Source organism: Enterobacter sp. SCRI0065 (assembly GCF_059766475.1).
In genome coordinates this window covers 1-230686 of record NZ_JCBAJB010000004.1, presented here as the reverse complement: position 1 = coordinate 230686, position 230686 = coordinate 1, and the positions used below count along the sequence as shown (strand labels likewise).

At 53.0% G+C, this 230686-nt stretch carries 219 protein-coding genes, 4 tRNA genes and 3 pseudogenes; 105 read left to right on the top strand and 121 right to left on the bottom strand.

Annotated elements, in window-relative coordinates:
- Nucleotides 1-37: 37 nt before the first annotated feature.
- The gene (arcA, locus tag AC6EMZ_RS13615) at nt 38-754 is read left to right on the top strand and encodes a two-component system response regulator ArcA (protein ID WP_498403046.1); all 717 of its coding nucleotides are present in this window, start codon (nt 38-40) and stop codon (nt 752-754) included.
- Between the two features lie 45 nt (nt 755-799).
- On the opposite strand, the gene creD is transcribed toward arcA (AC6EMZ_RS13615), so the two are convergent.
- The 4 genes from creD to creA are packed head-to-tail and all read right to left on the bottom strand — an operon-like array spanning nt 800 to nt 4808.
- Nucleotides 800-2152, bottom strand: a complete 1353-nt coding sequence (gene creD, locus AC6EMZ_RS13610; RefSeq protein ID WP_498403045.1) for a cell envelope integrity protein CreD — start codon at nt 2150-2152, stop codon at nt 800-802.
- Nucleotides 2153-2188: 36 nt separating this feature from the next.
- Nucleotides 2189-3634, bottom strand: coding sequence for a two-component system sensor histidine kinase CreC (creC, locus tag AC6EMZ_RS13605; protein ID WP_498403044.1), 1446 nt, complete (start codon nt 3632-3634; stop codon nt 2189-2191).
- Complete coding sequence (gene creB / locus AC6EMZ_RS13600) at nt 3634-4323, bottom strand: two-component system response regulator CreB (RefSeq protein ID WP_498403042.1); 690 nt, start codon at nt 4321-4323, stop codon at nt 3634-3636. The genes creC and creB overlap by 1 nt, the downstream gene beginning before the upstream one ends.
- A gap of 14 nt (nt 4324-4337) precedes the next feature.
- On the bottom strand, nt 4338-4808 hold the full coding sequence (gene creA, locus AC6EMZ_RS13595; RefSeq protein WP_498403041.1) for a protein CreA: 471 nt from the start codon (nt 4806-4808) through the stop codon (nt 4338-4340).
- A gap of 211 nt (nt 4809-5019) precedes the next feature.
- Between creA and robA the strand changes: the two genes are divergently transcribed.
- Nucleotides 5020-5889, top strand: coding sequence for an MDR efflux pump AcrAB transcriptional activator RobA (robA, locus tag AC6EMZ_RS13590; protein WP_498403040.1), 870 nt, complete (start codon nt 5020-5022; stop codon nt 5887-5889).
- On the opposite strand, the gene gpmB is transcribed toward robA, so the two are convergent.
- Nucleotides 5886-6533: a 2,3-diphosphoglycerate-dependent phosphoglycerate mutase GpmB gene (gpmB, locus tag AC6EMZ_RS13585; protein WP_498403039.1), complete on the bottom strand. Its 648-nt coding sequence runs from the start codon at nt 6531-6533 to the stop codon at nt 5886-5888. The genes robA and gpmB overlap by 4 nt on opposite strands.
- 48 nt (nt 6534-6581) lie before the next feature.
- On the opposite strand from gpmB, the gene yjjX reads away from it, so the two are divergent.
- Nucleotides 6582-7097 carry an inosine/xanthosine triphosphatase gene (gene yjjX, locus AC6EMZ_RS13580; protein ID WP_498403037.1) on the top strand — a complete coding sequence of 172 codons (516 nt, stop codon included), beginning with the start codon at nt 6582-6584 and terminating at the stop codon, nt 7095-7097.
- Here the strand turns inward: yjjX and trpR are convergent.
- Nucleotides 7088-7417: a trp operon repressor gene (gene trpR / locus AC6EMZ_RS13575; RefSeq protein ID WP_498403036.1), complete on the bottom strand. Its 330-nt coding sequence runs from the start codon at nt 7415-7417 to the stop codon at nt 7088-7090. The two genes, yjjX and trpR, sit on opposite strands and share 10 nt — an antisense overlap.
- A gap of 55 nt (nt 7418-7472) precedes the next feature.
- Nucleotides 7473-9410: a murein transglycosylase gene (gene sltY / locus AC6EMZ_RS13570; RefSeq protein ID WP_498403035.1), complete on the bottom strand. Its 1938-nt coding sequence runs from the start codon at nt 9408-9410 to the stop codon at nt 7473-7475.
- A gap of 226 nt (nt 9411-9636) precedes the next feature.
- On the opposite strand from sltY, the gene ettA reads away from it, so the two are divergent.
- Entirely contained in the window at nt 9637-11304 is a 1668-nt protein-coding gene (ettA, locus tag AC6EMZ_RS13565; RefSeq protein WP_498403034.1) for an energy-dependent translational throttle protein EttA, read from the top strand.
- A gap of 81 nt (nt 11305-11385) precedes the next feature.
- Here the strand turns inward: ettA and AC6EMZ_RS13560 are convergent, their stop codons facing one another.
- Nucleotides 11386-12285 (bottom strand): LysR family transcriptional regulator, encoded by a 900-nt coding sequence (locus tag AC6EMZ_RS13560; protein ID WP_498403278.1) that lies wholly within the window; start codon nt 12283-12285, stop codon nt 11386-11388.
- A gap of 107 nt (nt 12286-12392) precedes the next feature.
- Between AC6EMZ_RS13560 and AC6EMZ_RS13555 the strand changes: the two genes are divergently transcribed.
- Complete coding sequence (locus AC6EMZ_RS13555; RefSeq protein WP_498403033.1) at nt 12393-13394, top strand: zinc-binding alcohol dehydrogenase family protein; 1002 nt, start codon at nt 12393-12395, stop codon at nt 13392-13394.
- Between the two features lie 83 nt (nt 13395-13477).
- On the opposite strand, the gene nadR is transcribed toward AC6EMZ_RS13555, so the two are convergent.
- Genes nadR through serB form a run of 3 tightly spaced genes read right to left on the bottom strand, consistent with a single transcriptional unit; the run spans nt 13478 to nt 17111 of the window.
- Nucleotides 13478-14710: a multifunctional transcriptional regulator/nicotinamide-nucleotide adenylyltransferase/ribosylnicotinamide kinase NadR gene (nadR, locus tag AC6EMZ_RS13550; RefSeq protein ID WP_498403032.1), complete on the bottom strand. Its 1233-nt coding sequence runs from the start codon at nt 14708-14710 to the stop codon at nt 13478-13480.
- 35 nt (nt 14711-14745) lie between these two features.
- Nucleotides 14746-16131 carry a DNA repair protein RadA gene (radA, locus tag AC6EMZ_RS13545; RefSeq protein ID WP_498403031.1) on the bottom strand — a complete coding sequence of 462 codons (1386 nt, stop codon included), beginning with the start codon at nt 16129-16131 and terminating at the stop codon, nt 14746-14748.
- An 11-nt stretch (nt 16132-16142) separates the two neighbouring features.
- A complete protein-coding gene (gene serB, locus AC6EMZ_RS13540) occupies nt 16143-17111 on the bottom strand; it encodes a phosphoserine phosphatase (RefSeq protein ID WP_498403030.1) in 969 nt (322 codons plus the stop codon).
- A 116-nt stretch (nt 17112-17227) separates the two neighbouring features.
- Here serB and AC6EMZ_RS13535 point away from each other — a divergent pair, with 116 nt between their 5' ends.
- The 7 genes from AC6EMZ_RS13535 (at nt 17228) to AC6EMZ_RS13505 (ending at nt 24471) form a co-directional block, all read left to right on the top strand.
- Nucleotides 17228-17872 (top strand): YtjB family periplasmic protein, encoded by a 645-nt coding sequence (locus tag AC6EMZ_RS13535; protein WP_498403029.1) that lies wholly within the window; start codon nt 17228-17230, stop codon nt 17870-17872.
- A 39-nt stretch (nt 17873-17911) separates the two neighbouring features.
- Nucleotides 17912-18928: a lipoate--protein ligase gene (gene lplA, locus AC6EMZ_RS13530; protein WP_498403028.1), complete on the top strand. Its 1017-nt coding sequence runs from the start codon at nt 17912-17914 to the stop codon at nt 18926-18928.
- Between the two features lie 286 nt (nt 18929-19214).
- Nucleotides 19215-19922, top strand: coding sequence for a DUF1120 domain-containing protein (locus AC6EMZ_RS13525; RefSeq protein ID WP_498403027.1), 708 nt, complete (start codon nt 19215-19217; stop codon nt 19920-19922).
- A 54-nt stretch (nt 19923-19976) separates the two neighbouring features.
- Nucleotides 19977-20666, top strand: a complete 690-nt coding sequence (locus AC6EMZ_RS13520; RefSeq protein WP_498403025.1) for a DUF1120 domain-containing protein — start codon at nt 19977-19979, stop codon at nt 20664-20666.
- Between the two features lie 79 nt (nt 20667-20745).
- Nucleotides 20746-21453 carry a fimbria/pilus chaperone family protein gene (locus tag AC6EMZ_RS13515; protein ID WP_498403024.1) on the top strand — a complete coding sequence of 236 codons (708 nt, stop codon included), beginning with the start codon at nt 20746-20748 and terminating at the stop codon, nt 21451-21453.
- A 25-nt stretch (nt 21454-21478) separates the two neighbouring features.
- Complete coding sequence (locus AC6EMZ_RS13510) at nt 21479-23902, top strand: fimbrial biogenesis usher protein (protein WP_498403022.1); 2424 nt, start codon at nt 21479-21481, stop codon at nt 23900-23902.
- Nucleotides 23899-24471, top strand: a complete 573-nt coding sequence (locus tag AC6EMZ_RS13505) for a DUF1120 domain-containing protein (protein WP_498403020.1) — start codon at nt 23899-23901, stop codon at nt 24469-24471. Before AC6EMZ_RS13510 ends, AC6EMZ_RS13505 begins: the two co-directional genes overlap by 4 nt.
- 43 nt (nt 24472-24514) lie before the next feature.
- Here the strand turns inward: AC6EMZ_RS13505 and deoD are convergent, their stop codons facing one another.
- From deoD to deoC, 4 genes are all read right to left on the bottom strand, one after another.
- Nucleotides 24515-25237: a purine-nucleoside phosphorylase gene (gene deoD / locus AC6EMZ_RS13500; protein WP_498403019.1), complete on the bottom strand. Its 723-nt coding sequence runs from the start codon at nt 25235-25237 to the stop codon at nt 24515-24517.
- Between the two features lie 81 nt (nt 25238-25318).
- Complete coding sequence (gene deoB / locus AC6EMZ_RS13495; protein ID WP_498403018.1) at nt 25319-26542, bottom strand: phosphopentomutase; 1224 nt, start codon at nt 26540-26542, stop codon at nt 25319-25321.
- A 53-nt stretch (nt 26543-26595) separates the two neighbouring features.
- Nucleotides 26596-27918: a thymidine phosphorylase gene (gene deoA / locus AC6EMZ_RS13490; RefSeq protein WP_498403016.1), complete on the bottom strand. Its 1323-nt coding sequence runs from the start codon at nt 27916-27918 to the stop codon at nt 26596-26598.
- Nucleotides 27919-27973: 55 nt separating this feature from the next.
- Nucleotides 27974-28753, bottom strand: a complete 780-nt coding sequence (gene deoC / locus AC6EMZ_RS13485; RefSeq protein ID WP_498403015.1) for a deoxyribose-phosphate aldolase — start codon at nt 28751-28753, stop codon at nt 27974-27976.
- A 263-nt stretch (nt 28754-29016) separates the two neighbouring features.
- Here deoC and AC6EMZ_RS13480 point away from each other — a divergent pair, with 263 nt between their 5' ends.
- Nucleotides 29017-30564 carry a YjjI family glycine radical enzyme gene (locus AC6EMZ_RS13480; RefSeq protein ID WP_498403014.1) on the top strand — a complete coding sequence of 516 codons (1548 nt, stop codon included), beginning with the start codon at nt 29017-29019 and terminating at the stop codon, nt 30562-30564.
- Complete coding sequence (locus AC6EMZ_RS13475) at nt 30539-31399, top strand: YjjW family glycine radical enzyme activase (RefSeq protein ID WP_498403013.1); 861 nt, start codon at nt 30539-30541, stop codon at nt 31397-31399. The genes AC6EMZ_RS13480 and AC6EMZ_RS13475 overlap by 26 nt, the downstream gene beginning before the upstream one ends.
- Here AC6EMZ_RS13475 and AC6EMZ_RS13470 read toward each other — a convergent pair.
- From AC6EMZ_RS13470 to AC6EMZ_RS13435, 8 genes are all read right to left on the bottom strand, one after another.
- Nucleotides 31394-32176, bottom strand: coding sequence for a TatD family hydrolase (locus AC6EMZ_RS13470; protein WP_498403012.1), 783 nt, complete (start codon nt 32174-32176; stop codon nt 31394-31396). The genes AC6EMZ_RS13475 and AC6EMZ_RS13470 overlap by 6 nt on opposite strands.
- On the bottom strand, nt 32173-33246 hold the full coding sequence (locus AC6EMZ_RS13465) for a patatin-like phospholipase family protein (protein WP_498403011.1): 1074 nt from the start codon (nt 33244-33246) through the stop codon (nt 32173-32175). Before AC6EMZ_RS13465 ends, AC6EMZ_RS13470 begins: the two co-directional genes overlap by 4 nt.
- 121 nt (nt 33247-33367) lie before the next feature.
- Entirely contained in the window at nt 33368-33529 is a 162-nt protein-coding gene (locus AC6EMZ_RS13460) for a DUF1328 domain-containing protein (protein WP_498403010.1), read from the bottom strand.
- Between the two features lie 83 nt (nt 33530-33612).
- Nucleotides 33613-34230 carry a molecular chaperone OsmY gene (gene osmY / locus AC6EMZ_RS13455; RefSeq protein ID WP_498403008.1) on the bottom strand — a complete coding sequence of 206 codons (618 nt, stop codon included), beginning with the start codon at nt 34228-34230 and terminating at the stop codon, nt 33613-33615.
- 303 nt (nt 34231-34533) lie between these two features.
- Nucleotides 34534-36123, bottom strand: coding sequence for a peptide chain release factor 3 (prfC, locus tag AC6EMZ_RS13450; RefSeq protein ID WP_498403007.1), 1590 nt, complete (start codon nt 36121-36123; stop codon nt 34534-34536).
- A 91-nt stretch (nt 36124-36214) separates the two neighbouring features.
- On the bottom strand, nt 36215-36892 hold the full coding sequence (yjjG, locus tag AC6EMZ_RS13445; RefSeq protein ID WP_498403006.1) for a pyrimidine 5'-nucleotidase: 678 nt from the start codon (nt 36890-36892) through the stop codon (nt 36215-36217).
- A 17-nt stretch (nt 36893-36909) separates the two neighbouring features.
- Entirely contained in the window at nt 36910-37353 is a 444-nt protein-coding gene (rimI, locus tag AC6EMZ_RS13440) for a ribosomal protein S18-alanine N-acetyltransferase (protein WP_498403005.1), read from the bottom strand.
- Nucleotides 37322-37735 carry a DNA polymerase III subunit psi gene (locus AC6EMZ_RS13435; protein ID WP_498403003.1) on the bottom strand — a complete coding sequence of 138 codons (414 nt, stop codon included), beginning with the start codon at nt 37733-37735 and terminating at the stop codon, nt 37322-37324. Before AC6EMZ_RS13435 ends, rimI begins: the two co-directional genes overlap by 32 nt.
- A 102-nt stretch (nt 37736-37837) precedes the next feature.
- On the opposite strand from AC6EMZ_RS13435, the gene rsmC reads away from it, so the two are divergent.
- From rsmC to AC6EMZ_RS13415, 4 genes are all read left to right on the top strand, one after another.
- Nucleotides 37838-38866 carry a 16S rRNA (guanine(1207)-N(2))-methyltransferase RsmC gene (gene rsmC / locus AC6EMZ_RS13430; RefSeq protein WP_498403001.1) on the top strand — a complete coding sequence of 343 codons (1029 nt, stop codon included), beginning with the start codon at nt 37838-37840 and terminating at the stop codon, nt 38864-38866.
- A 152-nt stretch (nt 38867-39018) separates the two neighbouring features.
- Nucleotides 39019-39105 (top strand) — tRNA-Leu (locus tag AC6EMZ_RS13425).
- A gap of 28 nt (nt 39106-39133) precedes the next feature.
- A tRNA-Leu gene (locus tag AC6EMZ_RS13420) sits at nt 39134-39220 on the top strand.
- A 32-nt stretch (nt 39221-39252) separates the two neighbouring features.
- Nucleotides 39253-39339 (top strand) — tRNA-Leu (locus AC6EMZ_RS13415).
- Between the two features lie 38 nt (nt 39340-39377).
- On the opposite strand, the gene AC6EMZ_RS13410 is transcribed toward AC6EMZ_RS13415, so the two are convergent.
- Nucleotides 39378-39647 (bottom strand): DUF1435 domain-containing protein, encoded by a 270-nt coding sequence (locus AC6EMZ_RS13410; RefSeq protein ID WP_498403276.1) that lies wholly within the window; start codon nt 39645-39647, stop codon nt 39378-39380.
- A 216-nt stretch (nt 39648-39863) separates the two neighbouring features.
- Here AC6EMZ_RS13410 and AC6EMZ_RS13405 point away from each other — a divergent pair, with 216 nt between their 5' ends.
- Both AC6EMZ_RS13405 and fhuF read left to right on the top strand, forming a co-directional pair.
- Nucleotides 39864-40928 carry a GGDEF domain-containing protein gene (locus tag AC6EMZ_RS13405; protein WP_498403000.1) on the top strand — a complete coding sequence of 355 codons (1065 nt, stop codon included), beginning with the start codon at nt 39864-39866 and terminating at the stop codon, nt 40926-40928.
- 97 nt (nt 40929-41025) lie between these two features.
- On the top strand, nt 41026-41814 hold the full coding sequence (fhuF, locus tag AC6EMZ_RS13400; protein ID WP_498402999.1) for a siderophore-iron reductase FhuF: 789 nt from the start codon (nt 41026-41028) through the stop codon (nt 41812-41814).
- 44 nt (nt 41815-41858) lie between these two features.
- Here fhuF and AC6EMZ_RS13395 read toward each other — a convergent pair whose 3' ends face one another.
- Nucleotides 41859-43202, bottom strand: a complete 1344-nt coding sequence (locus tag AC6EMZ_RS13395; RefSeq protein ID WP_498402998.1) for a PTS sugar transporter subunit IIC — start codon at nt 43200-43202, stop codon at nt 41859-41861.
- Nucleotides 43203-43530: 328 nt separating this feature from the next.
- Between AC6EMZ_RS13395 and AC6EMZ_RS13390 the strand changes: the two genes are divergently transcribed.
- Entirely contained in the window at nt 43531-43989 is a 459-nt protein-coding gene (locus AC6EMZ_RS13390; protein ID WP_498402997.1) for a YbaK/EbsC family protein, read from the top strand.
- Nucleotides 43990-44024: 35 nt separating this feature from the next.
- Here the strand turns inward: AC6EMZ_RS13390 and bglJ are convergent, their stop codons facing one another.
- Both bglJ and AC6EMZ_RS13380 read right to left on the bottom strand, forming a co-directional pair.
- Nucleotides 44025-44660: a DNA-binding transcriptional activator BglJ gene (gene bglJ, locus AC6EMZ_RS13385; RefSeq protein ID WP_498403275.1), complete on the bottom strand. Its 636-nt coding sequence runs from the start codon at nt 44658-44660 to the stop codon at nt 44025-44027.
- Complete coding sequence (locus AC6EMZ_RS13380) at nt 44660-45391, bottom strand: helix-turn-helix transcriptional regulator (protein ID WP_498402996.1); 732 nt, start codon at nt 45389-45391, stop codon at nt 44660-44662. The genes bglJ and AC6EMZ_RS13380 overlap by 1 nt, the downstream gene beginning before the upstream one ends.
- Nucleotides 45392-45788: 397 nt before the next feature.
- Between AC6EMZ_RS13380 and AC6EMZ_RS13375 the strand changes: the two genes are divergently transcribed.
- The 9 genes from AC6EMZ_RS13375 to opgB all read left to right on the top strand — a co-directional run bounded on the left by AC6EMZ_RS13375 (nt 45789) and on the right by opgB (nt 53257).
- Nucleotides 45789-46565, top strand: coding sequence for a threonine/serine exporter family protein (locus AC6EMZ_RS13375; RefSeq protein ID WP_498402995.1), 777 nt, complete (start codon nt 45789-45791; stop codon nt 46563-46565).
- Complete coding sequence (locus AC6EMZ_RS13370; RefSeq protein WP_498402994.1) at nt 46556-47029, top strand: threonine/serine exporter; 474 nt, start codon at nt 46556-46558, stop codon at nt 47027-47029. The genes AC6EMZ_RS13375 and AC6EMZ_RS13370 overlap by 10 nt, the downstream gene beginning before the upstream one ends.
- 66 nt (nt 47030-47095) lie before the next feature.
- A complete protein-coding gene (locus AC6EMZ_RS13365) occupies nt 47096-47737 on the top strand; it encodes a TetR/AcrR family transcriptional regulator (protein ID WP_498402993.1) in 642 nt (213 codons plus the stop codon).
- Nucleotides 47738-47778: 41 nt separating this feature from the next.
- Nucleotides 47779-48231, top strand: a complete 453-nt coding sequence (locus AC6EMZ_RS13360) for a MarR family winged helix-turn-helix transcriptional regulator (RefSeq protein ID WP_498402992.1) — start codon at nt 47779-47781, stop codon at nt 48229-48231.
- 82 nt (nt 48232-48313) lie between these two features.
- Nucleotides 48314-48742: an organic hydroperoxide resistance protein gene (locus tag AC6EMZ_RS13355; RefSeq protein ID WP_498402991.1), complete on the top strand. Its 429-nt coding sequence runs from the start codon at nt 48314-48316 to the stop codon at nt 48740-48742.
- A gap of 104 nt (nt 48743-48846) precedes the next feature.
- Nucleotides 48847-49392 (top strand): primosomal protein DnaT, encoded by a 546-nt coding sequence (gene dnaT / locus AC6EMZ_RS13350; RefSeq protein WP_498402990.1) that lies wholly within the window; start codon nt 48847-48849, stop codon nt 49390-49392.
- The gene (dnaC, locus tag AC6EMZ_RS13345; protein ID WP_498402989.1) at nt 49389-50126 is read left to right on the top strand and encodes a replicative helicase loader DnaC; all 738 of its coding nucleotides are present in this window, start codon (nt 49389-49391) and stop codon (nt 50124-50126) included. Before dnaT ends, dnaC begins: the two co-directional genes overlap by 4 nt.
- Nucleotides 50127-50212: 86 nt before the next feature.
- Nucleotides 50213-50698 carry a YjjA family protein gene (locus AC6EMZ_RS13340; protein ID WP_498402987.1) on the top strand — a complete coding sequence of 162 codons (486 nt, stop codon included), beginning with the start codon at nt 50213-50215 and terminating at the stop codon, nt 50696-50698.
- Between the two features lie 267 nt (nt 50699-50965).
- Nucleotides 50966-53257, top strand: coding sequence for a phosphatidylglycerol--membrane-oligosaccharide glycerophosphotransferase (gene opgB, locus AC6EMZ_RS13335; RefSeq protein ID WP_498402986.1), 2292 nt, complete (start codon nt 50966-50968; stop codon nt 53255-53257).
- 78 nt (nt 53258-53335) lie between these two features.
- On the opposite strand, the gene AC6EMZ_RS13330 is transcribed toward opgB, so the two are convergent.
- Nucleotides 53336-54358: a zinc-binding alcohol dehydrogenase family protein gene (locus AC6EMZ_RS13330; RefSeq protein WP_498403273.1), complete on the bottom strand. Its 1023-nt coding sequence runs from the start codon at nt 54356-54358 to the stop codon at nt 53336-53338.
- A gap of 138 nt (nt 54359-54496) precedes the next feature.
- Between AC6EMZ_RS13330 and AC6EMZ_RS13325 the strand changes: the two genes are divergently transcribed.
- Together AC6EMZ_RS13325 and AC6EMZ_RS13320 are read left to right on the top strand one after the other, a co-directional pair.
- Nucleotides 54497-55411 carry a GntR family transcriptional regulator gene (locus tag AC6EMZ_RS13325; protein WP_498402985.1) on the top strand — a complete coding sequence of 305 codons (915 nt, stop codon included), beginning with the start codon at nt 54497-54499 and terminating at the stop codon, nt 55409-55411.
- 217 nt (nt 55412-55628) lie between these two features.
- Nucleotides 55629-56990, top strand: a complete 1362-nt coding sequence (locus tag AC6EMZ_RS13320; RefSeq protein ID WP_498402984.1) for an MFS transporter — start codon at nt 55629-55631, stop codon at nt 56988-56990.
- Nucleotides 56991-57044: 54 nt separating this feature from the next.
- On the opposite strand, the gene tsr is transcribed toward AC6EMZ_RS13320, so the two are convergent.
- A complete protein-coding gene (tsr, locus tag AC6EMZ_RS13315; protein WP_498402983.1) occupies nt 57045-58706 on the bottom strand; it encodes a methyl-accepting chemotaxis protein in 1662 nt (553 codons plus the stop codon).
- Nucleotides 58707-58942: 236 nt separating this feature from the next.
- Between tsr and AC6EMZ_RS13310 the strand changes: the two genes are divergently transcribed.
- The 5 genes from AC6EMZ_RS13310 (at nt 58943) to AC6EMZ_RS13290 (ending at nt 64412) form a co-directional block, all read left to right on the top strand.
- Nucleotides 58943-59851 carry a helix-turn-helix transcriptional regulator gene (locus AC6EMZ_RS13310; RefSeq protein WP_498402982.1) on the top strand — a complete coding sequence of 303 codons (909 nt, stop codon included), beginning with the start codon at nt 58943-58945 and terminating at the stop codon, nt 59849-59851.
- Between the two features lie 202 nt (nt 59852-60053).
- Nucleotides 60054-62207, top strand: coding sequence for a carbon starvation CstA family protein (locus AC6EMZ_RS13305; protein WP_498402981.1), 2154 nt, complete (start codon nt 60054-60056; stop codon nt 62205-62207).
- 107 nt (nt 62208-62314) lie between these two features.
- Nucleotides 62315-62518, top strand: coding sequence for a YbdD/YjiX family protein (locus AC6EMZ_RS13300; protein ID WP_498402979.1), 204 nt, complete (start codon nt 62315-62317; stop codon nt 62516-62518).
- Between the two features lie 10 nt (nt 62519-62528).
- Nucleotides 62529-63482 carry a GTPase gene (gene yjiA, locus AC6EMZ_RS13295; RefSeq protein WP_498402978.1) on the top strand — a complete coding sequence of 318 codons (954 nt, stop codon included), beginning with the start codon at nt 62529-62531 and terminating at the stop codon, nt 63480-63482.
- 384 nt (nt 63483-63866) lie between these two features.
- Nucleotides 63867-64412 (top strand): YfaZ family outer membrane protein, encoded by a 546-nt coding sequence (locus tag AC6EMZ_RS13290; protein ID WP_498402977.1) that lies wholly within the window; start codon nt 63867-63869, stop codon nt 64410-64412.
- A 51-nt stretch (nt 64413-64463) separates the two neighbouring features.
- Here AC6EMZ_RS13290 and AC6EMZ_RS13285 read toward each other — a convergent pair whose 3' ends face one another.
- Both AC6EMZ_RS13285 and AC6EMZ_RS13280 read right to left on the bottom strand, forming a co-directional pair.
- Entirely contained in the window at nt 64464-65834 is a 1371-nt protein-coding gene (locus AC6EMZ_RS13285; protein ID WP_498402976.1) for an NAD-dependent succinate-semialdehyde dehydrogenase, read from the bottom strand.
- A gap of 114 nt (nt 65835-65948) precedes the next feature.
- Nucleotides 65949-66044 (bottom strand): annotated as a pseudogene (locus AC6EMZ_RS13280) (BrnA antitoxin family protein); the annotation flags it as partial.
- A gap of 88 nt (nt 66045-66132) precedes the next feature.
- Between AC6EMZ_RS13280 and AC6EMZ_RS13275 the strand changes: the two are divergent.
- Complete coding sequence (locus AC6EMZ_RS13275) at nt 66133-67407, top strand: DUF445 domain-containing protein (protein WP_498402975.1); 1275 nt, start codon at nt 66133-66135, stop codon at nt 67405-67407.
- On the opposite strand, the gene bglB is transcribed toward AC6EMZ_RS13275, so the two are convergent.
- The 7 genes from bglB to AC6EMZ_RS13240 all read right to left on the bottom strand — a co-directional run bounded on the left by bglB (nt 67375) and on the right by AC6EMZ_RS13240 (nt 74626).
- Nucleotides 67375-68445 carry a beta-galactosidase BglB gene (gene bglB / locus AC6EMZ_RS13270; RefSeq protein ID WP_498402973.1) on the bottom strand — a complete coding sequence of 357 codons (1071 nt, stop codon included), beginning with the start codon at nt 68443-68445 and terminating at the stop codon, nt 67375-67377. The genes AC6EMZ_RS13275 and bglB overlap by 33 nt on opposite strands.
- On the bottom strand, nt 68442-69452 hold the full coding sequence (locus tag AC6EMZ_RS13265) for a hypothetical protein (protein WP_498402972.1): 1011 nt from the start codon (nt 69450-69452) through the stop codon (nt 68442-68444). The genes bglB and AC6EMZ_RS13265 overlap by 4 nt, the downstream gene beginning before the upstream one ends.
- A 233-nt stretch (nt 69453-69685) precedes the next feature.
- Entirely contained in the window at nt 69686-71356 is a 1671-nt protein-coding gene (locus tag AC6EMZ_RS13260) for a hypothetical protein (protein WP_498402971.1), read from the bottom strand.
- Between the two features lie 69 nt (nt 71357-71425).
- Nucleotides 71426-72493, bottom strand: coding sequence for a DUF2955 domain-containing protein (locus AC6EMZ_RS13255; RefSeq protein WP_498402970.1), 1068 nt, complete (start codon nt 72491-72493; stop codon nt 71426-71428).
- Nucleotides 72483-73550 carry an HlyD family secretion protein gene (locus AC6EMZ_RS13250; protein ID WP_498403271.1) on the bottom strand — a complete coding sequence of 356 codons (1068 nt, stop codon included), beginning with the start codon at nt 73548-73550 and terminating at the stop codon, nt 72483-72485. Before AC6EMZ_RS13250 ends, AC6EMZ_RS13255 begins: the two co-directional genes overlap by 11 nt.
- The gene (locus AC6EMZ_RS13245; RefSeq protein WP_498402969.1) at nt 73547-74017 is read right to left on the bottom strand and encodes a MarR family winged helix-turn-helix transcriptional regulator; all 471 of its coding nucleotides are present in this window, start codon (nt 74015-74017) and stop codon (nt 73547-73549) included. Before AC6EMZ_RS13245 ends, AC6EMZ_RS13250 begins: the two co-directional genes overlap by 4 nt.
- Nucleotides 74018-74146: 129 nt before the next feature.
- The gene (locus AC6EMZ_RS13240; RefSeq protein WP_498402967.1) at nt 74147-74626 is read right to left on the bottom strand and encodes a carboxymuconolactone decarboxylase family protein; all 480 of its coding nucleotides are present in this window, start codon (nt 74624-74626) and stop codon (nt 74147-74149) included.
- 102 nt (nt 74627-74728) lie between these two features.
- Between AC6EMZ_RS13240 and pdxR the strand changes: the two genes are divergently transcribed.
- Together pdxR and AC6EMZ_RS13230 are read left to right on the top strand one after the other, a co-directional pair.
- Nucleotides 74729-76120 (top strand): MocR-like pyridoxine biosynthesis transcription factor PdxR, encoded by a 1392-nt coding sequence (gene pdxR / locus AC6EMZ_RS13235; protein WP_498402966.1) that lies wholly within the window; start codon nt 74729-74731, stop codon nt 76118-76120.
- A gap of 104 nt (nt 76121-76224) precedes the next feature.
- A complete protein-coding gene (locus AC6EMZ_RS13230) occupies nt 76225-76479 on the top strand; it encodes a DUF4282 domain-containing protein (RefSeq protein WP_498402965.1) in 255 nt (84 codons plus the stop codon).
- 51 nt (nt 76480-76530) lie between these two features.
- Here the strand turns inward: AC6EMZ_RS13230 and AC6EMZ_RS13225 are convergent, their stop codons facing one another.
- Nucleotides 76531-76701 carry a DUF1127 domain-containing protein gene (locus AC6EMZ_RS13225; RefSeq protein ID WP_498402963.1) on the bottom strand — a complete coding sequence of 57 codons (171 nt, stop codon included), beginning with the start codon at nt 76699-76701 and terminating at the stop codon, nt 76531-76533.
- Between the two features lie 176 nt (nt 76702-76877).
- Here AC6EMZ_RS13225 and AC6EMZ_RS13220 point away from each other — a divergent pair, with 176 nt between their 5' ends.
- The gene (locus tag AC6EMZ_RS13220) at nt 76878-78293 is read left to right on the top strand and encodes an aminotransferase-like domain-containing protein (protein ID WP_498402962.1); all 1416 of its coding nucleotides are present in this window, start codon (nt 76878-76880) and stop codon (nt 78291-78293) included.
- Between the two features lie 70 nt (nt 78294-78363).
- On the opposite strand, the gene foxA is transcribed toward AC6EMZ_RS13220, so the two are convergent.
- Entirely contained in the window at nt 78364-80472 is a 2109-nt protein-coding gene (gene foxA, locus AC6EMZ_RS13215) for a ferrioxamine B receptor FoxA (protein ID WP_498403269.1), read from the bottom strand.
- Between the two features lie 121 nt (nt 80473-80593).
- A complete protein-coding gene (locus tag AC6EMZ_RS13210; protein WP_498402961.1) occupies nt 80594-81559 on the bottom strand; it encodes a helix-turn-helix domain-containing protein in 966 nt (321 codons plus the stop codon).
- A gap of 188 nt (nt 81560-81747) precedes the next feature.
- Here AC6EMZ_RS13210 and AC6EMZ_RS13205 point away from each other — a divergent pair, with 188 nt between their 5' ends.
- On the top strand, nt 81748-81933 hold the full coding sequence (locus AC6EMZ_RS13205; RefSeq protein WP_498402960.1) for a DUF2767 domain-containing protein: 186 nt from the start codon (nt 81748-81750) through the stop codon (nt 81931-81933).
- Between the two features lie 44 nt (nt 81934-81977).
- Here AC6EMZ_RS13205 and AC6EMZ_RS13200 read toward each other — a convergent pair whose 3' ends face one another.
- Entirely contained in the window at nt 81978-83099 is a 1122-nt protein-coding gene (locus tag AC6EMZ_RS13200) for a ribosomal protein uL16 3-hydroxylase (RefSeq protein WP_498402959.1), read from the bottom strand.
- Between the two features lie 206 nt (nt 83100-83305).
- Here AC6EMZ_RS13200 and AC6EMZ_RS13195 point away from each other — a divergent pair, with 206 nt between their 5' ends.
- Nucleotides 83306-83602 carry an SH3 domain-containing protein gene (locus AC6EMZ_RS13195; protein WP_498402958.1) on the top strand — a complete coding sequence of 99 codons (297 nt, stop codon included), beginning with the start codon at nt 83306-83308 and terminating at the stop codon, nt 83600-83602.
- A 30-nt stretch (nt 83603-83632) separates the two neighbouring features.
- Here the strand turns inward: AC6EMZ_RS13195 and AC6EMZ_RS13190 are convergent, their stop codons facing one another.
- Both AC6EMZ_RS13190 and AC6EMZ_RS13185 read right to left on the bottom strand, forming a co-directional pair.
- On the bottom strand, nt 83633-84238 hold the full coding sequence (locus tag AC6EMZ_RS13190) for an ATP-dependent Clp protease proteolytic subunit (RefSeq protein ID WP_498402957.1): 606 nt from the start codon (nt 84236-84238) through the stop codon (nt 83633-83635).
- Nucleotides 84239-84302: 64 nt separating this feature from the next.
- Nucleotides 84303-85073, bottom strand: a complete 771-nt coding sequence (locus AC6EMZ_RS13185; protein ID WP_498402956.1) for a DeoR/GlpR family DNA-binding transcription regulator — start codon at nt 85071-85073, stop codon at nt 84303-84305.
- Between the two features lie 258 nt (nt 85074-85331).
- Here AC6EMZ_RS13185 and AC6EMZ_RS13180 point away from each other — a divergent pair, with 258 nt between their 5' ends.
- The 3 genes from AC6EMZ_RS13180 (at nt 85332) to trpS (ending at nt 87777) form a co-directional block, all read left to right on the top strand.
- The gene (locus AC6EMZ_RS13180; protein ID WP_498402955.1) at nt 85332-85718 is read left to right on the top strand and encodes a VOC family protein; all 387 of its coding nucleotides are present in this window, start codon (nt 85332-85334) and stop codon (nt 85716-85718) included.
- A gap of 42 nt (nt 85719-85760) precedes the next feature.
- The gene (locus tag AC6EMZ_RS13175; protein ID WP_498402953.1) at nt 85761-86603 is read left to right on the top strand and encodes a GNAT family N-acetyltransferase; all 843 of its coding nucleotides are present in this window, start codon (nt 85761-85763) and stop codon (nt 86601-86603) included.
- Nucleotides 86604-86772: 169 nt separating this feature from the next.
- Nucleotides 86773-87777 carry a tryptophan--tRNA ligase gene (gene trpS / locus AC6EMZ_RS13170; RefSeq protein ID WP_498402952.1) on the top strand — a complete coding sequence of 335 codons (1005 nt, stop codon included), beginning with the start codon at nt 86773-86775 and terminating at the stop codon, nt 87775-87777.
- A 46-nt stretch (nt 87778-87823) separates the two neighbouring features.
- Here trpS and AC6EMZ_RS13165 read toward each other — a convergent pair whose 3' ends face one another.
- Both AC6EMZ_RS13165 and AC6EMZ_RS13160 read right to left on the bottom strand, forming a co-directional pair.
- The gene (locus AC6EMZ_RS13165; RefSeq protein WP_498402951.1) at nt 87824-89161 is read right to left on the bottom strand and encodes an MFS transporter; all 1338 of its coding nucleotides are present in this window, start codon (nt 89159-89161) and stop codon (nt 87824-87826) included.
- A 45-nt stretch (nt 89162-89206) separates the two neighbouring features.
- Nucleotides 89207-90289, bottom strand: coding sequence for a cellulase family glycosylhydrolase (locus AC6EMZ_RS13160; protein WP_498402950.1), 1083 nt, complete (start codon nt 90287-90289; stop codon nt 89207-89209).
- 186 nt (nt 90290-90475) lie between these two features.
- Between AC6EMZ_RS13160 and AC6EMZ_RS13155 the strand changes: the two genes are divergently transcribed.
- The 3 genes from AC6EMZ_RS13155 (at nt 90476) to AC6EMZ_RS13145 (ending at nt 92441) form a co-directional block, all read left to right on the top strand.
- The gene (locus AC6EMZ_RS13155) at nt 90476-91486 is read left to right on the top strand and encodes a LacI family DNA-binding transcriptional regulator (protein WP_498403267.1); all 1011 of its coding nucleotides are present in this window, start codon (nt 90476-90478) and stop codon (nt 91484-91486) included.
- Between the two features lie 192 nt (nt 91487-91678).
- Nucleotides 91679-92023: a hypothetical protein gene (locus tag AC6EMZ_RS13150; RefSeq protein WP_498402949.1), complete on the top strand. Its 345-nt coding sequence runs from the start codon at nt 91679-91681 to the stop codon at nt 92021-92023.
- A 55-nt stretch (nt 92024-92078) separates the two neighbouring features.
- A complete protein-coding gene (locus AC6EMZ_RS13145; RefSeq protein ID WP_498402948.1) occupies nt 92079-92441 on the top strand; it encodes a hypothetical protein in 363 nt (120 codons plus the stop codon).
- Between the two features lie 105 nt (nt 92442-92546).
- Here the strand turns inward: AC6EMZ_RS13145 and AC6EMZ_RS13140 are convergent, their stop codons facing one another.
- Entirely contained in the window at nt 92547-93005 is a 459-nt protein-coding gene (locus tag AC6EMZ_RS13140; protein WP_498402947.1) for a SymE family type I addiction module toxin, read from the bottom strand.
- A gap of 315 nt (nt 93006-93320) precedes the next feature.
- On the opposite strand from AC6EMZ_RS13140, the gene AC6EMZ_RS13135 reads away from it, so the two are divergent.
- Nucleotides 93321-94208 carry a phosphorothioated DNA-binding restriction endonuclease gene (locus AC6EMZ_RS13135; RefSeq protein WP_498402946.1) on the top strand — a complete coding sequence of 296 codons (888 nt, stop codon included), beginning with the start codon at nt 93321-93323 and terminating at the stop codon, nt 94206-94208.
- A 315-nt stretch (nt 94209-94523) separates the two neighbouring features.
- Here the strand turns inward: AC6EMZ_RS13135 and AC6EMZ_RS13130 are convergent, their stop codons facing one another.
- Together AC6EMZ_RS13130 and AC6EMZ_RS13125 are read right to left on the bottom strand one after the other, a co-directional pair.
- Nucleotides 94524-96692 (bottom strand): hypothetical protein, encoded by a 2169-nt coding sequence (locus AC6EMZ_RS13130; protein WP_148850072.1) that lies wholly within the window; start codon nt 96690-96692, stop codon nt 94524-94526.
- Nucleotides 96693-97027: 335 nt separating this feature from the next.
- On the bottom strand, nt 97028-97816 hold the full coding sequence (locus tag AC6EMZ_RS13125; RefSeq protein WP_148850073.1) for a helix-turn-helix transcriptional regulator: 789 nt from the start codon (nt 97814-97816) through the stop codon (nt 97028-97030).
- A 606-nt stretch (nt 97817-98422) separates the two neighbouring features.
- Here AC6EMZ_RS13125 and AC6EMZ_RS13120 point away from each other — a divergent pair.
- Both AC6EMZ_RS13120 and AC6EMZ_RS13115 read left to right on the top strand, forming a co-directional pair.
- Nucleotides 98423-99412 (top strand): glycosyltransferase, encoded by a 990-nt coding sequence (locus AC6EMZ_RS13120; RefSeq protein ID WP_148850074.1) that lies wholly within the window; start codon nt 98423-98425, stop codon nt 99410-99412.
- 3 nt (nt 99413-99415) lie between these two features.
- Nucleotides 99416-99874 (top strand): hypothetical protein, encoded by a 459-nt coding sequence (locus AC6EMZ_RS13115; protein WP_249417535.1) that lies wholly within the window; start codon nt 99416-99418, stop codon nt 99872-99874.
- 76 nt (nt 99875-99950) lie between these two features.
- Here the strand turns inward: AC6EMZ_RS13115 and AC6EMZ_RS13110 are convergent, their stop codons facing one another.
- The 11 genes and pseudogenes from AC6EMZ_RS13110 to AC6EMZ_RS13060 form a co-directional block, all read right to left on the bottom strand.
- Entirely contained in the window at nt 99951-100325 is a 375-nt protein-coding gene (locus AC6EMZ_RS13110) for a TA system toxin CbtA family protein (RefSeq protein ID WP_148850075.1), read from the bottom strand.
- Nucleotides 100326-100374: 49 nt separating this feature from the next.
- Nucleotides 100375-100733: pseudogene (locus AC6EMZ_RS13105) on the bottom strand (type IV toxin-antitoxin system YeeU family antitoxin).
- 22 nt (nt 100734-100755) lie between these two features.
- On the bottom strand, nt 100756-100977 hold the full coding sequence (locus AC6EMZ_RS13100; RefSeq protein ID WP_111965524.1) for a DUF987 domain-containing protein: 222 nt from the start codon (nt 100975-100977) through the stop codon (nt 100756-100758).
- Nucleotides 100978-100990: 13 nt separating this feature from the next.
- On the bottom strand, nt 100991-101473 hold the full coding sequence (radC, locus tag AC6EMZ_RS13095; RefSeq protein WP_111965508.1) for a RadC family protein: 483 nt from the start codon (nt 101471-101473) through the stop codon (nt 100991-100993).
- A gap of 86 nt (nt 101474-101559) precedes the next feature.
- Nucleotides 101560-101703 carry a hypothetical protein gene (locus AC6EMZ_RS13090; protein ID WP_228728729.1) on the bottom strand — a complete coding sequence of 48 codons (144 nt, stop codon included), beginning with the start codon at nt 101701-101703 and terminating at the stop codon, nt 101560-101562.
- A 10-nt stretch (nt 101704-101713) separates the two neighbouring features.
- A complete protein-coding gene (locus AC6EMZ_RS13085; RefSeq protein WP_148850076.1) occupies nt 101714-102193 on the bottom strand; it encodes an antirestriction protein in 480 nt (159 codons plus the stop codon).
- Nucleotides 102194-102272: 79 nt separating this feature from the next.
- The gene (locus AC6EMZ_RS13080; RefSeq protein ID WP_146717344.1) at nt 102273-103094 is read right to left on the bottom strand and encodes a DUF932 domain-containing protein; all 822 of its coding nucleotides are present in this window, start codon (nt 103092-103094) and stop codon (nt 102273-102275) included.
- 110 nt (nt 103095-103204) lie between these two features.
- Nucleotides 103205-103417 (bottom strand): hypothetical protein, encoded by a 213-nt coding sequence (locus AC6EMZ_RS13075; protein ID WP_045892087.1) that lies wholly within the window; start codon nt 103415-103417, stop codon nt 103205-103207.
- An 80-nt stretch (nt 103418-103497) separates the two neighbouring features.
- The gene (locus tag AC6EMZ_RS13070) at nt 103498-103857 is read right to left on the bottom strand and encodes a hypothetical protein (protein ID WP_010434179.1); all 360 of its coding nucleotides are present in this window, start codon (nt 103855-103857) and stop codon (nt 103498-103500) included.
- Nucleotides 103858-103911: 54 nt separating this feature from the next.
- Nucleotides 103912-104376: a YfjT/YkfB family phage-associated protein gene (locus AC6EMZ_RS13065; RefSeq protein ID WP_111965513.1), complete on the bottom strand. Its 465-nt coding sequence runs from the start codon at nt 104374-104376 to the stop codon at nt 103912-103914.
- A gap of 419 nt (nt 104377-104795) precedes the next feature.
- The gene (locus tag AC6EMZ_RS13060; RefSeq protein ID WP_148850077.1) at nt 104796-105722 is read right to left on the bottom strand and encodes a hypothetical protein; all 927 of its coding nucleotides are present in this window, start codon (nt 105720-105722) and stop codon (nt 104796-104798) included.
- A gap of 1087 nt (nt 105723-106809) precedes the next feature.
- Here AC6EMZ_RS13060 and AC6EMZ_RS13055 point away from each other — a divergent pair.
- The 6 genes from AC6EMZ_RS13055 (at nt 106810) to AC6EMZ_RS13030 (ending at nt 115430) form a co-directional block, all read left to right on the top strand.
- On the top strand, nt 106810-107439 hold the full coding sequence (locus AC6EMZ_RS13055; protein WP_148850078.1) for an inovirus Gp2 family protein: 630 nt from the start codon (nt 106810-106812) through the stop codon (nt 107437-107439).
- 137 nt (nt 107440-107576) lie between these two features.
- Nucleotides 107577-107801 carry a helix-turn-helix transcriptional regulator gene (locus AC6EMZ_RS13050; protein ID WP_148850079.1) on the top strand — a complete coding sequence of 75 codons (225 nt, stop codon included), beginning with the start codon at nt 107577-107579 and terminating at the stop codon, nt 107799-107801.
- A 248-nt stretch (nt 107802-108049) separates the two neighbouring features.
- Nucleotides 108050-108496: a putative zinc ribbon protein gene (locus tag AC6EMZ_RS13045; protein WP_148850080.1), complete on the top strand. Its 447-nt coding sequence runs from the start codon at nt 108050-108052 to the stop codon at nt 108494-108496.
- Between the two features lie 463 nt (nt 108497-108959).
- Nucleotides 108960-111083, top strand: a complete 2124-nt coding sequence (locus AC6EMZ_RS13040) for a site-specific DNA-methyltransferase (RefSeq protein WP_148850081.1) — start codon at nt 108960-108962, stop codon at nt 111081-111083.
- Entirely contained in the window at nt 111080-113653 is a 2574-nt protein-coding gene (locus AC6EMZ_RS13035; protein ID WP_148850082.1) for a DEAD/DEAH box helicase, read from the top strand. Before AC6EMZ_RS13040 ends, AC6EMZ_RS13035 begins: the two co-directional genes overlap by 4 nt.
- Before the next feature lie 505 nt (nt 113654-114158).
- Nucleotides 114159-115430 carry a phospholipase D family protein gene (locus AC6EMZ_RS13030; protein ID WP_228728730.1) on the top strand — a complete coding sequence of 424 codons (1272 nt, stop codon included), beginning with the start codon at nt 114159-114161 and terminating at the stop codon, nt 115428-115430.
- Nucleotides 115431-115713: 283 nt separating this feature from the next.
- Here the strand turns inward: AC6EMZ_RS13030 and AC6EMZ_RS13025 are convergent, their stop codons facing one another.
- The 8 genes from AC6EMZ_RS13025 to rraB form a co-directional block, all read right to left on the bottom strand.
- The gene (locus AC6EMZ_RS13025) at nt 115714-116781 is read right to left on the bottom strand and encodes a putative endonuclease domain-containing protein (RefSeq protein WP_148850083.1); all 1068 of its coding nucleotides are present in this window, start codon (nt 116779-116781) and stop codon (nt 115714-115716) included.
- A 236-nt stretch (nt 116782-117017) separates the two neighbouring features.
- A complete protein-coding gene (locus tag AC6EMZ_RS13020) occupies nt 117018-118886 on the bottom strand; it encodes a UvrD-helicase domain-containing protein (RefSeq protein ID WP_148850084.1) in 1869 nt (622 codons plus the stop codon).
- A 2-nt stretch (nt 118887-118888) separates the two neighbouring features.
- A complete protein-coding gene (locus tag AC6EMZ_RS13015; protein ID WP_148850085.1) occupies nt 118889-121285 on the bottom strand; it encodes an AAA family ATPase in 2397 nt (798 codons plus the stop codon).
- Between the two features lie 362 nt (nt 121286-121647).
- On the bottom strand, nt 121648-122913 hold the full coding sequence (locus AC6EMZ_RS13010; RefSeq protein WP_200111515.1) for a tyrosine-type recombinase/integrase: 1266 nt from the start codon (nt 122911-122913) through the stop codon (nt 121648-121650).
- 186 nt (nt 122914-123099) lie between these two features.
- Nucleotides 123100-123184, bottom strand: a tRNA-Leu gene (locus AC6EMZ_RS13005).
- Nucleotides 123185-123290: 106 nt separating this feature from the next.
- Nucleotides 123291-124022: a topoisomerase II gene (locus AC6EMZ_RS13000; RefSeq protein WP_498402944.1), complete on the bottom strand. Its 732-nt coding sequence runs from the start codon at nt 124020-124022 to the stop codon at nt 123291-123293.
- Between the two features lie 27 nt (nt 124023-124049).
- Nucleotides 124050-124808 carry a tRNA isopentenyl-2-thiomethyl-A-37 hydroxylase MiaE gene (gene miaE / locus AC6EMZ_RS12995; RefSeq protein WP_498402943.1) on the bottom strand — a complete coding sequence of 253 codons (759 nt, stop codon included), beginning with the start codon at nt 124806-124808 and terminating at the stop codon, nt 124050-124052.
- A 46-nt stretch (nt 124809-124854) separates the two neighbouring features.
- The gene (gene rraB / locus AC6EMZ_RS12990; protein WP_498402942.1) at nt 124855-125280 is read right to left on the bottom strand and encodes a ribonuclease E inhibitor RraB; all 426 of its coding nucleotides are present in this window, start codon (nt 125278-125280) and stop codon (nt 124855-124857) included.
- Here rraB and argL point away from each other — a divergent pair.
- The 3 genes from argL to AC6EMZ_RS12975 all read left to right on the top strand — a co-directional run bounded on the left by argL (nt 125180) and on the right by AC6EMZ_RS12975 (nt 127322).
- The gene (argL, locus tag AC6EMZ_RS12985; RefSeq protein WP_498402941.1) at nt 125180-125476 is read left to right on the top strand and encodes a putative translational regulatory protein ArgL; all 297 of its coding nucleotides are present in this window, start codon (nt 125180-125182) and stop codon (nt 125474-125476) included. The genes rraB and argL overlap by 101 nt on opposite strands.
- Nucleotides 125446-126450 (top strand): ornithine carbamoyltransferase, encoded by a 1005-nt coding sequence (gene argF, locus AC6EMZ_RS12980; protein WP_498402940.1) that lies wholly within the window; start codon nt 125446-125448, stop codon nt 126448-126450. The genes argL and argF (AC6EMZ_RS12980) overlap by 31 nt, the downstream gene beginning before the upstream one ends.
- Nucleotides 126451-126563: 113 nt before the next feature.
- Entirely contained in the window at nt 126564-127322 is a 759-nt protein-coding gene (locus tag AC6EMZ_RS12975) for an IclR family transcriptional regulator (protein WP_498402939.1), read from the top strand.
- A 4-nt stretch (nt 127323-127326) separates the two neighbouring features.
- Here the strand turns inward: AC6EMZ_RS12975 and AC6EMZ_RS12970 are convergent, their stop codons facing one another.
- From AC6EMZ_RS12970 to AC6EMZ_RS12950, 5 genes are all read right to left on the bottom strand, one after another.
- A complete protein-coding gene (locus tag AC6EMZ_RS12970) occupies nt 127327-128946 on the bottom strand; it encodes a glycoside hydrolase family 43 protein (RefSeq protein ID WP_498402938.1) in 1620 nt (539 codons plus the stop codon).
- Between the two features lie 12 nt (nt 128947-128958).
- On the bottom strand, nt 128959-130338 hold the full coding sequence (locus AC6EMZ_RS12965; protein WP_498402937.1) for an MFS transporter: 1380 nt from the start codon (nt 130336-130338) through the stop codon (nt 128959-128961).
- A gap of 353 nt (nt 130339-130691) precedes the next feature.
- Nucleotides 130692-132659, bottom strand: a complete 1968-nt coding sequence (locus AC6EMZ_RS12960; protein ID WP_498402936.1) for a YjhG/YagF family D-xylonate dehydratase — start codon at nt 132657-132659, stop codon at nt 130692-130694.
- 14 nt (nt 132660-132673) lie between these two features.
- Nucleotides 132674-133582, bottom strand: a complete 909-nt coding sequence (locus AC6EMZ_RS12955; RefSeq protein WP_498402935.1) for a dihydrodipicolinate synthase family protein — start codon at nt 133580-133582, stop codon at nt 132674-132676.
- 198 nt (nt 133583-133780) lie between these two features.
- On the bottom strand, nt 133781-134233 hold the full coding sequence (locus AC6EMZ_RS12950; RefSeq protein ID WP_498402934.1) for a YhcH/YjgK/YiaL family protein: 453 nt from the start codon (nt 134231-134233) through the stop codon (nt 133781-133783).
- 675 nt (nt 134234-134908) lie between these two features.
- Here AC6EMZ_RS12950 and arcA (AC6EMZ_RS12945) point away from each other — a divergent pair.
- The 5 genes from arcA (AC6EMZ_RS12945) to AC6EMZ_RS12925 all read left to right on the top strand — a co-directional run bounded on the left by arcA (AC6EMZ_RS12945) (nt 134909) and on the right by AC6EMZ_RS12925 (nt 140141).
- Nucleotides 134909-136129 (top strand): arginine deiminase, encoded by a 1221-nt coding sequence (arcA, locus tag AC6EMZ_RS12945; RefSeq protein ID WP_498402933.1) that lies wholly within the window; start codon nt 134909-134911, stop codon nt 136127-136129.
- Nucleotides 136130-136139: 10 nt separating this feature from the next.
- On the top strand, nt 136140-137051 hold the full coding sequence (locus AC6EMZ_RS12940; protein WP_498402932.1) for a carbamate kinase: 912 nt from the start codon (nt 136140-136142) through the stop codon (nt 137049-137051).
- A 69-nt stretch (nt 137052-137120) separates the two neighbouring features.
- The gene (gene argF / locus AC6EMZ_RS12935) at nt 137121-138125 is read left to right on the top strand and encodes an ornithine carbamoyltransferase (RefSeq protein WP_498402930.1); all 1005 of its coding nucleotides are present in this window, start codon (nt 137121-137123) and stop codon (nt 138123-138125) included.
- A gap of 48 nt (nt 138126-138173) precedes the next feature.
- Nucleotides 138174-139577 (top strand): YfcC family protein, encoded by a 1404-nt coding sequence (locus tag AC6EMZ_RS12930; RefSeq protein ID WP_498402929.1) that lies wholly within the window; start codon nt 138174-138176, stop codon nt 139575-139577.
- An 84-nt stretch (nt 139578-139661) separates the two neighbouring features.
- Nucleotides 139662-140141: an arginine repressor gene (locus tag AC6EMZ_RS12925; protein ID WP_498403266.1), complete on the top strand. Its 480-nt coding sequence runs from the start codon at nt 139662-139664 to the stop codon at nt 140139-140141.
- Between the two features lie 3 nt (nt 140142-140144).
- Here the strand turns inward: AC6EMZ_RS12925 and AC6EMZ_RS12920 are convergent.
- Nucleotides 140145-140262, bottom strand: a pseudogene (locus AC6EMZ_RS12920) (hypothetical protein).
- On the opposite strand from AC6EMZ_RS12920, the gene AC6EMZ_RS12915 reads away from it, so the two are divergent.
- From AC6EMZ_RS12915 to gbpA, 5 genes are all read left to right on the top strand, one after another.
- Entirely contained in the window at nt 140242-140346 is a 105-nt protein-coding gene (locus tag AC6EMZ_RS12915; protein ID WP_095280562.1) for a pyrBI operon leader peptide, read from the top strand. The pseudogene AC6EMZ_RS12920 and the gene AC6EMZ_RS12915 overlap by 21 nt on opposite strands.
- Before the next feature lie 34 nt (nt 140347-140380).
- Nucleotides 140381-141313 carry an aspartate carbamoyltransferase gene (pyrB, locus tag AC6EMZ_RS12910; RefSeq protein WP_498402928.1) on the top strand — a complete coding sequence of 311 codons (933 nt, stop codon included), beginning with the start codon at nt 140381-140383 and terminating at the stop codon, nt 141311-141313.
- Between the two features lie 11 nt (nt 141314-141324).
- Nucleotides 141325-141786: an aspartate carbamoyltransferase regulatory subunit gene (gene pyrI, locus AC6EMZ_RS12905; RefSeq protein ID WP_498402927.1), complete on the top strand. Its 462-nt coding sequence runs from the start codon at nt 141325-141327 to the stop codon at nt 141784-141786.
- A 74-nt stretch (nt 141787-141860) separates the two neighbouring features.
- On the top strand, nt 141861-142247 hold the full coding sequence (gene ridA / locus AC6EMZ_RS12900) for a 2-iminobutanoate/2-iminopropanoate deaminase (protein WP_498402926.1): 387 nt from the start codon (nt 141861-141863) through the stop codon (nt 142245-142247).
- Nucleotides 142248-142391: 144 nt separating this feature from the next.
- Complete coding sequence (gene gbpA / locus AC6EMZ_RS12895; protein ID WP_498402925.1) at nt 142392-143843, top strand: N-acetylglucosamine-binding protein GbpA; 1452 nt, start codon at nt 142392-142394, stop codon at nt 143841-143843.
- 39 nt (nt 143844-143882) lie between these two features.
- Here the strand turns inward: gbpA and AC6EMZ_RS12890 are convergent, their stop codons facing one another.
- A complete protein-coding gene (locus AC6EMZ_RS12890; protein ID WP_498402924.1) occupies nt 143883-146267 on the bottom strand; it encodes a beta-N-acetylhexosaminidase in 2385 nt (794 codons plus the stop codon).
- 184 nt (nt 146268-146451) lie between these two features.
- Entirely contained in the window at nt 146452-149160 is a 2709-nt protein-coding gene (gene mgtA, locus AC6EMZ_RS12885) for a magnesium-translocating P-type ATPase (protein ID WP_498402923.1), read from the bottom strand.
- Nucleotides 149161-149548: 388 nt separating this feature from the next.
- Here mgtA and treR point away from each other — a divergent pair, with 388 nt between their 5' ends.
- The 4 genes from treR (at nt 149549) to AC6EMZ_RS12865 (ending at nt 154630) form a co-directional block, all read left to right on the top strand.
- Nucleotides 149549-150496: a trehalose operon repressor TreR gene (gene treR, locus AC6EMZ_RS12880; protein WP_498402922.1), complete on the top strand. Its 948-nt coding sequence runs from the start codon at nt 149549-149551 to the stop codon at nt 150494-150496.
- Between the two features lie 125 nt (nt 150497-150621).
- Nucleotides 150622-152040 (top strand): PTS trehalose transporter subunit IIBC, encoded by a 1419-nt coding sequence (gene treB, locus AC6EMZ_RS12875; protein ID WP_498403265.1) that lies wholly within the window; start codon nt 150622-150624, stop codon nt 152038-152040.
- Nucleotides 152041-152091: 51 nt separating this feature from the next.
- Nucleotides 152092-153747, top strand: a complete 1656-nt coding sequence (gene treC / locus AC6EMZ_RS12870) for an alpha,alpha-phosphotrehalase (RefSeq protein WP_498402921.1) — start codon at nt 152092-152094, stop codon at nt 153745-153747.
- A gap of 136 nt (nt 153748-153883) precedes the next feature.
- A complete protein-coding gene (locus AC6EMZ_RS12865; RefSeq protein ID WP_498402920.1) occupies nt 153884-154630 on the top strand; it encodes an oligogalacturonate-specific porin KdgM family protein in 747 nt (248 codons plus the stop codon).
- An 8-nt stretch (nt 154631-154638) separates the two neighbouring features.
- Here the strand turns inward: AC6EMZ_RS12865 and AC6EMZ_RS12860 are convergent, their stop codons facing one another.
- The gene (locus AC6EMZ_RS12860; RefSeq protein ID WP_498402919.1) at nt 154639-155298 is read right to left on the bottom strand and encodes a MurR/RpiR family transcriptional regulator; all 660 of its coding nucleotides are present in this window, start codon (nt 155296-155298) and stop codon (nt 154639-154641) included.
- A 179-nt stretch (nt 155299-155477) separates the two neighbouring features.
- Here AC6EMZ_RS12860 and AC6EMZ_RS12855 point away from each other — a divergent pair, with 179 nt between their 5' ends.
- The 5 genes from AC6EMZ_RS12855 to nrdG all read left to right on the top strand — a co-directional run bounded on the left by AC6EMZ_RS12855 (nt 155478) and on the right by nrdG (nt 163141).
- The gene (locus AC6EMZ_RS12855) at nt 155478-156875 is read left to right on the top strand and encodes a PTS fructose transporter subunit IIC (RefSeq protein ID WP_498402918.1); all 1398 of its coding nucleotides are present in this window, start codon (nt 155478-155480) and stop codon (nt 156873-156875) included.
- Between the two features lie 10 nt (nt 156876-156885).
- Entirely contained in the window at nt 156886-159483 is a 2598-nt protein-coding gene (locus AC6EMZ_RS12850) for a glycoside hydrolase family 38 N-terminal domain-containing protein (protein ID WP_498402917.1), read from the top strand.
- Nucleotide 159484: 1 nt separating this feature from the next.
- Nucleotides 159485-160057: a PTS sugar transporter subunit IIA gene (locus AC6EMZ_RS12845; protein ID WP_498402916.1), complete on the top strand. Its 573-nt coding sequence runs from the start codon at nt 159485-159487 to the stop codon at nt 160055-160057.
- Between the two features lie 366 nt (nt 160058-160423).
- Entirely contained in the window at nt 160424-162562 is a 2139-nt protein-coding gene (nrdD, locus tag AC6EMZ_RS12840; protein ID WP_498402915.1) for an anaerobic ribonucleoside-triphosphate reductase, read from the top strand.
- Between the two features lie 114 nt (nt 162563-162676).
- Nucleotides 162677-163141, top strand: coding sequence for an anaerobic ribonucleoside-triphosphate reductase-activating protein (nrdG, locus tag AC6EMZ_RS12835; RefSeq protein ID WP_498402913.1), 465 nt, complete (start codon nt 162677-162679; stop codon nt 163139-163141).
- A gap of 3 nt (nt 163142-163144) precedes the next feature.
- On the opposite strand, the gene AC6EMZ_RS12830 is transcribed toward nrdG, so the two are convergent.
- The 13 genes from AC6EMZ_RS12830 to pmbA form a co-directional block, all read right to left on the bottom strand.
- Nucleotides 163145-163429 carry a type II toxin-antitoxin system RelE family toxin gene (locus AC6EMZ_RS12830; RefSeq protein WP_498402912.1) on the bottom strand — a complete coding sequence of 95 codons (285 nt, stop codon included), beginning with the start codon at nt 163427-163429 and terminating at the stop codon, nt 163145-163147.
- Nucleotides 163419-163661, bottom strand: coding sequence for a type II toxin-antitoxin system RelB/DinJ family antitoxin (locus AC6EMZ_RS12825; protein ID WP_498402911.1), 243 nt, complete (start codon nt 163659-163661; stop codon nt 163419-163421). Before AC6EMZ_RS12825 ends, AC6EMZ_RS12830 begins: the two co-directional genes overlap by 11 nt.
- Nucleotides 163662-163738: 77 nt before the next feature.
- Entirely contained in the window at nt 163739-165649 is a 1911-nt protein-coding gene (locus AC6EMZ_RS12820; protein ID WP_498402910.1) for a BglG family transcription antiterminator, read from the bottom strand.
- 24 nt (nt 165650-165673) lie between these two features.
- On the bottom strand, nt 165674-166414 hold the full coding sequence (dagF, locus tag AC6EMZ_RS12815; protein WP_498402909.1) for a 2-dehydro-3-deoxy-phosphogluconate aldolase: 741 nt from the start codon (nt 166412-166414) through the stop codon (nt 165674-165676).
- Nucleotides 166415-166416: 2 nt separating this feature from the next.
- Nucleotides 166417-167529, bottom strand: a complete 1113-nt coding sequence (locus AC6EMZ_RS12810) for a DgaE family pyridoxal phosphate-dependent ammonia lyase (RefSeq protein WP_498402908.1) — start codon at nt 167527-167529, stop codon at nt 166417-166419.
- On the bottom strand, nt 167513-168646 hold the full coding sequence (locus tag AC6EMZ_RS12805; protein WP_498402907.1) for an amidohydrolase/deacetylase family metallohydrolase: 1134 nt from the start codon (nt 168644-168646) through the stop codon (nt 167513-167515). Before AC6EMZ_RS12805 ends, AC6EMZ_RS12810 begins: the two co-directional genes overlap by 17 nt.
- Before the next feature lie 42 nt (nt 168647-168688).
- Nucleotides 168689-169330 carry a DUF4310 family protein gene (locus AC6EMZ_RS12800; RefSeq protein WP_498402906.1) on the bottom strand — a complete coding sequence of 214 codons (642 nt, stop codon included), beginning with the start codon at nt 169328-169330 and terminating at the stop codon, nt 168689-168691.
- 13 nt (nt 169331-169343) lie between these two features.
- Nucleotides 169344-170120 (bottom strand): DUF4311 domain-containing protein, encoded by a 777-nt coding sequence (locus tag AC6EMZ_RS12795; protein WP_498402905.1) that lies wholly within the window; start codon nt 170118-170120, stop codon nt 169344-169346.
- Between the two features lie 22 nt (nt 170121-170142).
- Nucleotides 170143-170442, bottom strand: coding sequence for a DUF4312 family protein (locus tag AC6EMZ_RS12790; RefSeq protein ID WP_133631859.1), 300 nt, complete (start codon nt 170440-170442; stop codon nt 170143-170145).
- A gap of 2 nt (nt 170443-170444) precedes the next feature.
- The gene (locus tag AC6EMZ_RS12785) at nt 170445-170807 is read right to left on the bottom strand and encodes an SFCGS family glycine-rich protein (RefSeq protein WP_498402903.1); all 363 of its coding nucleotides are present in this window, start codon (nt 170805-170807) and stop codon (nt 170445-170447) included.
- Nucleotides 170808-170818: 11 nt separating this feature from the next.
- Nucleotides 170819-171157 (bottom strand): glycine dehydrogenase, encoded by a 339-nt coding sequence (locus tag AC6EMZ_RS12780; RefSeq protein ID WP_498402902.1) that lies wholly within the window; start codon nt 171155-171157, stop codon nt 170819-170821.
- Nucleotides 171158-171468: 311 nt separating this feature from the next.
- A complete protein-coding gene (gene cybC / locus AC6EMZ_RS12775; RefSeq protein WP_498402901.1) occupies nt 171469-171855 on the bottom strand; it encodes a cytochrome b562 in 387 nt (128 codons plus the stop codon).
- A gap of 41 nt (nt 171856-171896) precedes the next feature.
- Complete coding sequence (gene pmbA / locus AC6EMZ_RS12770) at nt 171897-173249, bottom strand: metalloprotease PmbA (RefSeq protein ID WP_498402900.1); 1353 nt, start codon at nt 173247-173249, stop codon at nt 171897-171899.
- Between the two features lie 94 nt (nt 173250-173343).
- On the opposite strand from pmbA, the gene yjgA reads away from it, so the two are divergent.
- On the top strand, nt 173344-173895 hold the full coding sequence (gene yjgA, locus AC6EMZ_RS12765; protein ID WP_498402899.1) for a ribosome biogenesis factor YjgA: 552 nt from the start codon (nt 173344-173346) through the stop codon (nt 173893-173895).
- A gap of 82 nt (nt 173896-173977) precedes the next feature.
- Here yjgA and mpl read toward each other — a convergent pair whose 3' ends face one another.
- Complete coding sequence (mpl, locus tag AC6EMZ_RS12760) at nt 173978-175351, bottom strand: UDP-N-acetylmuramate:L-alanyl-gamma-D-glutamyl-meso-diaminopimelate ligase (protein WP_498402898.1); 1374 nt, start codon at nt 175349-175351, stop codon at nt 173978-173980.
- Nucleotides 175352-175550: 199 nt separating this feature from the next.
- Between mpl and fbp the strand changes: the two genes are divergently transcribed.
- Complete coding sequence (gene fbp, locus AC6EMZ_RS12755) at nt 175551-176549, top strand: class 1 fructose-bisphosphatase (protein ID WP_498402896.1); 999 nt, start codon at nt 175551-175553, stop codon at nt 176547-176549.
- Between the two features lie 148 nt (nt 176550-176697).
- The gene (locus tag AC6EMZ_RS12750) at nt 176698-176991 is read left to right on the top strand and encodes a helix-turn-helix domain-containing protein (protein ID WP_498402894.1); all 294 of its coding nucleotides are present in this window, start codon (nt 176698-176700) and stop codon (nt 176989-176991) included.
- A 33-nt stretch (nt 176992-177024) separates the two neighbouring features.
- On the opposite strand, the gene AC6EMZ_RS12745 is transcribed toward AC6EMZ_RS12750, so the two are convergent.
- The 5 genes from AC6EMZ_RS12745 to ytfQ form a co-directional block, all read right to left on the bottom strand.
- The gene (locus AC6EMZ_RS12745) at nt 177025-178593 is read right to left on the bottom strand and encodes a methyl-accepting chemotaxis protein (RefSeq protein ID WP_498402892.1); all 1569 of its coding nucleotides are present in this window, start codon (nt 178591-178593) and stop codon (nt 177025-177027) included.
- A gap of 96 nt (nt 178594-178689) precedes the next feature.
- Nucleotides 178690-179694, bottom strand: coding sequence for a galactofuranose ABC transporter, permease protein YjfF (yjfF, locus tag AC6EMZ_RS12740; RefSeq protein ID WP_498402891.1), 1005 nt, complete (start codon nt 179692-179694; stop codon nt 178690-178692).
- Nucleotides 179681-180706, bottom strand: a complete 1026-nt coding sequence (gene ytfT, locus AC6EMZ_RS12735; protein WP_498402890.1) for a galactofuranose ABC transporter, ATP-binding protein YtfT — start codon at nt 180704-180706, stop codon at nt 179681-179683. The genes yjfF and ytfT overlap by 14 nt, the downstream gene beginning before the upstream one ends.
- 10 nt (nt 180707-180716) lie before the next feature.
- Complete coding sequence (gene ytfR / locus AC6EMZ_RS12730; RefSeq protein ID WP_498402889.1) at nt 180717-182219, bottom strand: galactofuranose ABC transporter, ATP-binding protein YtfR; 1503 nt, start codon at nt 182217-182219, stop codon at nt 180717-180719.
- Nucleotides 182220-182360: 141 nt separating this feature from the next.
- Nucleotides 182361-183317 (bottom strand): galactofuranose ABC transporter substrate-binding protein YtfQ, encoded by a 957-nt coding sequence (gene ytfQ, locus AC6EMZ_RS12725; protein ID WP_498402887.1) that lies wholly within the window; start codon nt 183315-183317, stop codon nt 182361-182363.
- A 309-nt stretch (nt 183318-183626) separates the two neighbouring features.
- On the opposite strand from ytfQ, the gene ppa reads away from it, so the two are divergent.
- The 3 genes from ppa (at nt 183627) to AC6EMZ_RS12710 (ending at nt 187498) form a co-directional block, all read left to right on the top strand.
- A complete protein-coding gene (gene ppa, locus AC6EMZ_RS12720) occupies nt 183627-184157 on the top strand; it encodes an inorganic diphosphatase (protein WP_498402886.1) in 531 nt (176 codons plus the stop codon).
- 184 nt (nt 184158-184341) lie between these two features.
- On the top strand, nt 184342-185412 hold the full coding sequence (yncE, locus tag AC6EMZ_RS12715; protein WP_498402885.1) for a 7-bladed beta-propeller protein YncE: 1071 nt from the start codon (nt 184342-184344) through the stop codon (nt 185410-185412).
- Between the two features lie 73 nt (nt 185413-185485).
- Nucleotides 185486-187498 carry a TonB-dependent receptor domain-containing protein gene (locus tag AC6EMZ_RS12710; protein WP_498402884.1) on the top strand — a complete coding sequence of 671 codons (2013 nt, stop codon included), beginning with the start codon at nt 185486-185488 and terminating at the stop codon, nt 187496-187498.
- 42 nt (nt 187499-187540) lie between these two features.
- Here the strand turns inward: AC6EMZ_RS12710 and AC6EMZ_RS12705 are convergent, their stop codons facing one another.
- From AC6EMZ_RS12705 to tamA, 3 genes are read right to left on the bottom strand one after another with little or no spacing between them, the layout of a single operon-like run.
- Nucleotides 187541-187885 (bottom strand): gamma-glutamylcyclotransferase family protein, encoded by a 345-nt coding sequence (locus AC6EMZ_RS12705; RefSeq protein ID WP_498402883.1) that lies wholly within the window; start codon nt 187883-187885, stop codon nt 187541-187543.
- A 2-nt stretch (nt 187886-187887) separates the two neighbouring features.
- Complete coding sequence (gene tamB, locus AC6EMZ_RS12700) at nt 187888-191664, bottom strand: autotransporter assembly complex protein TamB (protein WP_498402882.1); 3777 nt, start codon at nt 191662-191664, stop codon at nt 187888-187890.
- Nucleotides 191661-193394, bottom strand: a complete 1734-nt coding sequence (tamA, locus tag AC6EMZ_RS12695; protein WP_498402880.1) for an autotransporter assembly complex protein TamA — start codon at nt 193392-193394, stop codon at nt 191661-191663. The genes tamB and tamA overlap by 4 nt, the downstream gene beginning before the upstream one ends.
- A gap of 224 nt (nt 193395-193618) precedes the next feature.
- Between tamA and msrA the strand changes: the two genes are divergently transcribed.
- Nucleotides 193619-194260 (top strand): peptide-methionine (S)-S-oxide reductase MsrA, encoded by a 642-nt coding sequence (gene msrA / locus AC6EMZ_RS12690; RefSeq protein WP_498402879.1) that lies wholly within the window; start codon nt 193619-193621, stop codon nt 194258-194260.
- Here msrA and AC6EMZ_RS12685 read toward each other — a convergent pair whose 3' ends face one another.
- Complete coding sequence (locus tag AC6EMZ_RS12685) at nt 194261-195319, bottom strand: LacI family DNA-binding transcriptional regulator (RefSeq protein ID WP_498402878.1); 1059 nt, start codon at nt 195317-195319, stop codon at nt 194261-194263.
- Between the two features lie 190 nt (nt 195320-195509).
- Between AC6EMZ_RS12685 and AC6EMZ_RS12680 the strand changes: the two genes are divergently transcribed.
- The 6 genes from AC6EMZ_RS12680 to paeA all read left to right on the top strand — a co-directional run bounded on the left by AC6EMZ_RS12680 (nt 195510) and on the right by paeA (nt 203137).
- The gene (locus AC6EMZ_RS12680; RefSeq protein ID WP_498402877.1) at nt 195510-196664 is read left to right on the top strand and encodes a Gfo/Idh/MocA family protein; all 1155 of its coding nucleotides are present in this window, start codon (nt 195510-195512) and stop codon (nt 196662-196664) included.
- 16 nt (nt 196665-196680) lie between these two features.
- On the top strand, nt 196681-197859 hold the full coding sequence (locus tag AC6EMZ_RS12675; protein ID WP_498402876.1) for a Gfo/Idh/MocA family protein: 1179 nt from the start codon (nt 196681-196683) through the stop codon (nt 197857-197859).
- A gap of 2 nt (nt 197860-197861) precedes the next feature.
- Nucleotides 197862-198929: a Gfo/Idh/MocA family protein gene (locus tag AC6EMZ_RS12670; RefSeq protein ID WP_498402875.1), complete on the top strand. Its 1068-nt coding sequence runs from the start codon at nt 197862-197864 to the stop codon at nt 198927-198929.
- A 12-nt stretch (nt 198930-198941) separates the two neighbouring features.
- Nucleotides 198942-199964, top strand: coding sequence for a Gfo/Idh/MocA family protein (locus AC6EMZ_RS12665; protein ID WP_498402874.1), 1023 nt, complete (start codon nt 198942-198944; stop codon nt 199962-199964).
- 83 nt (nt 199965-200047) lie between these two features.
- Nucleotides 200048-201595, top strand: a complete 1548-nt coding sequence (locus AC6EMZ_RS12660; RefSeq protein ID WP_498402873.1) for an MFS transporter — start codon at nt 200048-200050, stop codon at nt 201593-201595.
- A gap of 204 nt (nt 201596-201799) precedes the next feature.
- On the top strand, nt 201800-203137 hold the full coding sequence (gene paeA, locus AC6EMZ_RS12655) for a polyamine export protein PaeA (protein WP_498402872.1): 1338 nt from the start codon (nt 201800-201802) through the stop codon (nt 203135-203137).
- A gap of 76 nt (nt 203138-203213) precedes the next feature.
- Here the strand turns inward: paeA and AC6EMZ_RS12650 are convergent, their stop codons facing one another.
- Nucleotides 203214-203420 (bottom strand): DUF1107 domain-containing protein, encoded by a 207-nt coding sequence (locus tag AC6EMZ_RS12650; RefSeq protein WP_012015808.1) that lies wholly within the window; start codon nt 203418-203420, stop codon nt 203214-203216.
- A 324-nt stretch (nt 203421-203744) separates the two neighbouring features.
- On the opposite strand from AC6EMZ_RS12650, the gene AC6EMZ_RS12645 reads away from it, so the two are divergent.
- Nucleotides 203745-204302: a YtfJ family protein gene (locus AC6EMZ_RS12645; RefSeq protein ID WP_498402871.1), complete on the top strand. Its 558-nt coding sequence runs from the start codon at nt 203745-203747 to the stop codon at nt 204300-204302.
- Here AC6EMZ_RS12645 and cysQ read toward each other — a convergent pair.
- On the bottom strand, nt 204296-205036 hold the full coding sequence (gene cysQ / locus AC6EMZ_RS12640) for a 3'(2'),5'-bisphosphate nucleotidase CysQ (protein ID WP_498402870.1): 741 nt from the start codon (nt 205034-205036) through the stop codon (nt 204296-204298). The genes AC6EMZ_RS12645 and cysQ overlap by 7 nt on opposite strands.
- A 179-nt stretch (nt 205037-205215) precedes the next feature.
- On the opposite strand from cysQ, the gene AC6EMZ_RS12635 reads away from it, so the two are divergent.
- A complete protein-coding gene (locus AC6EMZ_RS12635; RefSeq protein ID WP_498403263.1) occupies nt 205216-207162 on the top strand; it encodes a bifunctional 2',3'-cyclic-nucleotide 2'-phosphodiesterase/3'-nucleotidase in 1947 nt (648 codons plus the stop codon).
- Between the two features lie 251 nt (nt 207163-207413).
- Here the strand turns inward: AC6EMZ_RS12635 and AC6EMZ_RS12630 are convergent, their stop codons facing one another.
- From AC6EMZ_RS12630 to AC6EMZ_RS12615, 4 genes are all read right to left on the bottom strand, one after another.
- Nucleotides 207414-208289 carry an HNH endonuclease gene (locus AC6EMZ_RS12630; protein WP_498402869.1) on the bottom strand — a complete coding sequence of 292 codons (876 nt, stop codon included), beginning with the start codon at nt 208287-208289 and terminating at the stop codon, nt 207414-207416.
- Between the two features lie 540 nt (nt 208290-208829).
- Nucleotides 208830-209222 (bottom strand): hypothetical protein, encoded by a 393-nt coding sequence (locus AC6EMZ_RS12625; RefSeq protein ID WP_498402868.1) that lies wholly within the window; start codon nt 209220-209222, stop codon nt 208830-208832.
- A 279-nt stretch (nt 209223-209501) separates the two neighbouring features.
- Nucleotides 209502-209780, bottom strand: coding sequence for a hypothetical protein (locus tag AC6EMZ_RS12620; RefSeq protein ID WP_498402867.1), 279 nt, complete (start codon nt 209778-209780; stop codon nt 209502-209504).
- Between the two features lie 152 nt (nt 209781-209932).
- Complete coding sequence (locus AC6EMZ_RS12615; protein WP_498402866.1) at nt 209933-210319, bottom strand: winged helix-turn-helix transcriptional regulator; 387 nt, start codon at nt 210317-210319, stop codon at nt 209933-209935.
- A gap of 83 nt (nt 210320-210402) precedes the next feature.
- Between AC6EMZ_RS12615 and AC6EMZ_RS12610 the strand changes: the two genes are divergently transcribed.
- The 3 genes from AC6EMZ_RS12610 to AC6EMZ_RS12600 all read left to right on the top strand — a co-directional run bounded on the left by AC6EMZ_RS12610 (nt 210403) and on the right by AC6EMZ_RS12600 (nt 213197).
- On the top strand, nt 210403-211251 hold the full coding sequence (locus tag AC6EMZ_RS12610) for an SDR family oxidoreductase (RefSeq protein ID WP_498402865.1): 849 nt from the start codon (nt 210403-210405) through the stop codon (nt 211249-211251).
- Nucleotides 211252-211331: 80 nt separating this feature from the next.
- A complete protein-coding gene (locus AC6EMZ_RS12605; protein WP_498402864.1) occupies nt 211332-212156 on the top strand; it encodes an AraC family transcriptional regulator in 825 nt (274 codons plus the stop codon).
- Nucleotides 212157-212231: 75 nt separating this feature from the next.
- Nucleotides 212232-213197, top strand: a complete 966-nt coding sequence (locus AC6EMZ_RS12600) for a DMT family transporter (protein WP_498402863.1) — start codon at nt 212232-212234, stop codon at nt 213195-213197.
- Here the strand turns inward: AC6EMZ_RS12600 and AC6EMZ_RS12595 are convergent.
- Nucleotides 213194-214843: a methyl-accepting chemotaxis protein gene (locus AC6EMZ_RS12595; RefSeq protein WP_498402862.1), complete on the bottom strand. Its 1650-nt coding sequence runs from the start codon at nt 214841-214843 to the stop codon at nt 213194-213196. The genes AC6EMZ_RS12600 and AC6EMZ_RS12595 overlap by 4 nt on opposite strands.
- Before the next feature lie 248 nt (nt 214844-215091).
- On the opposite strand from AC6EMZ_RS12595, the gene ytfE reads away from it, so the two are divergent.
- Complete coding sequence (gene ytfE, locus AC6EMZ_RS12590) at nt 215092-215754, top strand: iron-sulfur cluster repair protein YtfE (protein WP_498402861.1); 663 nt, start codon at nt 215092-215094, stop codon at nt 215752-215754.
- Between the two features lie 66 nt (nt 215755-215820).
- Here the strand turns inward: ytfE and cycA are convergent, their stop codons facing one another.
- Nucleotides 215821-217230 carry a D-serine/D-alanine/glycine transporter gene (gene cycA / locus AC6EMZ_RS12585; RefSeq protein ID WP_498402860.1) on the bottom strand — a complete coding sequence of 470 codons (1410 nt, stop codon included), beginning with the start codon at nt 217228-217230 and terminating at the stop codon, nt 215821-215823.
- A gap of 310 nt (nt 217231-217540) precedes the next feature.
- The gene (bamJ, locus tag AC6EMZ_RS12580; protein WP_498402859.1) at nt 217541-218161 is read right to left on the bottom strand and encodes a BamJ family beta-barrel-assembly machinery protein; all 621 of its coding nucleotides are present in this window, start codon (nt 218159-218161) and stop codon (nt 217541-217543) included.
- A 233-nt stretch (nt 218162-218394) separates the two neighbouring features.
- Between bamJ and AC6EMZ_RS12575 the strand changes: the two genes are divergently transcribed.
- Nucleotides 218395-219030 carry an OapA family protein gene (locus AC6EMZ_RS12575; protein WP_498402858.1) on the top strand — a complete coding sequence of 212 codons (636 nt, stop codon included), beginning with the start codon at nt 218395-218397 and terminating at the stop codon, nt 219028-219030.
- 45 nt (nt 219031-219075) lie between these two features.
- Here the strand turns inward: AC6EMZ_RS12575 and AC6EMZ_RS12570 are convergent, their stop codons facing one another.
- From AC6EMZ_RS12570 to rpsF, 5 genes are all read right to left on the bottom strand, one after another.
- A complete protein-coding gene (locus AC6EMZ_RS12570) occupies nt 219076-220005 on the bottom strand; it encodes a DMT family transporter (RefSeq protein ID WP_498402857.1) in 930 nt (309 codons plus the stop codon).
- A 153-nt stretch (nt 220006-220158) separates the two neighbouring features.
- On the bottom strand, nt 220159-220608 hold the full coding sequence (rplI, locus tag AC6EMZ_RS12565) for a 50S ribosomal protein L9 (protein ID WP_498402856.1): 450 nt from the start codon (nt 220606-220608) through the stop codon (nt 220159-220161).
- 41 nt (nt 220609-220649) lie between these two features.
- Nucleotides 220650-220877 (bottom strand): 30S ribosomal protein S18, encoded by a 228-nt coding sequence (gene rpsR, locus AC6EMZ_RS12560; protein WP_498402854.1) that lies wholly within the window; start codon nt 220875-220877, stop codon nt 220650-220652.
- A gap of 4 nt (nt 220878-220881) precedes the next feature.
- Entirely contained in the window at nt 220882-221196 is a 315-nt protein-coding gene (gene priB, locus AC6EMZ_RS12555) for a primosomal replication protein N (RefSeq protein ID WP_498402852.1), read from the bottom strand.
- A 6-nt stretch (nt 221197-221202) separates the two neighbouring features.
- Nucleotides 221203-221598: a 30S ribosomal protein S6 gene (rpsF, locus tag AC6EMZ_RS12550; protein ID WP_498402851.1), complete on the bottom strand. Its 396-nt coding sequence runs from the start codon at nt 221596-221598 to the stop codon at nt 221203-221205.
- A 344-nt stretch (nt 221599-221942) separates the two neighbouring features.
- Here rpsF and yjfY point away from each other — a divergent pair, with 344 nt between their 5' ends.
- Complete coding sequence (yjfY, locus tag AC6EMZ_RS12545) at nt 221943-222218, top strand: DUF1471 family protein YjfY (protein WP_498402850.1); 276 nt, start codon at nt 221943-221945, stop codon at nt 222216-222218.
- Nucleotides 222219-222297: 79 nt separating this feature from the next.
- Here the strand turns inward: yjfY and AC6EMZ_RS12540 are convergent, their stop codons facing one another.
- From AC6EMZ_RS12540 to ulaA, 6 genes are read right to left on the bottom strand one after another with little or no spacing between them, the layout of a single operon-like run.
- Nucleotides 222298-222984: an L-ribulose-5-phosphate 4-epimerase gene (locus tag AC6EMZ_RS12540; RefSeq protein ID WP_498402849.1), complete on the bottom strand. Its 687-nt coding sequence runs from the start codon at nt 222982-222984 to the stop codon at nt 222298-222300.
- On the bottom strand, nt 222971-223837 hold the full coding sequence (locus AC6EMZ_RS12535) for an L-ribulose-5-phosphate 3-epimerase (RefSeq protein ID WP_498402848.1): 867 nt from the start codon (nt 223835-223837) through the stop codon (nt 222971-222973). Before AC6EMZ_RS12535 ends, AC6EMZ_RS12540 begins: the two co-directional genes overlap by 14 nt.
- 9 nt (nt 223838-223846) lie before the next feature.
- Nucleotides 223847-224497: a 3-keto-L-gulonate-6-phosphate decarboxylase UlaD gene (ulaD, locus tag AC6EMZ_RS12530; RefSeq protein WP_498402847.1), complete on the bottom strand. Its 651-nt coding sequence runs from the start codon at nt 224495-224497 to the stop codon at nt 223847-223849.
- 13 nt (nt 224498-224510) lie between these two features.
- A complete protein-coding gene (gene ulaC, locus AC6EMZ_RS12525; protein ID WP_498402845.1) occupies nt 224511-224978 on the bottom strand; it encodes a PTS ascorbate transporter subunit IIA in 468 nt (155 codons plus the stop codon).
- A 9-nt stretch (nt 224979-224987) separates the two neighbouring features.
- Nucleotides 224988-225293, bottom strand: a complete 306-nt coding sequence (gene ulaB / locus AC6EMZ_RS12520; RefSeq protein WP_498402843.1) for a PTS ascorbate transporter subunit IIB — start codon at nt 225291-225293, stop codon at nt 224988-224990.
- Nucleotides 225294-225308: 15 nt separating this feature from the next.
- Complete coding sequence (gene ulaA / locus AC6EMZ_RS12515) at nt 225309-226706, bottom strand: PTS ascorbate transporter subunit IIC (RefSeq protein WP_498402842.1); 1398 nt, start codon at nt 226704-226706, stop codon at nt 225309-225311.
- 361 nt (nt 226707-227067) lie between these two features.
- Between ulaA and ulaG the strand changes: the two genes are divergently transcribed.
- Both ulaG and ulaR read left to right on the top strand, forming a co-directional pair.
- Nucleotides 227068-228132, top strand: a complete 1065-nt coding sequence (gene ulaG / locus AC6EMZ_RS12510) for an L-ascorbate 6-phosphate lactonase (protein WP_498402841.1) — start codon at nt 227068-227070, stop codon at nt 228130-228132.
- Between the two features lie 111 nt (nt 228133-228243).
- The gene (ulaR, locus tag AC6EMZ_RS12505) at nt 228244-228999 is read left to right on the top strand and encodes an HTH-type transcriptional regulator UlaR (RefSeq protein ID WP_498402840.1); all 756 of its coding nucleotides are present in this window, start codon (nt 228244-228246) and stop codon (nt 228997-228999) included.
- Here the strand turns inward: ulaR and yjfP are convergent.
- Nucleotides 228996-229721, bottom strand: coding sequence for an esterase (yjfP, locus tag AC6EMZ_RS12500; RefSeq protein ID WP_498402838.1), 726 nt, complete (start codon nt 229719-229721; stop codon nt 228996-228998). The genes ulaR and yjfP overlap by 4 nt on opposite strands.
- Before the next feature lie 139 nt (nt 229722-229860).
- Between yjfP and bsmA the strand changes: the two genes are divergently transcribed.
- Together bsmA and yjfN are read left to right on the top strand one after the other, a co-directional pair.
- Nucleotides 229861-230190 carry a biofilm peroxide resistance protein BsmA gene (gene bsmA / locus AC6EMZ_RS12495; protein ID WP_498402837.1) on the top strand — a complete coding sequence of 110 codons (330 nt, stop codon included), beginning with the start codon at nt 229861-229863 and terminating at the stop codon, nt 230188-230190.
- 136 nt (nt 230191-230326) lie between these two features.
- Nucleotides 230327-230614: a DUF1471 family protease activator YjfN gene (gene yjfN / locus AC6EMZ_RS12490; protein WP_498402836.1), complete on the top strand. Its 288-nt coding sequence runs from the start codon at nt 230327-230329 to the stop codon at nt 230612-230614.
- Nucleotides 230615-230686: the final 72 nt, after the last annotated feature.

The following is a 230686-nucleotide window of genomic DNA, read 5'->3' as shown; positions in this document are numbered from 1 at the left end:
TCCTGTTTCGATTTAGTTGGCAATTTAGGTAGCAAACATGCAGACCCCGCACATTCTTATCGTTGAAGACGAGTTGGTAACACGCAACACGTTAAAGAGCATTTTCGAAGCAGAAGGCTACGATGTCTTTGAAGCGACCGATGGCGCAGAAATGCATCAGATCCTTTCTGAAAATGATATCAATTTAGTCATTATGGATATCAACCTGCCTGGGAAAAACGGCCTTCTTCTGGCGCGCGAACTGCGTGAACAGGCGAACGTGGCGTTAATGTTCCTGACAGGCCGTGACAACGAAGTTGATAAGATTCTTGGCCTGGAAATCGGTGCGGATGACTATATCACCAAACCGTTTAATCCTCGCGAGTTAACCATTCGTGCACGCAACCTGCTGTCTCGTACCATGAATCTGGGTACGGTTAGCGAAGAGCGTCGTAGCGTTGACAGCTACAAATTCAACGGCTGGGAACTTGATATTAACAGTCGTTCGCTGGTCAGCCCGAATGGTGAGCAGTACAAACTGCCGCGCAGTGAATTCCGCGCCATGCTGCACTTCTGCGAAAACCCGGGCAAAATTCAGTCCCGTGCAGAACTGCTGAAAAAAATGACCGGCCGTGAGCTGAAGCCACATGACCGTACCGTGGATTTGACGATTCGTCGTATTCGTAAGCATTTCGAATCCACACCCGATACGCCAGAAATCATCGCCACTATTCATGGCGAAGGCTATCGCTTCTGCGGTGACCTACAGGAATAATCCTGTATTCCACACATTAAAAACGGCGCTTACGCGCCGTTTTTTTTATTTCCAGATTCGTAGCCCATCGTCGTTTGGACTCTCTGGCGGAACGCTACGCTTCGGTTGTGACAGCGAGTACCAGTCAAAGTGGCGCGTCAGGTACATCACCGCAAACAGAGCCAGCACCAGGATTCCCGAGCCCAGCAGTAACGCACTGTCTTCCGATCGCAACAGGAACCACATTACCCCGTCCAGTCCCAACAGCGCCGCCACGAATACCCCGCTTCGCTTCCAGCCTTTCAGCACCGCCTGTAGGTAAACGCCGTTCATCAAGGCTCCAACCAGGCTGGCCATAATCCAGGCGGGGGTAAACCCAACGTGTTCTGACAGCGCCAGCAATACTAAATAGAACAACACCAGCGACAGCCCCACCAGAAGGTATTGCATCGGGTGCAGGCGAAGATGCGTTAAGGTTTCGTAGACGAAAAAGGCCATAAACGTCAGCGCGATAAGCAAAATAGCGTATTTAATCGCACGGTCGGTCAGCTGATACTGGTCGGCGGGCGTTGCAACCGTCACGCTAAACGCGGGAACATAACGCCATGCAGGTCCATCTTTAGCGCTGAACAGACTTTCGAGGTTGTTAGCAAACCAGGTGCTCTGCCAGTGAGCCTGAAAACCAGACGCGCTGATCTCATGCTTCACCGGCAGGTAATTTCCCATAAAACCAGGATGCGGCCAGTTGCTGGTCAGGTTTAACTCGCTGTTGCGCCCCACCGGCACCACCGAGAAACTGCCCGTACCGTTCAGATTCAAGGACATCTCAAGCGCAAACGTTTTTGCTTCGAGCGTTTTGTCCGTCAGAGGAATATGCAGACCCGGCAGATCGCCCGAAACGCCTGACCCAGGCTCCACGGTCATGTTTTCACCGTTAATCTTCGAGACATTTACCGCCCCGATCCCCCGCGAATCGCCCACGCCGATCACGATAAACGGTTGTCCGAGCGTCATCGTTTCACCTTTCAGCTGCGCCAGCTTCTCGGTGTTAAATTGCGCTTTGACCTTAAGATCAGTACTCCAGATTTGCCCATCGTAAATGCCGATGCTCCGGGATTCCACGTGCTGATTCCCGTCGATTAACAGCGATTCCGGCAGCAGAAAATGCAGATAACTGCGTTTGTACTCTACCTCTTTTTTATCTTCAATCTTGTAGTAAATCTCCGTCACCGGAATGGCGATTAACGGACCCGTGAGCTGCTGCGACCCGCTGGTGCTTTGACGAAGCGTATCTTCAACATCATTGCGATAGCTGACACGCTCTGAAATCAAATTACCAACCATAAACAGTGGGACTAACAGCAACAGGATGCACCCTATCAGGGTGGTGACTTTCCAGAACAGCGGGGATTTTTTCATAACCTTCTCCTTTGTGATGAAAGGAGCTTAACGAGGCTATGTGCGCTCAGTTTGAAGTTGTGTGAAGGGACGGTGAAGTGTCAGCGTAGCTTCTACGCCACCCGCTTCAAGATTACGAAGATGAATATCGCCATGGTGCAAACGAGCCACTTCCTGTACGAACGCCAGCCCGAGCCCGCTGCTCTTGAGGCCATTTTCACGCGGGAGTGAATAAAAACGTTCAAAAATTCGCGTCAACGCGTAGTCGGGGATCCCGCTACCGCTGTCGGTGACGCTCAGTTGGACGCGCTGTGAAACTTCACGGGCTGCCAGCACAATACGCCCACCCTCAGGTGTAAAATCGATGGCGTTATCGAGCAAATTACCGAGCGCCTGTTCCAGCAAATCTTCATCACCGTCCACCCTAAGCGGCAGGCTCTGATGAACAAGGGTGATATTTTTAGCGCTAAGGGTAGCAGACCGCGCATCACCCAGCCGCGTGAATAGCGCCTCAAGGTTCACAGGCTCTGGCACGATCTCGACGCGGTTTTCCAGCTTCGCCTGCTCCAGCAGTTTTTCGACAAGCGACTGCATTCGCGCATTTTGCACCAGAATATTATCGATAAAGCGTGCGGCAATCTGTGGCGGCGGCTGTTCTGCCAGGATCTCCGCAGCGCCGCGAACTGCTGCAAGCGGGCTTTTGAGTTCGTGGGTGAGCGCATGAACGTAGTGCTCAATGTCATTTTTACCTTCGAGGCGAATACGCATATTCTCCAGCGCCTGCGCCAGCTTGCGCAGTTCACTGCTCCCCGGATCGGGTAAAGGTAAGGGGGTATCGTGGGTAACAGAATCGGCATAGCGAGACAGGGTGCTGATAGAGCGATTAATCCACCACGCGACCACCAGCCCGATCAGCAGCGCGATACCCAGCAGGGCAGCGCCTGCCCAGAGGATCCTGCGCTCGCTTCGGTGTATCACCGGGGCCATTGCGCTATTGGGCTTACCCACCGATAACGCGCCAATAATCTTGCCTTGTTCGGTAATCGGCGCTGCAACGTACATCACCGTGCTTTGCGGATCGTCAGGGTTAACCTGCGTACTGCGCGCGCCGTACTCGCCGCGCAGCGTCAGCCAGACATCGTTCCAGCGTGAGTAATCTTCGCCGATCGCCTTGCCCGTTGAATCAAAGACCACCCTGCCCTGCGAGTCCGTCATATAGACATGGTACTCGTTACGCACTTTGTGAATACCGCCGATATTGGCGCGAAACGGGCGCTCATTAAGCCGCGAGAAAGCCTGCGCTAACCTGCCGTTTTGAGCATTACCGGCCAGGAGATCGCCCCGCCCGACTTCAGCCAGCAGCGTCGCGGTATCAATCAACGTGCCTTCCGTCGCCCTGCGTACGCCGGGCTTCACTTCCTGGACAAATATCGACAGCACAAACCACGCGGCTATCGCTACGATCAGGAAGTATCCCAGCAGCAGTCGCATGCCAATGCGCATTAATAGAGCACCAGACTGTAGCCCAACCCGCGATGGGTGCTAACGGGTGAAAGATCGGGATTGATGGCCCGCAGCTTGGCCCGCAAGGTTTTAATATGCGTATCCACCGTGCGATCGAAACTGTCGCCGTCCTCTCCCCACACTTTGTCCATCAGCTGCTGGCGGGAAAACACGCGCCCAGGTGCGTTTAACAACGTTTTGAGCAGCAAAAACTCATAGCGCGTGAGCGGCAATGATTGACCGCACCAGCTGATATGCGCCGCGGGTTCGTTAAGCTCAAACAGCCCAATACGGACGACCTCAGAAGGCGCAGCAGATTTCTGCATTCGCCGCAAAATGGTCCTGACCCGCGCACACACTTCGCGCGGTGAAAACGGCTTTGCCACGTAATCGTCGGCCCCCATTTCCAGGCCCAGCAGCTTATCAACCTCATCGCTGCGGGCGGTGAGAAACAGCACCGGCAGCGAGGGATGCTGAGCCAAAAGCTGACGACAGAGTTCAAAACCGCTGATATCCGGTAATCCGACATCGAGGATGGCCAAAGCGGGCACCTGCCGACGTGCTTCATCCAGCGCGGGCAATCCGCGTTCAAATGCTTTTACCGCAAATCCTTCCTGTGAAAGCATGTAGATAAGCGTGTCGGCGATGCTGATTTCGTCTTCCACCAGCCAAATCAACGGTTGCTGCATTGTCGTTCCCTGAATTAACGCCACGGCATAATTGGCACAGCGCTCAGCGCATTTTTCGGCGATCCTTCGACGACTTTATCGGAGTAGGCCAGATAGGCGAGCGTGTTGCGTTTGGCATCATAAAAACGAACGACCTGCAGCTTTTTGAATACCAGTGAGGTTCGTTTCTGGAACACCACATCGCCCTGCGCTTTGCCGTTTTTAATTTTGTCACTCAGCTCAACTGGCCCCACCTGCTGACACGAAATCGCCGCATCGGCAGTGTCTTCAGCAAGTCCAAGCCCGCCTTTGATACCGCCGGTTTTTGCGCGGCTGATATAGCAAGTGACGTTTTTCACGTCCGGATCGTCAAAGGCTTCCACCACGATTTTATGATCTGGACCAAACATTTTAAACACGGTATCGACGGAGCCAACCTCTTCCGCAAGCGCGGTACGCCCCACCATCAACATCAGAGCCGTGAAGATCAAAGTCTTGTATTTCATATTGTTACCATATTTTAAAATTACGTTGAGCGATTATTCAACACATCAGGCAAAAATGTAGCAAGATCACAGGATTAGAAAATAGTGGCCTATAATGTGCGGCAAAAAGCATTTATGCGCAAAAAAAACACCGAATGCTAAAACATCAAAAAATGCTATTATCCGCTAACCTGTTATCAGGCACCTGCTGTTTTAAGGATGAGGATAGTATATGGATCAGGCTGGAATTATTCGCGATCTGCTTACCTGGCTGGAAGGTCATCTGGACCAGCCTTTGTCACTGGATAATGTGGCGGCTAAAGCAGGCTATTCCAAGTGGCATCTGCAAAGGATGTTCAAGGATGTCACCGGTCACGCCATCGGTGCTTATATTCGCGCACGTCGTTTATCAAAATCTGCTGTCGCGCTCCGCCTGACGGCGCGTCCGATTCTGGATATTGCCCTGCAATATCGCTTTGATTCGCAGCAGACGTTTACCCGCGCCTTCAAAAAACAGTTCTCGTTAACGCCAGCGCTTTATCGCCGCTCGCCTGACTGGAGCTCGTTTGGTATGCGTCCGCCACTGCGTCTTGGCGAATTCGCGATGCCAAAACATGAATACATTACCCTGGCAGAAACGCATCTTATCGGCACCACGCAAAGCTACTCCTGTTCTCTGGAGCAAATTTCTGAATTCCGCCACCAGATGCGCGTGCAGTTCTGGCGCGAGTTCCTGAGCCATGCGCCGGCGATCCCGCCGCTGCTCTACGGTCTGAACCAAACGCATCCTAGCCAGGAAAAAGACGACGAACAAGAAGTGTTCTACACCACCGCGCTTACTCCCGATATGGCCAATGGCTATATCCAGGGCGCAAGACCTGTCGTCGTGGAAGGCGGAGAATATGTGATGTTCACCTATGAGGGGCTCGGGACTGGCGTTCAGGAGTTTATCCTGAACGTATACGGCACCTGCATGCCGATGCTGAACCTGAATCGTCGTAAAGGTCAGGATATTGAGCGTTACTATCCGGCAAGCGATGTTAAACCGGAAGAACGCCCAATCGATCTGCGAATGGAATATCTGGTTCCGATTCGCCGTTAGCGCTGCAACTCATCCAGCGCAGGGGCGTCCAGATGCGAGATGTCCCCTGCCATTTCCACCACCCATCCAGAAGCCAGCCACGGACTTTCCTGATAGTCGATGCGGGAAATTGAACAGTTGCGCAGACGCAGACGACGCTCCGCGTAAGCGGGCAATCCAAGGATCGTACTCACCAGACAGCCCAGCGCAATGCCGTGACTCACCAACAGTGGGCGACTTCCTTCCGGCAGCTTAAGGCAATCGGCTAAAGCCGCCTGAACGCGCACACTCAACTCCTGCATGGATTCACCATCAGGAATACGACCATCCTCAGTGCCATTCACTAGCGTACGACGCCAGCCCTCTTCCTCATCGGTCAGAGAATCGACGTGACGTTTTTCGAGCACGCCCATGTCGAGTTCGCGCATGCGGGGATCGAGAATAATGTCGCAACCGCAAGCGTCAGCAATGATGCGCGCGGTTTGCTGGGTGCGCCCTAAATCACTGGAGATGACGTGCGTGATGCCCAACGTTTTGGCTCGTTCTGCAACCTGCCACGCCTGTTGCTCACCTTTGGCGGTGAGAGGACTATCTGACTGGCCTTGAATACGTCGCTCGGCGTTCCACTGCGTTTCACCGTGGCGAACAAGGTAAACCTGTAACATGCTTTTTTTCCGTTATACTGCGATGAATTTTTAGAACCGAGCTTAATTATGCACCATGTTGTCTCTGCTACCACTAATCCTGCCAAAATTCAGGCAATTCTAAGGGCATTTGAAGAGATCTATGGAGAAGGATCCTGCCATATTGACGCCGTCGGCGTCGAGAGCGGCGTTCCGGAACAGCCTTTTGGAAGTCAGGAAACGCGCGCTGGCGCACGAAACCGCGTGCTAAACGCGAAGGCCGCTCGTCCAGACGCCGATTTTTGGGTGGCCATTGAGGCGGGGATAGACGAAGGTGCCACGTTCAGTTGGGTGGTGATAGAAAGCCGCGACCAGCGCGGTGAAGCGCGTTCTGCGACGCTACCGTTACCCGCTATTATCCTGGAAAAAGTGCGTGCCGGTGAAGCGTTGGGGCCGGTGATGTCGCACTACACCGGCATCGATGAGATTGGTCGTAAGGAAGGGGCAATTGGCGTCTTTACCGCCGGAACGCTGACGCGTTCAAGCGTTTACCATCAGGCGGTAATACTGGCGTTAAGCCCGTTTCATAACGCGATTTATCGCTGAACGCCCAGCAATACCGATTCGAGCCACTGGCGCAGTTCAACCGGCGCAGACTTCAGGCTATTTGAGCCACGGGTAATGGTTGCGATGCCCGCGCCCAGCTCGTTCTTTAGCTCACGCTGGCTCATTTCACCGCGCAGCAGCTCTTCGATTATCCGCACCCGAGTGCCCAGGGCTTCACGCTCATCGGGCGTGAGCATCAGTTGCATCAAGGGGATATGCAGATCGTGTTCATAGGACTGGCGAAGCAGCTCCACAAAACGAAGCCACTCCTGATTGCGCTGTTCGGCCATCGCCGATGAGTAAGGGGAATGCTGGGTCATGTTATGCCGCCATTTGTACTCTTAAACGAGTACAGCATAACACAACCCGCGCACATCAGTAACGTCGCTGCCACTCAGAATCGCTCATTAGGGTATCTTTCTGCCCCATGAAGTAGCGATAGTAGGCGTCATAGGCCAGCACGTTCTTCACGTAACCCCGCGTTTCAGAGAACGGAATGCTCTCAACAAATGCGACCGCATCGATACGCCCTGCGCTATTGCCAAGCCAGGTGCGCACACGCCCTGGACCCGCGTTATAGGCTGCCGACGAGAAGATACGGTTATTGCCAAACTGCTGATAGACGTATTGCAGGTAGCTGGTACCGATGTTGATGTTAGTCTCCGGATCCAGCAGCTGTGACGGGCTACTGTAACCTGGGATAGAAAACATCTTCACCGTATGCGTCGCAGTACCCGGCATGATTTGCATCAGGCCACTGGCGCCTACCGGTGAGCGCACTTTCGGGTTCCACGCGCTCTCCTGACGGGCAATCGCCATCGCATAGCTCTTAGGAATGTCTTTGTCGCTGGTGTAACGATCGAACAGATCTTTGTAGGCCAGCGGGAAACGTTCTTCCAGATGATCCCACAGTTTACCGGCGATCGTCGCCTGTACGCTCAGATCCCACCAGCGATTATCAAAGGCGTAACGCGCCAGCTGTGCCTTTTCATCGGTGGTCCGGCTGGTGACCAGATTAGCCCATTCGCTGCGCGCGGTGTTATCCAGACTCCAGTACATCAGTTCGCGCACGCGCGCCATTTCCGGCCCTTGCACCAGCGCCGAATTCACATTGGTCGGCGCTTTGTCGATTTTGAGCGTGTACTCCTCGCCCAGACGCTGTGCGGCGGCCATCGGGTAAAATCCGCGCTGCTGCATCAGAGCGTGAAGAATCTCTTTGGCCTCATCGTCGCGGCCGCGCTCCATCAGTAAATCGGCCTGCCAGTAGCGCCACTCATCTTTTTCTTTGGCATCCATCGGCAGGCGTGAAAGCCAGGTATTCAGTCCACGACGATCGCCCGTTCCCAGCGCCATACGCACGCGGCGTTCCACCAGTGAGGTAGAATTCGATCGCATGATCGCATCGTCACGCCAGCGAGCCTGCTCGTCGGTCACGTCGGTGCCCATCAAGCGCCATGCCACGACATCGCGCAACTCCTGGGTCTGGTCGTCATTCAACTGCTGCGCCTGCACCAGTTGCGGGATCATCAGCCGCGCGTTCTCAACGTCATCACGCGCGACGCTGGTAAATGCGACCGCCGCCATCTGACGAGTAAAATCAGTGGCTCCGGTAGTACGCGCGAACGTCATTACCGAATTAGGATTATTGGCAAGCTGGATAACTGCCGTAGAAATGGTTTGATAATCGGACGGCATTTGCCCGGCAAGCGTGGTGACCAGGCGCGTATTCCCGGCTTTCATCGCCAGGCGGATACGTTCAAGGTAGGCCAGCGGATCTTGTTGACCGGATGCGCGCCAGGCGCCAAAAAGGGAGTCACAGGCATTCGGTTGGCTTTTGCCTGAAAGCCACAGATCTTTCGCACCGCGCCAGGCTTCTTCCGCCTGTCCGGTGTTCCACTTCGCATAGTAGTAGTTACACTGCGCTTCCGTCGAGCCAGGCTTTTCTGGGCTGAAAGCCAGCAGGCCGCGCCAGTCTTCACGACGCGCCAGCTCGTTCACAAAGCGCGACTGTAAGGTACGTGCAGGGGGCAGCGTTGGATTAGCCTGAATAAACGTCGCGACGGTGACCGTCGGTTGATTCATGAGATCGTCGGTTATCTGGCGATACTCCAGATACGGATACAGCGGATAGTCTTTCAACGTCGGCATTAACGCCTGAACCGTATCCATCTGCTTACTGTCCCACGCCTGCTTAATCTGCGCATAGCGGTTACGCTGTTCATCCAGTGAATCAGCACTCGCTGCGTGGTTTATCGTCAGCACGCACACGCTGGCAGCCAGCAGACGCCAGACCACCTGTTTGGCTTTTTCCACACGCTCTCCCTCAATTTGTTGAATGCAGTTGCAGCATCTTGCCACGTAAAAATATTATTCACTTATGCTAACCAGGCATCCGCCAACGCGCCACGTTACGGACACTTTTTTACCTTTCTTGCGTGTTTTAACACTCCGGATGTTCCTGGCTGGGATTAGGCACTGAAAAAGGCTACACTTCGCAGCTATTACCTATTCTCATCACGATAAAAGAGGCGATGTCCACGTGGCTCAATTCGTTTATACCATGCATCGTGTCGGCAAAGTGGTTCCGCCGAAACGTCATATTCTTAAAAATATCTCGCTGAGCTTCTTCCCTGGCGCAAAAATCGGTGTTCTGGGTCTGAACGGTGCCGGTAAGTCCACCCTGCTGCGCATTATGGCCGGCATCGATACCGACATCGAAGGTGAAGCCCGTCCTCAGCCTGGTCTTAAAATCGGCTACCTGCCTCAGGAACCCAAGCTGAACCCGGAACACACCGTGCGTGAGTCCGTTGAAGAAGCCGTTGCTGAAGTGGTTAACGCGCTGAAAGGCCTGGACGAAGTCTATGCCAAATATGCAGAACCGGATGCCGACTTTGACAAGCTTGCGGCGCAGCAGGGTAAATTTGAAGAAATTATCCAGGCGCACGACGGCCACAACCTGAACGTGCAGCTGGAGCGCGCGGCGGATGCCCTGCGTCTGCCAGACTGGGATGCAAAAGTTGAGAAGCTCTCCGGTGGTGAACGCCGCCGCGTAGCGCTGTGCCGTCTGCTGCTGGAAAAGCCAGACATGCTGCTGCTCGACGAACCAACGAACCACCTGGATGCCGAGTCCGTGGCCTGGCTGGAACGCTTCCTGCACGACTTCGAAGGCACCGTCGTGGCGATTACCCACGACCGTTACTTCCTCGATAACGTTGCAGGCTGGATCCTCGAACTTGACCGCGGTGAAGGTATCCCGTGGGAAGGCAACTACTCCTCCTGGCTTGAGCAGAAAGATCAGCGTCTGGCACAGGAAGCTTCTCAGGAAGCGGCTCGTCGTAAATCGATTGAGAAAGAGCTGGAGTGGGTTCGTCAGGGCGCGAAAGGCCGTCAGTCTAAGGGCAAAGCCCGTCTGGCGCGCTTTGAAGAGCTGAACAACTCTGAATACCAGAAGCGTAACGAAACCAACGAACTGTTTATCCCACCTGGAGCACGTCTGGGCGATAAGGTCGTTGAAGTGAGCAACCTGCGTAAATCCTACGGCGATCGTCTTCTGATCGAAGATTTGAGCTTCTCCGTACCGAAAGGCGCGATTGTCGGCATCATCGGTCCAAACGGCGCGGGTAAATCAACGCTGTTCCGCATGATGTCTGGTCAGGAACAGCCTGATAGCGGCACCATCACCCTGGGTGATACCGTGAAACTGGCCTCCGTTGACCAGTTCCGTGACGCGATGGATAACAGCAAAACCGTATGGGAAGAAGTCTCCGGCGGGCAAGATATCATGCGTATCGGTAACACCGAGATGCCAAGCCGCGCCTACGTGGGCCGCTTCAACTTCAAAGGTGTTGATCAGGGTAAACGCGTCGGGGAGCTGTCCGGCGGTGAGCGCGGTCGTCTGCACCTGGCGAAGCTGTTGCAGGTTGGCGGCAACGTGTTGCTGCTCGATGAACCGACAAACGACCTGGATATCGAAACCCTGCGCGCGTTGGAAAACGCCCTGCTGGAATTCCCAGGCTGCGCGATGGTTATCTCGCACGACCGTTGGTTCCTTGACCGCGTAGCAACCCACATTCTGGATTACCAGGACGAGGGTAAAGTGGAGTTCTTCGAAGGTAACTTCACCGAATACGAAGAGTACAAGAAACGCACGCTCGGCGCTGATGCGCTGGAGCCGAAGCGAATCAAGTACAAGCGTATTTCGAAGTAAAAGCAAAACGGCAACCTCGGTTGCCGTTTGTAGTCTTTGTTCCCTCTCCCCGCGTGGGAGAGGGCATCAGGCCGCACATAGTCAAGCTCCCACGTAAAAGCGTTTCACCTCATCAGACTGCATCGCAAAGTCGATATAGCTCATCAGCGCCGGGGAGTTCAGTTTACGACTCGGATAGGCCAGCCAAAGCTCATTGCCCTCAACGCTCCATTCAGGCAGCACCGGTACTAACGCCCCTTTTTCAACTTTATCCTCCAGCAGAAAAGCCGGAAGCAGCGTAATACCCGCCCCCGCTATCGCACTTTCACGGGCATAAACCAGATTGTCGGTAACATGCGCGTTGTCCGGCAAATGGCGATAATCGTCGCTCTCTCGGCGCAATAACCACTCGGGCCAGGCTTTGTGCGTGATGCAGCGATGCTCCACCAGCTGGCGCGGATGAGTCACCGGGGCAAAACGCGCCAGATAAGCGGGTGAAGCGAGCATGTAACGTGGACAATGGCCAATCATGCGACCAATCAGCGAAGAGTCCTGTGGCTTTCCAGTACGCAGCGCGACGTCAAAGCCTGACTCAACCAAATCTTTCACATCATCCGAAATGCAGACATCCAGCGAGACATCAGGATAGCGCCGCTGAAATTCAGCGTTGAGATGCGCCAGCAGCGTCGCGCCAATACCGGCGGGGCAAGTGATACGTAAGCGCCCGCTGGGGTTGTCGCGCAGGCGCTGAATAGCGTATTCCGCACGCTCGCTCGCTGCCAGCATCTCCCGGCAGTGCACCAGATAGTGCTCGCCCGCAAAGGTCAGATTCAGCTTGCGGGTGGTGCGGTTAAGGAGCCTCAGGCCTAGCTGCTGCTCAAGTTGACTCACGCGCTGGCTGACGCTGGATTTTGGTAAACCCGCTTTCTGCGCGGCGGCGGTAAAACTGCCCATTTCCGCCACCAGCGCAAACAGCGCCATATCCTGAAGCTGTTTAAACATCATTGTTCATCCGAGGCGAACACTTCGTTCTTGATTGTCCATCTTATCATGCCGCTGGCGATTTAATAGACTAGCCTCATTAGAACGCATTCCTTGAGGAGCAAACCATGTCAGTGAAAGCCATCGCCGTAAACCCCAACGATCCTGCTACGTTCATTGAGATCCCTCTTCCGATGCCGCAACCTGGCGAGCACGATCTGCTGGTCGAAGTGAAAGCCGTCTCCATTAACCCGGTCGATACCAAGGTCCACGCCAATATTGCGAAAAATGGCCTGAAAGAACCCCGTATTCTGGGCTGGGATGCCAGCGGGATTGTCAAAGCCGTCGGGTCTGCCGTCACGCAGTTTAAGGCAGGAGATGAAGTGTGGTACGCCGGCGACATCACCCGCTCCGGCAGCAACGCTACGCATCAGTTGATAGACGCCCGTATTGTCGGTCATAAACCGCGCACGCTGGATTGGGCAGCATCCGCAGCCTTACCGCTTACGGCGCTGACCGCATGGGAAGGGTTGTTTGAAAGATTGAACATTCAGGATGCCGGATCGGATAAAACACTGCTGATCGTGGGGGGGGCAGGCGGAGTGGGATCCCTGGCAATCCCCTTTGCGAAGCACAACAGTCAAATTAACGTGATCGCCACAGCCTCTCGGGAAGACTCTGCTCAGTGGTGTCGCGATCGTGGTGCCGATTTGGTGGTGAACTACCGCGATCTGCCCAGTGAACTGGCTAAACACGACATCAAATACGTCGATTACATTTTTATTCTGAACGATACCGACGGCCACTGGGCCGCCGTGAGCGAGCTGATTGCGCCGCAGGGCCATATCTGCACCATCGTTGAGAACGAGCATCCGCTGGATCAAAACCAACTAAAGTCTAAATCTGCCGCGCTGCACTGGGAATTTATGTACACCCGCAGTATGTATCAGACACAGGACATGGCGCGCCAGGGCGAGATCTTAGACGAAGTGGCAAAACTGGTGGATAACGGCGTGGTGAAAAGCTCACTCAGCGACACTCTGCATGGATTGAGTGTAGAGAGCATCACTGAGGCCCATCGCAAAGTGCTGGACGGGCATATGCGCGGCAAAGTTGTCGTTGCGTTTTAATTCTCCCCGGACCGTACCCCCTACCGCACCCAGCTATCCCCTCGCCCCTATTGGGGAGAGGGTTAGGGTGAGGGGAGAATGTTTTACCGCTGATCGCCCACCAGCGCTTTCACCAGCTCGACACAGCGCAGGAACCGGCTGTCGTAGTCCGACTCCTCCACCTTCACAAACTCCACGTTGTTCTCGTTGAGCATATCCACCAGCATGGTCTGGAACTCTTTTCTGTCTACCGAGCTACCAAGGCTGCGCATACCGTCTGCGACCCACGGGGTGTTGTTCTCCAGCAGGATCACTAAGTCAAACCGATATTCGTCAATCAGCGCCTGCACAAACGGATGTTCGCGCCCTTCATACTTTTTACAAAACGCCTGGGTGGTGACGAAATCGGTATCAACAAACGCCACTTTATTCGCGTATTTCACCGCAAAATCGATGTACTGCGCGTGGCCCAGGGCGATTTTATCGTAGTCAGAATACTGGAGCGCCATCTCGTCACCGCCCAAATGGGAGAAGACGTAATCACGCCCATATTCCCACGCACTGGAGGTATTGAAGATGTTTGCCAGCTTGTTGACCAGCGTTGACTTGCCGCTGGACTCCCCGCCCAGAATCGCCACCGTACGGACAAAGAAAGGTTTCACTTCAGTAGGAATATAATCCCAGTAGCGGAACGGGTTTTCGCGGATCTGCCCGCCGCTGATGTTCATAAACGTGCGTTTTGGGTCAATCAGCACCGTTTCAGTGCCCAGATGTTCGCGAAACTGCGGCGCATCGGACTCTTCGGACGTGTAGATCCAGTTAGGCGTAATGCCCTTCTCTTCCATGAACGCTTTAATGCCGTTACTCCAGACGTCCCAGCCGTGCGGATAAGGCTCCATGCCCTCTTCGTTAAAAGCATGAATGCGGATGTTTTTCTGGTATTTGAAGGTCTGGAGCAGCCAACGCAAACGATCGGGAACCGTCGGCTGTTGCGACATAGCGCTGTCTTCAAAGAGTTTGCGGTCACGCGTTTCATCGTAGCCCATGATGATATGCAGTTCATCCACCTGGCTACAGGCGCGCTGGATCAGATAAATATGCCCGGTATGAAGCGGGTAAAATTTACCAAACACCACGCCGATATTCTTTTGCATGCGCGGGAATTCAAGGCCCAGGAAGCGGTGTAAAGCCTCCAGCTTTTGCGCGCTTGGGCTTTTGATTTTGGCATTCAGCAGCTGGCTCAAATAGCCTTTGGTCATGCCGCTCGCTTCCGCTACCTGCTGCAACGTGCAGCCTTTTTGGCGGATTGCGGTTTTGATGTAGTCAAATGATGACATAAATTACGATGCCTCCTGCAAAATCGTATACGCAATTATAGGTCGTCAAAGACGCTTAATGCATCTGAGAGTTTTTTGACAGGAAACACTTTCATCCCTTCCGGCAACTTTTTCGGCACGTTGGCGGCCGGAACAATGGCCCGACGAAAGCCGTGTTTTGCTGCTTCGGAAATGCGCTCCTGACCACTCGGCACCGGGCGAATTTCCCCCGCCAGCCCCACTTCACCAAACACCACCAGATCCTGCGGCAGCGGACGATTACGCAGACTGGAAACCATCGCCAGTAACAGCGCCAGATCGGCACTGGTTTCAGTGACTTTGACGCCACCGACGACGTTGACAAACACGTCCTGATCCGCCATTTGCAGGCCACCGTGACGGTGCAATACGGCCAGTAAGATTGCCAGACGGTTTTGCTCAAGCCCGACCGCCACGCGGCGCGGGTTGCCCATCATTGATTGATCCACCAGCGCCTGAATCTCGACAAGCAATGGACGCGTCCCTTCCCACAGCACCATCACCGAACTGCCCGAGGTGATTTCATCGCCGCGGCTTAAGAAAATCGCCGACGGATTGCTGACTTCGCGCAGCCCCTGTTCAGTCATCGCAAAAACGCCCAGCTCATTCACCGCCCCAAAACGGTTTTTATGGCTGCGCAGCGTGCGGAATCGAGAGTCGGCGTCACCATCCAGCATCACGGAACAGTCGATACAGTGTTCAAGCACTTTAGGTCCTGCCAGCGAGCCGTCTTTGGTGACATGGCCCACCATCACAATCGCCACGCCGCGTGTTTTGGCAAAGCGCGTCAGGTAGGCCGCCGTTTCGCGCACCTGAGCCACGCTGCCTGGAGAGGACTGGATGTCCGCCATGTGCATCACCTGGATGGAGTCGATCACCATCAGCTTCGGCTGCTCTTCTTCCGCAATCATGCAGATCTGTTCGATGCTGGTTTCCGACAGCATATTAAGATTGCCCGTCGGTAAATTCAGACGATGCGCGCGCATGGCAACCTGCTGTAAGGATTCTTCGCCGGTGACGTACAGCGTTTTCATCTGTTCAGACAGTTTGCACAGGGTTTGCAGCAGTAATGTTGATTTACCCGCGCCTGGGTTGCCGCCAATCAGAATGGCACTGCCCGGCACCACGCCGCCACCGAGCACGCGATCGAACTCTTTAAAGCCGGTGGAAAAGCGCGGCACTTCATCCAGGCTTATCTCGGAAAGCTTCTGCACTTTCGAGACGCCCGCATTGCCCGCATAACCGCTCAGCCGTTCATTACGAGCAACCGTTGGTGAGGCGGCCACACCGCGCACTTCGGTAATGGTGTTCCAGGCATGACAGGCGCTGCATTGTCCTTGCCAGCGTGGGTAATCGGCACCACATTCATTACAGACAAATGCGCGTTTTGGAGCTTTCGCCACGGTTGACCTCTTTATTTCATATTCACGCTGCCGGACAGAATGCAAAATACACCCATCAGGTCAGCATGACGGATAGTGACTTCTGTCTTTTCATTGACTTTAGGCTTGGCGTGATACGCAATGCCAAGGCCTGCAACTTTGATCATCGGCAGATCGTTAGCACCGTCACCGATCGCGACGGTCTGTTCGACGGAAATTTCATATTTTTCAGCCAGACGCGTGAGCGTGTTCGCTTTGTACTGCGCGTCTACGATATCGCCAATCACCTGCCCGGTGAGCTTACCGTCCATGATTTCCAGCTCGTTAGCCACCACGGTGGTCAGACGCAGTTTGTCGCGCAGGTAGTCCGCAAAGAACGTAAATCCACCGGAGGCAATGGCCACTTTCCAGCCCAGTGTTTCGAGCTTAAGAACCAGCTGAATCAGGCCGGGCATCAGCGGCAGATCGTCGCGAACCTGACGCAGAATATTGGCATCCGCACCTTTGAGGGTTGCCACGCGCTGTCGCAGGCTGGCGGTAAAATCGAGTTCACCGCGCATCGCACGTTCGGTCACTTCTGCGACCATCTCGCCGCTACCGGCCAGCTTGGCGATTTCGTCAATACATTCGATCTGGATAGCGGTCGAGTCCATGTCCATCACCAGCAGACCTGGCGTTTTCAGATGCGGGATTTTACCCAGCGGAGCCACGTCCAGACCGGCGTCGTGCGCCAGACGGGTTGCGCGCGCGGTCAGCGAACCGGCCAGGCGCAGCACCTGATAATCTTCCACGCACCACGCGGCAACAATCACCATCGCCGCACCCAGTTTGGTTTGATACTGAGTCAGGCTTTGCTTATCCAGGCCGCGTCCGTACAGCAACCAGCCGCTACGGCCAGCATGGTAATCCAGTGGCATCACCTCATCACCACTTAAAGAAAGCGGCAATCCTGGCCATAAAGAGACATCATTAGGCAGATCGCACCAGGTAATGTTCGGCATTGAAGCTCCTGTAAAATGGTTCGCGCCGGAAGGTTCCAGGGGAAAATAACGCATGAGGCTACCTTGTAACCATCACTTCTGGCAACATTAAGCCGTAAATTTTCAACAGGTGGTATATGGCTCGCACAAAACTGAAATTCCGGCTACATCGTGCAGTGATTGTTCTTTTCTGCCTCGCGCTTTTAGTGGCGCTGATGCAGGGGGCATCCTGGTTTAGCCAGAATCATCAACGACAGCGTAATCCGCAGCTTGAAGAGTTAGCCCGCACGTTAGCGCGACAGGTAACGCTCAACATCGCCCCGGCGATGCGGACCGAAACGCCGGATGAGAAAAGAATCAGCCAGGTCCTGCATCTGTTAACGGAAGAGAGCCGTATCCTGGACGCCGGTGTGTATGACGAACAGGGCGATCTGATTGTACGCGCTGGTGAGCATATCGACGTGCGCGACAGGCTGGCGCTCGACGGTAAAAAGGCGGGTGGCTATTTTAATCAGCAAATCGTCGAACCGATCCAGGGTAAGAATGGCCCACTCGGCTATCTGCGGCTGACGCTGGATACCCACACGCTGGCGACCGAGGCAAAGCAGGTCGATAACACCACCAATATTCTACGGCTGATGCTGCTGCTTTCGCTGGCTATCGGCGTGGTGCTAACGCGCACGCTGTTGCAGGGTAAACGCACCCGCTGGCAACAATCCCCTTTCCTGCTTACCGCCAGCAAATCCGTGCCGGAAGAGGACGAAGGCGACAAGAAAGATTAGTGATAAAGTAGGCAAACGATCCGGAAAAGGAACTTTGCCATGACGACGTTACGCCTGCTTATCTCTGACTCCCACGACCCTTGGTTTAACCTCGCGGTAGAAGAGTGCATCTTCCGCCAGATGCCCGCCACGCAGCGCGTGCTGTTTCTGTGGCGTAATGCCGATACGGTGGTCATTGGCCGCGCGCAAAATCCGTGGAAAGAGTGCAACACGCGCCGCATGGAAGAGGACAACGTGCGCCTGGCCCGTCGCAGCAGCGGTGGCGGGGCGGTGTTTCACGATCTCGGCAATACCTGCTTTACCTTTATGGCAGGCAAACCGGAATATGACAAAACCATCTCCACGTCAATAGTGCTTAACGCGCTGAATTCGCTGGGCGTGACGGCAGAAGCCTCCGGGCGAAACGATCTGGTGGTGAAAACGACCGAGGGCGATCGTAAAGTATCGGGGTCAGCCTATAAAGAAACGATGGATCGTGGCTTTCATCACGGCACACTCTTGCTCAATGCCGATTTGAGCCGTCTGGCGAATTACCTTAACCCTGATAAGAAAAAGCTACAGGCCAAGGGGATTACCTCAGTGCGCGGCCGCGTGGCGAATCTCGTCGAGCTTCTGCCGGGGATCACCCATGAACAAATTTGCGACGCCATCCGTGAATCGTTCTTTGAACATTACGGTGAGCGCGTAGAGGCAGAAGTCATTTCGCCGGATAAAATCCCTGACCTACCCCACTTTGCTGAGACCTTTGCCCGCCAGAGCAGCTGGGAATGGAACTTTGGGCAAGCGCCTGCGTTCTCGCATCTTCTTGATGAGCGCTTTACCTGGGGTGGCGTGGAGCTGCACTTTGATGTCGAAAGAGGCCATATAACCCGGACACAGGTCTTTACCGATAGCCTCAACCCGGCTCCGCTGGAAGCATTAGCCGCCCGTTTGCAGGGGTGTATTTATCGTGCAGATATGCTGCAACAGGAATGCGACACGTTGATTGGCGATTTCCCTGAACAGGAAAAAGAGCTGAGGGAACTGTCGGAGTGGATTGGACAAGCCGTACGCTAAGCATAAGTGATAAGGGACAAGGATTGTTCCGTTAACTCTTGTAACATAAAGAAATTTATGTTCACACTATGACAAATAGTGCAAAAGCATAATCACCATTTATACATACCGTTTTAAAAGCACAACTTTAAATAAAATACATATAGCAAGCGTTATGATTAATATTTACTACATTTATCTTGCAGATTAATTAAATAGATTATTACAACCTCCCACATCAAAATACCCGCTCCAAAAATAATATTTAATCCCCGTGTTAACGCTATTTATTCGTTAAGGACTAACGATGAAAAAATTATTAATTGCAACCGCCGTCGCAATGACGTTTTCCATGACTGCGCAGGCAGCAAATGAGAATACCGCACAGTTGAAGGTCATCGGTACTCTGACCAATGATGCCTGCACGCCTGAAATGACCGGCGGAGGCACTGTTGATTTCGGTACACACTATGTCGACACGCTGTCTGCAACGGACACCAATCAGTTAGGTAAAAAAGACCTCACGTTGACCATCAATTGTCAATCACCTACAAAAGTGGGTTGGACCATCCAGGACAACACCGTGGGTGAAGCAGCCTCCATTACCATTGTTAACCCAGGCTGGAATGAGGGCGATGATGTCTGGACCTCAGACGGACGCTTTGGTGTCGGTAAAACCGCTGGTGGCGTCAACATTGGGGCTTACGCCGTCACGCTCAACCAGAATGGTGCAACGGCTGATGGAAAGGCAGCGTCCCTTGTAGAGGGAGGGATGTCTGGGGAACAAGTCGTCTGGACACACTTCAATGCAGGGTCTGATTACGACAATGTCACCAACGATGGCGCAAGTGCAATTACGCTCACAACTGACACTGGCGACTATCTGCCAACCGCTTTTACCACCGGCGTATTCCCCATGCGCGTAGGCCTGGCGGTTCAAAAAACCAGTACGCTGGCGATTACTGACAATACGCCAATTGTCGGCCTGGCAACCATTACTCTGCGCTACTTGTAATTATTACTCGCGTCACCGAAACAGACGCGATGAATTAACTGTTAAGGAACAACAATGAAAAAGATTTTAGTTGCCACTGCCATTGCGATGACACTGACCTCCGCGGGCGCAAACGCAGCTGACGCTACCGCCCAACTGAAAGTTACTGGCTTGCTCTCCGTCGAAGCCTGTACGCCAACCCTGTCTGGCGGCGGCACCGTTGATTATGGCTCTATCCACCTGGCTGGCTTATCAGCTACCAGCGATAACCAACTGGGCACCAAAGATGTTTCCCTGAGCATCAAATGCCCGGATGCGGGTGCTAAAGCTGGCTGGACTATCACAGATAACAACGCAGGAACTCGCGCAAGCGACATCACCATCACTAACGCAGACGCCGCAAACGGCTCGGTGAACAGCGCCGACCAGTCCTATGGCGTAGGCGAAACCGCAGGCAAGGTGAAAATCGGTGCCTATTCAGTGTTTACCGACATCTCCAACGTCACGGCTGACGGTGTCAAGGTTGATGCTATCTCCGGTGCCGCTGCCAGCCCAACGTGGGCGAAATCCACCACCGGTATCATCAAAAATGCAGATGCGGAAATGATGACGGTGGCAGTTTCCGGCAGCGCTGAGCCACTGTCTTACGTCACTGCAGTCTTCCCACTGAAAGTGTCTCTGGCCATTAAAGATACCACTACGCTTGCCATCACGGATGACACCAGTCTCGCAGGCCAGGCGACGATCACCGTAAAATACCTCTAACTATCACTGCGATATTTAGAATATAAGACCTCCCCCCATTAGAGGGGAGGTTATTTCTCAGGTTAAAGGATTAATCTCGATGTCAGCGACTCCATTTCTTTGCAAATTTGCGTTTGCCGCCCCTCTTGTTTTTTCTATTTTTCTAATACAGGCCAATGCCGCTGGAATGGTGCCTGAAACAACGTTGCTGGTCATTGATGAATCCACTCACAGCGGCGTTATGAATGTCAAAAATACCGACAACTTCCCCGCGTTGCTTTATACCAGCATTGTTGACCTGCCCGATGATAACGGGGTTAAGCTGAACGTCACTCAGCCAGTGGTTCGCGTAGAGCCTGGCCAGCAGCAGCAACTGCGCTTTATTATGGAGAGCCAGCAGCCTCTTACGGTTGAACACCTGAAACGTGTGACATTTGAAGGTATACCGCCCAAGAATAGCGATAAAAACATCAAGATAGGCTTCAATATGCGCCAGGATCTACCGGTGTTAATTCGCCCTAAAAATCTGCCTGTCGTCACCGATGCCTGGAAGCTGCTGACATGGTCTGGCAGTGGCCAAAATATCAAAGTAAAAAATCCTTCCGCGTATGTGGTACGTCTGGCACAGAACGTCACTTTCCAGCCTTCTGGCACCGCAGGCTATCTGAAAAAAACCTACATTCTGCCAGGTGAAACGCTGAACGTCGCGGTGAAGAAAAGCATCAACGGCGATAAATCCGTACGTTTTTATCCGGCAAGCCGCTACGGCATTAATGTTCCAGATTTCACCGCCCCACTGGCGCAATAATAAAAAAACTAATGCGAGTTAATGAGTGAATAGCCTTAACCTTCCTTCTTATATTCGAGCGGCACTCTATTGCTCGCTGACTCTATCTATTCTCCCTGGCCTGACAATACAGGCCAGGGAAGTGTCGTTTGAAACCAATATATTGACGTCCAGAGGGATCAGCAAAAACCTTGCAGAGTATTTTGCCGATGCACCTCGTTTTTTGCCCGGAAGACATACGGTTTCCCTAAAAATTAACGGTGTCGATAAAGGCTCACTGGCCGTACTTTTTGGTGATAAAGGCCAGCTTTGCGTTGACGCGGATTTTCTTAGCGCGACAGGATTAATGCCTCTGCGCATCAGCGCAAACGAAACCTGCCATAATTTACAGGCCGATTATCCCTCGGCAGTGATTAACCCGATACCGGGCAGTGAAGCGCTGGAGCTTTTCTTACCCGCAGAAGCGCTGGACAACGGCTTTCTTACTCCGCAAAACTTTGTGAAGGGGGGAACTGCCGGGCTGATTAACTACAACGCGTTCACTAGCCGGAGCGAAACAACAGGCTCTGAGTCGCACACTTATTCACAGGCCAATCTCGAAGCCGGTTTAAATATTGCGGAGTGGACCTTACGCAGTCGGTATATGTTAACTGACGACAATGGAAAATATTCCACCGACAGCTTATATACCTATGCCGAACACGTGTTTCAGGCACAAAAAACGCGCGCCCAGGTCGGGCAGATCAACGTAAACTCTCCGCTTTTTAGCGGAGCCTCAATCAATGGCGTACAGTTTATTCCCGAGCAGGGGTTAGCGCAGGATACGCCGGGGATCGCCGTAAAAGGGCTTGCCCGCGGCCCCCAGGCGCGCGTTGAAGTCCGCCAGTCAGGGCAGTTGATCTACTCTACGCTGGTCAACGCCGGTCCGTTCAACCTTGAAAATGTTCCCGTCGTGCGGGGCAATGCCGACCTCAACGTCAGCGTGGTGGAAACCGATGGGTCAATCACCCGCTTCATCGTACCCGCTTCATCGTTTAATTTCCGTGTGTCCCGTCCGGTGGGCTTAGCCATGTCTCTGGGTCGCGTTCGCGACACCGAGAGCGATTACGACAAGCCGTGGGTTTACAACGTTTCCAACGGCTGGCGTCTGGACAGAGACTGGACAACCACCACCTCTGGCGTGCTGGCTCAGGAATACCAGGCCGCCGGAGGAATGTTGCAGTGGCTTCCAGCCGAAAACCTGATGTTCTCTGGCTCAATGCTAGGCAGCAAGGCGTCCTACGGTGAATCGTTACAGGGAGCAAAAGGTGAGCTGCGCACCAGCATGGCGCTACCTGGCAGCCTGAATGTCGATTTAAGCGCCGCAAAATACAGCGCTGACTATCGCGAATTCACCGAAGCCCTAAATGATGACTTTGACGGGTACCAGAGTAGTTACAGCGCGAACCTGAGCTGGAGCAATGACGTTCTGGGAAGCTTCTCACTCGGCTATTACGGTTATCAGGCGACGGATGACGCCGATGATACTCGTAGCATCATCGTCTCCTGGGGACGCTCGTTCAAATACATGAACATTTCAGCTAACTGGCAACACGCGCTGAATCAGCAGGATGACGACGATGACAGTGTGGCGGACAACGATGACATGTTCTATGTCAACGTCAGCATCCCAATTGGTGGCTCACAGCGTATCGGTACCTATATGCGTAGCCAGGGCGATAAAACCACTTATGGCCTACAGAACAGCGGGGCGTTGGGCGAAAACACAAACTACTACATTTCCGCGGATCGGGATGACCAGACTCGCGAAAATAGCTTTAACGGTAACATCAACACCAACCTGCATTACACACAGCTCAGTATTGGCGGGGGAGCCAGTGGCGATAATCAGCGCAACTACAGCGCAACGCTCTCCGGCGGTATGGCGGCACATGCACATGGCGTGACGTTCTCCCCTTATGAACTTAAAGATACTTTTGCAATTGCCCGTCTGAGCGAACCTCAGAGCGGCATTGAAATTTCCACTCCTCAGGGCCGAGTGTGGACCGACCGCTGGGGCCAGGCTGTTGTACCAGGGATGACAGAATGGCGGAAATCACGAATTGAAATTAACGCCAATACCTTACCGAAAAGTATGGATCTGGCTAACGGCATCAAAAGCATTTCTGCGGCTCATGCATCCTTTAAAGAACTTGATTTTAAAGTCCTTAATACTCGCCGCGTAATGCTGGAAGTAAAACAGGCAGACGGCAACTGGCTACCGAAAGGGACCAGTATCGTTGATGAGAAAAACAATTACCTGGTCAGCGCGGTTGATAGCGGGCGCGTTTTTGTCACCGATATGTCAGAAAGCCCGGCGCTGTATGCCGTAGATGACAATATGCAACGACTGTGCCGCATCAATTACACGTTAAGTGACATCCAGGATAAAGAGGCGTTTTACGAAACGGCAAAAGGAGTCTGCCAATGAAATTCCACGGAATAACGCTGCTGCTTGCGGTTGCTGCGATATCTTCCATCTCTTCCCGCACAGCGCTGGCCGATGACAAATGTCAGCTAAGCCTAAGCTCCAGCAACGCCAGCTTTGGGCTTTTTAAACAAGATGACATTGTTAACGCCAAAAAAGGCTGGAACCAGATGCCGTCAAGAGAGATCAATGTCAACGTCAACTGCCCGGAAAGTCGACCTGTCGCTCTGTTTATTCAGGGGCGAGCTGGGGAAAAAGGTCGATTCTATTTTGGCGAGAGTGGCGGACTGGCAGTGCGCGTCAGCCAGATGGTGGTGGACGGCAAGAGCTATCCCTTCGCAAAGACGGTTGATCGCGCCCGCCTAACCCCGAATGGTGAAAGCATGGAAAGTCTGCTTTTGCATAATAATGATGGGATTGTTGCCGTTGAAAACGAGGCTACCGTGAGCGGTAAAAATTTGAGTTTTACGATGAAACTGACGCCGGTACTGAACGATCGGCAATTTTCATTCTCTACCGATATCACAGCGCTCGAAAGTGATCTGATGTGGGAAGTGCTGACGCAGCAGTGACCAGAAAAAATGCCGGGCGGCGAACGCTACCCGGCAGACAACATTACTCTTTATCGCCCAGCAAAACGGATTCCAGCGCGATTTTGATCATATCGTTGAAGGTCGTCTGACGCTCAGCAGCAGTGGTCTGCTCGTGAGTACGGATATGGTCAGATACGGTACAGATGGTCAGCGCTTTCGCACCAAACTCAGCCGCCACACCGTAGATGCCCGCCGCTTCCATTTCCACGCCCAGGATGCCGTACTTTTCCATCACGTCGAACATTTCGCCGCCGTCCGGAGAGTAGAACAGGTCAGCAGAGAAGATGTTGCCCACGCGTGCTTCAACGCCCAGCGCTTTGGCTGCGTCTACCGCGTCACGCACCATGCCGAAGTCAGCAATGGCAGCAAAATCATGATCTTTGAAGCGCATACGGTTCACTTTGGAATCAGTACACGCCCCCATGCCGATAACGATGTCACGCAGTTTCACGTCCATACGGACCGCGCCGCAAGAGCCCACGCGGATGATTTTCTTCACGCCGAAATCGGTGATCAGCTCTTTGGTGTAGATGGAGCACGATGGGATGCCCATGCCATGGCCCATTACGGAAATTTTGCGGCCCTTGTAGGTACCGGTGAAGCCCAGCATGCCGCGAACGTTGTTCACTTCACGCACGTCTTCGAGGAAAGTTTCTGCAATGTGCTTCGCACGAAGCGGGTCGCCAGGCATCAAAACAACGTCAGCGAAATCGCCCATTTCTGCATTAATGTGTGGGGTTGCCATCTTCAGTTCCTTTTCATTTAAATTCTCCCTCTCCCTGTGGGAGAGGGTTGGGGTGAGGGCATCAGCCCGCACCCAATGTGATTAAAACATGGTTTTGCCGTAGTCCATTGGAGAGGTACCGAAGTAGCTCGCAATGGTCTGGCCGATATCCGCGAAGGTTTCACGGTGACCGAGCGAGCCAGGCTTCACTTTCGGGCCGTACACCAGCACCGGAATGTGCTCACGGGTGTGATCGGTCCCGGTCCAGCTTGGGTCACAGCCGTGGTCAGCAGTCAGGATCAGAATGTCATCTTCACCCACCAGCTCCATCAGCTCAGGCAGACGACGGTCGAACAGTTCCAGACCGGCAGCGTAACCCGCGATGTCGCGACGGTGGCCCCAGGAGGAGTCAAAGTCCACAAAGTTGGTAAAGACAATCGTCTTGTCGCCCGCTTCTTTCATCTCTTTGATGGTCGCATCAAACAGCGCATCCAGCCCGGTGGCTTTCACTTTTTTGGTGATACCGCAGTTAGCATAGATATCCGCAATTTTACCCACGGAAACCACGTGGCCGTCTTTCTCGTCGACCAGTTTTTGCAAAACGGTCGCCGCCGGTGGTTCAACAGCCAAATCGTGACGGTTGCCGGTACGCTGGAAGTTGCCCGGCTTATCGCCGATAAACGGACGGGCGATAACACGACCGATGTTGTAACCGCCTTCGGTCAGCTCTTCACGGGCGATTTCGCACAGCTCGTAAAGTTTATCCAGGCCGAAAGTCTCTTCGTGGCAGGCAATCTGGAACACGGAGTCAGCGGAGGTATAGAAAATCGGTTTGCCGGTTTTCATGTGCTCTTCGCCGAGCTGATCCAGAATCACAGTACCGGAAGAGTGACAGTTACCGAGGTAACCCGGCAGATTGCCGCGCTCTACCAGCTTATCTAACAGTTTTTGTGGGAAGCTGTTCTCGTGATCGGAGAAGTATCCCCATTCGAACAGAACCGGAACACCAGCGATTTCCCAGTGACCTGACGGGGTATCTTTACCGGAAGAGAGCTCATGCGCCCAGCCGTAAGCGCCCACGACTTCTGCGTTGCCGTCCATTCCTGCGGCAACTTTACCGGTAGAACCTTCATGCGCTTTAACCAGACCCAGACGGGTCAGGTTAGGCAAATTCAGTGGACCCTGACGGCCAACGTCCGCTTCGCCTTTGGCGCAAGCTTCTGCGATATGACCCATGGTGTCAGAACCGACATCACCAAAGCGGTCCGCATCTTCTGTAGCGCCGATGCCGAATGAGTCCAGCACCATAATAAATGCACGTTTCATAATTGTTCTCCGTACTTAGTGCTTCATAAAAATTCGATCAGATCAGTATACAGTCATTCACTGATACGACGATAGACGGTTGGTGTGCTTTCCGGCGCTTTATCGTCAAGCTTAATTGCCGCTTTCACCGCTTTCGCCGCTTCCTGCCAGCTAGCTTCGTCTTTAGCGTGAATCACAGCCAGCGGACGCTGCCCGTCAACGCTGTCGCCCAGACGCGCCATATCGGTAAAGCCCACGCTGTAATCAATTGTGTCCGATGCCTGACGACGACCGCCGCCCATAGAGACCACCGCCATGCCCAGCGCACGGGTATCCATCGCAGAAACAAAGCCTTCGGCATCGGCGTAAACCGCTTTGGTCAGCGTCGCGGTCGGCAGATATTTCGCGTAGTTCTCGACGAAATCGGTCGGACCTTTTTGCGCGGCAACCATGCGACCAAAGATATCGGCCGCTTTGCCGTTATCCAGCACGGCCTGAAGTTTGATACGCGCTTCGGCGTCGTCTTTGGCAAGCTTGCCGGAGATAAGCATCTCAACGCACAGCGCCATCGTGACGTCTAACAGACGCGGATTACGATATTCACCGGTCAGGAACTGCACCGCTTCGCGCACTTCGACCGCGTTACCCGCACTGGAGGCCAGCACCTGGTTCATATCGGTCAGTAGCGCAGTCGTGCGCACGCCCGCGCCGTTGGATACGCCAACAATCGCTTCGGCCAGGGCCGCAGAGAGTTCGTAAGTCGGCATAAACGCACCGCTGCCTACCTTCACGTCCATCACCAGCGCATCCAGACCTTCTGCCAGCTTTTTGGCGAGGATCGAGGCGGTGATCAGCGGAATGGAATCAACGGTCGCGGTAATATCGCGGGTGGCGTAAAAACGCTTATCCGCAGGAGCAAGAGAGCTGGTCTGGCCGATAATCGCCACACCAACATCTTTAATAATTTCGCGGAAACGATTGTCGTCCGGGAAGATGTCGAAGCCCGGAATAGCTTCCAGTTTGTCGAGCGTACCGCCGGTATGGCCCAGGCCACGTCCAGAGATCATGGGGATGTAACCACCGCATGCCGCCACCATTGGGCCGAGCATTAACGACGTGACATCACCTACGCCACCCGTGGAGTGTTTGTCCACAATCGGGCCGTTAAGGTTGAGGCTCTTCCAGTTCAGAACGCTACCTGAATCTCGCATTGCCATGGTCAACGACACACGCTCAGGCATCGACATATCGTGGAAGAAGATGGTCATCGCCAGGGCGGCAATCTGCCCTTCAGAAATGGTGTTGTCGCGAATACCGTTGATAAAGAAGCGGATTTCGTCGTCGCTTAATGCATGACCATCACGTTTTTTACGAATAATTTCTTGTGCGAGAAACACGGTAACCCCCGAGGAATCAGGTTAAATGCGGCGATAAATCGCCGCAAGAATGGAATTAATAGCTGCTTGCGCTCTTACCGTCGCCGTGACCCAGCGCTTTCAGAAGGCTTGCCAGCAGGCTGGATGCGCCAAAACGGTAGTGACGGGAATCAGCCCAGTCAGCGCCAAACAGATCGTCAGCGATCGCCAGGAACTGCTGTGCGTCTTCCGCGCTACGTACGCCGCCCGCAGGTTTGAAGCCTACGGTTTTGGATACGCCCATATCACGGATAACTTCCATCATGATGCGCGCGCTTTCTGGCGTCGCGTTGACCGGCACTTTACCGGTAGAGGTTTTGATGAAATCTGCACCGGCTTTAATCGCGATTTCAGAGGCTTTACGAATCAGAGATTCTTCTTTCAGCTCGCCAGTTTCGATGATCACTTTCAGCAGCACGTTAGCTGCTGCACAAGCGTCTTTACAGGCTTTCACCAGATCGAAACCTACCTGCTCGTTGCCCGCGATCAGCGCACGGTACGGGAATACCACGTCAACTTCGTCTGCGCCGTAAGCGATCGCTGCGCGCGTTTCTGCCAGCGCAATATCGATATCATCGTTACCGTGCGGGAAGTTGGTGACGGTAGCGATACGCACGTCAGGGGTCCCCTGCGCGTTCAGCGTTTTACGCGCAATCGGGATGAAGCGCGGATAGATACAGATGGCGGCAGTATTGCCCACCGGGGTTTTCGCCTGATGACACAACGCGATCACTTTCTCGTTGGTATCGTCATCGTTCAGGGTGGTCAGGTCCATCAGTTTCAACGCGCGCAGGCTGCTTGCGGTTAAATCGGTCATAACATTCTCCAACGGCATCGCCGTATAAATTTTCACCGTGCGGGTCTGTGAGTATTCTAACATTCACCCGCATTCACACTTCGACATTCATCACAGTTAATGAAAACTGCATACAAATTTGCATTACTCTAATGAGATCTTCGTCGAATTTTACTCTTGATTCTGCTGGCTAAAGCAGCAATCACCCGCGTGGGATCAAAAGCCTCAGCCGGATGACTTCCTACAATCTGCTCATCATCTGCAGAATAAAAAAGGAAGCGAACATGTCCACCTCCGGTCTCGATGCTATGCAACAACGTTGCCAGCAAATTGTGACAAGCCCGGTACTGACGCCAGAGCAAAAACGCCATTTTTTGGCGCTGGAAGCGGAAAACAACCTGCCCTATCCCACGCTATCGCAAGAAGCACGCTCCGCGCTGGACGCGGGATTCATTTGCGATATGTTTGAAGGCCATGCCCCCTTCAAACCGCGTTACGTCCTGCCTGACTATGCCCGCTTTCTGGCCAACGGTTCAGAGTGGCTGGAACTGGAAGGCGCACACGATCTCGATGATGCGCTTTCGCTGCTGACTATCCTGTACCACCATGTTCCGTCCGTCACATCGATGCCGGTATTCCTGGGTCATCTTGATGCACTGCTGCAACCTTATGTTAGAATTCTAACACAAGAAGATATCGATAGTAGAATAAAACGTTTCTGGCGTTATCTCGACAGAACGCTGCCTGATGCATTTATGCACGCTAATATTGGGCCTGCGGACACACCCGTCACCCGGGCCATTTTACGCACTGACGCAGAGCTGAAGCAGGTTGCACCAAATCTTACCTTTATTTACGACCCCGATATTACCCCTGACGATCTGCTGCTTGAAGTGGCGAATAATATTTGCGAATGTAGTAAACCCCATATTTCTAATGGCCCCGTGAATGATAAAATTTTCACAAAAGGTCGTTTTGGTGTGGTGAGTTGTTACAATTCCCTGCCGCTCGCCGGTGGCGGCAGCACGCTGGTACGTTTGAATTTAAAAACCATTGCCGAGCACAGCGAATCGGTGGAAGATTTCTTTAGCCGCACGCTACCGCACTACTGTCAGCAACAAATCGCCATCATCGATGCCCGCTGCCACTTCCTCTATGAACAATCCGGCTTCTTTGAGAATAGCTTCCTGGTGAAAGAGGGTCTGATCGATCCCGACCGTTTTGTACCGATGTTTGGCATGTACGGTCTGGCGGAAGCCGTGAACACCCTGTGTGAAAAAACCGGTATCCACGGACGCTACGGCAAAGACGAGCAGGCCAATGCGCTGGGGTATCGCATCAGCGAACAACTTGCCGCCTTTGTTGAAAACACGCCGGTCAAATATGGCTGGAAGCAGCGCGCTATGCTTCACGCGCAATCGGGTATCAGTTCCGACTCTGGCACTACGCCGGGGGCACGTCTGCCTTACGGTGATGAGCCAGATCCTATTAGCCACCTGCTGGCCGTCGCGCCGCATCACAAACATTACCATTCCGGTATCAGCGATATTCTGACGCTGGATGAAACGATCAAGCGCAACCCGCAGGCCGTGGTTCAGCTTTGTTTGGGTGCCTTTAAAGCGGGGATGCGCGAATTCTCTGCGAACGTGGCGGGCAATGACCTGGTGCGCGTGACAGGCTATATGGTGCGCCTGTCGGACCTGGAAAAATATCGCGCCGAAGGGTCGCGCATCAATACGACCTGGCTTGGCGAAGAGGCCGCACGCAATACCCGTATCCTGGAACGTCAACCGCGCGTGATAAGCCATGAACAACAGATGCGCTTTAGTTAGTCAGGTTATCCCCTTCTCCTGCGTGGACGGGCCGGGCAGTCGCCTGGCGCTGTTCCTGCAGGGCTGTAATCTGCGCTGTAAGACTTGTCACAACCCGTGGACGATTGGCCGTTGCAACGACTGCGGGGTTTGTGTGCCGCATTGCCCGCACGACGCGCTGAACATTCAGGCTGGTCGCGTCTGGTGGCAGGAGAACGATTGCCAGAAGTGTGATACTTGCCTGCGTTTGTGCCCGCAACAGGCCACGCCGATGGCGATGCGTTTGAGTGTCGACGATCTGCTGGCACAAATCCGTAAAGTCGCGCCGTTTATCGAAGGGATCACCGTCAGCGGTGGCGAGGCCACAACGCAGCTGCCGTTTCTGACTGCCTTATTCAGCGCAGTCAAAACCGACGCGGAGCTTAAGCACCTGACCTGCCTGGTCGACAGCAACGGCTTGTTGAGTGAAACCGGCTGGCAGAAACTGCTGCCGGTGTTTGATGGCGCTATGTTGGATTTGAAAGCCTGGAATAACGAGCATCATCGTTTCCTGACCGGGCGCGAAAACCCGCAGATCAAACACAGCATTCAGTGGCTTGCACAGCATCAGCGCTTGAGCGAGCTGCGGCTACTGGTGATTCCTGACCACTGCGATTATCTTGAACATCTGGGCGCATTGAGCGCTTTTATTCGCTCGCTGGGCGAAGTCCCGGTGCGGATCAATGCGTTTCACGCCCATGGCGTGTATGGCGAAGCCGCATCCTGGCGTAGCGCCACGGCTGACGATGTTGAACCCCTGGCGTTGGCGCTTGAAAAGCGCAAAATCACCGTCATTCGCCCGGCGCTCTATTTATAACGAGATCCCAAAAAGATCGCGGGTGTTTTGCAGCAGCGCATCAGCAATCACCTCTGGGGGCTCACTGCGTAGTTCACACAGCGTGGTAAACACGCGGGCGGCCTGCTCCGGACGATTAGGCTGCCCCTGAAAACCGTTCAGCGGCATATCGGGGGCATCGGTTTCCAGCAGCAGCGATGACAGCGGCAGTTGCGCCATCACGTCGCGTGTTTTGCTGGCGCGCGGATAAGTGATCGTCCCGCCGACACCTATTTTATATCCCAGATCGATGAAGCGCTGCGCCTGTTGCAGGCTACCGGAAAAGCCATGCACCACGCCAGTTCGCGGCAGACTCATCCGTTTCAGATGCATCGCCAGTTTGTCGTGGGTACGCCGGGAATGGAGGATCACCGGCAGATCGTGGCGTTTTGCCAGCGTCAACTGCACATCAAGGATCGTCTGCTGGCGATCGAAATGAGGTTCGTCGCGATACAAATCGAGGCCAATCTCACCGATGGCCACCAGTTTCGATCCCCTCGTCTGGAGCTTTTCCTCCAGCCATTCGATATGAACATCCAGATGCTTTTCTATCACGATCGGATGGAGCCCCAGCGCGGCAAAAACGGCACCGTGCGTTTGAGCAAGCATGAGCACCCGATCAAAATTGGCGGCTTCAATAGCGGGAACAACGATCGCCTGTACACCGGCAGATGCCGCTTGTTGAAGGCTCTGCGTTTCATTACCGGTAAACGGTGGAAAATCAAAGTGACAATGGGTGTCGACAAAGCGAGGCGTCACGCTAAATCCTCTTTATCGAAAGTGGTGTCGTTCGCATGTGGAGCATCGACCAGCGGGATAGCTACCGCGTCGTTGGCAACAACGGCTGGCGGTACGACGATTCGCGTTGGCGGCGTAATGATATGACGATGCCGGGGAACCGGAGGACGCTCGGCAAGAAGCTTGCCCACCGTCGCCAGGAAATATCGCCCGCACAATCGCCCGGTTTTGTAGTCATTTCGCAGCGCAGGTAACCGACTGCCCAGCGCCATGCTCAATAGCGGTTTCGGTGGATAGATTTCAAAGATACGCAACGTGCCGGGCGGCTTCTCGATAAAACGCTGCATCGCGCTGTAGCTGGCCTCATGCTGATGCGCGATATTCACCAGCGGCTGAAGGCTGCTGTCACCCAGCCAGCGTTCCATACGTTTAAACCACTGTGGGGTGTAATACATTTGCGAGGGGACGGTGCGGATCACCACGATCGTTTTAGCCCCTCGTCGCGCCGCTTCCTGTACCGGCACCGCATCACTGATGCCACCATCCAGATAGTTAATTCCGTCCAGTGCCGCCCCGGTACGATAGAACCCAGGGATCGCACTGGAGGCGCGAATGATATCCAGCCAGTTCTCTTTTTGCGGCGAGAAATAGCCTGGCGTGTAGTCATCTCCTCGGCTGGCACACATCCAAAATTCTTTTCCGGTATCAAAAAGACGCGCAGCGGCATCCATTGCCAACGGCATTTGGCTGGCGGTGGAGTCTAAAAGCCAGTCGAGATCGATAAGGTTTCCCCCGCGCACAAAGCGCATCGGGTTAAAAAATTCTCTCGAGGTGGTGTAACGCATGATGACTTTGCGGGCATAGCCCGGCTGATTACAAACGTAGGCTGACAGATTTTGCGCGCCCGCAGAGGTGCCGAAGAACATATCGAATGGATTGAATTGCGCGCGCATGAACTCATCCAGCACGCCCGCTGTGAAGATGCCACGTTGCCCGCCCCCTTCGCAAACAACTGCAAGGGTTCCCGGGCGAAACGGTTTTAACGCCAATGGCGTAATATTACCGAGCGTAACGGGAATTCGCTGCCCCACCTCTGCTTTCCTGTTTGAGTTATTTTCCTAAGACACAGTAACCCACACCTGCCCTATTACTCAAACGAGAAAAAGCCAGTCTCAAGGACTGGCTTCGGTGTTAATTCTCGCAATACTTATGCTATAGGCGTTTGCGGCCAGTAAACAGGCTGACCAGGAACAGGATGATACCCACAACGAAGACAAGTTTAGCTGCCCATGCTGCTGTACCAGCCAGACCACCAAAGCCCAGTGCGGCGGCAATTAACGCGATAACCAGAAATATGATGCCCCAACGAAACATAAAACTCTCCTTTACCATAGTTAATGTCGGCCGCTGCATGTGGGCGCTCAGGACGCCCACCAGCGTGATTCCAAATATCGTTCTTATTTCGCTTTCAGATCGTTTTTAACGCTTTTCACGCCATCAACGGCTTTAGCGATAGTTTCGGCACGTTCAATTTGTGCCTGTGAGTCAACCGTACCGGAGAGCTGTACTACACCATCGGTCGTTTCCACTTTCACTTTACGTGACGGCACGATGTCATCAGCTAATAGTTTAGCTTTGATTTCGCTTGTGGTTGCCGTGTCGCCTGCATAGCCTTTCACTGACTGATCTTTAGCGTCACGAACGTGCAGTTTGTCGCTAACTGAGGTCACACCCTCAACGCCTTTAGCAACCGTCACCGCCTGTTCTGCCTGCGCCTGGCTTTCTACAAAGCCGCTCAGGGTGACCACTTTCTTATCGGTTTTTACGGAAATGTCGGTGCTCTTGATGTTTTCATCATCCACCAGAGCGGCTTTCACTTTTGCTGTGATAGAGCTGTCATCCATGAAATTACCGACTTTATTCATAGAGCTATCGATTTTTTGCCCTGCACTGTCAGCGGTAGATTGCGTTTTATCCATGGTGTTGCTTTCCGCTAAAGCGGAGCCGCTTACCAAAAGGCTACCCAGAGTCACTGCCAGCAGAGTTTTAGAAATCTTCAGTCTTGTCATATTCATCGATGTATTCCTGTAGTTTGCTCGAAAGTTGAGCGTCAAACATCCCTTCGTGCTAGTTATTAATCTTGTGGATAAACACGTTGCGGAATTAGCGGCTAATCAACACATATTGAACAGAGCTTTCATCCACGTCCGGTGCTAAACACTGAGTTAAATATAGATCACAATCACAAGGCTGCTTTCAGAAATGGCGAAAAAATGAGCAATAGAGTGAAAAACGCGATGAATTAAGAAAATTCCGCAAGGGATTAATAAGGCAGGGAAATAAGAAAAGCGCGGCTGCTGCCGCGCTTTAAGAAGAGATTAGTGCTCGCGTGTTTTGCGGAACTGCACTTCAGGATAACGTTCTTGAGTCAGGTTCAGGTTGACCATGGTCGGGGCGATATAGGTGAGGTTATCACCCCCATCGAGTGCCAGCTGAATTTCATTCTTACGTTTAAATTCTTCGAATTTTTTCACGTCAGAGCATTCAACCCAGCGCGCAGTGGCAACGTTCACCGATTCGTAAATCGCTTCTACGTTGTATTCGCTCTTCAGGCGGGCCACTACCACGTCAAACTGCAGCACGCCCACGGCACCAACGATGAGGTCGTTGTTGGCGATGGGACGGAAGACCTGCACAGCACCTTCTTCTGATAACTGGACCAGACCTTTCAGCAGCTGTTTTTGCTTGAGCGGATCTCTCAGACGAATGCGACGGAACAGTTCCGGTGCGAAGTTCGGGATCCCGGTGAACTTCATCATTTCGCCCTGAGTAAACGTATCGCCGATCTGGATCGTGCCGTGGTTATGCAAACCGATAATATCGCCCGGATACGCTTCTTCAACGTGAGAACGGTCACCGGCCATAAAGGTCAGCGCGTCGGAGATGACAACGTCTTTCCCGATACGAACCTGGCGCAGCTTCATGCCCTTTTCGTATTTACCGGATACCACACGCAAGAACGCCACGCGGTCGCGGTGTTTCGGGTCCATGTTGGCCTGAATTTTAAACACGAAACCGGTGAATTTGTCTTCTGCGGCTTCAACCACGCGGGTGTCGGTTTTACGCGGCATCGGCTGTGGAGCCCATTCGATAAGACCGTCCAGCATATGGTCCACACCGAAGTTACCCAATGCAGTACCAAAGAATACCGGCGTGATCTCGCCCGCCAGGAACAGCTCATGATCAAACTCATGAGATGCACCTTTCACCAGTTCCAGCTCATCGCGCAGCTGGGTCGCGAGTTCTTCACCGACTGCTGTTTCCAGTTCAGGGTTATCCAGACCTTTGACAATGCGCACTTCCTGAATCGTGTGACCCTTACCGGTCTGGTACAGATAGACTTCATCTTTATAGAGATGGTAAACGCCTTTAAACAGCTTGCCGCAGCCGATGGGCCAGGTGATTGGCGCGCAGGCGATTTTCAGCTCGCGCTCCACTTCGTCCATGACTTCCATTGGATCGCGAATGTCACGGTCAAGTTTGTTCATAAACGTCAGGATCGGCGTATCGCGCAGACGGGTGACTTCCATCAGCTTACGGGTACGATCTTCTACGCCTTTTGCGGCATCGATAACCATCAGACAGCAGTCAACCGCCGTCAGAGTACGATAGGTATCTTCGGAGAAGTCTTCGTGACCCGGGGTGTCGAGCAAATTCACCAGGCAGTCGTGATACGGGAACTGCATCACAGAGGTGGTAATCGAAATACCACGCTGTTTTTCCATCTCCATCCAGTCGGACTTAGCATGCTGGCTGGAACCACGGCCTTTTACGGTACCGGCGGTTTGAATAGCCTGTCCGAACAGGAGCACCTTCTCAGTGATGGTCGTTTTACCGGCATCCGGGTGAGAGATAATGGCAAAAGTACGGCGCTTCGCCACCTCTTGCAGATAAGGGGACAACGTCATAATTGAATCTTCTTATATAAGCGCGGCAGCACGCCACGCATCATGGAATACGAAACTGCGGCTATTTTACCCATCAATAGGGGGCAGGCAATCATTGTTTACACAGGAGCTGCTCCAGTTCATTCAATGATGTCACGGTCCAGGTGGGGTGAATGCCTTCAGGTAAGGCACGACCATGGGCGTTGAGCCAGCAGGTAGAAAGACCCGAATTCATGCCGCCAAGAATATCCGACTCGGCGGTGTCGCCCACCATCAGTACGCGTTGACGATCGGGATGCCCCGCCTTTTCCAGCGCGTAATCAAATATGCGGGGATCCGGTTTGGGTACGCCAACCTGCTCAGAAATCACTAGCGCATCAAAGTGATCGCGAAGTCCCGTGCGCTCCAGACGGATTTGCTGCAATGCGGTAAAGCCATTGGTGATAATCCCGAGCTTCGCTTTGCCTTTCAGCGAATCCAGCAGCGAAATGGCCCCTGGTAACGGGGCGCAAATTTCCGCCATGGCATTGAGAAACGCATCATTCAACGTGCCAGGCGTGACGCTTAAGCGTGTCGACCAGTCCTGAAAACGCTGATGCTGAAGCTGTAACGCGGTGATGGCTCCGTTCTGGTAGTCCACCCACAGCGGTTTATTAATCGCTTGATAGTCCTGAAAATCCTCAGCGGTAAACGTGATGCTATAGTCCAAAAACATCCGCTGTAGGCCGCCAAACGAATCAAACGTAAAGAGCGTTTCGTCGGCGTCAAAGAAAATCCAGTCCCATTTCATCGTTACAACCTTTTTAGTTATCCAAGCGGCAGAGCCATGATGATGGCGTCTTCGCGTCCCTCTGCTGTGGGGTAGTAATTACGGCGAATTGTCGCCTCGTTGAAGCCTAAGCTTTCATAGAGTGCAATAGCGGCCTTGTTAGACGCGCGCACCTCAAGCCAGAGCGTAAAAACGTCTCGCGCTTCCAGCTCGCGAATTAAAAATTCCAGCAACTCCCGGCCCAGGCCACGTCGCTGAAAAGCCGGATCGACGGCGATGTTAAACAACGTTGCTTCATCCAGCACGACCTGCGTGATAGCAAAGGCCGCCATCTCGCCATCGACATCCAGACGATAATTCATATAACGCTCACCCTGATTGCTGGTAAACGTCTTTTCGCTCCACGGGAAAGCGTGGGCGCGGGTTTCAATCGCAAACGCCTGCGCGAGGTCAGGCGTCGTGAGGGAAGAAATCGTGTTCATATTCGCAGATTTGTTGCCAAAGTGCGCTTCGCGCCGCGGGATTTGCCTTGAGTTCTGCCAGAGCGGGTGAAGAAAGTCGCCCTCCCGGCAGGGTCACTTCATCGGCAATGCCCAGCCGCCAGCTGTTGCAATGACTGTCTGATGGCAGCATAGCGACGCGATCGGGCGTGAGCTGTAACACCTGATCCGCGCTCATTTTCAAGGTACGAAGCACATCAGTAATAAGGGTTTCATTCAATGCGGGCAGCTCTTCAGCCACCATCACCAGACGAACATGTGCAGGAATGGAGATAGCGATTTCGCCCTGCAACGCCGCCGGGCGACGCAGAGCCCACTGGGTAATGCCCAGTTGCTGTAACTGCCAGTCTCGTCGGGATGTCATAGGCAAAACTCCTGTCTGTCAGGCGCGCAAATATAGCAAATCTGTCGAATCTGCGCCAACAAACTACTATACTCGCCGCCATAGTTTATTGAGGAACAATTCATGTCTGCATTTACCCCGGCAAGTGAAGTCTTGCTGCGCCACAGTGATGATTTCGAACAAAGCCGTATTCTGTTTGCCGGAGATATGCAGGATGACCTGCCTGCCCGTTTCGAGTGCCTGAACAGCCGCGCTCACACTCAGCAATACCACCACTGGCAACTTTTGAGCCGCCAAATGGAAGATCGCGTGCGCTTCAGCCTCGTCGCTGAGCAGAGCGATGTTGCCGATTGCGATACGCTGGTCTACTACTGGCCTAAAAACAAACCAGAAGCACAGTTCCAACTGATGAACCTGCTCTCCATGCTGCCGATCGGCTGCGATATTTTCGTCGTTGGCGAAAACCGCAGCGGCGTGCGTAGCGCAGAGCAGATGCTGGCGGAATACGCCACGCTGAACAAAATCGACAGCGCGCGCCGCTGCGGCCTGTATCACGGTCGTCTGGACAAACAGCCTACGTTCGATGCGGAAAAATATTGGGGCGAATACCAGCTCGACAGCCTGAACATCAAAACCTTGCCGGGCGTCTTTAGCCGTGACGGTCTTGACGTGGGTAGCCAACTGCTGCTGTCTACCTTCAAGCCGCGTACCAAAGGGAAAGTGCTGGATGTTGGCTGTGGCGCAGGCGTGCTCTCTGCCGTGTTGGCCAGCCATTCACCGAAAGTGCGTTTAACCTTGTGTGATGTCAGCGCCCCCGCCGTGGAAGCGAGCCGCGCGACGCTTGCCGCTAACGGATTTGAGGGCGAGGTGTTTGCCAGCAACGTCTTCTCCGAAGTGACAGGTCGTTTCGATATTATTATCTCCAACCCGCCTTTCCATGATGGGATGGAAACGAGCCTCGAAGCTGCACAAACGCTCATTCGCGGTGCTGTTCGCCATCTTGGCAGCGGGGGTGAACTGCGAATTGTTGCAAACGCCTTCTTGCCATACCCGAAACTTCTGGATGAGATTTTTGGTTTCCACGAAGTGCTGGCACAGACCGGCCGCTTTAAGGTCTACCGCACCGTGATGACGCGTCAGGCGAAGAAGTAATGTTTTTGCCCGACGGCGCTGTGCCGTCGGGCAACGCTCATGTCCATTTTTGCAGCAAATAAAACGCCTTGCACATTTATCTGTTGACGAAAAGCTGAAAACATCTAGAATGCGCCTCCGTGGTTGCGATACTTTTTAAGTGTCGATGGTATGCGACGGTGGCGGAATTGGTAGACGCGCTAGCTTCAGGTGTTAGTGTCCTAACGGACGTGGGGGTTCAAGTCCCCCCCCTCGCACCATAAACCATGTTGATATTGTTCTCACCGGGCGACGGTGGCGGAATTGGTAGACGCGCTAGCTTCAGGTGTTAGTGTCTTAACGGACGTGGGGGTTCAAGTCCCCCCCCTCGCACCATCGAGGCCAATATCAAAAAATAAGATAACAGTGCGAAGGTGGCGGAATTGGTAGACGCGCTAGCTTCAGGTGTTAGTGTTCTTACGGACGTGGGGGTTCAAGTCCCCCTCTTCGCACCACTTATCTTATCTCCTGCTTGATACCTCTCTTTCTCCTGTTATTTCAAACTCATCATAATTACCAGCATTCCACTGATCAGCGCTACGCATGAAGGTAACAGTACAAAATGCCGTAACTGTTTGTGCCAAATCATCGCTGACGAGATTAATAACCCCGATACGATAAATGTTTTCCAGATGTCTATTGAGAGATCGGTAAATGCCAGCCCTGCAATAATTAGCCCTGGTAGCAATACGCCCCATCCACTTCCCAGCACCTTACTCAACATGGTTTCATCTCTTAATGCGATAATGATAACCAATATCATATGACATACTTTCTCATTTGTCAGCCTGCTCAGGCGTAATGTTGTCACCTTTACCTTTCACATAATGACAGCCAATGTGTAAGGTGATAAATTGCACACCTGTTAACTAATGATCAGTTTTATCTGATATTTTTGCATCTGATTATATCTTGGTTTTCATTCCACACTGACAGTCATCCATCTGATTTAATTAAGTATTTATAAAAATATAACGACATGACAGCACAATCCTGGCGTTCACTACGCCATAAAAAATATCAGTTATCTTTACGTTTATTTTTATTCCTGAACACTGTTTCAGCACTCTTCACCATGTTGAATCCGTTGTACAGCATGCGTACGGTGACCGTCCCCGCAGGGTTAGTTTTTACGCTAAGTCTGTCTTTGCTTGTCTGGCACTGGAAGAATAAAACCTGCACGATCAATATTCCGCTGATTTCATTCATTTTTGGTGGCATATGGGCCTGGCATATTGCGTTCAAATATACGCTGGTGACCCACGATCACTTTACCTTCCTGCTGATAGCATTTTTGAGCGTGCTCTTTATAGGATCGTTGGCTTTTGCCAGCGATATCAAAGCCTTTACGATCCACTCGCTGCCCACCTTTCTCGTCTGCATGTGGTTTAGCAGCCATGAACACTGGGTACGTATCGTCTACTCATTCGCCCTGCCGCTGATTGGGATTGCCATTCATCACGTGATTCAAAAGCGCAACGATCGCTTTGCCCAGGAACTGCTGCATCGGCTAATGGAAGAGCGAGAAACGCTCAATGACTTAAGCATGATCGATCCACTGACCGGCCTGTATAACCGCCGGGGCCTGCAAAACCGTCTGGAAAACCTTCCTGCGCTGGTGAACGGCGAACACTTCGTGTTACTGCTGGATATCGACCATTTCAAAGCTTACAACGATCATTACGGCCATATGATGGGCGACCAGGCTCTGACTCGGGTTTCTGCCGCAATACGCGATGCGGTCCGTTCGCGGGATATCGTCGCCCGATTTGGCGGTGAAGAGTTCATGGTTTTACTGACCTGCGTCACGCTGGAGCAGGCGCATCAGACGGCGGAACGCATTCGCCAAAAAGTGTACGACCTGAAGATCCCCCATATGTTTAATGAAAGTGTGGCAACCAACGTGACGATCAGTATTGGCATCGCTATTTTTGATGCAGAAGACATCGACGGCGCGCTGGGTAAAGCAGACAAAGCGTTGTACGAAGCCAAACACACAGGGCGCAACAATATCCTCTTAAGCCCTGAACTACAGACCAGCTAACACCACCTCTCGCTTTCTGGACAAAAGGCTTGCGATTGGGATTATCTATAGTTAGGATTGGCAATCATTATCATTTAGATTGCTATCCAACTCTATTATGACCACGCGATCCGCACATGCCGTTGACACCATCTTTTGGCGAGCCAGTCTCTCCACCGGGAGCACCACGCTTGCGGATTCTGTGCGTGATACGATTGCAGAAACGCGCGCCCATCTACTGGATTTTATTAAGCTAGATGAAACGCATCCGCACCAGGCGATGACGCTGGCGCAGTGGCGCCGTCCGGCAGAAATGCAATCGTTGCTCGCGATTTACTCTGACCATATCTACCGAAATCAGCCTACTCTGGCCCGAGAAAATAAACCGCTGCTATCCCTGTGGGCGCAGTGGTATATCGGTCTGATGGTTCCACCGCTGATGGTGGCGCTGTTAACGCAAGATAAAGCACTGGATCTGTCAGCCGATCATTTTCACGTTGAATTTCATGAGACAGGCCGCGCAGCCTGCTTCTGGGTTGACGTCCACGAAGACCGTGAGACCACTTTGCTGTCGCCTCAGGAACGTATGGAAACGCTGGTGACGCAAGCGCTTCTTCCCGTCATTGATGCCCTGGAACAGACAGGCGATATCAACGGGAAACTCATCTGGAGTAATACCGGATATTTAATTCACTGGTATCTGACGGAAATGAAACCGTTACTGGGTGATGAGAAAGTGGAGGCTTTACGTCAATCGTGCTTCTTCGCAAAACAACTGTCAGATGGCCGTGATAACCCGCTGTATCGCACCGTCGTGCCACGCGATGGGCTACTCGTTCGTCGTACTTGCTGTCAACGCTATCGCCTGCCTGATGTTCAACAGTGCGGTGACTGCACGCTGAAATAATCTCATTTGTTGCCCGGCGACGTTATGCCACCGGGCAAACCTCATCAGGCTACCTGCTGACTTTCCTCTTCTGCACGCTGTGCTTCTTCGGCTTCCTGCTCCAGCAACTGTTTCTCATACACCTTGAAGAACGGGTAGTAAATAATGGCCGAAACTAGGGCCAGTAAGACGACAAGTACGGCTGCACGGAAGTCCCAACCTAACGCCCATGCGGCACCAATCGGCGCAGGAGCAGTCCACGGTACAACGGAGATCACTCGACCAATAAGATCCAGTTTCATTGCAGACCACGCCAGCACGGCGTTGACCATGGGTGCCAGCAGGAACGGAATGAAGAACACGGGATTCATAACAATCGGGGTACCGAAAATCACGGGCTCATTAATGTTAAAGATGCTTGGCACCACGCTCAGGCGACCAATTGAACGTAGATGCGCGGAGCGACTGCGCAGATAGCAGAACACCAACCCGATGGTGGCACCCGATCCGCCAATGACGATAAAGAACGTCCAGAACGCTTCCATAAAGATATGCGGCAGCGGCGCGCTCTGTGCCAGGGCCGTTTGGTTCGCCCCCAGGTTTGTCAGCCAGAACATTTGCAGCATGCCGGAGATAATTGCCGCGCCGTGGATCCCTGCAAACCACAGTAGGTGACCAATCAGCACCGCCAGTAAGATCGCAGGCAATGAATCCGCTGCTGAAACCAGCGGTTTGAAAACGGACATAATCGCCTGCGGGATAAGCATGTCAAACTGCGACTGAATAAGCAGGCTCAGTGGATAAAGCGTCAGGACCACGACTAAAACCGGGATTAACAGATCAAAAGAGTTTTTGATCATCGGCGGGACTTGATCCGGCAAACGAATGCCAATGTTGTGCGTCTTCAGGAAACGCATCATTTCCACGCAGTAAATCGCCACCAGAATCGCGGTGAAGATCCCGGTTCCGCCCAGGCTATCAACCGGCATCGCACCCTTCGTTTTTGGTGCCGCGACCAGCAAGAATGCCATCAGCGACAGCATCGCACACATGAAGGGATCCAGTTGATGCGATTTAACGTAGTGCTTACCGAGGTTGTAAGCGATAGCCGCACAGATATACAGAGACATCACGCCCATTGTCATATCAAAAGGAGTCAGTATCTGTCCTTCAAATTGCTTTGCCATATCCAGCCACGCACGCGCAAAGCCCCACGTGGTATCTGGTGAGAAAGGAGGGTAAGCAAACACTAACAAAAATGAACCGACAATCATAAACGGCATAGCCGAAATAAACCCGTCACGGATTGCCATCACGTGGCGCTGGGAGGAGATCCGCCCGGCGATGGGACTGACATAATTTTCAACAAACCGGAATATCAAATTAAACGCAGCATGGTTGGCAGACATAATGGCTCTCCTGTCAGACGCTTGTTTCGGACGCATACGCGCCACACGTTGTTCCATACATCAGTTTCACAACCTTGCTGGTTCGTCTACCAGCGGTACTGCCTGAACTGAGTGATTTCATATTCGACTCTTATTATTGGGTACAAGGGAAGTGACCTGAACAGTATTAATCTCTCATTCGCGCTCTGCAACCGGTTACTGTAACCGGTTTCCGTGAATGTGAAGGCGATCCATAAATCGCATGCATGGAATATTTGTTACCGAAGAAATATTTACAGATCATAATTTCTTATGACAGATTACGCAGGATATTTGTCAGGAGATAACAATGAGTTTGCAGTCTGTACGTCAATTTTTTGCCGACCACGCCCCAGAGATTGATGTCATTGAGCTTAGTCAAAGCACGGCCACCGTTGCATTGGCTGCTGCGGCTCATCACGTTGAGCCCGGCCAGATAGCCAAAACCTTATCTTTGAAGGTCAAAAATGAGGTGGTATTAGTCGTCGCGAAAGGGGATGCGCGGCTGGATAATAAAAAACTGAAGGCAACCTTTGGCGCAAAAGCGAGGATGTTAAGCTGTGACGAAGTGGTGATGTTGACCGGCCATCCCGTTGGTGGAGTTTGTCCTTTTGGACTGGAAAACCCTCTGGCGGTTTACTGCGACATCACACTCAAGCAATACGAGGAAGTCCTTCCTGCGGCGGGTTCCATTCACAGCGCAGTGCGTATCGCACCTGAGCGAATGGCTGAACTCACTTCGGCTAAATGGATTGATGTCTGTATTTGATTAAGGCGCCAGATCCCTCTGGCACCTTCACATATCTAGGAGTAGGTCGGCATCATGAGCGACAATCTTCGCGGGTCGCCAGCCGTGAGATGCTTAAGGATATCCGCCGCATCCAACAGCCCCACATCCGAGTTCACGCCCAGCTTAACCATGGCATTAAACTTGTGAGCGCGAATGGTTTTGATATTTCGCTCAAGCTGCGCCGCTATTTCGGGTATTGAATAACCTGAAGACATATACCGCAAAATCGCTCGCTCCGTTGGGCTTAACAACCGGCTTTGGCTACCGTGCCAGTGCCCCAGAGTACCCTCATCACCCCGGCTGGTTTCATTCAGCAGGTTAACAAACTGTGTGCGTAAATCAGTCAGTGACGCCGTTTTACTAATAATACCGTGAAGACTTGATGGCGAAAGATGGCTCACCAACTTTGCCTCCGCCTCGTCTGAAGCGAGCACAATTCGTTGAATCGCGTTATGGGCTATAGCCAGTTCGCCAAGGTAGACCAGGCAGTTGCGGCGCTCTTCTCGTTCATTTGATAATGAATAAATTATTGAGTAAAACGGAGTGTGCGAAAGCGCAGCTTTAAAACTGTCGAACTCACTAAATAAATGCAGTTGGTATTGAGCGAAAGCGGGCATGTTGAAGAAATGCGCCAGCCCTGCCGCGCTCATCATGCACTTTTCAATGACTGCAATATGTCTTTTTGAGGCGTTCGTTTCCATTCCTCTGGCTCTCCATAGGCTGAAAATAAATTCAGCTCTTTCATTCCCTGTGTGCCGTTGATCCACGCGTACATCTCAGCATTGCTGCGCAGCGATAACCGACGCATCGCACTGTTTTTTTGCGCGCTGACCGTTTTATTGCTCTTCTTGAGCAACGTAGCGATTTGGTTTATTCCCCAACCTTTTCCCAGCAGCCGTAATACCTTCCGTTCAGAAAGCGTTAACATGACCGAAGGCCCGTCATCATCAATATCCTGTGGCTCAGGCGTTAATAAGGTCTGACTTATTCTTTCTGCCCGTTCACTACCAGCACGAATAGCATTCACCACACCTTCAATAGGTTCCATATCTGAAAGGAGAGTGCTCTCAGGCCGCATGAGCAATTCCACTGCGATAGGATAGAGGGGACGTGACACTAAAAAAATCCAGTGGATTTCACGGTATTGGCTCAACAACGAATAATATTGTTCGAAAGTCCCGCGAGGATTGCGATAATCTCCAGAGATATCAACCACAACAACGGCTGCTCGCCTGAGTTGAAGTAGGGTAAGCTCTTCTTGTGACCGACAATAACCGACATCATATTCAGGAAAATGACGCGCCATCACGCCGCCCAGACCAGATTGCATGACGGGCAGCTTGCTGATGACAATTCCGTATTTACCCTTCGCTAGAGACATAGGTTCTCCGAATCCTTTCATGAATTAATTTTATAACGTTTAAAACACCTTTTCGGAAAGGTGCTCCATCCCTGAACGTTAATCTTTAAAGTGCTGGATTTATTAGCAACATATCTAATCATTTAAGAAACGCCCAAAACATTACTAATATCGCACAACATAAAGTAAAAATTAACTCATCAAGACTTAAATCAATAATAAGAAAAACTTAAACAATAAACATAAAATGAATAAATAATCATTCACCATACGAATAAATATGGAATTAACGTCACGTTGCAGGATCTCATCGTTTATCGCACAAAAGTTGATCTGGTCCAGCGCATGAGAGGCCATGCTTCGTGCTACAAGTAAGCATTCCAGACCGTCTGGCGTTTACTTTTGTTCAGGGCAATTCATGCAGGCAGATCAGTCTTTTCAGCGTGCCGCAACACGGCTATGTATTCAGTGCGGCCTTTTTTTATTACAACATGGCGCAGAAAGCGCGCTGGTTGAGGAGCTTTCCACCCGCCTGGGACTGGCGCTGGGGATGGACAGCGTCGAAAGCTCGATCTCCTCAAACGCGATTGTGCTGACGACGATTAAAGACGGGCAATGCCTTACCTCAACGCGCAAAAACCACGATCGCGGCATCAACATGCACGTCGTCACGGAAGTGCAGCACATTGTCATCATGGCCGAGCATAAGCTGCTGGACCTTCAGACCGTTGAGAAACGCTTCAACCAGATTAAGCCGCTTCGTTATCCGCGCTGGCTGGTCGTGGTGATGGTGGGGCTTTCCTGTGCCTGTTTTTGTAAACTCAATAACGGTGGCTGGGATGGCGCTGTGGTGACCTTTTTCGCCAGCGCCATTGCGATGTATGTGCGCCAGCTTCTGACTCAACGGCATTTGCATCCGCAAATTAACTTTTGTCTGACCGCTTTTGTGGCGACAACCGTGTCTGGCTTATTGCTGCGCTTGCCCGCCTTCGCCAGCACGCCGACCATCGCGATGGCGGCAAGCGTTTTGCTGCTGGTCCCCGGGTTCCCGCTGATTAACGCCGTCGCCGATATGTTCAAAGGGCATATCAATACCGGCCTTGCCCGCTGGGCAATCGCCAGTTTATTAACCCTTGCCACCTGCATTGGCGTAGTGATGGCAATGACGTTATGGGGGCTTCGCGGATGGGCATAATCGAACTTCTTTTAGCCTTAGCCCAGGATATGGCGCTGGCCGCCATTCCTGCCGTCGGCTTTGCGATGGTCTTTAACGTGCCACAGCGCGCCCTGCCATGGTGCGCATTGCTCGGAGCCATCGGTCACGGTTCACGCATGGTCATGATGACCGCTGGCTTTAACATTGAGTGGTCCACGTTTATGGCCTCAATGCTGGTGGGATGCATCGGCATTCAATGGTCGCGCTGGTATCTGGCGCATCCGAAGGTCTTTACTGTCGCAGCCGTGATCCCTATGTTTCCAGGGATTTCGGCCTACACCGCGATGATCTCTGCGGTGAAAATTAGCCACTTCGGCTATAGCGAGCCGCAAATGATCCTGCTGTTGAGCAATTTTCTGAAGGCATCTTCAATCGTCGGTGCGCTCTCTATCGGCTTGTCGATTCCCGGTCTGTGGCTGTATCGCAAGCGCCCGCGCGTTTGAGATTTGTGTTCTCACGCTGCCATGGTGATAATCCCCGCATTCTGTTTGGTGAAGTAAGGAGAGGATGTGGCAAACCCTGGCAGCGAATTTCCCGACCACAATCAAGACGCCAGTCTGAAGGACAAAATTTTTCACAGCGCGATTACGTTGTTCGCCGAGTACGGGCTGAACGGCGCGCGAATGGAACAGATTGCTGAAAAGGCGGGGACGACCAAGCGCATGGTGGTCTATCACTATAAAAATAAAGAAGGCCTTTATCTTCAGACTCTTGAGTATGTTTATACGCAGATTCGTGCCAGCGAAAAGCAGCTGAGTCTGGCAGGAATGCCACCGGTGGAAGCATTAGTGCATCTGGTTGAGGCCACCTTTGACTACCACGCCGATCACCCTGATTACATACGCATTATCTGCATGGAGAACATGCAGCGTGGCCGCTTTATGCAGCAATCCAGCTATTTACGTCAGGTCAACCGTAGCGCCCTCGAACTGCTCGAAGCGATCCTGCATCGCGGTAAAGAAAAACAGCTGTTTAATCAGACCGTAGACGCGCGCGATCTCCATCGCCTGATCAGCAGCTTTAGCTTTCATTATGTCGCTAATAGCTACACCTTCACCCTCCTGTTTGAAGAGGGTGCGGATGAACATACCCAGCGCCAGCACTACCGCAAAATGGCCGTTCAGGTCGCTCTGCGTTATACCTGTCCATAAAATCGCTTGCAATTAAATCGTGCGCTATCTATATTCATACTATGAACGCGAAAACGAACGATACCACTACCGCCTTGATGCTGGATAACCAGCTCTGCTTTGCGCTTTACTCGACAAACCTGGCGCTGAATAAGCTGTACCGGCAACTGCTGGCACCGCTCAAGCTGACCTACCCACAGTATCTGGTGATGCTGGTACTTTGGGAGCAGGATGACATCACGGTGTCGGACATTGGCGAACGTTTGTTTCTGGATTCAGCAACGTTAACACCGCTGCTGAAACGCCTTGAAAGCGCAGGCTTAATTTCTCGTCAGCGCTCACGTCAGGATGAACGCCAGGTGGCGGTCACATTGAGTGAGGAAGGTCGTGAGTTGCAGCAGCAGGCTCTGAACATCCCTCAGGCCGTAGGATGCGCTGCACAATGTGATGTCGACACGATGCTTGCGCTCAAGCATGAACTGGAGAAACTGCGCCAGCAGCTCCATCGCGCCTAAGGTAATCGTTAATTGTATTTATTTACCCATGTATATCGCGCGCTATTTAATAGCGCACAAAAAACAAAATGAGGAACCTACCATGTCTTTAGAAAAAGTTGTTTATACCGCCAAAGCAAAAGCCACTGGAGGCCGTGATGGCCGTGCAACCTCTTCCGATGGCGTACTTGACGTTAAGCTAGGTGTTCCAAAAGAGATGGGCGGAATGGGTGGCGACGTCACCAACCCGGAACAGCTGTTTGCGGCAGGTTACTCGGCCTGTTTTCTGGGCGCGATGAAGTTTGTCTCTGCTCGCGACAAAATTGCCTTGCCTAAAGAAGCATTTATTGAAGGTGAAGTCGGTATCGGACCCTTGCCGACCGGTTTCGGCATCGAAGCAAAACTGAACATTCACGTCGAAGGTATGGACCCGTCAGAAGCCAAAAAACTGGTTGATGCAGCACATATCGTTTGTCCTTACTCTAACGCCACGCGTGGAAATATCGACGTAACGCTGAACATTATTGCCTAATCGTTACCTCCCTCTCCCCTTCGGGAGAGGGTTCACCTGCCCCACCCTCTCTGTGCTACCATAAGCCCATAGTGCGTCCGTAGTAATCCACCAGAGAAAGTATTATGTCTTCCAGAATCCTGACCACCAGCGTCGCGGGTATTGATGCCTTTATGCGCGATCCTCAAAGCGCTCTGACACATGCCGAAGGCGGCACCATTGCCGTATTTGCCGACAATGCGCCAGCTTTCTACGCGATAACCCCTGAACGTCTGGCCGAGCTTCTGGATATCGAAGCGCGCTTGTCGCGTCCGGCAAGCGATGTCACTCTGGAAACGCAATTCTTTGAAGAACCGGCCAGCGCCCCGATTGCCGTGCCGATGGGGAAATTCCCCATGTATGCGGGCTGGCAACCCGATGCGGATTTCCAGCGTCAGGCCGCACTGTGGGGCATCGCGCTGACGCAGCCCGTCACAGCAGAGGAGCTCGCCGCGTTTGTCGCTTACTGGCAGGCAGAAGGCAAAGTCTTCCACCATGTACAGTGGCAGCAAAAGCTCGCCCGCAGCGTGCAGATCAACCGCGCCGGTAATGGCGGTCAGCCAAAACGTGATATCAATACCTTTTCACAACCGGATACACAGATCCCTCACGGGTTCCGAGGTGCCAAATGAAAAATGTCGGCGAGCTGATGAAGCGTCTACAAAAAATGATGCCTGCAAATGTTAAACCGGCCTTCACCACGGGCGAAGAGCTGTTAGCCTGGCAAAAAGAACAGGGTGAACTTCGCGCGGCCGCCCTTGCCCGTGAAAACCGCGCGATGAAAATGCAGCGAACCTTTAACCGCTCAGGGATCCGTCCGTTACACCAGAACTGCTCTTTCGATAATTACAAAGTGGAATCGCAGGGACAAATGAACGCGTTGAGTCAGGCGCGTCAGTACGTGGATGAATTCGACGGTAATATCGCCAGCTTTATCTTTAGCGGCAAGCCAGGTACCGGTAAGAACCATCTCGCCGCGGCTATTTGCAATGAGCTGCTGCTACGCGGCAAATCGGTGCTGATTATCACCGTTGCCGACATCATGTCAGCGATGAAAGATACCTTCAGCAACCGTGAAACCAGCGAAGAGCAACTGCTCAACGATTTGAGTAATGTGGATCTGCTGGTGATCGACGAAATCGGCGTCCAGACGGAATCACGTTATGAGAAAGTCATCATTAACCAGATTGTGGATCGCCGATCCTCCTCTAAGCGCCCGACGGGCATGCTCACCAACCACAATATCGACGAAATGACCCGTTTGCTGGGCGATCGCGTCATGGATCGTATGAAGCTGGGTAACAGCCTGTACGTCATTTTTGACTGGGGGAGCTTCCGCAGTCGCGTCACCGGGAAAGAGTATTAGGATATTTCCAGGGAGGACGAGTGGATCGCACGGTATATACTGGCGTAACTTTCAGCCCGAAAAGGGCCACTCTTCGAGTTAACATCATGAAAAAAAAGCCTCTTCTCAGCACCGCATTCAGTTTAATTCTGCTTAGCGGTGCCGCACACGCCGCATCCTGGCAGGATTCCCTCTCCAGCGCCGCAAACGAACTGACGAAAGAGAGCAGCAGCACCCAGAATGGTGGATTGTCTGCCTCTTCCCTCACCAGCCTGCTGGGTAACAGCAGTCAGAGCCTGAGCGCAGGCACGATGAACAACGCAGCCGGTATTCTTGGATACTGCGCGAAGCAGAAACTCGCCTCAGTGACCGATACGCAAAACATCAAAAATCAGGTACTGGGCAAGCTGGGTCTGGATACTCAGGAACAGAAGCAAGACACCAACTACATGGACGGTATTCAAGGTCTTCTGAACGCGCAAAACGGCCAACAGTTAAACCTGAGCACGCTGGGTGATTCTGCGCTGGCGAAAAAGGTCAAAACACAAGCCTGTGATTTGGTGCTAAAACAAGGCGTTAATTTCCTCTCCTGATTCATCCCATTTTCGGTCACAACACGCCGCGATGGTTACGCTATTCTGACAACGCGGCGTCAGAATCATTTACCCTCCAGCCTCGGTTTCAGCCCACGGGTCACGGGATGCGATGAGGTTCAAAGATTTCGATTTCTAAACCAAATCCTAACAACAGCACATTTTAGTGACACTAGAATTGCAGCTACGTGACTTCGCCATTAAATTGTCTTACCAAAAAATAATCAGATAGCCAGCTAAGATACTGGCGCTATTGAGGATAAGCTGTTGTCAGAGTTTATATCCCTTGCCCTATTTTTAGCTTCCATCGGCATTTATGCCTGGAAAGCGGGTCGCAACACCTGGTGGTTTGTCGCCACATTAACGGTGTTAGGGCTTTTTATTGTTTTGAACATCACGCTTTACGCCAGCGATTACTTTACCGGCGACGGTATTAACGACGCCGTACTCTACACCCTGACCAATAGCCTGACGGGGGCTGGTGTTAGTAAGTACATACTTCCGGGTATTGGTCTCGTGCTGGCACTGGTTGTCGTTTTCGGCACGCTCGGTTGGGTGCTGCGCCGTCGGCGTCATCGTCCGCACCATTTGGGTTACAGCCTGCTGGCGTTAGTGCTGGCACTTGGGTCTGTCGATGCAAGCCCGGCCTTCCATCAGATTACCGAACTGGTAAAGTCTCAGTCGCGCGATGGCGATCCTGATTTCGTCGCGTATTACAAAGAACCTTCAAAACAGATCGTCAATCCTAAGCTCAACCTGGTTTACATTTATGGCGAAAGTCTTGAACGCACCTATTTCGACAATGACGCGTTCCCGGACCTGACGCCAGAATTAGGCGCGTTGAAAAACGAAGGGCTTGATTTCAGCCATACGGCGCAACTCCCGGGCACCGATTACACTATCGCTGGCATGGTCGCTTCCCAGTGCGGCATCCCGCTGTTTGCGCCGTTTGAAGGCAATGCCTCTGCCTCCATGTCGAGCTTCTTCCCTCAGAATATTTGTCTCGGCGATATCCTGAAAAACTCCGGCTATGAAAACTACTTTATGCAGGGAGCCAACCTGCGCTTCGCCGGTAAAGACGTGTTCCTGAAATCCCACGGGTTTGAGCATCTGTACGGTGCAGAAGAGCTAAAAACCACCGTTGCAGATCCAAGTTATCGCAACGACTGGGGTTTTTACGACGACACGGTACTGGATGAAACCTGGAAAAAGTTCGAGGAACTGTCCAAATCAGGCAAGCGCTTCTCGCTTTTTGCGCTGACGGTAGATACCCATCATCCGGACGGTTTTATCTCGCGAACCTGCCAACGTAAAAGCTACGAGATCAACGGTAAAGCCAACCAGTCATTCAGTGCGGTGACCTGTAGCCAGGAGCATATCGCGGCGTTTATCAACAAAATCAAAGCTTCCCCTTACTTCAAAAACACGGTGATTGTTGTCTCCTCCGACCATCTGGCGATGAAAAACACCGCGTGGGATGCACTGAATAAAATGGATCGCAGCAATCTGTTCTTTGTCATGCGTGGTGACAAGCCGCAGCAGGAGGTTATTGCGACCAAACGAAATACCATGGACAACGGCGCAACCGTGCTGGATATCATGGGCGGCGATAACTTTATCGGCCTCGGGCGCAGCAGCCTTTCAGGGCAGTCGCTGTCTGAAGTATTCCTCAACATCAAGGAAAAAATACTGGCGTGGAAGCCGGATGTCATTCGCCTGTGGAATTTCCCGAAAGAGATGAAGGATTTCACCATCGATCGGCAAAAAGGCATGATCGCCTTCTCCGGCAGCCACTTCCGTTTGCCTCTGCTTTTACGGGTATCCGATAACCGCGTCGAACCGCTGCCAGAAAGCGAATATTCTGCCCCGCTGCGCTTCCAGCTTGCTGACTTCGCCCCGCGCGACAACTTCGTCTGGATCGACCGTTGTTACAAAATGGGCCAGCTATGGTCCCAGCCGCTGTCGCTCTCTACAGACTGGTGCGTATCGCAAGGTCAATTGGGTGGACAGCAAACCGTGCAGCATGTCGATAAAGAACAGTGGAAAGGCAAAACGGCGTTTAAGGATACGGTGATTGATACCGATCGCTTCAAACGTAACGTCGATTTACTCAAAATTGTCGATAACGATATTCGCTACAAAGCCGACAGCTTCGTCTTTAACGTCGCTGGCGCACCTGAAGAGGTGAAGCAGTTTAGCGGAATCTCGCGCCCTGAATCCTGGGGACGCTGGTCCAACGCTCAGCTTGGGAATGAAGTCAAAATCGAATACGCCCAGCCACTGCCAGAAAAATTCGATCTGGTCATTACCGCTAAAGCCTATGGTCCGAACGCCAGCAAACCGATTCCGGTGCGCATTGGCGACAAAGAGCAGACGCTCACCCTGGGTCACGACGTCACCACCACCACGCTGCATTTCGACAACCCGTCACGCAGCAACACCGTGGTGATTGTTCCCCCAGAACCGCAGTCTACCAACGAGGGCAATATTCTCGGCCACTCACCGCGTCAGCTCGGTATCGGCATGGTTGATATCAAAATCGTCAACGCCGAAGGCTAAATAAGGGAGAGGTTATCCTCTCCCTACCAATAAAAAATAACAGCGCCCAAAAACTCGCCGGGCGCTGTATGGCAAGGGTTAGAACGTAATCACACCTTTTATCAAGTGACGGTTGTTGATGACATCGCTTTCATAAATCTCCGCCAGCTCGCGAAAGGCGAAACGATGCGTCAGCATCATTCTCGCGGTCAATTGTCCTTCTGCCATCAAACGCCCCACTTTGGCAAAATCTTCTGGCGTCGCATTGCGACTCCCCATCATGGTGGTCTCTTTCTTGTGGAACTCGGGATCGGAGAACTGCAAATCGCCCTTGAACAGGCCGACAAACACGATGCTGCCGCCGTGTCGAATCAGATTAACGGTATTGTTCATCGCATGCTGATTACCCGTGGCATCGATAACTTTTTGCGCCAACGAACCATCAAACTGCGCCCGGATCTGCGTATCAAAATCATCTGCGGACGGATCGACAACCGGCAATCCCAGCCGGCAGATCACATGCTCCCGCCGCGCAGGGCTGGTATCGGCCACCACCACGTGCGCACCATCAGCGTGGGCAATCGCTGCCGCACCCAGGCCAATCGGCCCTGCTCCCACCACTAAAACCTGGTCACCGGGCTGAATATCCGCGCGTCTCACCGCATGGGCGCTAATGGCAAAAGGTTCGATAAGCGCAGCAGCTTGCGGGTCAATGCCTTCTGCATCCAGCAGGTTATTCGCGGGAACGGACAGATATTCACTAAAACCGCCGTCCTGGTGAACGCCAATCACCGAAATTTTTTCACAGCAGTTGGTGCGCCCGCTTTGGCACGCCGGACACTGTAGACAAGCGACGTACGGTATCACCGCCACCTGTTGCCCCTTTCTTAACTGATGAATATTTTTACCCAGGCCGACAATCTCACCGCATATTTCATGCCCCAGTACGCGAGGGTAGCTGAAAAAAGGTTGATTGCCTCCCCAGGCATGTATATCCGTCCCGCATATTCCTACCGATTTAATTTTTATTAACGCTTCACCCTCACCTGGAATAGGGATTTCACGCTGTTCCCAGATTAATTTTTTCGGCTCCTGGCAAATCAACATATTCATTGTGGACATCATTCAACTCTCCCGTTTTTTTGATGATTCAGATATCGATGAAAAATAAACAGGCGCAGAAACAGGAAACGTATTTTGTGAATGCTCGCGCATAAAAATGTTTTAAATCGGGTTTTAATGCGAGAAAAGGAGAGCACCATGAGCCGTTCGCAGAATTTACGTCACAATGTGATTAATCAGGTTATTGATGATATGGCGCGCGGCCATATCCCTTCACCACTGCCTTCTCAAAGCGCGCTGGCAGAAATGTACAACATCAGCCGAACCACGGTGCGGCACATGCTGGGACATTTACGCGACTGCGGCGTACTCACGCAGGTTGGCAGCGATTACGTCATGACCCGAAGCCCCGATCACGAAGATGGTTTCGCCTGTACCACGGCGTCGATGGCGGAACAAAATCGCATTTTCGAGCAGGCGTTTTTCGCCATGATCAACCAGCGTCAGTTGCGCGCAGGCGAAACTTTTTCCGAAATACAGCTGGCACGAACGGCGGGCGTCAGCCCTGTAGTGGTACGTGAATATCTTTTGAAATTTGGACGTTACAATCTTATCCAGAGCGAAAAACGCGGCCAGTGGAGCATGAAGCAGTTTGATCAAGCCTATGCCGAACAGCTTTTTGAGCTGCGGGAAATGCTGGAAACTCACGCGCTACAGCATTTCCTCAACCTGCCCGACGGCGATCCGCGCTGGCTACAGGCGAAAACGCTTTTAGAACGCCACAGGATGCTGCGCGACAGCATCGGCAATAGCTTTCGCATGTTCTCGCAGCTTGACCGGGATTTTCACGCTCTGCTGCTGTCTGCTGCTGATAATATATTTTTTAATCAGTCGCTTGAGATAATCTCCGTCATTTTCCACTTCCATTACCAGTGGGATGAGAGCGACCTCAAGCAACGCAACATTATCGCCATAGACGAACATATGACGATCCTCAGCGCCCTGATTTGCCGCAGCGATCTGGATGCGACCCTGGCACTCTGCAACCATCTGAATTCTGCTAAACAATCGATGATTCGCTCGATCGCTCAAAGCCAATTGCCCCAACATTAAGAACCGATTAAAAACAGCAAACTCCTGTCTGGTGCACGGTTTTATTAAAATTCGAACACCAGATAATTTCCCTTTACCTATGCTCACGACAGGTCGACTGCATTAAAACATTTCGTGAGCGAAGGTGAAAATAATGGATTTATCACCGAACGTAAAAATAACCCTGCGTCAAAGCATGTCACGCAGATAATAAAACGATAAGATTCAGGAGTTCGGCGTGGAAAAAGATAACATCACCCTCGACCCGCGTTCTTCATTTGACGCCCCCTCACCTGTGGATATTTCTGTCCCGCCAGAGGGTATGGTTCAACGTAGTAGCAGAATTAAACGCATTCAAACCACCGCGATGATTCTTTTATTTTTTGCAGCGATAATTAATTATCTCGATCGCAGTTCGCTGTCGGTGGCAAATTTAACCATCCGCGAGGAAATGGGGCTGAGCGCCACGCAAATCGGCGCGTTGTTATCCGTCTTCTCCCTGGCTTACGGCATCGCCCAGTTGCCCTGCGGTCCGCTACTGGATCGCAAAGGGCCTCGCATTATGCTCGGCCTGGGCATGTTCTTCTGGTCGCTCTTTCAGGCGATGTCCGGCATGGTCCACACCTTCACTCAGTTTGTGCTGGTGCGTATTGGTATGGGGATAGGTGAAGCGCCTATGAACCCGTGCGGCGTTAAGGTGATTAACGACTGGTTTAACATCAAAGAGCGCGGTCGCCCGATGGGCTTCTTCAATGCCGCTTCCACTATCGGCGTCGCGCTTAGTCCCCCCATTTTGGCGGCCATGATGCTGGTAATGGGCTGGCGCGGGATGTTTATTACCATCGGTATTCTGGGCATCTTCCTCGCGATTGGCTGGTATATGCTGTACCGCAACCGCGAGCAAATTGAACTCACCGCCGTTGAGCAGGCGTATCTGAATGCTGGTAGCGTCAACGCGCGTCGCAATCCCCTGAGCTTTGCCGAATGGCGCAGCCTGTTCCGCAATCGCACGATGTGGGGAATGATGCTTGGCTTCAGTGGGATCAACTACACGGCATGGCTTTATCTGGCGTGGCTACCGGGCTATCTGCAAACGGCCTATAACCTGGATCTTAAAAGCACGGGTCTGATGGCAGCGATTCCCTTCCTGTTTGGAGCGGCGGGGATGCTGATTAACGGCTACGTGACGGATGGGTTGGTCAAACGCGGGATGGCACCGATTAAGAGCCGTAAAATTTGTATCATTGCCGGGATGCTGTGTTCTGCGGCATTTACCTTCGTGGTGCCAAATGCCACAACGTCGATGAGCGCAGTGTTATTGATCGGCATGGCGTTATTCTGCATCCACTTTGCCGGAACGTCTTGCTGGGGGTTGATTCACGTCGCGGTCGCTTCACGCATGACCGCCTCGGTGGGCAGCATTCAAAATTTCGCCAGCTTCATTTGTGCGTCATTCGCGCCCATTATTACCGGTTATATTGTTGATACCACGCACTCCTTCCGCCTGGCGCTGATTATCTGCGGCTGCGTCACCGCACTGGGTGCATTGGCCTATATATTCCTGGTTCGCCAGCCCATCAGCGATCCGGATAAAGCGTAATCCATCTGCTCCGGTAAAAATAAGCGCCCTGCCTGAACAGGGCGCGTCAGGACGTTAGAACGTTTCCCAGTTATCACCTGAACTGGTCGCCGCTGCTTTACGCGCCGCCAGCGGAGCCGGGGTTTTAAGGCCCGACTGCTCACGCGTTTTACCCGGCTCCTGCTGAATGCGGAACACGGCAACGGCCTGCGTCAGACGACTCGCCTGTTCTTCGAGCGCCGCTGCTGCTGCTGCGGATTCTTCCACCAGCGAGGCGTTCTGCTGGGTCACGCGATCCATCTCAGCAACCGCCAGCCCAACCTGGTCGATACCGCGGCTCTGCTCGTCAGACGCAGAGGCGATTTCGCCCATAATGTCGGTCACGCGGGTTACCGCATTGACGATCTCATCCATGGTTTCACCGGCGCTTTCTACCAGGGTAGAACCCAGTTCCACGCGGCCAACGGAGTCTTCAATCAGGCTCTTAATTTCGCGTGCGGCCTGGGCGCTGCGCTGTGCCAGATTACGAACCTCGCCCGCTACCACCGCAAAGCCACGACCTTGCTCACCGGCACGCGCGGCTTCTACGGCGGCGTTGAGCGCCAGAATGTTGGTCTGGAAAGCAATACCGTCAATCACGCTGATAATGTCAGCGATTTTCTGGGAACTGCCCGCGATGTCGCGCATGGTTTGCACCACGTTATCCACCACTTTCCCGCCTTTCTGCGCCGTCTCGGACGCGCTCAGCGCCAGATTACTCGCCTGACGGGCGTTTTCGGCGTTCTGCTTAACGGTTGCGGTCAGCTCTTCCATGCTGGCAGCGGTCTCTTCCAGCGAAGCGGCCTGCTGCTCGGTACGGGAGGAGAGATCGTTGTTACCCACAGAGATTTCGCTCGCGCCGCTGTAAATCGCGTTCGCGCCGTTACGCACATCGCCTACGGTACTCACCAGCTCACCCTGCATATGACGCAGCGTATCGGCCAGTTGACCCATCTCGTTAGTGCCTTCAACGTCGATACGCTTCACCAGATCGCCGCTGGCGATATGACGAATGCTTTCGATCAGACGGTTCAGTGGAGAAATCAACGCCTGTTTAATGCCGATCCACACGCCAACGATCACCACCAGCACCGCGATCAGCACGCTAATCAACACCCAGACGGCCTGAGTATAAGAGCTGTTGCTATCTTCCACGGCGGTTTCGTAGAGATGGTCGTTCTGCTGCAGATAATTCACGTACTGCTTCTCAAAACCGTCCTGGAAGCTTTGGGTCGGTTGATCGAAGAAATCATTAATCTTACCTGCGCCCAATAGCTGGATTAGCTCCGCCAGCGCGCCATGGTAGATATCGTAGTTACGCTTGATTTCCAGCGCTGCACTTTCGCTCTGACGCGGGTCGCGCGGCAGTGCTTCGTAGTCAGCCCAGTTTTTTTCCGCCTGCTTCAGTGACGTAGAAGCAATCTGCATCAGATCGTTAACGGTTGCACCGCTGCCGATATTGCTCTGATCCATCATGTAGCGGATACCCGCGCGGTTCAGGGTATTACGGGTTTGCAGCAGTGCCACCCAGCTGCCGTTAAGCGTGGATTGCTGCTGGCGAATGGTTTGAAGGACGGTGAAATTTTCTTTGTCATGCTTCAGGGCATTAAAGAACAGACCACCGGATGTCAGTTGTAACAGGCCGAAAATAGCCAAAACCAGCAACAAGCTGGTGACAATCTTGATACGATTTAACATGTTTTCTCTTTCCATCAGACAGATAACAGAATTTTCGGCCTGGTTAGGGAAAACTTTACGAAAATCGTCCTGATTTTGGTGGGAATGGCGCGACTTCTCGCAAAAATATTAAGGTTTACCCTAAATCGCGCCGTTATATATCCATAAGATAAATTTTTTGTCTCTGTAGCACTGACCGTTTCTGTCAGAGCAATCCGCATCATTCAGAGCATCTCAATGGAATAACGGAAATATTAATGAAGGCAATTCCGGCTCGGAGCCGCTCGGCTGAAAGACTCGTCGATATTCTTATGGAGCTGCATTTACACGGTGTGGTTAATCGCAGCGACCTGATGCAGAAATTCAACATCACCGAACGAACGGTCTATCGCGATCTCAATGCGCTCTCACCCATTGTCCAGCACACCGGCAACGGCCGATATTGTCTTATCCATACGATGCAAAGCGCGAGCGGCCATGGCTTGCATAATGCGGTGGCTAACCTGCTGAATGCCGATAGTTTTTTCCCCGATCGCGGGGCAGAGTTTTGGCAACGCCTGGAGTCTCGCGTCGAGGAAAATCATATTCTTATTCTCAGTAATGACGCTGAACATTCCGTACAAAGGGATATTCGTCGTTATTTATCGGCTATTGAGAAATCGATTAAAAATCGCAATGTTTGCAAAATGATTTATAAAGGCAAAACACGCCTTATCAATCCTTACAAACTCATTAACAAAAAAAACATATGGTATTTACAGGCGACCGAAAATGGCAGGTTAAAATCCTTCTCCTTGAGCCAAATAAGCTGGTTTGATATCCAGAAAAACACTTTTGAGTGTGATAGTGATACCGTCGAATTACTGGAGAAAAACCTCGACCCGTGGGTGAGCGAAGAGACTTTCGAAGTGAAAATCTTCACTAATAGTCATATTTCTCACTACTTCAAACGCCGTGATTTATTGCCTGACCAGGAACTGATTGCCGAAACCAGCGAAGGCGCAACGATTCGCTGTCAGGCATCGCATGAAAATCAAATTCTACCGCTCATCTTCTACTGGTTACCGAACATTCAGGTGTTAGAGCCAGAATGGCTGCGCGATAAACTGTTTGAGACGCTGGAAGGGTATGTGTCTACCGCGCCCACCCTGACGCCATCTGCGTGATCTAAATCACATAAAATAAGCCACTTACGGCGAGCCTGAACCACTCGCCTCAACCTTTGACCGCTTAACGTCCACTAACAACCACTCACCCATTTACCTTCCTTTACACGCGCGAAGATCTGGCAAGATCGCCGCAGCATTAATCAATACTTCCTCACAACGAACTCTGGCCCCCATTTTCAATTAGAAACCAGGTCTTACTATGGATACGAAAAAACTACTTAAGCACGTGCCCTGGGCTTTACTCGGGATCCTCGGCGCTTTCTGTCTTGCCGTTGTCGCATTACGCCGGGGCGAACACGTTAGCGCCCTGTGGATCGTAGTCGCATCAGTCTCTGTCTATTTGGTGGCGTACCGCTACTACAGCTTATACATCGCGCAGAAGGTCATGAAACTCGACCCAACGCGAGCCACTCCGGCGGTTATTAACAATGACGGCCTGAACTACGTGCCAACAAACCGCTACGTGCTGTTTGGCCACCACTTCGCTGCCATTGCCGGTGCAGGTCCGCTAGTGGGGCCAGTGCTTGCCGCGCAGATGGGCTACCTGCCAGGGACCTTGTGGCTGCTGGCGGGTGTCGTACTGGCGGGTGCGGTGCAGGACTTCATGGTGCTGTTTATCTCGACTCGCCGTAACGGTGCTTCTCTGGGTGAGATGATAAAAGAAGAGATGGGCCGCGTGCCGGGTACCATTGCCCTGTTCGGCTGCTTCCTGATCATGATTATCATCCTGGCGGTACTGGCGTTGATCGTGGTGAAAGCACTGGCAGAAAGCCCGTGGGGCGTCTTCACCGTTTGCTCAACCGTGCCGATTGCGCTGTTCATGGGTATCTACATGCGCTTCCTGCGGCCTGGCCGCGTCGGTGAAGTGTCGGTGATTGGTATCGTTCTGCTGGTTGCCTCCATTTACTTTGGTGGCATCATCGCGCACGACCCTTACTGGGGCCCGGCGCTGACCTTTAAAGACACCACGATTACCTTCGCGTTAATCGGCTATGCGTTTATCTCCGCGCTGCTGCCGGTCTGGCTGATACTGGCACCACGTGATTACCTGGCGACGTTCCTGAAAATCGGCGTTATTGTCGGTCTGGCGATCGGCATCGTGATCATCAACCCAGAACTGAAAATGCCTGCGGTCACGCAGTACATCGACGGTACCGGTCCGCTGTGGAAAGGCGCGATGTTCCCGTTCCTGTTTATCACCATCGCCTGTGGTGCGGTGTCTGGCTTCCATGCGCTTATCGCCTCTGGCACCACGCCAAAGCTGATGGCCAACGAAACCGACGCTCGCTTTATTGGTTATGGCGCGATGCTGATGGAGTCCTTCGTGGCGATCATGGCGCTGGTTGCAGCGTCTATCATCGAGCCGGGTCTGTACTTCGCGATGAACACCCCGCCAGCAGGTCTGGGCATCACCATGCCAAACCTGCATGAGATGGGTGGCGACAACGCTGCGCTGATCATGGCGCAGCTGAAAGACGTCAGCGCCCATGCAGCGGCGACCGTCAGTTCCTGGGGCTTTGTGATTTCGCCTGAGCAAATCATGCAGACCGCAAAAGACATCGGTGAACCGTCGATTCTGAACCGTGCCGGTGGCGCACCAACCCTGGCCGTCGGTATCGCACACGTGTTCCACAAAGTGCTGCCGTGGGCAGACATGGGCTTCTGGTACCACTTCGGTATTCTGTTTGAAGCGCTGTTCATCCTGACCGCGCTGGACGCCGGTACTCGTGCGGGTCGCTTTATGCTCCAGGATCTGCTCGGTAACTTCGTTCCATTCCTGAAGAAAACCGACTCACTGGTGGCGGGCGCACTGGGTACCGCAGGCTGCGTAGGTTTGTGGGGTTATCTGCTGTATCAAGGCGTGGTCGATCCACTGGGCGGCGTGAAGAGCCTGTGGCCGCTGTTCGGTATCTCTAACCAGATGCTGGCGGCTGTGGCTCTGGTACTCGGCACCGTGGTACTGGTGAAAATGAAACGCACCAAATACATCTGGGTGACCGTGGTTCCGGCTATGTGGCTGCTGCTGTGCACCACCTGGGCGCTGGGTCTGAAACTGTTCAGCTCCAATCCACAGCTGGAAGGCTTCCTCTATATGGCTAACCAGTACAAAGACAAAATTGCCGCAGGCGGCGGTGAACTTACCGCGCAGCAGGTGGCTAACATGAACCATATCGTGGTGAACAACTACACCAACGCGGGTCTGAGCATTCTGTTCCTGGTCGTGGTGTACAGCATTATCTTCTACGGTATCAAAACCTGGATGAACGTGCGTAACGCCGACGGTCGTACGGATAAAGAAACCCCGTACGTGCCGGTCCCGGAAGGCGGCGTGAAGACCGCTTCACACCACTAATCAACACCCCCCTCACCCTAACCCTCGCCCCTTTGGGGAGAGGGCCGGGGTGAGGGGAAAAGCCCGGCGAATTCACCTCGCCGGGCTTTTTCTTACCAGGATGCGCTATGTTTGGTACCTTAGGCGAAGCAAAAAAATACCTCGGTCAGGCGGCGAAAATGCTGATTGGCATTCCGGACTATGACAACTACGTTGAGCATATGAAGACTAACCATCCGGATAAGCCCTACATGACCTATACCGAATTCTTTCGCGAGCGTCAGGAAGCGCGCTACGGCGGAAGTGGAGAAGGCGGCATACGCTGCTGCTAAAGGAGAGACCATGACACCGATTGCCGTTACCCTACTCACCGGTTTTCTCGGCGCGGGTAAAACCACCCTGCTGCGCCACATCCTCAATGAACAACACGGCTTTAAAATTGCCGTTATCGAAAACGAATTCGGCGAAGTGTCGGTGGACGACCAGCTGATTGGCGATCGCGCGACTCAGATCAAAACCCTGACCAACGGCTGCATCTGCTGCACCCGCTCCAGCGAACTGGAAGACGCCCTGCTCGATCTGCTCGACAGCCGCGATCGCGGCGACATTGAATTCGACCGTCTGGTCATCGAATGTACCGGCATGGCCGATCCCGGCCCGATTATCCAGACCTTTTTCTCCCATGAGATCCTCTGCCAGCGCTATCTGCTGGACGGCGTTATTGCTCTGGTCGATGCCGTTCACGCCGACGAGCAGATGAATCAGTTCACCATCGCCCAGTCGCAAATTGGCTACGCCGACCGCATCCTGCTGACTAAAATCGACGTTGCGGGCGAGACTGAAAAGCTGCGCGAACGCCTGACCCGCATCAATGCCCGCGCGCCGATTTATACCGTCACCCACGGTAATATCGACCTTGCGCAGCTGTTCAACACCAACGGTTTTATGCTCGAAGAGAACATCACCTCGACGCCGCGCTTCCACTTTATGGCCGACAAACAAAACGACGTGTCATCCATTGTGGTCGAGCTGGATTATCCGGTGGATATCAGCGACGTTTCGCGCGTAATGGAAAACCTGCTGCTGTCGTTCGCCGACAAACTGCTGCGCTACAAAGGCATGCTGTGGATCGATGGTGAGCCAAACCGCCTGCTGTTCCAGGGCGTACAGCGCCTGTACAGCGCCGACTGGGATCGCCCGTGGGGTGAAGAAACGCCGCGTAGCGTGATGGTGTTTATTGGCCTGGAACTGCCGGAAGATGAGATTCGGGCGGCGTTTGCGGGGTTACGTAAGTAGCGACACATTCTGTTCCCTCTCCCGTGGGAGAGGGCATTTAAGCGTTTAAAAAGCTCATAATTGAGTATGTTTTAGGCTTATAAATGTAAACTTACGTTGGAATGTGTGACTACTGAAACATTTTTGGAAATTATTAGAAATTCAATTAATTCATTTCGAATCATTATCCCGTCCCCGTTCAGGCTTTGTTTAGAAAAAAAATTAAACTTATTCTAAACGCCGAAACATTACGCATTGACGTCATGGCAAACCAACTCTTTACCAACACCAATCTTCAATTTAATTAACAGAACCAGCATAAAAATGCGAACCACCTCACATTTGCAGTCATAAACATCGCTTGTTAAGGTGTCCTCAGATTAATTTGATGACGAGGCACAAACCATGAAAAAGCTTAATATCCTTATCCTATCCGCTCTGACCGCCGTATCTGGCTCCGCACTGGCAATGGGCGGCAGCATTGAGCAGGGTAAAAACTTTACCAACCTGAATGTTGAAATGGGTAAATCCACTTCCGGTATCTATGTCGATGGTAACTGGCTCAAAAATACCGATGACGGTTCTCAGACCGGCGGCGTTGGCGCAGGATATAACTTCGAAGTGGGTCCGGTGATGCTGAATGCTGGCGCGAAAGCCATCTACATGGGTCCGAAGAAAGGCGATAACGGTGTCGCATTCCCGTTCGGCGGCGGTGTTAACGTTGCAATTACCGATAGCGTTAACGTGTTTGGTGAAGGCTATGTCGCACCGAATGGTCTGAACAACAGCGTGAACAACTACGTTGAAGCCAACGGCGGCGTAAGCTGGACGCCAATTAAACCTGTTACGCTGAAAGTGGGTTACCGCCACGTGAGCGTTGATGGCAAAGACGGTCGTCCAAACCACACTCTGATCGACGGTGCCTATGTTGGCGGCGGCGTGAGCTTCTAAGCTTTCGAAAGATAAAAAAACCTGCCAAACGGCAGGTTTTTTATTGCACCCTTACTTGTGAACGACCACCAGCTTCTGGTTCACGAACTCTTTAATGCCCAGATCCGACAGCTCACGCCCGTAACCCGAACGCTTCACTCCGCCAAACGGCAGTTCAGCTGCGGTATCGGTCAGCCAGTTGATGTAGACCATTCCAGTTTCAATCCGCGAGGCCATTTTCTTCGCTCGCTCAATGTCTTTACTGAACACTGCGCCCCCCAGACCGTAGTGGGAATCGTTCGCCAGCGCGACAGCTTCGTCATCGCTTTTCACCACGTAAACCTGCGCCACCGGCCCGAAGAACTCTTCGAAGTACGCCGGATTCTCACGCGAGATATGGGTCAGGATTGTCGGTTCGAAGAAGCTACCCTCGCGCTGCACCGGCTTGCCGCCGACATGCAGTTTCGCGCCGTTTTTCACCGCCTCGTTGACTTGCTTAGTCAGCGTTTCCAGCGCGTCTTTTGAAGAAAGCGGCCCCAGCGTGGTTTTCTCATCCAGCGGGTCGCCAATCTTCACTTCGCGGAACGCCTCGGTAAATTTCGTCAGGAACTGCTCAGCAATTTTTTCATGCAGAATAAAACGCTTAGCAGCGGTACATACCTGTCCGGCGTTAGCGAGTCGCGCATTGACGCCAATCTTCACCGCTTTTTCCAGGTCGGCATCGTCCAGCACCACGAACACATCGTTGCCGCCCAGTTCGAGCGTCGATTTTTTAATGTGCTTTGCGGCCTGCGCCGCAACCACGCTACCGGCCTTCTCGGATCCCGTCAGCGCTGCACCCTGCACGCGCGGATCGGCGATGATATTTGCGACCTGATCCGAAGAGATAAACAAGTTCGTCCACGCACCGTCCGGCGCACCCGCCTCACGAACAAGGTGGGCAAAAGCTTCGGCACAGTGCGGCACGATGCTGGCATGTTTGGCGATGACCGGGTTCCCCGCCGCCAGATTCGGTGCCAGTACGCGCATGAGCTGGTAAAACGGGAAGTTCCACGGCTCAACGGCCATCACCACGCCAATCGGATGGTGTTCCACCCACGCCTCACCCATTTCAGTTTTGTACTTCACCGGAGCCAAAAATGTCTTCGCGTTATCGGCATAATAGCGGGCAATCTGCGCGCAGAGCTTCACCTCGCTGCGGCTTTGCTCAATCAGTTTCCCCATCTCCACGCTGGCGATTTTGGCCAACTCTTCGGTGCGGCTGTCGATAAGATCCGCCAGCTTATGCAGCACTGACAGACGTGGCGCGATGTCGCCTTTCGCCCAGTCAGAATGATAGAGCGCGTCCGCCGTTTTCAGCGCCACTTCGACGTCTTTATCAGTGTGGGATGGATACTCTTTGATCAGCTGGTTGTTAGCAGGATTCACTGTCTGGTAAGCCATTTTGGTCTCCTTAATTTACCGCTTAGGGTATTAAGGGTAGTCAAACTGACTGGGTATGGGCGTAAAGTTGGGTATATCAGGAGGTTTCTGAGTGAGGCCACCGGAGTGGCCAAACTATTTTTTGTTTTGTTCACGCAGCATAGCTTCCCGCAAAATGGCATTCAGTCGCGTCTGGTAGCCTTTCCCAGGTTTTTTCAGCCACTCCAAAATGTAAATGCAAGCCCACATACTGTTCATCCAGCGCAGATCTTATGGCGATCTTTGCAACCTCACCCCGCTTCCCTCTATCCTTAACCCTATGGAAAAATTAGCTGAACTCAAACGCGCTAAGCTGTTAGCGCTGTCGCTACTGCTGGTAGCCGCCGCGACGTTTATCGTCACCCTCTTTCTGCCGCAGACCTTCTGGGTACGCGGCGTGAAGGCTATTGCCGAAGCGGCGATGGTCGGCGCGCTGGCGGACTGGTTCGCAGTGGTAGCGCTGTTTCGTCGGGTACCGATTCCGTTTATCTCGCGACATACGGCGATTATCCCGCGCAATAAAGACCGAATTGGCGACAATCTCGGGCTTTTCGTACAGGAGAAGTTTCTCGGTACCCAATCCTTAGTGGCGCTGATTCGCCGCTATGAACCGGCGCAGATGATCGGCACCTGGTTTAGCCAGCCGGATAATGCCCAGCGTGTGGGGCAGCATCTGATTCAGGTAATGAGCGGGTTCCTTGAGCTGACCGATGACGGTCGCATTCAGCGTTTGCTGAAACGCGCGGTGCACAAGGCTATCGATAAGGTGGATTTCACCGAAACCAGCGCCGTGATGCTGGAGAGCATGACCAAAAACAACCGCCATCAGGTGCTGCTGGATGCGGTCATCAATCGGTTGATAACGCTTATTCAGCGCGACAGCACGCGGGATTTTATCGCCGCACAGATAGTCCATTGGCTCAAGACCGAACATCCGCGCAAAGCAAAAATGCTACCCACCGAATGGCTTGGCGATCAAAGTGCTGAGATGGTCTCGGATGCGGTAAATACGATCCTGGACGACATCAGTCATGACCGCACGCACCAGATCCGTCAGGCGTTCGACAGGGCCACGTTAAAGCTTATCGACAACCTCAAAACCGATCCTGAAATGGCCGAAAAAGCCGAGAACATCAAGCACTACCTCAAGAACGATGAGGCCTTTAACCGCTATCTGGGTGAGATGTGGGCCGATCTGCGCCAGTGGTTAAAGGCGGATCTGCAAAGCGACGATTCCCGCGTAAAACAGCGCATCACCAAAGCCGGGATGTGGTTTGGCGAAACGCTGGTGGCTGATGCCAGCCTGCGCGCGTCGCTGAATGAGCATCTGGAACAGGCCGCGCACCGCGTGGCTCCTGATTTCGCTTCGTTTCTGACCCGACATATCAGTGACACGGTCAAAAGCTGGGATGCCAAAGATATGTCGCATCAGATCGAGCTGAACATCGGTAAAGATCTCCAGTTTATTCGCGTCAACGGCACGCTGGTCGGCGGGACGATTGGTCTGATTCTGTTTTTGCTGTCACAGCTCCCGATGGTGCTGCATCTCCAGTAACAACAGCATTGTCAGCGCCTGGGCGTAAGGCACGGGCGCTACCGCAATATCGCAGTAATACTGAATATCCCAGCCGAGCATGGTGCCGCGTGAGGCTTCGAGCACCAGACCGTCGTCATCGATACGCGCCATGACGGCATCAAAGGCGCGATGTGCATGCGCGCTTACGCTGTTATCCAGAATCCCCAACCTCACCCCGCGCAGCATGCCGTAGGCGATACCGGCGGTCGCCGAAGATTCCTGTGGCGAGAGCGGATCGTCGAGCACCGTATGCCACATGCCGTTTTCCGCCTGCATTTCACAGAGCGAACGAACCTGGCGGGCGACAATCTGCGCCAGATAACGGCGCACGCTGGTGTCGAGATGCTCGCCCATCAGCTCGATAAACTCCGGAATGGCGACGGTGATCCACGCATTACCGCGCGCCCAGAAAGCGCCTGCAAAATGGTGTTTATCGACAAACGTCCAGCCGTGATACCACAGCCCGCTAACGGGGTCGCTCAGGTAGCGCGTGTGCAGCAAAAACTGGTATCCCGCTTCGTCGATCAGGTCACGGCGTTTTAAAACCACGCCCGCTACGCCGAGGAACAGGCAGGTCATAAACAGCGTGTCATCCCACAGTTGCCCGGTATTGGGCTGTTCTTTCACGACGTGCTGAAAACCGCCCTCCTCGGTTCTGGGGAGATCGCGCAGCAGGGCATCAGCCCAGGCATTCACCGTTGAGAGCAGATCGTCACGCTGGTGGTGCCCCGCCAACAGCGCCAGAGCGATCATCGGTGCCGTGGTGTTGATCTGGATAGCCGGCAGCCCTTTGTCGATCTGCTTTTCATACCACGTAAGGATTGACTGCTGTAGCGCACTGTCTTTCTGATAATCGGCAAAGCGCCAGAACCCGTAAAGCCCTACGCCAACCTCCCATTCCCACTCTTCGAAATGGATAGCGAAGCCGTCGCTCGCCCCCACTTCCTCAAGATTTTTCAGGCGACAAAAACCGCGCACCACGCGCTCCAGGGTGCTCATTAGCTGTGCAGGGTTCATGCGTAGATTCCTTCCAGTCGCGCCTTGCCGAATTGCTGTTGTTGATGCCCGTAGCGTGAAGAGGCAATAAAGCGCGCGTCAGGAAAATACTGACCTGCGAGGTATTGGGCCGTATGAAAGGCGACAGCGTTGTCTTCGCGCCAGAAATCCATCACATCGCAGCCCCGCTCGTCATGCCAGTAGCGATACCCCAGAAGGGTTGATTTCACCCGTCGCCACATCGCGTCAGGAAAAGCGTCACCGTGATATTGATTCCAGAGTTGAAGCAGAACGAGCACGGAAAACACCGATCCTTCTTCGCGTGCGCTTGCCTGTTTAAGCAGGCTATACAGCAATGCCTCAACTTGCGGGCCATACTCACGCGCAGCCATCAGCATCAGTAGCCGCTCGCCATCAGGGGCCTGGGGTATCGATATCGGCGTAAGCTGCTGGCCCTTAATCGTCCCCACGCGCAACGGCTTTTCACCGAGATAGACCATTTTCAACGCGCAGACGGTGTCGCGCTCAAACAGTTCATCGAGATGGATAAGCACGCTGTTTTTACCTTTGTGCAGCGTCAGCCGGATATCCAGAAACTGCATCTCGTTGCGGGTCAATGGCGTAAAACATGCCGCCAGATGTGCGGAACACCACAGCCGCACGCCGCCACAGGTGCCCAGCCTGAACGCATATTCACCGTCTTGCGGCGCCATCAAATCCGTCGCCAGCCAGCGCTGGACGTGAAACGGCAGGGAACGAAAACCGGAGAAAGAAACTATGTCATCAGCGTCGCTCACGGCGATATAGGGCAGAGGCAGCGCCATTGAAGCGTCGACGACACGCTGCGCGTGGGTATGGCAGAACACGCGGCGACAAAATGACCTGTCCTGCGGGCCGCTGGCATGGCGAATACCCTCGTCAAAAAGTTCGCCCGTATAAAATTCAGCAAAACGCTCTTCTTTTGCCACGGAAACGCGAAAACGCGTCAACGCCTCGCCCTGAGCCAATAACCTTTCACCTTGAGACATCGCTTCCTCCTGTCACAACCAATACATTTCGCAGATATCATCAGGGTATTTGATAGATGGGACGAGAAGCTGTGACGGAGGATTCGTGGGATCTGCCCGAGTGCTCACAAAGCGCAAAAGCATGGGGACAACGGCGTGATAAGCGTCACATCCGTTGAGTAACGGATCAAGGGTGATGGGACAGGCGTCACACAAAAACCGCACTGACGGATTTTTGTGTGACGAGGGTCAAATTACTTTAGCCTTTTAAGCTCCTCACCCAGGCTATCCGCCAGCGCCCGCACGCGCGAGGCATCAAACAGCACGTGCAGCCCCGGTGAGGCGTCGGCGTGCTTCGCGCAGAAATCGTCCATCTCGGATGCACTGCGATACAGCTCCTGAATGTTGATTTGGCAAATCTCACGCATGCTCCAGCTGTTTTCCACTTCACGGGCAAATCGCAAAGTGAAAAACGCTTTTTGCGCATGTAAAAACAGGTGGCAATAGAGAGCAAACCCTTGCCATTCCTCAAGCCAGCGGCGTTGAAGCGCATGCGGAAATGCCGCTGATTGCGCAAAGCGCAGCGCCCGATCGCGCAAGGTGACAGAAGCGTCGCGCGCCTCATCTTTCTCTTTGGCAATACGCGACAAACAGGCAGCGGAAGTTTCGATATCCTGAGCGCTAAAGGTGATATCTCGCTCCGAGCCCGGCAGCCAGTGGTTGCGGTTGAGCTGCCCGTACAGGCTCCACACCGCCTGGCCGTAGCTTTCCGGCACCTGGCTGTGACGATGGAAAACGTGGTCACGCACATAAATCGCGTTATAGAGCACCTGGCCGGCCTGCTCCAGTAATGCGGTAAACTCGCTAAAGACGTCAGGTGACGGACGCCAGCCGTAGCTTTCGTCGAGCCAGTAGGTCAACAGCTGCGCTTGCGAATAATGTTCTCCGTCGCTGGCCAACATCCGGCTACAGGCCACCAGATTACATTCGCTCAGCGTACCCATGACCCAATGATTATCAACGCCTTCCCAGCTGGTTTTGCATACCGCGCCGCGAATCGCCGGATTGCTGCGACACCACAGCAACCGCCCCTGTAGTTCATCAATCCGGGGGAACGGGAAAATCCCCCAGCCCACCTCTTCGCCAACCAGATCGATATCAACCCACACTTCGCGTTCGCGCACCGCCAGCAGCGCTGGATTATTGGGAAACGAGGGCCAGAAACGCTCAGGGGTCAATTTGATGGAGACGCTGACGCTTTCCGGTAGCGGGTGAATGGCCTCCAGCACATTGCCCAGATCGTGATTACCTGCCGGAAATACGCGCAGCACCAGATGCTTATTCTCTTTCTGCATCGTGCGGGACAACACGTTAAAACAGCGGCTGTAGAGGGCAAAGCTGCGCTCATCGCGCTGGGGTAAACCGACAGTACCGCTCGCTTCCAGCTCCCAGTTGGGGCGGGAGACGGGCAACAGGCCGTCGGTATTGGAAATGGCCACCAGCAGGCCGGTAAGTGCCGGGATACGCTGGCAAAGCAGGGCGATTTTTTCCCCAAGATAGCCGCACCAGAAATCAACGTCGAAACGTACACCGTGGCCGGGCTCAAACAGGTGCGGATGCGCCAACAGCAGATCGGTGGGGAAGTTAAACTCCTTGGCCTGTAGATAAAAACGCAGCCCTTTTTGCTGGCACAATAATCCCAGGCGATTGAGATAGACGCAGCGAGCGCGCTGCTGGCTGGAAAGGCGGTCGTTGTACTGATGCGGCGTATAGCCTTTGGGGGAAACCAGCATATCGAACAGATCGACCTGCCCGACAATCAGGGTGTTGAAGTCATGTGCGAGGGCATATTCCACCAGCTCGCAGGCTTTGTCCCAGTTCCAGTAAGCCTGATTGTTTAACTCCAGCGCCCGCGTTTGCCACATTCATCCGTTCCTTTTGTCGGCCAGTTTATCGGCCGACAGTCATATCACAGAATGCAGAAAAGCGATGTGTCACTCCTCCCGAATGACGTAGCGCGTGGGTTCAAAGCAGTTAAGGATAAGATGCACCAGGAATACCAGCGTCAGCGTAGCGACCAGCGCAACGGTAATCGACACGATGCGATAGAGATCGCTAAACACCAGGTCACCGTCCGGGTGCAGGTTCTGCCCAAACATAATCCCAATGGTGGTGATACTGGCAAACCCGACCCCTGCCCCGACTTTCTCCATCACGTGCAGCCGAGCGCCAAACGCCAGCCCGAGACCAATCAGCGGCATCATCAACACCATATGGCTGCTGTGATCGTAGAGCAGCAGTTGCATCACCAGAATGTACAAACAGCCCAACATCACGCCAACCACACGCCATAGCGAACTCATCACCGCGCCGCGATAATGCATCGGGAACAAAATCAAAATCCCGGCCATCAGCGCCGATAAGGAATCGCTAAGATCGCTTATCTGAAAGACGACAAAAATCAGCGTCGCCACGGTGCCTGACAGCAACGATTCATGACGCACGCGCGCGGCGTTCTTCTCTATCAACGGCGGTCGCTGGCGGGGTTCGACGTCCGGTAGCAGGTAGTTCATCAGTGCGCTCAGACACACCGCCATTACGCTGGCTTCGATATTAGAAAATAAAAGCGTGTGCCAGTTAGCGGTGGGATAACTCATAAAGTTGAGCATCACACTCTGGCATACCACGCCCATCGAGCCAAACAGGAACAACGGGCCCTGGCTCATAAAGCGAAAACGCATCACGTACAGGGCGAAGACCACCATCGTCATGATCAGCGGCCATTGCGATAGATAGCCCATAATCAGCACCATTTCGACGCAGTTTATCGACGCACTGAACACAAACTGCCTTGCCACGTGGCGGTTAAATACCGGTACCAGCGACAGCAGCATGATCGGATACACCACGTAAAACACGCCGTAGGTGGTGTTGTAAAAACTGGAGACGCTGAGCGCAATCATCCCGGCAAAAACGATGCGCAGCGTCTGGCGAAAATCGTTTGCCGTATAGACGATGTTACCGTGCGGGGTAAACACCCGCGCGAGCGTATTAATAGACATAATGCAAAAGGCTGACGAGATGAATTTGCAGGCCAGAGAAGAAGCGCGCAAACGGCCCTTCGCTGTTATACAACTGCACGGTCGCGCGCGCGCCGGTTGGCAGGTGCTTCGGCAACGGCTCATCCAGCGCCACGTGGATCCGCATGCGCTGCGCATCACGCACCCAGCGGTTCGACGTTTCTGGCTCTGACAGCTCGCCGTTGACCGCTTCCTGTCCGGCCAGAATACCCGCATCGCTGCTGGTCACGTGGGCGCGAAAAACATGGCCGGGGAAGGCATCAAACACCACCGCAGCATCGGTACCCTGATGGGTATGGCGCAGGCTTTTCTCGCGAAAATCAGCAACGATATCGGTTTGGTTATTCACCAGCGCCAGCGCGGCCGCCCCGGATGCCGCATAAAAACCAGGGCTGAGCTGCACGTTACTCACCGTGCCGTCGGCCTGCGCATAGACTTTGGTCCAGCTCAGGTTCAACTCGGCCTCTTCCAGCGCGTTACGGTATTTTTGCAGCGTCACATTGCGCTTTTCATCGCGTTCGCCGCGCGCAATGCGCAGGTTGTGAATGTTGGCATCCAGATTCGCCACCGACTGCTCGCTGCTCTGCCAGGTGGTACGCACTTTATCCAGATCGGACTGAGAGACGTTTTGCAGGGTGCTCAGGCGCTGGTAGCGATCGAAGGTCACTTTATCGTTGCGCGCGGTCAGCTGTGCCGTCTTCAGGCTGGCCTGTGCGGCGACGATCTGAGCATCCAGCTGTTGATTAGACAGACGCGCCTGTTCGAGGGCGATTTGCGCGGCCTCGACCTTATTGCGAAACGGTGCCGGGTCGAGTTCAAACAGCACGTCGCCCTTTTTCACCTGGCTGTTATTGTGCACGTGCACCGCCGCCACATAGCCGGACACGCGCGCAGAGACTGGCGTCACCACGCGCATCACGGTGGCGTCCGGCGTCAGCGGGATCCAGATATCCGCCACGATAAAATAGACAAACATCAGCAGGAAAGAGGCAATACTCACCCTTACCCAGCGGGCAAACTTTTGTTCAGGAGTCATTATTTTTGGGTCTTGTTATCTTCTTCGCGGATTGTCCGCAAATTGCAGGCGATTTGATTTAACGTTGCGCTGAATATCTCAAGATGGTCAGGCGCAATGTTTTGCGACACACGTTGCTGAAAATTTTCGATCACGCGGGTGAGCGTTTTCAGCACCGCGTTACCTTCAGGTGTCAGTGTGAGTAGCCGGATGCGTTTGTCATAAGGCGATGTGGTACGCAGCAGGTAACCCTGCTTTTCCAGCTGTGTGAGGGTGCGCATCAATGGCGGCAGTTCAATACCTTGCACTTCCGCCAGCTCGCTCACCGAGACGTTTTCCCCTAATTGTTCAAGCTGCATCATCACCGTCCAGCTCGATTGGGTAAGCCCCGTCTCGAGAATGGCATCATCAATAACCGTGCGCCACTGACGCACAATCATTGCCATCCGCATGCCCATCGGCCTGCGGCAGAAAAGATCTTCTTCACTCATGGGGAGTCCTCTTATCACACGAGGACACAGTAATAGTTATCAGGGTAAGTATCAAGAAACATGAGGGGAAATAGCAGGAATTGCAAAAACAACAGGCCCGGCAAGCGTCGCGCCGCCGGGCAGGTAAACTTACTCCAGATTCGCCTTGTTCAGGCCATACGCCACGTCCAGCGAGCCAGGCTCCATGCGCGAGGTCACTCCTAAACGGTTCCAGGCGTTGATCGCCACGATGGCGAAGTTCAGCTCGGAAATCTCAACGTCAGAAAAATGTTCCGCCACGCTGCGATACAGCTCATCGCTTACGCCCTGCGGCGTGATGTGGGTCAGCGCTTCAGCAAAGGCCAGCGCGGCTTTTTCGCGGGCGCTAAACAGCGGTGATTCCTGCCATGCCGCCAGATGATACAGGCGCAGTTCGCGCTCACCGGCAATTTTTGCCTCTTTGGAGTGCATATCCAGGCAGAATGTACAGCCGTTAAGCTGGGAAACGCGAATATCGATCAGATGCTTGAGCGCAGGTTCGATGGACGTTTTGCCAACCGCCATGCTCAGGTCGGACAGCGCTTTGGCGAGGGCGGGTGTGGCTTTATGGTGATTGACGCGAGTGCTCATTGTCTTTCCTCTTTTTGATGCTGGTAAAGTCATGCGATGAGGCAAATCTACGCTGTTCATGACATAGTAAAAAGATACAAAACCCATAAAATGAGGTAGGACATGAAATCGGGCTATCACGACATCTACACTCGCTATCGCGAGAACATCACGCGTGGTGTGCTGAAGCCCGGCGACAAAGTGCCTGCCATACGCGTGCTGGCAGAAGAGCTAAAGGTCGCGCGCAAAACCGTCGAAACGGCGTATGCGATTCTGATCGGTGAGGGTTATCTGGTCAGCCAGGGTGCGCGCGGCACACGAGTGAATCCGGACCTGAATCTGCCGCGCGTTCAACAGGCTCCCGCAGAACAAACCACAGGTACGCTGCCGGCATCACTTATCAGCCAGCGCGAACGCGCCGGATTTTTGCGCCCCGGCATTCCGGCTCTGGACAGTTTCCCCTATAAAAAATGGCTGCTGCTTGCAGGCCAGGCGACACGATCGATGCGTCAGGAGGAGATGCTCAGCCCGCCGGTAATGGGCTGGTATCCGCTGCGAGAAGCTATCGCCCGCTATCTGAACATTTCTCGTGGTTTATCCTGCACCGCCGAACAGGTGATGATCACCAGCGGGTACAGCGGCAGCCTGCGGTTGATCCTCGATACGCTCGCCAGTCGCAGTGACAAAGTGGTGTTCGAGGATCCCGGCTATTTTATGGGCCAGCAGTTGCTTAAGCGCATCGTGCCGCGCCTGCACACCGTGCCGGTAGACCGATCGGGGATGGATATTGACTATCTGCTGCGCCACCATCGCGACGCCCGTTTCGCCATCGTCACGCCGTCGCATCAAAGCCCGCTGGCAGTCACCCTGTCGCTGCCACGCAAGCAGCAGTTGCTCGACTGGGCGACGCAAGAAGAAGCCTGGGTAATCGAAGATGACTACGACGGCGAGTTTCACTACACCCGCAAGGTGCTGCCGTCGCTAAAAAGCCTCGATCGGCACGATCGGGTGATTTTTATGGGCACCTTCAGCAAAACCGTGATGCCATCGTTGCGCATGGGCTACGTGGTGATGCCTGCCAGTACCCTATCCGCATTTGCCGACTGCGCGGATATCGTCACCAGCGGTCAGCCGGTATTGACACAAAAAATCCTGACGGGATTTCTCAACGAGGGTCACTTCTTTCGCCATTTGAAAAAGATGCGCTCCCTGTACCAGCAGCGCCGCGACTGGATGATTGCCGCACTACGAGACGTCTACGGCGAGCACTTTTTCACCGAGCAAAACGACGGCGGGATGCATATTGTCGCCTTCCTGACCAAAAGCAGCCGCGACCGCGAAGTGGCGCAGTGCTGGCAACAGCATCATCTCCAGGTGAATGCGTTGTCCGAATGGTATCGCGGTTCAGGTAAACGTTACGGGCTGGTGATTGGCTATAACAACGTGCGGTCGTATGAAGAGGCGCGGGAGTTATTACAACGCCCTCAGGCACAGACGATTCGTTTAATTGAATAAAAATATCCGGATCCGAAAAAATTCGTAGGTGAACGTCTTCACTGTTCTCTTTATACTCTGCCGCTCATTTCGTCGGTATTCGACATTATTCTAAGGACAAGAAAATGAAATCAATTCTGGGATTCGATTATTTATTAACACCGCGCGTACTGGTCTTTTTCTACTGGATCGTCATGCTGTTTATTCTGCTTGGCGGCGTGTATTCCATGTTCACCGAACATTTGATCGCTGGCTTTTTCGGCATGATCTTCAGCCTGATCGGCTGTCGCGTGATGTTTGAACTGATTATGGTGGCGTTTAAAAATAACGAATACCTGCGCCGCATCGCGGAAAACACCAGCAAAACGACCGCAGAGTAATATTCCGGCATTTATCTGCCCGCTTGCAGATAAATGCCATTTCCAGGCCAATCAAATATTGCTCGCATCGTGGCGGCTGAGCCCCACATCACGCAGTTGGTCGTCACTCATTCCCCGTAACACTCGGCGCGTCTGCCCGCGGCGATGCCATTTTACCAACGCTCTCCAGACTAAAACGAAGCCAATAAACGGACGGTTGGGACGATTTTCGTTGAATTCCATGATGCTCTCCTCGGTTTGCCAGAGGCTTTATCATCGCGGAGAATACCCATTACAATACAGACTCAAAAACAACTTTTATTTAACATACAGATCCGCTAATACTGTATCTGAATGCCGTTAATGGCACCAATCTGTACTGGTTTGATAATCTGTATGGCAAAAATGAAGGATACAGCATGACGCGTTATCAACATCTGGCCAATCTTCTGGCGGAACGTATTGAACAAGGGCTGTATCGCAGCGGGGAACGCCTGCCTTCGGTACGTACGTTGAGTCAGGAACATGGCGTCAGTATCAGCACCATTCAGCAAGCCTATCAGATCCTCGAAAATCTCCAGTTGATAACCCCGCAACCGCGCTCTGGCTATTTCGTTTCTCAACGCAAAGCCCAGCCGCCGGTGCCCGCCATGACGCGTCCGGTGCAGCGTCCGGTAGACGTGACCCAGTGGGACGAAGTCATGATGCTGCTGGATGCCCGCGCGGACAAAGAGATGATCTCCTTTGGGGGCGGCTCACCGGATCTGACCCAGCCGAGCCTAAAACCGCTGTGGCGCGAGATGAGCCGCATCGCGCAGCACAATCCCTGCGAAATGCTGAGCTACGACGGTCTCGACGGGCGGCTTGAGCTACGCGAGCAAATCGCACGTCTGATGCTGGACGGGGGATCGACCGTCTCTGCACAAGAGATTGTGATCACTAACGGCTGTCACGGCGCATTGTCGATCGCGCTGCTGTCGATCTGTAAACCGGGCGATATCGTGGCGGTGGAATCCCCTTCATTTCACGGCACCATGCAAATGCTGCGCGGGTTCAATATCAAAGCCATTGAGATCCCGACCGATCCTGAAACCGGGATCAGCATTGAGGCTCTGGAGCTGGCGTTGGAGCAGTGGCCGATCAAAGCAGTCATTCTGGTGCCCAACTGCAACAATCCGCTCGGGTTTATCATGCCGGAAGCGCGCAAACGCCAGGTTCTGGCCCTGGCCCAGCGCCACGATATTGTGATTGTTGAGGATGATATTTACGGCGAGCTGGCGGCAGATTACCCGCGTCCACGCACCATCCACTCTTTCGATATCGATGGCCGCGTGCTGCTGTGCAGTTCGTTTACCAAAACCGTCGCACCGGGATTACGCGTGGGCTGGATTGTGCCGGGCCGCTATTACGACCGCGTGATGCACATGAAATATGCCGCTGGCGGGTTTAACGTCCCCGCCACGCAAATGGCCGTCGCGGCCTTTGTTCGCGACGGGCATTACCACCGTCACGTGCGGCGTATGCGCCAGATTTATCAGCAAAATATGGAAACCTACACCTGCTGGGTGCGACAGTATTTCCCTTGTCACATCTGCGTGACGCGGCCTAAAGGCAGCTTTTTACTGTGGGTCGAATTACCTGAGGAAGTGGATATGGTTTGCGTCAGCAAGCAGCTGTGCGAGCTGAAGATTCAGGCCGCAGCAGGATCGCTGTTTTCAGCCTCCGGAAAGTATCGTAACTGTCTACGGATTAACGTCGCCCTGCCGCCGAACGAGAAAAATCGCGAGGCGCTGAAGAAAATGGGCGAGGCGATACACATTGCGATGGAAGAGTAGTGTGATGTCTTCATATGAGGTCTCTCCCACAGGGTTCAGTGCGATCGCCGCCGCCCGGTAAAAATACCGTTTAGAACTTCCAGGACACGCTGCCGACAATGCTACGCTCGGCACCAAAGTAGCAATAAGACAGTGAATTACACGCCGCCACGTAGCTTTCGTCAGTCAGATTATTGACGTTAAGCTGCGCGCTCACGCCCGTCAGCCCCACCTTCGACAGATCGTAGCCCACCGCCACATCCACCAGCGTATACGACGGCAAGGTGTGGGTATTCTGACGATCGCTGGTCACGCCGTTGACGTAACGCACACCGGACCCGACGGTCAGGCCGTCAAGCGGACCGGTTTTGACGTCGTAGCTCAGCCAGGCGCTGGCCATATTACGCGGAGCATAGACGGCGCGTTTACCCTCTTCTTCCGGGCTGCTTTTCTTATAGCGGATATCGGTATAGGTATACGCCGCCTGCATGCGCAGACTGTCGGTTAACTGCCCGACCGCTTCCAGCTCTACGCCCTCAGATTCGATTTCACCGATGGATCGATACGGATCGGTTGGCTCCTCTTTAGTAGCAATGTTTTTCTGGTTAATGCGGAATACCGACGCGCTGAACTGGCTGTTCAGCCCTTCCGGCTCATACTTCACGCCCGCTTCCCACTGCTTGCCCTTCATCGGATCCAGGATCTGACCGTTTTCATCAGCAAAGCTGGTCGGCGTAAAGGCGGTGGAATAGCTGATGTATGGCGCGACACCGTTATCAAAGAGATACAGCAACGCCGCGCGGCTGCTGAAGTTGTTTTTATCCAGATCGCTACGGGTATTGTTGAGCTTATCGACGTTCGATACGCTCACCTGGTCGTAACGCCCGCCAAGCGTCAGACGCCAGCGGTCGATCGACATCTGATCTTGCAAGTAGTAGCCGGTCTGGCGCAGCTTGTGCTTTTCCTGACCATACATAGTGATGTAGTCCGGATCCGCACCGTATACCGGGTGGAAGGCGTCGATCGCCGGGAAGCCGCCGTAATAGCCGGTGGTGTTATTGCTGCGATCCTGATAATCCATCCCGATCAGCACGCGGTGGTTGACTGCCCAGGTATCAAAGCTACCGTCGACCTGGTTATCCAGAGTGATAGCGTTCATTTTCTCGTCCGAGCCGGAATAGCCGCGGTTTAGCTCGGTTTCATTGAGCCAGCCGGCGGCATACACCTGATTCAGCTCAACTTTGGTGTGCAGATAACGCAGCTTCTGGCGCACCGACCAGCCGCTTTCGAACATATGCTCAACGTTATAGCCGACCATGTTTTCGCGACGATCGTATTTATCGTAATCGTCCTCACCTTCAAAGAAGGTATTGGAAATTTTCTTGCCATTGTGCGACACAACGGTGCCTTCATACGGCAGGCCAGAGTGGCTGCCGCCTTCCGGATCGCGATGCAGATAGGCCATCAGATCCAGACGCGTGTTATCGGTGATACGCCAGGTGAGGCTTGGCATCAGCGCGTAACGCTCTTCTTTCAGCGGATCAAACTGGGAATCGGCGTAGCGGGTCATGCCGCTCAGACGCACCGCCACGCGATCGTTATCGTCTAACGGGCCGGTAACGTCGAACATCGCCCCGCGCTGGTTGTTATTCCCGGCGAACAGCTTGATCTCACCACCCGGATCGAACGACGGTTTGCGCGAGGTCAGCGCCACGATCCCGCCCGGAGACGAACGGCCATACAGCACCGACGCCGGGCCGCGCACCACTTCGATGTTGTCCAGGAACCACGGGTCAACTACCAGCGAGCTGTGGGAGTTGGTGTCGCCCATCATCTTCAGGCCGTCGAGATAAACGTTGTCCAGGCTACCGTCAGAGAAGCCGCGCAAGACGATGTAATCGAAACGGTTCGAGGCACCAATCTGGTTGCTGTACACCCCCGGCGTATAGCTCACCGCCTGACGCACGCTGGTCGCGCCCTGTTCTTCGAACTGCTCGCGCGTGACGATCGACACCGCCTGCGGGGTTTCGATATCCGGCGTGGCCAGTTTGGTTGCGCCACTCTGCATCTGCGAGGTGACGACAACGGTTTCGGTTTTTTGCGCTTCCTGCGCCAGCAAAGGAAACGCGACGCTGCCGGTAACGCATCCTACCAACAGGGCCAGCCGTGATTGAGCGAACATGAAAATCTCCAAAGGTATTTCTAATTGTTAATAAGAATTATTACCTTTTTGAGATCGTAAACAGCTATGCGCAGCGCCAGGTTATGTATGCGCCGTGCTAAACCGTAAGAATGACGTTCGCGTGAGAGGGAAAAGTACGTTAGCGACGTTTGCGCAGATCGCCGGGAGAGAGGCCATAGCGGCGGCGAAAGGCGGTGGAGAAGTTAGTGGCATGCTGATAGCCGGACATCCACGCCGCCTGCTGCACGCTGTGGCCTTCCAGCAGATAGCGGCGAGCCAGTTCCAGGCGGCAGTCGCGCAGGTAATCAAAAATCGTGCGGCCAAAAGCATGGCGGAACTTGCTGCGCAGGCTGCTCGGGCTCATCGCGGCCAGGGCCGCCAACTGAGCAAGGGTGTATTCCTGTTCCGGTGCCTGTTCCAGCATGTTTCGCACACGTTCCAGGCGCGCCAGCTCGGGCCGACAGGGTCCAGGTTGCTGGCGCTGGCTCAGCCCATGACCCAACAATTGGTACATCAGCCCTTCCAGCAGTAACTTGCGCGATAGCGCGCTTAGCCCCTGCTGCTGAGCATGCTGAATACCCGATAACACAAAGCCAGGCACCTGCCAGACAAACGTCGGCGCGTGCAAACACTGCCATTCCTGAAGCAGCGATTCCAGCAGGTTCTCGCGATGAGCATCGTTGGGATACACGCCAAACGAGAGCGTTTTGAGCGTGTTATCAGCATCGTGGCGCGCACTCATCACCTGCTGCTCGCTCAGCCGCGAGCTGAACGCCATACCGGATCGCACCCCATATTCCACGCCGTTGAGAGTGAGCGTCACGCAGCCTTCGAGCACCACCAGCATATACAGCGGGCTGCTGTGCCGAGAGGTGGTTTCGTAGGGTTGCAGCACGCGGACGTCGGAATGGGTGAGCGAAATACCGGATGAGAGCGTCATCTCTTCGACATCGCCGTGCAGCACGGGGCTGCTGTGGTTCGCGTCGTCAGTTAAACGCGGGAAGTGATAGTCGATGCCGTAACGCTCACCAAATAGCTGAAAATCCTCAACGGAAAAGAATTTCTTCGTTGAGGTACTTTCATTATGGCGCGTTGCGTTATGCATACCTGCCCCTACCGGGAAATAATAATAAAGAAAATATTATCACCCCCTTGAGCGCAATAGAATAGTGCTCACCGCCTGATTCCGGGTCTCTTTTAAATAAACGCAACGACATCAGAATGGGATGAATTCAGTTCACCCACGTCAGTATGTTTTATAATTTAATTCACGCTATCAACATGGAGACAAATATGGAGATTCACAATAATCGTAATGACATTTCTTTGGCTCTTGGTGAAGCGGTATTAGACATTGTGCAAAAGGGCCAGGAAGTATCGAGAGAAAATCTGGCGCGAACGATGAAGAGTAAAGCAGAACGGGAACGGGATGACGAACGCCTGCTCAACTACTGGAAGGCCTGTAACCTGCTGATTTAGCGCTCTGGGGGGCGTTTAGCCGTGACTAAACGCCTCCGTCAGACTTACTCTTCGAAAAACCAGTAACCCTGGTTAATCAAATCGGTCAGCTCGGCAATAAACGCCGGGTTTTGCAGCGCGTCACCCAGTTCAGCCTGGCCAAATTCGGTGTAACGACACAGCACATCTGCCGCTTTCGCGTCGATGGTTTCTAACTGCTCGCTGTTGATAAAGAAGCTGTCGCCAATGTTGAGTACGCGAAGACCGCTCAGACGAGCCAGGGTTTCGCCGCCCATCAGCGCATCGAGCACTTCTTCTGGCTCGTACGGCGGTTCTGCCGTTGCGATATCCAGCTCGTGACGCGGCGTGGATACAAAGCTACCGAACCATTTTTTGAAGTCTTCCGGCTGGCTAATCATCTCGATCATCATGTTACGCAGACGATCGAGTTCATACTGTTCTACACGACCAGCATGATCGCGCAGGGTCAGATCCGGATCGCTATAGTGTTCGCCACCCAGATCGTTTTCCAGCGCGTAATCAGCAAAGCTGCTGATCAGGTCGCGACCATTTGGCCCACGGAAGCCGACGGAGTAATTCAGCGCGGTTTCATGGGTAAAGCCGTCATGCGGGAATCCAGGTGGGATATACAGAATATCGCCCGGCTCCAGATCCTGGTCGATAATCGGCGTGAACGGATCCACGTGCAGCAGCGCTGGATGCGGGCAGAACTGACGCATCGGCAATTTGTCACCCACGCGCCAGCGGCGGCTGCCCATTCCCTGAATGATAAACACATCGTACTGATCGATATGCGGGCCTACGCCACCACCCGGCACGGAATAGGAGATCATCAGATCGTCCAGACGCCAGTCCGGCAACACACGGAACGGACGCACCAGCTCGGCGGACGGCATATGCCAGTGGTTGACCGCCTGGGCCAGCAGCGACCAGCCGGTTTCACCCAGGCCATCGAAATGTTCGAACGGGCCATTGCTCGCCTGCCATTCGTTGTTGAAATGGCTGACCAGGCGGCTATCGACTTCCGGCTCCATCGCCAGACCCGCCAGCTCATCAGGCGTGATCGGATCGACAAAATTTGGGAAAGCATTTTTCAGCACAACAGGTTTTTTTTGCCAGTATTTTTCGAGGAATTCCGGCCAGTTCAGATTTAGTTGATACGCCATGGGTAGCACCAGTGAGAAAGGAGACGGGTGCGATTATGCGAGCCATGACGCCAGGTTGCTTTGTCATGGGTCAAATGCCTGCGAATTCCGCCGTCTTTCAGACATTCGCATGACACTCCGTGACAGTTTCATTCTTTATGGTTATCGCCCGATTCACGGTGACTTATATCGTTAACCAATAAGAGAGCTTTATCACGAGGCCTGACATGAAAGAACTGAATGAACTCCCCGTTTCTGGCAACGTGAATACCATTATTGGTGTCTATACGCGTAAAGATAACCCGTCGGTTTTCGCGCCTGTCGCGCATGAATTACCTGCCGGAAGCCATATAACCGTTCACGGTGCGGTGGTGGGCGATGCAATAGAAGGAAATGCGCACTGGTATCGCGTGGGGGAGAATACGTTTATTTGGGCTGGGGCTTGTACGCGACTTGAACCGTATCCGGCATTTCCGCAAAGCGGCAAAACGAGCTGGATGGCGGTGGTTTTTCAGGTACGGTAGCGCCCGATGTACGGGCGCTACCAGAAGCGATTAGTCCAGCTTCAGATCGTCATAATGGGTAATGATTTTACCCACGATTCCGTAGTCCAGCGCTTCTGACGGAGACATCCAGAAGTTACGGTCGGTGTCTTTTTTCACTTTTTCCAGCGGTTGACCGGTTGCGTCGGCAATCAGCTTGTTCACGCGCTCCAGCATGCGAATAATCTCGCGCGCTTCGATTTCAATATCCGTGGCCTGACCGCGCACGCCGCCCAGCGGCTGGTGGATCATAAAGCGCGTGTTTGGCAGCGCGTAACGGTTCTCTTTTTTCGCCGCGAGGAAGATAGTGATACCCGCGCTGGCAACCCAGCCGGTGCCGATCACGTGCACGTCCGGGCGAATAAATTTAATAAAGTCGTGGATGGTGTCGCCCGCTTCCACGTGGCCGCCCTGGCTGTTGATGTACAGCTTGATCGGATCGTTGCTGACGCTTTGCAGCAGGATCATCTGGGTGATGACTTTCTCGGCCAGCGCCTGGTCAATCTCACCGGAAATAATGATAGAGCGAGACTCAAGCAGCTTCTGCTGCAATGCGCCTGCGCCGTTTTTTCCTTCTGATTTTTCAGTGTTATCGCGATCTTTCTGTGTGAAGTGCATTATTCTTATCCTCGGCTTTTAGCGCTCAAAGTCAGAGTGTAGCCTGTTTTACCTGTCAAAGTCCTCAGGCGCACACAATGCGAACGTCCTGCGCGGCAAACGCCTCAACAATGTCCTTCTCCATACCCTTTTCAACCACCAGCACGTCGATGTCACGGCTTGCCGCCACCACGAATCGTGCCACGCCCGGAAGTTTGTCCGTCGTCATCGCGACCAGGGTTTGGTTGCTCTGGGCAATCACCGCCTTCTTGAACTCGCAGTCGGCAAAATCAAAGCCGGTCAGGCCCATTTCAGGATCCATCGCGCAGCCGCCGATAAACGCCTGATCGAAGATAACGCCCTGAATTTGACCCACCGCCGTCGCGCCCACCGCGCCGCCGGATGCCCGCTGGATCTGCCCACCGGTCATGATGACCTCGCATAACGGATGACGCAGCAGCTCGGCCGCGATGGCCGGAGAGTTAGTCACCACCGTCACGTTAAGATCCGCAGGCAGCGCCTTCGCCAGCGCCAGATTGGTTGTGCCGGTATCGATAAAAATACAGCCGCCCGGCTTCAACAGGGTTGCCGCTTTCTGCGCGATTGTGTCTTTTTTTGCGTTATTTTTGTGCTCGCGGATCAAATAACTGCCTGCATCTTGCAGCTGTAACACTGCGCCGCCATACACCTTTTTACAAACCCCCTCTTTGCTAAGCTCATGTAAATCACGGCGAATAGTGTGTTCTGACACCTTCATTTGGTTGGCAAGTACCGCACAGACGACCCTGCCGTTCTCCTGAAGGATCTGGCGGATCAGGGCTTGTCGTTGTTCAGGGAAAGCGGCATAATCGAGCATAAAGAATCCTGTAGAAAACCAAATCGAGCATTAATGCGCATAATGTTGCATGACGCTCGGCCTGTCAATCAACCGGAGTGCCAGTATGAAGCGCCATTATCCGCCTTCGCAGATCGTCGCCAGCAGACCTTACGATGGCTTTTGGTTTACCCCTGTCATACACGCTGAACGTTCCCGCCAAAAAGTGCTGCAGGAAGAGCTTCCTTCACTTTTACGCGCAACGCCTTTAGCAACCCCACTCAAACAGCGAGGCTTACTATGAAAATCGCCCACGTCGCACTCTGGACCCGCAACCTGGACGCACAGGTTCAGTTCTGGGAATCCGTATTCAATGGCCGCAGCAACGAGCGCTATATCAGTCAAAACCGCGCCGGGTTTGCGTCGCACTTTATCACGCTCACGGACGGACCAACCATCGAACTCATGACGGTACCGGATCTGCCCGGTGCCCCGTCGTATCCTGAGTTTATCGGCTGGGCCCATATCGCTATCCACGTGGGGGATAAAGCGAAGGTAGACAGCATGGCGGAGAACGCCCAGCAAAACGGCTCGCTGCTGAGCGCGCCACGCATGACGGGCGACGGATTTTACGAAGCGGTGATTGCGGACCCGGACGGCAACCGGATTGAGCTGGTTGGCGAGTAATCCGCTACACTGACTTTCCAACAACCGCACGCAGAGAAAGCCATGGAACTGACCGCCGTTAGCGCGCTTCACTATAGCTGCGCAGATCTGACCCACATTCTGGAGCACTGTTTTCAGGATTATTTTGTCCCGATCGCGCTCACGCCCGAGACTTTTGCCCTTCGCTTTGGGGCGGAAGGAATGAGCATGGAAGATTCCCGCGTGTGGCAGCATAACGGTGAACCGGTCGCCATCGCCATTATTGCGCGCCGACCAGACGCCGCGCGGTTGGCCGCTTTTGCCATCAGCCCCGCGTATCGCGGTAAAGGACTGGCGAAATCGATGCTGGCTCCGCTGTTTGCAACGTTGAAAGCCAGCGGCATTCATCGGCTTTATCTTGAAGTGATCGGCGCGAACACGGCGGCTATCGGGCTGTATCAGTCGCTCGGTTTTGCTATCACCCAGGGGCTGACAGGCTTCAAAGCTGAATCGCCAGAGCCAACCCAGAAGGCCGATCTCCAGCCCGCCACGACCGATGCGTTGTTGCGCGCCGTATTTAACGCACCGCCGCTGAATCTGCCGTGGCTGCTCGACCCGCTGATGCTGACGCGGTTACCGTGCGAAATCCTTACCGATAACACCGGAGCCTGGGCGGCGATCACCACACAAACGCTAACCCCACAGCTGCGTTTAGTGTTCGTAGAACCCGCTTCGCGAGGTCAGGGACATGCTCGCAGCCTGCTCCAGACGATAAACGCACGATACCCCGGCATCAGCACGCCTACCGCGCTGCCTGCGCAATTTGCGCCTCTGTTTGTTGGGGCAGGATTCCAGCCGTTACCGATGACGCAGCATGAGATGATATGGGACGCCAGCGCACCACTTTACCCTCGTGCCGGGTCGTGATAGGTTGATTTGATGAATACACAACTCGTCCCAAACGCTCTGCGTCACAACCTGTGGTGGCTGCCTTCTTAAAGGCGGCTCGAATGTGTAATTCCATTTTCAAATAGCCGCCGAAAGGCGGCTTTTGCGTTTCTAAGACCCCTTTCGGCTGAACCCTTAAGGAGTTGTTATGAACGGTAAAACCACCATTTTGACTGGCGATCGCCCAACTGGCCCGCTGCATCTCGGCCACTACGTCGGATCGCTGCGCCAGCGCGTCGCCCTGCAACACGATTATCAGCAATTTGTGTTGGTTGCCGACCTGCAAGGCTTGACCGATAACGGCAGCAACCCGCAAAAGATCCGCGACAACATTCCCGAAGTGCTGGCCGATTATCTGGCGGCGGGCATCGATCCGACGCTCACCACCCTGTGCCTGCAATCCGCCCTGCCCGCTCTTGCTGAACTCACCGCGCTCTATATGAATATTGTGACCGTCGCGCGCGTGGAGCGTAACCCGACGGTGAAAAATGAAATTGCGCAGAAAGGGTTTGCCCGCTCGCTGCCGGTCGGCTTTTTGGTTTATCCCATCAGCCAGGCGGCGGATATCACCGCCTTCAAGGCCGAAGTCGTACCCGTCGGCGATGACCAACTGCCCATGATCGAACAGACCAACGAAATCGTGCATAAGATGAATAGCCTGCTGCCTGCGCCGGTGCTCCGTCACTGTAAAGCCATGCTCAGCGACACCAGCCGCCTGCCGGGCATCGACGGCAGCGCCAAGATGTCAAAATCACTCGGCAACACGCTGCTCCTTTCCGCCAGCGAAGAGACCATTCATCGTGCGGTGAGCGCGATGTTTACCGATCCTGATCACCTGAAAGTGAACGATCCGGGGAAGATCGACGGCAACGTAGTGTTTACATATCTGGACGCCTTTCACGCCGATAAAACCAAAGTCGCAGAGATGAAAGCCCACTATCAGCACGGCGGGCTGGGTGACAGAACCTGTAAAAATGAGCTGGAGGTGTGCCTACAGGAGCTGATTGCGCCCATGCGTGAGCGTCGGGCGACCTACATTCAGGACAAAGGCATGCTGATGGCGATGCTGAAAAAAGGCAGCGAACGCGCACACGACGTCACCCGGCAGACATTACGGGAAGTGAAACTCGGGCTGGGCGTGCCGGTGTTTTAGCACGCGTGAAGTTGAAGACTCCCCCATCACCTGATGGGGGAGTTTTTTACGCGCGCCGCTCTGCCAGCAGGCGACAAATCTCCGCATGTTTTTCTTCGGTGAAGGTAAAGCGCGACATGCAGATCAGCCGGATCACCGAGCCTATCGCCGGCAGCAGGCAGATCCCGAAGAACAGCCCGTTCAGCACGACGTCGCTCTGAACCTGCGCCTGCGGCACGTAGCCGATCATGGTCAGGAACACGCCGATCAACCCGCCGCCAACCGCCACCGACATTTTGCCGGTAAAGGTCTGGCCGGAGAAAGTGATTGCCGCACAGCGTTTATTGGTGTGGTACTCGGCATATTCGATGGTGTCGGCGATCATCGACGACGTAAGAATATTGGTCATCATCACGAACAGGGTGCTGAGGCCGAGCAGGATAAACAGCAGCACCGTGTGCTGGTATCCGGCGAACCACATCACCAGACGCACCGCGACATCCAGCCCGCAGAGGATCATAAACAGCTGTCGCTTTTGCATTCTGCGGGTCAGCATCGGGGCGATAAGGCACACCCCCGCCGCCAGAATGCCCATTATCCCGATCGCCATTTGCAGGCCGCCGTCGCCCATATTGTAGATAAAGAAGTAGATATAAATGCCGTTGGCGACGTTGTGGAACACGCAGAAAAAGAACGACAGCAGGATGATAAACAACGGCTTATTCTGGCGCAGATTGTGGAAGGTGTCGCGCATCGTCACCTTTTCCGGGCTTGGCGGCACACGCTCTTTAATCTGCATAAAACCGTTGAGCATCAGCGGCAGGCCGACCAGCATCATCACCAGCGCCGCCATAAAGTAGCCTTTGTCATTGCTGTACTGGGCAAAAAACGCCGCCAGCTTGGGGAAGAAAATATTGGCGCAGGCAATACCGGCGTTAACACCCAGCATCGCCGCCGTCACCGCGCGGGTGCGCTGCCCGGAGTCATTAGTCATTACCGATGACATCGACCAGAACGGAATATCGGATATCGCGTACAGCGTCCCCCACAGGATGTACGTCACCCCGGCGTAGAGGATTTTGGTGGTCATATCCGCTTCGATTTTATAAAACGCCAGCAGCGTGACGCCGGTAATTAGCAGCGGTGCGATCAGCAAAAAGTGACGAAATTTGCCGAAACGGCTGTTAATGGTATCCATTATGCTGGCAAAAAGCGGATCGTGAACCGCATCCCAGACGCGGGCGATCAGGAAGATCGAGCTGGCCGCCAGCGCCGAGATCCCCAGCACGTCGGTGTAAAAATAGTTAATAAACGAACCCACTAAACCAAAGCTAAAACACTGACCTAAACCATAGCCAAAATAAGACCACAACTCGCGAGACGGTATTTTCATTGTCGTTGCCATAGTGCGTACCTTGCTGCCCGGCGGTGAACCGCCGGGTCGTTATTATTAGCCCTGCGGGGCGATTTTACGGAGGTGGCGGAGCAGCACGATCTCTTTGCGCGAGAACGGGATGCCGTTTTCCTCAAAGACGTCGTGGAACCACAGGCGGCAGTAGTCTGTAGACTCCTTCATCACCACCGGCCACGGCAGCCACGTCTGCGTTTTGCCGCGCACCAGGCCCCACTGATACGGCGCGACCTTCGCCATGTACATCAGCGGCAGTTGTTCTTCCATCGTGCCGCCCACGTGGCGCGCCAGCCATTCGGTGCAGAATATAGGGCGACCCCATTCCTGAAGCTGCTGGATAATCGCCGTCATGCGGGCGGTGTGGGTGTAGGCGTGATAGCTCACCACGTCCGACAGCGCCAGCGCGGTCTGGTCCAGCGGATGCTGATAGAAGATTTCATCTTCCACCTCCGCTGGCAGCCGCCACGCGCAGACGGTCAGCGGCTGCGTGGGATCTTCTTCGCGCACCCACTGGAACGCCAGCTTCATCAGCTCGTGCGCGCAGGTTTCGAGCTTCTCGTCGTACAGCACCTCTTCGGTGCCGGTGGCAAATATCCCGCGGTTGCCCGGCTCGTTGTACAGGTCCCACAGCAGCACGCGCTTATCGTCACGGAATTGGCGAACAACGTCGCGGATATAGCGCTCAATCTGCGGCCAACAGTCGCGATCGCACACTTTTTCGCGTCCCGGACTCGCCGCCGCCTGGCTGTTGTGCTTGCCCGGCACCGGCGGCTTTTGCGGCCCCAGATACGGCTCATCGCCCGAGAACCCGCAGTCGTCCATCAGCGTCAGCATGGTGCTGAACCCGCGACGATCGGCCATTGTCAGGAAGCGGTCGATACGCGCCATCAGGCCGTCGCGGTCATGCTCCCAGACAATGAACGGCAGGTTGATGCGCAGGGTGTTGTAGCCCGCGTCCGCCGCCCAGCCCAGCTCGCGGTCGATGGTGTCGGCATCGAACGTCTCTTCCTGCCAGATATCGGTCCAGTTCACCGCCGTCGACGGCAGGTAGTTAAACCCGCACAGCCAGCCCTTTTGCTGATACCACGCCTGCGCCTGTTCCTTGCTCCATTGATGTTTCATCGTTGCTCCTCGTAGACTGATAATATTTAGCTAATAAATATTAGCAGCATGATAAATGAGCAAATGATGACGTTCAGAAAAGCGACAACCATCACAGAGTTAACGGATCGACGAAGAAGAAACGTGATCGGCGGCGCTTTGGCGAACAGTTAAGGTATGATGCGATGTCGCGAGAGGGAGAGACGGATAATGCGGAAAAACAAAGTCACGATGAACGATATTGCGCGTGCGGCCGGGGTGTCGCAGGCGACGGTATCGCTGGTGCTCAACCAGTCTCGCAACATCAAGCTCAGCGACGAGACCCGCCAGCGGGTGATCGGCGTTGCCACCGAGCTTGGCTACGACCGCCTGCCCGCCATCCACGCCCCGCGCAATCAGGAAGAGGTGGCCCTGCTGGTCAGCTCCCTGCAAAGCTACGACCCGTTTATCGACGCCATCAGCCAGGCACGAGAAGCCGCCTGGCGCAACGAAACGCTGCTTACCGTGTATGACTACGGCGACGACGTGGAGCTGGCGCTGAACATCATTCGCCAACTGGAGAAGCGCAACTGTGTGGGAATTATTCTCGCCTCCCCCGTCACCACGCTGGTCGACATGGCCGCGTTCCAGGACTGCACCCGCCTGCCGCTGGTGCTGCTTAACCAGCGCGATCCCGGCTCGCCGCTGCTGCCCTCTTTTGTGCCCGACGATTACGCCAACGCGTTTCAGGTGACAAAACATCTGATTGCCTGCGGTGCGACGCGCATCGCCCACATCACCGGCGAAAGCTGGATGGAGGCCTCCCGCCAGCGGCTGGCAGGCTACCGTGCTGCGCTGGAACAGGCCGGACTCCCGTGCGACGACGCCCTGGTGTGCCAGACCAACTGGCAGTTTAGCGAGTCCTATACCGCCACTACCGCGCTGCTGGAACTGAAAGAACGGCCAGACGCCATCTTCTGCGCCAGCGACTGGCTGGCTATCGGCTGCTATCAGGCGCTGGCGGTGAACGGCGTGAACATCCCGAACGACATGCTGCTGGCAGGCTACGACGACCAGAAGATTTCCGAACAGCTCACCCCTCCATTGACCAGTATTCAACTGCCGTACAGCGAACTTGGGCGGCTGGCGGTAGAGTATTTGTGCCATCAGGAGGATGCGGCGACGCACGTGACGCTGGCGGGGAGGATGAAGGTGCGGGCGTCGAGTAGCAGAGCATGAGGCCCCTTTTGGTCAATGAAATTGAACAGTGGAGCGTGTGGTACTGGCATGAAGCCGCTTACACACTGACTGCAGAAATAAGCGTGGCAGAATAAATGCTTAAAGACATTATTAGCGAATATCATTTGTCATTGTGTTAAGAACGCTATATTCATAGGCTCTCTATATTTTGCAAACGTCGCGGCAAATGATATGAGCAAGTTTATTATTTCCATGCTGAATACGTTACTTTGTGTTTTAGTGATAGCGCTGTGCCTGCTTTGCGTAGGTGTCACTGATAACTGGAAAGACTGCGCTATAGCCATCGCTCTCACTTTAGGAGGTGCACATTTCATGGCCGTTTTACTGAATCGTGTATTGCCTCATAAGTTGTATATTTTGGATGGGATACTTGAATTAATAGGAGGGCCGCTATTAGTTATTGGTGCCATTCTGTGTATTGATGTCTTCGAACCCTGGCCGTTAAAAATCATTGGGATGTTTGCATGGATTGTGTTGATTTTATTTGGATCATCAATAATAAGCCCCAAACGTTAACTCGGTCAATTAATAGTATTTATACGTTATTTCTTCACCAAAGGAATCCAGCATAATGAACCCCACTCTTTCACAGGTCATTGAGGTTGTACGTCAGTCCTCTGGTGAGCGCCGCAAACGCATTGATGAGCACACCTGGATTGAAGCCGATCTTGATATCTGCGGCATGGATGGTGATGATCTGATAGAAGATTGTGAAGAAGCTTTTGCCGTTCAGCTTGCCACGGAAGAAGATGGCTATATGAAAACGTTTTCTCTTATTGAGAACGAGTATCTGTTTACGGGTGAGGGTATAGATTTTTTTGGAATCTGTCGATTTATGCGCTGGATACGTGGCATACCTGAACCAGTCATACGTGATTTAACAGTCGGTGAACTTCATGCTGTGCTGGTTAACGCTGTAAAAGCGCAAATATAGCAGGATTGAGCCAGGAATATTACGGGCATGAGATAACATACCCGTATCGTTTTGTTAATGCCAGAATCGCATGAGGTGTAGCGTCTGAAGTAAAGCTGACACTGCCTACCCTTTCACGCGCTTAATCACCGGTATATCGCCAATATCATTTAATGCCCCTGGAAACGTCTTTAACCACTGCGCGACTTTCTGTTTATTAATATTCACCACACTCATACCTTCCAGACAACCCCATAACTCTCTTGTATGCTGTGGGGTAATCACAATGCAGTCTTTCATCACCCGAATTTTGACCGGCATACCGTGGATAAAACCCGCTTGGGTGAGCCATTCGCCACCAAGTGGAAGATATTTGTTTTCAACACGAGAATACAGTTCGCAGCAGGCAGCGCTGGCTTCTGGCGTCTCCGCGCGGGGATGGATCGGCGCAACAACGGTCTGATTGCCGTGAAGACGGCGAGTGCTATTTTTGCGTATTAGATCGCGGTTTTCGATCATATCGCTAAAAGCGTCTGATTCCGTTTTGAAAATAGTAAACTCTGGCTTAAAATTCGTCGCAGCCATATTCAACTCCTGTTTAGTTGTTTGTGGTTAGCGGTATGAGGGTGTTCTAGCACCTTCATATCGCGATCCTTCGTTAATTTATTATCGGTTAAAAAATCCTTTCACGTTCAGGGGTAATCTCTGATTCCTATTATACCGCACTGAATAAAAACACAGCCTTTTTATGATCAGGCAAAAATGAAAAATGCGAGGCGGATTCAGAAAATAATGATGATTGCTGTCACTGGCGCTTTTACTGGTCATGGAGCAGTGGTGGGTTGATCATAAGGAGTTTTGCGAGCATCATCGCAATTATTTACCTTATTAAGCAAAGCGATGGCTTCCAGTAAAACGCTCGAACAGGCAATTGCCGACATCACCATCTGGCGCAAAGGCGAACAACGTGCGCCACATAAGCCTTTATTGCTTTTGTATGTTCTCGCGAACTATCAGCGCGGGCATGCTCGCCTGTTCAACTACGGCACAGAAGTGCGCGACCCGCTGCATAGCCTGCTAGAACGTTTTGGCCCACAGCGCGCCCAGTATCGTCCTGATATGCCCTTCTGGCGTCTTAAGGGGGATGGCTTTTGGGAACTCCAGAATGATGAACGCTGTTCAACTATTGGCAGCAAGCAGCCACCTGCGGGAGAGCTGGTTGAACACAACGTTGCTGGCGGTTTCGATGAAGCGCATTACGCGCTGCTGACGAAAAACAAAAAACTTATTGGTTCACTGGCCCAGCAAATTCTTGAAGCGCATTTCCCTGAAAGCATTCAGGAAGAGATCGCCGATGAGATGGGCTTTGATATCCAGCAGATCCGCAAGGTTCGCGATCCGTTGTTCCGTCAGCAGGTGCTCCGCGCCTATAACTATGAATGCGCCATCTGCGGGTTCGATATGCGACACGACAACGCCTCTGTGGCTCTCGAAGCGGCACATATTAAATGGAAGCAGCATGGCGGACCTTGCGAAATTCCGAACGGGCTGGCGCTGTGTGCAATTCACCATAAGGCATTTGATAAAGGCTCAATTGGGCTGGATGACGGTATGCGGGTGCTGGTATCCGAAGCGGTGAATGGCAGCGGGATCGTTGGAAGACTGTTCTGGGATTTTGCTGGGAAGCAAATTGCGCTACCGATGGTGAAAGGGAATTACCCGAGGGAGGGGTTTGTGGATTGGCATCGGCGGGAGGTTTTTAGAGGGGAAGGCCGGACTCGCACATAACATTCAACCTCATGATTTAAAATAGCTATTAAAAAACACTTTCATCTTATACCAACACAGATACCAACAAGTAAATTCATTGTTTTTCGGCATCGAACCCGGACAAACATGGCTGAGTTGTATTAGCTCAGATTTGATCTGACACCGTTATGGCACAGATCTCAACCTAATCTGACAGGCAGCGCTGTGCCAGGAGCGGACGTTAATGAGAACAATCTGTGGTAATCAACGGGGTGTAGGTCAATTAGACTGGACTAACCCTGCCTCGGTAGATGATCCTGCCCTATAGTTGGAGCATGATTTCTCCCCGAAGCATTAATCAGATTGGCGGCGAACCTCGATTTCAACAATGTGGCGAGGTGTTCGCCCAAGCCGAGGAACGCCGTTGGCGACGGCGATGATGTCCTCATGCTCGTCGCCAGCCCACAGGCCAACAAGCTCGTGCAGAAAAAAATCCGCGTAGGAGCAGCTGGCGTCCCGCACCTGCATCGCCGAAACTGAGGTTTTGCTCGTGTGCAACTGGGTCAAATTCCTAACGAGCCGAGCTGGGGCAACCCAGAGAACCGGGCGAGGCGAGGCCGGAGTCGCGAACAGATAGTAGGCGTGTTCTGACTGCTTGAGTATGTCCTCGCACTGCTTCAGGTCGATGCCTACCCTTGAACTGAACCCCCGCCCCGAATCAGTGCCTCTGCGCTTTTTCACCTGCATAAGGGTCGCACGCTGAATCACTGTTTTCCCCTTTTCCACGATACGGCTCAGGAACAGCACGTCTGCCCCCAGCGGGGCACCGGCGGGTGTGTTCGCCCCTTCCTCCCGCTTGCTGGGTTGACGCACCTTCACTGTCAGGCTCGGATACCTCGCCCGCGTCGTAACCGAGAGCTGGCGCAACTGGCTGCTTACGTTGCCAATCGCCTCCTTCGTCAGAGTCAGGAGGCGCGCCGTATGGGCCTCCTCGTCCTCTCCCCAGGTCTCCGAATATTCGCGACAAAATTCTTCCTCAATCTGGCTAAGCGCCCTATAGATGACTTGCTCCACGGAAGGGTCGCTCAGCCAAGTTTGGGCTCCTACGCTAGGCAACTCAGTGGCTCCCTCGCCCCGGCCTACCGGCCCCTCTAGGTCCAGTGAACCCTGCTTGGACCGCAGTAGTCCCTTGCACCTCAGTTGCAGTTGCCTTACATCAGTGCCGACAAGCCGATTCGCAAACGCCAGATGTTCCTCGTCATCCATCAATCGCAAAAGCACTGGCTCGACTTCGGCGAATGCCGTCTGCTCGAGCCAAAGGCAAGCAAAATTGAGGAGCCCCTGGGCTAATTCAGGTTCCTCATTCACCTGATCGAACAGATCCTGTCGCCAGGCCTCACGGGCGGCCGGGCCTAGTTGTGTCCACAGCGTTTCTCGACCCCTCTCCAGAGATGGCAATTCTCTGAGGCTGGCAGCGACGCTTTGCTGGCTAGACAGCGCTGGGGCTCCAAACTCGTGCCAAGCCGCCGCAAGCGCGAGGTCCGAGGGTATGGTATCCACGTACAATGTAGCAAGCCTCGAGAAGGCTTTGGCAACGCACTCCTTGATATTGTCTTTCTTCTCTTTCTGCGAACGGATGTTCCAGCGCAGGAACAGATTACGTACATCCTCCGGAAATATCGTGCGGCAATGTTGGATTAGCTCAGGAAAGACTGACGGATCTGCTCGTTCAAAAACCTGTTCGCAAGCCCACCGGGACGTCTGCACTGTCGGCGAATTCGCAAATAGAGAGAAGACGAGCTCAAGCCTTCTGTCGCTTGGATAGCCCGACGACATGTCGATATGTTTTTCCAGGTAGCCGCATACACGCTGCCAATGCTGCTGGACCAGTTGATCGAAAGCCCAATTATTCGCCCCCTGATGAGGGTCTACTAGTTGAAGGACATTGATGCAATCTTCCTCGGACGTATTGACCACCAACGCCTTCATGATCTGCTGATCGTCCAAATATTTATACCGAGTATATGAACGGTCAGCGAGCAACCAGTCCACCCAAATCGCACGTGGCTCGATTTCCGCCAAAATGATTTTACGTAAGCCCGGGGGATTATCATTAAGTATGCCATCCCAGAAAGTATCCTGAGCACGCCGGTAAGAATTTGGGTCCAAGATAGAGGACGACTTCTCGATCCCCGTGGATCCGTGTCCGAGAATTTTTAAGGTCAGCGCTATCTGCCCCTGCTGTGCCGCGTTCTCGAATTCGAACATAAAGTGCTCACGCTCTGTTTGCGAACTACATATCCAATTCCTAACCGGAACACTGGGGTACTCAGTTGATAGGTGGGAGTAGTCCAGATGGAGCATGTCTTTGTGGATGGTAAAATACTGTGCGACGAATTCGACAAGCGGCTGAGCCCAACCTTCCAACGAAATACTGGCAACTGCCGATTGATTGTCGAAGTCAATATTTACGAACAAGATGATCTCCCTTTCCCCGTAGCTGGCACCAACGACCTTCGCCATTGTGGTCTGCAAATTCTCAATAAGTCTACCGTAGCCAAATCGCAGGCGGTTCAAGGAACCGCCCTTAGACAAGAACAGACATTATAGAATTCCGGTGATCTTTTTATTACTTCTACCTAAATAAATTTGCATATTACCGATCCACTTTAGCCAGACCATGGTTGACCTGTTCCCAGTTGATTGACACACGGCATTGTTAGCAAGTTTCATGGTGACTCAACTACGGACTTCTGCTCTTCGATCAAAGCAGCCTGTCAAATTTGATTGTGTGCTGCCAGTGAAAACTGTCAGACCAAGTCTGAGCTAATACAACAGATTTAAGATGCCGAAATCTGTTATGAATCATCTTCCTCGACAGACTCCAAAGCATCAAGATCTATTCGGACCATCGCAATAGAGCCAATACGGATGAAAGCATCTTCTCCATCTATGTCGGTTAACTGATATCGCTCTGTTGATTCCGGCTCTGATTCAAGAATGTCAAAAAATGCATTCATTTGACCAATATCATCGATTTCGTCGTCGTCCGAAACCTCAGGCTCACAGTACAGCCCAATAACTGGTCCACCGTTCACCATGGTGATATGAACATTCCCATAGCTTCCTTTACTGTCCTCATCATCAGGAGCAGGTGCAAAACCATCAAACAAGAATTGGTGAAAAATCACCTCTCGGGAATTTAAAGCGTAACGATGCCGCTCAGAGTCAAAAACAAAAAAAAGCTCACGGTCTGGCGCTACACTTTCCTGAAAGTGTGAGTAAAAACGACGCTTATCAGCTGGGGAAATAGGTAACAGCAAATAAGCTTGTTGCCCTCGTAGCCAGAGTTTCACCGTCCAAATGCAGCCATCCATTTCAATGCCATTAGCCGCGATATTTTCCAGCTCATCGTCACTACGGCTACCTTGATTGCGTAGTTTCTTCAGCAATTTATCGCTATCTGGAAAAACAGCGCTCAATGGCTTTTTTAAGACCGCGCTGATTGCTTGCGCCAGTCCCAACTTGGCCGCAACCTTCCCTGTTTCGATACGCTGGATCTGCTGTTGGCTGGTACCAACCATATCTGCCAACTCACGTTGAGTGATTGATAGTTGGGTACGGAGTTCTTTGATTTTGTTTTGCAAGATGACATTCCTACTACTAAGAAGTAATGGATGCCATTAAAACACACAAAAGAGTAAAAAACACAAAAATGAGTTTAATATCGGAAGGCAATATTCGTTAATGTAAAAGCACTTTCTTACCGGAGTATGGTGTGTAGGAACACGGATGGTGTTTAACGCAGAGTGAAAAAGATGATCGATTAAACCGATCGATTGATAAAAATTGATCTGCAAAATGAATTATCAGCCCCGGCACTGCCTGTGCTAAATTTCAAAAAACTCATTTAACGTATTGTTTATTAATTTATTTCCTGTCTTCTGGCGGGCGGCCTTCTTTTGTCCTGCGGGCACGGCATGGGAATGCGACAGCAGGTGATGGAATGAAAAGATGTGCCAGATGTAACAAGAAAAGAGGCGTTCTGGACCGGATTTTCGGGCTGGATAAAGAATTCTGCGATGACTGTCTGATGGTGGTTAACCAGGAAATCAGAGAAAAACGAGTGGTATCCACACCAGCACGGAAATCACCTGAACGCTCTTCCTGATAATGTTTCATACCCGGCAGGTTATTGCCCCTGATGGGGTGACAACTCTGAACCTTCCCTCTGTTTACATTCCCTTAGTGCAATGAAAATCAACATCGATATCAGCGTCATCATTCCTGCCTTCAATGCGGCAGACAGCATCGGGGTTCTGGTCCATACACTGCTTGGCGAAACAACGCTCAGTACTGAAATCATTGTTGTGGATGATGGCTCAACCGACGAAACATGGACGGTACTCAGCGCCATTACAGATGAACGACTAATTCTCATTTGTCAGGAAAATCAGGGTGTGTATGCTGCCCGTAATGCTGCACTGGCGATTCACCGTGGTGAATGGGTGGTGTTCCTGGATGCGGATGACCGGGTTTCGGCAGATTTTCTGCGGGAGCGGCTGCGCACAGCCCGTGAAGCACGGGCCGATGTCGTCCTTTTCAATGCCCGGCATACAGACAGCGCCGGACATCTGCGGCATACCGTTCACCGCAGACAGCCTTACGGCCAGACGCTGACGGGGCAACACTGGATACGCCATTGCGTCAGTCAGAGGGAGTGGCCGCATTACCTGTGGCTGCAGATAATCCGTTCAGCGTATATCCGCGAGCATGACCTGAGATTCCAGGAAGGGAAAAGCCACAAGGATATTCTCTGGACGATAGAGCTTGCCGCCGCAGATGGCCGGTTTTATTTCTCTGACAGACAGGATTACTTCTGGGTGAATAACCCGGCGTCAATTACCCACCGCCCGGATTATTACGATATCCGCGCGTTCAGCTATAGCGATGTGATTGCAGATATTCTGGCACTCAGTACACAGACGCTGTACCGGTCTGTCAGACGAGCGCTGGTCAGGCATGCGCTGGTGGAAAGCCGTCACTTTCTGGGCCTGTACCGGCGCAGGGTGAATGACCGGCAGGCGGTTCGGGCGCGTTTTCGTGTGCGGATAGCCTTTCGCCATCTGGTACCCGGCGTGAGCAACCTGAGCGATGTCTTTTTCCTCCTGAAGCTGGTTCGCAATATTTATCTGCCTGGTGTCCGCAATACTCCCGCAGCCGTTTCGCAGGCGCGACGTTAATCCATGGATATCTCAACGCTTCTGGCACGGTCGTGGCAAACTGCGACAACGGGTAATGACTCCATTCGCTCTGCCAGGGATATCGTCGAACGCTGGTATGACAAAGGCGGTGACCTCACCCAACGGACCCGGCGATTTATGCTGCGGGAATGCCTGTGGATAGCCGCACATTACCGGGACACTGAAGCGGTACTCACCCGACAGTTCCGGCTGCTGGCCGTCTTACTTTATCTGGGCGGTTATTTTCCGAAAGGGAATGCCGGTAGCATGCTCCCGGAGAAGTGTTTCATTTTACTGAACGCCCCGGAATTAAGCTCCCTTCTGACAGACGATATGACTCCCGATGTTCTGGCGGCGTCCTGCCGTACCCTCCTCTACTGCAGACAGATATCTCCGTTAAGGTGTTACCGCCATACGAGCTGTCTGAGCGAACACCTGTATCAACTGATGATGATTTGGTAAAAGCACCAGTCGTTGTGCTGGTGCCTGAGGGGCTGATAGCTGACGGTGTCGGCGTCAGCTATCAGAGCTAACGTCATTATTTCCTTCTGCTGGATCTGCCACCTGTGATGTCAGTAACGGTTTTATATCCCTTGCGTGTCATCAGCCCGGTAGCCTTCCTGGCGCGGAGCATATCAATGCTGCCGATAAACGGAGACTGCTCTTTCACGCTGAAACCGTGACGGTCAGTACGCACCAGGTCGTACTTTTCCACGATAAAATTCACCGCGTCACACAGTGAGATTCCCGCATCAATGTGTTTCTGGATCACTTCGTCGTTGCCAAACGGTGTGTCGTTCAGCATCAGACCGTAGTGTTGTTTCAGCAGATACTTCAGTAATTTTCGCCAGATTTCGACTGACGACAGACGTGACGATGCCGCCCTTTGAAGGGACAGGGAATGTATTTGCATGGTTTGCGTTCTTTGTTGGCTAGTTTGACTAAGGAAAAGCGTCCGGGGTTTATTCGGTTGTAGCAGACGCCGGATAAATTACGATGTACAAATAACCGCAGGAGCCGAGTGTATCGGCCTCACATATCAGCCCTTTACGTGGAGCGTGATGCAGCGCTGAATGCGGGGCGTGAGTTCGCTGCTGGTCAGCATGAGCTCCATCTGTTTCATCAGTACCGGAAATGCCTGGTCCAGATGGCGTAAATCTGCGTCATTAAATGTCCCGGCAATGCTGGCGCGGTCAGCAAGGTAATGCAGATGGTTCCCCTTCTGTACCAGCCGGGCACCAAAACACGGCGTGATGTTGCGTCTGAGGCCCCACCAGGGTTCCGCGATGTTATGGTTGATGACACGGGTTGCTTTCTGCATATAAGTACTCCTTAACGGTGAGTTAATTCAGGGTGACGCTGCGCAGGATCACATACGGACCGTTGCGGTCCTGTCGGCGTTCAGCAAACACGGCCAGCACACCCCGGATATCCTGCACTTCCCTGCCGTGGTAATGGCAGATACTGCCGGACCACTTATATTTCCCGGTACAGAAGCGAAACAGCCGGGACTCAGAATGCTGGCGGTATATCGCCATTGCCTGACGTTTACTGATGATTCTCATCATTATTCTCTCCCTAAAGCCAGCCACGCTCGGCAAACGAGACGATGTCCATGCCTCCCACGACCAGGTGGTCCAGCAGGCAGATATCCACGAGTTTAAGTGCCTGCTTCAGATGGTCAGTGAGCAGTCGGTCGGCATGGCCGGGTTCCGCATAACCTGACGGATGATTGTGTGAAAGCACAATGGCAGCCGCGTTGTATTTCAGTGCTGCCTTTATCACTTCACGGGGATGTACCTGCGTATGGTTGATGGTGCCAGTGAAGAGCGTTTCATGAGCAATAAGCCGATGCTGGTTATCAAGGAAGAGCACCATGAAGACTTCACGCTCCAGCGTGGCGAGCTGCAGACGGAGCCAGTCGCGGACCGACTGGCTGGAGGTGAATGCCTCGCCGGGTTCGCGTAACTGGCGTTCCAGTAAGGTCAGTGCGCGTCTGATGGTGCGCTGTGCTGCGGGAGATATTCCCCCGCGATCAGGGGAACAAGTGGTGGCATTCATTTGCTTTTCCTGTCTGTTGACGTGTCGGGAGGGGATGTGTTGTACAGTTTCACGGCAACGACGAACCCGTCGTGCAGGGATTCAAACTATGACCAGATATGGAAGAGAGGGGTACCCGTCGGGAAATGCAGGAAGGGGTCGTCGGTCACAACGTCACCGTCCTCATCCCTGACCGTTGTTTTCCCCAGCGCATCCCACAGGGCATTCAGGTGAGACAGTTCATACGGCATGGCAGGACGCTCAGTCGATAATGCGCATGATGGCGCTGCATTCTGCGTGGTTCAGCGCATAGTCACGCAGACGCCAGTAATGTTCCGTCATGGCGTCGCATTCCGTGCGGCAAGCGTGATGACTGTAAGCGACAAGACAGACTGCAATCCCGGCGGCTTCGGCGCTCATGTCTGCGGCGTTGCCATTCATAGTGTTGAACAGCGACCAGAAGGCATCCTTGTCCGTTTCCGGAACCATGAAGGCCCCGCCGTTGCTGAGAGAATAAAAACTCCAGATACCGCCGCTGTAGTCAGCGCAGAACCGGTCCATCCACGCAAAGACCTGCGGTTCAAGGGTTATCCACTGTGGAATGTTGCCAAAGTGCTGCGGCCAGAATTCCACACGCTGTTCGTCCAGCACAGGCGTGGCAGCCAGAGCAGGTGCAGAACCGTTATCGCCAGCCTGGTGAGGTATCTGATTGTTATCGTAGACATTAATAATATCGGTCATGTTAATTTTTCCTTATGCATGTAGATGTCGAATGGAGGTCTCGGGCCGGGGATTGATTTCGGTGGCGGGGCGCGGGTGATTACCTGTCCAACAGGTTCAGCATGTTCTCCGCCATCACCCAGAGCGCACGATTTAACTTAACGTCGCCATCAATCCCGTTTACTGGGCGGGTGTGGGTACGTTTCCCCTGCGCGGTACGGCCACTTAGTCCGCCTTTCAGCAGGTTTTCCTGGATGCGCTGGTAAGTGGTCCACAGGTCATCGCTCTCGTCCTGCCAGCGGCGGGGGGCAAGAATTTGCGATTCAGTCACTGGCTGGTACTCTTCCCCAAAACGATATGTGAGCGCCGCTTTAGCCAGTGCATGTTGTGCGGGTGACGGGAGTTGCACGGACTGCATGGCGTCACGTTTCTCTTCCACCCGCTCAAAGACGCTGAGAACCTCATAGGCCCCCTCAATCACCTTCCCGACAACGTCGCCCCTGTGTGGCACGCGGATCTCGCCAAACGACTGTCCGCAAACGAGCGAATTGGTGCAGACGCTTCGGAATATCCCCGGCAGCAACTGAAAACTTGATGCGCCATCGTGCGAATTCAGAATGATGATTTCCGGTACCTGCTGACCGTTTATCTGACCGGCACGACGCAGGCGCAGCATATGCTTTGTATGTTCCCGTCGGCTCTGGTCGCGCACTCGTGACTGACAGGCAAAGAATGGCTGGAACCCTTCACGTTTAAGGTTCTCCAGCAGGGTAATGGTGGGTATGTAGGTGTACTTTTCGCTTCTGGAGTCGTGCTTGTCTTCCCCGAAGACGCTGGGGACATGCTGCATCAGTTCTTCGCGGGTTAAGGGACGGTCACGGCGAATCTGGTTCACCCGACCAAAACGGCTGGCTAATCGCATAGTTGATTCCTCATCTGATTAATCTGAAGGCATAAAAGCAAAAGCCCCTGCTCCGTGAGGAGGCAGGGGCAGATATGTTGTTCACTGTGGGAGGGCTATGGCGGGCAGGACTACAGCGTATCCAGAATCTTCAGTATCTGCGCCATCAGGGCGGTGATAAGTGCAGTGACCAGCAACGTGACCGCTTCCCGGGCTGTATCAATACTGTTGTCATCGTAGCCTGCCTGACGCAGGCGAATTTCAATAAACTGCCGGGCCTGATGCCCGCCGCACCAGGTCAGTGCTTGGCTCAGGGCCGTCACCAGCATTTTCAGAAAGATCATAGGGTTTGCTCCGGACTGCCTGGCGGCAGCCCTCTGGTGGAGTGAAGATTTATTTGAGGAAACTGATACAGGAAAGTGGCTCAGTGGTAGGTGTAACGCCATCCCCCCTTGTCAGTAGTGACGACGACTTCTGAAGCAACGCAGTTATTATAAAAATTTACTTTGACGGACTCCCCGTAGCGCAAGGAGGCGGGCAGAATAGTTTCCTTATTGCTGGAATATAGGTACTTCTGGTTATCAATACGACAGTTACCCCGGTTCACATCTATCTTTTCAACTTTGATACTATCATCCAGCGAGGTGACCACGACCGTGACATAGCGTGTTCCGGCAGGATGAACCTGATTACTAGTCTCCACTTTGATGGTCGGCGCTGGCTCTGCCAGCGTATGAGCTGAGAGTGCAAGCAGTGCGGGCACCAGCATGTGTTTAAATTTCATAATCTGTTCCTTTTTAAAATAACGTAATCAACAGGCGTCAAACTCAGATGCAGGCTAGAGTGCATCTTTACCCACGCAACCGTGTGTCCCGAATGCCGGTAGTACCTTAGCCGCCCCGGCTAGCGTGAAAATGGCAGACTTAACACCGTCTCCTGTCACTGAGACCTGTTTGCCATTACGTAACTGAGCCCAGGCCTGCGCCAGGTTGTTACCGCCCACCCGACTCTCAGATTCGCTGATATCAATGGGTACTCCATCGTCAATGCTGAGCTGAAGGTTTTTATCCCCGTCCATACTGACCTGATGCCCACTGGCATCAGTGAATATGATCGTGGTCGGTTGCGAGCCGTAATCCTCGCAGGTAAGAGACAATTGCGACTGACCTTCCCCGTTGATAACAAACTCTGATACTCCCTGGGCCCAGCCCTTGCTCCATGTCTCATGATTACCGAAGGCCTGTGCCAGTACGGGTATCAGTGAACAGGCCAGCAGAAAAGTGTGCATCATTTTTCTTTTCATTATTAAAACTCCTTTGGTTGTAGAATCCCCTACCAGAAAGGAGATATCTATCTGATTTTAAATAGAACATTAACAGCCATAAGTATCCCATTGGGATTTTATAGCCACATAGGTGAAGGTGGTAACAATGAAATTCGATCGGTCTGATCGACAAAATCGATCGTAGTTAAACAAAGATATTTATCGAAAAGCCCCACAGGGTTTATCGACAGTCGAGCTTCGCTTCAGGAGGATGGTATGTATCTCAAAATTTACTGAAAAGCAGGAGGAGACAGATTATGTAGGTTTTTGTTTATGGTGGGCATCACACGTTACTATGTGTATCAACAGACGATAGCTGGTGGAATGCTACCTGTAATGTGAACTGCAGGGCTGAATATGCGCCAGCATACTCTTCGGGTGATGAATCAAAATCTGGCTTATTTCTTTATTTTCGAGAACCCCTGACTTTTGTTTTTTCCAGGAAAAACAAAAGTCAGCTTTGACAGTGTGTACAGGTGTAACTCAAACATTTTGTTATTAATTTTATTTATATCGGAGGACATCTCCTGGAGTATATCCGCTCCATTATAGTCATTATAAATGAACAACTCATTTTTTTCGTCATCGTGGTATGGGCTGACCTCATAGAGGCACCTGTCTCCGGCAACACCTCCTTTTGATAAACGAGGACCAATAAAATCTTCTGTTATTATAAAGTAACGAATACTTCCTTTGAGACCTTGTTTTTCCAGAACATTCAACCATGTTTTGTTTATCGATAATCCAACCACATGGTTGAAATCTTTTTCTTTGAAGTAGAGGGTGAAATGAAGATAGGGGTATCCATCACGGCGTCGAAGGAGAACCCAGAAATATGCTGCTACGTGTGAATACAATGTCAGGGATTTAAAGTTATTAGTGAATTTCTTTACCAAATCCTTAATGAGGTTATTATGGACATCGGTCGTCATGTAGTTGTGTGTGTTTTTATCAATATCCAGAGAAAAGCAAACATACCCTGCTTTGGGATGAGATCTTAGCACTTCGTGATGATAGTCTCTCAGTCTTCGGTATGCCGACATTTTTTTATAGATACACTGCCTTGTTACTGCAATGATTTGTTCTTTATATTCAGGAGAGCATTCATCAGAGAACATGATCTCGCCATCAGTAATCCCCTCATAGTAATAATTTAATTCAGTAATGAGATCTATGGCTTTTTCTCTAACGCTGTCATTATAAAAAAGACACCAAGTATTTACCAACATGTTCAGATGTCCTCTGTCTCGCCTTATGTTCTTATGCATGTCAGATTTCCTGGGGTAGAGGAACCTGAAATCGTCCATCATGTTGTAAGCCTTCATCTGGTTTCCTTTTCAACGGGCAACAGGACCATAAGTCACTATGACCTTATAACATAGCCATGCAATAAAGTAACATTTGTTGTGGTAAAAAAAAGGCATGACTTGTAGAAATAATCATTGAGAATAAGGAGTGAAATGTACTATAGCTGCATACTGGGTTTATGCAGCTTATCTGCTGTGCATGGTGGGGATTGTTCATGCTCGCAGGCAGTTTCGGATTCTGCATGGTAAGGTACCGGATAAAAAGGATGGCGCTGGAGGCCCCGGTCTGGTATTTAGGGCAGAGATGCAGGGTGGTTTGTTATACCGGCTCATTGAGGACCCGGGCAGAAAGGACAACGATTATTCCATGGCAGGCGTGGAATTTGATATGTTATTTTTTACCAGACTGACAAACAGATATGCGACAAGAATACCAGGGAATTAACGCGAAACCGCCCTCAGTTGTTACTCCCGCCATGAACTTGTCATCGTCTTAGACAGGTCGTAAGCACTCCCAGTGAAACTCGATAGATAACTGTTCTGAAGTGACAAAAAATGCTGTATAGCAGACTGACTAACTTGAGAGTGATGCTGTTCTGTTAAAAATACAAAAACTATCGTGTAAGACCTGTTTTTACCTTTGAGAGTTTAGCTTCTTGTGTTGGTAATAGTAATATATATCTTTTCTGATTAAAGCATGCATCATTAAGACTATTAGGTAAGATTAAATTACAGTGACTAATACACATTCAATTATAATCTATTTACAATATAACTTCTCACAGCATTAAACTTCATTACACCCTTTCCAATAAGCATACTCCAATATACCTGACAGTTGATGCGAATTACTGTTCATCATCTCTCTTTATTGCCAGCTGAATGATATCACCGGGTATGTTAAATGTTTCCTCATTGTAGTCATGATTATATCTCTCGACACCTAAAACCCCAATAAAAACCAAGCCACAAACAATGTAATTAAATACCTGATTCGCCGTTTGTATGTACTATGCGCAAGCGTCCTCCGCTGACTGCCTGTGAACATTACCATTCGCTTTCTTTGATAGCCCACCTATTGCCAAATAATACCAGGAGTTCCGCTATGTTTAATAAAGCATTACTGGACCATCGTCATTCCCCGTTTAATTTACGCTATTTAGAACGGCTGGAGAACGTCATGGCTTGTGCCATAGCTGAGTATCCACGAACCTTTGCCCTGAGGGTAGATTTACACTTTTCCCCTGAATGGGCAGCAGACGACAGTATCTGCTGTCACCCTAATATTTCATCTAACGTCATGGCGCGCTTTACTCGCTCCCTGATAGCAAAGATCGACCAATATCGCCAACAACGTTGTTTGAGAGGCCTGCGGGATTATTCTTGCAAGTTACGTTATTTCTGGGTCAGGGAAACTGAAACCGCTCTGCACAGTCACTACCACGCGCTATTGTTCTTCAATAAAGACTTATTCCGGTCTCTGGGATCGGCGGGATACAGCAGCCTGTGGAACATGATACAAGAAGCCTGGCTGAGCGCTCTGGGGTTAACCGATTATCCCGAATACAGCCGCCTGGTCCATTTCCCGGAAAGTGGCTCTTACATTCTTGAGCGTGACAAACCTGTATTTTATCAGCAGTACGAAGACCTGCTCTTCCGTGCAAGCTACTTGGCAAAAGAGCGGACAAAACATTACTCCGCTGATACACGTTCCATGGGTGCCAGTCAGAGGTAGGCTGGCTACAACGTCGTTCTAGCTGTAACACGTATTTTTTTACTGGCAATCCCTATCCTCTGAAGGAGTGCTGGCGTGCAATAGAACTCAACCACGCCGGACTCCTCCCATCATTCCTTTTCAGAGGGAGAGATTCCATGACTACAGCCATTAACACCATTCTTTGCGCAGAAGACCCACTTATCGACATGGTATACATCACCGCATACACCGGTATGACCGACAAGTGGTTCTACAAGCTTATTCAGGATGGCGAATTCCCGAAACCCATCAAGCTGGGACGGAGTTCCCGTTGGTATAAAAGCGAAGTAGAAAGCTGGATGCAACAGCGTATTGCAGACTCGCGGGGAGCCTTAATATAAAACCCTCGTCCACCGGGAAATGTCATTCCCGTAAAGTAGCTAACTGCATACAGCTCCGCTGGCAGTGCGAACGTTGCAAACGGCGCTATTGTGGCGAGAAACCCTGCCCCATTTGCAGCCGAAACCCCTGAACCATCAGTTCCAGTCATCCATAATCAACCTGTAACCCGCCATCCTCCACACAGACAGCCATCTCGTTCCGGGACGGTACCTGTCTGCTTGTCGTTTGGCGGTAAGGAGTCAGTCCGATGAATTTTAAGACCGTTACCAGTGAGAATCAGAACGCCGAAATTCGTATGCTGAAATGCTACCTCGCCAGCGACCACCGTGGGCATTTTGTGACGACCAGTGAAGCGGCAAACATGCCGGAACAGATATGGAGCTGCGTATCCTGTGGTTGCCGACTCATCTTCCATACCGGCACTCACGCTGACTCTCCCTGGTTCGAACATGACCAGAGGACAGTAGCTTCCAGTACGTTGATGAGCTGTGCGCATATTGACCCGGCAGTGAAAGCGGAGATACGCAGCAGAACATTACGGAGTCTTTTCAACACCTTGGATTCCCCGGTAATGTCGCTGGACTGGTACTGCGTCTGGTGCGCTAACCATTATAGCGGGGAAAAACGCTGCACTGCCTGCGGGACCGGTATTTACAGCATTGAGGAACCCTGCTGGCAGAATAATTACACCTGAATTGACCTGCTTGTTGGGAAGATGCCAAACAACAGCTCCACTTAGTCTGTCACATGAGCAACCATGATTTTAACATGAGCATAGTGTGGGCTAAGCGGCCACTTCACTACTGATGGTGTTAATATTTTATTGTTTATTAAATAGTTTTACCCACTCAGAAAATGAAAAAACAAGGGAGAGCCAGTAGGTTCGCCGTATGGGTGGCCGTGCTCAATGGGGGGATATATGTTTGAAATTATTTCGATTGTCTGATGTCACTTAGATAACGAGAACTGGGCTACAGACATGCTGGTATTAACCTGTGAGACTCGGTTTTAGGATCGATGAAGTCGTTGATTAGTGTTAATATTACCGCTAATTTTTCAGCGTTCTGATTCAGTCGATGAATCAACGTATTGGGAGCTCCTACGAGCCAAACGTTTAGAACCTGCAATGCTTAGAATCGATAAGAAAAAAGGAAAATATGTCCAGGCTGACTGATTTAATAGCTAAAGCGAAGGCCAAAGACCCACAGTTGGGCGCTGATCTGGATCGAGAAATCAAGATCCTATCTTCACGACTTCCCTTTGGTCTTAATTTCGAACGACATAGCCCTGAAGTTGTTGAGTTGCCATTGCGGCCTATTCGCAAGGGAGACAAGGTTCGCGTTCTACCGGAGCGTGGCTCCCCTAAGAAAGGCGATCAGCGGCTATGGCAGGTGAAAGCCATCAACAAGGCTAAAAAGACCGCTGATCTCGAGTTGCTGGATGCTGCTGATGTCGAGACTCAGACTGTAGCGCTGAACGATCTTGTTGTTATAGCCGAATTTCGTGACACCATCTGGCCAGGTCTGGTCAGTACGGGAAAAGTACAGCGCGGTGGTGATAAGCCTTTTCACTCGGTCATCAATGGCGAAAACTATCATGTGCTGAAAGCGTTGACCTACACGCATAGAGGCAAGGTGGATGCCATTTATATCGATCCCCCGTATAACTCGGGGGCGAAAGACTGGAAATACAATAACGATTACGTTGAGAAGGACGATTTATATCGCCACAGTAAATGGTTGGCCTTTATGGAACGCCGCTTGTTGGTAGCTAAAGAGTTACTAAATCCTGCCGACTCAGTTCTCATCATCACAATTGATGAGAAAGAATATTTACGACTTGGGCTATTACTCGAACAAGTGTTCCCAGAGGCTAGTATTGAGATGATAACGTCTGTGGTAAATCCCCGTGGTCGTCATCGCCCAGGAAGGTTTGCCCGGTCGGACGAATATGTCTTTTTTGTTCTGTTTGGAAACGCAACAGTTGGACAAGAGTTAGATCCGGACTTTGCCGGAGGCAGCCAAGTTCCATGGAGGACCCTGAGACGAAGTGACGCTGCGTCGGCACGAGGTAAGCCAAAAGGCGGTACGGCTCAATTTTATCCGATCTACGTAAACAGCAATGGAGAAATTGAAGAAATAGGTACACCACTACCGCATGGAATTCCACGTAATACAGTCCCAGAACGTGAAAATTGTGTTGCAGTATTTCCAATACGCGACTCAGGACTTGAAATGAACTGGGGATTAACCTCTTCAGCTCTTAAGGCAATCCACGCTAAAGGCTATGTACGCGTTGGTCGCAGCACGCCTAATAAGCCACAAAAATGGGAAATATCATATCTGACATCTGGCAAAATAGATGATATAGAGGGCGGGCGTGCGACTATTGTTGGGCAAAATTCAGATGGAAGTGTTAAAGCGGAATACATTGCGGATAAGTTGAAGACGCCAACGTCTACTTGGATGAGAATCTCTCACAATGCAGAAACAGGTGGAACAAACCTGCTGAAAGCTCTGTTGCCTGATCGTCGATTTCCTTTCCCAAAATCATTGTATGCTGTTGAAGATGCACTCCGTTTTTTTATTTCAGCAAAAAAAAATGCTGTAGTAGTAGATTTCTTCAGTGGCTCAGGAACAACCGCCCATGCAGTAATGCGTCTGAACAAACAGGATGGTGGTCGCCGCCAGTGCATCTCCGTCACGAACAATGAAGTCGCTGCCAGCGAACAAAAACAGTTGCGTGAACAGGGTTTACGCCCCGGGGACCACGAATGGGAAAAATGGGGGATCTGTGATTACATCACAAAGCCGCGTGTACAGGCCGCTATAACAGGCAAGACACCTGAAGGAGAACCGATTGATGGCGACTATAAGTTTATCGACGAGTTCCCAATGTCTGAAGGGTTCGAGGAAAACGCTGAGTTCTTCACCCTGACCTACGAAGCTGAGAAGTCGGTTAGCCATAACCTGGCCTATGCACGCATTGCGCCGTTGCTGTGGCTACGCGCGGGCGCGCGCGGCAATCGTATTGAAAAACTGCCTGCTGAAGGATGGGTAGTAGCTGATGCTTATGGCCTGCTGTCGGCTGTGGATCAGGCCACACCTTTCATTGAAGCCATTAGCCATGCTAGTGACGTACGGGTAGCCTTTATCGTCACTGACGATGACCGCCACTTCCAGGCTGTCACCAGGCGTCTGCCAAAAGGTGTTGAGCCGGTACGTTTGTACGAATCGTACCTGACCAATTTCAGCTTCACCAGTGGGGAATTAACAGAATGAAGTTCACTCTCAAGGACTACCAGCGCGATGCGGTACGTGATTCGCTGGTGAATCTCAGAAAAGCTCGCCGTTACTGGCATAACGAAAATGACAAGAGTGCCTTCTCTTTAACGGCAGTGACCGGTGCGGGTAAGACCGTCATGGCTGCCGCTGCGTTTGAAGCATTGTTTCATGGTGACGACGAATTTAATTTCGATGCCGATCCTGGCGCGGTAGTGATCTGGTTCAGTGACGATCCTGCACTGAACGAGCAAACTCGCTTTCGCTTGATGGAAGCCAGTGACCGTATCAACTACAACGATATGGTGGTGGTTGAACATCCTTTCAGTCGGCGCAAATTTCAGGCTGGAAAAATCTATTTCCTTAACACGCAGAAGTTTGGCAAAAAAAGCCTGCTGGTGCGCGGGTTTGATGATAAGGGCGGGCTTTTCGAAGCAGCCCCTGATGCACAGGCTTATACGCTGTGGGATACCATCCAGAACACCATCGAAGACCCGGATCTGACACTTTATTTGGTACTGGACGAAGCGCACAGGGGGATGGGTTCGTCTACGACTTCCAGCGAAGCAGCTAAAAGTACCATTGTACAACGGCTCATCAATGGTTCGGCTGGAGTTAAGGGTATTCCAGTAGTGTGGGGTATTTCCGCCACAGTTGAACGTTTCGACAAAGCCATTGCGAATGCTGGTCATCATGTCAAACTGCCGAATGTGATGGTTGACTCGGCTAAAGTGCAGGAATCGGGACTTATCAAGGACGATATCATTCTTGGTGTACCAGATGAAGCCGGTGACTTTGATACCGTGTGGGTACGCCGTGCTGCCGACAGACTCAGGGAAGTGACCGATGCATGGGCAGAGTATGCAAAACAGCAGGAAACTGTGCGCGAAGTAGTGCCGCTGATGGTATTCCAGGTACCCAATACGCCTGACCCGAACGAAGTGGGGCGTTGGCTGGATACGCTATTCTCTCGTTACCCCGAATTGCCCATTGACAGTGTTGCTCATGTTTTCGGTGAACATACCACGCAGCGTTTCGGCCAACACCAAGTACCTTATATTGAACCGCAGCGGGTGCAGGAATCAACTTGGGTGCGTGTACTGATTGCTAAAGATGCTATCAGCACTGGCTGGGATTGCCCGCGTGCCGAAGTGATGGTCTCCTTCCGCGCTGCCAGCGACAGGACGCATATTACGCAATTGTTGGGGCGTATGGTGCGTACTCCACTGGCAAGACGTATTCCGGGTAATGAGCGCTTAAACTCAGTAGAATGCCTGCTGCCCAAGTTTAATACTAATACCGTGAGAGATGTCGTCAATACCTTGTTTAAGGGCGATGATACATCTCCTCCGAGCGGACGCATCCTAGTTAACCCTGTGGAGATGAAACCTAACCCGGCGGCTTCAGCTGCCGTATGGGAAGCATTTGAAGTGCTACCTTCGCAAACCCGACCACAGAAAGGAGCCAGACCCGCCAGACGTCTGACCGCGCTGGCACAGGAACTGGTTGATGACGGCATTCTTGATGGGGCAGTCAGGAAAGTCCATGCTGCTTTGCACGCTGTCCTGGACAAGTTCCAGGCAGAAAATGCTGAAAAAATCAAAAACAAGCGCAATGCAGTGCTCGTTGTAGATGGTAAGGCGGTGGTTGCCAGCCTGAAGAACAAAGCAATGACCTTCAATGAATTCTGGGAGGAGGCGGACGTAGCGGTGATTGATGACGCCTACCGGCGTGCAGCCCGAATCTTCAGCCCGGATGTTTCACGTACCTATGTGGAATATCTGGCCGATAAGGTCGCGGATCGAGAAGAGGATGCAGAGGAGTACCTGGAAGCGATCATGGAAGCTCGTGTAACCGTTGCTGGCCTAGGTCTAGTGGTGGAGGTGCAGGATTACTTCGATGGCGAGGCGGATAAACTGGCGAAGGCATGGCTGGCCGAGTACACACCGCAGATCAAATCATTGAAAGATGAGCGTAAAGAGGCCTATCGTCAAATCGTCGAAATGAGTACCGAACCGCAGGACGTAGATTTAGTTAGGCCAGAAAACAAGTTTGAAATGACCCGGGCTCGTGAAGGAGAGAAGGAAACTGCTCTTCCAACCTGGAAGCACCATCTGTTGTGTGATGAAAGCGGGAACTATCCTGCTCAGTTGAACCATTGGGAAACCACGGTTTTCGAGACCGAAACCAAGCGTGAAGGATTTGCTTTCTGGTATCGTAATCCACAATACACAGGGCAGTCGTCACTAGGCATCGCCTATGTTGAAACCGAACAATACAAAATTGTTCGTCCCGATTTCCTGTTCTTTGCCGAACAGAATAGCGAAGTGGTTGTGGATCTAGTAGATCCACATGGCCTACATCTGGCTGATGCTTTACCCAAACTAAAAGGGCTGGCGTTGTATGCCAAACATCATTCCGATGCTTTCAGACGAATCGAATCCGTCGCCGAAGTGAAGGGTAAATTGCGGGTTTTGGATTTGAAACGGCAGGATGTTCAGGATGCTGTAGCTGCGGCTGAAAATGCAGAATCATTATTTAGCAGCAATCTTGCGGATTATTATCAGTAATCTATTGATTATCAAGAACGGAAATGGCCTTTTACTTATAAAAGGCCATTCTTATAAAATACTATCCTCGGCTCTCCTTCCTCACCAAATAATTTTTCATAAAATTCAATCACATAATCCAATTAATTAGGATTATGGAAGGATACCATTCAGCCTGCATCTACATATCCGCTCACCCCATATGACGGGGCTCCCCACCCCCTAATATGATCGCTGTCGAGGAAAATACAGGCCTCAAATGGGTCAGCACCACCATAACAATTCGAGTTAAGATACGGTGATACGAGCGGATTAAATACATGATAAAGTGTATAAGAATGATTTTGAGATACATTAGCTCATATTTGACCTGACACAGCGATAGCACAGAGTCGGACCCAATTGGCAGTCCGCTTTGTGCCGAGAGCAGAAGTTGCTGATATTGTGTTATCTTAATATGAGAAGCAGCTCAAGATATCTAAAAGTGCATGGTCCGGTTTGCCAGAACATCTACAGGATAATACTGATGGATTTGTATACTAATCGAGTTTCAAAGAATGACTTCATTAAACACGGTATCATCAACCATATTGAAGATGGTATGGATCTTTTTATTGCATCAGCATTTTTTACAGAATCTGATATTATTGATGAATTCCTTGCTAGAGGGTGTCATTTGAGAATCATTGTTCGCCTTGGTTTTCCAACCTCACCTGTGGCACTTGAGAAACTTCTAAATCACGATAACGTAGAAGCTAGATTCTTCACAAGTAATTCTTTTCACCCAAAGCTATACATTTTTGGCGATAAAACAATCTTATTGGGATCCGCTAACCTAACTCGATCTGCCACTTTATCTAACCAAGAGGTTATGGTAGGACTTGACGCTGAAGATCACCGATTCGCTGATCTTCAAGAGCTTTTTGCTGAATATTGGGATGAAGCAGAAGTTCTAACAAAAGATGCTATAAAAAAATATCGCAGCATTTATAGTAAATTCTCACAGGTAAACAGATCTTTGTCAGAAATGGAAAATACTATTACCGATATAATAGGTGATGTGAATTTCTCAAATATCAGCCGTGGCAGCAAGAAAACCACTAATAAATCTATATTTTTGGGCACTTACCAGAAATCTTATCAAGAAGCTGTAACGGCCTTTCGCCGTATTGAAAATGTGTATAATAACCATGAAAGAAAAGTAGATGGAGATTTAATTCCATTACGACTAGAAATTGACTCATTTTTCAGCTTTGTTCGAGATTTTTATGCAACCCAAGATACTTGGAAAGACCAGCCTCTTGGATGGGATGAACAACAAAAATATAGAACTAAAATCCTTATTGATGAATGGTTAACAACGAAATGGGAGCATTTTGAAGATCGAATTGTGCCAGTTAATTATCCTTTAATTAAAGGGGTGTTGGGTTCAAAAGAGTCAATAAAAGCAGCATCAATGGATAATATAGTTGATGCCCTATGTGTTTTACATTCATTCCATGACCGATTCCGATTCTACAAAGGTGGCCTCGAAACATTGAAATCTTCATTCATTGAGTACAATAGTGAAAAACAGGTTAAAAATACTCTGACGTATCTTCTATACGGCACAGGGGATACTATATCGCGCATGGCTGACTGTATTTACGATAGGGAATATAAGTTAAACCATTTTGGTAAATCGAATATTCAGGAACTTATTGGCTGGATAAATAATGAAGAGTTACCTGTAATCAACGGTAGAACAACTAAGGTGTTGAGATACTTTGGAAATAAAATTCGTCAAATAAATGAATAGTTGTGAAAAAATAATTAATGTGAATATCTGAATAAAGAGAATATACTTATTTCAGAACAGCACTGGTAATCAAGTTGTCGATGCCCAGTTTAATCGGAACATCCACAATCAAAGCTTCCGTGTTCTCTATTACAATTAAGTCAACTTCCGTTCCTCGCTCATAGCTGCGGTTAAAATATCTCACATTCAGAATGAGCGGCGACAGTCGCATCCCTGATTAAAGGCCTGAACATTCAGGCCCATCGGCATTATTCAAATCAAACCCAAAAAAATTATTTTTAACTTATAACTCGTTCAAACGGTCCCTGACTCTCATCGCACATGTTATGGGATCTGCCACAATATCCTTACCAAAGATCCTTATGCTAAAAATACCAATTTCTGCTAAGGACTTATCAATACTACTGTCTTTATCAGTAGATTCCTTGGACGAATGATGCTCTTTAGAATCACAAAAAACTGCCAACTTTTTTTCAGGAAAATAGAAGTCAGCATCTGTTATGGCATTCAAGCGTTTACGTGAGCGAGAGTTTTCCCACAATTTATGCAAGCTAGGGATCGTGAGTCCATCTTTAGTAATTATCGTCTGAATTTCAGGTGTTAAGCCTAGGCTGTCCATTGCCTGAAGTAAAAAAAGTTCGATTGGTGAATCACAACCCCATATTTTCCTTGGCTTTATTTTTTTAAATTTCTTGAAGTATCTGTCCTTTCTATATCTTTTGTAATCAGCTTTTATTTGCGCATTATTATCAATGGATTTGATGATTGGAGGTATGACATTATGGTAATTATATTTATCTGACAACAGAAACATGCTATTTACGAAACCAATCATATCTGATTCAATTCCAGAGTAGTCGACATGATTATAAAAATACAATCCAAACGCTCCCTTGAATGGGTTAAATCCATAGTAAAACTTCGGCACTTTAGCATCCATCTCAAGATCCAATTTCTCAATCGAATCCGACTTAAGTGATGTCAACTCGCCTCTTTTGCTTGCTGGGAAAAGTGATATGTTATAAGGTTTGCAATGGATTACCCCATCAATTTCTTTAAAGCCATAAGCATTAATTACTAAAAATATCATTTGAAAGGAATCATCTCTTTTTTTATAAAGCTCAAGGGACTCCTTTGATGGATTGATAGTAATTATGTCACCATATGTATCTAAGTGATCTTTCTCAATCGGCTGTAATCCGAATAAATCTGCTATATCATAACTCAAAAAATCACCAGCCATACCCTCCAAATCAATTTTTACAGGAAGGTTAGGCAAATCTTTATAGAACGGAATATTATAAATCACCTCAGGTCTATTAGATATATTTTCAATTTCGTCTTTATTCATTAAATAAAACCCCAACAAAACCAGCCTTAAATCAAAACAGCGACTAAACTAAAAATTTTAGATACTATACAGTGTAATCCGCTCGCCGTTGTTTATACCTAATGCTATGAGTAATGTCCGCAGATCGAAGCAGACTGTCAGATTTAATTGTGTGCTACAGGTGAAAACGATCAGGTCAAGTTTGAGCTAATACATCTGAGGCCATCCTCATCGTCCTTCACCATACGTGACCCCGTTCACATATGCATAATTTCTTCCTTTACGAACCAACCTGACGTAATTACGGTCCGTTCAACTAAATCGGGCGCTTTAGTGTACGCGACGACAGCGAGGCTCGCCTGTGCCCTGCTGCAGATAACATAAAAAAGGCGGCGCGATCTTTTAGGCGAAGAGTCCCCCCCTGCACTTTCGTTTTCCTGATCCGTTTTAGAGAGCGGTGTGACGCCCAGTAGCTTATCGTAACTGAACATGAATCCACGGGCCTCTTCATCATCCAGAATAGCCATGACTCGGGGAAACTGCAGTCCTTTCACTCCCTGATGAGTGTCGTAGGAAGATGTGGATGAAATATAGCTAATGTAATTTTCCAGTTCACGGGTGGATGCACTCAGAGATCGGCTCCAGGCGTCATGCTCTTTATTGACGTCCACTTCCTCCGTGGATTCATCATCCTTAGGCGATACCTGCTCCAGGTGAAGCAGGAAAGCCTCAGGCAGGATCAGTAATTCCTCTTCATGAATCAGTTTGCACACTTCTAGAATGGGAAAAGCCAAGTTCTCACCAAGAAGCGCTTTTATCTTATCTATCTGGCATTGGGCTTCCCTGAAGAGCATTAGTGGATCGTCCGCACATTCGAGGCGCGAACTCGAAAAAACAGGCGAGTACTTGCGCATGATGGTAGCAATTTTAAAATCATCATCACTGCGTATTGCATCAATAAGCGGCCATAGTTGTGAGGATAGGAATGTTATCTCTTGGCTATCCCCATTGATTGCTGCATCACCCAATCTTTCAACCTCTAGAAGGGGCAAAAAGAAGTTTTCGAATTCACCGCGTCTGGCAGCCATATGGTGCTCAAGCGTCAGTACCATGACTGATTTTTTGTTATTCCATGCAATATCAGCCGCCTGCTCAGCCATATGTTCAGCAACCTGACGCTCAATATCGGCTCTTTCCTTGTGGGTGTTCATGTCGACCACAAACAAGCGTGCGATTCCTGGCTGGGCGTCAGGGCCCGGTTCCTGAATATGTGTGTCATTATATTGCCTGATATTATTGATCAAGTTGACAATTCTTACCGGCGAGCGGTGGTTAATCTTTAACTCCGGTGATTCCCATCCTGGGGGCAAAGGAGAAGCCAAATCAGATTTTCCCCCACTGAATATCTGCTGCATCATATCGCCGAACAGCCCAATGCAGAATTTGGTGGGATGCTCCTGCTGCGTCATGATAAGCGACTCAATAAGATATTTATTCGTGTCCTGGCTTTCATCAATCAAAAGTACTGGGAATCTGCTAAATAAAATCTCTCTGAGCAGCGCTTCATTCTGGAGGAGATATGCGGTGACATTTATCACTTCACTATGATTTAACGCGCCTTTTTCATGCCTGTTACTTGTAGGGGAATAGCTGAATTTTTGAATTTTATCGAGGTGTTGCAGCCGTTTCGTTTTGCTGGCTAAACTCCGCCTGTTCCTTTGCGCCGTAATACCATCAGGTTTTCTGCTTTTTTCAATGTCGCGGTTGAGTTGGTCAATACTCTTCTCGAGTTCATTTTTAAGCCATAGCTTTATGTCTGATGTAAATGGGTTGATCAAGTCCCAGCAAAAACTGTGTATGGTTGAAACCATGAAATTGGCATCAAAAAATAACCGTCGTTGTACTTCCTCGCAGGCTGCATTTGTAAACGTAATTATGCCTATTCTTTTTCCGGATCTAGACAGTTCCGAAGAATACCTTTGTTTCATTTTCTCTAGCACGCTGACCAGCGTACGGGTTTTTCCAGATCCCGCACCTGCAAAAAGCAGAAAACTTCTAGGATTGTCCAGATCAAGATAACTGAAAAGCTGTTCTACTGCAGATTCGTTCGCGGATGGTGTCTCCATGATTATTCCCCCTCCGAAACAGAGGTGACTTTCGGCACTTCCGGCGTAAGGTCTCTACTCGCCACTTCCAGCTCTTTTTTAAGCCAGTCAAGTCCCTCCTGGATATATTTAGGCGCGGCGAGTTGAGCGGGGTCAGCACAGTACAGTAAATCGAGTGCCATCTCGGCTTTGTCATCTTTGAGCGCTAAATAGAGTTTTTCACAGCACTGTTCAAGCGTATCGAGTTTAAGAGCATCCTGCATTTTCTTCATCATTCCGGTAGGTTTTTCTATTTTTTTGAATAACTCGGGATTCGTCAATGCAATAGCGTCTTCAAATGTGTACGGAAAAGCTTCGGCTTCCTCCTCTTTTCCGAATTTAATGGGAATACCGTATTGAAATGCAATCCTGACCTTACCGCGAATTTTCTCATGCTCCGGCATTCTAAGGACCGTATCCAGCCCCCCCTCAACGTCGAGCCAAATTTTGATGGTATGGCTGCCAGTAATGTATCCCTTGCCAAATTCAGGCCTGATGGCTTTGGGTTTAGTACCTGAGCTACCTTTTTGGTCATCTGCCGGTAATTTAAGGGGAGGTTTTTGAGCATCCGTATCAGTAATGACAAGGGTAGGAATTCCGAGTATGTCAATCAATGCCCTCAGCCGGTGAGCATGGGCTCCTCCTACCTCCAAAATCGAGATGTAACTGTTGTCCAGGCTTGTATTAGCGTTGGGATTATTACGAATAAAATGCGGCATCAGGATACGTTCTGCCGCCCCCTCGACTAGAATTATCCCGTTCGCAAAAAAGAGATCGCAGTGTGTGGTTTTGAGATAGCGAGCCACGAACTGAGCCGTTTGTAAGACATCATCCGAGCGGATTTTACCGCTGCCAAAAGTACAGGACAGATCAATAACGTCCGCAGTCGGCACGTCATGCGGACCTGTAGCGGGTTTACGTTTGAAGTACCTTAGCTTTTCGAATCCCACTTCATGTGCAAGGTAGCTTGAATGTGTGCTGACCACCAGTTGGCTCGAGAACCTCTTGGATGTCCGCAAATCGTCATGATTGCGTAGCACCGAATAAGCTTTTTTGATAAACACCTGCTGAACCTGGGCATGCAGGTGAGCTTCCGGCTCTTCAATCAGAATGAGGTGAAGAGGCTCAACAAAGACATCTTCCTCTGGCTTTCTTAGGCCGGCTTTACCGACGCGCATCCATTGATCCCTGAAGCTCATCATTGTAAAGACCATGGATATCAGATTTTTGTAACCAAGCCCGTTATATTTCTCTGACAGACTCATCAGCGGCCCCCCTGCAGCGTGGCTGGTTTTCTGGATCTCAAAGAGAATGGCCGCTTCGTGGTCCAGATTATCGATCGGATTAACCCTGCTCGATAATCTGATATGGGGATCGCTAAACCCCGGATACCCCAGCGTCTCTATCTCTTTCAAGGGTTTGTTAAACACCTTGTTGAGTCTTCCATCAAAGGAGTGTTGAGCATAGGCGATGGCTTCGAGAGCATCTAAATCTTCGTCACAAGGAAGGTCGGTAGGGTTTAAATGCCGGTTGTAGTACTGGTTAATCTGGCTCGCCAGATTAGAGGTACCATGCTGAGAGCCGGTTGCCACATAGGGATCTGAAAATCCACGGGTAGCATCAATGATATCGACTTTGAACAGTCCATTGAAAGGATAAAAATCCAGTGGAATTTGCCCCTCGACAAGAACTTGTGGCAGGAATTTACTTCCTTGGTCCGTGATAAGTTTTGCAGGATCTAGGATGTAAGATTTTATCTCAAAAGCTTTAGATACCTCTCTTTCAAGGTATTCACGCAATGATCCCGGCCAGACTGAAAATTTGAAATCACTGAGCTCAGATGCTGAACCACCTAGAGCTTTTTCGGCGTTTTTTTCTGCCGTGATTTTAAGCTGCTCAGCGGCCTTAAAGTGGGCAATAAAGTCTGCTTTTAGGGCATCAAGATCTTTGGGTTGATAAATCATCCGGATGCCTAACAGTCCGCCATCCCATTTTAATGTCGGTATTAGGTGCCGTACCCGATGGACTTCATTTTTCTCGACTTTTAACCAGACATCCAGCGTTGGGCATAAGGGCTGCCAGTCACTGATTTTTTCGCCAACCTCTTCGGCGTTCGCCCATGCTTGACCAAATTGATTAAGCTGATGCCAATTTGATAGGGTGAAATCGGCTGCGCCTAATTTTCGTGAAGACGGAGATTTACCCGATGCGATGCTCGCAGCCGTTCTTCCTCGTTGATCCAGAAAGAAAATAAGCGCATCCATTGCTGACGTCTTGCCGCTGTTATTTGCCCCAACGAGCAGTGTTTCTTCCCCAGTAAGACGAATTCTGCAAGTTTTAAGCTTTCTGTAGTTCTGGATATCAATATATTCAATTTTCATCTGGCTTCCTTTCCTAAGTAATGCCGAGATGCATCCTAAATGTCATGATCGGCCTATTTGATAAGGTGATGATTTTAGGGCTGCGCAGAGAACAACAGCAGCGATTACTTTAATGTTGTATTTATTTTAAATGTTGCTGTCTAGCGGATTATCCGTTCTTCCTAGCATAGTTTTATCCAGATCAGTATTCTTGGCGTCAAGACAATGTTTGCCCCCGGCCCTTCAGCTCTCTGGCAAGCAGTGTTGTCAACTCAACTCCGTTAACTGGCAAGCAGGTAAGCCCTGCCAAACTGACGCATTTCGGGCCATACGGCTTGGGTTAATAGCGAACATAAATCTACAACTGGTTTACCGCCAGCGCATCAATTGCCCCTACCGCGATTGATCTTTGCATAGTCAAACGGCGTAATCCCATTCTCCCGGTTAGCATCCAGAAAATCAGCCCACCATTGCAGCATCAGCTTACGTTCATCGATAAATTCCGCCTTATGAATATATGCCGCACGCACTGAATTACGTTCCATATGGCTCATCTGACGTTCGACCGCATCCTTGGACCATAGACCTGACTCAATCAATGAACTACAGGCCATAGTACGGAAACCGTGACCGCAAACCTCAACTTTCGTGTCATAGCCCATCACACGTAGCGCACTGTTTACTGTGTTCTCACTCATTGGCTTACGCGGATCATGATCGCCAATAAAAATCAGCTCATGTTCGCCACAGAACTGTTTTATCTGTTTCAGGATCGCCAGCGCCTGCTTTGAAAGCGGCACCAGATGGGGGGTGCGCATTTTTGATCCCCGGTGAGAATGTTTCACGCCGGGAATAGGTTCTCGTTCAGGCGGGATCGTCCACATTGATGCTTCAAAATCGATCTCCGCCCAGCGAGCAAAACGCAGCTCACTGGAACGAATAAAGATAAGCAGAGTGAGCTCCGTTGCCCAACGGGTGAGTGGTCTGCCAGTATAGCCATCGATTTTCTGTAGTAACTCTGGGATTCGCTTTAACTCCAGTGCTGGACGATGTTGCCTATTACCAGAAGCAATCGCCCCTGCCATCTCCTGCGCGGGGTTATAATCAATTAGCCCGCTCTGCACTGCGTAACGCATGATAGCTGTGGCACGCTGTTGGAGGCGGGCTGCAACCTCAAGACGTCCAGACATCTCCACGGCCTTAATTGGTGCTAATAAATCGCGAGTTTTTAACTCAGTAATATTACGTTCACCAATCGGTGCGAAGAGATTATCTTCCAGGCTTTTTAGCACACGATGGGCGTGATCTTCAGACCACTTTTTATTGGTGCCATGCCACTCGATCGCCACCTCTTTGAAGGTTCGTGCTTTACTCTGTTCAACCTTATCATTTTTCTTTTTGTCTCCCGGATCGACGCCATTCGCTAGCAGCTTACGCGCTTCGTCACGACGTGCTCTGGCATCCGCCAGTGTGATTTCAGGATAAACCCCCAGTGCCAGCATCTTTTGCTTGCCGTCAAAACGGTACTGCAAACGCCAGTACTTAGAACCATTAGGGTGGACAAGAAGATGCATACCACTGCCATCAGTCAGCTTGTATTGCTTATCCGTTGGCTTGGCTGTTCTGACTTTGATATCTGTTAACGCCATGCTTATCCCCTCCCTGTTGGTACAAGCATTATCGAACCGGAAATACCATCATCTGTACCAACATGTGTTGGTAGATGTACGTTGATGTCGGTTGACCTTGTGAGAGTTAATATAGCGGGAAAGGTAGATAAATACTGGATTTCAGGCACAAAAAAAGACGTCCGTTGACGTCTATTGATGTTCCGATGGTGCCGAAGGCCGGACTCGAACCGGCACGTATTTCTACGGTTGATTTTGAATCAACTGCGTCTACCGATTTCGCCACTTCGGCACTGAAGGGTATGCGGAAAACGTTGTGAATTATACCTGTCGCGCGCCGCCTTGCAAGGGGCAGCGCGCTAAACCTGTGCTAAGTGTCCAAAAAATCAGCGCTATGGCTATTCCAGCTCAGAAACCGCGAGCCGAATTACCCCGGCGGCGCGTTGTTCGGGTAGCGTCAGCACCTTGGCCCACATCGCCTGCACCATATCGCACGACACCTTCTCTTTGCCTGCTGCCTTGTTGGGGGCCTGTAGCAACTGGATGTCGTCGCCGTACTTCGCGGCCAGCTCCTTCATAATTGGGCGCACGTCGGCGACGGCATTCTCACGCTCCTGCGCCGTCACGGTGTGTTTGTTGTTGCCGTAGGCGGCGCGCATCATGTCGGCGTCGGCCTGCATGCGGCGCTGCATCATCGTCTTATCCAGCACGCGCATCGGGTTGATGCCGCCCCTTACGTCAGGATACAGAAAGCGAAAACAGGCGTCGTCACTCACCTTCTGGATGGCGGCGGTCTGCTCCATGTTGGCGCGCATATAATCCACCACGTTCGCATCTGGCGCGGTTTGCAGGCGCGACATCTGTAGATGCAAAATCTGCGGCTGGATCACGTCGATAATTTGCTGTTCGGAATTACCCTCTTTCTGCATTTCTAGGATCTGGGCGCGGATACGTTGTTGAAATGCGGGGTCTTGCTCTTTCAACACCTGCCAGGCCGGCATGCTGTTGAGCGTGGTGTCGAGGTGATGTTCAGGCGTCTGCTGCATCCTTTGTTTGTCGTAATAGACCCAGCACGCTACGGCAGCGGCCAGTACGGCAACAATAACAATCGGTTTCCAGGCTCTTTTCATCGTCTCGCATCCTTTTGCAATCACAGGTTACATCGGCACGCCGCTATGAAAGCGAAACTCGTTATCCGGCGTTGAGATAAGTGTGGCTTCAATTTCGCCAAAAAGCTGTATACGGGAAGAGATATCGTTGTCGCTCACCTGTTGGGCAAGTGTCAGATAGTCCTGATAATGCCGCGCTTCCGAGCGTAGCAGCGAGAGATAGAATTTCTGCAAATCATCGTCGAGGAACGGGGCCAGCGCGGCGAAACGCTCGCAGGAGCGGGCTTCGATATACGCGCCGCAAATCAGCTTGTCGATAAGCGTCAGCGGTTCGTGGGTACGCACTTCTTTCAACATGCCTTTGGCGTAGCGGCTGGCAGTGATTTTGACGTACGGGATCTGGCGCGTCAGCATCACCTCGCGCACCTGCCAAAAGTGGTGCAGCTCTTCTTTAATCAGCAGCACCATGCTGTCGATAAGCGCCTGGCCCCACGGATCGTCGGTTTTTGGCATCACGCTTTTGCCAATTTGTCGGTGCAGGGCGACGAAATCAGGTTCCGGGCCATCGCGGAAGGTGAAAGATTCGTAAGGTTTTAGCCATTCGAGCAGCGCGTCGGCACCGCGTTTATCGGCAACGTATTTACGCACCAGCAGCAGCGCGGTCTGTGCAGCCTTGAGCTCACACACCATATGGTCGGTGAGCAATAGCGGCAGGTTTGCCGGATCTCGGGCTTTATCAATCCACGCTTGCGGGGTCGGACACTGGAGGAAGGAAAGAACAGGGGCGAGTATCTGCGGGTAGTCCATTTTTCAGCCTTGAAAAAGCGGTGGCAAGCGCCACCGCCTGAAACGCTTAGTGACGCACGCCGTCGTCATCTTCGTCGACGATATCTTCATCTTCTTCGTCGTCGCCGTCTTCACCGTTCGGATCTTCGAAATAGGTGCCCCAGCCGTCGTATTCCACTTCAAACTTCTCGGCCAGGTCCATCAGCTGTTCAACCTGCGTGTCGATAAGCTCAGCCTTCAGCGCGCCTTCGCTCAGGATGTCGCAGCAGATGACGGTTTCGCCCTCTTCCACTTCCAGCTCTTCCGGCTCGGTCACTTCGTAACCCATCTTGAACGCTTCTACCGCCAGCTTTTCCAGCGATTCAAAGTCATCCGCAGAGAAATGGTGCTCGATGGTGTACAGCGCGTCAGGATCGCTACCGTCATCCAGCAGCTCTTCAATGATCAGGCGCGTCTCTTCGCGTTGCTCTTCCAGCAGTTCTGGGTTTGCCATGGCTCGTTCCTCTTTAAAGTTCGGCAGATACTTCTATTTTCACACACGGATGTGTTTGCCTCCACCTAATGTAAGAAAGATTTATGAAACAGGGTTGCAAATGAATATTCATACATATAAAGTGAATTTTAATTCAATAAGTGGCCTTTGCCATGTGAGGATAAAATGTCTGAACTGTATAAAAAACACTTCCTGAAACTGCTCGACTTTACCCCTGCACAAGTCAACGCTCTGCTGTCCCTTGCCGCCAAACTAAAAGCGGATAAGAAAAATGGTAAGGAAGTACAAACGCTTACTGGCAAAAATATCGCGCTCATCTTCGAAAAAGACTCGACCCGTACACGATGCTCTTTCGAAGTTGCCGCATTTGACCAGGGCGCTCGCGTCACTTATCTCGGGCCAAGCGGCAGCCAGATTGGGCATAAAGAGTCAATTAAGGACACCGCGCGCGTGCTCGGGCGCATGTACGACGGCATTCAGTATCGTGGCCACGGTCAGGAAGTGGTCGAAACGCTGGCGGAATACGCAGGCGTGCCGGTCTGGAACGGGCTGACTAACGAGTTCCACCCGACTCAACTGCTGGCGGATCTGCTGACCATGCAGGAACATCTGCCGGGCAAATCGTTTACAGAGATGACGCTGGTCTATGCAGGCGATGCGCGTAATAACATGGGCAACTCCATGCTCGAAGCGGCGGCGCTGGTCGGGTTAGATCTGCGTCTGGTGGCACCAAAAGCCTGCTGGCCGGAAGAGAGTCTGGTCGCAGAGTGTAGCGCGCTGGCGCTTCAGAACGGCGGGAAAATTACCCTGACCGAAGATATCGCTGCGGGCGTGAAAGGCGCGGACTTCATCTATACCGACGTGTGGGTGTCGATGGGCGAGCCAAAGGAGAAATGGGAGGAGCGTATTGCGCTGCTGCGCGATTATCAGGTCAACGGCCAGATGATGGCTCTGACCGGCAATCCGGACGTGAAGTTCCTGCACTGTCTGCCCGCGTTCCACGACGATCAAACCGCACTCGGCAAGCAAATGGCGAAAGCATTCGGCCTGCACGGTGGAATGGAAGTGACGGATAAGGTGTTTGAGTCCGCGGCGAGCATTGTGTTTGACCAGGCAGAAAACCGGATGCATACGATTAAAGCGGTCATGGTGGCGACGCTCGGGGAGTAAATCTGCCCTCACCTCGGCCCTCTCGTACACAGAGAGGGCGAAGCAGTCGATTGATTTTTCAGCGTAAAAAGGGTACGTTTTCGCCTTAACTTCAGCGTGGACAAACCGCCATTATGCCTATCATTCAGTCTGTTGAACGTGCATTGCAGATCCTGGACCTGTTTAACGAGCAGGCCACGGAGCTTAAGATCACCGACATCAGCAAACTGATGGGGCTGAGTAAAAGTACCCTCCATTCACTCCTCAAAACGCTACAGCTTCACGGCTATATCGATCAGAACCCAGAAAACGGTAAATATCGCCTCGGCATGAAGCTGGTCGAACGCGGCCATTTTGTGGTGGGCTCGATAGACATTCGCCAGAAGGCCAAAAGCTGGCTGACCGCGCTATCCCGCGATACCGGGCAAACCACCCATCTGGGTATTCTTGACGGACGGGAAGGCGTTTACATCGAGAAGATCGAAGGGAAGCTCGCCGCGATTGCCTATTCACGCATTGGCCGCCGTCTGCCAGTGCATGCTACCGCTATCGGTAAGGTGCTGATCGCCTGGCTGGATGACGCAGAATTAAACCCGCTGCTTAAGGGGTATCAGTACACCACGTTCACTCCCGCGACCATTACCTCACGCCAGGATCTGCTGGCTGCGCTGGCGCAAACGCGCGCACAAGGTTACGCGCTAGATAGCGAAGAGAACGAACAAGGCGTGCGCTGCGTGTCAGTGCCGGTGTGGAATCATGAATCTCGTGTCATTGCCGCCCTAAGCCTGTCAACGCTCACCTCCCGTGTGGACGATGACGAACTGACTCGTTTTCGGCTTCAACTGGAAGAGGCCGGGCTTCAGCTCTCAAGAGCGCTGGGCTACCCGGCCTGAGGCGTTACTCTTCTACCGGCTCGTAGCTGAAGTAATCAAAATCAGCGTAGCAGCCGTCACCGCTGATGTCCTCGCAGTGGAGGCCCACAAACGCCCCGGTAAAGAACCCGCGCCCGCCAATATAATCATCTGACAATTTCCACGCCTCGTAAGTGACAGGCACAGTTTGCCAGTGCTCACCATCAAACGAGTAGCTGTAGCGATAGACCAGTCGATCGACATCCACGCGAAGCCACACGCTTTGTGCATCATCCGGAACGGGAATGGGCTGCTCGTGAAGCGGCCACGACGGAACGTTATGGTCTAGCTGGATCACCTTTAGCGTTCGCCCCTGTCCTTCCTCGTAATCAACAAAACAGTAACTCCAGTTTTTAGTGTTGTAGTAGCAGGTTATCCCCGCGCTCTGCTGGAAGTGTTGCGGAGCAAACTCCATACGCGTTTCCGCGCGGAAGGCAAAATGTTGCCAGCGCCGCGCCACGGTAGACTGCGTAAACGTCGAGTTAAGCGAATCGTTGCCGTGCAGGCGCAAAAAACCGGGCCGCGCGCTCAGGGAGCCGAGAGTGCTGTCAAAAGGAATGCGCAACGTCTGGAGTTCAGGGTCGAGCGTGTCGGCGTTAAAGTCGTCACGCCAGTTGGGTTGCGGGACGGTAAGACTCTGCGTCATTTGCGGGCCCGGTACGGTCAACTGCGCATGCTTGCCGCCTTCAACATAGGGCCATCCGTCGCGCCAGATGATGCGCGCAATGCCGGTTTCGCGTCCTAACGAGCAGTAGCCACGCCCGCCGGAGGCGAGCAGTGGAATACCGGGCAAACGCTGCGGGCGGCTGGTGAGATACGCCATGTACCATTCGCCGGTGTGCGTTTCCAGCAATGACCCATGCCCGCTCTTTTGCAGTGGATTTTCAGGCAGATGCCAGCTGGTCATCATCGTCACGTCAGGGTGCAGTTCATATGGGCCTTCCAGCGTTTTTGCCCGCAGCACGACCACAGCGTGTTCATAGCTGGTGCCGCCCTCCGCCACCAGCATATAGTACCAGCCGTCTTTGCGATAAATATGCGCCCCTTCGGTGTAGCACAGCGGCGTACCGGTAAAGAGGGTTTTACGTTCCGGCGAGAGCCGCTGCGTCTGCGGGAAGTACTCCTGCATGACGATGGTATTGTGCGGATTGCTGTGGTGCCGCGGTCCCCACGGACGATAAATATAATATTTGCGGCCATCATCGTCGTGGAACAGCGACGGATCGAACCCGCCATTGCCCATCGGAATCGGCTCGCTCCACGGGCCTTCAATTGACGGTGCGGTCACTAAAAAGTTGCGGCCATTTTTCCACGGCGAATCGACAATTTTGACGTCGGTGTAGAGCAGCCAGAACTGCCCGTCAGCGAAGCTCAGGCACGGTGCCCAGATACCGCCAGAGTCCGGATTGCCTTTCATATCCAACATCGATACCCGATCCAGCGGCGTACTCACCAGCGACCAGTTTTTCAAATCGCGGGAGTGATAAATGCGCACGCCCGGAAACCACTCAAAGGTGGACGTAGCGATGTAGTAATCTTCGCCCTGACGGCACATCGAAGGGTCCGGGTTAAATCCGGTCAGAATCGGGTTGTTCAGAGTGTACATATTGCCTCCTTCTTAATGAGATGCCGCCGTCGCCGCAGCGGGAATATCCTCGCCCTGCGCCGCGCGATGCTTGATCAACTGCTGGCTTATCGCTTCCACGCGCGCATCGGACAGCTTATACAGTGAGAGCATGATGAACATGCCGACATAGAGCACCACCGGCACCACACAGAACAGAATCTTGATGATGCTTAAGACTTCAACCGGCTGCACGCTACTGCTGGCAGAGTAGTTCACCCATGCCAGAATCCAGCCCACCACCGCGCCACCAATCGCCAGGCCAATTTTCAGGCTGAAGAGATAGGTCGAAAACACCAGCCCGTCCAGGCGGCGTCCACTGCGACTCTCTTCGTAGTCGACCACGTCGGAGGCCATCAGCCATTGCAGCGGCGTGGTGGTGTTAAAGACGAAGAGGAACACGATGTTGAGGGCAAAAATCAGGGCGATATTTTCGGCCGGGGTGAAGAAAATCAGCAGGCTAATCAGCGAATAAGCCACGATAATCCACTTAAACGCCTTCACGCGGTCAAAGCGGCCCAACAGTCGGGAGGAGCAAAGCGATCCAAACATGGTGGCAATGCTGCCGTAGAGCAGGAACTGCGTCGCCATTTCAGGATGATCCATCACGTATTTAACGAAATAGAGCGTGGCCCCACCGCGCACCACGTTGGAACAGGTCGCCATCATTTTGAACGCGCACATGATGCGCCATTGGGTATTACCGAACAGCAGCTTGAGATCTTTCGATACCGATGAACCCGGCTGAACCTCAAAGGTATAGCGCTCTTTGGTCGTAAAGAAACAAACATACAGCAACACCACGCCACTCACCCCCAGCACGCACATCGCGCCAAAGTAGCCCAACTGTTCGTTACCTTTACCAATGATACCCACCAGCGGCAGAGCCACTCCGCTTATTGCCAGCGATCCTGCCGCTGCCAGGAAAAAGCGCCAGGACTGAAGGGCATGACGCTCTTTAGGATCGGCGGTGATCACACCTGGCATGGCGCAATAGGGCACGTTAACGAAGGTGTAGACCAGCGTCAGTAGAATGTAGGTCACGCAGGCGTAGATGATTTTGCCCTGCGCAGAAAAATCCGGCGTGTAGAAGGTGAGCATACACACGATGCCAAATGGAATAGCCCCCCACAGCAGGAACGGGCGGAATTGTCCGTGACGCGTGCGGGTGCGGTCGACTAACAGCCCCATTAACGGATCGGTGACCGCATCCAGCACGCGCGACACCAGGAACAGCGTGCCCATGATGCCTGCGGATAAGCCAAAGACATCGGTATAGAAATAGGCGAGCAGGAACATCGTCGCCTGCCAGACGAAGCCGCAGGCGGTATCACCCAGCCCGTAGCCAATCTTATCTTTCATGGTTAATTGCATTTTGACCCCCAACGCAGAGAGTGGAACAGTGCAAACGTCAGGGACCTGGTCCAGGCCAATACTTCACCTGGTGCATCGTCAGGAATACACCCTTTTTTCGTGTGCTGATTTCACATTTTCGTGTTAATAAAGTGTAATGAGATGATCGTTTTATCGGCAATGGTCATTTCTTGTTTATGAATTATGATATTTTGCTTTTGTGATAAATGTCGTTATAAACATGAAAATGAAAAATATTTTTATGTTTTATTTTAATGAGTTATGAAAATAATAATTTCCATTAATCGCTATATTACGGGCGTAGAAAAATCGTCCGCGAAATAATTTACGCAGACGATTTAATATTTTAATAATTACAGTCCGAGCGCTTTTTTACCGGCGTTAATAACCTCGATAATTTTATCCGTGTCGTAAATACACCCTTTCCAGGTGCCTCCACTCACCGACTGTAATGCCGCCCACAGGCGGGTGTCGTCGGGCAAAAAATCATGAGCGTGCAGTTCCGGATGCGGCTGACGAAGCGCCAGTTCCGCTGCGCCCTCGTCAGGCGTCAGCGGCGCATGTCGCGTGCCGATAAAGTTCACGCTGCCGGTCAGGGAGAGACGGTCAACAACAATCTCGATGATGTCATCATCGCGAAGCTTGCCAATCGGCCCTCCGGCCAGCGCTTCTGGCGCTACGTGGCCGAAACATGCGCCGGTAGACACGCCGGAGAAACGCGCGTCGGTGATGAGCGATACTGATTTTCCCCACGACACATGCTTTAAGGCCGACGTCAGCTGATAGGTCTCTTCCATGCCGGTACCAGACGGCCCGCCACCGATCACCACCATAATGTCGCCCTGTTCAATCTCACCGTTTTTGATTGCCTTAATCGCGCGGGCTTCAGAAACAAACACCCGTGCCCGGCCAGTATGCCGATACACACCATCCTCACTGACCACCGACGGATCGATTGCCGTGGCTTTGATCACCGAGCCTTCTGGCGCGATATTGCCAACCGGGAAAGCCACCGTCGAGGTTAACCCTCTGGCTTTGGCACGTTCCGGCGGCAGGATCACATCATCCGGATCGACACCGTCCTGATCGCGCAGGCACTGGCGGAATCGCGCACGACGCTCCGATACCTGCCACCAGTCAAGATTTTCCCCCACCGTCTGCCCGGTGACGGTCATGGCATCTTCATGCAGCAAACCGAGCTCGCGCAGATGGAGCATCACCTCTGGCACACCGCCCGCCAGGAAGGCACGCACCGTCGGGTGATAATCCGGTCCGTTTGGCAACACGCTGACCAGCCGTGGCACCTTACGATTGATACGCGTCCAGTGCTCAACGTCAGGCAACGTGCAGCCCGCTGCATGCGCGATAGCCGGAATATGCAGCAGTAAATTGGTGGAACCACCAAACGCGGCGTGGATCACCATCGCGTTTTCAATGGCTTTGTCCGTCAGGATATCGCGCGTGGTAATGCCGCGGTTATCCAGTTCGATGACCGCCCGCGCAGATTGCCGCGAGATCTCCAGCCAGACATCCTGCCCTGACGGAGCCAGCGCCGAATGCGGCAGCGCCAGACCCAGCGCCTCTGCCACCACCTGCGCCGTTCCCGCCGTTCCCAGGAACTGGCAGCCACCACCCGGCGAGGCGCAGGCGCGACAACCCAGCTCGGCGGCCTCTTGCAAAGAAAGCTCGTCATTGGCATAGCGCGCCCCGATGGTTTGCACTTTTCCGGCATCTTCACCAAAAGTGGGTGGCAGCGTGGCACCACCCGGTACCAGAATCGCCGGCAAATGATGCATGGATGCCAGCGCGATCATGGTAGCTGGCAGGCCTTTGTCGCAGGTGGCAACGCCAATCACAGCGCGGCGTGTCGGCAGGGAACGAATAAGACGTCGAAACACGATAGCCGCATCGTTGCGATACGGCAGAGAATCAAACATTCCGTGCGTTCCCTGAGAACGACCATCGCAGGGATCGCTGACAAACGCGGCAAACGGGATCCCACCGTGGCGAGTAATCTCTTTCGCCGCCGCCTGCATTTGCAGGCCAATCTCCCAGTGTCCCGTGTGGTAGCCCAGCGCGATCGGGCGGCCATCTCCTGCACGGATCCCACCCTGAGTGCCAATAATCAGCACCTCTTTCCCGGTGAGTTTATTCGCATCCCAGCCCATACCTGCATTTTGCGTCATGCCAAAAAGATTGCCGCTTGGCGACTCCATCAGCATTTGCGGGGTCAGCGGCAGCGCGCCCTGTGGCCCGGCCGCATGGGTGGTGACGGAATAAAAAGCATCGCTCTGCGGCGTAAAAATCGTTTCTATTGGCATCGTATTCGTGCGCCTCAGCAGAGCTTGAGCTGTTGTAACAGCGATTTAAGCTGCGTTTTGCGAGCCTCATCCAGCGGCCCGGCAGGCGGCAACACGTGCGTGGAAATCGGTCGTCCGCACAGCACAATCGCTTCTTTAATGACGTTCACAAACGGCGTATCCAGTTGATACATCTGCGGGATTTGCAGCAGGGTCTGGTGATAATGTGCAGCCTGAGCCAAATCGCCATCGCGAAACGCCTGGCGCAATTTTACCGATACCTGCGGGGCAAAATTGCCGCTGGCTGAAATCGCGCCATCGCCCCCTAACAGCAAAGTATTAAACAGATGATCGTCGTAACCGCACAGCACGGTGAAGTGCGGATGTGCTGATTTCACCGTCAGGATCATACTGCGCAGATGGGCTACGGAATCGATGGTGTCTTTGATACCCACGATATTGCGGCGAGAATCCGCCAGCGTTTTCACCAGCGTCGGCGTCAGGTCCTGGCCGGTAAGTGCGGGGAAGTTATACAGGATCACCGGCAGCTTCACGCTGTCGGCCACCTGCTGGAAATAGTGAATCAGGTTTTGTTCGGACACTTTCCAGTAGTACGGGTTAATGACAACGATCCCGTCCGCCCCGGCTTGCTGGGCATGCTGGCTGAGTTCGATGGTTTCCCGGGCGTTGGTGCCGCCAGTGCCAATCAAGACCGGCACACGACGATCCACGTGATCAATAGCAAAACGGGCGATCGCTTTACGCTCTTCGGCGTTTAGCTGCGAGAACTCTCCCCCGCTGCCTAAAAAGAACAGGCCATCTACGCCTGCGCCAATCATGTCGTCTATAAGCGCGGCGGTACCCTGTTTATCAAACTGCCCATCGGCAGAGAAGATGGTGGAGACAGGCGGAATAATCCCCGAAAACTGCACGTTCTGCTGCATGAGATCTCCTTGCTGAATCATTTTGTTCTACATTATAGAACAGCGTTCATTAATTTAACTCTCATACTATGACGTGATTAAGGAAGAGGTAAACCGGGAAAGTGCAGGAAGAGGTGAAATTTTAGACTGGATCACGAAATGATGTAACAACGCGGTAACGTTCCAGGCCCGGCGGTCATAGCACGCCGGGCCAAAAAATTAGCCCACCAGCATCTTCACAACCACTTTCCGGACCTGCGCGGCACTCCCCACGGCGCACAGCGGCTTATGGACTTCACCCGGATAGAACACCACAAAATCGCCTTCGCTGAGCACCACGGTTTTTTCCTGCTCGCCTTCCGGCAGGAACGCAATGTCTTTATCCGCCAGCCAGTCGGTATCCGGCGTGCCGTGCGGCAAGGTGCTAAAGGTCATTCCTTCCTGGCCTTTCAGCACGATCTGGATGTCCAGGTAACGAGCATGGTACTCGGCGCGGCGTTCAGCAAACGGCTGAGTCATGTCCTCGGATACCAGGTAAAAAAGGTTGTTGCCGTCAATATCGTGTTTGCCGAGCGTCGTCGCGTCGGTGACGTGCGCTTTAACGTGTTCGATTGCCTGACGCAATTCTTCTGGCAGCCAGGATTGCAGGTGGTGGATGTTGCCAACGATCATGATTAAACCCTCAATATAAAACGATGTTTCATTTTATCTTTTATACGAGGATTTCTACTGCCATACCACTCTTTTTTGAGCAAGACTTGCGTCAGCGCATGATTATCGGGAAATGTGTTAATTGCCTGTTAATAGCGCTCCGGCATTTATGCAACGGTTATGCATAAAGCGGGTTTGACAAGGTAAGCGTCTTTTTTTAATGCACTGATAAAACTAATATTAATAAAAAACCCGCGCCCCCGTCACACTTTATCATCTCGGTTATTTTCATTTATTCTGGATAGTTATTTTTTAATTTAGCTTTGAACAACAATAGTTAATTCTGATTTATGCATATTCATGCTTATCAATTTAAATTATTCATATAATTCATAATGTTATCTATATGTATCAGCCTATCACAATCAACAAATCAATAACAACTACAAATATACCCAGCCAAATATGCTTAGTCATTCATACTGCAATAATGACTAATTAATCATTATCTGATGCGAGTCATGCAATAGAAAACAAACCTGCTAATAGCCGATCCGGCGTGAGCAATATCACATTATCAAATTTTAAGCCGCCTACTATGAGCCCTGAAATCAATTGAGCTTAGAGGGCTATGAAATAAATCCCGATTCATAGCACAGCCCTTTTTATTCTGAAAAAACAGTTAAAGGAATAATTATGGAAAAGCATTACGTCGGTTCTGAAATTGGTCAATTGCGTAGCGTTATGCTGCATCGCCCAAATTTAAGTCTAAAACGTTTAACGCCGTCGAACTGTCAGGAGTTGTTATTCGATGATGTGTTATCGGTAGAGCGCGCGGGTGAAGAGCATGACATTTTCGCAAACACGCTGCGCGAGCAGGGTGTGGAAGTCCTGCTGTTGACCGACTTACTCACACAAACCCTTGATATTGCAGACGCCAAAGCCTGGCTACTGGAAACACAAATCTCCGATTATCGCCTCGGGCCTGCGTTCGCCAACGACGTGCGCGGCTGGCTGGCAGATATGCCGCATCGTGAACTGGCGCGGCGTTTGAGTGGTGGATTAACCTACGGCGAAATCCCTGCGTTTATTAAAAATATGGTTGTCGATACCCACACGGCGAATGATTTTATTATGAAGCCGTTGCCCAACCATTTATTTACGCGCGACACCTCCTGCTGGATTTATAACGGCGTGTCGATTAACCCGATGGCCAAAGCGGCCCGTCAGCGCGAAACAAATAACCTCCGCGCCATATATCGCTGGCACCCGGCGTTTGCCGACGGTGATTTTATTAAGTATTTCGGCGATGAGAATATTAATTACGATCACGCCACATTAGAAGGCGGTGACGTATTAGTGATTGGTCGCGGTGCGGTATTAATTGGCATGTCAGAACGCACGACGCCACAAGGCGTGGAATTCCTCGCCAACAGCCTGTTTAAGCATCGTCAGGCCGAGCGCGTGATTGCCGTTGAGCTGCCTAAACATCGCTCCTGTATGCATCTCGATACCGTCATGACCCACATCGACGTCGATACCTTCTCGGTCTACCCGGAAGTGGTGCGCAAGGACGCCCAGTGCTGGACGCTGACCCCGGACGGACGCGGCGGCCTGCTGCGCACCCAGGAAACAGACCTGCTGCACGCCATTGAGAAAGCACTCGGCATTAATCAGGTGCGCCTGATCACCACTGGCGGCGATGCCTTCGAAGCCGAGCGTGAACAGTGGAACGACGCCAACAACGTGCTGACCATTCGCCCCGGCGTGGTGATTGGCTATGAGCGCAACATCTGGACTAACGAGAAATACGACAAAGCGGGGATCACCGTGCTACCGATTCCGGGCGACGAGCTGGGACGCGGTCGCGGCGGCGCACGCTGCATGAGCTGCCCACTGGAACGCGACGGAATTTAAAGGAGCCATCATGGAAAGAAAACCCACTCTGGTCGTCGCCCTCGGCGGCAATGCGCTGCTCAAACGCGGCGAACCGCTGGAAGCGGATATCCAGCGTCAGAATATTGAGCTGGCAGCCCACACCATCGCCGGGCTGACCGAACAATGGCGCGTGGTGCTGGTGCATGGCAACGGGCCGCAGGTCGGACTACTGGCGCTACAAAACAGTGCCTACGACAAAGTTACGCCCTATCCGCTCGACGTTCTCGGTGCCGAAAGCCAGGGGATGATCGGCTACATGCTCCAGCAAGCGCTGAAAAACAACCTGCCTCAACGCGAGGTGAGTGTGCTGCTCACTCAGGTGGAAGTGGACCCGGCAGATCCAGCTTTCAGCAACCCGACCAAATACATCGGCCCGGTGTATAGCGAGGAACAGGCCAGTGCGCTGCGAGCGGAAAAAGGCTGGGCGTTCAAGGCCGACGGCAAATATGTCCGCCGCGTAGTGCCGTCACCGCAGCCAAAACGCATCGTCGAGCGCGATGCCATTTCCGCCCTGATTGAGCGCGATCATCTGGTGATCTGCAACGGTGGTGGCGGCGTACCGGTGGTGGAAAACGCCAACGGCTATCGCGGCATTGAAGCGGTTATCGATAAAGATCTTTCCGCCGCGCTGCTGGCCCGACAGATCGAGGCCGACGCCCTGCTGATCCTGACCGATGCCGACGCGGTGTACCTCGACTGGGGCAAACCGACCCAGCGTCCGCTGGCGCAGGTAACACCGGAACTGCTGAGAGGCATGCAGTTTGACGCCGGTTCGATGGGGCCGAAAGTAGCTGCCTGCCGTGAATTTGTCGAAGCGTGCAACGGCATCGCCGGGATCGGCGCGCTGGAAGACGGGGCAGAGATTCTGGCCGGGGAGAAAGGCACGCTGATTCGTAACTAACCCCCTTACCCCTCTCCCCATAGGGGAGAGGGGTAAGGTTTTAGACACTAATTTAAAAGGATTTCCCACATGACCATCAACCTAAAAAACCGCAACTTCCTTAAACTGCTGGACTACACCCCAACAGAAATTCAGTACCTGATCGACCTCGCTATCGAACTCAAAGCCGCTAAAAAAGCCGGGCGCGAAAAGCAAACTCTGGTCGGCAAAAACATCGCGCTGATCTTCGAAAAAACCTCCACCCGCACCCGCTGCGCGTTTGAAGTGGGCGCGTTTGACCAGGGCGCACAGGTGACCTACCTCGGTCCAAGCGGATCGCAGATTGGCCATAAAGAGTCGATGAAAGACACCGCCCGCGTGCTGGGCCGCATGTATGACGGCATCGAGTATCGCGGTTACGGTCAGGAGATCGTCGAAGAACTGGGCGAGTTCGCAGGCGTTCCCGTCTGGAACGGGCTGACCAACGAATTTCACCCTACGCAAATCCTCGCGGATCTGATGACCATGCTGGAACACGCGCCAGGCAAAACCTTGCCGGAGCTGAGCTTCGCCTATCTGGGCGACGCGCGGAACAACATGGGCAACTCGCTGATGGTTGGCGCGGCAAAAATGGGCATGGATATTCGCCTGGTGGCACCCAAATCCTTCTGGCCTGAGGCCGGGCTGGTTGAACAGTGCCGCGCCATCGCCAAAGAGACCGGCGCGCGCATCACCTTAACGGATGACGTGAACGAAGGCGTGCATGGCACCGACTTCCTCTACACCGACGTCTGGGTGTCGATGGGCGAGCCGAAAGAGGCGTGGGCCGAGCGCGTGAGCCTGATGACGCCATATCAGATCAACGCCGGGGTAATGAAAGCCACCGGCAATCCGAACGTGAAGTTCATGCACTGCCTGCCAGCATTCCATAACGAGCACACCAAAGTGGGCCGTGAAATCGAAATGGCCTACGGCCTGAAAGGGCTGGAAGTGACGGAAGAGGTCTTCGAATCACCGAACGCTATCGTCTTTGACGAAGCAGAAAACCGCATGCACACCATTAAAGCGGTCATGGTGGCGACACTCGGCGACTAATCACCGCCCGGCGCGGCCTGAGGCTGCGCCGGGGTTCAGGAGAACATCATGGGCAAATTCAAGTTTCCTTCCGCTTATACCATCCTCTTTTTTCTGATTGCCGTGGTTGCCGCGCTGAGCTGGGTTGTTCCGGCCGGTCAGTACCAGATGGTGATGAATGAAACGCTCGGCAAAGAAGTCCCTATTGCCGGAACTTACGCACACGTTGCCGCACATCCGCAGGGGATCGTCTCGGTGTTGATGGCGCCGATCGCCGGGCTGTACGATCCGGTGTCGGGGCAAGCCGGTGCGATCGACGTGGCGCTATTTATTCTGATCATCGGCGGATTTCTGGGGATCGTCACCAAAACCGGTGCGATTGATGCCGGGATCGAGCGCGTCACCACGCGGCTGCGTGGTCGAGAAGAGTGGATGATCCCGATCCTGATGGCGCTGTTTGCCGCAGGCGGTACGATTTATGGTATGGCAGAAGAGTCGCTGCCGTTTTATACGCTGCTGGTGCCGGTAATGCTCGCCGCCCGCTTCGATCCGGTCGTCGCCGCCTCCACGGTGCTGCTCGGTGCAGGGATCGGCACACTCGGATCGACCATTAACCCCTTCGCTACGGTTATCGCCGCCAACGCAGCGGGCATTCCGTTTACTAATGGGATCGCCCTGCGCGTGGCCCTGCTGGCGATCGGCTGGGTCATCTGCGTGGTATGGGTGATGCGCTACGCTCGCAAAGTGCGCCAGGATCCTTCCCTGTCGATCGTGGCGGACAAGCAAGAAGAAAACCTCGCCCATTTCCTCGGCAACAAAGGCGAGCAGTCGCTGGAATTTACGCCAGTGCGCAAAATCATTCTGGTGATTTTCGCCCTCGCCTTCGCGGTGATGATCTACGGCGTGGCGGTCCTTGGATGGTGGATGGCTGAAATATCCGCCGTCTTTCTTGCCAGCGCCATTATCGTTGGCCTGATTGCGCGGATGAGTGAAGAGGAGCTGACCTCAACCTTTATCAACGGCGCGCGGGATTTGCTGGGCGTTGCGCTGATTATCGGCATCGCGCGCGGTATCGTAGTCATTATGGATAAGGGCATGATTACGCACACGATTTTGCATAGTGCGGAAGGTCTGGTGACCGGGCTGTCTTCGGTGGCGTTCATTAACGTGATGTACTGGCTGGAAGTGATGCTGTCATTTCTTGTGCCATCTTCGTCCGGCCTGGCCGTTCTGACGATGCCGATCATGGCACCGCTCGCGGATTTCGCTAACGTCAACCGCGACCTGGTCGTGACCGCGTATCAGTCGGCATCCGGGATCGTGAATCTGGTTACGCCAACTTCTGCCGTGGTGATGGGCGGGTTAGCTATCGCTCGCGTGCCTTACGTGCGCTATCTGAAATGGGTGGCACCGCTGTTGGGGATTCTGACGGTGGTGATCATGGCAGCGTTAAGCCTCGGAGCACTTATGTAACGTGCCAGGTGGCGCTGCGCTTACCCGGCTTACGGATCGGTGCAGTGCTACCGATAATTTCGGCAATTGAATATGGGAAAAACGATGATGGAATACGGAGATTACTCCCCGAAAGAACAATTACAACTGACGGTATGCCAGAGCCTGATTGCTGAAAAAAGTTATCTCTCCCAGGAAGAAATACGTCGCGATTTGCAGGACCGGGGCTTCGACAGCATCAGTCAGTCCACAGTGTCGCGGTTGCTCAAATTGCTTGGCGTCATAAAAATTAGAAATGCCAAAGGCCAAAAGATTTATTCGATGAATCCGCAGTTACGCCCCGCTCCGGATGCCGCCCGTTCCATCTCCGAAATGGTGGTCAGCGTGGAGCACAATAGCGAGTTTATCCTTATCCATACGGCCGCCGGATATGGTCGCGCGGTGGCGCGGATTCTGGATTATCACCAACTGCCCGAAATCTTAGGCGTGGTGGCGGGAAGCAGTATTGTCTGGGTCGCGCCGCGCGTGGTGAAGCGCACGGCGCTGGTGCATAAGCAAATTAATTATTTACTCAGAACGCATTAATATTCATAAAGAACCGTTTGCATTGATTAAAGTGTGCATTAATCGCTTGATCCGAAAATGGAGCTGAGTATAATCGCCGACAATTTGCCGGGAGGAAGTCATGGTCAAGCGTGTACGACATACAGTCATACCGCGTCTGAAAACAGACGCTGGCCTGCCGTTTTTCTTCCCGTTGATAACCCTATTCCCAGAGCCCCTCATATGAGGGGCTTTTTTTTGCCCGGCGTCAGGAGATAAACATGAACCCGCTTTATCAAAAACACATCATTTCCATTAACGACCTTAGCCGCGAAGAGCTGGAGCTGGTTCTGGATACCGCGGCAAAACTGAAGGCCAACCCGCAGCCCGAGCTGCTGAAGCATAAAGTGATCGCCAGCTGTTTCTTCGAAGCATCGACCCGCACACGCCTGTCGTTTGAAACCTCGATGCACCGCCTGGGCGCGAGCGTGGTCGGCTTCTCTGACAGCAGCAACACGTCGCTGGGCAAAAAAGGCGAGACGCTGGCCGACACCATTTCAGTGATCAGCACCTACGTGGATGCGATTGTGATGCGTCATCCGCAGGAAGGTGCATCGCGCCTGGCGACCGAATTCTCGGGTGGGATCCCTATCCTGAATGCCGGTGACGGGGCTAACCAGCATCCCACCCAAACCCTGCTGGATCTGTTCACCATCCAGGAGACTCAGGGCCGCCTGGAAAACTTGCACATCGCCATGGTTGGTGACCTGAAATATGGCCGCACCGTACACTCGCTGGCGCAGGCGCTGGCGAAATTCAACGGTAATCGCTTCTACTTTATCGCACCACCAGCGCTCGCCATGCCGCAGTACATCCTCGATATGCTCGATGAGAAAGGCATCGCGTGGAGCCAGCACGCCAGCATTGAAGAGGTGATGGGTGAAGTGGACATTCTGTATATGACTCGCGTGCAAAAAGAGCGTCTGGACCCGTCCGAGTACGCCAACGTGAAGGCACAGTTTATCCTGCGCGCCAGCGACCTTGAAGGCGCACGTCAAAATATGAAAGTGCTGCATCCGCTGCCACGCATCGACGAGATCGCCACCGATGTGGATAAGACGCCGCACGCCTGGTACTTCCAGCAGGCGGGTAACGGTATTTTCGCTCGCCAGGCATTGCTGGCACTGGTTCTGAATCGCGACTTAGCTCTGTAAGGGGAATGACCATGACACACGATAATAAACTCCAGGTAGAAGCCATCAAGCGTGGCACGGTGATCGACCACATCCCTGCGCAAATCGGCTTTAAGCTGCTGACCCTGTTCAAGCTGACCGAAACCGACCAACGCATCACCATTGGTCTGAACCTGCCGTCCGGCGAAATGGGCCGCAAGGACCTGATCAAAATCGAGAATACCTTCCTGACCGACGAGCAGGTTAACCAGCTGGCGCTGTACGCGCCGCATGCCACGGTGAACCGCATCGACGATTACGACGTGGTGGGTAAATCACGCCCGAACTTACCGGAACGCATCGATACCGTTCTGGTCTGCCCGAACAGTAACTGTATTAGTCATGCCGAGCCGGTATCTTCCAGTTTTGCAGTGAAAAAACGCGAGAAAGACATCGCGCTCAAATGCAAATACTGTGAAAAAGAGTTTTCTCATTATGTGGTGCTGGCCAACTAATCGAGGTTGGTAATGGATCCCGGCCTCCCTATAATGGCCGTGAACATTTTAACTGCTGTTATTCAGGAGAAAACATGACCAAAGTACTCGCGACGGAAAATGCACCAGCCGCTATCGGCCCATACGTTCAGGGCGTTGACCTTGGCAGCATGATCATCACTTCCGGTCAAATCCCGGTAAACCCAAAAACCGGTGAAGTCCCAGAAGACGTTGCCGCTCAGGCGCGCCAGTCTCTGGAAAACGTTCAGGCGATCGTTGAATCCGCTGGCCTGAAAGTGGGCGATATCGTGAAAACCACCGTGTTTGTGAAAGATCTGAACGATTTCGCGACCGTGAACGCCACCTACGAAGCGTTCTTCAACGAGCATAACGCCACCTTCCCGGCGCGCTCCTGCGTTGAAGTGGCTCGTCTGCCTAAAGACGTGAAAATTGAAATTGAAGCGATTGCCGTTCGTCGTTAATTCTTTTCAATACATTAAAGGCAGCGTGAGCTGCCTTTTTTATTTTTCGCCTTGTAATGAGGTTCATTTTCTCCGCGTTAAAAAGTGATTCTCTCCGCTCCGTAATTAGACTGTTGCCCAATCATTCCCCATTACGGACGTTAAATGAAACTGTCAAAAATTATGCTGGTAATGGTTACCGTCGCCACGGCAACCTCTGCCTTTGCGCATGGCTATATCCAGTCCCCGGCCAGCCGCGCTGAAATGTGTAAGCTGGGCCAGAATATCGATTGTGGTCTGGTGACCTATGAACCACAAAGCGTTGAGCGTGCGTCGGGGTTCCCTACCAATAGCCTGCCGCCAGACGGTCAGCTTGCCAGCGCTGGGATAGCTAACTACTCCCAGTTGGATAAGCAGAGCCTGAACGCGTGGACCAAAACCCCCATGACGGCAGGCACGCATGAGTTCGTCTGGCATCACACCGCGCCGCACAAAACCGCTAACTGGCGCTATTACATTACCAAACAAAACTGGGACCCCAATAAACCACTGTCCCGCGATCAATTCGATTTAAACCCGTTCTGCACCATTAATGGAAACGGACAAGCGCCAGCCATGACCCAGTCCATGAAATGTAACGTACCTGAACGTACCGGCTATCAGGTGATTTACGGCGTATGGGAAATTGCCGATACCGCTAATAGCTTCTATCAGGCTGTTGACGTTGATTTCGGAAATAGCGGCGGCACAACGCCCGATGAAACGCCAGCGGCAGCTTCTGAATGGATCAAAACGTTAAGCGGTCAGATTTCAGGGAACAACATTAACGCTGGCGACAAAGTGATTGCTCGCTTCTTTGATGCCAGTGGCGAAGTCGATTCGATGCGCACCGAGCTAACCGTTTCGTCTGCGGCTCAAGGCGACGCAAATCAGTGGTCCTACGATCTGGCGAAGAAAATCAACGCCACTCAGAGCGACGTTCGCGTGGGCGTAAAAGATGAAAGCGGTGAAGTGAGCCCGATTCACGGCGCAAACAGCGTCTTTGTGAAAAATGGCAGCACCCTGAAATCCGTAGCCATCTCTTATGAAGAACAGAAAGCCGTTGTCAACGAAGCCGTCACTGTCTCTAACGTCCAGTACAGCAAAGTTGAAAATGGCCAGGCCACGGTGAGCTACCACATTAACACCACGGGCGATGTGAATTTTGAAGCGCAGGTCATGAACCACAACGGCGCTGAAAAAGGTTATTTGAAGCAGGCCATGAACAATGCCAATCAGGATGTCACCATGACCCTGATTGACGTTGCCGCCGGTCATCATATGCTGAAATACTACGCCACCAACAAAGACGGTACGCTGTTTGCGCAGGACGTAGTGGATATGATGCTGGAAGGTAATTCTGCAACGGGCAACACCGGAAACTATGAATTCTCGTTCCCGGATGGGATCTCGTCTTATAAAGCCGGAACCATTGTATTGCAGCCAAAAAACGGTAAGACCTACCAATGTAAGCCTTTCCCGTACAGCGGTTTCTGTAAGCAATACAGCGAGACATCAACGCAGTATTCCCCAGGCGTAGGTACGCACTGGAAAGAAGCGTGGGTTGTTAAGAACTGAGTTGACTGACCCCCTCACCCTATGGGTGAGGGGTATTGACTACGGATTCCGCGTTGCGCGTAGTAATGTTTCCAGCGGATAAACCGCCGCAATCACCACTTCATCCTGTATTTTCGCTGCGTTATCCAGCTCGCTCTGGATCGAGGCAATCTCTTTGTCATCCAGCGTTCCCTGACGTGCCACCAAATCCGTCAACCTCAGTCCAATCGATGACAGCTTATCCACCTCCTGAATCACCGGTTTCAACGCCTTCAACTGGTAGTTGTTTTCGCTTACTGCCAGCGCGTCGCTGGTGTTGCTCTGCCAGCGATTAAAAACGTGACGCAGCGCTTCTGCGCTTTCCGTATCTTCCGCATCGCTGATCAATCGCTCGGCCCACTTGTTCATCTGACGCACCGTGATGCTTTCCGCGCTTAACGCATCGGCATAACGGTTGAGCGGCTCAAACTGATGGTAATTTCCCGCCTGGAATTTAAGATGCTGACGCGTGTAATACTGCGCAGGCTCAACGGCCTGCGCAAGGATTTGCAGCGCTAATGTGTCGGCACTGTTACCCAGACGGGTAAAGTACGCCAGCTGCTGGCTGTGCTGCTGTAAACCCACCGATACCGTGGTCCAGCTGTCCATCGCCTGCAAACGGGTGTACATGTTGTCGATATCATTCACATCCTGCGCCGACCACAGCCGCTCTGCGACCGCAAACGCACGTGGCCAGAGCTTAATATCCAGCACCGGCGCGACCACGTTTTCCGCCCATAGCGCGGCTTCACCGCCCATCAGGTTAGCCTGCTGACCCGCATCCGGCACCACAGGCTGAGTCCCTTTCGGCACGTCATCAAGACGTGCGCCCGTTATGGGATAGCGGGCGTTGCCCACCAGGAAGTAGCCGCTGAGCTTGTCGTCCGTCACGTTCACCACAGGCCGTGTTTCGCCCATCCAGGTATCGACCGTGAAGGTCACCTGGTTGTCATCACGCCATTCAATGTCATTAACTGCCCGGCGGGATTTGCCGCTGAAATCAATAAATCCACGCCAGCCGGAATCCCCCTTGACCAGCGTAAAGCTACCTTCGACCGACTTGCCCTTCAGACGCGGCATGGTGAAGGACCAGCTCTGCGCGCTGTCGTTATCGGCAAGAGTATCCACGCCGTTGAGGCCCTGCGGCACGATCTCATTGCGATAGTGATACGCGGTGCTCTGGGGCTGATCGAGATAGAAACCGGTGGAGAGAATGCCCTTGTAGCCGTGCTTCGCCACTTCACCCAGCGCGTCCTGCCCCTGCCACGACTGGATCAGGATGTTTTTTGGCAGATCGGGATGGTAGATCTCATCCCAGCCGACCATCTGACGATGGTTTTTTTCGAGGATCGTTTCCAGCTTGCGGTTGAAGTACGCCTGCAACGCGTGGCTGTCGGCTAATTTGTTGGTGCGCATAAACTGCTGGATGGCGGCGCTTTCCTTCCACTGGGTGTCGTCCACCTCGTCGCCGCCAATGTGCAGATACGGATCGGGGAAGATCGCTGCCAGTTCGCTGATCATCGCCTCAGCAAACGTATAGGTTGCCTCTTTTGTAGGATCCAGGACCGGTTTTAGCACGCCCCAGTGGCGTTCCATTTCATACGGGCCTGGCGCGCTCATTAGCTCGGGATAGGCCACGGCAATCGCCGAGGCATGCCCCGGCATGTCTATCTCCGGCACCACACGAATGCCGCGCGCGGTGGCATAGCGCACGACTTCACGCATTTGCTCCGGCGTGTAGAACAGTCCGTCGCTGGCGAGCGCCGTCAGTTTTGGATAACGTTTTGAGGTAAAGCGCCAGCCCTGATCGTCGGTTAAATGCCAGTGCAGAACGTTCAGCTTCGCCGCCGCCATGCCATCGATCTGGCGTTTGATATCCTCAAGCGGAATGAAGTGGCGAGCCGAGTCCAGCAGCAAACCGCGCCACGGGAAGCGCGGGGCATCCTCGATACTCACCCACGGCAGCGAGGTATTTTCCGCGCCGTTTTGAATAAGCTGGAGCAGGGTTTCCATCGCCCGCAGCGCGCCAAAGCGGGTATTGGCAGAGATGTTTACGCCGTTAGCATCCACGGTGAGCGTGTAGCTTTCATCGCTGTCGGGCAGCGGCTGTGGCTTCACCTTTTTAGCCATCGCGATACGAATGGTGGGATTATCAGGCTTGTCGGCCTGTGGTTGTAACGTCCAGCCCGTTTGCAGCGCGATGCGCTGGCGCAGGCGATTCACGGCATCACCGAGATCGTCCCCGGTGATGCTGACAGAAATTTTATCGTTAAGCACCAGCACGCCCTGCGTGCCAGGACGTTCGACTTTGGCAGGCCAAGGCATCAGGGGGAGATCGCCTGCCGGCGCGGCAAGCGCAGAAGCGCCGAGCAAAAGCCCGGCGGTAAGAAGACCATAGCGCAACATGAATGTTCCTTATCTGAATCTGACGGGCCAAATAAAGGCAAAACATTTTGTTAACATGCGCTTAAATAGTCGTCAAGCGAAGCAGGCGACGGAGATCACAGGTTGTTGAATTTGGGAGGAAACGTAGCCCCTCACCCCGACCCTCTCCCCAAAGGGGCGAGGGTCGGGGTGAGGGTGTGGTGACTTACTGCCACCCATATCGACGGGCGTAGATCCCTTTCACCATCTGCGTCAGCACCATATAGCCTGCCAGAATCGCCACCAGCCATGGGAAGTAGCTCAACGGCAGCGCCTGCAGGTGCAGATAGCTCGCCAGCGGCGAGAACGGCAACGCGATACCCATCACCATCACCAGCACCGTCATCAGCATCAGCGGCCAGGCGGCACGGCTCTGGATGAACGGAATACGGCGCGTGCGGATCATATGCACAATTAGCGTTTGCGACAGCAGGCCGACCACGAACCAGCCGGACTGGAACAGCGTTTGATGTTCCGGCGTGTTGGCGTGGAACACAAACCACATCAGGCAGAAGGTCAGGATGTCAAAGATCGAGCTGATCGGCCCAAAGAACAGCATAAAGCGCCCAAGATCGGACGGGTTCCAGCGCTGCGGCTTTTGGATCTGCTCGTCATCAACGTTATCAAACGGGATCGCCACCTGCGATACGTCGTACATCAGGTTCTGAACCAGCAGGTGCAGCGGCAGCATCGGTAGGAACGGCAGGAAAGCGCTCGCCACCAGCACGCTGAAGACGTTACCGAAGTTGGAGCTGGCGGTCATTTTGATGTATTTGAGCATATTGGCGAAGGTACGACGCCCTTCAATCACACCCTGCTCCAGCACCATCAGGCTTTTTTCCAGCAGGATAATATCGGCCGCCTCCCGGGCGATATCTACCGCACCGTCAACGGAAATCCCAATATCCGCCGCACGCAGCGCAGGCGCATCGTTGATGCCATCACCCATAAAGCCCACAACGTGGCCTTCGCGACGCAGCAGCGTCACAATGCGTTCTTTGTGCATCGGCGTCAGGCGCGCGAACAGCGTAGTGTGTTTCGCAAGCTCGGCCAACTGGTCGTCAGAGAGCGTTTCGATATCGCTGCCCGTCACCACCTCGCCTGTCTCCAGCCCCACTTCACGACACACTTTGGCCGCTACCAGCTCGCTGTCACCTGTCAGAATTTTCACGGTGATGCCGCTGGCTTTAAGCGCCTTCAGCGCCGGAGCCGTGGTCTCCTTCGGCGGATCGAGGAATGCGATATAACCTTCGAGGATCAAATCGGATTCGTCGATACGCTGATAGTCACCTTCACGGGCAGGCAGGAATTTGCTGGCCACCGCCACCACGCGCAGCCCCTGACGGTTGAGATTATCGGTCACGCGTTTGATGCGGCGCAGCATGGTGTCGTCCAGCGGCACAATCTCGCCGTTATGACGCACCTGAGTAGAGACATTGAGTATCTCCTGCAACGCGCCTTTGCAGATCAACTGATGCGCATCGGCCTGCTCGTTGACCACCACCGACATCCGGCGACGTTCAAAATCGAACGGGATTTCGTCCACTTTCTGCCAGCGCGTAGAGAGAGCGCGGGCAGACTCCTCATCGACACCTTCCAGCACCGCCACATCCAGCAGGTTTTTCAGGCCGGTCTGGTAATGGCTGTTCAGCCACGCGGTGTGCAGGACGCGCTCGCTGACTTTCCCTGAAATATCGGTGTGGTTTTCCAGCACGATTTTATCCTGGGTCAGCGTGCCGGTTTTGTCGGTACACAGGATATCCATTGCGCCAAAGTTCTGGATGGCGTCGAGGTGTTTAACGATGACTTTTTGCTTAGAGAGTTTAACCGCCCCGCGCGCCAGCGTGGAGGTGACGATCATCGGCAGCATTTCCGGGGTTAAGCCTACCGCGACGGAGAGCGAAAACAGCGCCGCTTCCCACCAGTCGCCTTTGGTGTAACCGTTGATCAGCAACACAATTGGCGTCATCACCATCATAAAGCGGATCAGCAACATGCTGACGCGGCCAATGCCTTTCTGGAAGGCGTTCGGCTCGCTTTCCTGCTCGCTAACGCGCCCGGCAAGCTGGCCGAACCAGGTGTTGCCGCCCGTGGCGATCACGATAGCCTGCGCCGTGCCGCTCACCACCGTGGTACCCATAAAGCACAGGGTATCGCACTCAAGCGGGTTGGTTTGCTCTGGGTCACGGCTGCGCGCCACTTTCTCTACCGGTAAAGATTCGCCGGTCAGCGAAGACTGCGCAACAAACAGATCGCGCGCCTGAACAATACGCAGGTCCGCCGGGATCATGTCCCCTGCCGCCAGCTTAATAATGTCGCCCCGCACCAACTGGTCGATAGGCAGCTCGACCCACGCGTTTTCCCCTTTATCATTGATCACGCGCGACACCGTGGCGGTGTTGCTGACCATGGCTTTCAACGCATCCGCCGCGCGGGTGGAACGCGATTCCTGGATGAAGTTCAGCAGCGTCGAGATACATACCATCAGCGCGATGACGCCAGCGGCAAACAGGTCTTCCGTGGCGTAAGAGACAATCGCCAGGACGGTGAGCAGCAGGTTGAACGGGTTGCGATAGCACAGCCACAGATGCACCCACCACGGTGACGGCTTTTGCGCCGGGATGGTGTTGTCGCCGTGCTCGGCGCGCGTTTTTTCGACTTCAGCGGCGTTCAGCCCTTCGGGATGTCCGCCATATGCGCGCCAGACTTCGTTCTCGTCCATGGCGGCGGCGTTCAGGCACTGTGCGGTAAGCGTGTGTGGAATCGTCGCGCCAGCCATATTTTTGGCGTTTGGCAGCGGATCGCGTTGCACAAGGCGACGCGGTAGATGGCGATGCAGCTGAGCAAGCAGCTGGCGGGTGATATTTTTCAGCATAAGCAGTCCCCCGCATCCGTAGACGGACGCAGTATTTCCTTCAGGCGTGGCAAAGCCGTACCTGAATGGCACTCTTTATTTTTAGCAGGAACGCAAAAGGACGTTACTGCCTCACATCACCGGCGAGGCAGCAAAAGCTGGCTTACCGGAAAGAAAGGTCTCTCCATTTCGAGAGAGGGGTGGGATCGGGATCCATACAGCCTCCGGTAAGTAAAAGTATAATAACGCCGCGCAGTATACGGATTTAACCATACCGTTTGTGACGATTCGGGCGGTATGATACCCCTTCAGAACTAAACCAGACGTAAACCAGACTTTGCCCATTGCGAAAATGTGCTGTCGCATTAGGCTCAATTGACTACTTTGTCGCTGTTACAGGGAATAAAGGATGCAGAACCGCCTGACCATTAAAGACATTGCCCGATTAAGCGGCGTGGGGAAATCCACCGTGTCGCGCGTGCTGAACAACGAAAGCGGTGTCAGCCAGCGTACGCGTGAACGCGTCGAAGCGGTGATGAATCAGCATGGTTTTTCTCCTTCCCGCTCCGCGCGCGCCATGCGTGGGCAGAGCGACAAAGTGGTGGCAATTATTGTTTCTCGTCTTGATTCCTTGTCTGAAAACCTCGCCGTACAAACCATGCTGCCCGCCTTTTACGAGCAGGGCTACGATCCGATCATGATGGAAAGCCAGTTTTCAACGCACATGGTGGAAGAGCATCTCGGCATGCTGCAACGTCGCAATATCGACGGCGTAGTGCTGTTTGGTTTTACCGGCATTCAGGATGAAATGCTCAAACCGTGGCAGGCTTCGCTGGTGATGCTGGCGCGCGATGCGCATGGCTTTGCCTCCGTTTGTTATGACGATGAAGGGGCGATTCGTACCCTGATGCAGCGCCTTTACGAGCAGGGCCATCGTCATATCAGCTACCTGGGCGTGCCGCACAGCGACGTGACCACCGGTAAACGCCGCCATGAAGCGTACCTGGCGTTCTGTAAAAAACATAACCTGCCTGCGGTCGCTTCCCTGCCCGGCCTGGCCATGAAGCAAGGCTACGATCAGGTTGCCAGCGTGTTGACCGCGCAGACCACTGCGCTGGTGTGCGCGACAGATACCCTCGCGCTCGGTGCGAGCAAGTATTTACAAGAGCAACGCATTGAGAGCGTCCAGCTGGCAAGCGTGGGCAGTACGCCGCTGATGAAATTCTTGCACCCGGAAATTGTCACCGTCGATCCCGGCTACGCCGAAGCCGGTCGTCAGGCGGCATCGCAGCTGATCGAGCAGATCAACGGACGCAGCGAACCACGACAAATCGTCATCCCAGCTCACCTTTCCTGAACCCCCTTGAAACGGATTATTGTGATCTTTGCCTGATTTCGGGAACGTTCCCATTTTCGCCGTTACGCTTAAAGAGTAGGCTTGCGTCCAGGTCATTACCCTTCCATCTGTCATGAGGTTTCATGATGAGCAAAGTCAAACAAACAGACATCGACCAACTGATCGTATTGGTTGGAGGACGCGAGAATATCGCGACCGTCAGCCACTGCATCACCCGCCTGCGCTTTGTGCTGAACGATCCGGCCAAAGCCAACCCGAAAGCCATCGAAGACCTTTCGATGGTCAAGGGCTGCTTCACCAACGCCGGGCAGTTCCAGGTGGTTATCGGTACCGAAGTGGGCGATTACTATCAGGCGCTACTGGCGACTACCGGCCATTCGTCTGCGGATAAAGAGCAGGCCAAAAAAGCCGCGCGCCAGAATATGAAATGGCATGAGCAGTTGATTTCCCACTTTGCGGAAATCTTCTTCCCACTGCTGCCAGCGCTGATTAGCGGGGGCTTGATTCTGGGCTTTCGTAACGTGATCGGCGACGTGCCGATGAGCGATGGCAAAACGCTGGCGCAGATGTGCCCCGCGCTGCAAAGCATCTATGACTTCCTGTGGCTGATTGGCGAAGCGATCTTCTTCTATCTGCCGGTCGGGATTTGCTGGTCGGCGGTGCGCAAGATGGGCGGCACCCCGATTCTCGGTATCGTGCTGGGCGTCACGTTGGTTTCTCCGCAGTTAATGAACGCTTACTTACTGGGTCAGCAGGTGCCGGACGTGTGGAATTTCGGCCTGTTCACCATCGCCAAAGTCGGCTATCAGGCGCAGGTTATACCGGCCTTGCTGGCAGGTCTGACGCTCGGCTTTATTGAAACCCGCTTAAAACGCCTGGTGCCGGATTACCTTTATCTGGTGGTGGTGCCGGTCTGTTCGCTGATTCTGGCGGTATTCCTGGCACACGCCTTTATTGGGCCGTTTGGCCGCATGATTGGCGACGGCGTGGCCTTCGCGGTGCGTCACCTGATGACCGGTAGCTTCGCGCCTATTGGTGCCGCGCTGTTTGGCTTCTTGTACGCCCCGCTGGTGATTACCGGCGTACACCAGACCACGTTAGCGATTGATATGCAGATGATTCAGAGCCTGGGCGGCACGCCTGTCTGGCCGCTGATTGCGCTGTCTAACATTGCTCAGGCCTCTGCGGTTACCGGCATTATCATCGTCAGTCGCAAACACAACGAGCGTGAAATCTCGGTTCCGGCGGCTATCTCCGCCTACCTCGGCGTGACCGAACCGGCGATGTACGGCATCAACCTGAAATACCGCTTCCCAATGCTGTGCGCCATGATTGGCTCCGGTCTGGCAGCGCTGCTGTGCGGTTTGAACGGCGTGATGGCGAACGGGATCGGCGTCGGCGGCTTGCCGGGCATTCTCTCCATTCAGCCCGCGTACTGGCAGGTGTTTGCGCTGGCAACGGCGATAGCCGTTATCGTCCCGATGGCGCTCACCACCGTGGTTTATCAGCGTAAGTTCCGTCAGGGCACGCTACAGATTGTTTAAATCCTTCTTTCGGGGCGCACTTGCGCCCCTACGCATTTGCAGGAACGAAATATGAATACCCTTCCACACTGGTGGCAAAACGGCGTCATCTATCAGATTTACCCAAAGAGTTTCCAGGACACCACCGGTCGCGGCACCGGTGATTTACGCGGCGTTACGCAGCGTCTCGATTATCTTCACACCCTCGGCATCGACGCCATCTGGCTGACGCCGTTCTACATCTCTCCGCAGGTCGATAACGGCTACGACGTGGCGAACTATACCGCCATCGATCCGGCCTACGGCACGCTGGATGATTTTGACGAACTGGTGACTCAGGCGCACACCCGTGGGATCCGCATCGTGCTGGATATGGTGCTCAACCACACCTCCACGCAGCACGCCTGGTTCCGTGAATCGCTGAATAAAGAGAGTCCGTATCGGCAGTTCTATATCTGGCGCGACGGTACGCCGGACGCGCTACCGAATAACTGGCGCTCCAAGTTTGGCGGCAACGCCTGGCGCTGGCACGCCGAAAGCGAGCAGTATTACCTGCACCTTTTTGCGCCAGAGCAGGCGGACCTCAACTGGGAGAACCCAGAGGTCCGCTCCGAGCTGAAAAAAGTGTGCGAGTTCTGGGCCGATCGCGGCGTGGACGGTCTGCGTCTCGATGTGATTAACCTGATCTCCAAGGATCAGGACTTCCCGAACGACGAGATTGGCGACGGTCGTCGCTTTTACACCGACGGACCGCGCGTGCATGACTATTTGCAGGAGATGAGCCGCGACGTCTTTACCCCGCGTAACCTGATGACCGTAGGCGAAATGTCCTCGACGTCGCTGGAAAACTGCCAGCAGTACGCCGCGCTCGACGGGCGTGAGCTGTCGATGACCTTTAACTTCCACCACCTTAAGGTCGACTATCCGAACGGTGAAAAGTGGACAAAGGCGAAGCCCGATTTTGTCGCGCTGAAAGCCCTGTTTACCCACTGGCAGCAGGGCATGCATAACAAAGCGTGGAATGCGCTGTTCTGGTGTAACCACGATCAGCCGCGCATCGTGTCGCGCTTTGGCGACGAAGGCGAGTATCGCGTCCCGGCGGCCAAAATGCTCGGCATGGTTCTGCACGGAATGCAGGGCACGCCGTACATTTATCAGGGCGAAGAGATTGGCATGACCAACCCGCACTTTGCCCGTATTACCGATTATCGCGATGTCGAAAGCCACAACATGTTCGCCGAACTGCGGGCGAACGGTCGCGAAGCGGAGGAATTACTGGCGATTCTGGCCTGTAAATCGCGCGATAATGGCCGCACGCCAATGCAGTGGGATGCCTCGCACAGCGCAGGGTTTAGTGAAGGAGAGCCGTGGATTGGCGTCTGCGAAAACTACGAGACAATTAATGCCCGTGCGGCGCTGGAGGATCCGGATTCTGTATTTTATACCTACCAGACCCTGATCCGTCTGCGCAAGACCCTGCCAGTGCTGACGTGGGGGGATTATCAAGACTTGTTGCCTGAAGATCCGTCGCTGTGGTGCTACCGCCGCCAGTGGCAGGGGCGAACCCTGATTGTCGTGGCGAACCTGAGCCATGAGCCTCAGCAGTGGCTGCCTGCCCCGGTTCAGGGTGAATGGCGAATTGCACTGAGCAACTACGAGAATGCCGTCCCCCGACCAGACAAAATGCTATTACGCCCTTTTGAAGCCGTATGGTGGGTACAGGAATAACCCTCAGGAGATACAGCATGCTGTATCTCTTTTTTTTTACGTTTAGCGATACGCAAAATGTACGACGATAACTTTTACATCGTGACGTGCCAAAATAAGAATAGACCTGCCCTTTAAATAACCTCGGCAGGACATTATGAAAATCACAATTATTAAAGCAACATGTATTAGCACATTATTATTAAGCGCGCAGGGATGGTGCGGAAGTACATCCGTCGACCTGCGCTTTGGTCATAATACGCGCTCGGATGTTAATGACTCTCGTATTAAGATGATGCATCAGGCTAATAACGGTTTTTACTTCTCCGTCGAAGCTGCGCAAAACCATAACGACACTTTTTTTGGTGACACCGACAGATATAACCCCGACGAAAAAGGATTAACGGAGGCGGCGCAGGAAATCGAAACGCGCTGGCGCTTTGATCTCGGAGACGGTTTCGCCGTTGCACCAGGGATGGTGACCGTCTTTACGGCCAGCAATACCCATTACCGCCCCTTCATTCAGGGTTGGAAAGCGTTCGATAATGGGCTGAATATGTCCGCCCGCTATCGCTATAACACCGTTAACGATGAGCATAGCGACAGAATGTTAGACGGCAACGGTTACACCCGGCGGGAGTCACATCAGTTCGACCTGTGGCTGGCTTATAACATAGGGAAATTCGGCATGTCCTATAACCCGCGCTTCCGCTGGCAGGATAATGTCGATCAGGGCACCGGAGATGATACCTACTGGGAGCACACCCTCGCGTTTAACTACAAGCTCGACGACGGCTGGACGCCATACGTCGAACTGGTTTCACTGGATAAAACGTATATCACTCAGGATGGTAATCATGAAAATGATTATGCCGTACGTCTGGGCATTGTGAAGCAACTCTGACCGTTGACCTACTCCGTATCGTGCTGCAGAAGCCTGCAGCCGATACGATCTACGGCGCTTAATAGCTCCAGTTGCCCCTCTCGCTGATATAACGATACCGCGTTGATATCAATCGACAACGGCCAACACAGGGTAGACAGTGCAGCCAGCGTCGACCCCTGACGCGTAATCGCAATAATCTTGAGCCCCTTACGCAGGGCGTTACGCGCCATTTCAATGAGTGACTGCGTCTCGCCGGATTTACTGATTAGCACGAGAGTCCCTTTCGAGACCCGGGTCAGCTGATGCATATCATTCAGAATAAGATGTGGCAGGCTCGCCAGTGATAAAAAACGCGACAGGTAGTTCAGGCTGGTGAGAGACGCGCCGCGTGCATACAGATAGATATGGCTCGATTGGATAAGTAACCTGGACACATCAGTCATGATGTCGTCCGCCTGCGATCCAACGCCAGGTTCAGTAGGAACAGGCGTAAAATGATCGCGCAAAAATCGATAACGAAGTTCGGTATAGCTGTTATAGCCCATCTTTTTACAAACACGATTAACGGATGTCGTGGTCGTAAAGGTATCTCGCGCAATCTCTTTTGCCGATATATTAGAAATATTATGAGCATGATACTGAATGTATTCAAATATCAAACGTTCACTTCCCTGAAATGAATTCATCTTTTACGCCCTGTTAAAACACAACGCAATATTAACAGAACAGAGAAATAGTCTCTGGAAGACGCTTCACATATTGCAACATGGCGTATCACGATACGTAATTAGTATTAGCAAACAATAAAAATGGCCTTGGGTTCCCATTATACTTCCGGCATTCGCACACCCAGGGAAATATTACAATGATGAAACAAAAAATTATCGCTGTAACGGCCTGTCCAACAGGAATTGCACACACATTTATGGCGGCGAGTAAAATTATCGCATGGGCTGAAGAGCATAACATTGAGGTAAAAGTCGAAACGCAGGGAAGCGACGGCGTTAAAAACCGGTTAACCCGGCAGGATATCGCCTCTGCTACGGCGATTATCCTTGCGACCGACGTTCCCATTCAGGACGCGGAGCGTTTCGATAACCTTCCCCACCTTAAGATTCGCACTCAGGAGCTTATCAAAAATACCGATCGCTACCTGCGTCAGGCGCTGGCAATGGAAAAAAACGTCACCTCGATAGCCGACGAAGAAGAGATCCCGCGCTCGGCTTACCACACTTTTATTGGCCACATCATGGCGGCAATCAGCTATATGCTACCGGTCGTGGTCATGGGCGGGCTGATGATGGCGACGGCCAAAATCACCGGGCAGTTTATTAACATTGAGCATTCGCCGTTCAGCGTGCTGGATAAAGTGGGCTTTATGACCATAAAGTTCATGTATCCCGTCTTCGCCATGTACCTGGCCTTTTCCATTGCCGGAAAACCGGCGCTGATCCCTGGCCTTATCGGCGGGATCATGTCAGACGAGGTCTACAAACGCTTCTTTGATATCGAAAGCTTTATGCCCTCCGGCTTTTTCGGCGCGATTGGGATTGGCTTTTTTGTCGGCTACCTGGTGCGCTGGCTGAATGATTCGATTCACGTCCGCCAGCAGCTCACCACCATCAAGACCATGCTGGTCGTTCCGCTGATCACCGGCATTACATTGGTGATGGTGATGGAATATCTGATTAACCCTATTTTTGGCTCACTTAACCAGCTAATGGTGGTCTTTTTCACCTCGGCGGGTGACACCGGACGGGGATTCTATTCGGCAATGATCGCTGCGGGCACCGCGTTCGACCTGGGCGGCCCCGTCAACAAGGCAGCAGGGTCGGTTGCGCTTGGGCTAAATGGCATGAGCGAGACGTTTGATTTAACCGCCCGAGAATTATCTATCGTCATCCCTTCTATTGGTGTCGGCCTCGCCGCGTTCCTCAACGGTCGCTTTGGTCTACCGGATGTGTTCAGCCAAGAAGAGAAAACCGTTGGCAGTACCTCGTTACTGCTGGGTTTTATCGGTATTTCTGAGGGCGCAATCCCCTTCATCCTGAAAAACCCACGTCTGATCCCCGTTTTCATGACAGGTGCGGTCTCCGGTGCGCTGGTCGCCATTGCCCTTGGCGTGAAGCAGACGCTCCCCCTGCCGGCCATCTGGGGCTGGCCGCTGGCAACCAACGTGACGGGATACATGGTGAGCGTCTTTATTGGTGCCCTGATTTGCGCACTAGGCGTTCTCTATGTCAGTCCAAAGAACAATCTGTGAGGGACGTACCATGAGTCAGATCCACGTTATCGCCCATACGCATTGGGATCAGGAGTGGTATTTCACCCGCCAGGACAGCATGGTACTGGCGTCATATAACTTTGCGGACGTCATCGACACGCTGGAGCAGGACCCGACCTGGCATTGCTATCACCTTGACGGACAGATGGCGGTAGTGGATGACTTTCTCGCCATTAATCCCGGTTACCGCTCACGGCTGGAAAAACTGGTGCGCGAGAAAAGGGTGTTTGTCGGGCCGTGGTATACCCAGACGGATACCTACAACGTTCACGGCGAATCGATTATCCGCAACCTCAAGTACGGTATCTTCGCGGCCCGAACGCTTGGACATGCCATGCAGGTCGGCTATCTACCGGATACTTTCGGCCACAACGCGCAGATGCCCACGATTTTGCAGGGCTGTAATATCGACAACATCGTGTTCTGGCGCGGCATCGACCACGACCGACAGGCTAAACAGAGCCAGTTCCGCTGGCGCGCGCCGTCAGGGGCAACCATCATCGCCTGTGCAATGGCGCTGGGCTATGGCGCGGCCAAAAACATCCGTTCAGAAGCCAGCCATCTGCACGGTAAAATCTTCCCGATGGTGGATCTACTGCGTTCCCGGGCGGGTATCGATGACCTGCTCCTGCCCTGCGGTGGCGATCAGGTCAGCATCGACCCTACGCTGCCAGACATCCTGAAGGTCGCCAGCATGCATTCCCCTACGCAGGATAACTACGTCATAAGCTCGCTTGAGCACTACGTCAGCATCCTGCGCGCTAAGCATGAACAATTTGAATTATTTGAGGGCGAGCTGAAATCACCGCGATACACCCGAATTCACAAAACGATCGGCTCAGTGCGCTACGACATTAAAAAGAAAAATTACGACATTGAGCAATTCATCCTGCGGCAGTTGGAACCCACTATCGCAATGGCGCGCCATCAGGGCATTGCGGTCAACCTGTCTCTGGTCGATACCCTCTGGAAGAAGCTGCTGCGAAGCCATGCCCACGACTCCATAGGCGGCTGCAACAGCGATGCCACTAATCGTGACATTCTTCATCGTCTGGAACAAACCGAGCAACTGTGTCACAGCCTGTGGAATCTGGTGGTGAAAACCCTGTCTACCGCCTGCTGTCAGGAGGGCGAGCTGCTGATTTTCAACCCGCTGGCGATCCCGACCTGCCGCGTGGTGAAAACCACCTTGTATAGCCGCACTGAAAATATCTCCCTGACACATCGTGGACAGCCGATACCTTTCGACGTACTGGATAAAGAGATATTACCGGGTGGAACGGCTATATCCCTGACCTCTGAGGGAGAATGTGAAACGCGCCTTCCGCCTTATTTTCGTTGGCAGGTGGCGTTGCAGACGCCCGTTGTGCCGTCGGTCGGCTATATCACCGTTAAGGTTGAAGAAAGCGCCGCCCCAATCGAACAGAGACCGGGCGTGAAGGGGCAAGGGATAGAGAATTCTGCTTATCGACTGACGCTGGAGGCCGGTGCGCTTGTTCTAGAAGACAAATGCAGCAGCAGGCGTATCACGTCTTTATTTAGCCTCGAAGACTGCGCAGATGCTGGCGACAGCTATGATTTCTCGCCGCTCGCGGGCGATGAACCGACGCGCTGCGCACATTTCACTCTCATTGAGTGTCAGAAAACACCGCTTTGCCAGACGATGACAATTGAGGCGGTCATGTCTCTGCCGCAGGATCTCTCTGGACGCAGGAATAAAACTCGCAAACCACTCTTGATCCGTCTGGTATGCGAGTTGCGTTCAGACGATCCGAACCTGTACGTGGATAGCGCGCTGGAAAATAGCCACTGCGATCACCGGCTACGTTTACTGATCAACAGTGATATTTGCACCGATCGCTCCATCGCCTCACAGCCCTTCTCGATCATCCATCGCCAGACGGGGTATGAGGAGCAAAACTGGCAGGAACGCTATCGCGAGATGCCCGTGGACATTGAAACCAGCGAGGGGATTATTGCCATTGCGGAATCGGGCAAAGCGCTGGTGGTGAATAGCCGTGGGATGAAAGAGTTTCAGATTGTGGGGAGCGAACCGGCAGCGATTGCCTTAACGTTATTTAAATCGACGGGCGTGTTGGGACGCAGCGACCTGGCCTGGCGACCGGGCCGGGCATCTGGCATTAACAATACGGTAGTCCACACACCGGATGCACAGTTGCTAAAGCCACTGCACTTTTCATTCACCGTCGCGCTGGCTAACAATGCGGACCCTCTGACGCTTCGACAGCTGGAAAATCAGGCTACAGGACAACCCTTCACCTATCAGCGGCAGACGCTGCATACCCTCGATCATCGTCTTGAGCGTTTTTCATTACCCCTTTCCGACCGCACGCTCCCGGCTGAATTCTCGTTGTTCGCTTTACCCGAACCGCTCGTCCTTTCTGCCCTGCCCCATGCTCAACTCTCGTCGGGCACTATCGCTCGTGTGTTTAACGCCGGAATGCAGCCAGCTCCCGTCCCGGCAAACCTGGCAGGTCTTCCCCAGATTAATTATCTGGAAGCGCGCGTGCCGTCAGTGACGATGATCGCCCCTTCCGCGACCTGCGATTTTTTGATTGAGGCTTAAGATGAACCTACTCGCACTCACGCATCCCGACCTGGTATTTATCAATCCACCCTGCCGTTCTCCTGAAGCGCTGATCCGGTGGCTATCCGAACCGCTTGTCAGGCGAAACATCGTTAACGATAAAGACGCGTTTATCCAGAGCGTTTTACAACGCGAAACTGAAGGTCCTACCGCACTTGGCGAAGCGCTGGCCGTCCCGCACGGTAAAACAGAGGCGGTACTTCAGGCGGCGTTTTGCATGGCACTTTTTGACGATCCGATTCTCTGGCCAGGGCTGGAAGGAGACGAACCGGTCAGGATGGTTTTCCTGCTCGCTATTCCACCTGCGGAGGCAGGTAGTACGCATATGCAGTTGCTGACGCAGCTCACCAGTTCACTCACTGACGATCGTGTGCGTAATCAGCTTCTGGCCGCGCGCAGCTACGACGAGGCAATGTCTGCACTGCGCCATGAAGAACCGCCGAAAAAGGATGCTGAGCCCGCTCGCTCCGTGTTGATTCCCGCTGTGCTGGGCATTGTTGCAGCAGTCGCCTTTCTCCAGGCCGGGCTAAGCTGGGCCTGCGGGGTGAGTTAAGGGTCAGGCGCTCAGCATGCACGGTGCTGAGCGCCTGTTTTTGTTGAATAATTAATCAGATTTTTCCCGCTATTTTTTACAAACGCTGTAATGCCCGCCGTTTGTACTCTCGTCCTTTTACTTTGTTCTGAATCAAGAAAAGCGTAAACATGTTTGATGCAAATCACTACATATAGAACTTAAAATGCACGCCGACCCTACATGTTGTATTTATCGTCTACTATTCCAACAAGACAACGGCGTTGACGCTGGCCGGAATTGTGGATAACAAGGGTCGAAAATGAGGGAAGTGACTGGGCTGTCTGCAAATCTGCACAGTGCATGTTTCCTCGCCTCTGTGGATAACCTGTTTTTAATGGAGTGATCATGACACCGCATGTGATGAAACGAGATGGCTGCAAAGTGCCATTTAAGTCAGAGCGCATCAAAGAAGCTATTTTGCGTGCAGCTAAAGCAGCGGGAGTCGATGACGCAGATTACTGCGCCACCGTCGCAGAAATCGTCTGTAACCAGATGAACGAGCGTAGTCAGGTGGATATTAATGATATCCAGACTGCGGTCGAAAACCAGCTGATGTCCGGGCCGTACAAGCAGCTGGCGCGTGCCTACATTGAGTATCGTCACGACCGTGACATCCAGCGTGAAAAACGCGGCCGCCTGAACCAGGAAATTCGCGGTCTGGTCGAGCAAACTAACTCAGCGTTGCTCAACGAAAACGCTAACAAAGACAGTAAGGTGATCCCTACCCAGCGCGACCTGCTGGCCGGTATTGTGGCGAAACACTATGCCCGTCAGCACCTGCTGCCGCGCGACGTGGTACAGGCGCACGAACGGGGTGAGATCCACTATCACGATCTCGACTATTCGCCGTTCTTCCCTATGTTCAACTGCATGCTGATCGACCTGAAGGGCATGCTGACCCACGGCTTTAAAATGGGTAACGCCGAGATTGAACCGCCGAAATCCATCTCCACCGCCACGGCGGTGACCGCGCAAATTATTGCGCAGGTCGCCAGCCATATTTACGGTGGCACCACCATCAACCGCATCGACGAAGTGCTGGCCCCGTTCGTGACCGAGAGTTTCAACAAGCATCGTAAGGTGGCGCAAGAGTGGCAGATCCCGAATGCGGACGAGTACGCCCGTTCCCGCACCGAAAAAGAGTGCTACGACGCCTTCCAGTCGCTGGAATATGAAGTAAACACGCTGCACACCGCCAACGGTCAAACGCCGTTTGTGACCTTTGGTTTTGGTCTGGGCACCAGTTGGGAATCGCGTCTGATTCAGCAGTCTATTCTGCGTAACCGCATTTCCGGTCTGGGCAAAAACCGCAAAACCGCCGTGTTCCCGAAACTGGTATTTGCCATCCGCGACGGGCTGAACCACAAGTCAGGCGACGCGAACTACGACATCAAGCAGCTGGCGCTGGAGTGCGCGAGCAAGCGCATGTATCCGGACATTCTGAACTATGACCAGGTGGTGAAAGTCACCGGTTCGTTCAAAACCCCGATGGGCTGCCGCAGCTTCCTTGGCGTGTATGAAGATGAAAACGGCGAGCAGATCCACGACGGGCGTAACAACCTGGGCGTGATCAGCCTTAACCTGCCGCGCATCGCGCTGGAAGCGAAAGGCGATGAAGCCGCGTTCTGGACGCTGCTGGACGAGCGCCTGTTACTGGCGCGTAAAGCGCTGATGACCCGCATCGCGCGTCTGGAAGGTGTGAAAGCGCGCGTGGCACCGATTCTGTATATGGAAGGGGCCTGCGGCGTACGTCTGAAAGCGGACGATGACGTTTCGGAAATCTTTAAGAATGGCCGCGCGTCCATTTCGCTGGGCTATATCGGCATCCACGAAACTATTAATGCACTGTTCGGCGACCAGCACGTGTACGACAGCGAAGCGCTGCGCGCAAAAGGCGTGGCTATTGTTCAGCGTCTGCGCGATGCGGTCGATCTGTGGAAAGACGAAACCGGCTACGGCTTTAGCCTGTACAGCACGCCAAGCGAAAACCTGTGCGATCGCTTCTGCCGTCTGGATACCGCCGAGTTTGGCGTAGTGAACGGCGTAACTGACAAAGGGTATTACACCAACAGCTTCCACCTCGACGTCGAGAAAAAGGTGAACCCGTACGACAAGATCGACTTTGAAGCGGCCTATCCGCCGGTCGCAAGCGGCGGCTTCATCTGTTACGGCGAGTACCCGAACATCCAGCACAACCTGAAGGCGCTGGAAGACGTGTGGGATTATAGCTATCAGCACGTGCCGTATTACGGGACCAACACCCCGATTGACGAGTGCTACGAGTGTGGTTTTACCGGCGAGTTTGAGTGCACCAGCAAAGGCTTCACCTGCCCGAAATGCGGTAACCACGACGCCGCGCGCGTCTCCGTGACTCGCCGCGTATGCGGTTATCTTGGCAGCCCGGATGCGCGTCCGTTCAACGCCGGCAAGCAGGAAGAAGTGAAGCGCCGCGTGAAGCATTTGGGGAATGGGCAGATCGGCTAACCCCTCACCCCGACCCTCTCCCCAAAGGGGCGAGGGAGAAAAGACCGCACCGAGCAGTTGGTTAGGGTGAGCGAGTGCAGCCAACGCAGTCATGGCGTCAATTGGGAAGCGAAAATGAATTTTCACCAGTATTACCCCGTCGACATCGTCAACGGCCCCGGCACCCGCTGCACTCTGTTTGTCTCTGGCTGCGTTCACGAATGCCCCGGCTGTTACAACAAAAGCACCTGGCGAGTAAACTCCGGCGAGCCGTTTACCGCTGAGATGGAAGACAAGATCATCAACGATTTGAACGACACGCGCATTCACCGTCAAGGGATCACTCTCTCCGGCGGCGACCCGCTCCATCCGCAGAACGTGGCGGATATTCTCAAGCTGGTAAAACGCATTCGCCAGGAGTGTGAAGGCAAGGACATTTGGGTGTGGACCGGCTATAAGCTCGACGAACTGAACGCCGCGCAGAGGGAAGTGGTGAGTCTGATAAACGTGCTGATCGACGGAAAATTTGTGCAGGATTTAAAAGACCCGGCGCTTATCTGGCGCGGTAGCAGTAATCAGGTGGTGCATCACCTCCGATAATGACTATAGCCGTTTGTCAGCCTGTTGATAGACGGCTAATCTTTCGCGCTTTCCAACGGCTACCACAAACACCGTCACCCTCTCTTCCCGAACCTGATAGACCATCCTGTATCCGGACGATCTCAACTTAATTTTATAGCAATCAGGCAAATCGTGCAGTCTGGCCGATTCGATCCTCGGGCTTGAAAGCACCTCAGCAAGTTTCTTCTTGAACTGGATTTTCACCGTATCACCCAGCTTATGCCATTCTTTCAGCGCGCGCGGATCAAACGCCAGCTCATAGGTCATCCAGACTAACCTTTATTCCCTTTTCAGGATGCGCCAGCCGTTCACGTACGACTTGTATTAAAGCCTCTTCGCTGTCGCTAATGGTGACGGTTTTTACCGGCATACGACCATTTTCCGCGACGTATTGAAACAGCAGGCGAACGGCTTCCGTCGGTGTAAGGTTGAGTTTTTGCAGCACGGCGTAGGCCTCATTTTTGAGTTTATCGTCCAGGCGGACGTTGAGCGTTGCCATTATGCCTCCAGTAAATACAAATGTGTAATGCAGTTTAGCATTACATTCGCATTACATCGAATTCTGGATAACGCCTCTCAAAATCGACTCAAGCTCTCTACCGCCACCGTTTTAAACTCTTCGAAATCGTGACACCCGCATAGCCGTGTCATGGCGCGTTCACGCAGGAAAGTGACAAAAATATCGTAGATGGCCATCGCCTCTTCGTATTCGCTTTTACTGATTGCCAGCAGGAAGATGACGTGCGCGGTTTCGTCGCCCCACTGGATGCCATTGGGCGCGAGCACAGTGTAGACCACCGTTTTTTGCGCCAGCAATCCCAGGGAGTGCGGCAATGCGATGCCATCGCCGAGCATGGTGCTAACAATGGCTTCACGTTCCACGACCGAATCAAGGAACTCTGCGCCCACAAACCCTTCGGCTTGCAGCTGCGAACAGAGTTCCTGGAACAACGTTTGCCTGTCGACAGGGGTGTCGATAATGCGGAAATGGGCGGCGTCGAAGTACTTTTCCAGCATCCACGGACGCGTGCGGTCCACCAGCACCAGCTTGCCGATTTGCTCTAACTGATAATCTGTCGGGAACGGCGCGATCATCACCACTGGCTTGGCCTTTTCGCTGATCCGGGCGGTGGAGATAACAAAATCTTCGCTGATGTTTTCCGTCAGCTCGTACTCGCGCAGCGTCACGGTACGGGTCACTTCAATTTGCGGGTATTTGCGCTGCAATACCGCCTCGATCATCCGCGCCATGGCGTTGCCAGCATCACACACCAAAAGCACGCGCGGCTGGCGCTGATAACCCACGTTATAGTGCCGCTCCAGCCCGACGCCGATATGCAGCACCAAAAAACCAATCTCGTTTTCGCTGATCGCATACGGGGTGTATTTCCCCCAGCCAGAGACCGCCGCCAGCGTCATGTCCCACGCCATCGGGTAGTGCTGCTTGATATTATCCAGCAGCGGATTAGGGATCATGATTTGGTAGCGAACGCGGGTGATCATGGTTTTGATGTGCGTCAGCAGGTCCGCGTGCAGTTGCGCGTCGTTGAGCAGGTTGTAGTTATAGTGCGTATTGATGTAGCGCAGAATGTAGTTCGCCAGCGCTTCTTCATCGTCGGCGTTGATGGCGCTTGGGGCAATCTCCTGAATCTGGCGCGCAGCAATGTGCACGCACAGCCAGTTTTCCTCAGAGGGCGAAAGCGCTTTATCGGCAAGCTGTGAAAGGGCGGTGGCGATATCCCGCGCGGCGTCGCGCACGTTCTCTTCTACGTCCTCGGCGTTAAATTCTGACAGCGGGTAGCCTTCGCTGATGCGGCGCACTGATACCGCACAGTACAGACGTACAAACAGCTCGCCTTCATCGGTGAGGCGAATGTGATGGCGCGTCAGGGTGTCGTGCAGAACAGCGATCAGTTGATCCGGAACGCCCGCGTTTAAGGCAATTTCGGTCACCAGCGGATTGAGGCTGTCCTGCTGCGCCAGTTCCCACAGTAAATCGGTCAGGCATGCGCGCACCGACATCTCGCTGCCAAACAGCTTCATGCCGTGACGAGGGCGGGTTTCCAGCGTCAGGCTGTAGCGGTTAAACCACTCGCGCACTTCAGCCATATCGCTTTGCAGCGTGGCGCGGCTAACGAACCATTCATCCGCTAAATCTTCCAGCTTTAAGGAAAACGCCGACGTGAGAAAGCGCACCACCAGATAATGCACGCGTTCCTGCCCGGTACGCGGAACACGCAGCGCACGCGGGCGGGAATTCTGTAAGGAGTGATAACGTGCTGCATCGTCAATTTTTAGCTGATAGCCGTTACCGCGACTCAGGATAAATTGCGCGCCGTGGCTCGCCAGCAGCGCATTAAGGGCGGTGATATCAGCGCGAACGGTACGTGTGGATACCGAAAGCCGCTGCGCCAGCTCGTCCTGCGGCAGCGTCTCGTTTTGCAACAGATCAAACAGTTGCGCTAAACGTTGGTTCGGAAATCGCACGTTTATATCCTCTTACGGCTCACTTTATTTAACTAACGTCTTCGTCATCTCCAGCAGCGTTCGCACGTCTTCCGGGCGCGTGTCGCCGCTGGCTTTGTCGATAATCGAGCTATAAATATGCGGGATAATTTTGCTTACGCCCGCATCCAGGGCGATCTGTAGGATCGCCTCGAAGTTCTCCAGATCGATACCGCCCGTCGGCTCCAGCCAGAAATCATGCTTCGCGCAGGCTTCTGCCACCGCTTTGTATTCGTCGCGACACGCCAGCCCCCCCATCGGGAAGTATTTGATTGAGCTACCGCCGAAGTCTTTCAGCAGAGCAATCGCGGTTTCAACCGGTACGATGCCGTCCGGTGCCGCGCTGCTCAGCGGGCCGGTGGATATTTTCACCATCCCGACGGTACCCGTTGGGGATACCAGGCCGTTCACGACGGAGTCGTTTTGCCCCAGCAGCGCGCGGCTGGTCGCGACGCCGGTAAATACCTGGTTAACGTGCTGCGGTTGCACCTGACGGGAAATTTCACTCACCATCGCTGACTGGTTCGGGTCGCCCGCACCCAGCCCGACGGACAGCGCGTTATCGATAAGCTGCGCGTATTCACGCATATCGGCCACCGCGCTGGCAACATCAGGATAGTTTTTGGAGAGCACGCCGACCAGTACATGGCCTTCCGCCGCCTCGTAAATCGCGCTGGCATTGGCTTTTGAGCCTGCCAGTACGTTCAGGCAGACGCGGTCACGATAAAAATTGGGGGTCAGTTTCATGCTTATTTCTCCTGTCCTAATACTTCGCTAATGCGGCGATACACAATGTTCAACTGGTCGGCGTTCACGCTGCGCACGTCCGCTTCGATAATCCCTTCGTTAGCCTTGTAGCCACGGAAGTAAATGGCATATTCGCCCTGCTTCAGCTTCGCCACCACGTCGCCAGTCCCGATGCCGGTCGTCGCTTCATCGAATTTGATTTCAGTGCGGGCGATATCGCGCCCGGCGCTGTCCCAAACCACGCGAGCTGAGACGCCGTTTAAGGTATTGAGCGCGTCTATAAACGGCGTCATCTTCGCCACCATCTCCGCACCGCTCTCTTTGGTGGCAGTCAGATAAAGTTCGATGGCGCAGGTCAGGCCCAGAATGCCCTCTTTGCCGACCTTCATGGCGCGGCCAATGCCCGCCGTCTGGCGTTTGACCCATTCGACGTACTGCGTTTTGCCGATCACCAGTCCGCTGGTCGGCCCTTCGATGGCCTTCGCGCCACTGTAGATAACCAGATCCGCGCCCGAGCGATAGTAAGCATGTAGATCTTCTTCCGCCGCCGCATCGACGATCAGCGGTAGATCGTGTTTGCGCGCGACAACCGCCGCCTGCTCGACGCTCAACATGCTTTTTTGCACGCAGTGGTGAGACTTAATATAGAGGATAGCCGCGGTGCGCGGGGTGATTGTCGCCGCCAGCTGATCGGCTGAGCACTCGTTGGCGTAACCCGCTTCGACCATTTTGCCGCCACCGAGGGCGACCATGGTGCCAACCGGTGCGCCAAAGTTCACGTTATGGCCTTTCGGCAGCACAATTTCGTTGTTCTCAATGGGCGTCACGTGCAGGTTTTCCAGCAGCCAGTCGCTGTCTTTGACCAGCACCGCCGCCACCGACTGGGCGATCCCTGCCGAGGCGCAGGAGACGACCGTCGCGCCTTCCACGTCGAGCAGCTTCGCAATGTATTCCCCGGTTTTATTGACCAGATCCTTCATTTCGAAGTACTGGTTCATGCCGTCCATCGCGGCCTGCACCACTTCCGGGCGCGGCGTGGAGACACCCAGCGCGGTCATGCGCCCGGAGGTATTAATCACCTGCTTTAGATTGTACTTCTCAAAAATTGAAGGCATGTTCCGTGCTCCCTTGTTCGGTCATGTAGCCCTTGCCCGCGCGGATCGCGGCAAGCGGCACCAGAATGTGTTCAGCCTGTAGGCTGTCGTTTTCAGCGTCCGTCAGCAGCGTCGGCTGGCGTTTCACGGTGAACAGCGTCAGGTCGGCGTCCAGGCCGGGCTTAAGTCGGCCTTTGTGCGCCAGGCGCAGGCCGTCGGCGGCGTTAGCGGTGACGCATTCCACCACCTGCGGCAGTGACAGGCCGATAGCGAGGAATTTGGACATCACGCTCGCCAGGCTGCCGACCGGGCCATTGATTCGGTTGCGGCAGTAGATATCCGAGCTGATGGTGTGCGGCAAGATGCCCATCGCGATGGCGCGTTTCGCCACCTCAAAGCTAAAGCTCGCGGTGCCGTGGCCGACATCCAGACGCACGCCGCGTTTCAACGCAGAGGTAATCGACGCGCGCAGTTCGCCCGACGGTGTCAGGATGCGGTTCGGCTTGCCGTTGTAGCAGTGGGTGATGATGTCGCCGGTACTCAGCAACTCGGCAATCTCGTCAAGGTTCGGCGGGTTGTTGCCGATGTGCACCATCAGCGGCAGATCGCCGTTTTGCTTCTGCATCGCCTTCGCGTGCTCCAGCGGCGTAATGCCGTTATCGCCCACCACGCTGCTGCTCATGCGCGCCTTCAGGCCAACGATAAAATCGGGGTAGCGCGCGACCGCCTGAGCCACCGCGTCGGCGTCAACGTTGGTCATGTTCGCGAGTTCGTTCTGCGTAATCAGCCCGACGCGAGAGATATTCAGCAGGGCATAAACGTCAGTGGCGGCCTGGCGGGTGATGTTATAGAAATCGTCCACGTCGTCCGCGCCGGTGCTGCCCGCATCTATCACGGTGGTGACGCCGGTGGCGATGCCCACGCTGTCCGGCTCGTCGTGATAAATCGGGGAATTGGGGTAGCAGTGGACGTGAGAGTCAATCCAGCCCGCACTGACGTACACGTCGCCGTTAAGATCGATGGTGTTGTGTGCGGGAGTGGAAATCTCGCCCAGCGCCGCGATTTTGCCGTCGTGAATGGCGATATCAGTCAGGGTATCGTCAGTCAGACGCGCATGGCGCAGGAGTAAATCGAACATAGCAGTCTCCTGATAAGACGGGCGCCGAAGCGCCCGAGGGAGTTAAAGGGCCACCGGGAACAGCGAACCTAAAATCATGGCACCGAGGATAGCGCCGCCGGTAATCGGCTTCTGCCAGATGTAAAACAGCAGTGCGCCCACCAGCGATCCAATACCAATCGGGATCGACGCGGCCATAGCGCTGAGAATAATCAGCGGGCCAAGGAAGCGCCCGGAGGCGTTACCCGCGCCCATCATCACGTCTGCGCCGTAGGTGGAGTTGCTCTGATTAATGGTGAACTTACGCGCCAGGATAATCAGGTAACCAATCGCCAGACCAATGACCAGGCCGGTCGCCAGCGAGGCGAGAAAGTTGGTCACCGGGAACATGATCCCCGCGCCCAACAGCAGGGCCGGAACACCCAGGCCGACGCCGGTTTGAATGGCCCCGCCGATGTCTAAAATCCCCACCAGCGAGCCTTCGATGATGCGTGCAAACAGGAAGCTTGCGCCAAATGCCGCGACCGCGCCGTATACGCCGGTATCAATGCCCGCTTTCAGCATGGCCACAAAGGCCACTTCGTTAAACGCGCCGATGCCGTAGAGGTAGTACATGTGCGTCCCGGCGAACACGCCGGAAGAGAGCAGGCCAACGAAGATCGGGAACGACCAGTCGGCATACCAAAAACCTTTATTCTGTTCCATTTAGAGGCTCCTGTTATTTGCCGCTGATCGAGCTGTGGATCATGTCGAGCCAGTTCGGCACGGTCAGATGGAAGGATTCGATCATCTTCATGTCGAAGCCGCGGAAGAAACCGCTCAGGACGAACAGCAGAACAATCGCCACCATCATCACTTTGGTCACGCGGTTCCAGCCGCTCTCTTCCACGCCTTTACCAATCAGGATGCCGAGCACCAGACCCGGAACGGCGTTGCCCATAATCAGCTGCGCCGCGCCGCCGAAGACGGTGGCCCAGAAGCCCGATTTTTTACCCGCGTCGATGGCTGCCAGCCAGAAGATCACCGGCATGACGGTGTTTACCAGCAGGTTAGCTGCCGGAACCAGCACCTTAACGGCCGTCACCTGAAGTGCCGCCGGAACGGAGGAGGCAGTGAGGTTGAGGAAGGTGACCACGATCATGCCGATCACGCCGCAGGCAATCGCCATTTTGCGTGGATCGTGCAGCGTCTCGCCGACGTTGCGGTTTTTTAACATTAACGCCGCCGCACCCCAGTTAGGGATGATGCGATGGTCAACGTCCTGTGTAAAAGCCCCCGCCGCGACGGACGATGCCCAGGCGTTAAAGAAGAAGCCCAGACCAAAGGAGAAGTGAGAAGCCGGATCCCCTTCGCAGGAGTTCAGTTCCCCCAACGTACGAAACGCGCCCATACCCTGTGTGGTAGGCGCATGAAACATGCGTGCAGCCCCGGCGCCCACGCCGACGCCAACCAGGCCGCCGATGATGAGCGATTTTATTAAAATTATCAGGAACATTAGTCTGCCCTATTAGTGAGAATCAGCGTTGCGTGACGAAATCCACCTGGTCGAGATTGATGGCGGTCACGTTGACGGTCACGTCCAGCTCCACGCTGTAGGTGCGTCTTTCCCGGCGCAAAAAGAAGAACAGAAAAGCTTCTTTACGCACCGCTTCTTGCGCCTGAACAACCTGCACGTCCTGTGGCTCAATACGCAGTAAGATGTGCGGCGATGCCTTCATCACCGCGGCCTGAACGTGGTTCAGCGCGTCGGCAAAGGCGCGGGTTTTCGCGTCGCCTTTGCCTTTTACCCTCACCGTTGTGGTGAATTGCTCTTTCATGCTTATGCGCCGTACTTTTTCAGCCAGGCTTGCACCAGTCGTTCGCCCAACTCTTCTTTATCCATAAAGCCAAAGCCCAGCACATTGTTGCCTTCGTTGATGGCGGTGACGCCCTCTTCTACCGAGCGCATGCCGTATTTAGCCTTGTAACCGTGTTTGGTTTGCGCCGTGATAGCACCCGCGCCGCCGCTGCCGCAGAAGGAGATCCCGAAGGTGGCGTTTTCCGCCTTCATCACGTCACCCAGCTTCATATCCGCCGCCACACCTGGTACGACGACCGCACGGCCACCCGCTTTTTCTACACCGGCTGCCACTTTCTGGCCTTTGCCCAGGCGATCGCCGATCACAACGGTAATTTGTTCCATGGTGTTGCTCCTTAAAGGTTGTCTTTTGCGACTTCGAAGTGAACGGAGAGCAGCCAGGCTTCTTCATCAGGAAGATTGCCGAACTGCGCGACCACTTCTCGGGCCAGTTGCATTGAATCTGCTGAAATTTCGTCAAACAGGTCGGCTTCGACCTCCGGCAGCGGTTCGCCGGTCACTGACCGATGCGCCATTGCGCGAACGTGCGAGGTCAGCATTTGCTGCTGGACGTCATTGGGAATGATGTTGTGGCGGGCAAGCAGGGCATAGACCTGCTCAAGCATGCTGTCGGCGAGCGTTTCAGTTTGCGCAGCCTGGTCCCCAACGTCGTTCATTACCGCTCCGTTAATCACTCGTCTTACCCCGTTATTGGCTCTGGGATAAAACTAACGTGGCAGGTTAAAGGTTTGTAGCGAGTTGTTTTCCACTTCGAAGTGGAAAGGAAAGCGGCACCAGTGATCTGTGCCACATAATTGTGGTGAATATGTATTATCAACTGGCTTTACGTGATGAATATCACGCTATTCGGCGGCAAATAAAGCGGAAGGCGAGCGGAAACGTTTTCCAACGGTCAGTCAGAAATGTGATGCGGATAAGGTTTTCTTATTACGCTGCGGAAAATAAAACGGGGGCATTGCGCCCCCGTGGATCGTGTTTGGTGATGCTAGCGGAACTTTTTGTGGTTTTCGTTGCGCGTGGCGACGAATCCGTCAGCTGCCGCCTGCGCTTCTTTCACCTTACCTTCGTTGGCAAGCTTCAGCGCGCCGTCGATCTGGCCGACCAGCACGTCAAAACCGTGGCGATAGTCTTTCATCTCTGCGCTATCCGCCGCTTTGTTTTCGAGCTTCGGCGGCGTCGCTTTTTGCGCATCTAACGCAGCGGTACGCATCTTGGTTAATGCATCTTTCATTTCCGTCGCATTATCCGTTTTCTGCACCACCTTCAGGTTGGTACTGAGGGTGTCCATATCATCTTCAAGATCGGCGGCAAACGTTGCAGAACTTAACACTAACGACGACACAGCAAGAATCGCTAACAGGTTTTTACGCATTGCTCACTTCCTTTTTATTATTAAATACGCCTTCACGGGTATTACTGACCGGCGATTTTCATTTCCGGCAGAAGTACTGAACCACACTGTATATTGCTACGCGTTTCAATATCGTTACCAATCGTCACGATATCGCGCCACATCTCTTTTAAGTTACCGGCGATGGTAATTTCGCTCACCGGATACTGAATTTCGCCGTTTTCAACCCAGAAGCCCGCCGCACCACGAGAGTAGTCGCCGGTAATGCCGCTGACGCCCTGGCCCATCAGTTCGGTGACGACCAGGCCAGTGCCCATCTGCTTGAGCATTTGCTCAAAGCTCAGGCCCTGCCCTTCAATACGCCAGTTGTGGATGCCGCCTGCATGTCCGGTGCTTTTCAGCCCCAGCTTACGCGCAGAATAGTTGGTCAGTAGCCACTGGGTCAGTACGCCATCTTTAATGATATCGCGACGTTCGGTGCGCACACCTTCGCCATCGAACGGCGTTGATGCCAGCCCTTTCAGCAGGTGCGGATGTTCTTCGATGGTCAGCCATTCCGGCAGGATTTGCTTACCCAGTGAGTCGAGCAGGAAGGTCGATTTACGATAAACCGAACCGCCCGCGATCGCGCCTACCAGATGACCAAACAGGCCTGTCGCCACTTCATTGGCAAAAATCACCGGCGCTTTCATGGTCGATAGTTTACGCGGTGACAAACGCGAAAGCGTACGTCGGGCGCACTCTTCACCCACCCACTCAGGGGATTGTAAATCGCCAATCGCACGGCCAATGGTGTAAGCGTAGTCACGCTCCATTTCGCCGTTCTCTTCTGCGATAACACAGCTTGAAAGGGAGTGGCGAGTGGAGCAATAACCTTGCAGCATGCCGTGGCTGTTGCCGAACACTTTGATACCGTAGTGGCTGTTGAAGCTGCCACCTTCCGTATTCGTGATACGTTTGTCAGCTTTCAGAGACGCTTGCTCGGCGCGAGCCGCCAGCTCGATAGCCTCGTCGGGCGAGACATCTGCCGGGTGGAAGAGATCCAAATCGGGTGCATCAAATGCCAGCAGCTCTTTGTCCGCAACGCCTGCATAAGGATCTGGTGAGGTATAGCGTGCAATATCCAGCGCCGCCTGCACGGTACGGGCGATGGCATCTGGACTGAGGTCGGTGGAAGACGCGCTGCCTTTGCGATTCTGGTGATAAACCGTAATCCCCAGAGCGCCGTCACTGTTAAATTCAACGTTTTCGACTTCGCCGAAGCGGGTACTCACGCCAATGCCCGTCGTCTTACTGACGGCGACTTCTGCACCGTCTGATTTTCCTGAAGCTAACTCAAGCGCTGTGGAGACCGCTTCTTCCAGAATCTTACGCTGCGCTTCAACTTGTGAGGTTACTTTCATCGCAAATGCCATACTGTAAGAGATAGTTATACGAAGTCTAACAGAGAACCGTTTTTCAGTGCGCGTCTTAACTGGTAACATTAGCCTCTTTTTTAAGGAGCCTGACATGACTAAGCAGCCCGAAGACTGGCTCGACGACGTTCCCGGTGATGACATCGAAGACGAAGATGATGAAATCATCTGGGTCAGTAAAAGTGAAATTAAACGTGACGCCGAAGAGTTAAAACAACTTGGTGCGGAAATGGTAGAGCTGGGTAAAAACGCGCTGGATAAACTCTCGCTCGACCCGGATCTGCGCAGCGCCATTGAACTGGCCCAACGAATCAAAAAAGAAGGCCGTCGCCGTCAGCTTCAACTGATCGGTAAAATGCTGCGTCAGCGTGACGTAGAACCGATTCGCCAGGCGCTGGACAAGCTGAAAAACCGCCACAACCAGCAGGTTGCGCTGTTCCATAAGCTTGAGCAAATCCGCGATCGTCTGATCGACCAGGGCGATGATGCTGTCGAAGAAGTCGTGAACCTGTGGCCAGACGTTGACCGTCAGCAGTTACGTTCACTCATCCGTAACGCGAAGAAAGAGAAAGAAGGGAATAAGCCGCCGAAGTCTGCGCGTCTGATTTTCCAGTATCTGCGCGAGCTGGCTGAGAACGAAGGTTAAGATTCGAACCGATTGTTCCCCTCACCCTGACCTATCCGGTCAGTCCCCTCTCCCCTTTGGGGAGAGGGCTGGGGTGAGGGGTTTACACCGCGGCTTCGGCTTTCTTCGCCAGACCGTCCAGCAGTTTCTGATGAATCCCACCAAAACCGCCGTTGCTCATCACCAGAATGTGATCGCCCGGCTGCGCGGTTTTAATCACCATATCCGCTAACGTATCTACGTCTGCATGCCAGTGCGCAGGCTGAATGCACGCTTCCGCCACTTCAGCGACCTGCCACGGAATATGCTGTGGTTGCAGCAAGAATACTTCGTCAGCACGACCTAAAGACGGTGCGAGGTCGTCTTTGCTCAGTCCCATTTTCATGGTGTTAGAGCGTGGCTCCAGCACGGCCAGAATACGCGCTGTTCCGCCGACTTTACCGCGCAGCGCGGCAAGGGTCGCCAGAATCGCCGTTGGGTGATGGGCAAAATCGTCGTAGACGGTCACGCCGTTGGCTTCGCCGCGCAGTTCCAGGCGACGACGGGCGTTGATGAACGAGCCCAGCGCGTCGGCGGCATCCGCAGGCGTGACGCCGACGTGACGCGCGGCGGCGATCGCCATCAGGCCATTGTGCATGTTGTGTTCGCCAACCAGCGCCCACTTCACTTCACCGACCTTTTCACCGTCCAGCAACACTTCCCATTCAGAGGCATCGGTGGTCAGCTTTTTCGCCTGCCAGTGACCCTGCTCACCCACCAGTTCCTGCTCGCTCCAGCAGCCCATCGCGATGGTCTGCTTCAGGTTGATGTCGTTCTCAGGATAGATAATACGACCCTGTCCCGGCACGATACGCACCAGGTGGTGGAACTGTTTCTGGATGGCTTTAAGATCGTCAAAGATATCCGCATGATCGAACTCAAGGTTATTGAGGATCAGCGTGCGCGGGCAGTAGTGTACAAACTTAGAACGTTTGTCGAAGAACGCGCAGTCGTATTCGTCGGCTTCGATAACAAAGAACGGGCTGTCACCCAGACGCGCGGAGACGTCGAAATTGCCTGGTACGCCGCCGATCACAAAACCCGGCTTGTAGCCACAGGCTTCGAGGATCCAGGTCGCCATACCGGCGGTGGTGGTCTTGCCGTGCGTACCGGCAACGGCCAGCACCCAGCGATCGCGCAGGACGAAATCATGCAGCCACTGCGGGCCAGACATGAACGGAATATTGCGTTCCAGCACCGCTTCAACACACGGGTTACCACGGGTCATGGCATTGCCGATAATGACCAGATCCGGTTCATACTCAAGCTGGCTGGCGTCGTATCCCTGAATCAGATCGATACCTTGCTTCTCAAGCAGCGTGCTCATCGGCGGATACACGTTGGCGTCCGAACCCGTCACTTCGTGGCCCAGAGAACGTGCCAGCAACGCCAGCCCGCCCATGAAAGTGCCACAAATCCCCAAAATATGAATGCGCATACGTCACCGTCCCTCTTCTATGTGGCGCACATTTTACTCACATGTCAGCCTCAGAGAAACGCATTTCAGGTAAATCCGTATTTTGCTGGCGCGATTCACCTCTGCGCTAATATTTGAATGTTTGTTAAGATTGTTGGAGTTTTACCGCTTTAATCATCATTCGATCGCTTTACTCAACATACGATGCAGGGAAAGTGTTATGAAAACGTTAGGTGAATTTATTGTCGAAAAGCAGCACGAGTTCTCTCATGCTACCGGTGAGCTCACTGCTTTGCTGTCGGCAATAAAGCTGGGCGCTAAGATCATCCACCGTGATATCAACAAGGCCGGTCTGGTCGATATCCTGGGTGCCAGCGGTGCCGAAAACGTTCAGGGCGAGGTTCAGCAAAAACTCGATCTGTTCGCCAATGAAAAACTAAAAGCTGCACTGCGCGCGCGTGACATCGTGGCGGGGATCGCCTCTGAAGAAGAAGATGAGATCGTCGTTTTTGAAGGGTGTGAACACGCCAAATACGTTGTGCTGATGGACCCGCTGGACGGTTCGTCCAACATCGACGTAAACGTCTCTGTGGGAACCATCTTCTCAATTTATCGTCGCGTCACTCCTGTTGGCACCGCCGTTACGGAAGAAGATTTCCTGCAACCGGGCAACAAACAGGTTGCCGCAGGATACGTCGTTTACGGCTCTTCTACTATGCTGGTTTACACCACCGGCTGCGGCGTTCACGCCTTTACCTACGATCCTTCTCTGGGCGTGTTCTGCCTGAGCCAGGAACGTATGCGTTATCCGCAAAAGGGCAGCACCTACTCCATAAACGAAGGCAACTACATCCGATTCCCGAACGGCGTGAAGAAATACATTAAATTCTGCCAGGAAGAAGATAAGTTGACGCAGCGCCCGTACACCTCTCGCTATATCGGCTCGCTGGTGGCTGATTTCCACCGTAACCTGCTGAAAGGCGGTATTTATCTCTACCCAAGCACCGCCAGCCACCCGGAAGGGAAACTGCGTCTGCTGTACGAATGTAACCCGATGGCGTTCCTGGCCGAGCAGGCTGGCGGCAAGGCGAGCGACGGTAAAGATCGTATTCTGGATATCATGCCGAATAGCCTTCACCAGCGCCGTTCGTTCTTTGTCGGCAACGATCATATGGTTGAAGATGTCGAGCGTCTGATCCAACAATTCCCGGACGCTTAACACACTCATTAACGGGGAACGGTGTTCCCCGTTTTTATTTATATATTTTACGGTATAAACGAATATAAAAATGACGCTTTAATATTCCCGCCCGCTCCCGCATTATTTCTGAACAGTTTATAAATTACTCAGGGGAGTCATCAACACAATGCAAAACTATTCTCGCGCCAATACCGGCATTGATCTTAATCTTATACCTGTATTTATTGAAATTGTTCGTTGCGGCAGCATGGCAAAAGCTTCCGTACGCCTGGAGATGTCCCGCCCGGCGGTCAGCCTGGCGCTGAAGCGCTTTAATCAACTGTTTGATGAACCGCTCTTTGTGCGTAAAGGGTTATATCTGGAGCCAACGGAGAAAGCATTACAGTTAACCCATTCACTGGAAAAATTAATGGGCGATATTCACGATAATATTGGCGCAGTGAACGCCGAGGCCGTATAAACCCCGGCGCATAATACACCGGGGGAATTTATATTAGGCCGTTTGTGCGGTCAGTTTAAATGACGCCATGGCTTCAATTAATTCGCGCGACTGCTCTTCCAGAGAGCGAGTCGCGGCGGAGGACTGCTGCACCAGTGCCGCATTTTGCTGCGCCGTTTCGTCCATCTGATTGACCGCGATGTTCACCTGCTCAATGCCGCGACTTTGTTCCAGAGAAGCGTTGGCAATCTCCCGCATCAGCCGGGTCATACGCATCACTTCGGTGGCAATCTCATCCATCGTTTCGCCAGCCTGTTGCGCCAGGTCGCTGCCTTCGTTGACGTGCGTCTGCGAATCGCTGATCAGCGTGCGAATCTCTTTCGCCGCGTCGGCGCTGCGGCTGGCGAGGTTACGCACTTCTCCGGCCACCACCGCAAAACCACGTCCCTGCTCGCCCGCGCGCGCCGCTTCTACGGAGGCGTTGAGCGCCAGAATATTGGTCTGGAAGGCAATACCGTCGATAACGCTCAGGATGTCGGCAATGCGCGCCGAACTGCCCGAGATATCGCGCATCTTTTCAATGACGTAGCACACCATTTCGCTGCCATGATCGGCGGTGTCGGATACGGTCTTCGCCATCTGGTGCGCCTGCTCGGCGTTGTCGGCATTTTGTTTCACCGTGGCGGTGATCTCTTCCATGCTGGCTGCGGTTTGTTCGAGCGACGTGGCCGTCGATTCGGTGCGCTGAGCAAGGTGCATGTTGCCTGCGGTCAGCTCGCGACTGCCGGTATCGATTTGCGAACTGGCGTCGCGCACGCGCAGCACCGATCCCATCAGCGACTGGCGCATCTCTTCGATTGCCGCATTCAGGCGATTAAACTCCTGGCTGGCGGGCTGATTCAGGCTGTGGGTGAGATCGCCCGCCGCCACGTGTTCAAGCTGGGCGATAGAGGCCGAAAGCGGCTTCAGCAGCATATGGCGTAGCACCAGCCAGGCCAACACGATGATCCCGGCGGTCAGCAGGGCGGCAATGACGATCAGCAGCATGACGCGGTTTTTGCTCGCCTGTACGGCCTTCACTTCGGCTTTGCCGCGCGATTCACTCCAGGTCTGGAACGCCTGCATGTCGTTGTCGAACTGATGCGAAACGGGGATCAGCTTGTTTTCCAGCAAATCGTAGTAAGCATCCGCGCTCTGCTGGTTCAGCGCCGTCAGCATCGGGCCGATCCCCTGAGCGTTGTACGTCGCCAGGCTGGCGGCCACTTTATCCAGTAGCTGCTGGCCTTTTTCATCTGAAACGCCACCGTCAATGACCGCTTTCAGCGTTTTTTGCGCCTGGGTCACTTCTTTATTTATGTTCTGCACGGATTTGGCGGCATCGTCCATCATGCCAATTTCCATCAACCGAACGGCCTGACCCGCTTCATTACGGGCGCGCAAAATCAGCGTGTAGCCCGCATTAAGTTGCACCATCTGCTCACCCTGAAGGTGATTAATACGTTGCAGTGAAGAGGAACTCTGTGTGAGGGCATAAATGCCAATACCGCTGACAATCAGCAGCAGAAGGGTCATAACGGCCAGTAACGAAAGCAAGCCGGTACGAATCGATAGCGTTTTCAGCATGATGTTATTTCCGGTAGCGAGATATTTTTTGGCAGAAAAGAAGATTATCGGCCGCTACCGGAAAATGTTTAGACTTTAAGCAAATTCAGTGTGTTATCACTTTGTTGTGGAGGCTGACGGGCTGACGCGAGTGACCGGCGAGCTTTGGCGGTTCTCCCAGAGCACCGTCAGACCACGCTGCAACGCGATAAACACGAACAGCAACACGCCAATCGCGATTTTGGTCCACCACGAGCTCAACGTACCGTCGAAGTTAATATACGTTTGAATCAGCCCCTGAATCGCTACGCCAAATAGCGTCCCTAAAACAGTGCCTACCCCGCCGCTCAGCAGCGTGCCGCCAATAACCACCGAGGCAATCGCATCCAGCTCAACGCCCACGCCCGCCAGCGCATAGCCTGCCTGGGTGTAAACAGAGAAGACAATTCCCGCCAGCGTCGCCAGCCCGGTAGAGAGCATATAAATACGAATCGTGGTGCTGCGCGTGGAAATGCCCATCAGATTGGCAGACGTGGCGCTGCCGCCGATGGCGTAGACTTCGTTACCGAACCGGGTGCGGTGAGCAAGGAACATCCCCATCACCACAACGCCTAACATCAATAATCCCATGGCGCTCAGGCGGCCACCGCCGGGAATTTTCCACGCCAGGCTTGAGAGCGTGTCGTAGATCGGGTGGTTAATCGGGATCGACTCTTCAGAGACCAGGTAGCTGACGCCGCGCAGGAAGAACATCCCGGCCAGGGTAATGATAAACGCCGGGATTTTTAACGCGTCGATCAGTAATCCCATAAACGCACCGAACGCGCAGCCCATGATCAGCACCAGCGGGAAAGCCACCAGCGGGGACAATCCCCAGAAGCCAATCGCCTTCGCCAGGAACACGCCGGTAAAAGCGATCACCGAACCCACCGACAGATCGATACCACCGGAGAGGATCACAAAGGTCATGCCGACCGCAATAATCCCCAAAAAGGCGTTATCGGTGAGGATGTTGCAAATTACGCGCGTCGAGGCAAAACCGGGGAATTGCGTCAGGCAGTACAGGTAGCCCAGCACGAAGACGCCGAGCGTAATCATTAACGGTAAATTACGTTTTATCATGACCGCGAATCCCCTTGATGATGCTGATAAAGCGCGACGACTGAACGATCAGCACGCACAGGACAACCACCGCTTTCACCACCTGGTTAAGCTCAGGCTGGAAGCCGGAGAGCAAAATGCCGGTATTCATACCCTGAATAATCAGCGCTCCGATAACGGAAAGCACCAGATTAAAGCGCCCGCCCATCAGCGAACCGCCGCCGATAACGACGGCTAAAATCGCATCCAGCTCCAGCCACAGTCCGGCGTTGTTGGCATCGGCCCCGCGAATATCTGCCGCCACAATTATCCCGGCAATCGCCGCACACAGACCACTGAGCACGTAGGCCAACATCACCACGAGGCGCGTATTCACCCCGGCATTTTTGGCCGCGCGAATGTTAATGCCCACCGCTTCGATAAACATGCCGAGCGCGGTCCGACGAGTGAACAGCCAGAACACAATCAGCGTGAGCAGGGCAATGATCACTGGCGTTGGGAACAGCAACAGCTTGCCGCTGCCAATCCACGCCAGATTAGGCGAATCAAAGGTCACGATCTGCCCGGAGGTAATCAGTTGCGCCACGCCGCGCCCCGCCACCATCAGAATCAGGGTGGCGACAAACGGCTGGATTTTGAGAATCGATACCAGAATACCGTTCCACAGTCCGGCCAGCACCCCAGTGCCAAGGGCCGCCAGCAGTACGACCGGGAGGCTGTGCCCGGCCACGGTCATGGAGGCAGCCGTCGCCCCCGCAATCGCCATGATGGCCCCCACGGATAAGTCAATGCCGCCCGTGGCAATCACCAGCGTCATGCCAATCGCCAGCAAAGCAACGGGTGCCGCGCGGTTTAAAATATCAATAGGGCTGCCGAACAGGCGGCCATCCTGCAAAACAATTTGCAGGAAATGCGGCGCAACGAGGCTGTCGACCGCCAGCACCAGCAGCAGCGCCACAATTTGTGGCGTACCGGTAGGCCATCTAAAGCGACGCTTAGATTCTGCAGCCTTAGAAAGTGAACGAGGCATCACGATTGACTCCTTATGCCGCGATAGCATTCATGATCGCCGGAACGGACAGTTCATCCAGCGGGATCTCTGCCACCTGTTTGCGATCGCGCATGATGATGACGCGATCGGCATACCCCACCAGCTCTTCAAGCTCGGAGGAGATAACCAGTAGCGCCAGGCCATCGGCACACAGCGTTTCGATAAGGCGGATAATTTCCGCATGCGCGCCCACGTCGATACCACGCGTGGGTTCGTCGAGGATCAAGAACTGAGGCTTGGTCAGCAGCCAGCGGGACAGCAGAACCTTTTGCTGATTGCCGCCCGATAAAAACTCAATCGGCTGTTCAGCGCTCGGCGTGCGAATGCCAAGCTGGCGGATAAAGCGCTCGGCAATGGCGTTTTGCTCTTTACGCGGAATGGGCCGCAGCCAGCCGCGCTGGGCCTGTAGCGCCAGAATAATATTTTCGCGCACCGAGGCGGCGGCAATGATGCCGTCGGTTTTACGGTCTTCCGGGCAGAAGCCAATACCCAGACAAGAGGCCTGATGCGGGGATCGCAGGGTTTGCGGCTTACCCTTAATCAACGCTGTGCCGCTGTCCGCCGGTTTGATCCCGAAGATCACTTCAGCGGTTTCGGTACGGCCAGAGCCGAGCAGGCCCGCCAGGCCGACGATTTCGCCGGGGCGAACTTCAAGGTTGAACGGCGTGATGGTGCCTTTTTTGCCGAAATCTTTGAACGCAGCGACAGGTTTGTCGCTCAACAAGGTACGACCCGCACGCTGGAGCGCTTTGGTGTCCAGCTCGCGGCCCAGCATCATTTTGACCAGCTCGATCTTCGGCAGCTCGCGCGTCTCGCGGCAGCCGACAAAACCGCCGTTACGCAGTACGGTGATCCGATCGCTGACTTCATACACCTGGTCGAGGAAGTGGGTGACGAAAATTAAGCTCACGCCCCGATCGCGCAGCTGGCGCATCAGGGTAAAGAGCATTTCGACCTCTTGCGTGTCGAGGCTGGCGGTTGGTTCATCGAGGATCAACACCTTAGCGGAGAGATCGATCGCCCGACAGATAGCCACGATCTGCTGCATTGCCACGGAAAAGCGGTTCAGCGGCTCACGCACGTCGAGAGAAAAACCGTAAGACTCCATCAGCTTAGTCGCCCGCGCTTCCATCTCTTTTCGGCGCAGCAGGCCAAACCGACGCGGTTCGCGGCCAATAAACAGATTATCCGCCACCGACATGTTCGGCAGCAGGTTCACCTCCTGATACACCGTCCCAATCCCCAGTTGTTGGGCGTGGGCGGTATTGCGCGGTGATATGGCGTTGCCTTCGAGCCAGATCGTGCCGCGATCGGCGTGATAAACCCCGGTCAGGGCTTTGATTAACGTGGATTTTCCCGCGCCGTTTTCGCCGAGTAACGCCATGATTTCGCCGCGCCGCAGGCTGAAATCGACGTTATCGAGCGCTTTTACGCCGGGAAAGAATTTGCTTAAGCCCTCTGTGCGGAGGATTTCCTGGTGGTGTTCAGTGGTCATATTTCCTCCTTACCCCTCACCCCGGCCCTCTCCCCGGAGGGGAGAGGGTGAAAGGCAGGGCGGCGCTGGACTTAACAATTGGCACGATCAATCCCCTCTCCCCTCCGGGGAGAGGGTCAGGGTGAGGGGGGTGCGAAGTCCTCAGTAGCCCATATTTTTCTTCTTCTCTAACTCTTCTTTCGCCGTATCCGGCAGATAGAGCGTCGATTTGGTGATAGTCAGCTGTTCAGGTTTGGTGCCGTCCTTCTTGAATTTTTCCAGCGCGTCGAACGCCGGGCCGGCCATGTTCGGCGTCAGTTCAACGCTGGCGTTGGCTTCGCCGTCGATCATCGCTTTATAAATATCCGGTACGCCGTCGATAGAGCCGGTGAGGATATCTTTGCCCGGTTTCAGGCCTGCTTCTTTGATAGCCTGAATAGCACCGATCACCATGTCATCGTTATGGGCGTAAACCATGCAGATGTTCTTGCCGTTGTTTTCAGCCTTGATGAAGCTCTCCATGACTTCTTTCCCTTTGCTGCGGGTAAAGTCGCCAGACTGGGAGCGGATAATTTTGATGTTTGGCGCTTTGGCGATGGCTTCGGCGAACCCTTTCTTACGGTCAATCGCCACGCTCGCGCCCACGGTGCCTTGCAGCTCAACCACGTTACATGGCTTGCCATCGACCTGTTTGATCAGCCAGTCGCCGATCAATTGACCTTCCAGCACGTTGTTGGCGGTGACGGTAGTCATATAGAGAGATTTGTCTTTTACATCGATGGAACGATCAAGCAAGAAGACCGGGATTTCGGCCTCTTTGGCTTCTTTCAGAACCGGTTCCCACCCCGTTGCCACGACCGGCGCAATGAAGATGGCGTCAACGCCCTGGGCGATGAACGAACGAACGGCTTTAATTTGGTTTTCCTGTTTCTGCTGACCGTCGGCGATTTTCAGCGTAATGCCGCGTTTTTCGGCCTCGCTTTTCGCAACGTTGGTTTCAGCCGCGCGCCAGCCGGATTCAGACCCGACCTGCGAAAAACCTACGGTTAATGGTGCGGCCATCGCCATAGACGACATGGCTGCCGAAACTGCTGTGACTAGAAGTAAGCGCTTCCACATAAGAACGTCCTCGTAGGGTAGGTTATTGTTGGTTAAAAGGTGTTCTGCGAAAAAACTATAGCTAATAGAAGATGTAACGGATTGCGTTACATCACACTTCGGAAAAGTGAATGAAACGTTAATCACAAGTTTGTAATCGCTTTCATTTCGGCATTTAAAATGCGGCTGACTTTATGGACATTCCTGCCATGGAAACCGTCTGAAAATGGCGTGAGGCTGAGGGCGAGAGTAAAAACAGGCGAAGACTTTCAGCGTGAGTTGGCTATAATACTCGCCACTTGTTTACCATCCATTTTAAAGGACACAGACATGAGCTTACTCAACGTCCCAGCGGGTAAAGAACTGCCTGAAGACATCTACGTGGTTATCGAAATCCCGGCCAACGCAGATCCTATCAAATACGAAATCGACAAAGACACCGGTGCGCTGTTCGTTGACCGTTTCATGTCCACCGCGATGTTCTATCCGTGCAACTATGGTTACATCAACCATACCTTGTCTTTGGACGGTGATCCGGTAGACGTTCTGGTCCCAACGCCATATCCGCTGGAGCCAGGTTCAGTGATTCGCTGCCGTCCAGTTGGCGTTCTGAAAATGACCGACGAAGCAGGCGAAGATGCGAAACTGGTTGCCGTTCCGCACACCAAACTGAGCAAAGAGTACGATCACATTAAAGATGTGAACGACCTGCCAGAACTGCTGAAAGCGCAGATCACCCACTTCTTCGAGCACTACAAAGATCTCGAAAAAGGCAAATGGGTAAAAGTTGACGGTTGGGAAAACGCCGAAGCGGCTAAAGCTGAAATCGTTGCTTCCTTCGAACGCGCTGCTAAGAAGTAATTCTTACGCCCGTTACTAAGCCCCGCGCGTCGGGGCTTTTTTGTGCCTGCCATTCACTATCCCATTCACATTAAGCGGTTATTCACCTACCAAAAAAGGCAGCTTTATTTCGAAGAACTCAATTGATAATGATTCTAGATCTCATTATCATTTTCGTTCCGTAAATAAATGTGAATAAACGTCAATGACCCTACACAATGTGAAGATCCTGAAAGCCTCCGTGGGCACTGCTATCGCAGCGGCCTTAATGCTCACTAGCGCTTCTCCCTTTGCCGCTGAACTGACGGAGAAAGACTTCGTCACTCAACCTGTCGGTCATGGCGTTTATGAGCTGGCTTACGACGGGCAGGCAAACGTGCTTTTCGCCGCCAGCGCACCGTCGTTTGATAAAGACAAAACCGAAGGCAAGATTTACAAGCTGGATCTGGAAAATCTCACCGGAACGGGCGTTATCGAAACCAGCCGCCGCGCGTTTGCTACCGCATTAGATGAAGACAATCATATTCTGTACGTGGGTAACACGCTGGAAGGCTCCGTGACCCTGATTGACACTCAAACCGGCAAAGAGCTGGCGGTCATTCAGCTTAGCGACACCAGCAATCCGAAAGAGATTGCCCACACTCGCGAACTGGCGCTCGATAAAAAAAATCATCGTTTGTATGTCTCTGGCGTGGTGGAAAAAGGCATCGTCTGGGTTGTGGATACCAGGAAGCGCACGCTTATCCATACCCTGACCAACATGGGCGAATACCCTACTGGACTGGCAGTTGATGCCGAAAAAAATCGCCTGTATGTGGTGAATGGCCGCAACGAGCTGATTACCGTGGATACCCAATCCAACACAATCGCCAGCCGCTTTAGCATCCAGCCTGAGAAAAAACACTTCTTCCTGAATATCGCGTTGGACAGTCAAAACAACCGCGCCTTTTTGACCGACCCTGATTTACCGAACGTGTTGGTAGTGGATATCAATACCGGCAAAGTGCTGCACGCGATCGAAGTCACCAACTCGCTGGCCGTGCTCTATAACGAAAAGCGCAATGAAGTGTACGTCACCCACCGTAACGGCAAGTTAATCAGCATCGTCGACAGCAAGACCTACAAGGTCAAAAACAGTATCGCGACCGAGGCGATGCCAAACAGTCTGGCACTCTCAACTGACGGCAACACGCTGTATGCCAGCGTCAAACAAGACGAGAAAGTCGCCAAAGACAAGCCAGATTACGTCATCAAGATTTCGCTCGATAAGATTTAAGCGCGCCCTCTCCACGCCTTGCGGCGCTAAGACCGCGAGGCGTTTTTTTTATTTTCCTTTTGGGTTTATGGCTATGAAAACGCGTCAATTAATTACGTTCACAGGCATGGTGGCATTAACCAGCGGGATGGCTTTATCCGCGCAGGCTGATGAGTTAACCGAAGCATCACGCATCAACGAAGATGAACTGGTGGTCACGGCCACCGGTTTTTCGCAGCAGAAAAAAGAAGCGCCCGCGACAATCTCGACTATCGATCGTAAAACGCTGGATATTCAGCCCGACCGCAATATCGGCGAAGCCCTCAAAAATATCCCTGGCGTGTCCGTTTCTAACGGCGGCAGCGATATGGCTTCTGGCAATATCATGATCCGCGGGATGGATTCGAGCTATACGGCGTTCATGGTTAACAGCGTGAAACAAAACACCGGCGAAGCGCGCCCTTACGGCCAGGACATTGGTGCAGAAGCGGGCTTTTTACCCCCGATGGAAGCCATCGAACGTATCGAAGTGATTCGTGGGCCGATGTCGTCTCTGTATGGCTCTGATGCCATCGGCGGCGTGGTCAACGTGATTACCAAAAAACCCTACGGCGTAGCCGACTGGACCGGCGCAATTGCAGCCAACACCTGGTTGCAGGAACATAAAGATCTCGGGAACACCAGCCAACTGAATGTGTTCGCCATGGGGCCGCTGATTCAGGACAAACTCGGGTTAAGCATTGCGGCTGATGGGCTGGACCGTCGTGATGACGAACGTCAGAATTACTTCGGCAAGCACAACCGTAAATCGGTAGATGCTACGCTTGGCCTCAAGGCCAGCGAAAATAACCTGTTTGACCTGAACGTGGTGGTGGGCGAGCAGGAGAAAAACCGCACTAAAAAACGTGGTACCCCGTGGATGTGGAAATTCGATCGCAATGCGGTCACCCTCACCCACACCGGCTGGTACGCGGATGACACCATCGCGACCACCAACTACGTGAATTACGAAAAAGGACGGTCGAAGTACCTGCTGGATAACACGTCACCTGAGTACGTGCAGACCGAAAACTACGTGGCGAATTCGCAAACCACGTTCACCCTGGACAACCACAAACTCACCGTTGGCGCTAACTTCACGCGTGAAGCGTTAAACGATCGCTTCTATCAATCCGGGAAAACGCTGCCAGGCGTCGAGCCGGTGACCAAAGTGACGCGTAACGGCTGGGCGTTGTTTGCCGAAGATAGCTGGACCATCGACGACTTTATCCTGACCTCTTCCGCTCGTGGGGATTACGACAGCTATTTCGGTGCTCACGTCACGCCGAAACTGTACGGCAACTGGGCGATCACCGATGCCTGGTCACTCAAAGGCGGACTCTCTGCGGGATACAAAAAACCTGAACTGCGCGCCACCTCCGATCAGTTTGTGACGCCGCATGGTTCAACCCCGCCTTATCCGTTCCTGACCGTCGGTAACGACTCTCTGAAGCCGGAGAAAAGCATCAACGCCGAAACGGGGCTGTACTGGACCGGTGAATCCGTCTCAGTCGACGGCACCGTGTTCTACACCCAGTTCAAGGATAAAATTGCCGAGCAGACCATCTGTGAATCCACCGCCACCAACCAGTGCGTGGTGAACGGATATAAAGCCGATTCGGTGGATAAATACTTTAACGTCAGCAAAGCCGATGTTTACGGCGTTGAGCTGAATGCTGACTGGCAGATTACCGAAGATGTGAAAGCCAACGCGAACTACACCTATAATCACAGCGAACAGAAATCCGGTGTGGATAAAGGTTATGCGCTGAACGACTATCCGCGCCATATGGCGAATTTGTCGCTGAACTGGGCAGCCACGCAGGCGTTGGATCTGTGGAGTACCGCTAACTATCGTAGCAGCAACCGCGACAGTAACAGCGGCACGAGCTACGAGTCGTATACGCTGGTCGATATTGGCGCACGCTACAAGCTGAACAAAAATACGCAGCTGCTGGCAGGGGTGTATAACCTGTTTGACGCCGACCCGAAACGCAATACCTCATGGGGCGAGTACGGTCAGCTTGAAGGCCGCCGCTACAACGTGGGCGCGCGTATCGAGTTTTAATCCCGCAAAAAACAACGCCACCCGAAGGTGGCGTTGTTCAAATCAGTACTGGTCTCTGTCTAACCAGTTACCGCTTTCAATCAGTTTCAATCCATCGACCGGACGCTGGTAGACATACATCCATGCACTCCCGTACGGGGTCTGGACTAACTGGCGTGCGTACTCACCGCCCTTGGTGCGCAAGGCATCAAGTTCGGCAAGCGTGGCATTATCAATACGATAAACTTCACCTTGTACCGTTCCGTTCCCCGGAACCGCGCCTGGATAGTGGCCCAGACTGTACAACTGGTAGTTCTCAATATTGTAATTGCCCATTAACTGGGCATTCGTCATCCAATGACTGTTGCCCTGCTTAGTGCGTAAACTACCGTAGACAAATATTCGCATTGCTAGAACTCAAACTGATAGAGCACATCAAGTGCCTGATCTATGCCAGACACGGCTTCAAGATAGAGCTTAGGCATCAGGCGGTAGCGTAACGTGAGTGTGGCTAGCGAGTCAAAGATCCCCACGCCATATTTCACCTGCAAACCTGGCAGCACATAGCCGCTGACCACGACCTGGGAAGAATCACCCACTCCCTGGGTGTCCAGAGCCAGATTGCTGACGCCAAACGTCTCGCCGATTTTACCCACAACCTGACCACTTTGTGCAACCCCCAGACCCACTAGCATTGACGTCATCGCCGCGCTGTCGCTTTGCTGACTGTCCAGCCCCTGACCGCGCAGGAGGTAGGAGAGCGCTTCCTGCTGCGACATTGCCGGGTCGGAAAATATCTCCGCTCTCGGCTCATCGGCACTGCCGGTGACGCGAACGCCTGCAATCACGTCGTTTTCAGTGGACTCTGGATTACGAATCGCCTCAATGTTCAGCAGCGGTTGATCCGGTGGACCGGAGAACAGCAGTTCGCCCTTACGCACAATCAGATCCTGGCCGTAAGCGTGGAAACGCCCTTCCGGGATAGTGATTTGACCGTTAAGGCCTAGCCCCTGTTGATCCTGCGCCACTTTAAGATCGCCGGTCAGCCTCGCCTTCAGACCAAAAGCATCTAACCGCACGTTATTTCCTACGTGCACAACCAGATTACTATTAATCGGGATGCCAGCGCTCTTCTGATCGACAGGTTTCAGATTATCACTGAGCATAACTTCATCACTTGAGACGGCGACCGCGCTTTCCGGTACATCATGCACCACGATCCTCGCCCATGGCACATCAACGCTTCCATCGAGGGTAAACAGGCTCGGTGTGGCTTCAAATACCACGTCTGGCGACACGTCGAGGCGCACCATCGGTGGCACCGTGATGCGCACCCGAGTGCCTTTTGCCGCTACGCGCGCGCGCCAGTTATCTATCTGGCTCCAGTCCGCATCACCGCTCAGGTTGATTTGCCCCTGTTGAGTACGCACCACGCCCGCAAGCGTCGAGCTCATGCCGGTAAAGTTCATCGAAATCTGGCTAGGCTGCATATCAAACGGCATAAAGTTACCGTCGACATCCAGACCGTTTAGCTGCATCTGACCAAACACCTGCGGACTTTGCGCATTACCCGCAAGGCGTAAATTGGCGCTGAGGATACCCGCCGCTTTTTCACCCCGCGAGAAGATCGGATTGACCATCGCGAGATTCACGTTGCGGATATTCACGTCGCCGCCCAGATTACGTCGCCCCTGCGGATCGGTGATCTGCACCTGTCCGTCAAATTGGCCGTTATTGGTCAGGCGAATCAGCCAGCCGAGTTCGGCACGATTGTTGTGCAGATCGGCCTTTAGGTTGAGCGTGTCGAAGGCCAGCGGAAGCGGCGCATCGTTTACCGTCTGCGTGACCTTCACGTTACGCCCGGCAAGCGTCACGCTGCCCTCCGGCAGCCCTTCTTTAGTGGTGTCCCACGTGACGTCTGCTTTACCGCTAAACACGCCGCTGGCCTGGGTGGTCTCTGGCATAAACGGTTTCAGCATTGCCAGATCAAAGCGGTTAAGATTGACCACCGCATGACCTTCTGCACCAGCATCAATGGTTTGCGGCACGCACAGCTCGGCATTCGGATTGGTCCAGCAGTGTGGCCCAATGCTGATTTTCTGCTCTGCGTTGCGGTAATCCAGCGCGATGGAGCGCGACAGCGCCAGTGGCCCGACCGGGGTCGTGAAACGCGTGTTATCCAGCAGTCCTCTCCAGCGTTCTTCTTTACGATCGAAGCTGCCGGTCAGGTGCAACTGCCCGGAAACAGGTTCGCCCTGCACGCGGAGCTGAAGATCGTGCTGCTTCTCACTGCCTTTGGCGTCGAGCGTGACCAGGCTGAGATTCACCCCCGGCTGCGAAATACGTTCTACGCGCAGATTCAGGTTGCCGCCAATCTGATCGGTGGATTTCACGTCGCCCTGCACACGTACGCGAGCAATGGAGAGTTCCTGCCAGCGCAAACTATTTGCGGTGATATCCGCCAGAATCTGCGGGGCATCCACCGTACCACGCACCTTCACTAACCCTTTCGCCGTACCGCCGAGACCCGGCAGCGCGTTGTCGAGGTTGGGCGCGTCAATAGTGGCGTCCAGGTCGAGATCTTTGACGCCCAGTTCACCTTTGATATCGGCGGTATTACGCCCCAGTGCGACGTGCATCTTAGGGATTATCCACTGTAAGTAGCTGTTGCCTCTGACCGCGCCTTCAACCAGCACCTTGTTTTGCTTCACGTTGCCGGTGATTTTGATCTCTGGCACGTCCATCTGCCAGCTTCCGCCGTACAAACTGCCGCGCGTTTTGATCAGACCGTCCAGTTTTGAAGGCCAGTCCGGCACTTCTTTGGCGGTGTTAATCCCCGTGAGCTTAAGCTCGCCGCGCCAGCTGATCGCCTGCTGCCAGTCGACCAACGCGGTAAGTTCAGTTTTGCCTTCCAGCGCCGCGACGGTGAGCATATCGAGGTTAATCTGCTGCTCGTTGCCCTTCGCATCCAGGGTGATGTCGGCAGGCGGTACGCCCTGCCCCTTCACCGCAGTGCGGAACGACAGCGTGTAGTCGGTCATTTTACCGCTGAGCTTCAGCTTAAGGTCGTCGGCCTGGAACTGTTTTTCGCCAGTGAACGGCCAATACAGTTGCTGGCTGATAATTTCGATGTTCAGCGGTAAACCGGCTTCTGCAAGCTGGGTTTGGCCACGCAGCACCATATCTACCGGGCCGGACAGATTAATACCGAACTCCAGCTTCTCACGCAGCGTGCCGCCCACTTTCAGCTTCACCTTCTCGCCTTTGATAGGGTCGATATTCAGCGTGCTGTTCAGGGTGATATCCACCGGCCAGCTATCGCGCAGCAGCGCGTTGCCAGTGGCGTTCACACTGCCCTGATTCGTATCGATATCCAGCGCGTCGAGCTTCATGGTGCCGTCGATGCTGCTGACTTTCAGCAGCATGTTGTACACCGTCAAATCGGTGTCGCCGGTCAGGCGGAGCTGTTCGCCTTTAAACGCTTCGATATTCAGATTAAGCGGCAGATGAACATCGGTCATCTCAGGCAATACGGGCTTTGAGAAGAGATCTTTCAGCGTTTCGCCCAGCGGCTTTTCATCCGGCTGTGGGTTCTGGATTTTAGGTTCAACAATCTCTTCCTGCGCCACTTTTGCCACCTTCGGCAGGGCAATCAGCAGCCCCTGAAGGGACGTTGGCGTCAGGGTGAGATTTTTTTCCTGCCAGCGCAGGCCCGAGGTAAAGTCCATCACCGACACGGTGGTGTCGTCGATCTTAATATTGACGTTGTTCAGCGCCACCCGATAAAGCGCGATCGGGTACGGCGTAGAGAGATTCAGCGGGCCGCTGTCTTCTTCCTCGACCGGTGCCGCTTTCGGCATTTTTTTCGAATCTATCGCCACGTTCACGTCTTTTAACGACAGATCGTTCACGCAAAGGCGGCTATCGCGCAGACAGCCCAGCTTCACCGCCAGGTGGAACTCGCCCGCGTTAACCGCCACGCCCGGCTGTTCGTAACGAATGTTCTTCAACCGTAAGTCGCGCCAGCCGCCCGTGACCTGGCCGATTTCCAGCCCCGGCACCCAGCGGTTCGCGGCGTTAAACAGCAAATGCAGGCCCGTAGTCGTGCCGACCAGAAACGCCACCGTGGCGAGCAGCAGCACGATAAAAATCAGAACGCCGAGGCTTATCTTCTTCCATAAACTCATAATTCAGGCCCCAGACCGATGTAAAACTGTAAACCGTGTTCGTCTTTGTCCCCGACCGGCACGGCGAAATCAAGCTTGATTGGCCCGACCGGTGACTGCCAGCGCACGCCGACGCCCGCGCCCGTTTTGAAGTCGCTCTTGCGGATATCATTCACCGCCTCACCACCATCGACAAACATCGCGCCCCACCATTTTCCGCTGACGTTGTACTGATATTCCACCGAACCGGTCGCCAGCTTGGAGGCCCCCGTCAGCTGCCCTTTTTCGTTTTCCGGGGAGATGGATTTGTATTTGTACCCGCGAATGCTGCGATCGCCACCGGCGAAGAAGCGCAGATCCGGCGGAACGCGTTCGAAATCGCCGGTTTCAATCCAGCCGAGGTTTCCGCGCATCACGAAGCGGTGTTTATCGTAAAGGGTACGGATCCAGACGTTTTGCGCCTGCACCACCGAGAAGTCGACGTCCGAGCCCCAGGCGGTGTTGGAATAATCTATGGAGTAGCGCTGGGAATCGCCCCAGATCGGCATCAGGCCACCGCGCGAGCGGGTACGGCTTATCATCACGCCCGGATAAAGCAGCATGGTGGTATTGGTGACGTTGGCCTGCGTAAAGTGGTCGAGGCTCCAGCGCAGGTTGATGGCACGCTGCCAGCCGCTGGAGAGGTCCCAGAAACGCGAGACGGCAAGCGTGGTCGAGTCCTGCTCCGTATCGTTCAAATCAGTACGCTTAAAGCCGCCCTGCACCAGGTAATACTGCTCAAGCGGGTTTTTCAGCAGCGGGATTTTATAGCTGAAATCCACCTGCTGTTCCGGCGCGGAGATACTGGTGCTGGTGGTCAGGCTGTGGCCGTAGGAGTTCATCCACGGTTTTCGCCACGAGGCCTTCACACGCGGGCCGACGTCAGTAGAGTAGCCAACGCCGGTCTCAATGGTGTTCTCGCTGCGCGGCGAGACAACGCCATGCAGCGGCAACACCTTGGTCTCACGGGCTTTGTCGAATTCTGGCGCGACGACAACGGAGTTAAACCAGCCGGTCGCCGAGAGACGACGGTTCAGTTCGGCCAAATCGCGTGACTGGTAGTAATCGCCCTCTTTGAAGGGGATCAGATTTTGCAGATATTCATCGCGGATTTGCGAGCCTTCGAAGGTGACATCGCCAAAGCGGTAGCGTTTCCCGCTGTCATAATCGATATCCCAGAACGCCTGACGTCTACCCAGGGCGATGCCGAGCTGGCTTTTAGTAAACTGGCTGTCGAAGTAACCTTTGCGCAGCGCCACGCTGGTGAGGCTTTTTTTGAAATGGTCATAGTCGCTGTGATTCAGCACCGTACCGATCTTAGGGCGCGTCGCCAGCAGATCCAGGTAGTCACGATCGGTCCGTGCGCCGCCGCGCAGCACCACGTCAGTGCCGCCAATCAGTACGGGCTCTCCCGCCGAGACGCGGGCAATCAGCACCTGACGCCCCTTGGCCGGTGGCGGGCGTAAATCGAAATCGATGGTGGGTTCGTAGTAACCCAGCGCTTTTAAGCCTTCGCGGATAGCATCATCGACGCGCGCGCGAAAGCGCCGGTCCGGCGTGACTTCGTCACTCTCAATGGTTGAAAGCTGCGCACGCACGTTTTTTTCCAGCGCCCCGGTTAACCCCTCAACCTGCAAACGGACATTCGCCGCGCTGGCGACTCCGCTTGTCAGCAATAAACTGACCAAACATAACTGGCGGATCTTTGGCACGTTCTCTCCTGAATATCCTTGTTTCCACCCTGGAAGCATTTTAAGTGCCGCTCCGCGGCGTATCACGGCATAAAAGCCCAAAACCCAAAGCCTGGGTTGAAAAATGGCCGACAGGCCTAATATTTCTTATGTTTAAATCTAGACTCATTCAGCGTATTTATTGTGTTCAATTAAACGCTCCATGACAACCTTAACTGAAACATCGCTCCCCGGGAGGCCCTACCGTGAGCTTATTCGACAAAAAGCACCTTGTATCTCAAGCAGATGCGTTACCGGGACGCAATACACCCATGCCCGTCGCGACGTTACATGCCGTCAATAACCACTCCATGACCAACGTTCCGGACGGAATGGAGATCGCCCTTTTTGCTATGGGCTGCTTCTGGGGCGTCGAACGTGTGTTCTGGCAATTGCCTGGCGTTTACAGCACCGCTGCGGGCTATACCGGGGGCTACACGCCAAATCCAACCTATCGTGAAGTGTGCTCGGGTGATACCGGCCATGCTGAGGCTGTGCGCGTGGTCTACGATCCCGCGGTGATAAGCTACGAAAAACTGTTGCAGGTTTTCTGGGAAAACCATGACCCGGCGCAGGGGATGCAGCAAGGTAATGACCACGGCACGCAGTATCGCTCAGCAATTTATCCGCTCACGCCTGAACAGGACGCCGCCGCGCGTGCCAGCCTGACGCGCTTCCAGGAAGCCATGCGCGCTGCCGGTGACGATCGCAAGGTGACCACCGAAATCGCCAACGCCTCGCCGTTCTATTATGCGGAAGATGACCACCAGCAGTATCTGCACAAAAACCCGTACGGCTACTGCGGTATCGGCGGGATTGGCGTGTGCCTGCCGCCGCAACTGGCCTGATTACTGGTCCAGCGCCACGCGAGCCGCGTGGCGCGTGGCGTTACACACCGATCCATAATCCATCACCTTGCCCTGCAACAGCAGGTTAAACACCGAAGCCTGCGGTCGGTTCAGACGCGTTTGCAGCAGATGAACCGCCTCAATGCCCAGTTCGCGGCAAGGCACCGTAATTCCCGTCACCGGGGAATCCAGCCGGTTTTGCAGATTCCAGTTAAAGTCGGTGGTGATAATTGAAATATCCTCCGGGACACGCAGCCCGTGGCGATGCAGCGCCCGGATCACACCCTCAGTCATGCTGGTGCTGTTGGGGAAAATCACCTCAGGCCAGTCCGCACGATCGTGATGAGCGAGCCAGCCCTCCAGCGCACGCTCCGCTTCCTCTGCCGTAAACCACTCCGTCACCAGCAAATCTTTTTGAGCATCAAAAGGCACATGAAAATAGCGATACGCCTCTTTGATCCCGTCGAGGCGCGCATAGAGCGTTTCGCGTCGCAGACAGGTCATGGTCAATACCCGACGGTGGCCTTGCTCAAACAGATGACGCATTGCCATAAAACCAATAGCACGGTGGTCAGGCGAAACCGAGTCGAGCACCATTTCCCTGTCGATTGAATTAATTAAAACGCAGGGTTTATTCAGCGTGGCGGCGAGTTTAAAAATGGTTGCGTCATCAGTGCCAATGATAATTATCGCGTTAATATTCTTATGCCCGGCTTTTTCGAGAAAGAGTTTTACGTCCGCGCGTTGTTCTTCTAATCCGCAATAGCTAATCCAGACATCATGCGGCGCGCTGGCTTCGGCTATTCCTTTCGTGACTTCAAGATAAAAAATATCGCCACGTCCCTGGAATGTTCTTTCGGGGGCAAATACCGCAATGCCGTTAATGAGCATTCGTCCACTGGCCCTCGACTCCAGCACCCCCAGCTTGCGGGCGCAGCCGACGATAGCCACCCGGGCCTTATCGCTGGTGTAAGATTTACCGCTTAACACCCTGGACACCGTGCTCACGGAATAACCCGTAAGCGACGCAATTTCATCCATTTTTAACTTGCCCGACATAGTGTGACCTCGCTCGCATTCAGTTTTTGCAAATATTTGCAGAAACAGCGCTTTGATTTTAAAACCAATTTTCAGGCTCTTTGGCTTTTACTTAAGCAGCCTGCGAGTATTCTCACAAAATAAGATTGTCGCTGCGGTTCCCCTTTCCTATTTTCCAGTCATCACTCTTTTTACTGAATTAAGGTGTGACATGAAAAAGGTACGTTTTGGCATTATTGGAATCGGTAATATCGGCACGGTTCATGCCCGCTATTTACTGGCGGGTACCGTTAACGATGCCTGCCTGACGGCGGTCTGTGATAACAATCCGGAAAAGCAGGCAGCCATTCGCCGCCTGGTGGGTGAATCAGTACCGCTGTTTAGCGATGCCGAAGAAATGCTGGCAAGCGGGCTTATCGATGCGGTGATTGTCGCCACGCCACATTACGACCACCCGCGCTTGTCTATCATGGCGATGCGTCAGGGGATTCATACGCTCTGCGAGAAGCCCGCTGGCGTCTACACCGCCCAGGTGCAGGAGATGAACACCTGCGCACGCGAATGCGACGTGGTGTTTGGCATCATGTACAACCAGCGCCCTAACCCGCTGTATCAAAAGGTCAAAGACCTGATCGACAGCGGTGAGCTGGGCGAAATCCGTCGCTCAAACTGGATTATCACCAACTGGTATCGCTCGCAGAGTTATTACAACTCCGGCGGCTGGCGCGCCACGTGGAAAGGCGAAGGCGGCGGCGTTCTGCTCAATCAAGATCCGCATCAGCTCGATCTCTGGCAATGGCTGGTCGGGATGCCAACGCGCCTGCGGGCATTTTGCCAGTTCGGCAAGCACCGCCAGATTGAGGTCGAAGACGACGTAACGGCTTACGCCGAATATGCCAACGGCGCGACCGGCGTGTTTATCACTACCGTCGCGGAAACGCCGGGGACAAATCGCCTGGAGATTGTGGGCGATCGCGGCAAAGTAGTGGTGGAGGAAGGCAAGCTGCGCTACTGGCGGCTGCGTGAATCTGAAACCGCATTTAACGCTCGCTGGCAGGACGGCTTTGGCGAACCGGAATGCTGGGAAGTCTCCATTCCCGTCGCCCCTGAATGCAGTGAACATCACGTGATTACGGCTAATTTCTGCGCGGCGGTACTGCGCGGCGACGCGCTGATCGCACCGGGACTGGAAGGAATTAACGGTCTGACGCTTTCCAACGCGATGCACCTGTCGACCTGGACGGACGACTGGGTCGCGCTGCCGTTGAACGAAAAACAGTATCTGCGCCTGTTGCAGCAACGCATCACGACCTCGGTTGATAAAGAGGCCACCAGCCGCACGCTGGATGCCTCAGGCACCTGGTAATCCCGGAGAATAAATCATGTTAAATGTCGCTATCGTGGGAACAGGGAATATCTCTCACAACCACATCCAGAGCTATCTGGAATTCGGTCAGCGCTGCAACATTGTTGCGCTGGTCGATATCTACCCGGAAAAAGCGCAGGAGAAAAAAGAACGCTATGGCCTGAGCGAGGCGCGCGTTTACGAAAGCCACCAGCAGATGCTGGCCTCTGAGCCGCACCTGGATATCGTGGACGTATGTACTCCGCCCTACGTCCACGCCGACATCACCATCGATGCGCTGCATGCAGGTTGTCACGTCTTGTGTGAAAAACCGATGGCGGCCTCGCTGGAAGAGTGCGATGCCATGATCGCCGCTCAACAGGCGAGCGGCAAAACGCTGTCTATCATCGCGCAGAACCGTTTTACCGACGCCTTCTGGCGTTTGAAGGCCGCGCTGGACTCTGGCCTTGCGGGCAAGATATGCCATGCGCAGGTGGATTCCTTCTGGTGGCGCGGCCATTGCTATTACGACTTGTGGTGGCGCGGTACGTGGGAAAAGGAAGGCGGTGGCTGCACGCTCAACCATGCGGTGCACCATATCGACGCTATCCAGTGGATGCTGGGCTTTCCCTCTGAGGTGGTGGCGATGATGACTAACGTGGCGCACGACAACGCCGAGGTCGAAGACCTGAGCGCCGCCATTTTTAAATATCCCAACGGGGCGCTTACCCAGCTTACCGCCTCCGTGGTGCACCACGGCGAAGACCAAAAAATCATTATTCAGGGCGATAAAGCGCGGATCTCTGCCCCGTGGCAGACGTTTGCCAGCGTAAGTGCGGATAACGGATTCCCGCAACCCGCTAACGATACCCAGCGGGAAGCCCAGCTTGACGCCGTTTTTCAGCAGACGCCGAAGCTCGACTGGACGCTGCATGCCGGACAAATCAACGACATGTTGCAGGCGATTGAGCGCCAAACCACACCGCTGGTGGACGGCGTTCAGGGCAAACGCTCGCTGGAATTGATTACGGCTATCTACAAATCTGCCATCACGCGCAGCGTGGTGTCGCTCCCTATCCGCCGCGATGATCCGTTTTATCGCACTGGCGGGATTAACGTACAGGCCCCACGCTTTTATCAAAAATCCGCCAGCGTCAGCAACTTCAGTGAAGTCGGCGCTATCCCTCTGGGCAAAGATCTGGACCAAGGAATCTGACCATGAACAAGCATGACGGAATGAACTACGCGCCGGTAGGCAAACCCAAACCTGTGGTGCAGGAAGGTGAATTTGTCATCGCCGCCGCCGCGCTCGATCACGGCCATATCTACGGCATGTGTAACGGGCTGATTGAGGCCGGTGCAACGCTGAAATGGGTCTACGACCCCGACCCGGCGAAAGTGGATAAATTCGTGCAGCAGTATCCGCAGGTGAAGGTCGCCACATCGCTGGACGTGATACTGGCAGATAGCGAGGTGCAGCTGATCGCAGGTGCAGCGATACCCTCCGAGCGCTGTGCGCTGGGGCTGAAATCGATGGCGGCCGGGAAGGACTATTTTACCGATAAAGCCCCGCTCACCACCCTTGAACAACTGGCTGATGCCAAAGCGATGGTCGAGCAAACCGGGCGTAAATATGCGGTCTATTACAGCGAGCGTCTGCACGTGGAGAGCGCCGTGTTTGCCGGTCAACTGGTGAAGCAAGGCGCTATTGGTCGTGTGGTGCAAACGCTGGGAACCGGCCCGCATCGCGAGGGGCAAGGTCGCCCGGACTGGTTCTACGACCGCCGTTACTTTGGCGGCATCCTGTGCGATATCGGCAGCCATCAGATCGAGCAATTTCTGTTTTACACCGACAATCGCGATGCCACGGTCATTGCCAGCCAGGCGCGCAACGTCAATCATCCGCAGCACCCGGCGTTTGAAGATTTCGGTGATGCCATGCTCAGAGGTGAAAACGGCGCAAGCAGCTACTTCCGCTGCGACTGGTTCACACCTGATGGCCTGTCAACCTGGGGCGATGGTCGGCTGACGTTATTAGGGACGGATGGCTACATCGAAATCCGCAAGTACGTCGACTTAACGCGCGGAGAGCAAGATGTGGTGTATCTGGTCAATCAGGAAGGCGAATTCCGCTATCCGGTGGCCGGTCAGGTTGGGTTCCCGTACTTTGGCGAGCTGATCCTCGACTGTCTGAATCGTACCGAAAATGCCATGACGCAAGCGCACGCCTTTAAAGCGGCAGAACTGTGTGTGAAGGCGCAAATGCTGGCAAACGCGGCGCAATAGCAGGAGGCGCAGATGAAAACCCTGAATGCAGCTATCATCGGCGGCGGCGCGATTCATCGTTGCCACGTCAATGCCATTCGCCAGATGCCCGGCGTGGTGTTGCGCGCGCTGGTAGACGTGGACAGCGAGAATGGCCTGAAGCTGGCGATGGCGTACCAGTGTCGCTTTTATCAGGATTATCAGGAAATGCTGCTGGATGACGATATCGATGTGGTCCACATCTGCACGCCGCATTTTGAGCATAAAAATATGATTTTGGCCGCCCTGGCGGCCGGTAAGCATGTGTTTTGTGAAAAACCGGTCGGCATGAACGGCGGCGAGATCGTTGATATCGCCGCCGCCGTACAGCACGCGCCCGGCCTGCTAGGCGTGTGTTACCAGAATCGGCTCAACCCTACCAGCTTGCGCATTCAACAGGAGATAGCCGACGGGGCGCTCGGAGCCATGCTGAGTATAAAAGCCGTTCTCACCTGGTCGCGATCTGGCGCGTATTACACCCAAAGCCCGTGGCGCGGCCGCTTTGCGACCGAGGGCGGCGGCTTGTTGATTAATCAGGCGATTCATACGCTAGACCTGATGCAATGGTTTGCAGGCGGGGTGACGCGACTCAAAGGAGTGGTCGATAGCGGCGAACTGGCCGACGTGACCGAGGCAGAAGACAGCGCGATGGCGACGCTGCACTTTGCTAACGGTGCGCGTGGGCTATTTTATGCCAGCAACTGCCACACTACCGACTCGCCGCTGCTGCTGGAAATCCAGTGTGAAAACGCCATGCTGCAACTTTGCGATAACGCGCTCTGGCGAATCAGAAATAGCGAACGGGTCAAACTGATCAGCGACGCCCCGCCTAACGGCGTAGCCAAAAGCTATTGGGGGCTGGGGCATCAACACGCCATCAGCCGTTTTTATCATTCCGTGAGTAATCCTGAAAGGGCGGAATACATCGATATTCACGAAGCCGGAAAATCACTCACGCTTGTGGAGGCCATTTATCGTTCATCCCAAATAAGGCAATGGATAAATATCCCTAATTAGAAAGTTATCTGTATTCCAGCAGTCAATAAAAAACGACCAGAACAATCTGGTTAATAGCTACCCTATACCTGGAAAAAATTATTATGGTCAAACCAACTGAACGCAGGGTTGGTTATGGCGTGGCGCTTGGCTACGGCATAACCGATCTGTTTGGCGGAGGCGCTTTCGCCATTATCGGCACCTGGCTGTTATTTTTTTACACCACATACTGTGGACTCTCCGTTATTGAAGCGGGGTCTATCTTCGCGATTGCACGCGTGATCGATGCGTTATTAAGCCCAATTATGGGTTATATCACCGATAACTTTGGTAATACCTGGCTTGGTCGAAAATTCGGTCGCCGTCGCTTTTTCCTGTTGATCAGCTCACCGCTCATGTTCCTGTACGCCCTGCTGTGGATGACCGATATGGGCTACTGGTATTACCTGGGGACCTATTTGTCCATCGAGCTTTTATCCGCGATGGTGCTGGTGCCGTGGGAAACGCTGGCGGCTGAAATGACTAACCGTTATGAAGAACGCAGCCGCCTTTCTGGCGTGCGCATGATCTGCTCGCAGCTGGGCGGTTTTCTCGCGGTCTCCGTTCCGGGTGTAATAATGCAGTTCACCGGCAAGGATAATCCCTTTACCTATACGCTGACCGGCATGATATTTTCGCTGATATTTTGTATTGCAGTCTTTATTACCTGGCGGGTCACATGGGAAGCTAAAGACGTTCATGAAGAGTCCAGTTTTAAAATCGATAATCAGCGAAGCAGCGGAATATTGAATCACCTAAAATATCTGGTACTGGATCTCTTTTCCGCCTTCCGTATTCGGGCTTTTCGTTTACACATTATCATTTATATATTCTCGTTCACCGCGATGGATGTCTTCGGTTCCGTGTTTACCTATTACGTGGTGTATTGCCTGAGCCAGGACACCGCGGCGGTTTCCGGCTGGCTGAGCATTGCCGCTTTTGCCTCTGTACCTGGTACTTACGGCTTCATGCTGTTATTAAACAAGCTGAACTTTACGCCTTCGGCGGCGCTGCGCCTTTCTTACGGGTGTATCTTTTGCGTGCTGGCATTTTTGTTCACCGTTTATTACACCGAAACGCAGGTGCCAACGATCCTGTTCTCTGCCGTCTTTATTCTGCTTGGCGCGGCGCGATCTGGCCTGTATTACATCCCGTGGAACATCTACAGCTTTATTCCCGATATCGATGAAATGGTGACCCAACAGCGGCGAGAAGGGATATTCGCAGGCGTAATGGTGCTGACGCGTAAAAGCACCGTGGCGATTGCCATTATGCTTATCGGCCTGGTGTTGCAGGAGTCTGGTTTTGTGAAAGGCAGCGGCGCACAGCCTGAAAATGCGCTTAACGCCATTATCGGCCTGATGATCTTTGCCACCGCCGCGCTACTGGCCGTCAGTTTCTTTACCACCTATAAATTCACGCTGACGCGCGATACGCATAAATTGCTGCTCAAAGAGATCGCCCGACGCAAGCTTGGCGGTGATTATCGCGACTGCGATGACACCACGCGCGTGGTGATAAAGCAGCTGACGGGATATGAGTATGACGAAGTCTGGGGTGGCGATGCCGCACGTCAACGCGTAGACAACGTCAGCCTGTCTGGGGCGAAATAAGGAAAAACGCCATCAGGCCGGGCAATCCTGGGTTTGCCCGGCCTGTTGATTCGTCAAAATGTGACCTCTGGCGGCTTTACACTCTCTTACGCTATACTACCCGCTGAAATAATCGGCTCAACGCTACGAGCTGACGTTCAATGTGTCTTCACACAAATGTAATCAACTTCCCTTCCGAGGATCTGGCGAGAAGCCGGATAAACTATGTTAAACAGTATTTTGCTAATACTCTGTCTCATCGCTGTTAGTGCCTTTTTCTCGATTTCGGAGATTTCACTGGCGGCGTCTCGTAAAATCAAACTTAAGCTGCTTGCTGACGACGGCAACATCAATGCGCAACGTATCCTGAAAATGCAGGAAAACCCCGGTATGTTCTTTACCGTGGTGCAAATTGGTCTGAACGCGGTCGCCATTTTGGGCGGTATCGTGGGCGATGCAGCTTTCTCCCCGGTGTTTTACACCCTCTTCTCGAAATACTTTGCGCCTGAACTGTCCGAGCAGTTGAGCTTTATCCTCTCCTTCTCGCTGGTGACAGGTCTGTTCATCTTGTTCGCGGATTTAACCCCGAAACGCATCGGTATGATTGCGCCAGAAGCCGTGGCTTTGCGTATCATCAACCCGATGCGCTTCTGCCTGTACGTGTTCCGCCCGCTAGTGTGGTTCTTTAACGGGCTGGCCAATAACATTTTCCGGCTGTTTAAGATCCCGATGGTGCGTAAAGACGACATCACCTCTGACGATATCTACGCGGTATTCGAAGCGGGCGCGCTGGCCGGGGTGTTGCGTAAACAGGAGCATGAGCTTATCGAGAACGTGTTTGAACTGGAATCCCGTACCGTACCGTCATCCATGACCGGACGTGAAAACGTGATTTGGTTTGACCTGCACGAAGAAGAGCAGAGCCTGAAGAACAAAGTGGCCGAGCATCCGCATTCTAAGTTCCTGGTGTGTAACGAAGATATCGATCACATCATTGGCTATGTGGATTCTAAAGATCTGCTGAACCGCGTGCTGGCCAACCAGAGCCTGGCGTTGAACAGCGGCGTGCAGATCCGCAATACGCTGATTGTGCCGGATACCTTAACGCTCTCGGAAGCGCTGGAAAGCTTCAAAGCTGCCGGTGAAGACTTCGCGGTTATCATGAACGAATACGCGCTGGTCGTGGGCATCATTACGCTGAATGACGTGATGACGACGCTGATGGGCGATCTCGTGGGGCAAGGTCTGGAAGAGCAGATTGTGGCGCGCGACGAGAACTCATGGCTTGTCGATGGCGGTACGCCGATTGAAGACGTGATGCGCGTGCTGGATATCGATGAATTCCCACAGTCGGGCAACTACGAGACGATTGGCGGCTTTATGATGTTTATGCTGCGTAAAATCCCAAAACGTACCGACTCGGTGAAGTTCTCCGGCTACAAGTTTGAAGTCGTGGATATCGACAACTATCGCATCGACCAGTTGCTGGTGACCCGCATCGATAACAAGCCGACCGTACTGGTGCCAAAACTGCCGGATGCGGAAGAGAAAGCGACGGTATAACAGGCCTCACAAACATCAACGGCTCCCAGTGGGAGCCGTTCTTATATACTGCTTAAACTACTGCATAGCACGTTGGTTAAGCCATCTCAGTCTGCAGACGCATAACCTGGCGGTTGACTTCGGACATCACAGAATAGTGCTGCTTGTCCTTCACTTTCGGGATAAGAATCTTACCCTTATCAAATTCGAAAGCGCCAACATCCTTGATGTACAACCGTCCTCGGAACAGGATCTTCACGTACTTCGCCACTTGAAGCGGGTTGTAGCGTTGGAAAATTTTCATTCTTATCTCTCCTGCGAATCATACGCTCTTGCGGTGCCACAATTGGCCCGACTGTCCTGAGCGCAAATTTTGTTGCCCAATGACTATAGTCCAGAACCACGTTGATACCCAGTATGCATCAGTTTATTTACCGTTTGATTACAATTATTCAGAACATTCTTTGCATAGCATTACTGAAAGCAGTATAAGCCGTCGTTTTTTTACGGATATGTGCGTTCGCCCGCAAACTGGCACTCGACTTGCGGGAAAAGCCTATTGATCGCACTTATGCTTAAAAACGGTTGACCAAGTGGTCGGATCACCTGCAAACAAAAAGGAAACACTATGACCCTTCGTAACATCCTGGCCGCAGCCTGCCTGTTACTGCCGCTGATGGCTTCCGCACATAGCATTGAAAAAGGGCAACGTGTGCCAGCAGTGGGTATTGCCGATCGGGGAGAATTGCTCCTCGATAATGATAAGTTTAGCTACAAACCCTGGAATAGCGCGCAGCTTCCAGGGAAAGTGCGAGTGGTGCTACATCTTGCCGGGCGTTCTTCAGCAAAAGAGAAAAATGCAGGGGTCATCGAAGCGATCAAGGCGGCTAAACTTCCGCACGATCGCTATCAGACCACCACCATTGTTAACACTGACGATGCGATACCGGGTTCCGGCATGTTTGTTCGCAGCAGCCTTGAGAGCAATAAAAAACTCTACCCCTGGTCACAAATTATTGTCGATAGCAACGGCGTGACGCGTAACGCCTGGCAACTGGAAGAAGAGAGTTCTGCGGTCATTGTGCTGGATAAAGAGGGCCGCGTGCAGTGGGTGAAAGACGGTGGATTAACCCAGGAAGAGGTGCAGCAGGTTGTTGCCCTGCTGCATAAGCTGCTCGATCAATAAAGCGAGACTCTGAAGCCTGGGTTTAAGAACGATTCGCGCGGGGTGTAGTCTAGCGGCTTGCCCTGCCAGTCGTGAACGTGTGCTCCGGCAGCAGCGGCGACCGCGTGGCCCGCAGCCGTATCCCAAACGTTGGTCGGCCCAAAGCGCGGGTACAGCTGTGCCTGCCCTTCTGCCACCAGGCAGAACTTCAACGAAGAGCCAATCGAGGTGGTTTGATGCTCGCCCAGCTGTTGCAGGTACTCTTGCAACTCGTTATCGCTGTGCGAACGGCTAATGACCACCAGCGGTGGACGCGCATCACGCACGTGGATTTGCTTACGCACGCCGCACTCTTCTTTCCAGGCTTTGCCTTCAGCCGCGCTATACATCACCTTCAATACCGGCGTATAAACCACGCCCAGTACCGCTTTACCTTTTTCTATCAAGGCGATGTTTACGGTGAACTCACCGTTACGCTTGATAAACTCTTTGGTGCCGTCCAGCGGGTCCACCAGCCAGTACTGCTGCCAGTGCTGACGCACATCCCAACTCTGAGGATCTTCTTCTGACAGCACCGGAATGTCCGGCGTCAGTGCCTGCAATCCTTTCAGGATCACGGCGTGCGCCGCGAGATCCGCCGCTGTGACCGGGGAGTCGTCAGCCTTGCTGACCACATCCATCGGCTTTGCGCCATCGTACACCTGCATGATGGCATCACCCGCATCCCGTGCGAGCTGACAAATTTTATCTAACATACTCCACCTCTTCGTTAACGCAGTGGGCATAACCATTTGTTTTATTTATATCGTAATCACACTCTGTGAAGCAATTCTGGTTTCATTACGCTTTTTTCTGGCAGGATTCACATTTCTGTAAGCAACAAACTATACATACATATTCTTTTGTGGCTTGGATCGTAAAAAGGACTCCTATGATGATTAAGTTTAGCGCAACGCTTCTGGCGACGCTGGTTGCCGCGAGCGTACAAGCGTCGACGGTCGATCTTCGTATTCTGGAAACAACCGACCTGCACAGCAACATGATGGACTTCGACTACTACAAAGATACCCCGACGGAGAAATTCGGACTGGTACGCACCGCAAGTTTGATTAACGCGGCGCGTGGTGAAGTAAAAAATAGCGTGTTGGTCGATAACGGCGACTTAATTCAGGGTAGTCCGCTTGGTGATTATGTCGCTGCAAAAGGGCTGAAAAAGGGCGACATTCACCCTGTTTATAAGGCGCTGAACACGCTGGATTACGCCGTCGGCAATCTCGGGAATCATGAATTTAACTATGGTCTTGATTATCTGCACAATGCGCTCGCTGGTGCGAAATTCCCGTACGTTAATGCCAATATTATCGACGTTAAGACCAAAAAACCGCTGTTCACACCGTATCTGATTAAAGAGACCGAGGTTGTGGATCAGGACGGCAAAAAGCAAACGCTGAAGATAGGTTATATCGGCTTTGTGCCACCGCAAATCATGACCTGGGATAAAGCCAATCTCACCGGCAAAGTGACCGTTAACGATATCACCGAAACCGCACGCAAGTACGTGCCGGAAATGCGTGAGAAAGGCGCCGACCTTGTGGTGGTCGTGGCGCACTCCGGGCTTTCTGCCGATCCGTATCAAACGATGGCAGAAAACTCAGTGTATTACCTCAGCGAAGTGCCGGGCGTAGATGCGATCCTGTTTGGTCACGCGCACGCCGTGTTCCCGGGCAAAGATTTCGCCAGTATTAAAGGGGCGGATATCAAGAAAGGCACCCTGAACGGCGTGCCGTCGGTGATGCCAGGCATGTGGGGCGATCACCTGGGCGTGGTCGATCTGGTGCTGAATAACGATGCCGGTAAGTGGCAGGTGACGCAGTCTAAAGCCGAAGCCCGTCCAATCTACGATGCGGCAGCGAAGAAATCGCTGGCGGCCGAAGATAAGAACCTGGTGAACGTGCTGAAGCACGATCATGATGCCACTCGCGAGTTCGTCAGCAAGCCTATCGGAAAATCGTCCGACAACATGTACAGCTACCTCGCGCTGGTGCAGGACGACCCCACCGTACAGGTTGTTAACATGGCGCAGAAAGCCTACGTTGAGCACTTCATTCAGGGCGATCCGGATCTGGCAAAACTGCCGGTGTTGTCCGCAGCCGCACCGTTTAAAGTGGGCGGGCGTAAAAACGATCCGGCCAGCTACGTCGAGGTAGAAAAAGGTCAGCTCACTTTCCGTAACGCCGCCGATTTGTATCTCTACCCGAACACGCTGGTTGTGGTGAAGGCCACGGGCAAAGAAGTGAAAGAATGGCTGGAGTGCTCCGCCGGGCAGTTTAACCAAATCGATGTGAACAGCAGCAAGCCGCAGTCGCTAATTAACTGGGATGGATTCCGTACCTATAACTTCGACGTTATCGACGGCGTGGATTATCAGATTGACGTGTCGCAGCCGGCGAAATACGACGGCGAGTGCCAGACGGTCAACCCGCAGGCCGAGCGTATCAAGAACCTGACTTTCAACGGTAAACCTGTCGATCCAAATGCGGTGTTCCTGGTCGCAACCAATAACTATCGCGCCTACGGCGGCAAGTTTGCCGGAACCGGCGACAGCCATATTGCCTTTGCCTCGCCGGACGAAAACCGCTCGGTTCTGGCAGCCTGGATTGGCGAGCAGTCGAAAAACGCAGGTGCTATCCATCCGGCAGCGGACAACAACTGGCGTCTGGCACCCATTCATAGCGAGACGAAGCTGGATATTCGCTTTGAGACTTCACCGTCCGATAAAGCGGCGGCGTTTATTAAGGACAAAGCACAGTACCCGATGACCAAAGTCAGCACGGATGAGATTGGCTTTGCGATTTATCAGGTGGATTTGAATCAGAAGTAAGAACAAGCAGGCGTGCGGAGAAATTCGTGCGCCTGATTTTTTAAGCTTGCTAAGGCACTCGTCATGTTTAAGATAAAGCCGTTCTCAACACTTGATCCCAAGTATCTTAAATTCGCTTAACCTCGTCGCTTTACGCATAAGCCATCGCATAACGATGCCTCAGGGCTGTATGAGTTGTCTTGTTTGAGCTGAAGTAGACCTCCTGAAGCATCCCAAGGTCCGCAGTGAGCGAGATGCAGACAGTAGTAGCGTTAAGCACTTTCAACATCATTACGATTTTCAATCCAATATTGCCGATGATTTATCAGATGAGTTGTTAACGGCCAGTTTTGCTTATCTTTAGGTAACCTGAGATATCGGCCATCTAACTCTGCATATTCTGTCCCGGCCAACAGTTCTGATATCCTTATTTTCAACTCGGTATCAATCCAGAGCAAACCACGGTCAAATAGAGTATGGATATCTGTTTTCAGTAACAGGCCATGCTGAGCACGGGTATGCCAAGCTCCTGCGTAGGGGGTGATATGAGCAGCTTCAAGCAACACTTGGATTGAACAGCCCGTTACTGCGCATTTACCCTCATAAGCTTCAATGAGCTTTCGTCTAAATACTGGTTGCCCTTCTCGAATAATGACCTCACGTAGTGCTTTGAGGCGAAAGTCACCTTCATCTTCAGGCAATTCATTGAATAATTCATCTCTCGCTTCAACTACCATCCGATCGCCTGGCCTTGGGGCGGCAATCTGAATTGGCGTCCTACCATCATCGCCAATGTCCCATATGCCGTGCAGCTCCTGCACATACTGTTCATACCGTGTATTTCGTAGGTTTCCACTACGAAATAACAAGTCGTATGGGCTACCCAAGTCAGTCCGGGCGCTTTTTCGGCTACCAAGATATCGATACCGGGAGTTGCTATTGACGGTTAATGCATCCAGTTGAATACGAATCTCGGTCTCTTTCAGGGGGGCGTTGCTGTTACGGATCCACTTAACAATATTTGTAGCAGAAGCGGAATTTAGTTGTGTCACGGCATACCATACGCGGAGATATTGCGGATAGTGCATTTCATCAGGAATTATACCAGGTACATCAACAACATATGTTGAGATATTATGATGGCGCATCCATTATCCCCACTGGCGGGAATGGGTGCTAATACCTATGCGATGGGGTTCGCGTTTGCCAATTTCATCATTGAATTCCTGTCGGGAGGGTGCTCGACCGAGTTTCTGATAAAGCTCATCACAGCAGTCCCACACTGCTCGTACTAACGGGCCCTGTGGGTATCCATCTTTGCTCTGGTTCAAAGTGTTCTCCGTCAACGAACATATCATGAGAATAGCAATATCCAATTCTGACACTAAATCCCACACTTAGCATCAGGCGGTTATGAGCGGACAGCGGAAGTTTGCATTTGTCATAACCGCAGGGATGTAAGACAAACATTGGCGTGTAATAATCAACCGGTAGCAGGTCAGCATCTTTAATCGCTGCCTGCTCCTCATCTTTTCATTTCTCCGCAGTACCCGGCATTGGTATCGGCTGCCGCTAGGACACTGGCAAGCGCGTTATTCTCCACAATAATCCCTACTTTGTGCCGATTTAGATTAGGAAAGAAGTTTCAATTCATCGACAAAATCATCGATATCAAAAAAATATCGCCATTATTCATGTTCATTAAATATAGAAACTTCATATCTCACACCATTTTTTCCTATATATATATCAGGAAAATCACTTCCACGATTAGCAAACCTCAGACAATGACTTGACCGATAATCAAACATTTTATCGACAACTTCGTCATTATTAACATCCAGAGTCTCATAAATAGAATGAATCCCTTCTGCGATTGACATACGTGTTAAATACCCTACAGGAATTTCAAATGACTTAATATCTTCCTCATTATCCAAAAACCACTTTACAAATGGTTGAAAATCAACCCTTCCTTTAAATAGGGATTTTAACGATCCATTTTCTTCCATTGTAAGATCAATTAACTGACCGTCATCTAGCGATCCTATATCAAGCAGTCTGATATTTAATCTACCCATTGACCTGCTCCCCATAAGCTAACACATCTCAATGTTATTAATGTCCGCTCCTGACACTGAGTGGACAGTCCAAACGGCTGCCCGGTAAGCTATGAGCGAGGAACATAAGTAACAAATGTGATGGTCCTCAAAAACCGTATCTGCATATCTGCTGAATTTAACCAAAAACATGCATAGTTTCCAACTGCTCGGTTTTCATTTCATTGCAAGAGGATAAAAAATCATCCTTAAAATTTGGCGGGGGAGATCTTAGTTGCTGCACTGCCTCTTTATTTACTTCTAATTCCCGTAATTGTGCAATTGTACTTCTATGAATCGATGAGAGAAAAAAATCGCCTGCGTTTTTTTATGACTCTCCAGATAATTAGTTAATATTTTAGACGATGCTTGAATTGCTTTTTCCTCAGAAAAACCCAAAGCAAAGCGAGAGTAGATGACATTATATTGGTACAGGCATGCTGCTTCAGCCATTTGTTTAGCTTGCTCCTTTGGGGAGAGCTGACTTGCCCACGACTGGGAACTGATGATAAATATAAGCAGTAACAATCGTATTTTCATGTGTTGAATCCATATCCATTGGGAATACAATATGTAAACCTAACTAGCGTGGCTTTGCAACATCCGCAATTGGCACATTGCCGTCCATCAAACCTTCCAGCCACGGCTATTTCTGTTTCTGGGTCTGAACAGCTTTACGCACTCTACCCGCACTACGCCGCCCGTTCATCCCGCCTTGAAAGTACCTTCGGCGTATTCACTTCTATCCAGTCTGCCAGCGCGGCGACTTTCTCGCTCACTTCCATACCTAACGGCGTCAGGCTGTATTCCACGTGCGGTGGCACCACCGGGTAAGAGACGCGGTTGATGAAACCGTCCTGCTCCAGCGCCTGCAATGACTGCGCCAGCATCTTCTCGCTCACGCCGCCCATCTTGCGGCGCAGATCGCTAAAGCGATGCGTCCCCTGGCGCAGCGCGACAAGAATCAGCACCCCCCAACGGCTGGTGACATGTTTTAGCACCTCGCGTGATGGGCACTGCTCGGCAAAAAGATTGCCATCGCGCATTTGCTCGCTGAGCGTTGGGATCGTTGTTTTCATACTTACCTTTTTGTACGTACTTACTAAAAGTTAGCTATGGTGCTAGTGTGCCACAACACCAGACAAACACGAAGGAGTTCATCATGATCGCAATTACCGGCGCTACCGGCCAGCTTGGCCAGCTCGTTATTGAACAACTGCTGAAAACCGTTTCGGGCAGCCAGATTGTGGCTATCGTTCGTAACCCAGCGAAGGCCGAATCACTCAGCAATCAAGGAATTAACGTACGTCAGGCGGATTACACCGATCAGGCGGCATTCACCACGGCGCTTGCTGGCGTCGACAAACTGCTGCTGATCTCATCAAGCGAGGTGGGTCAGCGTGAGCCGCAGCATAAGAATGTTATCCGCGCGGCGAAAGCGGCAGGCGTGAAGTTCATCGCCTATACCAGCCTGCTGCATGCGGATAAATCTCCGCTCGGCCTGGCCAATGAACATGTCGCCACCGAAAAGGCACTGGCGGAATCCGGCATCCCTTACGCCCTGCTGCGTAACGGCTGGTACACCGAGAACTATCTGGCGAGCGCACCGCCTGCACTGGAGCACGGTGTATTTATCGGTGCGGCCGGTGAAGGCAAAATCGCATCTGCCACCCGTGCGGACTACGCCGCTGCGGCAGCGAAAGTCATCGCTGAAGAAGGTCATGCAGGCAACGTGTACGAGCTGGCCGGCGATAACGCCTGGACCTTAAGCGAGCTGGCGGCTGAACTGAGCAAACAGAGCGGGAAACCCGTCACCTATCAAAACCTGAGCGAAGCGGATTTTGCCGCAGCGCTGAAGAACGTTGGCCTACCGGCGGGGCTGGCAGATATGCTGGCAGACTCTGATATTGGCGCATCCAAAGGGGGTCTGTTCGATGACAGCCGTACCTTAAGCAAACTGATTGGTCGTCCAACGACCTCCCTTGCTGAAAGCGTCAAAGGCATCCTGTAACTGTTACAAGTTGGTTAATTTTGTGGCATCCGCGTGGGTCATCTCTGATAATAAAGCGATGACCCATGAGGAGGCTCACCGTGCAAGGCGTACCCGAACAGTTCATTGATGAAAGAGACAGCGCGCGCTTTCGCCATCTGGCGCAGGTGCCGGGCGTCGAACTGTATCACGCGCACATCTCTCGCTACGCCTTTGAGCCCCACACGCATGAAGCCTTCGGTATCGGCGCAATTGAAGCGGGTGCCGAGCGCTTTCGTTATCGCGGCACGCAGTACGTCGCGCCCGTCAATTCCGTTGTCACGATGAACCCGGACGAGCTGCATACCGGGGAATCCGCTACGGAGGGTGGCTGGCGCTATCGGATGGTCTATCTCGATCCCGGTGTGCTTGAGGACGTGACTGGCATTCGCCACTGGTGGTTTAGTGACGTAACGCGCCACGATCCGCAGCGATCGCAGCAAATATGTCAGCTCATTTATGGGCTATGGCATACCGACGATCCGCTGGCGCAAAAAGGCTTGCTGTTGGACTTAATCGACACCTTCCAGCCGCTGGCCCGCCATGCGCCCATCGTTCAGGAAGGTGCGCACCGTTTCGAGCTCGCGCGCGATTATCTGCACGACAACTATATGCACCCGGTGACGCTGGACGAACTGGCCGGCGTGGTGTCGCTCAGTCCATACCATTTTCAGCGCCAGTTTAAGGCTCATTTTCACGTTACTCCGCATCAGATGCTGATGGCGATCCGCCTGTGGCGCGCGAAGGCTTTTCTGACTCACGGGATGCCCGCCGCCGAAGTCGCGGCCGCAACGGGGCTTACCGATCAGTCCCATCTGACCCGCGCATTCACCCACCGCTACGGCATTACGCCGGTGCGCTATCAAAAACAGGTCACCCGGCGCTAATGCGCAATCTCATACAATACTGGCGTCATTTTGCTTCCTACACTGGGTATCAGACCAATGAAGATGGATGGATAAATGATTAGCGGCGTGTTGTATGCCCTGCTTGCAGGCTTAATGTGGGGGCTGATTTTTGTCGGGCCTTTGATCGTCCCGGAATACCCTGCGGTGTTGCAGTCTTTTGGACGCTATCTGGCGCTCGGACTGATCGCCCTGCCCCTGGCGTGGCTCGGCCGCACGCGCCTGCTACAGCTGACGCGCAAAGACTGGATGACCGCGCTGGCTCTGACCATGATGGGCAATATCATTTATTACGTCTGCCTTGCCAGCGCTATTCAGCGCACCGGAGCCCCCGTCTCGACCATGATTATCGGCACCCTGCCGGTGGTGATCCCGGTGTTCGCCAATCTGCTGTATAGCCATCGCGACGGCAAACTGGCGTGGTCAAAGATGATTCCTGCGCTTGTCTGCATCGCCGTCGGGTTAGCGTGCGTGAATATTGCCGAACTGAGCCACGGCACAGCAGATTTCAACGGGTGGCGTTACGGTTCCGGCATCCTGTTGGCGTCGATTTCCGTCGTCTGTTGGGCGTGGTACGCGCTGCGTAATGCGCAATGGCTGCGGGAAAATCCGGACAAAAATCCGATGATGTGGGCGACCGCACAAGCGCTGGTCACGTTGCCCGTATCGCTGGTGGGATATGTCGCCGCCTGTGGGTGGCTGGGACATCAGCAGCCTGAATTTGCGCTGCCGCTTGGGCCGCGTCCGTGGGTATTTGTCGGCCTGATGGTGGCGATTGCGGTGCTCTGTTCCTGGGTGGGTGCGCTGTGCTGGAACATCGCCAGCCAAAAGCTGCCGACGGTGATTCTTGGGCCGCTGATCGTTTTCGAAACCCTGGCAGGGCTGCTGTATACGTTCCTGATGCGCCAGAGCGTGCCCCCGCTGCTGACAGGCTGCGGGATTGCGCTACTGGCTTTCGGGGTCGTGGTTGCAGTGAGAGCGAAGCCGGAAAAACCGCTGGTTATTCCGGCCTCAGAGAGTTAGAACGTTTCCCAGTTTGCTTCAGACGCCGTTGCGACAGGCTGCGTCTTCGGGACATAGGTTTTTACCGGAGCCGCTTTTACCGCCTGACCACGAGTGATTTTGAATACCGCAACGGCTTCGTTCAAACGCGCGGCCTGATCTTCCAGGGCCGCCGCCGCTGCCGCAGACTCCTCCACCAGCGAGGAGTTCTGCTGGGTGACGCGATCCATCTCGGCCACCGCCTGGCCAACCTGGTCGATGCCCCGGCTTTGCTCGTCAGAAGCAGATGCGATTTCGCCCATAATATCGGTTACGCGCGTTACGGCACTGACGATTTCCGCCATGGTTTCCCCAGCCTGATTCACCAGCGCAGAGCCTGCCTTCACGCGATCGCCTGAATCATCAATCAGCGCTTTAATTTCTTTCGCCGCTTGAGCGCTACGCTGCGCCAGAGTGCGCACTTCACCGGCAACCACCGCAAAACCACGGCCCTGCTCGCCAGCGCGTGCTGCTTCTACCGCCGCGTTCAGCGCCAGAATATTGGTCTGGAAGGCAATGCCGTCAATCACGTTGGTGATCTGCGCAATCTTACTGGAGCTGGTGGCGATTTCGTCCATCGTGCGCACCACGCCCTCAACCACGTTACCGCCTTTCTTCGCGGTGCCGGAGGCATCCAACGCCAGACGTGACGCTTGACGCGCATTGTCGGCGTTTTGCTTCACGGTAGCCGTCAGTTGTTCCATACTCGCGGCAGTTTCTTCCAGAGAAGCGGCCTGCTGTTCGGTACGGGAAGAGAGATCGTTACTGCCAGCGGAGATTTCTCCCGCGCCGGTGAAGATAGTGTCAGCCCCTTCGCGCACCACACCAACGGTGTTCGCCAGCGCGGTTTGCATCTCCTGCACGTTACGCGCGAGCACTGCCATTTCGTTCCGGCCGTGAGCGTCGATAGGCTGCGTCAGATCGCCTGCGGCAATCGCGCGGATATGAGCAATGACGTCATGTAACGGCATCAGTAACACACGACGCATCGCAATCCAGCTGGTGACAATCACGCCGACCACCAAAATCATAATGACCGAGAGGATCCACAGGATACGTGTGTAGTCGCTTTCGTTATCCTTGATGCCCTTGTCGGTGAGTGACGCCTGCACCTCACGCCATTCGCGGTAGACTTTTTGCATGGCCACCTGCTTCTGTTCAGCGTTCTGCTTGAACATATCTTCCAGATTGCCCTGTGCCAGCAGGGTGTTCATTTGGGCGAGCGTAGTAGAGTAGTTGCGATATTGCTCTTCCAGGCGGTCTGCAAGACGTTTGTCCATCCCCGGCGTTTCCGGCAGGGCGTAGTATTTGTCGTAATGCATCTGCGCTTCGATAAGCAGGTTTTTCGCGGTGGCGACCAGTTCGTTTAACTGCCCGCCGTTAATCTGGCTCGCCGCGCTGCTTTGCAGACGCAGCATGCCGCGGTTAAGGGTGACGCGAGCCTGGTTTAAGCTGATCCACGCGTCGGTAAATTCCGCGACGTTCAGGCTGGATACCTGGGATATGGTGAAATTAGCTTTATCGTTATTCAGCGCGTTGATAAACACGCCAGCTGAAATCAGCTGCATGACGCCAAGCATCAGTAAGACCGAGATCAAGAGAGTAATAACTTTCATACGTTTAAACATGCGATGCCTTTTTTTATATGCAGGATATTGTCTGACGTGTATCTATCGGCAGGCAGGCTGGGTTATTTAACGTTACTCCTTTCGTCAAACCCATTATTTGGGAATTTATTAAAGCCATTCAGTGTGTTAAAAGCGCAAAATAATTGTGACGCATCTCTCATTTTCACCCTTGCCACTAAAGGGTTATAGCCGCAGACTAAAGATGCATTTAATATGCATCTTATATTATTGATGATGAGGTAACTGCTATGACCTTTCGCGACCAACCCTTAGGCGAGCTGGCGCTCTCCATTCCTCGCGCCTCTGCGCTGTTTCGTAAATACGATATGGATTACTGCTGTGGCGGAAAGCAAACGCTGGCGCGCGCGGCTTTGCGTAAAGAGTTGGATGTTGACGCGATTGAAGCTGAGCTGGCGAAACTGGCCGAGCAACCGATCGAGAAAGACTGGCGGACCGTGGCGCTCGCTGAAATCATCGACCACATTATCGTACGCTATCACGATCGTCACCGCGAACAGCTGCCGGAACTTATCCTGCAGGCGACCAAAGTCGAACGCGTACATGCCGATAAAGCCTCGGTTCCGCGCGGTCTGGCAAAATACCTGACCATGCTTCATGAAGAGCTTTCCAGACACATGATGAAAGAAGAGCAGATCCTGTTCCCGATGATTAAGCAGGGAATGGGCAGCCAGGCGATGGGACCCATCAGCGTGATGGAAAGCGAGCACGACGACGCGGGTGAACTGCTCGAAGTGATTAAGCATACCACCAACAACGTGACGCCTCCGGCGGACGCCTGCACCACCTGGAAAGCGATGTATAACGGTATTAATGAATTAATCGACGATCTGATGGAGCACATCAGCCTCGAGAATAACGTCTTGTTCCCGCGCGCCCTCGCAGGTGAATAAAAAAAGACGCCCGAGAGCGTCTTCATGGAAGTCCTTGCTTTAGGCCACTCGCGTGGCCATTTTTATTTAGCGCACACCGGCCATACGTTTCTTACCGATCAACACCCAGCCCAGGCCCAACGCGATGAACCACAGTGGCGTGACGATCAGCGCCTGACGGGTATCCTCTTCCAGCGTGAGCAGCACCAGGACAAATACAAAGAACGCCATGCACACCCAGCACATCAGCTTGCCCAGCGGCATCTTATATTTGGATGACTCATGCAGATGCGGACGCTTTTTGCGGTATACCAGATACGAGCACAGGATAATGGTCCAGACGAACATGAACAGAATCGCTGACACCGTCGTGATCATCGTGAACGCGCCAATCACGCTTGGATTGACATAAAGCATCACCACGCCGCCCAGCAGACAGATACAGGAGAAGGTTAACCCTTTCGCTGGTACCGCACGCTTAGAGAGTTTGGCGAACGCTTTCGGCGCGACCCCTTCCTGTGCCAGACCAAACAGCATACGGCTGGTGGAGAACACGCCGCTGTTAGCGGACGAGGCCGCAGAAGTCAGTACCACGAAGTTAATCAGGCTCGCAGCCGCTGGCAGTCCTACCAGCACAAACAGTTCGACGAACGGACTCTTCGTGGGTACCACCGAACTCCACGGCGTGACCGACATAATCACGATCAGCGCGAAGACGTAGAACATGATGATACGGATCGGAATCGAGTTGATCGCGCGCGGCAGGGATTTCTCGGGATCTTTCGTCTCAGCCGCCGTTGTGCCCACCAGCTCAATGCCCACAAAGGCAAACACTGCTATCTGGAAGCCAGCAAAGAAACCGCTAATGCCTTTCGGGAACCAGCCGCCATCATTCCAGAGATGTTCAAACGAAGCTTGAACGCCAGTTGGCGACTGGAAGTGCGTCAGCACCATCACCAGACCCACCACGATAAGGCCGACGATGGCGACGATTTTGATCATCGCGAACCAAAATTCCATCTCACCAAACATTTTGACAGTGGCAAGGTTAAGGCTCAGCAACAGAACGATGACCGCCAGCGACGCGACCCAGTCGGATAATCCGGGGAACCAGAACTGCGCGTAGGCGGTAATGGCGACAACGTCAGCCATCCCAGTGACCACCCAGCAGAACCAGTAGGTCCAGCCGGTGAAATATCCCGCCCAGGGACCGAGCAGGTCGGAGGCGAAATCGCTAAAAGATTTATATTCCAGATTCGAGAGCAGCAATTCACCCATTGCACGCATCACGAAAAAGAGCATAAAACCGATGATCATATAAACAAATATGATCGACGGCCCGGCAAGACTGATGGTTTTGCCCGACCCCATAAACAGCCCGGTACCGATAGCACCGCCAATGGCGATAAGCTGAATATGACGGTTTGTGAGATTTCGCCGCAGCGATTGTTCAGACGGCGCTTCTTCATCAGCGACGACTTTGACCTGATCTACCATGTGATATTTTCCTGTTTATGCCTGTCTGTGTTGTTAAGGCTCTTCTGGCCCTTAATACGTCATGATGTGACGATCCCTTAAAAAGGACTCATCGATAGTAGGTAAGAATCGGCGGGATGAATACTATGAATTAAATATTATGTTAATAATATGTTTAAAGTGAGTGTTATATCACTCACGTAACGCGAAACAGCTCACAAAAATACACGCAACGCCTGCATTTGCAAGATAAAATGTCGATATCGATATAAGTATAGGTTTTAACACTCTTTCTTCCTCCCCCATCAGGGAAAGGAAGAAAGGTTGCCGATTACAGAATTTCCAGCAATTCTACTTCAAACACCAGGGTGCTGAATGGTGGAATTGAAGCACCAGCGCCACGCTCGCCGTAAGCCAGGTTTTGCGGGATAGTCAGTTCCCATTTAGAGCCAACCGGCATCAGGGTCAGCGCTTCGATCCAGCCTGGGATCACGCCGTTGACCGGGAATTCAGCCGGTTCGCCACGTGCAACGGAGCTGTCGAACACGGTGCCGTCGATCAGTTTGCCCGTGTAGTGTACGCGCACATGGTCGGTACGAGCCGGGATTGAACCTTCGCCCTGGCTGATCACGCGGAACTGCAGACCGGATTCGGTGCTGTTCACGCCGTCGCGCTCGCGGTTTTCGTCCAGGTATTTCACGCCGTCAGCAGCCATGCCTTCAAAACGCTCGCGACGTACGGCATCCGCACGCTCGTGAACTTCGCGCAGAGCGCGATGAACAACGTCTACCGGCACAGCGGGTTGTTTGCCTTCCAGCGCGTCAGCGATACCCGCCACCAGCGCTTCAGGTAACAGTCCTTCCAGGCCGGATTCGCTCAGTTGCTGTCCTACCTGCAAACCGATACCGTAGCTTGCCTGCGCTTCGATAGTGTCAAAAGTCGGGGTGGTCATGGGGGTTTCCTTCCATCACATTTAAAGTAGCGGGCAGCATAGCAGCCACGCCTTGATGGGTAAAACTTTGTCTGAAGTTAAGATGACAAACTGCGCCGAAACAGAAACAATAGAGATGGTTTAGATTTTTCTTAAATGCAGGTCACGGAAGGCGACTTTGTTACGCCGTTCAGGCAGTTAGCAAACTATACTTCCTACCACAGGAAAAAATGATGCGGAGCAGGAGGAAAGCCATGCCCGGGCGATTTGAACTGAAACCAACCCTGGCGAAAATCTGGCACGCGCCGGATAATTTTCGCATCATGGATCCGCTGCCGACGATGCATCGCAGAGGCATCATCATTGCTGCCCTGCTGGTGGTTGTAGGCTTCCTGCTTCCTTCTGGTGATGATGGCAGTGACGTGCAACAGCAAGTTAGCCGTAATGCACAGCTGGATATCCAGTCGCAATCACGTCCACAGCCTGAGCCGACGCAACTGGTGACGCCGACTAACGATCCGGGGCAAGTTGCGCCCGTCGAGCCTGAACCTGTCCAGGAAGAGCAGCCACAGGAGCAAGCCGCCGCGCCTGTCGAATCACAAGCTCAGCAGGCGACCGGCATCGAACAGCAATGGCGCTCTTATCGCGTCGAGCCAGGTAAAACGATGGCGCAGCTTTTCCGCGACCACAATCTGCCACCGACGGATGTCTACGCAATGGCGCAGGTAGAAGGTGCTGGTAAGCCCCTGAGTAATTTGCAGAATGGTCAGATGGTGCAGATTCGCCAGAACGCCAGCGGCGTGGTCACGGGGTTAACGATCGACACCGGAAATAACCAGCAGGTTCTGTTCACACGCCAGCCGGACGGCAGTTTTGTTCGTGCAAGGTAATTTGTAGGCCGGGTAAGGCGAAGCCGCCACCCGGCAATATTTTTCTCAGGTACTCTGCTTATTCACCCACCAAATTCCCGAGCACACTAGCACCAGGGCGATGGCATATTTGATATCCAGAATATTTTCGCCCAGGAATATTGCTGACAGCACCGTACCGGCCACCGGCACCACAAAGTTGAACGGGGCAATCATGCTTACGCGGTTCACTTTTAGCAGCACGCTCCACAGGGCGAATGCCACCGACGAGAGCAGCGTCAGGTATCCAAGGATCGCGGCGGCGGTAAAGCTATGCACTTCTAAAGTACCGCCTGTCGCATATCCTCCCACCACCAGTACCGCTCCACCGATGGCCAGCTGCCAGCCAGTCATTACCGTCGGATCAACGGTTTGCGAGATACGTTTCCCGTAAAGCGTGGCGGAAGAGAGAATAAACGCAGCCAGAATCACGAACCCATCCCCATTCCAGACAAAGTGAAAATCACTCAGGCCATGATTGAAGTTCACCAGCATGACGCCTGCAAACCCTAAAATGCAGCCCAGGGTTTTGTTATAGCTGAGTTTGTCGTTCTGATAGATAAAGTGCGCCAGCAGCACGCTGAAAAAGGTACCGGTCGCATTCATGATCGAACCGTTCACACCTGTCGTATAGGCGAGGCCTATATAAAAGAAAGTGTACTGGATAGTGGTTTGCGTCAGACCCAGGATAGTCAGTTGCCCAAACTGGCGCGGGCTTAATCTGGCGATCGGCTTGCGCTGAGCAAGCGCAAATAACAGAAGCAGCGCACCGGCAAACAGAAAGCGATATCCGGCAAAGACCACTTTAGACGGGATATCGTCGGTTGCGATGTGGAAAAGTTCATAGCCACTTTTTATGGCTGGATAGGAGCTACCCCACAGCAGACAACACAGCGTAGCACAGGCATAAGCGACATTTTTACGAGCAAAAACAGGCGTAGGCAGAGCGGTGTCCATAGCAAATCTCAAAGATAAAATTGCGTTTCATTTTATTATCGAAGAATGCGGCAGGAATAGCTACCATACAAGAAGAGATAAAGCATTTTGGCAGGACTTAAAAAGCAAAACGCCGGCACAAGGCCGGCGCTTCGACGCGAGCTAAGTAATAAATTACGCAGCTACAACGTTAACAACCAGTTTAGCGAAGACTTCGCTGTGAACCTGGAAGTCCACTTCGTGCTCACCAGTGGTACGCAGAACGCCGTTCGGCATGCGAACTTCGCTCTTAGCCACTTCAACGCCAGCTGCAGTTACAGCGTCAGCGATGTCGCGGGTACCAATGGAACCGAACAGTTTACCTTCGTCGCCTGATTTAGACGCGATGGTTACGGTGCCCAGTGCGTTGATTGCTTCAGCGCGAGCGTTAGCAGCCGCCAGAACGTCAGCCAGTTTGGCTTCCAGTTCAGCACGACGTGCTTCGAAAAACTCTACGTTTTTCTTAGTAGCTGGAACAGCTTTACCCTGTGGTACCAGGAAGTTACGTGCGTAACCCGCTTTAACGTTAACCTGATCACCCAGGCTGCCCAGGTTTGCTACTTTATCAAGCAGAATAACTTGCATTACCTTATCCTCTTAAAGTCGTATTAATGGACTGTGCCCGATTACTGATGACGATCAGTGTACGGCAGCAGGGACAGGTAGCGAGCGCGTTTGATAGCGCGAGCCAGCTGACGCTGATATTTTGCACGAGTACCGGTGATACGGCTTGGGACAATCTTACCGCTTTCGGTGATGTAGTTTTTCAGCGTTGCGACATCTTTATAGTCGATCTCTTGAACGCCTTCCGCGGTGAAACGGCAGAACTTGCGACGACGGAAATAACGTGCCATATGGCTAGTCTCCAGAATCTATCAAATCAATCTGCTCGGCATGCAGAACCATTTTGCTCAAGCCGTTCTTTGCCTTGTGGCATGAAATGAACCCTTGAACGGTTACTGCGCTACCGACCGTTAAACTGTGAGTAATGGCCTGGTTTTCGTGTCCGCTAAAAATAACGGGCATTTGGCACCACGCCTGCCGGTGAAAACCGGCTTCCTCCTGCACAGAACGATGCTCAAGCACGAACTGGCAATGAGGAATTCCTGATGGGCTGACCTTACGAAGGGGGGTCCTGCACACGGTACCGGACAACACCAGACGGTTGGTCATCAGAAATTACTCTTCAGAATCCCCAGCATCAGAATCATCTGCGGTTTCGCTTGCGAAATCATCGCGACGCTCACGGCGCTCGTCTTTCGCTTTAACCATCGGAGATGCTTCGGTAACTGCGTTCTTAGTACGCATTACCATGCTACGGATAACGGCGTCGTTAAAGCGGAAGTTAGTTTCCAGCTCATCGATCGCTTCCTGCGGAGCTTCAACGTTCAGCAGAACGTAGTGAGCTTTGTGCAGTTTGTTGATCGGATAAGCCAGCTGACGGCGACCCCAGTCTTCCAGACGGTGGATCGTGCCTTCTGCTGCAGTGATTGCACCAGTGTAGCGTTCGATCATACCCGGAACCTGTTCGCTCTGGTCAGGATGGACCATAAAAACGATTTCGTAATGACGCATCGAATTGCTCCTTACGGATTATTCAGCCTCCTGTCTGGGTCAGCCGAGGCCCATGGAGGCAAGGAACGTGTTAAAGGTCGGCCGAAAAATTGACGCGCCATTCTAATTGCGAACCCCCATAAACTCAAGTCGATTACGCAAATAATTCGCACTAAGCGCAAAGCCAGTCTAAGTAGATGATTTAAAATTAATCACATCTGGAAGCGCCATTTTTTTGAACAACAGCATCAGAAATGGTCGCGATTCCTCATTAAAGAAGCGATTACACTTTAATCAGACCCCATCCAAAGACACATAAGGAGAGGTAAAAACCGTTACACACACGTTGTCATGGAGCGTAAATCATGAAAAACATCGCAATTGCCATTCTGGCTGTGCTTTTGCTTAGTGCAAACGCGATGGCAGCCATCAAGATCGACAGTCGACAGGCCAGAAATATGGATGATGTGCGGAGCTTAGGCGTAATTTACATTAATCATAACTTCGCCACTGAAAGTGAAGCAGATCGCGCGCTTAACGAAGAGACCGAAGCGCAGGGCGCACAATATTATCACGCGGTGTTAACCCGCGAGCCCGGCAGCAACGGCAACATGCATGCCAGCGCGGATATCTACCGATAAGACTTTGACGCTAGCACCAGGAAAGCCAACAACGAGAACATAGCCATAGTTTGACTTGCCCCCTGCCCGGGGGCTTTTTTTATTTCTGTCCGTAATAGGCGTCTGGACCGTGTTTGCGTAGGTAGTGTTTATTCATCAGATAGCTGTCGATAGGATGCAACTGGGGGTTAATCCCACGCGCAATCCACGCCATTTTGGCGACTTCTTCCATCACCACCGCGTTGTGCACCGCGTCGTGAGCATCTTTGCCCCACGAGAACGGACCGTGCTGATAGACGACGATACCCGGCGTATGCAGGGGTTCGCGCGCTCCCAGCGTTTCGATAATCACGTTGCCGGTGTTTAACTCGTATTCGCCCTGCACTTCTGCTTCCGTTAAGGCGCGAGTACACGGAATATCACCGAAGAAATAGTCCGCATGTGTGGTGCCCAAAGCCGGAATGGACAGCCCCGCCTGCGCCCAGGCGGTGGCATGCGTCGAGTGGGTATGCACGACGCCACCGAGGGACGGATAACGTCGATAAAGCGCAAGATGCGTAGCGGTATCAGACGACGGGTTCCATTTGCCGTCGATAACGTTACCGTGTAAATCCACGACAACCATATCTTCAACGGTCATGGCGCTATAGGCCACACCGCTGGGTTTAATCACGACCCGACCCTGCTCGCGATCGATAGCGCTGACGTTCCCCCAGGTGAAAGTGACCAGGCCGTAGCGCGGCAATTCCATATTGGCGTCAAAAACCTGCTGCTTAAGCTGCTGCATGATTAGCCTCCAGCAATCCCGCACGTGTCATACGTTCACGAACCCAGTCACGCGCATTGGCAACGTCTGTTTCTGGGCTCTCTGACGTTTCGCTCCACATTTCAATCAGGTATGGCCCACAATAGCCGCTCTGCTTGAGGGTCTTGAAGCACTGTTCAAAGTCCACCACCCCGGTGCCAAACGGTACATTCTTGAATACGCCAGGACGTGTATCTTTAACATGCACGGCGACGATATGCCCTATCCCTGCCTGCAATTCCATTTGCACATCGTTATCCCACGCCGACAAATTGCCGATATCAGGATAAAGCTGGAACCACGGGTTATTCAGGTAATGCGCATAGCCGAGCGCCTTGCTGATGGAGTTCATCAGCGGATAATCCATGATCTCCATCGCCAGCGTCACCTGCGCACGACTTGCCATTTCGACGCTCTCATTCAGACCATCGCGAAAACGGCGACGCGTTTCGTCGTTAGCGTCCTGATAATAGACGTCATAACCCGCCAGTTGAATCACGCGGATACCCACATCTTGCGCAAACTTGATGGCTTTACGCATGATGTCCAGACCCTGGTCGCGAACCGCATCATCTTCGCTGCCAAGCGGAAAACGGCGATGGGCGCTCAGACACATTGACGGCACACGAACACCTGTTTCTGCCACCGCACTGACCAGCGCCAGACGCTCCTCACGATTCCAGTCAAGGCGCGCAAGACGTCCGTCAGTTTCATCTACCGACATTTCGACGAAATCAAAACCCAGCTTTTTGGCCAGCATCAAGCGTTCAAGCCAGCCCTCCCCGGCGGGGAGGGCTTTCTCATAAATACCTAACGGGACTTGTTTAGACAACATACCCGCTCCTTATCCCCACAGCTGGGCGATTGAGCGTTTGAACTGACGCGCGGCTTCGACCGGAGAAGCAGCATCGCGGATACTGCGGCCTGCAATAAACACATGAATAGGGATGCCCTGGAACAACGGCAGATCTTCCAGCGCCAGGCCGCCCGTTACGGTGACTTTAAAGCCCATATCTGCCAGACGTTTGATAGCGGTGATATCCGCCTCGCCCCAGGCCACACCGGCGGCCTGCGCGTCACGACTGCGGTGATAGACAACCTGCTGAATCCCCGCATCACGCCACTCCTGCGCCTGCTCCCAGGTCCAGTAGCCGGTCAGTTCGATCTGAACGTCGCCGTTGAACTCTTTTGCCACGTCCAGCGCGCCTTTGGTGGTGTTGATATCCGCACAGCAAATCACGGTGACCCAGTCGGCGTTGGCTTCGAAACACATACGGGAGAGGATTTTTCCCGCATCGGCAATTTTGGCATCCGCCAGCACGATTTTGTGCGGGTACAGTGCTTTCAGATCGCGTACGGCGCGCACACCTTCCGCGACGCAAAGAATGGTACCGACTTCGATAATGTCCACTTCATCTGCAATCAGGCGTGTAGTTTCATACGCAGAAGACATGGTTTGGTTATCCAGCGCGACCTGCAACATTGGTAATGACATTTTCAATTCCCTCTTAAACTGCCGCCGCATTGGCGCGATCGATTAAATTCAGTACTTCCTGCTCGGTACGGCAGGCGCGTAAACGGTCGAAGTTGGCTTCGTCGTCAAACAAGTTAACGATCTGCATGATGCCCACTTCCTGATGCGTGTTGGCATCAACCGCTGCCATGGTGATCAGGATGTCGACCGGATCGTTATCTTCATGGTTAAACACCAGCGGCGTTTTCAGTGTGACCAGCGCAAAGCCGGTTTTTTTGACGCCCTCTTCCGGTCGACCGTGTGGCATAGCCAGCCCGGGAGCGATAACAAAATAGGGTCCGTGCTGGGCAACACCATCCAGAATGGCCTGGTAGTAGCGCGGCTCGACAACGTCCGCTTTGACCAGCAGATCCACGCTCAGCTTGACGGCTTCCTGCCAGGTATTGGCCTCGGCCTGTAACAGAATGGAGTTATTCTCCGCCAGCGAATCACGTAGTTTCATGACGCGTCCTTATTTCAGATCGTTCGGAAAGTGCGCGTTGATCACTTCCATCAGCTTGGGACCAAAATCAGCGGCAGAAAGCATATTGCGCACGCCCACCACATATTTATTGCCTGACACCGTGATTTCACCAGCAATATGGGTCGAGGCGATGATGACATCCGCACCGCTGAGCTCGCTTTTATACTCACCTACGGCGCAGCTATTCACCGTATGATTAACACCCTGCTCGGTCAGGAACTGGTCCACTTTCATTTTCATGATCATGGAGCTGCCTTGGCCATTTCCACACACAGCCAGAATACGTACGGTCATAATCAGAACTCCTTATTAAGCAGAATGCTCTGCCAGTTGTTTTTCTGCGTCTTCTTCAGCGCGAAGCGCGCGACCCGCGAAGACCATATAAGCCAGGGCAATCAAGATAATGACGGCCATAAAGACGATGCCGACGGAAGCAAAGCCTTGCATCATTGGTGGTGCCAGAATTGACCAGTCCGCCATACCCATCCAGGCGCTCATTCCGGTGAGTTTTACCGCCCAGACGCAGCCGAAGATTTCAATCATGCCCATCACCAGACAAATTTTGAGCGCAGCGCGCCAGCCGCCGAAGTGGTTAGCAAACACGCCGATGGTGGCATTGGAGAAGAACATCGGGATAAAGCCCGGGATAATCAGAATGGAAGAGCCGCAGCCCACGAGAATGCCAACGGCAATCAGCTGGCCAATCGTGCCCCACATAAAGCCCCACACTACCGCGTTTGGCGCAAAGCTATAGATTGCCGCACAGTCGATGGCGAGCACGGCACCAGGAATAAGACGCTGGGAGATCCCGTTAAACGCTTCAGAGAGCTCTGCCACGAACATCCTCACACCCTGGGTGATGATGAAAATCGCCACCGCAAACTGGAAGCCCGTCTGCAGAATGTAGATAGTCCAGTGGGTTTTCCCCGCCATCGCCTGTACAACGTCGATGCCGAAAGAGAGCAGAATGGCGCCAAAGAAGATGGTCATGACAATCGCCGTGGAGACAATATTGTCGTGGAAAATATTCAACCAGCCAGGCAGCTTGAGGTCTTCAACGCTCTCTTCTTTCTTGCCGAGGAACGGAGCGACTTTATAGGCTAACCAGGATGCAAACTGCTGTTGGTGACCAATGGAGAATCCGCAGCCGTCGGTCACTTCCTGGGTTGGCTTGTACATCATGTTGGAGGTGATGCCCCAGTAGAGTGACACCAACACGGCCGTACAGATGATGGTTGTCCACATCGGATAACCGAAGATAAAGAAGAATACCGCGATAAGCCCAGCCTGCTGGAACATGATATGGCCGGTAAGCATGATGGTTCGTATGCCCGTTATGCGACGCAGCAGAACATAAATAATGTTCAATGCCAGTGCGAGCAGGACCGCATACCCCACCCAACTGTAAGCCTCGCCCATTCGTTCAATGGTCGCCATCATGGAGGCGTAGGTGTCTGAGATAGCGCCGTTAATGCCATAAACTTCGGACATCTTGGCGACAACAGGCTTGAAGGTGCTAGTTAAAATGCCAGAACCTGCCTGCAATAGCATAAAACCGATAATCGTTTTGATGGTCCCTTTGACAATCACGCTGACGCTTTTGCGCAAAAGGATATAGCCAAGACATGTCACAATACCCAGTAACAGCGGCGCATTGGTCATTACCTGATTGAAGAAGACGGTAAAGACGCTGTAGAGAATTTCCATAGCACTCTCCAGAAAGTGAATACACGAAGGTCAACCTCCGTGCGTTAAGTGCCCTCACTCTAGTAATCACAAATAATCACCACAAGATTGAATTTGATTATTTGTGACCCATCACGCAAATTATTTCCCTGCAGTTAATAGTGATTTTCATTACTAAAATGGAAGTTAGCATTTATTCATTAAATTCATGTAATTAAGTACAAATTAAAACGAAGAGTGCGTCTTGTCACCTTTTAGGGTACGAAGGTATTACCCGCACAAATCTGCAAAAATGCCGTTGCATTGCTGATTCAATGATGACAACATCAATCATAACAAATCACTATATGATTAATTATGATTAAACGCAGGGAGTCAAAAGATGAGTAAAGTGAAAAGCATCACCCGTGAGTCCTGGATTCTTAGTACTTTCCCGGAATGGGGTAGCTGGCTAAACGAAGAGATCGAACAGGAACAGGTTGCGCCAGGTACGTTTGCCATGTGGTGGCTGGGCTGTACCGGAATTTGGCTTAAATCTGAGGGTAGTACCAACATCTGCGTCGATTTTTGGTGCGGGACAGGTAAACAGAGCCACGGCAACCCATTGATGAAACAAGGCCATCAGATGCAACGCATGGCAGGGGTGAAAAAATTACAGCCTAACCTGCGCACCACGCCGTTTGTGCTGGATCCTTTCGCCATTCGTCAGATCGACGCCGTCCTGTCTACCCACGATCATAACGATCATATTGACGTCAATGTGGCCGCTGCCGTCATGCAAAACTGTGCAGACGATGTTCCCTTTATCGGCCCGCAGACCTGTGTTGATTTGTGGATTGGCTGGGGCGTACCAAAAGAGCGCTGTATCGTCATGAAACCGGGCGACGTGGTGAAAATCAAAGACGTTGAGATTCATGCTCTTGATGCGTTTGACCGTACCGCGCTCATTACCCTGCCTGCGGATCAAAAAGCAGCAGGCGTTCTGCCGGACGGTATGGACGAGCGTGCGGTGAACTATTTGTTCAAAACGCCTGGCGGTTCGTTGTATCACAGCGGTGATTCACACTACTCAAACTACTATGCGAAGCATGGCAACGAGCATCAGATTGACGTTGCGCTCGGTTCGTATGGCGAGAATCCACGCGGGATCACCGACAAGATGACCAGCGCTGATATGCTGCGCATGGCCGAAGCGCTGAACACCAAAGTGGTTATCCCCTTCCACCATGACATTTGGTCAAACTTCCAGGCCGATCCGCAGGAAATCCGCGTACTGTGGGAGATGAAAAAAGACCGCCTGAAGTATGGCTTTAAGCCGTTCATCTGGCAGGTCGGCGGCAAGTTTACCTGGCCGCTGGATAAAGATAATTTCGAATACCATTATCCGCGCGGTTTCGAGGATTGCTTCACTATCGAGCCCGATCTGCCGTTCAAATCTTTCCTTTAATACCGGAACTTCCCTCGCCAGGCCATGTGCCTGGCGATGTCATATTTTGCTTAGTATTTTCAGGCTATTTCAAATATCATCTTTAAAAATCAATTATTATCGGAATAGCTCATGACGGAAGCGCAACGGCATCAAATTCTACTGGAACTCCTGGCGCAAACAGGGTTTGTCACCGTCGAACAAGTGATTGAACGTTTAGAAATTTCCCCGGCAACAGCGCGCCGCGATATCAATAAGCTTGATGAGAGCGGCAAGCTGAAAAAAGTGCGTAACGGCGCAGAGGCTATTAGCCAGCAGCGTCCGCGCTGGACGCCGATGAATATTCATCAGGCACAGAACCACGACGAAAAAGTGCGCATTGCCAGAGCGGCCTCTCAACTTGTCAATCCAGGCGAAAGCGTGGTCATAAACTGCGGGTCCACAGCCTTTTTACTAGGGCGTGAAATGTGCGGCAAGCCGGTACAAATCATCACCAACTATTTACCATTAGCCAACTTCCTTATCGATCAGGAACACGACAGTGTGGTGATCATGGGGGGGCAGTATAATAAGAGCCAGTCCATTACCCTCAGCCCCCAGGACAGCGAAAACAGCCTCTACGCCGGACACTGGATGTTCACCAGCGGTAAAGGCCTGACGGCAGACGGGCTGTACAAAACGGATATGCTCACCGCGATGGCGGAGCAAAATATGCTTAACGTAGTCGGCAAACTGGTGGTGCTGGTCGATAGCACAAAAGTGGGCGAGCGCGCGGGAATGCTGTTCAGTCGCGCAGAGCAAATCAACATGGTCATTACCGGCAAAAATGCTAACCCACAGATCCTGCAAAAGCTGGAGGATCTGGGAGTGAAGATCCTGCTTGTTTAAAGGTGCCGATGGAAGAAGTCGACGGTGGCATCAAGTGCCGTCGGCGTAATGCGATGCCGTACGCCCTCCTCCCATAGGCACGTTAAGTTTTGACTTAACCCGTCCCGTAATAACGCCTGTTGAAGCCTGAACGTCTCAGCGGCAGGTACGATATCATCCGCCTCGCCATGCCACAGCAGCAGCGGGCGATCGGCCAGACGCGGCAACGCGTTCATCACATCCCATTCCGCCAGAGACATCAGTACAGCGTCAATATTCTCGCGAGGCGGGAAAAGGGTATGGGCAAGCGTGGTGAAATACCCGGACCCCATCAGACTCGCGACACATTTCACCTCAGGGTGATGCGTCATGATACCCAGCGCGGTCATTCCGCCCATTGAGGCTCCCGCTACGGCAAGGCGTTCGTCTGCTACCAGCCCTGCCTGATAAAGCGCGTCCCGCAACCCAGCGAACTCAACAAGACTCCCGTGCAGAATTTGCCAGAATTGGCCCAAACGTCGCTGGTCATCGCCCGCAAAACGCGAGCCGTGATCGGGCGCATCGGGCATTACCACGCGAAATCCCGCCTGTGCCAACGCGACGGCAAAATAGCTGTAAACCAGTTTTGAAGAGGTAAACCCATGATAAAAAATAACAACCGGCAAGGGTTGCTCACCGAATCCTGCCGGAAAAGCATGTAAAATCTCATGGGCACCAAGCCGCTGCGTCTTAAGTTCAATCATGGTCGCTCCTTACGTTCGTTGGGTGATTCATAATGTTGAGAACTGGATTACGCTTTCACGATATTTTCATTCGAAATTTACGTCACAGATAACAGTTTGGGAACATTCCCCCAAAAGGAAATTCGCAGACATCTACACTATGACTATCAGGAAACGAGATATGGTTATGCGCAGGTTTACTGCTTTATTGCTGGTATCGCTGTTAGCAGGCTGTAGTGCGCTGCAAGGAACACCTCAGCCCGCTCCACCGCTTGCCGATCACCCTCAGGAGATTCGCCGTAATCAGACGGAAGGATTACAACGAATGGGCACGGTCACCGCGCTCGTTCGCGGCTCCCCGGATGATGCGGAAGAGGCAATCAAAGCAAAAGCCGTCGCAGCCAAAGCAGATTATTACGTCGTTATTATGATTGATGAAACGATCATTACCGGGCAATGGTATTCGCAGGCCATTTTGTATCGCCAGTAACGTTCGGAATTTAAGCGACATTTACACTGCTTTGCGTGCATAGACGTTTTCCTGTCCACAATAAACTCCATGCCTGTGACAATGGAAGTGAGTTTATTTGCGAAGGATTGCCCGGCGGATACCGGAGACATGTGAAATGGAGCTGACAATGAAACGATCTCTTGCTTTGACCTCACTGCTGCTCTCAGCTGGCCTGATGAGCACAACCGCGCAGTCAGCAGAGTTTGCCAGTGCTGATTGCGTCACAGGCTTAAATGAAATCGGCCTGATCTCCGTGAATAATATTTCAGGGAGCCCGCAAGACGTTGAACGTGTGATTGCCTTAAAGGCGGATGAGCAGGGAGCGTCATGGTACCGCATTGTTCAGATGCAGGAGGATATACATGTTGATCAGTGGCGAGTTAAAGCCATTCTCTACGCCTGACACGTTCCTATAAAAGCCACTCAATATCAGTGGCTTTTCTATTTTACATGACCCGCCCTGGATAATTAACCC

Bases quoted from the DNA above. Each gene is read 5' to 3' on its own strand.
- AC6EMZ_RS13520 (WP_498403025.1), top strand. From the start codon at position 19,977: ATGAAAAAGATTTTAGTTGCCACTGCCATTGCGATGACACTGACCTCC.
- AC6EMZ_RS12845 (WP_498402916.1), top strand. From the start codon at position 159,485: ATGAACCTACTCGCACTCACGCATCCCGACCTGGTATTTATCAATCCA.
- ytfE (WP_498402861.1), top strand. From the start codon at position 215,092: ATGACCTTTCGCGACCAACCCTTAGGCGAGCTGGCGCTCTCCATTCCT.
- AC6EMZ_RS12645 (WP_498402871.1), top strand. From the start codon at position 203,745: ATGACCCTTCGTAACATCCTGGCCGCAGCCTGCCTGTTACTGCCGCTG.
- AC6EMZ_RS12615 (WP_498402866.1), bottom strand. From the start codon at position 210,319: ATGAAAACAACGATCCCAACGCTCAGCGAGCAAATGCGCGATGGCAAT.
- AC6EMZ_RS13085 (WP_148850076.1), bottom strand. From the start codon at position 102,193: ATGACCGATATTATTAATGTCTACGATAACAATCAGATACCTCACCAG.
- AC6EMZ_RS13075 (WP_045892087.1), bottom strand. From the start codon at position 103,417: ATGATCTTTCTGAAAATGCTGGTGACGGCCCTGAGCCAAGCACTGACC.
- AC6EMZ_RS13140 (WP_498402947.1), bottom strand. From the start codon at position 93,005: ATGGCTGCGACGAATTTTAAGCCAGAGTTTACTATTTTCAAAACGGAA.
- pdxR (WP_498402966.1), top strand. From the start codon at position 74,729: ATGAAATCGGGCTATCACGACATCTACACTCGCTATCGCGAGAACATC.
- AC6EMZ_RS13370 (WP_498402994.1), top strand. From the start codon at position 46,556: ATGGGCATAATCGAACTTCTTTTAGCCTTAGCCCAGGATATGGCGCTG.
- creD (WP_498403045.1), bottom strand. From the start codon at position 2,152: ATGAAAAAATCCCCGCTGTTCTGGAAAGTCACCACCCTGATAGGGTGC.
- ytfR (WP_498402889.1), bottom strand. From the start codon at position 182,219: ATGACCACTGAACACCACCAGGAAATCCTCCGCACAGAGGGCTTAAGC.
- AC6EMZ_RS12785 (WP_498402903.1), bottom strand. From the start codon at position 170,807: ATGGAACAAATTACCGTTGTGATCGGCGATCGCCTGGGCAAAGGCCAG.
- AC6EMZ_RS13090 (WP_228728729.1), bottom strand. From the start codon at position 101,703: ATGCCGTATGAACTGTCTCACCTGAATGCCCTGTGGGATGCGCTGGGG.
- AC6EMZ_RS13360 (WP_498402992.1), top strand. From the start codon at position 47,779: ATGAACGCGAAAACGAACGATACCACTACCGCCTTGATGCTGGATAAC.
- AC6EMZ_RS12685 (WP_498402878.1), bottom strand. From the start codon at position 195,319: ATGTCGGGCAAGTTAAAAATGGATGAAATTGCGTCGCTTACGGGTTAT.
- rpsR (WP_498402854.1), bottom strand. From the start codon at position 220,877: ATGGCACGTTATTTCCGTCGTCGCAAGTTCTGCCGTTTCACCGCGGAA.
- lplA (WP_498403028.1), top strand. From the start codon at position 17,912: ATGACGACGTTACGCCTGCTTATCTCTGACTCCCACGACCCTTGGTTT.
- AC6EMZ_RS12600 (WP_498402863.1), top strand. From the start codon at position 212,232: ATGATTAGCGGCGTGTTGTATGCCCTGCTTGCAGGCTTAATGTGGGGG.
- AC6EMZ_RS12595 (WP_498402862.1), bottom strand. From the start codon at position 214,843: ATGTTTAAACGTATGAAAGTTATTACTCTCTTGATCTCGGTCTTACTG.
- ridA (WP_498402926.1), top strand. From the start codon at position 141,861: ATGACCAAAGTACTCGCGACGGAAAATGCACCAGCCGCTATCGGCCCA.
- AC6EMZ_RS13265 (WP_498402972.1), bottom strand. From the start codon at position 69,452: ATGTCTCAAGGTGAAAGGTTATTGGCTCAGGGCGAGGCGTTGACGCGT.
- AC6EMZ_RS13290 (WP_498402977.1), top strand. From the start codon at position 63,867: ATGAAAAAGCTTAATATCCTTATCCTATCCGCTCTGACCGCCGTATCT.
- AC6EMZ_RS13185 (WP_498402956.1), bottom strand. From the start codon at position 85,073: ATGCTCGATTATGCCGCTTTCCCTGAACAACGACAAGCCCTGATCCGC.
- AC6EMZ_RS12930 (WP_498402929.1), top strand. From the start codon at position 138,174: ATGGGCAAATTCAAGTTTCCTTCCGCTTATACCATCCTCTTTTTTCTG.
- AC6EMZ_RS13165 (WP_498402951.1), bottom strand. From the start codon at position 89,161: ATGGCAACGACAATGAAAATACCGTCTCGCGAGTTGTGGTCTTATTTT.
- nrdD (WP_498402915.1), top strand. From the start codon at position 160,424: ATGACACCGCATGTGATGAAACGAGATGGCTGCAAAGTGCCATTTAAG.
- AC6EMZ_RS12750 (WP_498402894.1), top strand. From the start codon at position 176,698: ATGCAAAACTATTCTCGCGCCAATACCGGCATTGATCTTAATCTTATA.
- AC6EMZ_RS12860 (WP_498402919.1), bottom strand. From the start codon at position 155,298: ATGAATTCATTTCAGGGAAGTGAACGTTTGATATTTGAATACATTCAG.
- AC6EMZ_RS12705 (WP_498402883.1), bottom strand. From the start codon at position 187,885: ATGCGAATATTTGTCTACGGTAGTTTACGCACTAAGCAGGGCAACAGT.
- AC6EMZ_RS13310 (WP_498402982.1), top strand. From the start codon at position 58,943: ATGAAGGCAATTCCGGCTCGGAGCCGCTCGGCTGAAAGACTCGTCGAT.
- AC6EMZ_RS13100 (WP_111965524.1), bottom strand. From the start codon at position 100,977: ATGAGAATCATCAGTAAACGTCAGGCAATGGCGATATACCGCCAGCAT.
- ulaB (WP_498402843.1), bottom strand. From the start codon at position 225,293: ATGACCGTACGTATTCTGGCTGTGTGTGGAAATGGCCAAGGCAGCTCC.
- AC6EMZ_RS13260 (WP_498402971.1), bottom strand. From the start codon at position 71,356: ATGTGGCAAACGCGGGCGCTGGAGTTAAACAATCAGGCTTACTGGAAC.
- AC6EMZ_RS13325 (WP_498402985.1), top strand. From the start codon at position 54,497: ATGAGCCGTTCGCAGAATTTACGTCACAATGTGATTAATCAGGTTATT.
- argF (WP_498402940.1), top strand. From the start codon at position 125,446: ATGTCTGAACTGTATAAAAAACACTTCCTGAAACTGCTCGACTTTACC.
- AC6EMZ_RS12795 (WP_498402905.1), bottom strand. From the start codon at position 170,120: ATGTTCCTGATAATTTTAATAAAATCGCTCATCATCGGCGGCCTGGTT.
- AC6EMZ_RS13120 (WP_148850074.1), top strand. From the start codon at position 98,423: ATGAAAATCAACATCGATATCAGCGTCATCATTCCTGCCTTCAATGCG.
- yncE (WP_498402885.1), top strand. From the start codon at position 184,342: ATGACCCTACACAATGTGAAGATCCTGAAAGCCTCCGTGGGCACTGCT.
- AC6EMZ_RS12575 (WP_498402858.1), top strand. From the start codon at position 218,395: ATGCCCGGGCGATTTGAACTGAAACCAACCCTGGCGAAAATCTGGCAC.
- AC6EMZ_RS12915 (WP_095280562.1), top strand. From the start codon at position 140,242: ATGGTCAAGCGTGTACGACATACAGTCATACCGCGTCTGAAAACAGAC.
- AC6EMZ_RS13145 (WP_498402948.1), top strand. From the start codon at position 92,079: ATGAACCCCACTCTTTCACAGGTCATTGAGGTTGTACGTCAGTCCTCT.
- AC6EMZ_RS12660 (WP_498402873.1), top strand. From the start codon at position 200,048: ATGGTCAAACCAACTGAACGCAGGGTTGGTTATGGCGTGGCGCTTGGC.
- ulaC (WP_498402845.1), bottom strand. From the start codon at position 224,978: ATGAAACTACGTGATTCGCTGGCGGAGAATAACTCCATTCTGTTACAG.
- AC6EMZ_RS13080 (WP_146717344.1), bottom strand. From the start codon at position 103,094: ATGCGATTAGCCAGCCGTTTTGGTCGGGTGAACCAGATTCGCCGTGAC.
- cycA (WP_498402860.1), bottom strand. From the start codon at position 217,230: ATGGTAGATCAGGTCAAAGTCGTCGCTGATGAAGAAGCGCCGTCTGAA.
- yjgA (WP_498402899.1), top strand. From the start codon at position 173,344: ATGACTAAGCAGCCCGAAGACTGGCTCGACGACGTTCCCGGTGATGAC.
- deoD (WP_498403019.1), bottom strand. From the start codon at position 25,237: ATGGCAACCCCACACATTAATGCAGAAATGGGCGATTTCGCTGACGTT.
- AC6EMZ_RS12670 (WP_498402875.1), top strand. From the start codon at position 197,862: ATGAACAAGCATGACGGAATGAACTACGCGCCGGTAGGCAAACCCAAA.
- dagF (WP_498402909.1), bottom strand. From the start codon at position 166,414: ATGAAACTGACCCCCAATTTTTATCGTGACCGCGTCTGCCTGAACGTA.
- priB (WP_498402852.1), bottom strand. From the start codon at position 221,196: ATGACCAACCGTCTGGTGTTGTCCGGTACCGTGTGCAGGACCCCCCTT.
- argF (WP_498402930.1), top strand. From the start codon at position 137,121: ATGACCATCAACCTAAAAAACCGCAACTTCCTTAAACTGCTGGACTAC.
- yjfY (WP_498402850.1), top strand. From the start codon at position 221,943: ATGAAAAACATCGCAATTGCCATTCTGGCTGTGCTTTTGCTTAGTGCA.
- AC6EMZ_RS13115 (WP_249417535.1), top strand. From the start codon at position 99,416: ATGGATATCTCAACGCTTCTGGCACGGTCGTGGCAAACTGCGACAACG.
- ulaD (WP_498402847.1), bottom strand. From the start codon at position 224,497: ATGTCATTACCAATGTTGCAGGTCGCGCTGGATAACCAAACCATGTCT.
- AC6EMZ_RS12570 (WP_498402857.1), bottom strand. From the start codon at position 220,005: ATGGACACCGCTCTGCCTACGCCTGTTTTTGCTCGTAAAAATGTCGCT.
- AC6EMZ_RS12665 (WP_498402874.1), top strand. From the start codon at position 198,942: ATGAAAACCCTGAATGCAGCTATCATCGGCGGCGGCGCGATTCATCGT.
- AC6EMZ_RS13150 (WP_498402949.1), top strand. From the start codon at position 91,679: ATGAGCAAGTTTATTATTTCCATGCTGAATACGTTACTTTGTGTTTTA.
- AC6EMZ_RS13220 (WP_498402962.1), top strand. From the start codon at position 76,878: ATGACGCGTTATCAACATCTGGCCAATCTTCTGGCGGAACGTATTGAA.
- AC6EMZ_RS13405 (WP_498403000.1), top strand. From the start codon at position 39,864: ATGACAGCACAATCCTGGCGTTCACTACGCCATAAAAAATATCAGTTA.
- rplI (WP_498402856.1), bottom strand. From the start codon at position 220,608: ATGCAAGTTATTCTGCTTGATAAAGTAGCAAACCTGGGCAGCCTGGGT.
- AC6EMZ_RS12630 (WP_498402869.1), bottom strand. From the start codon at position 208,289: ATGCGCCATCATAATATCTCAACATATGTTGTTGATGTACCTGGTATA.
- fhuF (WP_498402999.1), top strand. From the start codon at position 41,026: ATGACCACGCGATCCGCACATGCCGTTGACACCATCTTTTGGCGAGCC.
- AC6EMZ_RS12675 (WP_498402876.1), top strand. From the start codon at position 196,681: ATGTTAAATGTCGCTATCGTGGGAACAGGGAATATCTCTCACAACCAC.
- tsr (WP_498402983.1), bottom strand. From the start codon at position 58,706: ATGTTAAATCGTATCAAGATTGTCACCAGCTTGTTGCTGGTTTTGGCT.
- AC6EMZ_RS13505 (WP_498403020.1), top strand. From the start codon at position 23,899: ATGAAATTCCACGGAATAACGCTGCTGCTTGCGGTTGCTGCGATATCT.
- deoB (WP_498403018.1), bottom strand. From the start codon at position 26,542: ATGAAACGTGCATTTATTATGGTGCTGGACTCATTCGGCATCGGCGCT.
- AC6EMZ_RS13375 (WP_498402995.1), top strand. From the start codon at position 45,789: ATGCAGGCAGATCAGTCTTTTCAGCGTGCCGCAACACGGCTATGTATT.
- AC6EMZ_RS13195 (WP_498402958.1), top strand. From the start codon at position 83,306: ATGAAAGAACTGAATGAACTCCCCGTTTCTGGCAACGTGAATACCATT.
- AC6EMZ_RS13275 (WP_498402975.1), top strand. From the start codon at position 66,133: ATGGAAAAATTAGCTGAACTCAAACGCGCTAAGCTGTTAGCGCTGTCG.
- treB (WP_498403265.1), top strand. From the start codon at position 150,622: ATGAGCAAAGTCAAACAAACAGACATCGACCAACTGATCGTATTGGTT.
- arcA (WP_498403046.1), top strand. From the start codon at position 38: ATGCAGACCCCGCACATTCTTATCGTTGAAGACGAGTTGGTAACACGC.
- AC6EMZ_RS12620 (WP_498402867.1), bottom strand. From the start codon at position 209,780: ATGAAAATACGATTGTTACTGCTTATATTTATCATCAGTTCCCAGTCG.
- bglB (WP_498402973.1), bottom strand. From the start codon at position 68,445: ATGAACCCTGCACAGCTAATGAGCACCCTGGAGCGCGTGGTGCGCGGT.
- creB (WP_498403042.1), bottom strand. From the start codon at position 4,323: ATGCAGCAACCGTTGATTTGGCTGGTGGAAGACGAAATCAGCATCGCC.
- deoC (WP_498403015.1), bottom strand. From the start codon at position 28,753: ATGACCGATTTAACCGCAAGCAGCCTGCGCGCGTTGAAACTGATGGAC.
- AC6EMZ_RS12940 (WP_498402932.1), top strand. From the start codon at position 136,140: ATGGAAAGAAAACCCACTCTGGTCGTCGCCCTCGGCGGCAATGCGCTG.
- trpR (WP_498403036.1), bottom strand. From the start codon at position 7,417: ATGACCCAGCATTCCCCTTACTCATCGGCGATGGCCGAACAGCGCAAT.
- mpl (WP_498402898.1), bottom strand. From the start codon at position 175,351: ATGCGCATTCATATTTTGGGGATTTGTGGCACTTTCATGGGCGGGCTG.
- creA (WP_498403041.1), bottom strand. From the start codon at position 4,808: ATGAAATACAAGACTTTGATCTTCACGGCTCTGATGTTGATGGTGGGG.
- yjjX (WP_498403037.1), top strand. From the start codon at position 6,582: ATGCACCATGTTGTCTCTGCTACCACTAATCCTGCCAAAATTCAGGCA.
- AC6EMZ_RS12965 (WP_498402937.1), bottom strand. From the start codon at position 130,338: ATGCAATTAACCATGAAAGATAAGATTGGCTACGGGCTGGGTGATACC.
- AC6EMZ_RS13305 (WP_498402981.1), top strand. From the start codon at position 60,054: ATGGATACGAAAAAACTACTTAAGCACGTGCCCTGGGCTTTACTCGGG.
- AC6EMZ_RS12925 (WP_498403266.1), top strand. From the start codon at position 139,662: ATGATGGAATACGGAGATTACTCCCCGAAAGAACAATTACAACTGACG.
- pmbA (WP_498402900.1), bottom strand. From the start codon at position 173,249: ATGGCATTTGCGATGAAAGTAACCTCACAAGTTGAAGCGCAGCGTAAG.
- AC6EMZ_RS13160 (WP_498402950.1), bottom strand. From the start codon at position 90,289: ATGAAACATCAATGGAGCAAGGAACAGGCGCAGGCGTGGTATCAGCAA.
- AC6EMZ_RS13395 (WP_498402998.1), bottom strand. From the start codon at position 43,202: ATGTCTGCCAACCATGCTGCGTTTAATTTGATATTCCGGTTTGTTGAA.
- rsmC (WP_498403001.1), top strand. From the start codon at position 37,838: ATGTCTGCATTTACCCCGGCAAGTGAAGTCTTGCTGCGCCACAGTGAT.
- ppa (WP_498402886.1), top strand. From the start codon at position 183,627: ATGAGCTTACTCAACGTCCCAGCGGGTAAAGAACTGCCTGAAGACATC.
- AC6EMZ_RS12950 (WP_498402934.1), bottom strand. From the start codon at position 134,233: ATGATCGTTGGCAACATCCACCACCTGCAATCCTGGCTGCCAGAAGAA.
- ulaR (WP_498402840.1), top strand. From the start codon at position 228,244: ATGACGGAAGCGCAACGGCATCAAATTCTACTGGAACTCCTGGCGCAA.
- treC (WP_498402921.1), top strand. From the start codon at position 152,092: ATGAATACCCTTCCACACTGGTGGCAAAACGGCGTCATCTATCAGATT.
- fbp (WP_498402896.1), top strand. From the start codon at position 175,551: ATGAAAACGTTAGGTGAATTTATTGTCGAAAAGCAGCACGAGTTCTCT.
- AC6EMZ_RS13210 (WP_498402961.1), bottom strand. From the start codon at position 81,559: ATGCATAACGCAACGCGCCATAATGAAAGTACCTCAACGAAGAAATTC.
- ulaG (WP_498402841.1), top strand. From the start codon at position 227,068: ATGAGTAAAGTGAAAAGCATCACCCGTGAGTCCTGGATTCTTAGTACT.
- AC6EMZ_RS13035 (WP_148850082.1), top strand. From the start codon at position 111,080: ATGAAGTTCACTCTCAAGGACTACCAGCGCGATGCGGTACGTGATTCG.
- AC6EMZ_RS13060 (WP_148850077.1), bottom strand. From the start codon at position 105,722: ATGAAGGCTTACAACATGATGGACGATTTCAGGTTCCTCTACCCCAGG.
- AC6EMZ_RS13135 (WP_498402946.1), top strand. From the start codon at position 93,321: ATGGCTTCCAGTAAAACGCTCGAACAGGCAATTGCCGACATCACCATC.
- mgtA (WP_498402923.1), bottom strand. From the start codon at position 149,160: ATGCTGAAAAATATCACCCGCCAGCTGCTTGCTCAGCTGCATCGCCAT.
- AC6EMZ_RS13050 (WP_148850079.1), top strand. From the start codon at position 107,577: ATGACTACAGCCATTAACACCATTCTTTGCGCAGAAGACCCACTTATC.
- AC6EMZ_RS13055 (WP_148850078.1), top strand. From the start codon at position 106,810: ATGTTTAATAAAGCATTACTGGACCATCGTCATTCCCCGTTTAATTTA.
- yjiA (WP_498402978.1), top strand. From the start codon at position 62,529: ATGACACCGATTGCCGTTACCCTACTCACCGGTTTTCTCGGCGCGGGT.
- bamJ (WP_498402859.1), bottom strand. From the start codon at position 218,161: ATGACCACCCCGACTTTTGACACTATCGAAGCGCAGGCAAGCTACGGT.
- AC6EMZ_RS13300 (WP_498402979.1), top strand. From the start codon at position 62,315: ATGTTTGGTACCTTAGGCGAAGCAAAAAAATACCTCGGTCAGGCGGCG.
- AC6EMZ_RS13010 (WP_200111515.1), bottom strand. From the start codon at position 122,913: ATGGCGTTAACAGATATCAAAGTCAGAACAGCCAAGCCAACGGATAAG.
- AC6EMZ_RS12625 (WP_498402868.1), bottom strand. From the start codon at position 209,222: ATGGGTAGATTAAATATCAGACTGCTTGATATAGGATCGCTAGATGAC.
- cybC (WP_498402901.1), bottom strand. From the start codon at position 171,855: ATGCGTAAAAACCTGTTAGCGATTCTTGCTGTGTCGTCGTTAGTGTTA.
- AC6EMZ_RS12890 (WP_498402924.1), bottom strand. From the start codon at position 146,267: ATGTTGCGCTATGGTCTTCTTACCGCCGGGCTTTTGCTCGGCGCTTCT.
- robA (WP_498403040.1), top strand. From the start codon at position 5,020: ATGGATCAGGCTGGAATTATTCGCGATCTGCTTACCTGGCTGGAAGGT.
- AC6EMZ_RS12610 (WP_498402865.1), top strand. From the start codon at position 210,403: ATGATCGCAATTACCGGCGCTACCGGCCAGCTTGGCCAGCTCGTTATT.
- AC6EMZ_RS13390 (WP_498402997.1), top strand. From the start codon at position 43,531: ATGAGTTTGCAGTCTGTACGTCAATTTTTTGCCGACCACGCCCCAGAG.
- AC6EMZ_RS13225 (WP_498402963.1), bottom strand. From the start codon at position 76,701: ATGGAATTCAACGAAAATCGTCCCAACCGTCCGTTTATTGGCTTCGTT.
- AC6EMZ_RS12790 (WP_133631859.1), bottom strand. From the start codon at position 170,442: ATGAAAGAGCAATTCACCACAACGGTGAGGGTAAAAGGCAAAGGCGAC.
- AC6EMZ_RS12865 (WP_498402920.1), top strand. From the start codon at position 153,884: ATGAAAATCACAATTATTAAAGCAACATGTATTAGCACATTATTATTA.
- yjjG (WP_498403006.1), bottom strand. From the start codon at position 36,892: ATGAAATGGGACTGGATTTTCTTTGACGCCGACGAAACGCTCTTTACG.
- paeA (WP_498402872.1), top strand. From the start codon at position 201,800: ATGTTAAACAGTATTTTGCTAATACTCTGTCTCATCGCTGTTAGTGCC.
- AC6EMZ_RS13435 (WP_498403003.1), bottom strand. From the start codon at position 37,735: ATGACATCCCGACGAGACTGGCAGTTACAGCAACTGGGCATTACCCAG.
- trpS (WP_498402952.1), top strand. From the start codon at position 86,773: ATGAACGGTAAAACCACCATTTTGACTGGCGATCGCCCAACTGGCCCG.
- AC6EMZ_RS12710 (WP_498402884.1), top strand. From the start codon at position 185,486: ATGAAAACGCGTCAATTAATTACGTTCACAGGCATGGTGGCATTAACC.
- AC6EMZ_RS13355 (WP_498402991.1), top strand. From the start codon at position 48,314: ATGTCTTTAGAAAAAGTTGTTTATACCGCCAAAGCAAAAGCCACTGGA.
- AC6EMZ_RS12745 (WP_498402892.1), bottom strand. From the start codon at position 178,593: ATGCTGAAAACGCTATCGATTCGTACCGGCTTGCTTTCGTTACTGGCC.
- AC6EMZ_RS13040 (WP_148850081.1), top strand. From the start codon at position 108,960: ATGTCCAGGCTGACTGATTTAATAGCTAAAGCGAAGGCCAAAGACCCA.
- AC6EMZ_RS12810 (WP_498402908.1), bottom strand. From the start codon at position 167,529: ATGCCTTCAATTTTTGAGAAGTACAATCTAAAGCAGGTGATTAATACC.
- AC6EMZ_RS13525 (WP_498403027.1), top strand. From the start codon at position 19,215: ATGAAAAAATTATTAATTGCAACCGCCGTCGCAATGACGTTTTCCATG.
- AC6EMZ_RS13285 (WP_498402976.1), bottom strand. From the start codon at position 65,834: ATGGCTTACCAGACAGTGAATCCTGCTAACAACCAGCTGATCAAAGAG.
- AC6EMZ_RS13200 (WP_498402959.1), bottom strand. From the start codon at position 83,099: ATGGCGTATCAACTAAATCTGAACTGGCCGGAATTCCTCGAAAAATAC.
- AC6EMZ_RS12825 (WP_498402911.1), bottom strand. From the start codon at position 163,661: ATGGCAACGCTCAACGTCCGCCTGGACGATAAACTCAAAAATGAGGCC.
- gbpA (WP_498402925.1), top strand. From the start codon at position 142,392: ATGAAACTGTCAAAAATTATGCTGGTAATGGTTACCGTCGCCACGGCA.
- yjfN (WP_498402836.1), top strand. From the start codon at position 230,327: ATGGAGCTGACAATGAAACGATCTCTTGCTTTGACCTCACTGCTGCTC.
- AC6EMZ_RS13180 (WP_498402955.1), top strand. From the start codon at position 85,332: ATGAAAATCGCCCACGTCGCACTCTGGACCCGCAACCTGGACGCACAG.
- AC6EMZ_RS12855 (WP_498402918.1), top strand. From the start codon at position 155,478: ATGATGAAACAAAAAATTATCGCTGTAACGGCCTGTCCAACAGGAATT.
- bsmA (WP_498402837.1), top strand. From the start codon at position 229,861: ATGACTATCAGGAAACGAGATATGGTTATGCGCAGGTTTACTGCTTTA.
- AC6EMZ_RS13410 (WP_498403276.1), bottom strand. From the start codon at position 39,647: ATGATATTGGTTATCATTATCGCATTAAGAGATGAAACCATGTTGAGT.
- AC6EMZ_RS13480 (WP_498403014.1), top strand. From the start codon at position 29,017: ATGTCCACCTCCGGTCTCGATGCTATGCAACAACGTTGCCAGCAAATT.
- AC6EMZ_RS13000 (WP_498402944.1), bottom strand. From the start codon at position 124,022: ATGAAAAGAGCCTGGAAACCGATTGTTATTGTTGCCGTACTGGCCGCT.
- AC6EMZ_RS13015 (WP_148850085.1), bottom strand. From the start codon at position 121,285: ATGAAAATTGAATATATTGATATCCAGAACTACAGAAAGCTTAAAACT.
- AC6EMZ_RS13020 (WP_148850084.1), bottom strand. From the start codon at position 118,886: ATGGAGACACCATCCGCGAACGAATCTGCAGTAGAACAGCTTTTCAGT.
- AC6EMZ_RS13205 (WP_498402960.1), top strand. From the start codon at position 81,748: ATGGAGATTCACAATAATCGTAATGACATTTCTTTGGCTCTTGGTGAA.
- AC6EMZ_RS12970 (WP_498402938.1), bottom strand. From the start codon at position 128,946: ATGTACACTCTGAACAACCCGATTCTGACCGGATTTAACCCGGACCCT.
- AC6EMZ_RS13535 (WP_498403029.1), top strand. From the start codon at position 17,228: ATGGCTCGCACAAAACTGAAATTCCGGCTACATCGTGCAGTGATTGTT.
- prfC (WP_498403007.1), bottom strand. From the start codon at position 36,123: ATGACGTTGTCCCCTTATCTGCAAGAGGTGGCGAAGCGCCGTACTTTT.
- serB (WP_498403030.1), bottom strand. From the start codon at position 17,111: ATGCCGAACATTACCTGGTGCGATCTGCCTAATGATGTCTCTTTATGG.
- treR (WP_498402922.1), top strand. From the start codon at position 149,549: ATGCAGAACCGCCTGACCATTAAAGACATTGCCCGATTAAGCGGCGTG.
- nrdG (WP_498402913.1), top strand. From the start codon at position 162,677: ATGAATTTTCACCAGTATTACCCCGTCGACATCGTCAACGGCCCCGGC.
- ulaA (WP_498402842.1), bottom strand. From the start codon at position 226,706: ATGGAAATTCTCTACAGCGTCTTTACCGTCTTCTTCAATCAGGTAATG.
- dnaC (WP_498402989.1), top strand. From the start codon at position 49,389: ATGAAAAATGTCGGCGAGCTGATGAAGCGTCTACAAAAAATGATGCCT.
- AC6EMZ_RS13555 (WP_498403033.1), top strand. From the start codon at position 12,393: ATGTCAGTGAAAGCCATCGCCGTAAACCCCAACGATCCTGCTACGTTC.
- AC6EMZ_RS13515 (WP_498403024.1), top strand. From the start codon at position 20,746: ATGTCAGCGACTCCATTTCTTTGCAAATTTGCGTTTGCCGCCCCTCTT.
- AC6EMZ_RS12850 (WP_498402917.1), top strand. From the start codon at position 156,886: ATGAGTCAGATCCACGTTATCGCCCATACGCATTGGGATCAGGAGTGG.
- AC6EMZ_RS13175 (WP_498402953.1), top strand. From the start codon at position 85,761: ATGGAACTGACCGCCGTTAGCGCGCTTCACTATAGCTGCGCAGATCTG.
- AC6EMZ_RS12955 (WP_498402935.1), bottom strand. From the start codon at position 133,582: ATGCAGCAGAACGTGCAGTTTTCGGGGATTATTCCGCCTGTCTCCACC.
- bglJ (WP_498403275.1), bottom strand. From the start codon at position 44,660: ATGAGCGCGGCAGGGCTGGCGCATTTCTTCAACATGCCCGCTTTCGCT.
- AC6EMZ_RS13475 (WP_498403013.1), top strand. From the start codon at position 30,539: ATGAACAACAGATGCGCTTTAGTTAGTCAGGTTATCCCCTTCTCCTGC.
- ytfQ (WP_498402887.1), bottom strand. From the start codon at position 183,317: ATGTGGAAGCGCTTACTTCTAGTCACAGCAGTTTCGGCAGCCATGTCG.
- AC6EMZ_RS12635 (WP_498403263.1), top strand. From the start codon at position 205,216: ATGATTAAGTTTAGCGCAACGCTTCTGGCGACGCTGGTTGCCGCGAGC.
- AC6EMZ_RS12680 (WP_498402877.1), top strand. From the start codon at position 195,510: ATGAAAAAGGTACGTTTTGGCATTATTGGAATCGGTAATATCGGCACG.
- gpmB (WP_498403039.1), bottom strand. From the start codon at position 6,533: ATGTTACAGGTTTACCTTGTTCGCCACGGTGAAACGCAGTGGAACGCC.
- AC6EMZ_RS12540 (WP_498402849.1), bottom strand. From the start codon at position 222,984: ATGCAGCAGCTTAAGCAGCAGGTTTTTGACGCCAATATGGAATTGCCG.
- osmY (WP_498403008.1), bottom strand. From the start codon at position 34,230: ATGAATATGACAAGACTGAAGATTTCTAAAACTCTGCTGGCAGTGACT.
- AC6EMZ_RS13330 (WP_498403273.1), bottom strand. From the start codon at position 54,358: ATGTCCACAATGAATATGTTGATTTGCCAGGAGCCGAAAAAATTAATC.
- AC6EMZ_RS13045 (WP_148850080.1), top strand. From the start codon at position 108,050: ATGAATTTTAAGACCGTTACCAGTGAGAATCAGAACGCCGAAATTCGT.
- nadR (WP_498403032.1), bottom strand. From the start codon at position 14,710: ATGTCATCATTTGACTACATCAAAACCGCAATCCGCCAAAAAGGCTGC.
- AC6EMZ_RS13130 (WP_148850072.1), bottom strand. From the start codon at position 96,692: ATGGCGAAGGTCGTTGGTGCCAGCTACGGGGAAAGGGAGATCATCTTG.
- AC6EMZ_RS12535 (WP_498402848.1), bottom strand. From the start codon at position 223,837: ATGTTGTCTAAACAAGTCCCGTTAGGTATTTATGAGAAAGCCCTCCCC.
- AC6EMZ_RS13245 (WP_498402969.1), bottom strand. From the start codon at position 74,017: ATGAGTGAAGAAGATCTTTTCTGCCGCAGGCCGATGGGCATGCGGATG.
- AC6EMZ_RS12805 (WP_498402907.1), bottom strand. From the start codon at position 168,646: ATGTTCGATTTACTCCTGCGCCATGCGCGTCTGACTGACGATACCCTG.
- radC (WP_111965508.1), bottom strand. From the start codon at position 101,473: ATGAATGCCACCACTTGTTCCCCTGATCGCGGGGGAATATCTCCCGCA.
- yjfF (WP_498402891.1), bottom strand. From the start codon at position 179,694: ATGATAAAACGTAATTTACCGTTAATGATTACGCTCGGCGTCTTCGTG.
- AC6EMZ_RS13340 (WP_498402987.1), top strand. From the start codon at position 50,213: ATGAAAAAAAAGCCTCTTCTCAGCACCGCATTCAGTTTAATTCTGCTT.
- creC (WP_498403044.1), bottom strand. From the start codon at position 3,634: ATGCGCATTGGCATGCGACTGCTGCTGGGATACTTCCTGATCGTAGCG.
- pyrI (WP_498402927.1), top strand. From the start codon at position 141,325: ATGACACACGATAATAAACTCCAGGTAGAAGCCATCAAGCGTGGCACG.
- miaE (WP_498402943.1), bottom strand. From the start codon at position 124,808: ATGGACTACCCGCAGATACTCGCCCCTGTTCTTTCCTTCCTCCAGTGT.
- AC6EMZ_RS13030 (WP_228728730.1), top strand. From the start codon at position 114,159: ATGGATTTGTATACTAATCGAGTTTCAAAGAATGACTTCATTAAACAC.
- argL (WP_498402941.1), top strand. From the start codon at position 125,180: ATGGTGTACAGCGCGTCAGGATCGCTACCGTCATCCAGCAGCTCTTCA.
- tamB (WP_498402882.1), bottom strand. From the start codon at position 191,664: ATGAGTTTATGGAAGAAGATAAGCCTCGGCGTTCTGATTTTTATCGTG.
- AC6EMZ_RS13065 (WP_111965513.1), bottom strand. From the start codon at position 104,376: ATGAAAAGAAAAATGATGCACACTTTTCTGCTGGCCTGTTCACTGATA.
- AC6EMZ_RS12960 (WP_498402936.1), bottom strand. From the start codon at position 132,659: ATGCCAATAGAAACGATTTTTACGCCGCAGAGCGATGCTTTTTATTCC.
- yjfP (WP_498402838.1), bottom strand. From the start codon at position 229,721: ATGATTGAACTTAAGACGCAGCGGCTTGGTGCCCATGAGATTTTACAT.
- AC6EMZ_RS13255 (WP_498402970.1), bottom strand. From the start codon at position 72,493: ATGTCTATTAATACGCTCGCGCGGGTGTTTACCCCGCACGGTAACATC.
- AC6EMZ_RS13025 (WP_148850083.1), bottom strand. From the start codon at position 116,781: ATGAATAAAGACGAAATTGAAAATATATCTAATAGACCTGAGGTGATT.
- AC6EMZ_RS13070 (WP_010434179.1), bottom strand. From the start codon at position 103,857: ATGAAATTTAAACACATGCTGGTGCCCGCACTGCTTGCACTCTCAGCT.
- arcA (WP_498402933.1), top strand. From the start codon at position 134,909: ATGGAAAAGCATTACGTCGGTTCTGAAATTGGTCAATTGCGTAGCGTT.
- rpsF (WP_498402851.1), bottom strand. From the start codon at position 221,598: ATGCGTCATTACGAAATCGTTTTTATGGTCCATCCTGACCAGAGCGAA.
- rimI (WP_498403005.1), bottom strand. From the start codon at position 37,353: ATGAACACGATTTCTTCCCTCACGACGCCTGACCTCGCGCAGGCGTTT.
- dnaT (WP_498402990.1), top strand. From the start codon at position 48,847: ATGTCTTCCAGAATCCTGACCACCAGCGTCGCGGGTATTGATGCCTTT.
- AC6EMZ_RS13560 (WP_498403278.1), bottom strand. From the start codon at position 12,285: ATGTTTAAACAGCTTCAGGATATGGCGCTGTTTGCGCTGGTGGCGGAA.
- AC6EMZ_RS13190 (WP_498402957.1), bottom strand. From the start codon at position 84,238: ATGCACTTCACACAGAAAGATCGCGATAACACTGAAAAATCAGAAGGA.
- AC6EMZ_RS12650 (WP_012015808.1), bottom strand. From the start codon at position 203,420: ATGAAAATTTTCCAACGCTACAACCCGCTTCAAGTGGCGAAGTACGTG.
- AC6EMZ_RS13380 (WP_498402996.1), bottom strand. From the start codon at position 45,391: ATGTCTCTAGCGAAGGGTAAATACGGAATTGTCATCAGCAAGCTGCCC.
- AC6EMZ_RS12800 (WP_498402906.1), bottom strand. From the start codon at position 169,330: ATGGAACAGAATAAAGGTTTTTGGTATGCCGACTGGTCGTTCCCGATC.
- cysQ (WP_498402870.1), bottom strand. From the start codon at position 205,036: ATGTTAGATAAAATTTGTCAGCTCGCACGGGATGCGGGTGATGCCATC.
- AC6EMZ_RS13230 (WP_498402965.1), top strand. From the start codon at position 76,225: ATGAAATCAATTCTGGGATTCGATTATTTATTAACACCGCGCGTACTG.
- AC6EMZ_RS13460 (WP_498403010.1), bottom strand. From the start codon at position 33,529: ATGTTTCGTTGGGGCATCATATTTCTGGTTATCGCGTTAATTGCCGCC.
- AC6EMZ_RS13240 (WP_498402967.1), bottom strand. From the start codon at position 74,626: ATGAGCACTCGCGTCAATCACCATAAAGCCACACCCGCCCTCGCCAAA.
- AC6EMZ_RS12975 (WP_498402939.1), top strand. From the start codon at position 126,564: ATGCCTATCATTCAGTCTGTTGAACGTGCATTGCAGATCCTGGACCTG.
- AC6EMZ_RS12830 (WP_498402912.1), bottom strand. From the start codon at position 163,429: ATGACCTATGAGCTGGCGTTTGATCCGCGCGCGCTGAAAGAATGGCAT.
- rraB (WP_498402942.1), bottom strand. From the start codon at position 125,280: ATGGCAAACCCAGAACTGCTGGAAGAGCAACGCGAAGAGACGCGCCTG.
- pyrB (WP_498402928.1), top strand. From the start codon at position 140,381: ATGAACCCGCTTTATCAAAAACACATCATTTCCATTAACGACCTTAGC.
- AC6EMZ_RS13110 (WP_148850075.1), bottom strand. From the start codon at position 100,325: ATGCAAATACATTCCCTGTCCCTTCAAAGGGCGGCATCGTCACGTCTG.